The 196,194-nt window shown below is 58.6% G+C and carries 197 protein-coding genes and 1 tRNA gene (1 of these 198 running past the window's edge); 86 read left to right on the top strand and 112 right to left on the bottom strand.

The window, feature by feature from the left end:
- Positions 1 to 214 precede the first annotated feature (214 nt).
- Genes BM225_RS09685 through msrP form a run of 3 tightly spaced genes read right to left on the bottom strand, consistent with a single transcriptional unit; the run spans position 215 to position 2,368 of the window.
- The gene (locus tag BM225_RS09685) at positions 215 to 820 is read right to left on the bottom strand and encodes a VPLPA-CTERM sorting domain-containing protein (RefSeq protein ID WP_143095360.1); all 606 of its coding nucleotides are present in this window, start codon (positions 818 to 820) and stop codon (positions 215 to 217) included.
- A gap of 40 nt (positions 821 to 860) precedes the next feature.
- A complete protein-coding gene (gene msrQ / locus BM225_RS09680) occupies positions 861 to 1,472 on the bottom strand; it encodes a protein-methionine-sulfoxide reductase heme-binding subunit MsrQ (RefSeq protein ID WP_072709385.1) in 612 nt (203 codons plus the stop codon).
- Complete coding sequence (gene msrP / locus BM225_RS09675; RefSeq protein ID WP_072709383.1) at positions 1,472 to 2,368, bottom strand: protein-methionine-sulfoxide reductase catalytic subunit MsrP; 897 nt, start codon at positions 2,366 to 2,368, stop codon at positions 1,472 to 1,474. The genes msrQ and msrP overlap by 1 nt, the downstream gene beginning before the upstream one ends.
- 175 nt (positions 2,369 to 2,543) lie before the next feature.
- Here msrP and BM225_RS09670 point away from each other — a divergent pair, with 175 nt between their 5' ends.
- Together BM225_RS09670 and BM225_RS09665 are read left to right on the top strand one after the other, a co-directional pair.
- On the top strand, positions 2,544 to 2,984 hold the full coding sequence (locus tag BM225_RS09670) for a DUF302 domain-containing protein (protein WP_072709381.1): 441 nt from the start codon (positions 2,544 to 2,546) through the stop codon (positions 2,982 to 2,984).
- A gap of 191 nt (positions 2,985 to 3,175) precedes the next feature.
- Positions 3,176 to 3,655, top strand: a complete 480-nt coding sequence (locus BM225_RS09665) for a fasciclin domain-containing protein (protein WP_072709379.1) — start codon at positions 3,176 to 3,178, stop codon at positions 3,653 to 3,655.
- Between the two features lie 60 nt (positions 3,656 to 3,715).
- Here the strand turns inward: BM225_RS09665 and clpB are convergent, their stop codons facing one another.
- On the bottom strand, positions 3,716 to 6,334 hold the full coding sequence (clpB, locus tag BM225_RS09660; protein ID WP_072709377.1) for an ATP-dependent chaperone ClpB: 2,619 nt from the start codon (positions 6,332 to 6,334) through the stop codon (positions 3,716 to 3,718).
- 178 nt (positions 6,335 to 6,512) lie between these two features.
- On the opposite strand from clpB, the gene pyrF reads away from it, so the two are divergent.
- A complete protein-coding gene (pyrF, locus tag BM225_RS09655; RefSeq protein ID WP_072709375.1) occupies positions 6,513 to 7,226 on the top strand; it encodes an orotidine-5'-phosphate decarboxylase in 714 nt (237 codons plus the stop codon).
- Between the two features lie 115 nt (positions 7,227 to 7,341).
- Positions 7,342 to 8,595, top strand: a complete 1,254-nt coding sequence (locus tag BM225_RS09650; RefSeq protein WP_072709373.1) for a DNA polymerase IV — start codon at positions 7,342 to 7,344, stop codon at positions 8,593 to 8,595.
- Here BM225_RS09650 and BM225_RS09645 read toward each other — a convergent pair whose 3' ends face one another.
- Positions 8,596 to 9,459, bottom strand: a complete 864-nt coding sequence (locus BM225_RS09645; RefSeq protein ID WP_072709371.1) for an N-formylglutamate amidohydrolase — start codon at positions 9,457 to 9,459, stop codon at positions 8,596 to 8,598.
- Positions 9,460 to 9,601: 142 nt separating this feature from the next.
- Between BM225_RS09645 and BM225_RS09640 the strand changes: the two genes are divergently transcribed.
- A tRNA-Val gene (locus BM225_RS09640) sits at positions 9,602 to 9,676 on the top strand.
- A 68-nt stretch (positions 9,677 to 9,744) separates the two neighbouring features.
- Positions 9,745 to 9,870, top strand: coding sequence for a type B 50S ribosomal protein L36 (gene ykgO / locus BM225_RS09635; protein WP_012177066.1), 126 nt, complete (start codon positions 9,745 to 9,747; stop codon positions 9,868 to 9,870).
- A gap of 134 nt (positions 9,871 to 10,004) precedes the next feature.
- Here ykgO and BM225_RS09630 read toward each other — a convergent pair whose 3' ends face one another.
- The 8 genes from BM225_RS09630 to BM225_RS09595 all read right to left on the bottom strand — a co-directional run bounded on the left by BM225_RS09630 (position 10,005) and on the right by BM225_RS09595 (position 18,695).
- Complete coding sequence (locus BM225_RS09630; protein WP_092464208.1) at positions 10,005 to 11,225, bottom strand: phenylacetate--CoA ligase family protein; 1,221 nt, start codon at positions 11,223 to 11,225, stop codon at positions 10,005 to 10,007.
- Positions 11,226 to 11,235: 10 nt separating this feature from the next.
- Positions 11,236 to 12,060 (bottom strand): ABC transporter ATP-binding protein, encoded by an 825-nt coding sequence (locus BM225_RS09625; protein ID WP_072709367.1) that lies wholly within the window; start codon positions 12,058 to 12,060, stop codon positions 11,236 to 11,238.
- A 70-nt stretch (positions 12,061 to 12,130) separates the two neighbouring features.
- Positions 12,131 to 13,423 carry an ABC transporter substrate-binding protein gene (locus tag BM225_RS09620; RefSeq protein ID WP_072709365.1) on the bottom strand — a complete coding sequence of 431 codons (1,293 nt, stop codon included), beginning with the start codon at positions 13,421 to 13,423 and terminating at the stop codon, positions 12,131 to 12,133.
- A gap of 83 nt (positions 13,424 to 13,506) precedes the next feature.
- The gene (locus BM225_RS09615; RefSeq protein WP_072709363.1) at positions 13,507 to 14,583 is read right to left on the bottom strand and encodes a branched-chain amino acid ABC transporter permease; all 1,077 of its coding nucleotides are present in this window, start codon (positions 14,581 to 14,583) and stop codon (positions 13,507 to 13,509) included.
- A gap of 29 nt (positions 14,584 to 14,612) precedes the next feature.
- A complete protein-coding gene (locus BM225_RS09610) occupies positions 14,613 to 14,858 on the bottom strand; it encodes a hypothetical protein (RefSeq protein ID WP_072709361.1) in 246 nt (81 codons plus the stop codon).
- A gap of 2 nt (positions 14,859 to 14,860) precedes the next feature.
- Positions 14,861 to 15,820, bottom strand: coding sequence for a branched-chain amino acid ABC transporter permease (locus BM225_RS09605; RefSeq protein WP_072709359.1), 960 nt, complete (start codon positions 15,818 to 15,820; stop codon positions 14,861 to 14,863).
- Positions 15,821 to 15,832: 12 nt separating this feature from the next.
- Positions 15,833 to 16,645 carry an ABC transporter ATP-binding protein gene (locus BM225_RS09600; RefSeq protein ID WP_420809849.1) on the bottom strand — a complete coding sequence of 271 codons (813 nt, stop codon included), beginning with the start codon at positions 16,643 to 16,645 and terminating at the stop codon, positions 15,833 to 15,835.
- A 76-nt stretch (positions 16,646 to 16,721) separates the two neighbouring features.
- Positions 16,722 to 18,695: an AMP-binding protein gene (locus tag BM225_RS09595; protein ID WP_245780445.1), complete on the bottom strand. Its 1,974-nt coding sequence runs from the start codon at positions 18,693 to 18,695 to the stop codon at positions 16,722 to 16,724.
- Between the two features lie 192 nt (positions 18,696 to 18,887).
- On the opposite strand from BM225_RS09595, the gene BM225_RS09590 reads away from it, so the two are divergent.
- From BM225_RS09590 to BM225_RS09575, 4 genes are read left to right on the top strand one after another with little or no spacing between them, the layout of a single operon-like run.
- On the top strand, positions 18,888 to 20,807 hold the full coding sequence (locus BM225_RS09590; protein ID WP_072709357.1) for a hybrid sensor histidine kinase/response regulator: 1,920 nt from the start codon (positions 18,888 to 18,890) through the stop codon (positions 20,805 to 20,807).
- Positions 20,804 to 21,505: a response regulator transcription factor gene (locus BM225_RS09585; protein WP_072709355.1), complete on the top strand. Its 702-nt coding sequence runs from the start codon at positions 20,804 to 20,806 to the stop codon at positions 21,503 to 21,505. Before BM225_RS09590 ends, BM225_RS09585 begins: the two co-directional genes overlap by 4 nt.
- 58 nt (positions 21,506 to 21,563) lie before the next feature.
- Positions 21,564 to 22,217, top strand: a complete 654-nt coding sequence (locus tag BM225_RS09580) for a histidine phosphatase family protein (RefSeq protein ID WP_072709353.1) — start codon at positions 21,564 to 21,566, stop codon at positions 22,215 to 22,217.
- A gap of 19 nt (positions 22,218 to 22,236) precedes the next feature.
- Complete coding sequence (locus tag BM225_RS09575; protein WP_072709351.1) at positions 22,237 to 23,292, top strand: saccharopine dehydrogenase; 1,056 nt, start codon at positions 22,237 to 22,239, stop codon at positions 23,290 to 23,292.
- Between the two features lie 26 nt (positions 23,293 to 23,318).
- Here the strand turns inward: BM225_RS09575 and BM225_RS09570 are convergent, their stop codons facing one another.
- From BM225_RS09570 to BM225_RS09545, 6 genes are all read right to left on the bottom strand, one after another.
- Positions 23,319 to 23,705, bottom strand: a complete 387-nt coding sequence (locus BM225_RS09570) for a DUF3775 domain-containing protein (protein ID WP_072709349.1) — start codon at positions 23,703 to 23,705, stop codon at positions 23,319 to 23,321.
- Between the two features lie 81 nt (positions 23,706 to 23,786).
- Positions 23,787 to 24,518, bottom strand: a complete 732-nt coding sequence (locus BM225_RS09565) for an SDR family NAD(P)-dependent oxidoreductase (RefSeq protein WP_072709348.1) — start codon at positions 24,516 to 24,518, stop codon at positions 23,787 to 23,789.
- Positions 24,515 to 25,072, bottom strand: coding sequence for a DUF3833 family protein (locus BM225_RS09560; RefSeq protein WP_092464206.1), 558 nt, complete (start codon positions 25,070 to 25,072; stop codon positions 24,515 to 24,517). Before BM225_RS09560 ends, BM225_RS09565 begins: the two co-directional genes overlap by 4 nt.
- A gap of 3 nt (positions 25,073 to 25,075) precedes the next feature.
- A complete protein-coding gene (locus BM225_RS09555) occupies positions 25,076 to 26,269 on the bottom strand; it encodes an MFS transporter (protein ID WP_276326941.1) in 1,194 nt (397 codons plus the stop codon).
- Positions 26,270 to 26,298: 29 nt separating this feature from the next.
- Entirely contained in the window at positions 26,299 to 27,054 is a 756-nt protein-coding gene (locus tag BM225_RS09550; RefSeq protein WP_072709343.1) for a DUF1365 domain-containing protein, read from the bottom strand.
- Positions 27,051 to 28,352 carry an NAD(P)/FAD-dependent oxidoreductase gene (locus BM225_RS09545; protein ID WP_072709341.1) on the bottom strand — a complete coding sequence of 434 codons (1,302 nt, stop codon included), beginning with the start codon at positions 28,350 to 28,352 and terminating at the stop codon, positions 27,051 to 27,053. The genes BM225_RS09550 and BM225_RS09545 overlap by 4 nt, the downstream gene beginning before the upstream one ends.
- 114 nt (positions 28,353 to 28,466) lie before the next feature.
- Between BM225_RS09545 and BM225_RS09540 the strand changes: the two genes are divergently transcribed.
- Both BM225_RS09540 and BM225_RS09535 read left to right on the top strand, forming a co-directional pair.
- Positions 28,467 to 29,114: a sigma-70 family RNA polymerase sigma factor gene (locus BM225_RS09540; protein WP_245780444.1), complete on the top strand. Its 648-nt coding sequence runs from the start codon at positions 28,467 to 28,469 to the stop codon at positions 29,112 to 29,114.
- Between the two features lie 5 nt (positions 29,115 to 29,119).
- Entirely contained in the window at positions 29,120 to 29,767 is a 648-nt protein-coding gene (locus tag BM225_RS09535) for a ChrR family anti-sigma-E factor (RefSeq protein ID WP_072709462.1), read from the top strand.
- Positions 29,768 to 29,791: 24 nt separating this feature from the next.
- Here the strand turns inward: BM225_RS09535 and BM225_RS09530 are convergent, their stop codons facing one another.
- The 10 genes from BM225_RS09530 to BM225_RS09485 all read right to left on the bottom strand — a co-directional run bounded on the left by BM225_RS09530 (position 29,792) and on the right by BM225_RS09485 (position 42,009).
- Positions 29,792 to 30,277, bottom strand: a complete 486-nt coding sequence (locus BM225_RS09530; protein ID WP_072709460.1) for a lytic transglycosylase domain-containing protein — start codon at positions 30,275 to 30,277, stop codon at positions 29,792 to 29,794.
- Positions 30,278 to 30,409: 132 nt separating this feature from the next.
- Entirely contained in the window at positions 30,410 to 31,573 is a 1,164-nt protein-coding gene (locus BM225_RS09525) for a DNA recombination protein RmuC (RefSeq protein WP_092464202.1), read from the bottom strand.
- Positions 31,570 to 33,477 (bottom strand): DNA mismatch repair endonuclease MutL, encoded by a 1,908-nt coding sequence (mutL, locus tag BM225_RS09520; protein ID WP_072709337.1) that lies wholly within the window; start codon positions 33,475 to 33,477, stop codon positions 31,570 to 31,572. The genes BM225_RS09525 and mutL overlap by 4 nt, the downstream gene beginning before the upstream one ends.
- Before the next feature lie 43 nt (positions 33,478 to 33,520).
- On the bottom strand, positions 33,521 to 34,819 hold the full coding sequence (locus tag BM225_RS09515) for a M16 family metallopeptidase (RefSeq protein ID WP_072709335.1): 1,299 nt from the start codon (positions 34,817 to 34,819) through the stop codon (positions 33,521 to 33,523).
- 2 nt (positions 34,820 to 34,821) lie between these two features.
- Complete coding sequence (locus BM225_RS09510) at positions 34,822 to 36,177, bottom strand: M16 family metallopeptidase (protein WP_072709333.1); 1,356 nt, start codon at positions 36,175 to 36,177, stop codon at positions 34,822 to 34,824.
- Positions 36,178 to 36,262: 85 nt separating this feature from the next.
- The gene (locus tag BM225_RS09505; protein ID WP_072709331.1) at positions 36,263 to 36,733 is read right to left on the bottom strand and encodes a DUF3035 domain-containing protein; all 471 of its coding nucleotides are present in this window, start codon (positions 36,731 to 36,733) and stop codon (positions 36,263 to 36,265) included.
- Between the two features lie 55 nt (positions 36,734 to 36,788).
- A complete protein-coding gene (gene lspA / locus BM225_RS09500; RefSeq protein WP_072709329.1) occupies positions 36,789 to 37,280 on the bottom strand; it encodes a signal peptidase II in 492 nt (163 codons plus the stop codon).
- Positions 37,281 to 37,290: 10 nt separating this feature from the next.
- Complete coding sequence (purH, locus tag BM225_RS09495) at positions 37,291 to 38,880, bottom strand: bifunctional phosphoribosylaminoimidazolecarboxamide formyltransferase/IMP cyclohydrolase (protein WP_072709326.1); 1,590 nt, start codon at positions 38,878 to 38,880, stop codon at positions 37,291 to 37,293.
- A 27-nt stretch (positions 38,881 to 38,907) separates the two neighbouring features.
- The gene (locus BM225_RS09490; protein WP_072709324.1) at positions 38,908 to 40,653 is read right to left on the bottom strand and encodes a heparinase II/III family protein; all 1,746 of its coding nucleotides are present in this window, start codon (positions 40,651 to 40,653) and stop codon (positions 38,908 to 38,910) included.
- Positions 40,654 to 40,734: 81 nt separating this feature from the next.
- Positions 40,735 to 42,009 (bottom strand): RsmB/NOP family class I SAM-dependent RNA methyltransferase, encoded by a 1,275-nt coding sequence (locus BM225_RS09485; protein WP_072709322.1) that lies wholly within the window; start codon positions 42,007 to 42,009, stop codon positions 40,735 to 40,737.
- 70 nt (positions 42,010 to 42,079) lie between these two features.
- Between BM225_RS09485 and BM225_RS09480 the strand changes: the two genes are divergently transcribed.
- The gene (locus tag BM225_RS09480) at positions 42,080 to 42,259 is read left to right on the top strand and encodes a DUF1674 domain-containing protein (RefSeq protein WP_072709320.1); all 180 of its coding nucleotides are present in this window, start codon (positions 42,080 to 42,082) and stop codon (positions 42,257 to 42,259) included.
- A gap of 6 nt (positions 42,260 to 42,265) precedes the next feature.
- Here the strand turns inward: BM225_RS09480 and BM225_RS09475 are convergent, their stop codons facing one another.
- Positions 42,266 to 42,622, bottom strand: coding sequence for a dihydrodipicolinate reductase (locus BM225_RS09475; protein ID WP_072709318.1), 357 nt, complete (start codon positions 42,620 to 42,622; stop codon positions 42,266 to 42,268).
- A gap of 88 nt (positions 42,623 to 42,710) precedes the next feature.
- Positions 42,711 to 43,520, bottom strand: a complete 810-nt coding sequence (dapB, locus tag BM225_RS09470) for a 4-hydroxy-tetrahydrodipicolinate reductase (protein WP_072709316.1) — start codon at positions 43,518 to 43,520, stop codon at positions 42,711 to 42,713.
- A gap of 103 nt (positions 43,521 to 43,623) precedes the next feature.
- Here dapB and rbfA point away from each other — a divergent pair, with 103 nt between their 5' ends.
- The 3 genes from rbfA to truB are packed head-to-tail and all read left to right on the top strand — an operon-like array spanning position 43,624 to position 45,729.
- Positions 43,624 to 44,019: a 30S ribosome-binding factor RbfA gene (gene rbfA / locus BM225_RS09465; protein WP_072709314.1), complete on the top strand. Its 396-nt coding sequence runs from the start codon at positions 43,624 to 43,626 to the stop codon at positions 44,017 to 44,019.
- On the top strand, positions 44,019 to 44,762 hold the full coding sequence (locus BM225_RS09460; protein ID WP_072709312.1) for a phosphodiester glycosidase family protein: 744 nt from the start codon (positions 44,019 to 44,021) through the stop codon (positions 44,760 to 44,762). Before rbfA ends, BM225_RS09460 begins: the two co-directional genes overlap by 1 nt.
- A gap of 55 nt (positions 44,763 to 44,817) precedes the next feature.
- Entirely contained in the window at positions 44,818 to 45,729 is a 912-nt protein-coding gene (gene truB / locus BM225_RS09455; RefSeq protein WP_072709310.1) for a tRNA pseudouridine(55) synthase TruB, read from the top strand.
- 3 nt (positions 45,730 to 45,732) lie between these two features.
- Here truB and BM225_RS09450 read toward each other — a convergent pair whose 3' ends face one another.
- On the bottom strand, positions 45,733 to 47,163 hold the full coding sequence (locus BM225_RS09450) for a calcium-binding protein (protein ID WP_072709308.1): 1,431 nt from the start codon (positions 47,161 to 47,163) through the stop codon (positions 45,733 to 45,735).
- A gap of 165 nt (positions 47,164 to 47,328) precedes the next feature.
- Here BM225_RS09450 and BM225_RS09445 point away from each other — a divergent pair, with 165 nt between their 5' ends.
- From BM225_RS09445 to rpsO, 4 genes are all read left to right on the top strand, one after another.
- Positions 47,329 to 47,841: a DUF1643 domain-containing protein gene (locus tag BM225_RS09445; RefSeq protein WP_072709458.1), complete on the top strand. Its 513-nt coding sequence runs from the start codon at positions 47,329 to 47,331 to the stop codon at positions 47,839 to 47,841.
- Positions 47,838 to 48,113: a DUF5665 domain-containing protein gene (locus tag BM225_RS09440; RefSeq protein WP_072709306.1), complete on the top strand. Its 276-nt coding sequence runs from the start codon at positions 47,838 to 47,840 to the stop codon at positions 48,111 to 48,113. The genes BM225_RS09445 and BM225_RS09440 overlap by 4 nt, the downstream gene beginning before the upstream one ends.
- Positions 48,114 to 48,200: 87 nt before the next feature.
- On the top strand, positions 48,201 to 49,148 hold the full coding sequence (locus BM225_RS09435; RefSeq protein ID WP_072709304.1) for a calcium-binding protein: 948 nt from the start codon (positions 48,201 to 48,203) through the stop codon (positions 49,146 to 49,148).
- 127 nt (positions 49,149 to 49,275) lie between these two features.
- Positions 49,276 to 49,545, top strand: a complete 270-nt coding sequence (gene rpsO / locus BM225_RS09430; RefSeq protein WP_072709302.1) for a 30S ribosomal protein S15 — start codon at positions 49,276 to 49,278, stop codon at positions 49,543 to 49,545.
- 57 nt (positions 49,546 to 49,602) lie between these two features.
- Here the strand turns inward: rpsO and ureG are convergent, their stop codons facing one another.
- The 9 genes from ureG to BM225_RS09390 are packed head-to-tail and all read right to left on the bottom strand — an operon-like array spanning position 49,603 to position 54,933.
- The gene (gene ureG, locus BM225_RS09425) at positions 49,603 to 50,214 is read right to left on the bottom strand and encodes an urease accessory protein UreG (RefSeq protein ID WP_072709300.1); all 612 of its coding nucleotides are present in this window, start codon (positions 50,212 to 50,214) and stop codon (positions 49,603 to 49,605) included.
- Positions 50,211 to 50,864: an urease accessory protein UreF gene (locus tag BM225_RS09420; RefSeq protein WP_245780443.1), complete on the bottom strand. Its 654-nt coding sequence runs from the start codon at positions 50,862 to 50,864 to the stop codon at positions 50,211 to 50,213. The genes ureG and BM225_RS09420 overlap by 4 nt, the downstream gene beginning before the upstream one ends.
- Positions 50,830 to 51,270, bottom strand: a complete 441-nt coding sequence (locus tag BM225_RS09415) for an urease accessory protein UreE (RefSeq protein ID WP_072709296.1) — start codon at positions 51,268 to 51,270, stop codon at positions 50,830 to 50,832. The genes BM225_RS09420 and BM225_RS09415 overlap by 35 nt, the downstream gene beginning before the upstream one ends.
- A 4-nt stretch (positions 51,271 to 51,274) precedes the next feature.
- Positions 51,275 to 53,035 (bottom strand): urease subunit alpha, encoded by a 1,761-nt coding sequence (gene ureC / locus BM225_RS09410; protein WP_072709293.1) that lies wholly within the window; start codon positions 53,033 to 53,035, stop codon positions 51,275 to 51,277.
- Between the two features lie 9 nt (positions 53,036 to 53,044).
- Positions 53,045 to 53,362, bottom strand: coding sequence for a hypothetical protein (locus BM225_RS09405; RefSeq protein ID WP_083595769.1), 318 nt, complete (start codon positions 53,360 to 53,362; stop codon positions 53,045 to 53,047).
- The gene (locus tag BM225_RS09400; RefSeq protein WP_072709291.1) at positions 53,359 to 53,667 is read right to left on the bottom strand and encodes an urease subunit beta; all 309 of its coding nucleotides are present in this window, start codon (positions 53,665 to 53,667) and stop codon (positions 53,359 to 53,361) included. Before BM225_RS09400 ends, BM225_RS09405 begins: the two co-directional genes overlap by 4 nt.
- Positions 53,664 to 53,831: a hypothetical protein gene (locus tag BM225_RS21805; protein ID WP_177218592.1), complete on the bottom strand. Its 168-nt coding sequence runs from the start codon at positions 53,829 to 53,831 to the stop codon at positions 53,664 to 53,666. The genes BM225_RS09400 and BM225_RS21805 overlap by 4 nt, the downstream gene beginning before the upstream one ends.
- 24 nt (positions 53,832 to 53,855) lie before the next feature.
- Positions 53,856 to 54,158: an urease subunit gamma gene (locus tag BM225_RS09395; RefSeq protein ID WP_072709289.1), complete on the bottom strand. Its 303-nt coding sequence runs from the start codon at positions 54,156 to 54,158 to the stop codon at positions 53,856 to 53,858.
- 1 nt (position 54,159) lies between these two features.
- Complete coding sequence (locus BM225_RS09390; protein ID WP_245780442.1) at positions 54,160 to 54,933, bottom strand: urease accessory protein UreD; 774 nt, start codon at positions 54,931 to 54,933, stop codon at positions 54,160 to 54,162.
- A 426-nt stretch (positions 54,934 to 55,359) separates the two neighbouring features.
- On the opposite strand from BM225_RS09390, the gene urtA reads away from it, so the two are divergent.
- The 5 genes from urtA to urtE all read left to right on the top strand — a co-directional run bounded on the left by urtA (position 55,360) and on the right by urtE (position 61,281).
- The gene (gene urtA, locus BM225_RS09385; protein WP_072709452.1) at positions 55,360 to 56,652 is read left to right on the top strand and encodes an urea ABC transporter substrate-binding protein; all 1,293 of its coding nucleotides are present in this window, start codon (positions 55,360 to 55,362) and stop codon (positions 56,650 to 56,652) included.
- Between the two features lie 78 nt (positions 56,653 to 56,730).
- Complete coding sequence (urtB, locus tag BM225_RS09380; protein WP_072709287.1) at positions 56,731 to 58,674, top strand: urea ABC transporter permease subunit UrtB; 1,944 nt, start codon at positions 56,731 to 56,733, stop codon at positions 58,672 to 58,674.
- Positions 58,675 to 58,678: 4 nt separating this feature from the next.
- Positions 58,679 to 59,848, top strand: a complete 1,170-nt coding sequence (gene urtC / locus BM225_RS09375) for an urea ABC transporter permease subunit UrtC (protein ID WP_072709285.1) — start codon at positions 58,679 to 58,681, stop codon at positions 59,846 to 59,848.
- Positions 59,845 to 60,582, top strand: a complete 738-nt coding sequence (gene urtD, locus BM225_RS09370; protein WP_072709283.1) for an urea ABC transporter ATP-binding protein UrtD — start codon at positions 59,845 to 59,847, stop codon at positions 60,580 to 60,582. The genes urtC and urtD overlap by 4 nt, the downstream gene beginning before the upstream one ends.
- A gap of 3 nt (positions 60,583 to 60,585) precedes the next feature.
- A complete protein-coding gene (gene urtE / locus BM225_RS09365) occupies positions 60,586 to 61,281 on the top strand; it encodes an urea ABC transporter ATP-binding subunit UrtE (protein ID WP_072709281.1) in 696 nt (231 codons plus the stop codon).
- A gap of 53 nt (positions 61,282 to 61,334) precedes the next feature.
- On the opposite strand, the gene BM225_RS09360 is transcribed toward urtE, so the two are convergent.
- On the bottom strand, positions 61,335 to 61,847 hold the full coding sequence (locus BM225_RS09360) for a DUF6985 domain-containing protein (protein ID WP_072709279.1): 513 nt from the start codon (positions 61,845 to 61,847) through the stop codon (positions 61,335 to 61,337).
- 370 nt (positions 61,848 to 62,217) lie between these two features.
- Between BM225_RS09360 and pnp the strand changes: the two genes are divergently transcribed.
- Positions 62,218 to 64,350: a polyribonucleotide nucleotidyltransferase gene (pnp, locus tag BM225_RS09355; RefSeq protein WP_072709278.1), complete on the top strand. Its 2,133-nt coding sequence runs from the start codon at positions 62,218 to 62,220 to the stop codon at positions 64,348 to 64,350.
- Between the two features lie 116 nt (positions 64,351 to 64,466).
- On the opposite strand, the gene BM225_RS09350 is transcribed toward pnp, so the two are convergent.
- Positions 64,467 to 65,114, bottom strand: coding sequence for a peroxiredoxin (locus BM225_RS09350; RefSeq protein WP_072709276.1), 648 nt, complete (start codon positions 65,112 to 65,114; stop codon positions 64,467 to 64,469).
- Positions 65,115 to 65,247: 133 nt separating this feature from the next.
- On the opposite strand from BM225_RS09350, the gene BM225_RS09345 reads away from it, so the two are divergent.
- Complete coding sequence (locus tag BM225_RS09345; protein ID WP_072709274.1) at positions 65,248 to 66,675, top strand: aldehyde dehydrogenase family protein; 1,428 nt, start codon at positions 65,248 to 65,250, stop codon at positions 66,673 to 66,675.
- A 42-nt stretch (positions 66,676 to 66,717) separates the two neighbouring features.
- A complete protein-coding gene (locus BM225_RS09340; protein WP_092464212.1) occupies positions 66,718 to 67,761 on the top strand; it encodes a serine/threonine protein kinase in 1,044 nt (347 codons plus the stop codon).
- A gap of 3 nt (positions 67,762 to 67,764) precedes the next feature.
- On the opposite strand, the gene BM225_RS09335 is transcribed toward BM225_RS09340, so the two are convergent.
- Both BM225_RS09335 and BM225_RS09330 read right to left on the bottom strand, forming a co-directional pair.
- Positions 67,765 to 68,412, bottom strand: a complete 648-nt coding sequence (locus tag BM225_RS09335) for an RluA family pseudouridine synthase (protein WP_072709270.1) — start codon at positions 68,410 to 68,412, stop codon at positions 67,765 to 67,767.
- Positions 68,412 to 68,867 (bottom strand): GAF domain-containing protein, encoded by a 456-nt coding sequence (locus tag BM225_RS09330; protein WP_072709268.1) that lies wholly within the window; start codon positions 68,865 to 68,867, stop codon positions 68,412 to 68,414. The genes BM225_RS09335 and BM225_RS09330 overlap by 1 nt, the downstream gene beginning before the upstream one ends.
- Before the next feature lie 213 nt (positions 68,868 to 69,080).
- Here BM225_RS09330 and BM225_RS09325 point away from each other — a divergent pair, with 213 nt between their 5' ends.
- From BM225_RS09325 to BM225_RS09315, 3 genes are all read left to right on the top strand, one after another.
- On the top strand, positions 69,081 to 69,431 hold the full coding sequence (locus BM225_RS09325) for an STAS domain-containing protein (protein ID WP_092464200.1): 351 nt from the start codon (positions 69,081 to 69,083) through the stop codon (positions 69,429 to 69,431).
- On the top strand, positions 69,421 to 69,840 hold the full coding sequence (locus BM225_RS09320; protein WP_072709266.1) for an ATP-binding protein: 420 nt from the start codon (positions 69,421 to 69,423) through the stop codon (positions 69,838 to 69,840). Before BM225_RS09325 ends, BM225_RS09320 begins: the two co-directional genes overlap by 11 nt.
- Before the next feature lie 62 nt (positions 69,841 to 69,902).
- Positions 69,903 to 71,480, top strand: coding sequence for a gamma-glutamyltransferase family protein (locus BM225_RS09315; protein ID WP_072709264.1), 1,578 nt, complete (start codon positions 69,903 to 69,905; stop codon positions 71,478 to 71,480).
- Between the two features lie 32 nt (positions 71,481 to 71,512).
- Here the strand turns inward: BM225_RS09315 and hspQ are convergent, their stop codons facing one another.
- The gene (hspQ, locus tag BM225_RS09310) at positions 71,513 to 71,839 is read right to left on the bottom strand and encodes a heat shock protein HspQ (RefSeq protein WP_072709262.1); all 327 of its coding nucleotides are present in this window, start codon (positions 71,837 to 71,839) and stop codon (positions 71,513 to 71,515) included.
- Between the two features lie 202 nt (positions 71,840 to 72,041).
- Here hspQ and BM225_RS09305 point away from each other — a divergent pair, with 202 nt between their 5' ends.
- Positions 72,042 to 72,626: a transglycosylase SLT domain-containing protein gene (locus tag BM225_RS09305; RefSeq protein WP_072709260.1), complete on the top strand. Its 585-nt coding sequence runs from the start codon at positions 72,042 to 72,044 to the stop codon at positions 72,624 to 72,626.
- A gap of 24 nt (positions 72,627 to 72,650) precedes the next feature.
- Here the strand turns inward: BM225_RS09305 and BM225_RS09300 are convergent, their stop codons facing one another.
- The 4 genes from BM225_RS09300 to BM225_RS09285 form a co-directional block, all read right to left on the bottom strand.
- Positions 72,651 to 73,256 carry a LolA family protein gene (locus BM225_RS09300; protein WP_072709258.1) on the bottom strand — a complete coding sequence of 202 codons (606 nt, stop codon included), beginning with the start codon at positions 73,254 to 73,256 and terminating at the stop codon, positions 72,651 to 72,653.
- Positions 73,257 to 73,335: 79 nt separating this feature from the next.
- Entirely contained in the window at positions 73,336 to 76,329 is a 2,994-nt protein-coding gene (locus tag BM225_RS09295; protein WP_092464198.1) for a DNA translocase FtsK, read from the bottom strand.
- Positions 76,330 to 76,341: 12 nt separating this feature from the next.
- On the bottom strand, positions 76,342 to 77,538 hold the full coding sequence (locus tag BM225_RS09290; RefSeq protein ID WP_072709254.1) for an aminotransferase class I/II-fold pyridoxal phosphate-dependent enzyme: 1,197 nt from the start codon (positions 77,536 to 77,538) through the stop codon (positions 76,342 to 76,344).
- A gap of 117 nt (positions 77,539 to 77,655) precedes the next feature.
- Positions 77,656 to 78,987: an amidase gene (locus BM225_RS09285; protein WP_072709252.1), complete on the bottom strand. Its 1,332-nt coding sequence runs from the start codon at positions 78,985 to 78,987 to the stop codon at positions 77,656 to 77,658.
- Between the two features lie 86 nt (positions 78,988 to 79,073).
- Between BM225_RS09285 and BM225_RS09280 the strand changes: the two genes are divergently transcribed.
- Positions 79,074 to 80,300 (top strand): FAD-dependent monooxygenase, encoded by a 1,227-nt coding sequence (locus tag BM225_RS09280; protein ID WP_072709250.1) that lies wholly within the window; start codon positions 79,074 to 79,076, stop codon positions 80,298 to 80,300.
- Between the two features lie 6 nt (positions 80,301 to 80,306).
- Here the strand turns inward: BM225_RS09280 and BM225_RS09275 are convergent, their stop codons facing one another.
- From BM225_RS09275 to BM225_RS09255, 5 genes are all read right to left on the bottom strand, one after another.
- Positions 80,307 to 80,486, bottom strand: coding sequence for a Trm112 family protein (locus tag BM225_RS09275; RefSeq protein ID WP_072709248.1), 180 nt, complete (start codon positions 80,484 to 80,486; stop codon positions 80,307 to 80,309).
- Positions 80,483 to 81,130 (bottom strand): LON peptidase substrate-binding domain-containing protein, encoded by a 648-nt coding sequence (locus BM225_RS09270; protein ID WP_072709448.1) that lies wholly within the window; start codon positions 81,128 to 81,130, stop codon positions 80,483 to 80,485. The genes BM225_RS09275 and BM225_RS09270 overlap by 4 nt, the downstream gene beginning before the upstream one ends.
- A 26-nt stretch (positions 81,131 to 81,156) precedes the next feature.
- Positions 81,157 to 82,074 carry a thioredoxin gene (trxA, locus tag BM225_RS09265; protein ID WP_072709246.1) on the bottom strand — a complete coding sequence of 306 codons (918 nt, stop codon included), beginning with the start codon at positions 82,072 to 82,074 and terminating at the stop codon, positions 81,157 to 81,159.
- A 55-nt stretch (positions 82,075 to 82,129) separates the two neighbouring features.
- Positions 82,130 to 82,918: an exodeoxyribonuclease III gene (locus BM225_RS09260; RefSeq protein ID WP_072709446.1), complete on the bottom strand. Its 789-nt coding sequence runs from the start codon at positions 82,916 to 82,918 to the stop codon at positions 82,130 to 82,132.
- Positions 82,919 to 83,122: 204 nt separating this feature from the next.
- A complete protein-coding gene (locus BM225_RS09255) occupies positions 83,123 to 83,809 on the bottom strand; it encodes a response regulator transcription factor (protein ID WP_072709244.1) in 687 nt (228 codons plus the stop codon).
- 165 nt (positions 83,810 to 83,974) lie between these two features.
- Between BM225_RS09255 and ribA the strand changes: the two genes are divergently transcribed.
- Together ribA and BM225_RS09245 are read left to right on the top strand one after the other, a co-directional pair.
- Entirely contained in the window at positions 83,975 to 85,063 is a 1,089-nt protein-coding gene (gene ribA / locus BM225_RS09250; RefSeq protein WP_072709242.1) for a GTP cyclohydrolase II, read from the top strand.
- Positions 85,060 to 85,560 (top strand): L,D-transpeptidase family protein, encoded by a 501-nt coding sequence (locus BM225_RS09245; RefSeq protein WP_072709240.1) that lies wholly within the window; start codon positions 85,060 to 85,062, stop codon positions 85,558 to 85,560. Before ribA ends, BM225_RS09245 begins: the two co-directional genes overlap by 4 nt.
- On the opposite strand, the gene BM225_RS09240 is transcribed toward BM225_RS09245, so the two are convergent.
- The 4 genes from BM225_RS09240 to BM225_RS09225 all read right to left on the bottom strand — a co-directional run bounded on the left by BM225_RS09240 (position 85,561) and on the right by BM225_RS09225 (position 89,223).
- Entirely contained in the window at positions 85,561 to 85,956 is a 396-nt protein-coding gene (locus tag BM225_RS09240) for a hypothetical protein (protein ID WP_083595768.1), read from the bottom strand.
- Between the two features lie 60 nt (positions 85,957 to 86,016).
- Positions 86,017 to 86,670 carry a YggS family pyridoxal phosphate-dependent enzyme gene (locus tag BM225_RS09235; protein WP_072709236.1) on the bottom strand — a complete coding sequence of 218 codons (654 nt, stop codon included), beginning with the start codon at positions 86,668 to 86,670 and terminating at the stop codon, positions 86,017 to 86,019.
- Entirely contained in the window at positions 86,651 to 88,138 is a 1,488-nt protein-coding gene (locus BM225_RS09230; protein WP_092464196.1) for a tetratricopeptide repeat-containing sulfotransferase family protein, read from the bottom strand. Before BM225_RS09230 ends, BM225_RS09235 begins: the two co-directional genes overlap by 20 nt.
- Positions 88,139 to 88,260: 122 nt before the next feature.
- Entirely contained in the window at positions 88,261 to 89,223 is a 963-nt protein-coding gene (locus BM225_RS09225) for a porin (protein ID WP_072709232.1), read from the bottom strand.
- A 296-nt stretch (positions 89,224 to 89,519) separates the two neighbouring features.
- Here BM225_RS09225 and BM225_RS09220 point away from each other — a divergent pair, with 296 nt between their 5' ends.
- Positions 89,520 to 90,002, top strand: coding sequence for a DUF3576 domain-containing protein (locus BM225_RS09220; protein ID WP_072709230.1), 483 nt, complete (start codon positions 89,520 to 89,522; stop codon positions 90,000 to 90,002).
- Positions 90,003 to 90,073: 71 nt separating this feature from the next.
- Here BM225_RS09220 and BM225_RS09215 read toward each other — a convergent pair whose 3' ends face one another.
- A complete protein-coding gene (locus BM225_RS09215) occupies positions 90,074 to 91,330 on the bottom strand; it encodes a glycosyltransferase (RefSeq protein ID WP_072709228.1) in 1,257 nt (418 codons plus the stop codon).
- A 156-nt stretch (positions 91,331 to 91,486) separates the two neighbouring features.
- Between BM225_RS09215 and leuS the strand changes: the two genes are divergently transcribed.
- The 3 genes from leuS to holA are packed head-to-tail and all read left to right on the top strand — an operon-like array spanning position 91,487 to position 95,578.
- Positions 91,487 to 94,066, top strand: coding sequence for a leucine--tRNA ligase (gene leuS / locus BM225_RS09210; protein ID WP_092464210.1), 2,580 nt, complete (start codon positions 91,487 to 91,489; stop codon positions 94,064 to 94,066).
- Positions 94,053 to 94,553, top strand: coding sequence for an LPS assembly lipoprotein LptE (gene lptE / locus BM225_RS09205; RefSeq protein ID WP_072709226.1), 501 nt, complete (start codon positions 94,053 to 94,055; stop codon positions 94,551 to 94,553). The genes leuS and lptE overlap by 14 nt, the downstream gene beginning before the upstream one ends.
- The gene (gene holA, locus BM225_RS09200; protein WP_072709224.1) at positions 94,550 to 95,578 is read left to right on the top strand and encodes a DNA polymerase III subunit delta; all 1,029 of its coding nucleotides are present in this window, start codon (positions 94,550 to 94,552) and stop codon (positions 95,576 to 95,578) included. The genes lptE and holA overlap by 4 nt, the downstream gene beginning before the upstream one ends.
- Here the strand turns inward: holA and BM225_RS09195 are convergent.
- Entirely contained in the window at positions 95,575 to 96,732 is a 1,158-nt protein-coding gene (locus tag BM225_RS09195; protein ID WP_072709222.1) for a TIGR03862 family flavoprotein, read from the bottom strand. The two genes, holA and BM225_RS09195, sit on opposite strands and share 4 nt — an antisense overlap.
- Before the next feature lie 55 nt (positions 96,733 to 96,787).
- On the opposite strand from BM225_RS09195, the gene BM225_RS09190 reads away from it, so the two are divergent.
- Entirely contained in the window at positions 96,788 to 97,093 is a 306-nt protein-coding gene (locus tag BM225_RS09190; RefSeq protein WP_072709220.1) for an HNH endonuclease, read from the top strand.
- A gap of 69 nt (positions 97,094 to 97,162) precedes the next feature.
- Here the strand turns inward: BM225_RS09190 and trhO are convergent, their stop codons facing one another.
- The gene (trhO, locus tag BM225_RS09185; protein WP_072709218.1) at positions 97,163 to 98,080 is read right to left on the bottom strand and encodes an oxygen-dependent tRNA uridine(34) hydroxylase TrhO; all 918 of its coding nucleotides are present in this window, start codon (positions 98,078 to 98,080) and stop codon (positions 97,163 to 97,165) included.
- Between the two features lie 102 nt (positions 98,081 to 98,182).
- On the opposite strand from trhO, the gene pncA reads away from it, so the two are divergent.
- The 5 genes from pncA to BM225_RS09160 all read left to right on the top strand — a co-directional run bounded on the left by pncA (position 98,183) and on the right by BM225_RS09160 (position 103,465).
- A complete protein-coding gene (gene pncA, locus BM225_RS09180) occupies positions 98,183 to 98,791 on the top strand; it encodes a bifunctional nicotinamidase/pyrazinamidase (RefSeq protein ID WP_072709216.1) in 609 nt (202 codons plus the stop codon).
- 69 nt (positions 98,792 to 98,860) lie between these two features.
- Positions 98,861 to 101,092, top strand: a complete 2,232-nt coding sequence (locus BM225_RS09175) for a PAS domain-containing hybrid sensor histidine kinase/response regulator (protein ID WP_092464194.1) — start codon at positions 98,861 to 98,863, stop codon at positions 101,090 to 101,092.
- 59 nt (positions 101,093 to 101,151) lie between these two features.
- Positions 101,152 to 102,441, top strand: coding sequence for a nicotinate phosphoribosyltransferase (gene pncB, locus BM225_RS09170; RefSeq protein WP_072709213.1), 1,290 nt, complete (start codon positions 101,152 to 101,154; stop codon positions 102,439 to 102,441).
- Between the two features lie 51 nt (positions 102,442 to 102,492).
- Positions 102,493 to 102,933, top strand: coding sequence for a hypothetical protein (locus BM225_RS09165; protein WP_072709211.1), 441 nt, complete (start codon positions 102,493 to 102,495; stop codon positions 102,931 to 102,933).
- Positions 102,926 to 103,465: an ImmA/IrrE family metallo-endopeptidase gene (locus tag BM225_RS09160; protein WP_072709209.1), complete on the top strand. Its 540-nt coding sequence runs from the start codon at positions 102,926 to 102,928 to the stop codon at positions 103,463 to 103,465. The genes BM225_RS09165 and BM225_RS09160 overlap by 8 nt, the downstream gene beginning before the upstream one ends.
- Positions 103,466 to 103,468: 3 nt before the next feature.
- Here the strand turns inward: BM225_RS09160 and arfB are convergent, their stop codons facing one another.
- The 5 genes from arfB to BM225_RS09135 form a co-directional block, all read right to left on the bottom strand.
- On the bottom strand, positions 103,469 to 103,882 hold the full coding sequence (arfB, locus tag BM225_RS09155; RefSeq protein WP_072709207.1) for an alternative ribosome rescue aminoacyl-tRNA hydrolase ArfB: 414 nt from the start codon (positions 103,880 to 103,882) through the stop codon (positions 103,469 to 103,471).
- A gap of 303 nt (positions 103,883 to 104,185) precedes the next feature.
- Positions 104,186 to 104,812, bottom strand: coding sequence for a queuosine precursor transporter (locus BM225_RS09150; RefSeq protein WP_072709442.1), 627 nt, complete (start codon positions 104,810 to 104,812; stop codon positions 104,186 to 104,188).
- A gap of 118 nt (positions 104,813 to 104,930) precedes the next feature.
- Entirely contained in the window at positions 104,931 to 105,872 is a 942-nt protein-coding gene (mepA, locus tag BM225_RS09145; protein ID WP_072709205.1) for a penicillin-insensitive murein endopeptidase, read from the bottom strand.
- Positions 105,854 to 107,206 carry an MFS transporter gene (locus BM225_RS09140; RefSeq protein WP_092464192.1) on the bottom strand — a complete coding sequence of 451 codons (1,353 nt, stop codon included), beginning with the start codon at positions 107,204 to 107,206 and terminating at the stop codon, positions 105,854 to 105,856. The genes mepA and BM225_RS09140 overlap by 19 nt, the downstream gene beginning before the upstream one ends.
- 57 nt (positions 107,207 to 107,263) lie before the next feature.
- Positions 107,264 to 107,800, bottom strand: coding sequence for a thioesterase family protein (locus BM225_RS09135; RefSeq protein WP_072709201.1), 537 nt, complete (start codon positions 107,798 to 107,800; stop codon positions 107,264 to 107,266).
- A gap of 136 nt (positions 107,801 to 107,936) precedes the next feature.
- Between BM225_RS09135 and BM225_RS09130 the strand changes: the two genes are divergently transcribed.
- The 3 genes from BM225_RS09130 to yaaA all read left to right on the top strand — a co-directional run bounded on the left by BM225_RS09130 (position 107,937) and on the right by yaaA (position 111,132).
- The gene (locus tag BM225_RS09130; RefSeq protein ID WP_072709199.1) at positions 107,937 to 108,224 is read left to right on the top strand and encodes a YggT family protein; all 288 of its coding nucleotides are present in this window, start codon (positions 107,937 to 107,939) and stop codon (positions 108,222 to 108,224) included.
- A gap of 84 nt (positions 108,225 to 108,308) precedes the next feature.
- Complete coding sequence (gene recQ / locus BM225_RS09125; protein WP_072709197.1) at positions 108,309 to 110,348, top strand: DNA helicase RecQ; 2,040 nt, start codon at positions 108,309 to 108,311, stop codon at positions 110,346 to 110,348.
- 28 nt (positions 110,349 to 110,376) lie between these two features.
- On the top strand, positions 110,377 to 111,132 hold the full coding sequence (gene yaaA / locus BM225_RS09120) for a peroxide stress protein YaaA (RefSeq protein ID WP_072709195.1): 756 nt from the start codon (positions 110,377 to 110,379) through the stop codon (positions 111,130 to 111,132).
- Here yaaA and BM225_RS09115 read toward each other — a convergent pair.
- Together BM225_RS09115 and BM225_RS09110 are read right to left on the bottom strand one after the other, a co-directional pair.
- Complete coding sequence (locus tag BM225_RS09115) at positions 111,078 to 113,627, bottom strand: response regulator (protein WP_072709193.1); 2,550 nt, start codon at positions 113,625 to 113,627, stop codon at positions 111,078 to 111,080. The two genes, yaaA and BM225_RS09115, sit on opposite strands and share 55 nt — an antisense overlap.
- A 72-nt stretch (positions 113,628 to 113,699) precedes the next feature.
- On the bottom strand, positions 113,700 to 114,872 hold the full coding sequence (locus BM225_RS09110; protein WP_072709191.1) for an acetyl-CoA C-acyltransferase family protein: 1,173 nt from the start codon (positions 114,870 to 114,872) through the stop codon (positions 113,700 to 113,702).
- Positions 114,873 to 115,001: 129 nt separating this feature from the next.
- On the opposite strand from BM225_RS09110, the gene BM225_RS09105 reads away from it, so the two are divergent.
- From BM225_RS09105 to tdh, 3 genes are all read left to right on the top strand, one after another.
- Positions 115,002 to 115,580 (top strand): helix-turn-helix domain-containing protein, encoded by a 579-nt coding sequence (locus BM225_RS09105; RefSeq protein ID WP_072709189.1) that lies wholly within the window; start codon positions 115,002 to 115,004, stop codon positions 115,578 to 115,580.
- Positions 115,581 to 115,695: 115 nt separating this feature from the next.
- Positions 115,696 to 116,883, top strand: a complete 1,188-nt coding sequence (locus BM225_RS09100) for a glycine C-acetyltransferase (RefSeq protein ID WP_072709187.1) — start codon at positions 115,696 to 115,698, stop codon at positions 116,881 to 116,883.
- Entirely contained in the window at positions 116,880 to 117,923 is a 1,044-nt protein-coding gene (gene tdh / locus BM225_RS09095; RefSeq protein ID WP_072709185.1) for an L-threonine 3-dehydrogenase, read from the top strand. The genes BM225_RS09100 and tdh overlap by 4 nt, the downstream gene beginning before the upstream one ends.
- A gap of 247 nt (positions 117,924 to 118,170) precedes the next feature.
- Here the strand turns inward: tdh and BM225_RS09090 are convergent, their stop codons facing one another.
- The 3 genes from BM225_RS09090 to BM225_RS09080 all read right to left on the bottom strand — a co-directional run bounded on the left by BM225_RS09090 (position 118,171) and on the right by BM225_RS09080 (position 121,807).
- Positions 118,171 to 118,923 (bottom strand): metallophosphoesterase, encoded by a 753-nt coding sequence (locus tag BM225_RS09090; RefSeq protein WP_072709183.1) that lies wholly within the window; start codon positions 118,921 to 118,923, stop codon positions 118,171 to 118,173.
- A 70-nt stretch (positions 118,924 to 118,993) separates the two neighbouring features.
- Positions 118,994 to 120,589 carry a phosphoglycerate dehydrogenase gene (gene serA / locus BM225_RS09085; RefSeq protein WP_072709181.1) on the bottom strand — a complete coding sequence of 532 codons (1,596 nt, stop codon included), beginning with the start codon at positions 120,587 to 120,589 and terminating at the stop codon, positions 118,994 to 118,996.
- Positions 120,590 to 120,661: 72 nt separating this feature from the next.
- The gene (locus BM225_RS09080) at positions 120,662 to 121,807 is read right to left on the bottom strand and encodes a phosphoserine transaminase (protein ID WP_072709179.1); all 1,146 of its coding nucleotides are present in this window, start codon (positions 121,805 to 121,807) and stop codon (positions 120,662 to 120,664) included.
- A 158-nt stretch (positions 121,808 to 121,965) separates the two neighbouring features.
- Between BM225_RS09080 and serB the strand changes: the two genes are divergently transcribed.
- Entirely contained in the window at positions 121,966 to 122,841 is an 876-nt protein-coding gene (gene serB / locus BM225_RS09075; RefSeq protein ID WP_072709177.1) for a phosphoserine phosphatase SerB, read from the top strand.
- An 83-nt stretch (positions 122,842 to 122,924) separates the two neighbouring features.
- Here serB and BM225_RS09070 read toward each other — a convergent pair whose 3' ends face one another.
- The 3 genes from BM225_RS09070 to BM225_RS09060 all read right to left on the bottom strand — a co-directional run bounded on the left by BM225_RS09070 (position 122,925) and on the right by BM225_RS09060 (position 125,730).
- Positions 122,925 to 123,476: a 2OG-Fe(II) oxygenase gene (locus BM225_RS09070; protein ID WP_072709175.1), complete on the bottom strand. Its 552-nt coding sequence runs from the start codon at positions 123,474 to 123,476 to the stop codon at positions 122,925 to 122,927.
- 134 nt (positions 123,477 to 123,610) lie between these two features.
- Complete coding sequence (locus BM225_RS09065; protein ID WP_072709173.1) at positions 123,611 to 123,865, bottom strand: hypothetical protein; 255 nt, start codon at positions 123,863 to 123,865, stop codon at positions 123,611 to 123,613.
- 206 nt (positions 123,866 to 124,071) lie between these two features.
- Positions 124,072 to 125,730 carry an NAD+ synthase gene (locus BM225_RS09060; RefSeq protein WP_072709171.1) on the bottom strand — a complete coding sequence of 553 codons (1,659 nt, stop codon included), beginning with the start codon at positions 125,728 to 125,730 and terminating at the stop codon, positions 124,072 to 124,074.
- 166 nt (positions 125,731 to 125,896) lie between these two features.
- Between BM225_RS09060 and BM225_RS09055 the strand changes: the two genes are divergently transcribed.
- Positions 125,897 to 127,417: an MORN repeat-containing protein gene (locus BM225_RS09055; protein ID WP_083595766.1), complete on the top strand. Its 1,521-nt coding sequence runs from the start codon at positions 125,897 to 125,899 to the stop codon at positions 127,415 to 127,417.
- A 12-nt stretch (positions 127,418 to 127,429) separates the two neighbouring features.
- On the opposite strand, the gene BM225_RS09050 is transcribed toward BM225_RS09055, so the two are convergent.
- The gene (locus BM225_RS09050; protein ID WP_276326935.1) at positions 127,430 to 128,962 is read right to left on the bottom strand and encodes a cryptochrome/photolyase family protein; all 1,533 of its coding nucleotides are present in this window, start codon (positions 128,960 to 128,962) and stop codon (positions 127,430 to 127,432) included.
- A complete protein-coding gene (locus tag BM225_RS09045) occupies positions 128,959 to 129,624 on the bottom strand; it encodes an SDR family NAD(P)-dependent oxidoreductase (RefSeq protein WP_092464190.1) in 666 nt (221 codons plus the stop codon). The genes BM225_RS09050 and BM225_RS09045 overlap by 4 nt, the downstream gene beginning before the upstream one ends.
- 344 nt (positions 129,625 to 129,968) lie before the next feature.
- Here BM225_RS09045 and BM225_RS09040 point away from each other — a divergent pair, with 344 nt between their 5' ends.
- Complete coding sequence (locus BM225_RS09040) at positions 129,969 to 131,528, top strand: 2-isopropylmalate synthase (RefSeq protein WP_072709167.1); 1,560 nt, start codon at positions 129,969 to 129,971, stop codon at positions 131,526 to 131,528.
- A 128-nt stretch (positions 131,529 to 131,656) separates the two neighbouring features.
- Here the strand turns inward: BM225_RS09040 and BM225_RS09035 are convergent, their stop codons facing one another.
- Positions 131,657 to 132,439, bottom strand: coding sequence for a 23S rRNA (adenine(2030)-N(6))-methyltransferase RlmJ (locus tag BM225_RS09035; RefSeq protein WP_072709164.1), 783 nt, complete (start codon positions 132,437 to 132,439; stop codon positions 131,657 to 131,659).
- 158 nt (positions 132,440 to 132,597) lie between these two features.
- On the opposite strand from BM225_RS09035, the gene BM225_RS09030 reads away from it, so the two are divergent.
- Genes BM225_RS09030 through BM225_RS09005 form a run of 6 tightly spaced genes read left to right on the top strand, consistent with a single transcriptional unit; the run spans position 132,598 to position 139,161 of the window.
- A complete protein-coding gene (locus tag BM225_RS09030; protein ID WP_072709162.1) occupies positions 132,598 to 133,644 on the top strand; it encodes a rod shape-determining protein in 1,047 nt (348 codons plus the stop codon).
- Between the two features lie 37 nt (positions 133,645 to 133,681).
- A complete protein-coding gene (mreC, locus tag BM225_RS09025; RefSeq protein WP_072709160.1) occupies positions 133,682 to 134,641 on the top strand; it encodes a rod shape-determining protein MreC in 960 nt (319 codons plus the stop codon).
- Positions 134,631 to 135,170, top strand: a complete 540-nt coding sequence (locus BM225_RS09020) for a hypothetical protein (RefSeq protein ID WP_072709158.1) — start codon at positions 134,631 to 134,633, stop codon at positions 135,168 to 135,170. The genes mreC and BM225_RS09020 overlap by 11 nt, the downstream gene beginning before the upstream one ends.
- Positions 135,167 to 137,092, top strand: coding sequence for a penicillin-binding protein 2 (mrdA, locus tag BM225_RS09015; RefSeq protein WP_072709156.1), 1,926 nt, complete (start codon positions 135,167 to 135,169; stop codon positions 137,090 to 137,092). Before BM225_RS09020 ends, mrdA begins: the two co-directional genes overlap by 4 nt.
- Positions 137,089 to 138,228: a rod shape-determining protein RodA gene (gene rodA, locus BM225_RS09010; protein ID WP_072709154.1), complete on the top strand. Its 1,140-nt coding sequence runs from the start codon at positions 137,089 to 137,091 to the stop codon at positions 138,226 to 138,228. The genes mrdA and rodA overlap by 4 nt, the downstream gene beginning before the upstream one ends.
- Before the next feature lie 3 nt (positions 138,229 to 138,231).
- A complete protein-coding gene (locus tag BM225_RS09005; protein WP_072709152.1) occupies positions 138,232 to 139,161 on the top strand; it encodes a 2-hydroxyacid dehydrogenase in 930 nt (309 codons plus the stop codon).
- 66 nt (positions 139,162 to 139,227) lie between these two features.
- Here BM225_RS09005 and BM225_RS09000 read toward each other — a convergent pair whose 3' ends face one another.
- The 4 genes from BM225_RS09000 to BM225_RS08985 are packed head-to-tail and all read right to left on the bottom strand — an operon-like array spanning position 139,228 to position 142,365.
- Complete coding sequence (locus tag BM225_RS09000) at positions 139,228 to 139,788, bottom strand: sulfotransferase family 2 domain-containing protein (RefSeq protein WP_072709150.1); 561 nt, start codon at positions 139,786 to 139,788, stop codon at positions 139,228 to 139,230.
- 8 nt (positions 139,789 to 139,796) lie between these two features.
- Positions 139,797 to 140,615 (bottom strand): 3-deoxy-8-phosphooctulonate synthase, encoded by an 819-nt coding sequence (gene kdsA, locus BM225_RS08995; protein WP_072709148.1) that lies wholly within the window; start codon positions 140,613 to 140,615, stop codon positions 139,797 to 139,799.
- Entirely contained in the window at positions 140,612 to 141,412 is an 801-nt protein-coding gene (locus tag BM225_RS08990) for a 3-deoxy-manno-octulosonate cytidylyltransferase (protein ID WP_072709146.1), read from the bottom strand. Before BM225_RS08990 ends, kdsA begins: the two co-directional genes overlap by 4 nt.
- A complete protein-coding gene (locus BM225_RS08985; RefSeq protein ID WP_072709144.1) occupies positions 141,409 to 142,365 on the bottom strand; it encodes a KpsF/GutQ family sugar-phosphate isomerase in 957 nt (318 codons plus the stop codon). Before BM225_RS08985 ends, BM225_RS08990 begins: the two co-directional genes overlap by 4 nt.
- 204 nt (positions 142,366 to 142,569) lie before the next feature.
- Between BM225_RS08985 and BM225_RS08980 the strand changes: the two genes are divergently transcribed.
- Entirely contained in the window at positions 142,570 to 144,729 is a 2,160-nt protein-coding gene (locus tag BM225_RS08980; protein ID WP_177218591.1) for a YjbH domain-containing protein, read from the top strand.
- On the top strand, positions 144,726 to 145,376 hold the full coding sequence (locus BM225_RS08975) for a YjbF family lipoprotein (protein WP_072709142.1): 651 nt from the start codon (positions 144,726 to 144,728) through the stop codon (positions 145,374 to 145,376). The genes BM225_RS08980 and BM225_RS08975 overlap by 4 nt, the downstream gene beginning before the upstream one ends.
- A 93-nt stretch (positions 145,377 to 145,469) precedes the next feature.
- On the opposite strand, the gene BM225_RS21565 is transcribed toward BM225_RS08975, so the two are convergent.
- Positions 145,470 to 145,778: a hypothetical protein gene (locus BM225_RS21565; protein ID WP_143095359.1), complete on the bottom strand. Its 309-nt coding sequence runs from the start codon at positions 145,776 to 145,778 to the stop codon at positions 145,470 to 145,472.
- Between the two features lie 219 nt (positions 145,779 to 145,997).
- Here BM225_RS21565 and BM225_RS08965 point away from each other — a divergent pair, with 219 nt between their 5' ends.
- Positions 145,998 to 146,597 (top strand): sugar transferase, encoded by a 600-nt coding sequence (locus BM225_RS08965; RefSeq protein ID WP_072709140.1) that lies wholly within the window; start codon positions 145,998 to 146,000, stop codon positions 146,595 to 146,597.
- Between the two features lie 142 nt (positions 146,598 to 146,739).
- Positions 146,740 to 148,623 carry a polysaccharide biosynthesis protein gene (locus BM225_RS08960; protein WP_092464188.1) on the top strand — a complete coding sequence of 628 codons (1,884 nt, stop codon included), beginning with the start codon at positions 146,740 to 146,742 and terminating at the stop codon, positions 148,621 to 148,623.
- A gap of 22 nt (positions 148,624 to 148,645) precedes the next feature.
- Here the strand turns inward: BM225_RS08960 and BM225_RS08955 are convergent, their stop codons facing one another.
- Complete coding sequence (locus BM225_RS08955; RefSeq protein WP_072709138.1) at positions 148,646 to 149,725, bottom strand: DUF2793 domain-containing protein; 1,080 nt, start codon at positions 149,723 to 149,725, stop codon at positions 148,646 to 148,648.
- Between the two features lie 142 nt (positions 149,726 to 149,867).
- On the bottom strand, positions 149,868 to 150,908 hold the full coding sequence (locus BM225_RS08950; RefSeq protein WP_177218590.1) for a polysaccharide biosynthesis/export family protein: 1,041 nt from the start codon (positions 150,906 to 150,908) through the stop codon (positions 149,868 to 149,870).
- 228 nt (positions 150,909 to 151,136) lie between these two features.
- Here BM225_RS08950 and BM225_RS08945 point away from each other — a divergent pair, with 228 nt between their 5' ends.
- Positions 151,137 to 151,958, top strand: coding sequence for an NAD-dependent epimerase/dehydratase family protein (locus tag BM225_RS08945; protein WP_072709134.1), 822 nt, complete (start codon positions 151,137 to 151,139; stop codon positions 151,956 to 151,958).
- Between the two features lie 3 nt (positions 151,959 to 151,961).
- Here the strand turns inward: BM225_RS08945 and BM225_RS08940 are convergent, their stop codons facing one another.
- From BM225_RS08940 to BM225_RS08925, 4 genes are all read right to left on the bottom strand, one after another.
- The gene (locus BM225_RS08940; RefSeq protein WP_072709132.1) at positions 151,962 to 153,059 is read right to left on the bottom strand and encodes a hypothetical protein; all 1,098 of its coding nucleotides are present in this window, start codon (positions 153,057 to 153,059) and stop codon (positions 151,962 to 151,964) included.
- Between the two features lie 126 nt (positions 153,060 to 153,185).
- A complete protein-coding gene (locus BM225_RS08935; protein WP_083595764.1) occupies positions 153,186 to 154,976 on the bottom strand; it encodes a M10 family metallopeptidase in 1,791 nt (596 codons plus the stop codon).
- 458 nt (positions 154,977 to 155,434) lie between these two features.
- A complete protein-coding gene (locus BM225_RS08930) occupies positions 155,435 to 155,851 on the bottom strand; it encodes a GlcG/HbpS family heme-binding protein (protein ID WP_072709128.1) in 417 nt (138 codons plus the stop codon).
- A gap of 12 nt (positions 155,852 to 155,863) precedes the next feature.
- Complete coding sequence (locus BM225_RS08925) at positions 155,864 to 157,993, bottom strand: malate synthase G (RefSeq protein WP_072709126.1); 2,130 nt, start codon at positions 157,991 to 157,993, stop codon at positions 155,864 to 155,866.
- 98 nt (positions 157,994 to 158,091) lie between these two features.
- On the opposite strand from BM225_RS08925, the gene BM225_RS08920 reads away from it, so the two are divergent.
- Entirely contained in the window at positions 158,092 to 158,877 is a 786-nt protein-coding gene (locus BM225_RS08920; protein WP_072709432.1) for an IclR family transcriptional regulator, read from the top strand.
- Here BM225_RS08920 and BM225_RS08915 read toward each other — a convergent pair.
- Positions 158,865 to 159,773 (bottom strand): endonuclease/exonuclease/phosphatase family protein, encoded by a 909-nt coding sequence (locus tag BM225_RS08915; RefSeq protein WP_072709124.1) that lies wholly within the window; start codon positions 159,771 to 159,773, stop codon positions 158,865 to 158,867. The two genes, BM225_RS08920 and BM225_RS08915, sit on opposite strands and share 13 nt — an antisense overlap.
- Positions 159,774 to 160,206: 433 nt before the next feature.
- On the opposite strand from BM225_RS08915, the gene BM225_RS08910 reads away from it, so the two are divergent.
- Complete coding sequence (locus BM225_RS08910; RefSeq protein ID WP_072709122.1) at positions 160,207 to 160,887, top strand: hypothetical protein; 681 nt, start codon at positions 160,207 to 160,209, stop codon at positions 160,885 to 160,887.
- A 115-nt stretch (positions 160,888 to 161,002) separates the two neighbouring features.
- On the opposite strand, the gene ilvD is transcribed toward BM225_RS08910, so the two are convergent.
- On the bottom strand, positions 161,003 to 162,841 hold the full coding sequence (ilvD, locus tag BM225_RS08905; protein ID WP_072709120.1) for a dihydroxy-acid dehydratase: 1,839 nt from the start codon (positions 162,839 to 162,841) through the stop codon (positions 161,003 to 161,005).
- Between the two features lie 641 nt (positions 162,842 to 163,482).
- Between ilvD and BM225_RS21560 the strand changes: the two genes are divergently transcribed.
- Positions 163,483 to 163,932: a hypothetical protein gene (locus BM225_RS21560; protein ID WP_143095358.1), complete on the top strand. Its 450-nt coding sequence runs from the start codon at positions 163,483 to 163,485 to the stop codon at positions 163,930 to 163,932.
- A gap of 37 nt (positions 163,933 to 163,969) precedes the next feature.
- On the opposite strand, the gene gyrB is transcribed toward BM225_RS21560, so the two are convergent.
- The 9 genes from gyrB to mutM all read right to left on the bottom strand — a co-directional run bounded on the left by gyrB (position 163,970) and on the right by mutM (position 173,832).
- A complete protein-coding gene (gene gyrB / locus BM225_RS08895; RefSeq protein WP_072709117.1) occupies positions 163,970 to 166,387 on the bottom strand; it encodes a DNA topoisomerase (ATP-hydrolyzing) subunit B in 2,418 nt (805 codons plus the stop codon).
- A 78-nt stretch (positions 166,388 to 166,465) separates the two neighbouring features.
- Complete coding sequence (locus tag BM225_RS08890; protein WP_072709114.1) at positions 166,466 to 167,086, bottom strand: LysE family translocator; 621 nt, start codon at positions 167,084 to 167,086, stop codon at positions 166,466 to 166,468.
- Positions 167,083 to 167,499, bottom strand: a complete 417-nt coding sequence (locus BM225_RS08885; protein ID WP_072709112.1) for a VOC family protein — start codon at positions 167,497 to 167,499, stop codon at positions 167,083 to 167,085. The genes BM225_RS08890 and BM225_RS08885 overlap by 4 nt, the downstream gene beginning before the upstream one ends.
- The gene (gene recF / locus BM225_RS08880) at positions 167,496 to 168,599 is read right to left on the bottom strand and encodes a DNA replication/repair protein RecF (RefSeq protein WP_072709110.1); all 1,104 of its coding nucleotides are present in this window, start codon (positions 168,597 to 168,599) and stop codon (positions 167,496 to 167,498) included. The genes BM225_RS08885 and recF overlap by 4 nt, the downstream gene beginning before the upstream one ends.
- 91 nt (positions 168,600 to 168,690) lie before the next feature.
- Positions 168,691 to 169,809 (bottom strand): DNA polymerase III subunit beta, encoded by a 1,119-nt coding sequence (dnaN, locus tag BM225_RS08875; protein ID WP_072709108.1) that lies wholly within the window; start codon positions 169,807 to 169,809, stop codon positions 168,691 to 168,693.
- Between the two features lie 112 nt (positions 169,810 to 169,921).
- Complete coding sequence (dnaA, locus tag BM225_RS08870) at positions 169,922 to 171,304, bottom strand: chromosomal replication initiator protein DnaA (protein WP_072709106.1); 1,383 nt, start codon at positions 171,302 to 171,304, stop codon at positions 169,922 to 169,924.
- Positions 171,305 to 171,764: 460 nt separating this feature from the next.
- Entirely contained in the window at positions 171,765 to 172,028 is a 264-nt protein-coding gene (gene rpsT / locus BM225_RS08865; protein ID WP_072709104.1) for a 30S ribosomal protein S20, read from the bottom strand.
- 112 nt (positions 172,029 to 172,140) lie between these two features.
- Entirely contained in the window at positions 172,141 to 172,917 is a 777-nt protein-coding gene (locus BM225_RS08860; RefSeq protein WP_072709102.1) for an enoyl-CoA hydratase, read from the bottom strand.
- 63 nt (positions 172,918 to 172,980) lie between these two features.
- A complete protein-coding gene (mutM, locus tag BM225_RS08855) occupies positions 172,981 to 173,832 on the bottom strand; it encodes a bifunctional DNA-formamidopyrimidine glycosylase/DNA-(apurinic or apyrimidinic site) lyase (protein WP_072709100.1) in 852 nt (283 codons plus the stop codon).
- 87 nt (positions 173,833 to 173,919) lie between these two features.
- Here mutM and ubiE point away from each other — a divergent pair, with 87 nt between their 5' ends.
- Both ubiE and ubiB read left to right on the top strand, forming a co-directional pair.
- Positions 173,920 to 174,675, top strand: coding sequence for a bifunctional demethylmenaquinone methyltransferase/2-methoxy-6-polyprenyl-1,4-benzoquinol methylase UbiE (gene ubiE, locus BM225_RS08850; RefSeq protein WP_072709098.1), 756 nt, complete (start codon positions 173,920 to 173,922; stop codon positions 174,673 to 174,675).
- 3 nt (positions 174,676 to 174,678) lie between these two features.
- Positions 174,679 to 176,211: a 2-polyprenylphenol 6-hydroxylase gene (gene ubiB, locus BM225_RS08845; protein ID WP_072709096.1), complete on the top strand. Its 1,533-nt coding sequence runs from the start codon at positions 174,679 to 174,681 to the stop codon at positions 176,209 to 176,211.
- On the opposite strand, the gene BM225_RS08840 is transcribed toward ubiB, so the two are convergent.
- Together BM225_RS08840 and BM225_RS08835 are read right to left on the bottom strand one after the other, a co-directional pair.
- Complete coding sequence (locus BM225_RS08840) at positions 176,208 to 176,864, bottom strand: flagellar hook capping FlgD N-terminal domain-containing protein (RefSeq protein ID WP_072709094.1); 657 nt, start codon at positions 176,862 to 176,864, stop codon at positions 176,208 to 176,210. The two genes, ubiB and BM225_RS08840, sit on opposite strands and share 4 nt — an antisense overlap.
- Before the next feature lie 3 nt (positions 176,865 to 176,867).
- Positions 176,868 to 178,373, bottom strand: a complete 1,506-nt coding sequence (locus BM225_RS08835; protein ID WP_072709092.1) for a flagellar hook-length control protein FliK — start codon at positions 178,371 to 178,373, stop codon at positions 176,868 to 176,870.
- Positions 178,374 to 178,466: 93 nt separating this feature from the next.
- Here BM225_RS08835 and BM225_RS08830 point away from each other — a divergent pair, with 93 nt between their 5' ends.
- From BM225_RS08830 to BM225_RS08805, 6 genes are all read left to right on the top strand, one after another.
- Positions 178,467 to 178,739 (top strand): rod-binding protein, encoded by a 273-nt coding sequence (locus BM225_RS08830; protein WP_072709090.1) that lies wholly within the window; start codon positions 178,467 to 178,469, stop codon positions 178,737 to 178,739.
- The gene (locus BM225_RS08825; RefSeq protein ID WP_072709088.1) at positions 178,736 to 179,053 is read left to right on the top strand and encodes a hypothetical protein; all 318 of its coding nucleotides are present in this window, start codon (positions 178,736 to 178,738) and stop codon (positions 179,051 to 179,053) included. The genes BM225_RS08830 and BM225_RS08825 overlap by 4 nt, the downstream gene beginning before the upstream one ends.
- A 186-nt stretch (positions 179,054 to 179,239) precedes the next feature.
- Positions 179,240 to 180,589, top strand: a complete 1,350-nt coding sequence (locus tag BM225_RS08820) for a flagellin (protein WP_092464186.1) — start codon at positions 179,240 to 179,242, stop codon at positions 180,587 to 180,589.
- A 66-nt stretch (positions 180,590 to 180,655) separates the two neighbouring features.
- Complete coding sequence (flaF, locus tag BM225_RS08815) at positions 180,656 to 181,021, top strand: flagellar biosynthesis regulator FlaF (RefSeq protein WP_072709084.1); 366 nt, start codon at positions 180,656 to 180,658, stop codon at positions 181,019 to 181,021.
- Complete coding sequence (flbT, locus tag BM225_RS08810) at positions 181,018 to 181,422, top strand: flagellar biosynthesis repressor FlbT (RefSeq protein WP_072709082.1); 405 nt, start codon at positions 181,018 to 181,020, stop codon at positions 181,420 to 181,422. Before flaF ends, flbT begins: the two co-directional genes overlap by 4 nt.
- Positions 181,419 to 182,204, top strand: a complete 786-nt coding sequence (locus BM225_RS08805; protein WP_072709080.1) for a DUF1217 domain-containing protein — start codon at positions 181,419 to 181,421, stop codon at positions 182,202 to 182,204. Before flbT ends, BM225_RS08805 begins: the two co-directional genes overlap by 4 nt.
- Here the strand turns inward: BM225_RS08805 and BM225_RS08800 are convergent.
- Complete coding sequence (locus BM225_RS08800) at positions 182,201 to 183,514, bottom strand: FliI/YscN family ATPase (RefSeq protein ID WP_072709078.1); 1,314 nt, start codon at positions 183,512 to 183,514, stop codon at positions 182,201 to 182,203. The two genes, BM225_RS08805 and BM225_RS08800, sit on opposite strands and share 4 nt — an antisense overlap.
- 87 nt (positions 183,515 to 183,601) lie before the next feature.
- Between BM225_RS08800 and BM225_RS08795 the strand changes: the two genes are divergently transcribed.
- Genes BM225_RS08795 through BM225_RS08755 form a run of 9 tightly spaced genes read left to right on the top strand, consistent with a single transcriptional unit; the run spans position 183,602 to position 188,095 of the window.
- Positions 183,602 to 183,967, top strand: a complete 366-nt coding sequence (locus tag BM225_RS08795) for a flagellar basal body protein (protein WP_143095357.1) — start codon at positions 183,602 to 183,604, stop codon at positions 183,965 to 183,967.
- Positions 183,967 to 184,359 (top strand): flagellar basal body rod protein FlgC, encoded by a 393-nt coding sequence (gene flgC / locus BM225_RS08790; RefSeq protein ID WP_072709074.1) that lies wholly within the window; start codon positions 183,967 to 183,969, stop codon positions 184,357 to 184,359. The genes BM225_RS08795 and flgC overlap by 1 nt, the downstream gene beginning before the upstream one ends.
- 18 nt (positions 184,360 to 184,377) lie before the next feature.
- A complete protein-coding gene (fliE, locus tag BM225_RS08785) occupies positions 184,378 to 184,665 on the top strand; it encodes a flagellar hook-basal body complex protein FliE (protein ID WP_072709072.1) in 288 nt (95 codons plus the stop codon).
- Positions 184,662 to 184,934, top strand: a complete 273-nt coding sequence (locus BM225_RS08780) for a flagellar biosynthetic protein FliQ (protein WP_092464184.1) — start codon at positions 184,662 to 184,664, stop codon at positions 184,932 to 184,934. Before fliE ends, BM225_RS08780 begins: the two co-directional genes overlap by 4 nt.
- Complete coding sequence (locus BM225_RS08775; RefSeq protein WP_072709068.1) at positions 184,934 to 185,647, top strand: flagellar hook-basal body complex protein; 714 nt, start codon at positions 184,934 to 184,936, stop codon at positions 185,645 to 185,647. The genes BM225_RS08780 and BM225_RS08775 overlap by 1 nt, the downstream gene beginning before the upstream one ends.
- A gap of 12 nt (positions 185,648 to 185,659) precedes the next feature.
- Positions 185,660 to 186,445: a flagellar basal-body rod protein FlgG gene (gene flgG / locus BM225_RS08770; RefSeq protein WP_072709066.1), complete on the top strand. Its 786-nt coding sequence runs from the start codon at positions 185,660 to 185,662 to the stop codon at positions 186,443 to 186,445.
- A complete protein-coding gene (flgA, locus tag BM225_RS08765) occupies positions 186,445 to 186,870 on the top strand; it encodes a flagellar basal body P-ring formation chaperone FlgA (RefSeq protein ID WP_072709059.1) in 426 nt (141 codons plus the stop codon). The genes flgG and flgA overlap by 1 nt, the downstream gene beginning before the upstream one ends.
- The gene (gene flgH, locus BM225_RS08760; protein WP_072709057.1) at positions 186,870 to 187,613 is read left to right on the top strand and encodes a flagellar basal body L-ring protein FlgH; all 744 of its coding nucleotides are present in this window, start codon (positions 186,870 to 186,872) and stop codon (positions 187,611 to 187,613) included. The genes flgA and flgH overlap by 1 nt, the downstream gene beginning before the upstream one ends.
- 8 nt (positions 187,614 to 187,621) lie before the next feature.
- The gene (locus BM225_RS08755) at positions 187,622 to 188,095 is read left to right on the top strand and encodes a flagellar basal body-associated FliL family protein (RefSeq protein ID WP_072709055.1); all 474 of its coding nucleotides are present in this window, start codon (positions 187,622 to 187,624) and stop codon (positions 188,093 to 188,095) included.
- On the opposite strand, the gene BM225_RS08750 is transcribed toward BM225_RS08755, so the two are convergent.
- The 9 genes from BM225_RS08750 to BM225_RS08710 are packed head-to-tail and all read right to left on the bottom strand — an operon-like array spanning position 188,092 to position 195,430.
- Positions 188,092 to 188,421 (bottom strand): hypothetical protein, encoded by a 330-nt coding sequence (locus tag BM225_RS08750; RefSeq protein WP_072709053.1) that lies wholly within the window; start codon positions 188,419 to 188,421, stop codon positions 188,092 to 188,094. The genes BM225_RS08755 and BM225_RS08750 overlap by 4 nt on opposite strands.
- Positions 188,418 to 189,473, bottom strand: a complete 1,056-nt coding sequence (locus BM225_RS08745) for an EscU/YscU/HrcU family type III secretion system export apparatus switch protein (RefSeq protein ID WP_072709051.1) — start codon at positions 189,471 to 189,473, stop codon at positions 188,418 to 188,420. Before BM225_RS08745 ends, BM225_RS08750 begins: the two co-directional genes overlap by 4 nt.
- Before the next feature lie 6 nt (positions 189,474 to 189,479).
- The gene (locus tag BM225_RS08740; RefSeq protein WP_072709049.1) at positions 189,480 to 190,157 is read right to left on the bottom strand and encodes a flagellar biosynthetic protein FliR; all 678 of its coding nucleotides are present in this window, start codon (positions 190,155 to 190,157) and stop codon (positions 189,480 to 189,482) included.
- Positions 190,150 to 192,201, bottom strand: coding sequence for a flagellar biosynthesis protein FlhA (locus BM225_RS08735; protein ID WP_072709047.1), 2,052 nt, complete (start codon positions 192,199 to 192,201; stop codon positions 190,150 to 190,152). The genes BM225_RS08740 and BM225_RS08735 overlap by 8 nt, the downstream gene beginning before the upstream one ends.
- Positions 192,198 to 193,127, bottom strand: a complete 930-nt coding sequence (locus tag BM225_RS08730) for a hypothetical protein (protein ID WP_072709045.1) — start codon at positions 193,125 to 193,127, stop codon at positions 192,198 to 192,200. Before BM225_RS08730 ends, BM225_RS08735 begins: the two co-directional genes overlap by 4 nt.
- Complete coding sequence (gene motA / locus BM225_RS08725) at positions 193,117 to 193,971, bottom strand: flagellar motor stator protein MotA (RefSeq protein ID WP_072709043.1); 855 nt, start codon at positions 193,969 to 193,971, stop codon at positions 193,117 to 193,119. Before motA ends, BM225_RS08730 begins: the two co-directional genes overlap by 11 nt.
- Positions 193,968 to 194,600: a MotE family protein gene (locus BM225_RS08720; protein WP_072709041.1), complete on the bottom strand. Its 633-nt coding sequence runs from the start codon at positions 194,598 to 194,600 to the stop codon at positions 193,968 to 193,970. The genes motA and BM225_RS08720 overlap by 4 nt, the downstream gene beginning before the upstream one ends.
- Positions 194,600 to 194,944, bottom strand: a complete 345-nt coding sequence (locus BM225_RS08715; RefSeq protein ID WP_072709039.1) for a hypothetical protein — start codon at positions 194,942 to 194,944, stop codon at positions 194,600 to 194,602. Before BM225_RS08715 ends, BM225_RS08720 begins: the two co-directional genes overlap by 1 nt.
- A gap of 9 nt (positions 194,945 to 194,953) precedes the next feature.
- The gene (locus BM225_RS08710) at positions 194,954 to 195,430 is read right to left on the bottom strand and encodes a flagellar basal body-associated FliL family protein (RefSeq protein ID WP_072709037.1); all 477 of its coding nucleotides are present in this window, start codon (positions 195,428 to 195,430) and stop codon (positions 194,954 to 194,956) included.
- Between the two features lie 112 nt (positions 195,431 to 195,542).
- Here BM225_RS08710 and fliF point away from each other — a divergent pair, with 112 nt between their 5' ends.
- On the top strand, positions 195,543 to 196,194 hold the beginning of the coding sequence (fliF, locus tag BM225_RS08705) for a flagellar basal-body MS-ring/collar protein FliF (protein WP_072709035.1). It continues 917 nt past the right edge of the window; only the first 652 of its 1,569 coding nucleotides appear in the window; its start codon is at positions 195,543 to 195,545; its stop codon lies beyond the right edge, outside the window.

Genomic DNA, 196,194 nt, shown 5'->3' with positions numbered 1-196,194 from the left:
CGAACCTTCCAGCCTTCCGACCGTCCCGTCCGCCCCAACCGCGCCTCAGCGCCGCCGGTGAGGGGCCTTCTACGGATACCAACAAAGAGTCGCAAGAGGAAAAATCACAGAAATCCAAAAAAAATGAAACAGGGCCCAATTTATTGGAAAGCCGCCCAAATTTCAGATGTTAGCGCACCCCTCTCTCTGAAGCCGAGTAGTCTGCTAGGCCGCCTCAGACGGTGCCTGCAGATTTACCACGCCCTCTCATCGCCCCGAGGACGCCCAAAGCCCCCAAGAAAAGCCATGCTGTCGCAGGCAGCGGGATCGGTGGCGGCGTATAGGCCTCGAACTGCATCGCGCCGAGAACCGCTTCGGACTGCCAGTTCCAGCTCTGAAAATCACCATCAATAGCGAACGTCGTGTTTTTGGGAATGATGATGTTCTGCTCCGATAGATCCAGCCACCCCCATTGATAGGCGGGGAATGCGAGATTGTCGGCCTGCACCTCTTCTCGGACCAAGACTGAGAATGGCAGGCTCGCGCCGCTCGGGTCCAACTTGGTGGTCTTACCATTCAAGCGCGTCAACTGGATTGCTTCGCTCGCCACAATCGTCAGTGCGTGCATATAGGAGTAGCCGAAACTGAGCCCCCCGTTCTTGAAGAACCGCTCAGGTGTCCCAGCTGACTCGGCCCAAAAGGTCAGATCGATGCCATCCACAGAATAGGTCACCGTCGACTTGGTGTCAGAAAAGAGTGATGACGAGAAGTTCACGGTGGATGCAGCCGCCGACTGCCCGAGTGCGACAACCATTGCCGCAGTGATCATTGCCTTTGTCATATGCGCCCCCAATAAGTCGTGACGCCTAAGGTCTTAGGCCTCAGCGTTTAACAAAGGCTTGCCGGAATGAAGAAAGAGGCATCCAGCGCATCGCGACCAAGAACGCAATCGCAGCGAGGTACACCAAAGGCTCGAGCTGAAAGCCTTTGGCTTGCATCACCATATGGAGACCGGCCAACAGCACTGCCGGATAGACAAGCTTGTGCACAGTCCGCCAACGGGCGCCCATTTTTCGGATGGACCAGTTGTTCGATGTGACCGCCAAAGGCAACAGCAACAGCAGCGCGGCCATGCCCACTGTCACATAAGGACGCTTGATAATATCCGCGACGATCTGCGAGGGGATCTGCACATCCAGCACCAACCACGTCAGGAAGTGCACAAGCACATAGAAGAAGGCCACAACCCCAATCGGTCGCCGCAGCTTGATCAAGCGAAGAGGCGTCAGGCGCTGAAGTGGCGTAATGCACAAGCCAGCGATCAACAGCCACAGCGCCCAAAGTCCTAGATTACGTTCGATCGCATCTACGGGATCCGCACCCAGAGCATTCTGGAAACCCAGCACATAGAGCCATATGACAGGCACTGCGCCCGCCACATAGAGAACCCAATTCGGGATCGCCCTAACCGACCGGTTCACGACATCGATCATTAGAAGTTCTTTCGCAGGTCCATGCCTTGGTACAGCGAAGCGACCTCGTCGTAGCCATTGAACATCAAGGTGGGCTCGCGCTTGGCGAACAGGCCACCCCCAATCCGGCGCTCGGTCGCTTGGGACCAACGTGGGTGAGCGACTTCGGGGTTCACGTTACTATAGAAACCGTACTCGCGTGCGTTCGCCATATTCCAGCTGGTCGGCGGCTCTTGGTCCGTCAGGGTGATGCGGGAGATGGATTTGGCGTATTTGAACCCGTACTTCCACGGCACGACCAGACGGATCGGCGCACCATTCTGGTTCGGCATGGGTTTCCCATAGATGCCGGTGGCCAGCAGCGTCAGGGGATGACGTGCCTCGTCCAGACGCAAGCCCTCGCGATAGGGCCAGTCCAGAACAGGGAAACGCGTGCCCGGCATTTCCTCGGGACGTAGCACGGTTTCAAAGGCCACATACTTGGCGCCGCTTTTCACCCCGACCAGTTCCAGCAGATCCGCCAGCTCAAAGCCATTCCATGGCACAACCATCGACCACGCCTCAACGCAGCGGAAGCGATAGATGCGCTCTTCGATTGTCATCTGAGGAACAAGATCGGACAGAGCATAATCGCCGGGCTTTTCGACCAGGCCATCAATCTTGATGGTCCACGGATCAGTGGTCAGTTGATCCGCGTAACGCGCAGGGTCGTCTTTGCCCGTGCCAAACTCATAATAGTTATTGTAGCTGGTAATGTCTTCGAAGCTGTTGGGCTCAAGACCAGCGGCACGCAGAGGAGATGCCGTTAACCCAAGCCCAAGCGCTGCGGCCCCCGCCATCATTTGACGGCGATTTACAAACATCGCCTCGGGGGTCACATCGTCAGAAGTCAGGGTATTGCGCCAGCGGTTCGCCATCGGATCCTCCTTGAAAGCTCTGCATGACATAGCATCACCGCCCTCGTTGACCAAAAAACTCCTTTTAACACTGTCGTAAAGCGGCTGAAACGTTTGGCCACGCCATTGCCAGCGACCCACGCAACGTGCCATGAATTCACAAACTCGAATTTGTTTTCACGGGGGAGGGAAAACCATGAAACATTGGATCACAGTCGGCCTGATCGCGGCTGCCACGACAGCTGCTGCCGAAGAGCCCTTTATGTATGTCACGGACCAAAGCTTCGATGACGTCACTTTTGGGCTAGAAAGTGCGATCATCGACGCAGGGCTCGTGGTCGACCACATCAGCCACACGGGCGACATGCTAGAGCGGACCCGCGCAGACGTCGGCTCGGACGTGGTGCTATTCGAGGCCGCCGACGTCTATAGCTTCTGCTCGGCCACTGTGTCCCGCAGCGTGATGGAGGCAAACCCCCTGAACCTGATGTACTGCCCCTATGACATCTTTGTCGCCGTCCTCGCTGACAAACCAGGCGAGACCATCATCGGCTTCCGCCCCTACCCTGACGGCCCAATGCAAGAGGTTCATGACCTGCTAGACGGCATTGCACGTGCAGCAATTGGGCTGGAATAACGGCCGGTTCAATCACGACCGCTGACGAAAATGTCAGTGGTCTCCTCCAGAAGCGCTGGCTTAGTCGGCAGATCGCTTAGATCAAGAAATTAAACACGATATCTCGAGTGATCTTTTTCGCGGCTGGCGCGTACTTTCTCCAACAACGCCAACACTGGGTTGTGATTGAAACTAAAATTTGGAGATATACAATGTTCCGTCGTACTGTTCTTGCTCTTGGTACCGCAGCTCTGATGGCAGGCCCCGCGCTCGCTGAAACTCATTCCATGGACATCGTCGACACCGCAGCTGGTGCAGGCAACTTTAACACTCTGGCGACCGCAATCGAAGCTGCTGGTCTGACCGAGACGCTGAAGGGCGAAGGTCCGTTCACCGTATTTGCCCCCAACGACGATGCATTTGCCGCTCTGCCCGCTGGTACGCTGGACACCCTACTAGCAGACCCCGAGGCCCTGGCCGAAATCCTGACATATCACGTAGTCCCCGGCGCCGTGATGTCGTCTGACATTGAAGTTGGCATCATGCCTGTCACCACCGTTAATGGTGCAGAAGCAACCGTGACCAACAGCGACGACGTCATCTCGATTGATGATGCGACCGTGGTGGGTGCAGACATCGCAGCATCGAACGGCGTGATCCACGAAATCGACGCTGTGATTATGCCCCAATAATCACCACTCACGCGAAAGGCCCCGGAGAACGATCTCCGGGGCCTTTTTTATGCTCGGGTCTTAGTGGACAACGGCGTCATCCGGCTTTGGGCGATTACTGGCGCCGATACGGTCGCCAATCAACAATCCCTCGGCACCCGCGCTAACGGTCACGACAGTATCGTCGCGCACGTCCCCGCCGAGGATCATCTCGGCCAGCGGGTCTTGCAGGGCACGCTGGATCACGCGCTTCAGCGGGCGGGCACCGAACACAGGATCATAGCCTTCGTCGGCCAGCCACTTACGGGCGTCCTCATCCAACTCCAGCCTGATCTTGCGCGCAGCCAGACGTTTTTCCAGACGGCGCAACTGGATGCTGACAATGCCATCCATATCCGCGCGGCCCAGACGGTCAAAGATGATCGTCTCGTCCAGACGGTTCAAGAATTCGGGGCGGAAGTGCGCTCGCACCGCATCCATCACGTCGCGCTTGGCATCGCTAGCATCCGCGCCATCCGGCAGGGTGCTGAGCGATTGGGCCCCAAGGTTCGACGTCAGAATGATCAACGTCTGCTTGAAGTCCACAGTCCGGCCTTGGCCATCAGTCAGCACACCGTCGTCCAGAACCTGCAACAGCACGTTAAAGACATCGGGGTGCGCCTTCTCGACCTCGTCGAACAGAACCACCTGATAAGGACGGCGACGGACCGCTTCGGTCAGAACACCACCTTCGTCATAGCCGACGTAGCCCGGAGGAGCACCGATCAGACGGCTGACCGCGTGTTTCTCCATGAACTCGGACATGTCGATGCGGACCATCGCGTTGTCGTCGTCAAAGAGGTACTCGGCCAGAGCCTTGGTCAGCTCGGTCTTACCCACACCCGTCGGCCCGAGGAACAAGAAGCTGCCCAACGGGCGGTTCTCGTCGTTCAGACCAGCGCGGGCACGCCGTACGGCGTTCGACACAGCCTTGACCGCCTGACGTTGACCGATGACGCGGCGTCCCAGCTCCTCTTCCATCTTGAGTAGCTTTTCACGCTCGCCTTCCAGCATCTTGGTGGTCGGGATACCCGTCCAACGCTCTACGACCTGAGCGATCTGCTCGGGGCGCACAGCCTCTTCGACCATGACACCGTCGGCTTCTGCGGTCTCAGCGTCGCCTAGCTGTTTTTCCAGCTGAGGGATCACGCCATAAGACAGCTCACCGGCACGGGCCAGATTGCCTTCGCGTTTCGCTTGCTCCAGTTCGGCGCGGGCACGGTCCAGCTTTTCTTTCAGGTCGCGTGCACCAGCCAGCTTGTCCCGTTCCGCCTGCCAGCGGGCAGTCAGTTCGGCACTGCGGTCTTGCAGGTCTGCCAGTTCCTTCTCCAGCTTTTCGAGGCGGTCGCGCGAGGCATCATCATCCTCTTTCTTCAGCGCTTCGGCTTCGATCTGCTTTTGCAGGATCTCGCGGTCGATCGCGTCCAGTTCCTCGGGCTTGCTGTCCACAGCCATACGCAGACGGCTGGCGGCTTCGTCCATCAAGTCGATGGCCTTGTCCGGCAGGAAGCGGTCCGTGATATAGCGGTGTGACAGGGTTGCCGCCGCCACAAGGGCCGAGTCACTGATCCGCACACCGTGGTGCAGCTCGTACTTCTCTTTGATGCCGCGCAGGATACTGATGGTATCCTCGACCGTGGGCTCCTCGACCACGAGGGGCTGGAACCGGCGGGCCAGAGCCGCATCTTTTTCGATGTACTTGCGGTACTCGTCCAGCGTGGTTGCGCCGACACAGTGCAGCTCACCCCGAGCCAGCGCAGGCTTGATCAGATTGGCCGCATCCATCGCGCCATCGGTTTTACCCGCGCCGACCAGAACGTGCATCTCGTCGATGAACAAGATGATCTCGCCAGCAGCGGCGGTCACCTCGTTCAGAACGGCTTTCAGACGCTCTTCGAATTCACCGCGGTATTTCGCACCGGCGATCAGCGCACCCATATCTAGCGCAAGCAGCTTCTTGTTGCGTAGGGATTCAGGCACGTCGCCGTTCACGATCCGTAGGGCAAGGCCCTCGGCAATCGCGGTTTTCCCCACGCCCGGCTCACCGATCAGAACTGGGTTGTTCTTGGTCCGGCGAGACAGAACCTGCATCGCACGGCGGATTTCCTCGTCCCGGCCAATGATCGGGTCGATTTTGCCGTCGGCAGCGCGCTGTGTCAGGTCGGCCGCGTATTTCTTTAGGGCGTCATAGCCATCCTCAGCCGATGCGCTGTCTGCGGTGCGTCCTTTGCGAATGTCGTTGATCGCTTCGTTCAGCTTTTGCGCAGTCACGCCACCTGCATCCAGAGCGTCCTTGGCTTTGGTTTTCACCATGGCCAGCGCCATCAGAATGCGTTCGACGGGAACAAAGCTGTCACCGGCTTTTTGCGCTAGGGTTTCAGCCTCGGCCAGCACCTTGGCAGTTGGCTGCGCCATGTAGGTCTGACCAGCATCGCCGCTGACCTTGGGCAATTTATCGACAGCCAAATCTACGGCCAGACCAACCTGATTTGCCTGACCACCGGAACGCGAGATCAGATTAGCGGCCAAGCCTTGGTCGTCATCCATAAGAGCCTTCAGCAGGTGCTCGGGGGTCAGTTGCTGGTGCCCCTCGCGCATAGCAATCGTCTGCGCGGCCTGAAGGAAACCACGCGACCGCTCCGTGAACTTCTCTAAGTTCATGGCAGTTCTCCTCTATATAAGCGCCCGATTACGGCGATGCCCGCTAAGCGGCACATCATGTTGTGGGCCTCTTACAAAAAGATGGAGCGCACACGCGTGGGTTTCAAGAGGTCACACACTCTTGACCGTTCGATTTTCACAGCGCATCACGGGCGAAATTTTCCCACAGGAGACTGCCATGATCGCCGATGACCGCCTGATCGTCGCACTGGATGTGCCGAACGCCCTCGAAGGACTGAAAGTTGCCGAAACACTCGGCGATGCGGTCAGTTTCTATAAGATCGGTTTGGGGATGCTGACCGGCGGCGGATTGGCCTTGGCCAACGAGCTGAAAGACGAGCACGGCAAGAAGATCTTTCTGGACATGAAGCTGTTCGACATTGGCCAGACCGTTGAGAACGCAGTACGCGGACTGGCGCAGTTCAATCTGGATTTCCTGACCGTCCACGGTGACCCCTATGTGGTGAAGGCAGCCAAAGAAGGCGCGGCTGGCAGCAACATGAAAATCCTCAGCGTGACCATCCTAACTTCGCTGGATCGCGGCGATCTGGATGGCGCGCTGATCAAGGACGGGGCCATCGACGATCTGGTGGTCGAGCGCGCAGGCAAGGCCTTTGACGCGGGCGCGGATGGCATCATCTGTTCGCCTAACGAGGCGGCGCGCATCCGTGCCCTACCCGAATCCGAAGGCCGCCTGATCGTGACCCCCGGTGTGCGCCCTGCGGGCAGCGCGACCGACGACCAGAAGCGGATCGCCACCCCCGCGATGGCCGTGGAGAGCGGTGTGGACCACATTGTCTGCGGGCGCCCGATCTGGCGCGCAGCTGATCCGCGTCAGGCTGCGTTGGACGTGGTGGCTGAAATGCGTGCGGCTGCGGCCCCTAACGCTTGAGTTTGGCGCTAAAGCGCCACGGCCTGCGGCCGATTGGGTATTTTGGCCAAGATGAAGGAGGCGGGTGCCATTAGGTGTCCGCCTCTCTTATATTTGCTGCCGGAGGTGGGGTCCTATGCCTGCACTGTGTCGCAATTGTTTGCACGAGTTCGAAAACGGGGCGCGATGCCCCAAGTGCCGCAGCCCCCGCGTGGTTGCGCATGACGAGTTGTGGGATCTGGGAATCGCCCACATGGACTGCGACGCCTTTTACGCCAGTGTTGAGAAGCGGGATCGGCCCGAGCTGGCCGCCAAGCCGGTGATTATCGGTGGTGGGCGGCGCGGGGTGGTCTCGACTGCCTGTTATGTGGCGCGGATTCGCGGTGTGCGGTCCGCCATGCCGATGTTTAAGGCACTGGAGCTGTGCCCCGATGCCGTAGTGATCAAACCCCGCATGGAGGTTTACGCCGAGGTTTCACGTGAAGTGCGCGCGCGGATGGAGGCACTAACGCCAGCGGTGGAGCCATTATCCCTGGATGAGGCATTCATGGATCTGCGCGGGACGGCCAAGTTGCATGGCGCTCCGCCAGCGGTTCTGGTTGCGCGACTGGTCAAAGGCATGAAGGACGATCTGGGGATCACCGGATCCATAGGGCTGTCGCATAACAAGTTTCTCGCCAAGATCGCGTCAGAGATCGACAAGCCAAACGGGTTCGCGGTGATCGGCAAGGCCGAGACAGCAGACTTTCTGCGCGACAAAGATGTGGGAATCATTTGGGGCGTTGGCGGTGCGACTAGAGCATCGCTGGACCGTGCAGGGATTCGGACCATCTCTGATCTGCTGCGCTGGGACGAGACGGAACTGGTCGCGCGATTCGGCAGCATGGGGCTACGGCTATTCCATCTTGCCCGCGGCGAAGATGCGCGCGCTGTGAAACCCGATCGCGGGATGAAATCCGTCAGCAACGAGACAACCTTTGACGAAGATATCTCGGATATCGATCTGCTGGACGGCCATCTGTGGCGCATGGCGGAGAAAGTTTCGGATCGTGCCAAGGCGAAGGGGATCGCGGGCCGTACTGTGACCCTGAAACTGAAACGCGCGGATTTCCGTCTACTGACCCGTCGCGTGACCCTGACCGATTCGACCCAGTACGCCGACAAGCTGTACCGCGCGGCCCGTGGGCTATTGGATCAAGCCATAGACGCAGCACCGTTCCGTTTGATCGGCGTCGGGCTCGGTGATCTGGTGGATAGCGGAGATGCGGATCGGTCCGGCGATCTGTTGGACCCTGACGCAGAGCGGCGCGCCCGCGCCGAGAAAGCAACCGACGCCATCCGTCAGAAGTTTGGAAGCGACGCGATCATCAAAGGGCGCTCTTTGCGGTAATCACTCGGCCGCCATACGTGTGGGCGTTGCCCTCGCAAACTCTGCCATCCCTGCGATCACACGGCCGATCAACGCCTTGAAGTCTTCATAGCCCTCATGTGGGGTGATCGTCGCCTCGTTCATATACAGCGAGCGATCTATCTCGATCTGGATCGCGTGCTGATTGCGGCCAGGTCGTCCGTAATGCTGCACGGTGTAGGCCCCCGCAAAGGGGCTGTTACGGGTCACCACCAATCCTTCGGCACGGAACAGAGACTCGAGATGCGTGACTATGGCCAAATCAGCCGAAGCTCCGAAACGGTCCCCCAGAACGACTTGTGGGCGCGGTAGGTCGCTGCGCACCAGATTATCGACCGCTTCGTGCGGCATCGAGTGGCAATCAATCAGAATGGCACGACCGAATGACTCACTAGTGTCGTCCATCAACCCGCGCAAAGCCTGATGATAGGGCACCCAGCATCGCTCGATTCGCTCTTGGGCCGCGTCTTGGGTCATCTTGCCCCGATAGATCGCGCGCCCGTTTGACACCACGCGGGGAATCACACCAAGCCCCGATGCGATTCTCGGAGAATTGTAGCGGCGGCGGACACCCTCGATCAGGGCGGGGTCCAGTTCATCGCGGCTACGATTCAGATCTAGGTAGGCGCGCGGGAATCGCGCGGACAGAAACGGCGCGCCTTGATCGGGCGCACTGCTGAACAGGTCGTGGACATAGGCATCTTCGGACGACCGGATGGTGTGCGCGTCAAGGATCGTGCGCTCCATCAAGTCTATCGGATATTCATTGCCGCTATGAGGGGATGCAAACACCACCGCAGTGGTTTGCCGCGCAGGGCGGTCCAAGTCGAATATCCGGTGATGCATGGCGGCTCCTTTGAGACAAATCCTAAACCGAAAAGAATCCTTGTCAAAAGCCCTTGAACACCCCGACGACTCCTTTTATAGAGCGCGAACCGAAACGAAGCAGACGGGTTCTTCGGAGCCTTTGACGCAGACATTTAGGTAAGCGCGCGTAGCTCAGCGGTAGAGCACTACGTTGACATCGTAGGGGTCACTGGTTCAATCCCAGTCGTGCGCACCACGAATTCACCGGTCCTTTTGGGTCCAACTGCTAACAGGCGCACGCGCGCCGCGACAAGGAGAGATACGATGAAAGTCAAGAACTCGCTCCGCTCGCTCAAGCAGCGTCACCGCGATTGCCGTGTCGTGCGCCGTAAGGGCCGCGTCTACGTCATCAACAAGACGCAGCGCCGCTTCAAAGCCCGTCAGGGCTAAGAGCATCCTGAGCAGCAGAATAAGCCGTCCTTCTGGGGCGGCTTTTTTCTTTGGTAGCCTATGCGATCGCACAGAAAAGAGGCGGCTCTCTGGTTCAGAGGCCGCCTTTTCCACGTGAACTGGTGAATGTCGGGTCAGCCGCCGTAGCTGCGCCGGTCGTCGATCACCTTGCCATCGTTCGGCAAGCTGCCCACAGGCACACACTCTACGGCACCCTTCAGCTTCAGCACCTCGGCCACAGAGCCCTCGTAAGAGGACGCATCTGTACCCCCCTCGATTTGGACACGCATGACATCCATCTCGCCCTCACGCAGTGCGATGACGCGCGCTTTGGTGATCTCTGGGTGCTTGGCCACCAGTTGGGCGACCTGTTCGGGGCGGACGAACATGCCCTTGATCTTGGTCGTCTGGTCCGCACGGCCCATCCAGCCCTTGATCCGCTTGTTCGTGCGGCCACAGGGGCTGGTGCCCTCCATGATCGCACTTAGATCGCCTGTGGCAAAGCGGATCAGAGGGTAGTCGGGGTTCAGACTGGTCACCACGACCTCGCCAACCTCGCCTTCGGCAACAGGGATCCCTGTGCCGGGCCTGACGATTTCCACGATGACACCTTCGTCGATGATCATCCCGTCCATCGCGGGGCTCTCGTAGGCGATGTTACCCAGATCGGCGGTCGCATAGCACTGTAGGCAGGAAATCCCACGATCAGTGTATTCTTGGCGCAGGCTCGGGAACAGCGCCCCGCCACCCACAGCCGCTTTGGTGATTTTGAGAGCGACTCCCATCTCGTCGGCCTTATCCAGAATCACCTTCAGGTAATCCGGCGTGCCCGCATAAGCCGTTGTGCCCACATCCGCTGCCGCACGCACCTGCAATTCGGTCTGCCCTACGCCGGCGGGCAACACTGCGGCCTGCACAGCCCGGGCCCCACTTTCAAAGATCATGCCCGCAGGCGTCAGGTGATAGCCAAAGCAGTTCTGCACGATATCGCCACGCCCGATTCCCGCCGCGTGCAGGAATCGCCCGACGCGCCACCAGTCATGGCTGATCTCGCCGGGTTCATAGATCGGGCCCGGAGATTGGAAGATATGCGCGAACTCGCCCACCGTTTTGGCAGTGAACCCGCCAAAGGGTGAGCTCTGCCCCTGTGCAGCCCCCAATTCGGACTTTCGCAGAACCGGCAGGACTGCCAGATCGGCCATTCCGTCGATCTCTGACGGATCAATCAGCCCCAACGAATCGCGATATCCCCGCAATCCCTGCACCGCGCGCAGTTGCGTACGCAAAGCTTCCATCTGCGCGGCCTCGCGTTCATCAGCGCTCCGCGTTTCGAGGTCATCAAAATATGTGGTCATCGGCGCCTCCTCAGCTTAGCCAACGCTTGCGGCGGCGATAGCTCCGCACATCACGGAAACTCTTGCGGCCCTCTTCGGACATCCCGAGATAGAATTCTTTGACGTCAGGGTTCTCGCGCAGATCGGCGGCGCTACCGTCCATCACCACGCGGCCCGATTCCAGAATGTAGCCGTGGTGCGCGTATCGCAGGGCCACATTGGTGTTCTGCTCAGCAAGCAGGAACGACACACCTTCGTTCTCGTTCACCGATTTCACGATTTCGAAGATCTGTTCGACCAGCTGCGGGGCCAGACCCATGCTGGGTTCGTCCAGCAGAATGCACTCGGGGCGGGACATCAGCGCACGGCCGATCGCGACCATCTGCTGCTCGCCGCCCGAGGTGTAGCCGGCCTGCGATTTGCGGCGCTCTTTGAGGCGCGGGAAATAGTCGTAGACCATCTGCAAATCCGCATCGACAGCACCACGGCCATCGTGACGCGTGTAGGCGCCGGTCATCAGGTTCTCTTCGACGGTCAGGTGCTCGAAACAGTGACGGCCTTCCATCACCTGAATGACACCCTTTTTCACCAGCGCCGCAGGGTCCAGATCCTGCACCCGCTCGCCCTTGTAGATCACAGACCCTTTGGTGACCTCGCCGCGTTCAGAATGCAGCAGGTTGGAAATGGCCTTCAAAGTCGTTGTCTTGCCTGCCCCGTTGCCCCCGAGCAGCGCCGTAATGCCGCCCTTGGGGACCGACAGGCTCACCCCTTTCAGCACAAGGATGACGTGGTTGTAGATCACCTCGATATTGTTGACCTCGAGCAAGGTCTCTTGGGTTCGTCCCGCGTCCAGCATGGCTCTTCTTCTTTGGAAAAATACCTAAAGGTTCTCCGGCGGCGACCCGCGCCGCCGGAGCCGTTTCAGATCAGCTGTCGCACTCGACGACGGGCCAAGGCGCGTTGGCATCGGCATATTCAGCCGCTTTGGCTTCAGCGAGCGACTTGATCACCGACTGGTCAGCCTGCAGCAGATCGCTGGCTTGGGTGAACTTTGCGCCATCCCATTCCAGAATCCACGCGCCCGAGTGACCGGTGTGGTTCGAGCAAGACGTCGAGAACGGCGGCACCATGCCTTCCATCCCCAGCTCTGCGAGCTTCTCGTCGGTGATGTTCAGGTTCTCGAGGCCCCAACGCAGGTCCTTGGGACCGATGGTCGCGTTACCGGTGTGCTCCTGAGCAGCCTTGATGCCTTCGGCCAGCATCATCGACATGACCAGACCACGCTGATAGAAAACGCTGTTCAACTGGTCTTCGGTGGTCTGGGTTTTGCCGGTGTCGATGACATACTTCTTGATGTCCGCCATCAGACCACTGTCGGGCTGCGGCATCGACCAGCTGATCGATTTGTAGCCTTTGCCCTCTTCGCCGACAGCTGCCAGATCGGGATCGTGGCCCGCCCACCAGACGCCATAGAACTGATCCATGGGATAGCGGGTTTTGACCGCTTCTTGGATCGCGGCGCTGTTCATCGCACCCCAGCCCCACATGATCACGTTGTCCGGACGCTCGCGGCGGATTTGCAGCCACTGCGCCGACTGGTTCTGCATTTCCTTCAGGCCAACGGGGACCGGAACCAGCTCAAAGCCATGCTCTTCGGCCATCTGCTCCAGCAGGGGCAGAGGCTCTTTGCCGAACGGGTGGTCAAGGTGCAGGAACGCAATCTTCTTGCCCTTCAGGGTCGACATATCACCGCCCGCAATGTGCGAAACGATCATATAGGCGCCATCCCAATAGGATGCGGGCGGGTTGTATGCCCACTGGAAAGTGCCGCCTTCGGACATGGGGCTAAAGCCATAGCCAGGCGCAAGGATCGGGATCTCGTCGACATTGGTCTTGGGCAGAACCTGCAGGGTGATGCCGGTGGACCAAGGCTGGGTCACGATCGCAGTGCCTTTGGTCTTTTCATAGCACTCGACGCCTTTTTCGGTCGAATAGCCGGTCTCGCACTCCGAGAAATCAACGGGAACACCGCCGACACCGCCATCGCGTTCGTTCAGCATGGTCATGTAGTCAGCCTGACCGTTCATCAGCGGGATACCCAGCGCTGCGAACGGGCCTGTGCGGTAGGCCATGTTCGGGGCATACAGGCCCTCTGCCATAGCCCCGCCTGCAATTACGGTCAGCGCAGTTGCGGCTGCCAGTTTCTTCCACAGTTTCATCCGGTCTCCTCCCTTGGATCACGTGGATGGAATTCAGCGGGCTCCCTCCTCAAAGAGCACGCCAATGGTTGGGCTGCCCCGCGTTAGTGCGGGAACGGCCAGATCACGAGCTTCTCACGGATCAGCGCCCATAGGCGGGCCAAGCCGTGCGGTTCGATGATTAGGAAAAACACGATCAGTGCACCGACGATCATGATGTTCAGGTGTTCGACCGTGGCCGAACTGATCGGAATGCCAAAGGTTTCAGGCAAGGTGTTCAGGATCACCGGCAGGCCCACAATCAGGATCGCGCCCAAGTAGTTGCCCAAAATCGAGCCAAGACCGCCGATGATCGCGATGAACAGGATGCGGAACGACAGCGGAATGTCGAACAGGTTCGGCTCTGCCGCACCGCGCCACATGAATACGAACAGCGCCCCCGACACACCCACGATGTAGCTACTGATCGCAAAGGCGGTTAGCTTGGACTTCATCAGGTTAATGCCAATCAGTTCGGCCGCAATGTCCATGTCGCGGGTCGCCTTCCACGTCCGACCCAAAGTGCCGCGTGTCAGGTTGATGCATAGGATGGTCATCAGACTGACGATCCCAAGCACCACATAATACTGCACATGGCTGCTGGCGGTCGGACCGGCAACGGTTACGCCGAACATCTGCAGCGTGGGCACCTGAATCGCGCCCGAAGCGTTGTAGTTGTAGAGCCACGCCCACTTCTCGAAAAGCCAGACGAGGAAGAACTGCGCAGCAAGGGTGGCAATCGCCAGATAGAAGCCCTTGATCCGCAGGCTGGGGATACCAAAGGCCACCCCGACCCCCGCCGAGAACACACCCGACAGCAGGATCGCCACCACAGGGTTCATCCACGGCATGATCGTCACCAGCTTGTAGCAGGCATAGGCGCCGACCCCCATGAACGCGGCAGTCCCAAGGCTCAGTTGCCCCGCATAGCCGGTCAGGATGTTCAGACCCATCGCGGCCAGCGAATAGATCAGGATCGGGATCAATAGGGTCTGAAACGCGAACTCGCTCGCGGTCAGGGGCAGGATCACCCAAGCAAAGGCCAGAATAATCGCCAGCAGGATGGCATCCTGACGGACCGGGAACAGGGCCATATCTGCCGTGTAGCTGGTCTTGAACTGGCCAGACGTACGATAAAACATCGGTTCTCTTTCTTGTTCTTAACCGGGGATCAGACTGCGGACTCGACGGTGTCTTCTTTGACCGCCCACTTCGGCGGCTGCGCCTTGCCGGTGCGTTCGGAATGACGGACCAGCCACAGGTGCGCCCACATACCGATCGCTCCACCGGCTGCGGCCAGTAGCACCGCTGTCACCAGCCGGTCGGCCTGTCCGGTGTTTTCGGTCAGCGCCAGATACCCAAAGGCCCAGAACCCACACCACGCGACGACATTCAGAATTGCGATAAGCTTCGGCATCGTCAGACCCTTTCGATGATGCGTTCGCCGAACAGCCCCTGAGGACGGAACAGCAGCACAAACAGCGCCAGAACAAAGGCGAACCACGTCTCGGTGTTGCCGCCTAGCAGCGGCTGGCCCCAGTAAATCTCGAACAATTTTTCAAAGAGCCCGATCATCAGACCGCCAATGATGGCCCCCGTGATCGATTCCAGACCGCCCAGCATCAGAACCGGCAGCGCCTTGTAGGCAATGACCTCCAGCGCAAAACTGACGCCCGCGCGCGCACCCCAGGCAATGCCAGTGACCAGCGCGATGATGCCTGCGATGAACCAGACCAGAACCCAGATCGTCTGCAGGCTGATGCCCACGGACAGCGCCGCCTGATGGTCATCACCCAAAGCGCGGATCGCACGGCCCATGCGGGTCTTGTTCAAGAACGCGAGCAGCGCGATCACCAGCACAGCCGCCACGACAACAGCGGTCACGTCCTTCTGCTCCAGCAGAAGGAAACCGCCGAAGGGTTCAAAGATGAACTCACCGGTGGGGATACCCAACTCTTCGGTGATCATGATCTTGTTTTCGCCGCCGAAAATAAGCTCGCCAAAGCCGATCAGGAACAGCGTGATCCCGATAGTTGCCATGAACAAGATGATGTCCGGCTGGCCCACCAGCGGGCGGAGGACAACCCTTTCGATGCTGACCGCCAGCACGAACATCACCCCCAGCGACAGGATCACCGAGATCCACGCTGGAACACCCATTTCATGGAAGCCCACCAGCGTCAGCGCGGCGAACACCACCATGATCCCTTGGGCAAAGTTAAAGATACGGCTCGACCGGAAGATCAGCACAAACCCCAACGCGATCAACGCATAGAGGATACCGGAGACCAGACCCTCCCACAGCACCTGCATCAAGAAGTCAGGCGCCGCGAACATGTCGGCAAAGGGTTGCACCAAAAGGCTATTCAAAAAATCCATCTGCTCGTTCCTTTAGTGCTGCACGCCAAGATAGGCGTCGATCACGTCTTGATTGTTGCGCACCTCATCGGGTGTGCCGTCACCGATCTTCTTGCCGTAATCCATCACGACCACGCGGTCGCTCAGGTCCATGACCACGCCCATATCGTGTTCGATCAGGGCAATCGTGGTCCCGAATTCGTCGTTCACATCCAGAATAAAGCGGCTCATGTCCTCTTTTTCTTCGACGTTCATGCCCGCCATAGGTTCGTCCAGCAGCAGGATCGACGGCTCTGCCGCCAGCGCCCGCGCCAACTCCACCCGCTTTTTCAGACCATAAGGCAGACGCCCCACGGGCGTTTTGCGGATCGCCTGAATTTCAAGGAAGTCGATGATCTCCTCGACCTTCTCGCGGTTCGCGACCTCTTCGTCCCGCGCCTTGCCCCACCAGAGGGCCTGATTTGCGATCCCGGCGTTCATCTTGGTCAAACGGCCCGTCATCACGTTGTCCAGAACGGTCATCCCTTCAAACAAGGCGATGTTCTGGAACGTCCGCGCGACCCCCATCCGCGCCACCTCATACGGGCGCATCGGCGGACGCGGCGCACCCTGGTACCAGACCGACCCTTCGCTCGGGGTGTAGAACCCCGAAATGATGTTCAACATCGAGGACTTGCCCGCCCCGTTCGGCCCGATGATCGCGCGGATCTCGCCCTCGCGAATGTCAAAGCTGATGTCCTTGATCGCCACCACACCGCCAAACCGCAGCGTGATGTTCTTCATCTCCATCAAGACGCCGCCGATCTGGCGACCGTCCTCGGTCACGTATCCTGCGCTCGCGTCCATCACTGCGTCCGCTCCTTCAAACACAGGTCCATTCCTTCTTTTTTCTGAAAATACTCATGCTGACTGATCCACCGGCTCATTCGGCTGCCACCTTCTGGGTCGCGACCGGCGCCACTTCGGCATCGCGAATCTCAAGCGTTGCGCGGATCTTGCCCTTGCGGCCATCCTCGTAGGTGACCTCGGTTTCCGTGTAGATGCTCGGCGAGCCATCATAGAGCGCGCCCACTAGATCCGCGAACTTCTCAGCGATGATCTTGCGGCGGACTTTGCGGGTGCGGGTCAGTTCACCATCATCCGCGTCCAGTTCCTTGTGCAGCACAAGGAAACGGTGGATCTGGCAGCCCGACAGCATCTCGTCCTGCGCGACGCTGCGGTTCACCTCTTCGACGTGGCTCTGGATCGTCTCCAGCACCTGCGGATGCCCCGCCAGCTCCTGATAAGAGGCGTAAGCGATATTGTTCCGCTCGGCCCAGTTCCCCACAGCCGTCAGGTCGATGTTGATAAACGCCGTGCAGCGATCTTTGCCGGCGCCGAACACCACAGCCTCGAGGATATTCGGGAAGAACTTCAACTTGTTCTCGACGTACTTGGGCGCGAACAGGCTGCCATCAGCCATCTGGCCCACATCCTTGGCGCGGTCGATGATCCGCAGATGGCCAGTCGAAGGCTCAAAGAAGCCCGCGTCACCGGTGGCGACCCAACCCTCAGGATCCTTGGTGTCGGCCGTGCTTTCAGCATTCTTGTAGTACTCGACGAACGTTCCGGGGCTACGATAGAACACCTCGCCATTCTCGGCGATGCGCACCTCGACACCGGGCGAAGGCACGCCCACCGTATCCGAGCGCACCTCTCCATCGGGCTGCTGGGTGATAAAGACGCTGGCCTCGGTCTGACCATACAGCTGCTTCAGGTTGATCCCAAGCGAGCGGTAGAAGTCAAAAATCTCGGGCCCGATCGCCTCGCCTGCCGTATAGCCCACGCGCACGCGGCCAAAGCCCAGCATGTTCTTGAGCGGGCCATACACCATGAATTCGCCCAATGCGTACTTCAGCCGGTCAATCGCACTCACGGATTTGCCGTCCAGAATAGCCGGTCCCACCTTACGGGCGTGCGCCATGAAGTGATCAAAGATCTTCTTCTTGGTTGGCCCTGCATCCTCCATGCGGATCATGGTCTGGGTCAGCTGGGTCTCGAAAATCCGCGGCGGGGCGAAATAGTAGCTTGGCCCGATTTCCCGCAGATCGGTCATCATCGTCTCAGGGCTTTCGGGGCAGTTCACGCAGAACCCCGTCCAGTACGCCTGCCCGATCGAGAAAATAAAGTCGCCCACCCACGCCATGGGCAGATAGGCCAGAACCTCGTCCCCTGCCTTCAGATGGTCGAACTCCGACGAGTTCTTGGCGGTCTCGATCATGTTGCGATTAGAAAGAACCACGCCCTTGGGCTTGCCCGTGGTGCCCGAGGTATAAAGCATCACGCAGGTGCTGTCGTAGTTCAGCTTGGCAGTGCGGCGGTGCAGTTCGGGTGTTAGCTCGTCCCGCGCGGCATGGCCCTGTTCCTGCACATGGCTGTATTCGTGCAGACGGGTGTGATCGTATTTCCGCATCCCCTTGGGATCGAGATAGATCATATGCTCGAACTGGTGCAGGTCGTCCTGGATGTCGATGACTTTGTCGACCTGCTCTTGATCGCCCGCAATCACGAAACGCGCGCCGCAGTGGTCCAGCACATAGGCCATCTCTTCGGCGTTTGCGTCTTGGTACAGCGGTACCGGAATGGCGCCCACCGCCTGCGCGGCCACCATGGACCAGTACAAATAAGGGCGATTGCGCCCGATAATGGCGATGTAGTCGCCCTCGGCGATGCCCATATTGATCAGGCCAAGCGCCAGCGATTCAATTTCTTTGGCCGTTTCGGACCACGTCCAGCTTTGCCAGATACCGAACTCTTTTTCGCGATACGCCGGTTTGGCCGCGTACAGTCGGGCATTACGCTCCAACAGCGCTGGAAAGCTCTCCAGCGCGTCGGACGCAGTATGCGTCAGTGTCACGTTATTTTCCTCCCTATGTCCGGTCTCCCCTCCGGACAAGCCGCCGAAGCGACTCTTGACCTATTGGGTCATGGTCTCAGCCTGTCGGTCAACTTTTTCCTGAAAATTTCTGAAACCTAACGAATTGTAACAGCCGCCGCGTCGGCCTTGCACCTGCCTGTTTGATAGCGACTAATACTGCTCGGAGGAGCCATGACACAAAGCGATCACGCCATTCACGCGATGACGACAGCGGGGTTGGATTTGATCCAGCAAGCCCTGTCGATTTTCGATTCCGACCTACGTCTGGTGATCGCGAACCGCCGCATGCAAGAGATGTTCAACCTGCCCGACCCGCTCGCCACGCCCGGCGCGAGTTTCGAGGATGTGATCCGCTATCTGGCCGAACGCGGCGAATATGGCGAGATTGACGATATCCCTGACTACGTGGCGACACGCCTCGAACAAGCCCGTACCTTTGCCCCGCACTACATGGAGCGCACCCGCGCCAATGGCCGCGTGATCAGCGTCGAAGGGAACCCCCTGCCCGAAGGCGGCTGGGTCACTGTCTACACCGACATCACCCAGATCAAACGCCAAGAGGCCCTTCTGCGCGCACGGTCCGAAGAACTGAGCGACCAAGTCTTGTCCTATGCCGAGGAACTGTCCAGCGCGAACCGTGAACTGGCTGCCACGAACGCCGCGTTGGAACAGGCCAAAGCCCGCGCGAATGAGGCAGAGGCCCGCATCCGTCTGACGACCGAGATGATGCCCGCCCACATCGCTCGCGTCGATCTGAACCTGCGCTATACCTATTCGAACCGGCAGCTGTCGTGGGTGATGCCAGGCCGGCGTAAAGACATTCTGGGCATGACCATGACCGAGGCGTTAGGCGAATCCTTCCCCAAGGTGCTGCCAGCCGTCCAGCGCGCCCTGTCCGGCGAATCCGCCGTGATCGAATTTACCGACGCGCCCACGTCCCGCCGCATCCGCGCAGCCTTTACGCCCGACTTCAGCACGGGCCAGATTTCTGGCGTGAACGTTCTGTCCCTTGATGTGACCGAAGAAACCCAAGCTCGTACCGCGCTCCAGCAGACGAAAAAACGCGAGATGGCCGCGCAACTGACCAGCGGCTTGGCCCATGATTTTTCGAACCTGCTCACGATCATTCTGGGGATGCAGGGGAAACTGGCCCGCATGTCCCTGCCCGCTGATGCAGCCGACCTGATCAGCGCAACGATCAATGCCGCGAACCGTGGCGGGCGCCTGTTGAACAAGATCGCAGGGATCACAGCAGGGCGTGAATTACGTCTGCACGCAGTGGATATGAATGCCTTTACCAAGGATCTGATCACCTTGGCGCGGTCCACGCTGCCCGATGGCGTCTACCTGAAGGTCGAAACGGAGTTGCCGGACACCCCGCTGCTGCTGGACTCCGGCCTCTTGCAAGACGCCGCCCTGAACCTTGTCCTGAACGCGCGCGATGCCTGCGGTACCAAGGGGCAGATCACCCTGCGCCTGCGGGCGATCAGCGACACGTGGCTAGAACTGTCCGTCGGGGACACGGGGCCAGGATTCTCCGAAACCGCCCTGAAACACGCGCTTGACCCGTTCTTTACGACCAAAGGCGGCGAAGGCTCGGGCCTTGGACTGCCGATGGTGTACGACATGACCAAAACGGCCGGCGGTACTGTCACCTTGGGCAACACGTCCCAAGGCGCGCGCGTCACCATCCGCCTGCCCCTGCGCGCCGCCCCCACCGCAGTTGCCCCCGCGCTGGTCCTTTTGGTCGAGGACAGCGACGACATCCGGACCACCGTCCGCGATATGCTGACCGGCCAAGGGCATTCAGTGATCGAGGCGACCTCTGTCGACGAAGGGCTTGCTCTGGCCCGCGACCTGCCCGACATCGCCTACGTGGTCTCTGACATTTCCCTGACCGGAGAGGCAACGGGGCTCGACCTGCGCGCCGCCCTCTTTGCGACGAACCATCCTGCCAAGATTGTGCTCATGACATCTCTGCCCGAAACACACCCACATCACATCGCCGCCCGCGCCAGTGGAACGGTGCTGCGTAAACCCTTTGACGCGCCTGATCTGGCCGCGGCCCTCGGGTCGGAGGAGCCAGCATGACCGAACCTCTTGTCACCATTCTGGACGATGAACCCGAGATCCGGCAGCTCTTGGCCGACACGCTCCAAGAGGCTGGCTTTCGCACCATGTCTTTTGGCCGCGCGACGGAATTTGAGGCCGCGCTGAAGTCCTGCCAGCCCGATCTGTGTCTGGTGGATCTGTCCTTGCCGGATCGTGACGGGCTGACCTTGGTGCACAGGCTGGCGCTGGAACAGGGCGCGACGGTCATCATCATCTCAGGGCGTGCGCAGGTACAGGACCGGATCACGGGGCTGGAACTGGGGGCGGATGACTACATCATCAAACCCTTTGACCCGTCCGAGGTCGTTGCCCGCATCCGTGCCCGCCTGCGCAAGGGCAAAGCCACCAAATCCAGCGGGGACACTGCCCAATTCGAGGGCTGGACCGCGCATTTCGACCGCTTCACTCTGGAAGATATCGAAGGTACAGAGACCCCTTTCAGCCATGCCGAAGGAGCGGTGTTGCGGCTGTTTCTGGAAAGCCCGAAACGTCTGGTCACCCGCGCCTATATGCAGGAAACGTTGGGCGGGGCAGCGGGCGAAAGCTTTGATCGCGCGATGGACGTGCGGATCTCGCGATTGCGGACCAAGCTGCAAGAAGACCCCAAGAACCCCCGTCTGATCAAAACGATCTACGGGGCGGGCTACATCTTTCTTGGTGATGTGAGCTGGCGATAGGGGTTGCGACCCGCCCTGCCCCCAGCCTAAGCACCAGAGGCAAGAACAGGAGTCGCAGATGACCGAGATTACACTGGTGCGCCACGGGCAGGCCAATACCGGCGCACAGGACGAAGCCAGCTATGACCGCCTGTCTGAACTGGGCCATCGGCAGGCCGCCTGGCTTGGCCAGCATCTGGAAACCGTCGCGCCCTATGACCGCATTATTTCTGGCGCGATGCGCCGCCAGATCGAGACTGCGCAAGGCCTGAACCGCCGCGCCTTGCCCCACGACACAGACGCGCGCCTGAACGAGCTGGATTACTTTGGCCTCGCCGAGTCGCTGAAAAACAGCCACGGGGTGCCAATCCCGACCTGCGCCGCCGAGTTTGCCGCCCACGTCCCTCAAGTGCTGGACGCGTGGCGCAATGATGGGATCCATCCTGATGTCGAAAGCTATGACGCCTTTCACGACCGGATTTTCGGCGCGCTTCGGGCAGCGGCTGGCACGGGCGAGCGCTGTCTGCTGGTCACATCAACAGGTGTGATTTCGACCCTAACCGCGATTGCCTTGGGTCTGGAGACCGCCGCCAAGGTCAAGATGTTCCTGGCTGTTGCCCACACCTCGGTGCACAAATTCGAGTTGCGTGGGGATGACTTGTATCTGACCCAGTTCGGCGCGACGCCGCACTTGGATGTGCCCGACCGCATCCACGCCAAAACTCATGCCTGATAGACCAAAGGAAACCACGATGACTCACCTCTGGGTCCGCACCGAAAGCCGCCAGAACGAACAGCGCGTCGGCATCACGCCCGAAGGCGTGGCCGAAATGATCGCTGCCGGATATCAGGTCACCGTCGAAGAAAGCAGCCAGCGCATTATCCCGATTAACGCGTACCGCAAGGCAGGCGCGGAAATCGCCGCCGAAGGCAGCTGGCCGGACGCCCCGAAAGACGCCATCATCTTTGGCCTCAAAGAGCTGCCAGAAGAGGACACGCCGCTCATTCACCGCCATATCATGTTCGGCCATGCCTACAAAGGTCAGTCCGCAGGTCAACGCCTGCTGAAACGGTTCAAAGCTGGCGGCGGGACTCTGTTTGATCTGGAATATTTGGTGAACGAACAGGGGCGCCGCGTGGCCGCGTTCGGGTATTGGGCCGGTTACGCGGGTGCAGCCGTGGCGCTGCGCGCTTGGGCCGCGCAGAAATCTGGCGGGATTTGCCCCCCGATGCAAGGCTACGCCAATGCAAAAACCATGTGCGCCATGCTGCGGGACGAACTGGACCGCGCCGATCAGCCCCGCCCCGACGCCATCGTCATAGGCGCGCTTGGCCGCGTCGGAACAGGCGCGAGCGATCTGTGCGGCGAACTAGGTGTGGACGTGACCAAATGGGACATGAAGGAAACCGCTCACGGGGGACCATTCCCAGAAATTCTCGAACATGACGTCTTTCTAAACTGCATTCTGGCAGGACCAAGGACGCCCGTTTTCGTTCCCGCGTCTGCCAAAGATACGGAACGCAAGCTGTCTGTCATCGGGGATATCGCCTGCGATCCGGACAGCGACTTTAACCCTGTGCCCTTGTACCATGAGGCCACCACTTGGGCAGAGCCCGCGACCCGCGTCCACGACGATACGCCCTTGGATGTCACCGCGATCGATAACTTGCCCTCGATGCTACCGCTCGAAAGCTCTCAGGATTTCTCGGGACAATTGCTGCCATGGCTGATGCAGCTCGAGGATACCTATTCCGGCGTGTGGGGCCGCGCGATGGCGACCTACCGCAAGCATCTGGTTAATATCTGATCCAAAGGGGGCCGAGGGCCCCTTTTTCACATGATGTCGTCTTCTTCGTCCTCGGCAGAGATGCCAAAGGCGTCCAAACCGCTTTCCAGATACTCAGCAAGCTCCGGCATCCCCAGCAGGTAATCTGCCGTTTCGCTGGTGGCTTCGGACACAACGGTCGCCCGCGCTTCGTCCAGTTCATCGACGGTGAAGGTGTCGCGCCCGATCCACGCCAAGGCGATAAGATCGGTTTGCTCTTCTTCGTTCAGATCGCCGATGAAAGAGCGGATCGCGTCATCGTCCATCCGTCCCATGGTTTGCACTTCGTCTTCGGACAGGTCTTCGGTCAGGATTTCCATTTCGCCCGAATTCATCCGCAGCTCATGCGCCAGCAAAATGATCTGAGCAACTTTTGACGAGGATATTCTTAGCATGGCTCATTTCCTTCTTCGGCCCTGATCCAGCATTCGGCGTTTTGCGCCTGCCGTCCTTGATCTAGGGCAACACAGTTTGGTTCAGGAGATCAGGCGGAAATAGGCCCAATCCGGTAGCAAATTGGCAAGTCGGAACACCCACGAGAACATCGTGGGGAAATTGCGGGCAAAGCTGGGGGAGTTCATGTGGTCAAAGATTTCGCGCGCCGCGTCCTCTGGCTCCATGAGAAAGGGCATCTTGAAATCATTTTTGTTGGTCAACCGCGTCTTAATAAAGCCGGGGTTTGCCAATTGAATCCGAACGTTTGTTTTGCGCAAATCTGCATAAAGCGTTTCTGCCAGTGACATTACGCCGGCCTTGGACGCACCGTATCCGACCGCGCCCGGCAATCCGCGAAATCCAGACAGGCTGCCGGTAAAGACGATGTGACCACGGCCTTGGTTGGCAAATTTCGGCACCATCACCCCTGCAACGCGCATCGCACCGCCCAAATTCACATCTGCCATCAGCTCTAGCTTCTCGGCGTCGATTTCCTTCGGCTTCATCGGCCAATAGACGCCCGCCAAATAGACGACACCATCGACATCTCCGACCTCCTCGGCGGCCTTGGACACACTCTCGAGGCTAGATACATCGCACGTCACGGCGCGGGCCCGGCCCGGCAGCTCTGCGACCAAGTCGTTCAACCGATCCTCGGAGCGCGCGCTCACAATCACTTCGACACCGACGCGGCTCAATTGGTGGGCCAGAGCGCGGCCCAGCCCTTCGCTCGCCCCGATCAACCAATACCGCTTGCCGTTCCAATCTATCACGCAACCTCCTTTGGACGCATGGTGGCGACCAATTCGCCCACCGTGATCCCGAATTTTTTGAACTGGCTGCGATTCATGATCACCCCGTTCGGCGTCATGTACATCCAGTCCGTCACATCCAAAACATGCCCCCCTGCGTCCTCCATCAGGCGAATGCGGTAATTGAGTTGCACCGCGTCTCCGCGCTGCCATCCGCGTCCGGTTCCGATCAAGTCTTCTGCTTCGGCCGCGATGGTGCCGTCGTCGGACACCACCAGCTGCCATTCGCGATCCTGCCGAGAGCCACTGTCATATGTGAAGAATTCGCTCAGCGTCCCTTTGTTCCCGTCCCAACGCCCTTCCATTTCCGCACAAAAGCGCGAGGCGACGCGGCCGGTCGGTCCGTAGATCACGCCTTCGCACAACAGAGGGCCAGAAAGCGCCTTTCGAACGTCAAAAGAGAGGGGTCCGTCGTAATCCGCGGGCTTTTGCGCGGAGAATGACATTTTCCGCTTCACGATCACGAAACCGATCAGGGAAATCGCAAAGCCCAAGAAAATCCATAGGACAGTCATCGTCTACAGCTCCTTTTCGATGGGGGTACGCATGAGCAATGCCATGGCGCATAACTTCAAAAAACAGGGCACACCTGCATAGAGGATCGTGAGCAGGTACAGGGTCTCGGGCGCATTCGGCCCGCCGCTCTGGAACCCAGCGCCTTGGAGAATGGGCAGCAGAACCGCCGCCGCAAACGCCAGGCTGACCTTGGTCGCAAAGGACCACAGGCCGAAGCCTGCCGCGCCATTTGGATCAATCCGCGCCATGCGCCCCGCAAAGATCGCAGGCAGGATGGTCATATCTGCCCCAAGGGCGAGTCCCGTCGCCACACACACAGCCGCAAAAGGCCAAACATCACCCGCCCCCAAGGTCAGCGCCCAGAGAAACGCCGCGATGGATAGGGCCATGCCGTAGATCAGGGCACGCCGAGCCCCGACCCGTTGGGCAATCGTCGACCAGATCGGTGCACCCACTGCAGCGGACACAAAGAACAGCACCAGAAGCGGGCCCTCGCTGCCGATGCTCTGAAGACGGCTTTCGACAAAGAATAGGAACAAGGTCGAAGTCACCGCGACAGGGGCTGCATTGACAACACCCAACAGCAGAAGCCTGCGGGCAGCACTGTCCCCGAGGATGCGGCGGATGTCAGGCTGTTCCGGCACGGAATGGGTCGCGCTCCATTCGGGTGCCATCACGATACCGGCCACCGCGGCCAAAGCCACGAACCCGACCGCAAATCCGGCAAAGGGCGCCTCTAGCACCCCAGCAAGCATAACCGGCGCAATCGCGGCCAGACACACGCCAACCAGCGCGCCGCCCTCGCGCCACCCAGCCAGTCGCAGATGGGCGCGACCCAAAGCCTCGGCCCGCTTCACACCCACTGCGTAGAACGTGATGCTCAGAAAACTGTAGGCCGAGAACATCAAAATCAGCATGGCGGCGAACCACAGTGCGGGTCCGAACAACGGCGAGACTGCGAACAAACCGACCATCGCGGCAGCCAGTACAGCCAATCCGATGAACACGGCCAGACTGCGGTATCGAATGCGGGCAGAAAGCAACCCCAACAGGGGATCCTGCACAACATCCAGCAAACGCAGCCCAGCTAGGATGGCCCCAAGGCTCCCCAACCCGACGCCATAGGAATCCACGTAAAATTTTGGCGCGTGCATGTAGATCGGAAGACCCGCCGCCGCCAGCACTCCTGCAAACACTGAATATGACCACAAGGGCCGATGCTGTGTCACCGGCTGACCTCTGACTCGGGCGCCTCCGGTGCGGGTCGATATCCTGCGCGCTTGATCCACAACTTCAGCGCTTGCCAATGGATCAGAAACACAACGCGCCGCGCGCCAAAGGGCCGGCGGAACACCGACTTCAGAATGGAACGGTTCGTGAGCGGTGCCCGTTTGCCCGTCAACGTCGCCGTCAGCCCACCCTTGTCATGGGTTAGGTCAATCCAGATCCCGATCCGATCTCTTCGGATGTCGAAGCGAAACTGATACTCGCCCGCGATCGGCTGGAAGGGAGAGACGTGGAAAATCTTGCGCGCGACCAACTTGTCGCTGGGATCAATTGGGGACAGGTCATCGTGGTGGCACAGATAGCTGTGACGTTGGCCAAAGGTATTTGTGACCTCCGCGATCACCACGCGCAGGGTTTGTTCAGCGTCGTAGCACAGCCAGAAACTCACCGGATTGAACACGTGGCCCAGAACACGGGGCTGGGTCAGAAGCAAAATTTCGCCGTCGACCTCTACACCATTGTCTCGCAGTACGGTCCGAGCCCAAGGCGCGCCGCGCCCATCTTTGGGTGCGCCGCCATGATCCTTGTCCTGCAAAGAAAAAAGGTTGCCGGAATTGCGCGAAAACAAGCGTGGTGGCTGTACCTCTTGCTCAGGGTTCAACAGCACGTAATCAACGCTGTAGCGAAAGGCGTTCTCGATGCCGCCCTTGCGCCCGTGCCATGTGTAACCCGCGATGTGGTCCACCGTATTCATTCGGCAGCCACCTGTTGTCGGACCCGCAGACGCAGGCTGTCAGCGACTTCTAGACCGCTGGACAGCCCATCTTCGTGGAAGCCATTCTTCATCCAAGCGCCGCAGAACCACGTGTTGGCTGTGCCGTTGACCAAAGGCATCTTCTTTTGCGCATCCCACGCTGCCATGTCGTAGACGGGGTGCATGAAGGTAACCTCGTCGTAGATCAGGTCCTCGCGGATGGCACGGCGCGAATTCAGCGTCACAAAATGCGGGTCATCCATCGGGATCGGCTGAAGTGAGTTCATCCAGTAGGTCAAGTCGATCCGGTCACTGGGGGCATCGCGATCTTCGGTATAGACCCATGATGACCAGCAAAGACGACGCTTGGGCATCACCGAAGCATCCGCGTGCAGCACGATTTTGTTCGGCTGGTATTTCACCGCGCTCAGGATATCGGTCTCGTGCGGCATCGGGTCTTCGAGCAAAGCGAGCGACACGTCAGAGTGCGTCGCAAAGACAATCTCATCAAATTGCTCCCACTCTCCGCCAGAGCTGCGAACTTGCGGACCAACAGCGGTACGGCGCACCCCTTGGACCGGCGATCCGATGCGTAGCTCGACCCCTTTGCGCTGCAACGCCGCTTTCAGGCGCGTCACGTATTGAATGGACCCGCCCTGCACGGTGTACCATTGGTGCTGTCCTGTGTGGCTCAAGAGCGCGTGGTTCTCCAAAAAGGTAATCATCGCCTGCGCGGGGAAATCCAGAATTTCATCGACCGGCGTAGACCAGATCGCACCGGACAACGGCGCGAGGTAATATTTGCGGAACCACTCGCCGAGTTGCAGATAATCCAGAAGCTCGCCAATCGTGGCGTCCGGTAGATTTTCAGCTGCCTCGACCGCCGATTTGTTGAATCGGAAAATGTCGCGGATCATTCCCAGATACTTCGGCCGCATCAGGTTGCGCCGCTGCGCAAACGTCGCATTTACCGACCCGAAGCCATATTCCAGCCACCCGCCATCGATAGAAGCGCCAAAGCTCATGTCGCTTTTTACTGTGGGCACATCCAGACGCTCGAACAGCTCGACCATGTTCGGGTAGTTCACGTGGTTAAACACGATAAAGCCCGTATCAACGGGCTGATCCCCGTTTTTACCCGCCATAACAGTACGCGCATGCCCGCCGAGACGGGGCTCGGCCTCGAACAGGGTCACATTATGGTCCTCGGCCAATGAATAGGCTGCCCCCATCCCGGAAATGCCACCACCAATAACGGCGATCTTGCGTGCGATAGAGGACGATGTCTCGAAGGGCATTAGTGTGTGACTCCTGTTTTTCTATTCTCTGTTACGCTGGTCAGACGCGGACGGATGAAAAAAATAATCTGAGGTGATCCAAACGTTTTATTGATGCGTATAGGATGCATGTTGATGGAACGGTTGGATATTTCGGAAAACAGGTTGCCAGCACCCGCGAAGCGTCGTGTTATGGAGGGTGACGTACGCTCTCCACGCCTGAAAGACGCCGCAGTGCCCGACGCCCCACAACAGCCCGCACAGGACTGGACAGACCATATCCATCGCATCCGTGCTCAGGACCAGGCAGCTTTTAAAGAGCTGTTTGCCCACTTCGCCCCCCGGGTGAAGGGGTTTTTGATCAAGTCCGGCGCGGACGAAGCCTTGGCCGAGGAATGCACCCAAGAGGTGATGGCCACGATCTGGCGCAAGTCAGAGATGTTCGACCCCTCGCGGGCCTCGGTTTCCACGTGGATCTATACGATCGCACGGAACCGCAAAATTGACATGCTGCGCAAACGGCGCCGCCCCGAACCCGAGGATCTGCCTTGGGGACCAGAGGCCGAGCCCGACGCCGAAGACACCTTCGCAATGCAGCAAGAGACACAAAGACTGGGAGAGGCAATCCGCGCTCTACCAGAAAAACAACGGCAGCTGGTCGAGAAAGCCTACTTTGGCGATCTTACTCACAGTGAAATCGCCGAGGAAACGGGTCTGCCCTTGGGCACGATCAAATCTAGGATACGGTTGGCGCTGGACCGCTTGCGCCACCAGATGAAGTGACTGTGATGATGCGCGATATTAAACACCACCTGACCGACCAACTGTTGATGGCCTACTCTGCAGGAACCCTGCCCGAGGCCTTTGACCTGATTGTTGCCGCCCATCTTTCGATGTGCGACGCCTGCCGTGCTGCAGCCGAGAGTTTTGATGCAACCGGCGGAGCCTTGATCGAGGATTTGGATACCGCCGAGCTGTCCGATGACAGCTTTGCTGCGACCATGCGCCTGATCGAAGGCGCGCCGAAACTATCCGCTCCAAAACCTCGCAAAAAGGGTGTTTTGCCCGGTCCGGTGCAGGATTTTGTTGGCGGCGACCTGGAAAGCGTGAAGTGGCGGTCGATCGGCATGGGCGTAAAGCAAGCGATTATCCCAACCGAAAAGGATGCAACCGCGCGCCTGCTCTACATTCCTGCAGGATGCGCTGTGCCGGATCATGGGCATCGCGGGACCGAGCTGACCTTGGTGCTGCAGGGTGCGTTTCAGGACGAAACCGATCACTTTGGTCCCGGTGACATTGAAGTTGCGGACGAGGACCTGTTCCACACCCCTGTTGCGGATATCGGCGAGGATTGTATCTGTCTGGCCGCGACCGACGCACCGCTTCGGTTCCGCAGCTTGCTGCCGCGGCTCGCGCAGCCGTTTCTACGCATCTAAACTCAGGCAAGAAAAAAGGGCTGCTTAACGCAGCCCTGTTTCGTCCAGCAGACCTTTGGCTTTGGCCGCATAGTAGTAGCCGCGTGCGTAGTGCATGACGGCTTCTTTTTCGTTGCCATCTGCCACCAGATAGGCACCGCGCAGGTACTTGCCCGCGTACTTCAGATTGGTTTCCGCATCCAAAAGATCCGTCGGTTCGCCTTTGAAGCCCATGCTGCGGGCCGTGGCGGGCAGGATCTGCATCAGGCCGTAGTAGGGGCCATTGCGCGCACCCGGGCGGTGAGTGCTTTCGCGGATTACGACGCGTTGGATCAGCGTCGGGGGAATTTGGTATTCTTCTGCGTATTTCAGAATGAGAGACCGGAGTTCCGGTGTTTCGTTCGGGTAAAGGGGCGCGGCATAGTCGGCAAATGCGAGCGGTTTCACATCGGGGTCCGGCTGCGCCATCTGACTGCAAGCACTGGTCAATACGAATAGGCCAAAGGCCACACAGGTGAGGGTGCGCTTCATCATGTCTTCCACTATCGTCCCAAGGTCGCCACTGCGCGCTAAGGCACGTCTTCGGCAGAATTGCGGGGAAGAAACACAGAAATTGCGGTTGCGTCACCCCTGAATTGTTCGCGCGTCGAACGATCGGCGGATTTAGACAGTTTTTTGCGTATTGATGGCTAACTGATCGGCGGTTTCTGGCGCAAGTTCTTCGAAATCGAAATTATCCAGTCGACGAGCGCGTTTGCCTGCCTTTTCAGCACTAATCTTGATTTCAGAGATATCCTTGGCCGCCTGATTGAAATGCCGGTCCAGATTTTCGACGCGTGAACCCAAACGGTCCACGTCGGAATAAAGCAGACCCAACTCTTTGCGAATGGCACCCGCCTGCTCTCTCATCCGCGCATCCTTGAGGATCGCACGCATGGTGTTCAGGGTTGCCATGCAAGTGGTCGGAGACACGATCCAAACCCGCTTTTCAAACCCTTCGCGCACCAGTTCGGGGAAATTGGCGTGCAGCTCGGCATAAACAGCCTCGGACGGTAGGAACATGATCGCGCCGTCAGCGGTCTCGCCCTCTAGGATGTATTTCTCGGAAATGGCCTTGATATGGTTGCGCACCGACTGGCGCAGCATCCGCGCTGCTTCGTTCAACAGGGCCTGCGTGTCGGCCTTGCGCAGCGCCTCGTAAGCCTCGAGCGGAAATTTACTGTCGATGACGATTGGACCCGGCGGATTGGGCAAGTGGATCAAACAGTCCGCCCTGCGCCCGTTAGACAGCGTGTGCTGCAGCGCGTAGCTGTCCGACGGCAACGCCTTGCCCACAATGTCGTTCAACTGGATCTCGCCGAATGCACCACGGGTCTGTTTATTCGACAGAATATCCTGAAGGCTCAGGACATCTCCCGACAGTTTGGTGATGTTCTCTTGCGCCTTGTCGATCGCAACGAGCCTCTGCTGCAACTCCCCCAGCGACTTTGCCGTCCGCTGCGCTGAACCATGCAGGTTGACATTCATCTGCTCGGTCACCGTCGCCAGACGCTGCTCCATCAGTTGTAGCATGTGCTTTTGACTAGAGGCCTGCGCCTCTGACACATGGTTCAATCCCCCCGCCAATTGCTGCTGACCATCAGAAAGAGACTGAACGCGCTGGTCCAACGCCCACATCTGACGCGCCATCGGCTCCATCATCTGGGCAGACTTCCCAGCAGAGCGCATGACCGCGAACAGCATAAGCAGCACCAACCCACCAAGGATGAGGGCACCCAGAACCAAAGGATTCTGAAGGGTCAAAGTAAGTGCGGTGTCGTCGGTCATGTGCGCCCGAACAGCCTTTCGATGTCAGAGAGTTTTAGCTCCACGTAGGTGGGGCGGCCATGGTTGCACTGACCTGAATGAGGCGTGGTCTCCATCTCGCGCAGAAGTGCATCCATTTCTTCGGCGCGCATACGGCGGCCGGATCGGATTGAGCCATGGCAGGCGACGCGGGACAGGATTGCCTCGAGCCGCGCCTGCAGGGACAGGCTTTCGCCCTGATCAGACAACTCGTCCAAGATGTCGAGAACCATCGCTTTGGCGTCTACATTTCCGAGGATCGCTGGGGTCTCGCGGACTGCGACAGCACCAGCGCCAAAGGGTTCAATGCTCAGCCCCATGCGCGCCAGATCATCCGCGTGTTCTAGCAACCGCGCGCTGTCGCCCTCGGACAGATCCACCACTTCAGGGATAAGCAGGGCTTGGGCCGCGACGCCATTTTCAGCCATCTGCTTTTTCAGTTTTTCGTAGACCAGACGTTCGTGAGCGGCATGCTGATCGACGATCACCATACCGTCTTGGGTCTGCGCGATGATGTAGTTCTCGTGCACCTGGCCGCGTGCGACACCCAAGGGCAAATGCGCGGGTTCCGGCGCTTCGGTTTCAGGTTCGGGACGCGTATCAGGGACAGGCGGGGTTTCCACGACGCGCCCGCTATAGGCGGTCGAAAACTCGGCAAAGCCAGTGTCACGCGGCGGGACAGGCTGGATCGCAGGGGCCTGTCCCATGTAGCTGGCACTGCGCGCGGCAGCAGACGGCCGATCCATCTGGTATTGAAACACACGCGGCTGGGTCGGCTCGGTTCGCATCGCCCCCAAGGTAGCGCCCGACACGGTGCTGGACGCGCGATGCCCAGCCTCGGCCAAAGCATGGCGCAAGGACGAGACGATTAATCCGCGCACCAGACCGGGGTCGCGGAACCGAACCTCGGACTTGGCAGGGTGGACGTTCACGTCGACCTTTTGCGGGTCACAATCGACGAACAGAACAGCTGCGGGATGTCGGTCACGGGACAGAAAGTCCATATAGGCAGCGCGCAATGCGCCGGTGAGCTGTTTGTCCCGCACAGGACGCCCGTTCACGAACAGATACTGTGAGACAGCCGCGCCGCGTGAATAGGTGGGCAGGGCCGCGTAGCCCGTCAGGCGGACGCCCTCGCGCTCGGCATCAATCGCCAGAGCATTTTCAGAGAACTCTCCGCCAAGGACTCCGGCCAACCGCCCGCGAAGCGCGTCGAACAGATCGCCTGTTTCGGGATCGCTGCGAAAGGTCACGCGCCCCGAACCGCCACCCGTTACATCGCGCAAGGTAAACCCGATAGAAGGCTCGGCCATCGCCAAGCGTTTCACCACATCGCTGATCGCTTGGGACTCGGCGCGGTCGCTGCGCATGAATTTCAGGCGGGCAGGCGTAGCGTAAAACAGGTCCCGCAACTCGACCACGGTCCCGCTGGTCAGGGCCGCTGGTTTGACAGGGCCCATCTCGCCGCCAGCGACGGTGATTTGCGCAGCGTCCTCGCCCGTCGGGCGCGAGGTGATGGTCAGCCGCCCAACAGCGCCAAGGGACGGCAGCGCCTCGCCTCGGAAACCGAAGGTGTGAATATTCAAGAGATCAGAGCCGTCGATCTTGCTGGTGGCGTGGCGCGACAACGCCAATGGCAAGTCCTCTGCAGACATGCCACAGCCGTCATCCGTCACGCGTATCAAGGTCTTGCCGCCATCGGCCACACAGACTTCAATCCGGCGCGCGCCAGCGTCGACAGCGTTCTCGACCAGCTCCTTCACGGCCGATGCAGGCCGCTCGACAACTTCGCCAGCGGCAATGCGGTTGATGGCGCCACTGTCAAGCTGACGAATTACAGGGCGAGAGGCCTGATCTGTGGATATCTTGGGGCTGCTCATGGTCATACCCCAAGACTTAGCACGCGATCTTACGAATCTCTAGGGCAGATCATAGGCCCGCGGGCTGACCAACCACGCTAAATGTCAGCTTATCCGGCTGCATCAGCTCCGAGGCAACGCGGTTAATCTGCTCTAGCGTCACTGCGTTCATCCGATCATTTCTGGTCTCGACGTAGGAGACCGGCAGATCATCCATCTGCATCCCCACGAGGATCCGTGCAATGGCGGCATTGCTGTCGAATCGCAGGGGATAGGCGCCAGTCAAATAGGTCTTGGCCTGCTCCAACTCCTCTCCGGTGACGCCTTCGGTCGCCAGTTTGGCCCACTCGTCGCGCACGACACTGATCGCGTCTGCCATACGGTCGTTGCCCGATGCGACTTGGCCCACCCAAAGCTCGGCATGATCGCGCGGGACAAGATAGCTGCCGATGCCATAGGTCAGGCCCCGCTTTTCGCGGACTTCTGTCATCAGGCGGCTGTCAAAACCCGAACCACCAAGGATTTGGTTCAGGATGTACGCGGCAAAGTAGTCAGGATCGTCCCGTTTCATCCCCGGCTGCGCAAACAGCGCGACCGACTGCGGCGTCTCGAACGGCACAACAGTTGTTTCGCCGTCAAAGGTCAGGATCGCGTCTCCCGGCAGTTCTGGACCACTCTCCGGAAGACCAGTCAGCAGATCGTCCAACATTTGCCCCAGTTCTTCGGCGGTGATGTCACCCACGGCAGACACATATACGCGGTCCAAGGTTAGCGCATTCTGGTGGGCCTGCACGATATCTTCGCGGGTTAGGGCTGCAACACTTTCGGCGGTACCTTCGAATTCCGTCGCATAGGGGTGATCCCCATAAACTTGGGCGGCAAACGCGCGGCTGGCGATGTCGTTGGGATCTGTTTGGCTGCTCCGAATGCCGGTCAGCACCTGCTGGCGCACGCGCTCGACTGCGGTCTCGTCGAAGCTGGGAGAGACGAGCGCCTGACGAAGCAGGTCCATCGACTCTTCTTTGTTTTCGGTTAGGAACCGCGCCGAGATCGAGACCGAATCCGCGTTGGTGTTAAACCGATAAGAGGCGGCCAGTGTATCCCGAGCCCTTGCAAAAGCGCGGGCGTCCATGTCGCCGGTGCCCTCTTCTAACAGACCCATCATCAGGTTCGTCGCCCCGCGCTTGCCTTCGGCGTCCAGATTTCCACCACCACGGAACCGCAGTTCCAGTGCGACAAAGGGGATGGAGTGCTCTTCGACGAGCCAGGCTTTGATGCCATTCGGGCTCTCGACTTCTTGGATGTCCACGGCAGCGGTGGCGCGCAGGGTCGACAGTGCGACCAGACACAATGCGATAAGGAATCTCATGATTAACCCTCTGTTCCGGCTTCAGGGGTATTCCCCGCCGTCACATAACCGGTGACGGAACTGCTGCGCTCGAGCACGGATTTCGCCACTTCGATGATCTCTTCTTCGGTGATGTCGAGCACCGTCGGCACCCAGTTTTGCACGTCCTCGACGGTCAAGCCGATCGACAGGGCTGCCCCATAGCGGTTCGCGCGGGTGCTGGTGCTGTCCATTGCGTAAATCTCGGACGCGCGGAACTGTGTCTTGATCCGTTCTAGATCGTCTGGGTCTGGTCCCTCGGCGATAAAGGCCTGGATAGCGTCATCCATAGCCGCTTCAGCCTCGGACAACTCCACATCCGGAGCGGGCACAACGACAAAGGTGAATTTGGTATCATCCAGTGTGGCCCCAGAATACGACGCGCTGGTGTATACGGCGGTCTGGGTATCGAACTGAAGTTTGGTCGCCAGATACGACGTGGCGCCATCTCCCCCTAGCAGGTTCGACAGCAGCGTTAGAGCCGCCGCCTCTCGCTGGTCGCCACTGTCCCGTTCGGGCGCCAGATAGCTGCGGATCATGTAGGGCTGACTGATGCGCGGATCACTAAAGCTAAGGCGTCGCTCCGCACGCTGTGGGGGCTCTTGCGGGCGCATGCGGGGGCCAAGTTCGGGGTTCGGCTCCAGATCACCAAAATGCTTCTCTGCCAAATCGCGGACGTCCGATGGAACGACATCACCCGCGACAACAAGAATCGCATTATTCGGCGCATAGTACTGGTGGTAGAAGGACAGCGCATCCTCTTGGGTCAGACCCTCCATCTCTTGGCGCCAGCCAATGACGGGGATCCCATAGGCGTGATTGAGGTACTGGGCCGCGTCGGCTTGCTCAGAGAACAGAGCCTGCGGGCTGTTCTCAATACGCATATTCCGCTCTTCGAGAATCACGTCACGCTCGGTCAAAACCTCTGCCTCGGTCATGCGCAGATTGACCATGCGGTCCGCCTCCATCCCCAGCATCAGGTCCAAGCGGTCTGCCGCCACATTCTGGTAGTACGCCGTGTAATCCTGAGAGGTGAAAGCGTTGTCTGTGCCACCATTCGCCGCCACAGTGGCCGAGAATTCGCCAGCTTCCATGTCCTTGGTCCCCTTGAACATGAGATGTTCAAGGAAGTGCGCAATGCCAGACTTGCCTGCTGGCTCGTCTGCGGCACCAACTTTGTACCAAACCATATTGGTCAGGGCGGACGAGCGGTGATCTTCGATCACAACAACGTCCATCCCATTATCAAGGGTAAAGGTGGTCACGTCGTCAGCTTGCGCCAACGCGGTCGTGGCAAATAATCCGAAGGTCAGGCCCAATGGGGACAGGATGGCTTTCATGGCAGCTCCCTTTTTCCAAAGGAAGCTACGCGAAGACCGCAGGCATTCAAGGGGGCTGACAGGACTGTGACCGCCCGTGTCGCGATTATTCGTCTTCGAGAGGCGGCGGCGTCGGGACGCGGTAGCCGCGCGCACGGTATGAGTCGATCAGCTCGTATGGATCGAGACGCATCTCGTTGTAGGGCAACTCTGGCCCCAGCAGACGACGGCGACGTTTGACCCAGATCTGGTCTTCTTCTGCCAGAACCGCGCGGATGTCAGGCGAGAGGCCGCCACGAGCAGCATAGCTGACCAGCGCGCCATCAGCGGCAGGATACTGACCATCAACGGCCTCGGTCCGGCCGCCCAATGCAGCAACACCATCCGCGAGCGGGGTCAGGTCCGACCGATTGGCACTGCCAGTGGTGGGCACGGGCAAGGCCGCTGTGTCAGGTATTTCCAGAGGCTTCACAGGAACAATGGCAAATTCGTCCGGTCCCCGAGACAGACGATCGGGGTTTCCGTTATCGCAGGCCCCAAGAGCCAACGCTGCAATGACGAGCACGAAACGCTTCATGCCTAACTAGACCTCCGCTACTTTGCTCAACGCTTAACAGCAGATAAGGGCGGCGTCACGCACCCTTTTTCCGTGCTTTGCTCGGCTCAAAGATCACAAGTCCGATCGCCCCAGCAAAAATAGCAATATCTGCAATATTAAACGCATAGGGATTGTTGATCCCGCAGCATGACATGTTCAGGAAATCGGCGACCGCGCCATAAAGAACGCGATCCACCACATTTGCGAGAGCACCGCCCACCAGCACGCCAGCGGACAGAGTTGCCCAACGACCGGGCTTGGTGCGCAGGGTCCAAAAGATCACGCCGATGCTGATTGCCAGCGCAATCGCGATCAGAATCCAGCGCCCCATGTCCCCGTCCGAGGTGAAGAGGCCAAAGTTGATCCCGCGATTCCACGCCATGTGGAATTGCAAGAACGGCGGCAGCACATCGATCTGCCCAAGGGTGCGCAGTTCCATCATGTGGACCACGATGTATTTGCTGGCTTGGTCCGCCAGAAACACCCAAAAGGCAGGCCAGAAGAGTTGTGCTACCGCGCGGGTCATGGCTGTCCTCTTAGTGGCGGAAGTGACGCTGGCCGGTAAAGACCATCGCGAGGCCTGCCTCGTCAGCGGCCTTAATCACTTCGTCGTCACGCATGGAGCCACCGGGCTGGATCACAGCCGTTGCGCCCGCTTCGGCGGCGGTCAGCAGACCGTCGGGGAAGGGGAAGAATGCGTCCGACGCCACAACAGACCCCATCACGGTCGGCTCTTTCAGGCCCAGAACGTCGGCCATGTCCTGGCTCTTACGCGCTGCGATACGGGTCGAGTCCACGCGGCTCATCTGGCCTGCGCCGATGCCGACAGTCGCGCCATTTTTCGCATAGACGATGGCGTTCGACTTCACGTGCTTGGCGACTTTCCACGCGAACAGCAGATCTTCGAGCTCTTGCTGGGTGGGCGCAACCTTGGTCACAACCTTCAGATCTTCGAAGGTCATCATGCCATTGTCGCGGTCTTGAACCAGCAGGCCACCAGACACCTGTTTGAACGCCAAACCAGCTGACGCCGCATTTGCCAGACCGGGGGTGGTCAGAAGGCGCAGGTTCTTCTTCTTCGCAAAGATTTCCTTGGCCGCATCGTCCGCACCGGGGGCAATCACAACCTCAGTAAAGATTTCAGTGATCGCCAGAGCGGTTTCTGCGTCCAGAATCTGGTTCAGGGCGATGATGCCGCCGAACGCGCTGGTGCGGTCACAATCGAACGCGCGCTGATACGCTTCTTTCAGAGTTTCGCCGCGCGACACACCACAGGGGTTCGCGTGTTTGATGATCGCACAAGCAGGGCCGTCCTTGGGCAGGAATTCCGAAACCAGTTCGAAAGCCGCGTCGGTGTCGTTGATGTTGTTGTACGACAGCTCTTTGCCCTGGTGCTGTTCGAAGTTCGAAACGCCGGGGCGGTTGCCGCCATCCACGTAGAACGCCGCTTGCTGATGGGGGTTTTCACCGTAACGCAGGGTCTGCTTGATTTCGCCGGCAAAGGCACGGCGGCGCGGGGTTTCGACGCCAGCAGCGCCCGCCATCCAGTTCGACACGGCCGCGTCGTAGGCCGCGGTGCGGGCGTATGCGTTCTGCGCCATCTTCTGACGGAAGCCGTAAGTGGTCTTGCCGTCGTTGGCTTCCAGCTCTGCCAGCAGCGCGTCGTAGTCTTCGACATCAACGATGGTGGTAGTAAAACCGTGGTTCTTGGCCGAAGCGCGGATCATTGCGGGACCGCCGATGTCGATGTTCTCGATCATCTCGTCATACTCGGCACCGCGGGCCAGAGCGGCCTCGAACGGATAAAGGTTCACAACCAGCAGGTCGATCTCGGGGATGCCGTGTTCTTGCATCGCCTGAATGTGGGTGCCGTTGTCGCGCAGCGCCAGTAGACCACCGTGGACCATGGGGTGCAGGGTCTTGACGCGGCCGTCCATCATTTCGGGGAAATTGGTGATCTCGGAGACGTCTTTGACCTCGAGACCTGCGTCGCGCAGGGCCTTGGAGGTACCGCCGGTGGACAGCAGCTCGACGCCGCGTGCGGCCAGCGCTTTGCCCAGATCTACGAGGCCGGTTTTATCGGATACGGAAATGAGCGCACGGCGCATGGGTGCGAGGTCTTGCATCGAGGGGTCTCCTAAGGTCGCGTTCGGTCAGTCGGTCTCGGCCGTGGCAGGGGCGAGATCACGGATCGCGCCTTCGCTATCCTGTGCTTTGGCAAAAGACCAGCGGATGCGGGTCGCATAATCTATCGCGCGGGCAGATAAAACGATCTGTTTCGTCGTTCGGGGCCGAATCCGACCTTTTTCCAGATAAACACTCGGCTGTAAGGCCAATTCACCCACGCCATCGTGGCGGAAGACCCAAACCTCACCACTTCTGAGTGTCATGGACACAGCCGTCCCACCCATGTCCAGAGTCGGCTCGACTTCTGGGTGAAGGTGGAAGCGGATGTTGAACGGCACCCCAGTCAGCGCGGTGTCATCAAGCGCCGCGTCGAATTGGCGGCGCGATTTGGGGTCGATCGTCGCCAGCAAGTCCTCTCCGACCACAGCGCGCCCGTCAAAGCTCAGGTCCATCATGCGGGCGTGGGTCAGGCCATGACTTTCGGCATATCCGTTGTGGCCACCCTCGAACTGCATCCCCTCTGGCGAGCGGGTGATCTGTGCACGCACATCGTCGGGCGCGTTGACCAAATATTCGCGCAGAATACCGCCGCGCCACGTCTCTGGCCCAAGTTGCGACGAGGACAGGCCGGTCAGGCTGAGCGTCGAATGAGAGGGCGTTGCCCGCCCTGCCCGACGCCAGTCCGCGCCAAAATCGCGGCCCGATCCGCAGTTCACCACGATAGGGCGGCGCCCTGAAGTCAGTTCGAACGCCAGTGTCGAGGCATGCGCGGCAAATCCGGTCGGTGCGGTATCTGGCGCAGCGGCATCAATCACCACGCTGGTTCGGCCCGCAGACAGGCGCGCATAGCCCATAGCAAGACCCGAACGCGGCGTAGCCTTGATCCTTGCGTTCGCCAGTGCGCGGTCCAAGCGCCCTTCAACACCGCGACCGCCACCATGGAACCGCGCCAAATCTCCGTCTGCGTGGCGCAAGGCCCGTAGGGTCGGCGCGATTCGCTCTAGCGCATCGTGAAGCGACGGCGGAACGCGATGGCCGGAGTCTTTGAGCGCAACCTTGACCCAAGCCAGCAGGTTGAAGACTTCGAGCAACTCTTCGGGATTGCGCGAGGCAATACCACCGCTCGAATCGATATGACTGTCACAGTGCCGCGCCAAGGCATCAACAGCAGGGCCGACCAACTTCTCCATGCCTTCAAGCGCGAGACCTGCGTAGACAAGGCCCGCCAGCGCTTCGGTACGAGGCAGACCAGCGCCGGCGGCGCGCCATCTGCGGGACAGAAACGTCGTCTGTCGGGCAAGCGCTGCGTAAAATTTCTGAGACTGTTTGGGTTCCGCCCCGCGCAGGATGACCAACGCATGGTTGATCCAGCGGATAATCCGGCGGCCCGTTAGATCAGGCGACCAGCCTTCTCCTTTGCCCGCACCATAAAGCGCGATCCATTCCAGCACCCATGTCTGGGCTGCAGCGCGCGCCTCTGGCGAGCCGAGCGCCGCCAGATCATCGAGCCAGGCGCACCCGTGCACTTCCATCGCAAAGCGCCCTGTGGGCATGCGGATTTTCCAGATCGAGGTATCTGGCGCTTCGATCAAGCGCCCCGCGAACAGGAAATTCCCCGCCAGCAACTGCCGCCCCCGCGCAACAGAGCCGATCGTGCGCGGTTCGGGGCTGGTCGTAAACGCGTTTGCCTTGGCCCCAAAACCAGCCAACCGGGCGTGAATGTGGTTCACGGTCCGCGTGCGTCGTTCCTGCAAACTAAGGTGCTCTGCCATTTGTAAGCCTGCCTGCAAATGCGGGCGCCGTTTCGACGTCCCTATTTTTAAGTCAGACTCTACATCCGGTAGAGATCAAAGTCACGCATTCAAGCGCAGGCACACCACGTAGAACCCGTCCATACCGCCCCGATCTGCCCAATAATCAGGGCGAAGGCGCAATCCGCCCTCGGGCGAGCGCCAAGCGTCCTCAACCCATGGCAGGTCCATCGCAACAGTATCAACTTGAACATTTGGGTTACGCGCCAGCAGCTCTTCAATCTGGACTTCGCCTTCGTCCGGTAGCAGCGAACAGGTGCAATAGACCAGACGCCCGCCGGGGTTCAGCAGTGTCAGGGCACGGTCCAGCATAACCTCTTGCAACTCGATCAAAGAGAAGAATCCGCTGCCATCCTTGGCATAGGGCAAATCGGGGTGACGGCGGATGGTACCCGTGGCCGAGCAAGGCGCGTCCAGCAAGATCGCATCGTATTTGCCCTCATGCTCTAGCGCGTCACCTTGGACGACTTTCGCCTTCAGCCCGCAGCGCTCCAGATTTTCGTGGACGCGCTTGAGACGGTCGGCGGAGATATCAAGCGCCGTGACTTTCGCGCCAACATTGGCCATTTGCAGCGTTTTGCCACCGGGCGCAGAGCAGAGATCCAGCACCTTTTCGCCCGATTGAGCATTCAGGATTTTCGCAGGGACAGCTGCGGCAGCGTCCTGCACCCACCAATCGCCTGTCTCATAGCCGTCCAGAGCGGTCACCTGCCCCGGATCGCGCAGACGCACAGAGCCCGTGGGAAGCAATTCACCGCCCAAACGCTCTGCCAGAGCAGCAGCGTCGCCTTTGGGCGTTAGATCCAGCGGAGCGCCTGCAAACTGCACCTCTTCCATGGCGGCGATGGGCTTGGCACCCCAAGCCTCGGCCAGCGGATCACGCAGCCACTTGGGCATACGCGGGGTGCGCAGGGCATCCCATGCCTCTGGCCCGTCGGTGGTGAACTTGCGCAGAACGGCGTTCACCAGACCTTTGAGCATGGCGTTGCGTTTATTGCGCGAGATGAGTTCGACATAAGAGTTCACGACCCCATGCCCTGCCTCGCGGCGGGCACAGATTTCGATCACGCCGAGGCGCAGCGCATTCTTCACGGTCAAAGACGGCTCTTTACGCAGATGCTTTTGCAGCATGCGGTCCGCACGCTCCATTCCGCGCAGAGTGTCCATGACCAGACCTTGGGCGCGGGCGCGCTCTTCGGGGGCCAAACGCTCTAGAACACCGCTGGCGACCATCTCGGCCATCAGGCGTCCTTCGCCGGTAATCTGATCTAGCAGGTACAGCGCCGTACGGCGCGGTGCGAGGCCGCTCTTGTCCATGAAACACTCCGTCATCTTGCCCGTGGGCAGATGCTGCGTATATCAAGACAATAGCCGGAAAGGAACCAAGATGAGCGAAGAGCAAAAGCGTGGCCTGCCGCCTGCTGCACAGCGGGCACTGGCCGAAGCCGAAGAGCGCCGCAAAAAGGACCAAGGACTGGACCTGCCGCCAGAGCTTGGCGGACGCGACGGCCCCGAACCCGTGCGCTATGGCGACTGGGAGAAAAAAGGCATCGCGGTCGATTTCTGAGCGCGATTAATCCAGTCCGAAATTGGCGTGGCGCCCCGCGCCGCGATCCGAGGTAAAGCGGATATCGTTGCCGTCCAGGGCAACCTGCTGGCAATTATTGCCCAGATCCTGCTGCCCCCAGAACAGGCTGCGGCAGAAGTAGCTGTCGTGCCATTGCCACGCGCCAGACACCTGTTTTCCAAAGGCGCGGCCTGTGATTTCACCGTTTTCAGAGACTTGTAGTGTGATCCCCAGACGGGTCAGATCACGCCCCTTGACCAGATTCAGGAATGCGCTCTGGTCTTTGACCACCTGCAGTTCCGCAGAGGCGCCCGTTGCCATCGCGCAGAGGGCAAGAGCAGAGAGTATGGCTTTGGTCTTCATCGCGGCCTCCGTTCACCTGTTCATAAGGAAACGTCTCAGAGGCCGCTTTGGTTTTCACATCGGGTTCACCATTCGGTGAACGGGCGACTCACAGCCCCAGCACGTCCAGCATATCATAATCGCCGGCATCTTTCCCCTGTGCCCAGAGCGCCGCTTTGATCGCACCGCGGGCGAAAACGCCGCGATCAGTGGCAACGTGGCGCAGGGTGATGCGCTCTCCATCAGCGGCGAACAGCACGTCGTGCTCGCCAACAATGTCCCCACCGCGAATCACACTGAAGCCGATATCACCGCGCTTGCGCTCTCCGGTGATGCCATCGCGGGCTCGGTCCTCAACGTCTTTCAGCGCCACACCGCGACCTTCGGCGGCAGCCTCCCCCAACATCAACGCTGTGCCCGAAGGCGCGTCGACTTTGCGGCGGTGGTGCGCCTCGATCACTTCGATGTCAAAATCTTCGTCTAGGGCTGCCGCGACCTTCTTGGTCAGCTGCACCAGCAGATTCACACCAAGGCTCATGTTGCCCGCGCGGATGGTGACGCCGCCCTGCCCAGCTTCGGCAAGCGCATTCAGGTCGTCCTCGGTGAAGCCGGTGGTGCCGATGATGTGGGCCGCGCCCGCCACAGCCGCTGTTTTGGCAAAGGAAATCGTCGCAGCTGGAGCCGTGAAATCGATCACTGCCTGCGCCCCTGCAAAGGCCGCTGCAGGATCGTCCGACACGATCACACCGCTTTCAGTGCCGCCCAACAGAACGCCCAGGTCCTGACCGACCCAGTCATGGCCCGCACGCTCGACAGCACCTGCCAGATGGACGCCGTCACGCTCGTTCACGGTTTTGACCAGCATCTGCCCCATACGGCCCGATGCGCCTGTGATGACAATACCGATGCTTTCCGACATAACCCGCGTCCTTTTCTGATATGATGCAGGTGTGACTAGCCGAGAGTTGCTGCTTTGGCAAAGGCTGCTTGGCATGGCGCGGTCAAAGGATTAGATGCGCACTATGGCTAAGAACAAATTCTCCGAAGGCCCCGGACCTTCGCAGCGTCAGCTGCGCGTGGGCGAACTCATCCGACGCACCCTGTCAGAGGTGCTGCAACGGGGCGATATCCACGACCCTGACCTGAACCGTTTGTCGGTCAGCGTGGGCGAGGTGCGGACATCGCCCGACCTCAAGATCGCTACGGCCTATGTCATGCCTTTGGGCGGTCAGGGTCAGGATCAGGTGGTCGAACTGCTGGCCCGCAACAAGAACGAGTTGCGCCGTGCCATCGGCAAGGTCACCAACCTGAAATACACGCCCGACCTGCGCTTCCGTCTGGACGAAACCTTTGACCAGATGGACGAGACGCGCCGCCTGTTCGATCAGGATACCGTCCGCCGCGATCTGGAGGAGTGATGCGCCGACTGCTTCTTGCAGCCGCGATCCTGATGAGCAGCGCGATTGCGGCGCCTGCCTCTGATTGCCGTGATCTTGAGTATCAGGGCAATGACTACACCCTTTGCGCGGTCGATCTGACCCAAGAAGACGTCCGCCTGTTCCTGAACGACGGGGAAGGCAACATCTGGGGCCAGTTCCGCAAACTGGACAACGGCCTCAAGGCCAAGGGCATGCAGCTTGGCTTTGCCATGAACGCGGGCATGTACCACCCCAACCGCGCTCCCGTCGGTCACTATGTCGAGAATGGCAAAGAAGAGATGCGCGTGATCCCCAACGCGGGACCGGGCAACTTTGGCATGCTCCCGAACGGCGTGCTCTGCCTGAACGATGGCAGCGCACAGGTCTATGAAACCCTGCGCTACGCCGAGGAAAAGCCGACCTGCCGCGATGCCAACCAATCCGGCCCGATGCTGGTGATCAACGGCGAACTGCACCCCCGTTTCCTGAAGGACTCGGATTCGCGTTACATCCGCAATGGCGTCGGCACGACCGAAGACGGCAAGACGGCGTATTTCGTCATCTCGAACAACACTGTCACGTTCCACGAATTCAGCAGCCTGTTCCGCGACGCGCTCAAGACCCCTAATGCCCTGTACTTTGACGGGAATATCTCGCGCCTTTACGCGCCGGAATTGAACCGGCACGACGGGGGGTTCCCGATGGGACCGATTGTCGGCACAGTGGTGCCAGCAGACGATTGACCAAAGCCGGTCGCTGGGGTAGGTCCGCCGACCTTGGCAGACAGTAGGGACCACTATGGCACGCAAGAAAAAAGGCCGCGATATTTCGGGCTGGCTGGTGATCGACAAACCGGCAGGCATGACTTCGACCGCTGTGGTGAACAAGGTCAAATGGGCCTTTAACGCGAACAAGGCGGGCCATGCGGGCACCCTTGATCCCGATGCAACCGGCGTTCTGGCCGTGGCATTGGGCGAGGCGACCAAAACCGTGCCCTACATCACCGATGCCATGAAGGCCTATGAGTTCACAGTCACCCTTGGCGCGGCCACCAATACCGACGACGAAGAAGGCCAAGTGATCGCGACCTCGGCCAATCGCCCGACGGATGACGAGATCAAAGAAGCCCTGTTCGGCTTTGTCGGCGACATCATGCAGGTCCCCCCCAAATTCAGCGCTGTGAAGATCGACGGACAGCGCGCCTATAAACTGGCCCGCGATGGCGAAGACGTGGAACTGGCAGCCCGCCCCTTGTTCGTCGAGGAACTGCTGCTGGTGGACCGTCCCGACGCGGACCACGTGGTTCTGGAAATGACCTGCGGCAAGGGTGGCTATGTCCGCTCGATCGCGCGCGATTTGGGCGAAAAGCTGGGCTGCCATGGCCACGTGCAGCGCCTGCGCCGCATCTGGTCCGGTCCCTTTGATGCCGCCGAAGACGGTGTGACGCTAGAGCAGATTGAAGAAAGAGCGCGCACGCCCGAGTTGGACGAGTTCCTGCTACCCGTAGAAGCCGGCCTTGATGACATGACCGAAGTGACCGCCACCCCCGAAGGCGCCGTGCGTCTGAAGAACGGCAACCCCGGCATGGTGATCGCATCGGGCGTTGAATACGGCGAAGAGGTTTGGGCCAGCTACGAAGGCAAGGCGCTGGCCGTCGGCACCTTTAAGTCCGGCAACCTGCATCCCGTGCGCGTGTTCAATCTGGACTAAGCGTCAGCCGATCTGGGAAATCTGGGTGATGTTTTCGTGCACTTTCACGACGACATTCGCCCGGAGGCCCTCGGCCAAGGGCTGCCCATCCAGCCCGTAAACGGTGTCGTCACCGCCATTCACGTAGCCGACCGTCACCCAGCTGCAGTTTTCCAGAACGACAGCGGGCTGATCATCGATCAGGATGGTCGTCGCACCGCTCTCCTCATCAAAGGCCGAGGACACACGACCACTTAGGTCATACGTGTCGTCCTCCTGCATCATCTGATCCAGCCCGGCGTCAGAGAGCTTACCCACCAGCGTACCGCTCCCGTGAGTGATCATAGTCCCGCCCGTGCCGTAGATCGTCAGGGTCTCTTGCCCGGGCCGGAAATCCGTAATCACCGACGCTTCGTCACCCGCAATCGCGCTAAATGTGTCCGTCCCGTGCCCGCCGGTGATCGTATCGCCAGCGTCGATATAATTGATGATATCATCACCATCATCGCCGTGGGCATCATCGGCAGCGCCGTTCCCGCCCAAGCTCACATCCGCGACACGGGTGTAGGTAGTCACGCCCATATCGTCACCGATATAGCTGTGCTCGACAAAGTCGTCGCCAAGCATGACGGTGTCGTTGCCAGAGCCACCGATGATGGTATTCGCCCCATAAGACGTGATGTGGTCATTCCCGGTACCGCCGCGCAGAACCGCATTATCGCCGTTCGCGACGAGGGTGTCGTCCCCTTGGTTTCCGTTCAGGATGCCACCACCCCCGGTTATCAGGTCGTCATTCCCGTCACCCGCCTGCACATTCGAACCGCTTGAGTCGCCTGACATTCGGATCACATCGACACCAGCGCCGCCATAGACCGAGGCATTGCCCGTTCCCATCACATAGCCCGTCCAGTCATCGCAGAGATAGGCCGTGTCATCATCCTCGACGTGAAGAACGGTGTATCCTGAGCCGTCGCAAATATAGACGGTGTCAGCGCCAGCGCCTGTGACGATCTCTGTCGCGGCATGGCCCCAAACCTCAATATAGTCGTCGCCATCACCGCTATCGACCTGTAGCAGAGCATCACTGTCCTTGGCCGCAGCAAAGCCGTTTTCGGGATCAGAGCGGTCATCCGACTCGTAAAACCACGCCATTTCATCTTGGCCAGACAGCAAGTTGTCCAAGTCAGTGCGGGCAGCATAGGTCCAATTGCCTGTCGCATCATCTTCGGCTGTGACGTAGATTTCGTCGTCATGGGCCCCAGACAGGAAATCTTCCATGCTGGAGACTTCGAACGGTCCAACAGGCTCGACATCTTGTGTGTCTTCGCCTTCGTTCAGGGACTCCTCATCCGCCTCGCGCAAACCAGTTCGCGCGAGCATGCTCAGGCCGCCGTCCCACCCAAGCACTAAGCCCGAGAGAGCGCCGCCCAAACCAAGCAGCATCAAAAGTTCCATCCATTACTCCATGGGCGTGAGTCGGCCCATCAAGGTAATCGGCACGCTGATCCCGCTTTTTAGGGAGACATTTCAAAAAAGCGGAAATCCGAGACACTTTGCGCCCAGAGGCACAAAGCAACATTCGCGTTGCAATTTCTGCGCGTTTGCCTGCACTACAGCGCTATGCTGACACGGACCCATATCAAAGACGACGCACCTTCGGTCGCCACATATTCAGATTGCGAACGCTATCGCTACAGCCTGACTCGGACGTGGGACCCTGACGGCAAACGCGCTCTTTTCGTCATGCTGAACCCCTCTACCGCCACCGAGGTTCAAAACGACCCCACGGTTGAACGCTGCGAACGGCGCGCGCGCACTCTGGGCTTTGGCAGCTTTGAAGTCACCAACATCTTTGCGTGGCGTGATACCGACCCCAAGGCGATGCGAGCGGCAGCAGACCCAATAGGCCCTTACAATGACCAAGCAATCCATGACGGCGCCCTACAGGCGGACCAGATCGTCTGCGCTTGGGGGACACATGGCGCCCATTTGAACAGAGGCCCCGAAGTCGAGCGTCTACTTCGCGCAACAGGTCGGCCCCTGTTCCACCTAGGACTTAGCAAAGCTGGCCACCCCAAGCACCCCTTGTATATTGCATATAACGTACAGCCCGTTCTTTGGAGCCAGAAATGAGTCAGACAGAAACCGCACAGCTGCGCCAAGAGATTGAGCGCCTGAACAACCACAAGTTCCTGCGCGTCCACGACAGCTACCGCAAAATGATGTTTTACCAGTTTTTGCGCGGGATTTCGTTTGGGCTGGGTTCGGTCATGGGGGCGACGATTCTTGTTTCCTTCGTTGGTTTCTGGCTGTCCAAGATCGAATTCGTCCCACTGATCGGGGACTATGCCGCACAGATCGCGACAGAGATCATGCAAGAAATGCCTGAAGACTCTCGCAACTAATCAACTGTTAACCGGTTTCTCGAAAAACACTGCGATTCCATAGCGTTCCAGAGTAGCTTCAACACTGTTCATGTGTAGGAGGCCGAAATGCTGATGCTGGCCAGTTTACTTGGTGCCCTGATGGTCGGGGCCATGACGGTAATGCCCGAGACCGGTCAGGTCGATGCAGAGCCGGATGATAGCACCGAAGACGAAACCGAAGAATTACGCGCCGAAACGCCAGAGTCCGGCGATATTCTGACCGGCAGCGCAGATGACGACACGCTGGATGGCGGCAGTGCCTCTGAGCAACTGGTTGGCTCTGACGGCGACGATCTGATGTCCGGCCACGCTGGGAACGACAGCCTGAACGGGCAATCAGGCGCAGATAGTTTGTTGGGGGGTGATGGCACCGACACACTCTCTGGCGGCGACGGAGACGACTTGCTTGATGGCGGTCAGCACGAAGATGTCCTGAGTGGTATGACAGGCGGCGACACTTTGGTGGGTGGTTCGGGGACCGATAGCCTGAACGGCGGCCCAGATAACGACCTGCTCCGCGGCTCAGGGGGCGACGATCAACTTTCCGGCTGCTTGGGGGATGATACTCTGGTTGGCGGCGGCGGGAGCGATGCACTCTTTGGCGGCCAAGGCAACGATGTGATCGTCGATCGCAGCGATGATCTGGATTTTCTGAATGGGGGCCTTGGGGATGATACGCTGATCGGCGGCATGGGCGACTACTTCCATGGCGGAGACGGCAGCGACATCTACGCAATAGAGCTGTCCGAGGAAATCAGTGACGAAACAGCACCCGCCATCATTCAAGATTTCGACGCAAAAGAGGACGATCTCTTTGTGCTGTACGACGATAGCATGGACGAAGACACGCCAACCCTCAGTCTGGATCAAGGCCTAGGCGAAGATGGAATGCGGTGCATTCGCGTTGACGGTACAGTGGTGGCAAAGACAGATAGCACCAGTCTGACAGAGGATGACGTGATCCTGCTTAGCGCGCGCGAAGCTGCGTCTTTCGGGCTTCACGCATTCGCCTGACAAAGAGCCTTTATTTTTCAGACAGAATCGCGTAACAGCACGCATCCGCTGTTGCGGATATCTCCAAGGGCCTTGCTGGACGACATCCCGGCCTGAGCCATAACCCTTAACCTAACAGGAGACCCCGATGTCGATCACTGTTGAAGAAAAAGCACGCATTCTCAAAGAATTCGCAACCAAAGAAGGCGACACCGGTTCGCCCGAAGTACAGGTTGCTATCCTGACCTCGCGTATCACCACCCTGACCGAGCACTTCAAAACCCACAAGAAAGACAACCACTCGCGTCGTGGTCTGCTGATGATGGTTGCTCAGCGCCGCAAGCTGCTGGACTACTTGAAGGGCAAAGAAGAAGCACGTTACCAGGACCTGATCAAGCGTCTGGGCATCCGTCGCTAATTCAGGAACCTAGACAGGTTTCGAAAGGGTCGCCCGAGGGCGGCCCTTTTTCGTTTTTCAAAACCCGCCAATTTTCGACAGCAGCTCCACGACCTGATCCACACCCTCTTCCTTGCGGACAGACGCGAAGACAAAGGGCAGGCCTTTACGGACGCGGGTGGCGTCTCGGTCCATGACCTCGAGCGATGCGCCCACATGGGGGGCCAGATCCGTCTTGTTAATCACCAGAATGTCCGAGCGCGTGATGGCGGGGCCACCTTTGCGCGGAATTTCCTCGCCCGCGGCGACATCGATTACATAGATGGTCACGTCCGCCAGTTCGGGGCTGAAAGTCGCCGACAGGTTATCGCCACCGCTCTCGATCAGAACGATTTCCACGTCGGGATGGCGTTCCTGCATTTCGGCAACAGCGGCAAGGTTGATCGACGCATCCTCGCGGATCGCCGTGTGCGGGCAGCCGCCCGTTTCCACGCCGATGATGCGGTCCTGCGGCAGGATCTGCATGCGCATCAAGGCCTCGGCATCCTCTTGGGTGTAGATGTCGTTGGTGATCACTCCGATCGAATGCGTGTCTTTGAGGCGCTTGGACAGGGCGGCGGTCAGGCTGGTCTTGCCGGCGCCGACAGGACCCCCGATCCCGACCCGCAGCGGGCCATTCCGTTTGCTCATGTGCGGAAAATCCTTGGACTTAGTACTTCGTGCTGCATGGCCGCGATGTCGGCGGCAAAGCATTGGCTGGTGATGTCATCGCACCCCAACCCTTTGGTTTCTTCGGCAACTTCTGCGCAGAGCGGCGTCAGGTCCGTCAGGATGCGCTGGCCATTCGTGTGCCCCAGCGGCATCAAGCGTTGCGCCGCCGCGATCATATTAGAGACATAAGCGTGCAGGTACATCTGGATCGCCAGATCGACCGGCAAGTCCAGCGCCCGCAGCCCCTGCCCCAAGGCAACCGGGTAGCTCAGGTTTGCTACGGGCAAATTCCAAACATTCGCCAACTGCAGGCAAAACGCACGGCCGATGGATTCGGTCTCCAGCAACCGCTCCCGACTGGCGCAAAACGCGCGGGCGACCTCGTCCACCTCGGCGGCATTGTCGGTTTCGGCAGCGGCGCGGATCAGGATCGCGTCCGACCGTCCCGTGCCGTGGACCAGAAAATCCGCCAGCCAGTCCTGCAATCCATCGACGGTCAGGCCACCCGCCACAGCCGACTCGAGCCCGCTGGAATAGGCGAACGCGCCCACCGGAAAGGCAGGCGAGAGCCATTGGGCCAGCAGGATCGTGGCGTCAGTGCGCATGGGAATGGGTGCGTCCGTGACCATAGGCCCCACCTTCGGGGGTGAAGGGCTCGGTGACTTCGGCCACATCGGCCCCCAGTTTCCCCAGCATATCTTGGATCACGTGGTCGGGCTGGATCAGCAGGCGATCCTCTTCGATCTGGCAGGGCGTGTGGCGGTTGCCGATGTGCCATGCCAACCGCACCAGATGCTCCCCGCGCACTTGCAGCAGGGTTTCAGGAGCAGCAACGATTTCGATCTCGCGACCGTCCTCAAGGATCAGGGCACCGCCATGATCCAAAGAGGTGGTCTGTTCGAGGTCCAGCAGGAATTCGAGCCCGTCGTCCGTGACCAGCACGCGGCGGCGCAGGAAGCGCGCCTCGTAAGTCAGGGAAATGCGGGCAGCCGGAGTGCCGTGGGTGTGGTTATGGTAGGTATTTGCGACGATCATAGTCTTAGAACAGGAAGTAACGTTGGGCCATCGGCAGGGACTCGGCGGGCTGACAGGTCAGCAATTCGCCGTCTGCGCGGACTTCATAGGTTTCGGGGTTCACCTCGACCTTGGGCAGGGCGGTGTTCAGCTTCAGATCGCTCTTTCCGATGCCGCGGGTGTTTTGCACCGCGACGGTCTGCTTGAATATCCCCAGCTTCTTGCCGATGTCGTCCGCTTGGGCGGCCTCGGACACGAAGATAACCGCCGAGTTCTCGACCGCACGGCCATAGGCGCCGAACATCGGGCGCGAATAGACCGGCTGCGGCGTCGGGATTGAGGCGTTGGGATCGCCCATCTGGGCCATCGCAATACTGCCACCGATCAAGACCATCTCGGGCTTCACGCCAAAGAATGCGGGGTTCCACAGCACGAGGTCGGCGCGCTTGCCTTCTTCGATGCTGCCGATCTGGTGGCCGATGCCATGCGCAATCGCAGGATTGATAGTGTACTTGGCGATGTAGCGGCGGACACGGAAGTTGTCGTTGTCGCCGGTTTCTTCGGGCAGGCGACCACGCTGCTTCTTCATCTTGTCGGCGGTCTGCCATGTGCGAATCAGCACCTCGCCGACGCGCCCCATAGCCTGACTGTCCGACGCGATGATCGAGAACGCGCCCATGTCGTGCAGGATGTCCTCGGCGGCGATGGTTTCGCGGCGGATGCGGCTTTCGGCAAAGGCGATGTCTTCGGGGATCGATTTATCAAGGTGATGACAGACCATGAGCATGTCGAGGTGTTCCTCGAGCGTGTTCACCGTGAAGGGGCGGGTCGGGTTGGTGGACGAGGGCAGAACATGCTCTTCGCCGCAGATTTTGATGATGTCGGGGGCGTGACCACCGCCCGCACCTTCGGTGTGGAAGGCGTGGATGGTGCGACCCTTCATGGCTTTAACGGTATGCTCAACAAAGCCGGATTCGTTCAGGGTGTCCGTGTGGATCATCACCTGAACGTCCATCGCATCGGCCACGCCAAGGCAGCAATCGATCGCGCCGGGGGTGGTGCCCCAGTCCTCGTGCAGCTTCAAGGCGCAAGCACCCGCCTTGATCTGTTCTTCAAGAGCCGCAGGGAGCGACGCGTTACCCTTGCCCGCGAAGGCAAGGTTCATCGGGAAGGCATCCGCCGATTGCAGCATCCGGCCAATATGCCAAGGGCCGGGGGTACAGGTGGTTGCCAGCGTGCCGTGCGCGGGGCCAGTGCCGCCGCCAAGCATAGTGGTCAGGCCGGAATGCAGGGCGTCCTCGATCTGCTGGGGGCAGATATAATGGATGTGGCTGTCGAACCCGCCTGCGGTCAGGATGCGACCTTCGCCCGCGATGACCTCGGTGCCGGGGCCAACGATGATGTTGACGCCAGGTTGGGTGTCAGGGTTACCCGCCTTGCCGATCTTGTGAATCCGCCCATCCTTGAGGCCAACATCCGCTTTGTAAATGCCAGTCCAGTCTACAATGAGCGCATTGGTGACCACGGTATCAACGGCACCGTCAGCGCGCGTAGTCTGGGCTTGGCCCATACCGTCACGGATGACTTTGCCTCCGCCGAACTTCACCTCTTCGCCGTAGATCGCAGCGTTGGGGCCATCGCCACCGGTGCGGGCGGCACCAACGGCTTCGGCGGTCAGGTCGCGCTCGACCTCGATGATCAGATCAGTGTCGGCTAGGCGCAGACGATCGCCCGTGGTCGGGCCGAACATCGCTGCGTAATCGGAGCGTTTAATCGTTGCGGGCATAGGAAACTCCTAGAAAGTCTTCGGACCGAGGCGGGTCAGGCGTTTGTGGTTGGCAGAGGTCCGGCGGCGCAAAGGCTTCGCGGCTTCCATCATCACGACGTCAGCAGTTTTTCCGCTCATGGCGGCGATAAACGCCTTTTGGCTGGACTTGGCAAAAGCGACTTGTTTTTCGCTGATCATGCGGCTGTTTTCGCTGTTTGGCACCGCCCACAGACCCGACATACCCAGCATTCGCATTCCGATCACGGCAGAGGCCTCAATGGCCATGGCAGTGACATACATCTGTGCACTGAATAATTTGAACGGGTCCGGGAAGGGGTTGTTCATTCAAGCTCGCCCATGATCTGCTGATTGAAGCCATAAATTTTGCGGGCACCGCCCACTGGGATCAGTTGCACTTCGCGGCGCTGGCCCGGCTCGAAACGGACGGCGGTCCCTGCGGCGATGTCCAGACGCATGCCGCGCGCAGCGGCGCGGTCAAAGTCGAGCGCAGGATTGGTTTCCGCAAAGTGGTAGTGGCTGCCGACCTGAACGGGGCGGTCACCTGTGTTTGCAACCATCAGGGTGATCGCCTCGCGATCCGCGTTCAGGGTCAGGTCCCCTTCGGCGGGAAAAAGTTCTCCGGGGATCATTGGCGCGCCTTCCATGCAACCGCAGCCAGCGCGATGATGCCCAACGCGACCGCAACGGGCAGCCAGTTTTCGGTGCCGTGGGGATGCATGTGGATGCCATCGTTGTGAGCCTGAGCAGCAGTCGCGGTCAGAAGAACGGCCAAGGGAGCAACAAAACGTTTCATGATAAATGTCCTCTGATCGGGAAGTTAGCGAATAGGGTTGTGGACGGTGACCAGCTTGGTCCCGTCAGGAAAGGTGGCCTCTACCTGCACTTCGTGGATCATTTCGGCGATCCCATCCATGCACTGCTCGCGGGTGATGACTTCGGCACCGGCTTGCATCAAATCTGCGACCGAGCGGCCATCGCGCGCGCCTTCGACAACCGCGTCGGTGATCAGGGCAATCGCTTCGGGGTGATTCAGTTTAACACCGCGGGACAGACGCTTGCGCGCGACCTCGGCGGCCATAGCCACCAGCAGCTTGTCTTTTTCGCGAGGCGTGAGGTTCATTCTATAGTCTCCATGAACGTGGAAGATCGTTACCCGTCAGTAAATCGAGAACAGGCAAAAGCGATTGGCGCAGGCCAAAACCGTCGGCGGCCAGAAAGCGCATCACGAGCGCCCCCTCGGCGACCAAAGAGGCACCAGCAGTGTTGGGCAGCAGATCACGAATCCGGTCAAGGTAAGCTTCGGCATCAGGGGCAGCGTACAGGACAAAGGCCATCGCGCGAGCGCCATTTCCAACACCGGGCCGGTCAAGCTGGCTCGCGATGTCCCCGCGCAACAGAGTTGCATCACGGAACAGCACTTTATCGTCTCTGGTGATGGTGATGCGGTCGGACAGTTGCGCCTGCTGCACCGTCTCACCCATCGCGAGACGACCGAACAAAACGGGCTCTACCATGAGGAAGCGACTGTCGCTGGTGATCGAGGCCTCTAGACTTCGGCGCAGATAAGCATTGTCGAACAGAATGGTCTCTTGCGGCAGCCAATCCAGCCTGGATCCAGGCTCTGCACACAAGCGCGTGGTCACGGACCCAGCGGTCTGGTCACTGCTGCGATAGATTCGCTCTGCCGCTTGCGTGGTGAGTCGCAGCGTCGAATCGGCACCTGCGTGCGCGTCGATCCGCAGCGTATCCCCGCCCGTGATCCCACCCGACGTATTAATGACGACGCCTTCGACAGCATCACGGCGCGAGACCGATAGAAACTTGGCAGAGCCCTGCTGACGCAAGGTTCCCAAAGAAGAAGCCCCGCGCCCCAATGCCTTGGAGGTAATCTGCAACGTCCCGTGCGATCGAGGCTGCGTATTGGATATGGTGTCGAGACAGGTGATCTTTTTTCTTCCGGTAAAAAACTTGCTCTCTGGATAGGCAGTTTGACCGACAAGATGCCAGATGTGCACGTCAAATCAGCATGGGTCTCATTATTTTAGATTAACAAATGGGCAATCAACAACATAATCGCACACTAATTAATCAAATAACCGCGTTCCCTCACGAAGTTGGGAACCAGCACTTTCAATCAAGCGACCAAGCGGCAACCAATTCCGACACCAACAGGTGAGACTTCTCACAAGGGTGTGTGGCGGCCGAACGACTGCAATCAAACAACCGCCACACTTAGTGCAACTCAAGTTGCAGGGCATCGCTAAGGGAACCGGCCACATCAAACAAGGCCGTCAGCCGTGCTCTGCTGGAGAAAAGGTATGATGAACATCAAAACCGCCCTGCGTACTGTACTTCTGGCCAGCACCATCGCTTCGCCCGCTCTGGCACAGGATTGCCCCGCGGACGGCCCGATCAAGGTTGGCGTTCTGCACTCGCTCTCGGGCACCATGGCCATTTCGGAGACCACTCTGAAAGACACCATGGAAATGCTGGTGGCAGCTCAGAACGAAAAAGGCGGCGTCTTGGGTTGTGAACTCGAAGCGGTCGTCGTTGACCCTGCGTCCGACTGGCCCCTGTTCGCTGAAAAAGCGCGCGAGCTGCTGACCGTGCACGAAGTTGACGTCATCTTTGGCAACTGGACCTCGGTGTCGCGTAAATCGGTTCTGCCCGTCATCGAAGAATTGAACGGCCTGCTGTTCTACCCCGTTCAGTACGAAGGCGAAGAGTCCTCGAAGAACGTGTTCTACACCGGTGCGGCTCCGAACCAGCAGGCGATCCCTGCGGTTGACTACTTCCTCGACGAACTGGGTGTAGAGAAGTTCGCTCTGCTCGGCACCGACTATGTCTACCCCCGCACCACAAACAACATCCTCGAGTCCTATCTCGAAGGTAAGGGCATCGCGGCCGAAGACATCTTCGTCAACTACACACCCTTCGGTCACTCGGACTGGTCCAAGATCGTTTCCGACGTTGTCGCACTGGGTGCAGACGGCAAGCAGGTTGGCGTGATCTCGACCATCAACGGCGATGCGAACATCGGCTTCTACAAAGAACTGGCAGCAGCGGGCATTTCGGCTGACGACATCCCCGTCGTTGCATTCTCGGTTGGCGAAGAAGAACTGTCGGGCCTCGACACTTCGAACCTCGTGGGTCACCTGGCAGCATGGAACTACTTCATGTCGGCAGAAACCGAAGCCAACGCAGAGTTCATCAAGCAGTGGCACGCCTTTATCGGCGACGAAGCACGCGTCACCAACGACCCCATGGAAGCACACTACATCGGCTTCAACATGTGGGTGAACGCTGTGACCGACGCTGGCACCACCGACGTTGACGCCGTGCGCGAAGCAATGTGGGGCCAAGAGTTCCCGAACCTGACTGGCGGCACCGCAGTCATGGGCACCAACCACCACCTCGCGAAGCCTGTTCTGATCGGCGAAATCCGCGCAGACGGTCAGTTCGACATCATCAGCCAGACCGAGCCGGTTGCTGGCGACGCATGGACCGACTTCCTGCCCGCTTCGGCTGTTCTGGAGTCGGATTGGAAAGATCTGGGCTGCGGTATGTACAACACCGAGACCCAAACCTGCGTTCAGATCGAATCGAACTACTAATCTGATCGAACGATCCAGAGGGGGCCACGTGCCCCCTCTGACCCCTTACGCCCTCCTCAAAAACCGGCGGCTTTTTCCATGAAACGACTGTTCTTTGCGTGCCTTGCCGTGCTGGCTTGGGCCTCGGTCGGTCATGCCGAGGGGCCTTTGCAAGACATCCTGCAAGAGCACCGCGCGCTGATCGAAAAACCTTCTCGCAAAACCATCTCTCCGGCGATTGACGATATCGCAGCCAGTGGCCTGGATCAGGCCCAGCGTATGTTGCAGGCTTGGGAAGCCAAGAACCTTTGGCAGCGCACCGAAGATGGCCTGTTCTATATCGGCACCACCAGCGGCGACGCCCTGACGCTGATCGACGTGGACACTGGCGAAGAGCTGCCCGAGACAGACAAATCCGCCGCTGATCAGTTGAAGCCCAACGCGGGCGTCCGCCGTCTGATTTCTAGCGCACTGGTCCAGTTTCAGCTGTCCGACCCGAACGAGACTCGCCGCCTTGAGGCACTGGAGTCCATCGCACGCCGCCCCGAAGAAAGTCATCTTGCGCCGCTCCAAGCCTCGATCGAGGGCGAAGAGAACCGCGCCATTCGCGCCCGCAAAGAGCGTCTGGTCAAGCTGTTGTCGATCGCCTTTGCCGACACGCCCCAAGCCCAGATCGAAGCGATCGAAGGCGTTTCAGGCGATCTGAACCTCGAAGTGCGTGCGGCACTGAACCCCTTGCTCGCGACGACCCGCAAGGTCAGCGACGTGATCCCTGCAGGCGAAAATGTGGCCCACGTCATGCGCCTTGGCGAAGATATCTCGCGCGATGAGGCCTATGCCGCGCTGGTCGAGGCTGGCTATGCAACGAAGCGCCTGACCCCCGCTGCGATCAAAGATATCCTTGCCGCGAACATCGTGGATGGTCAGGTCGGCGGCGTACCCGTTGCGGATCTCGATACACCTGAAGCCCGCGACGAAGCCTATCGCGCTCTGGCTGCCGCAGGCACCGTGCCCCCCTTCGTTTCTGCCGAAGAGGTGGACGAGAAACTGCGCACCCATGTTATCTACGACGCCTACAACGAGCCCAACGGCGATGTGACCAAAGCCGCTCAATCGGCACTCAAGGCCATCGATCTGAACGTCGGCCTGAACCAAGCCGCGGACCTTGGGCTGGACGCGTTATCACTGGCGTCGATCTACTTCCTTGCCGCGATCGGTCTGGCCATCACCTTTGGTGTGATGGGCGTGATCAACATGGCCCATGGCGAATTCATCATGATGGGCGCCTACACAGGCTACGTGGTTCAACAGGTCATCCCGAACCACACCCTGTCGCTGGTCGTGGCGCTGCCGCTGGCATTCGTGATCACCTTTGCCGCCGGTGTCGCGATGGAGCGTCTGGTCATCCGCAAGCTCTATCACCGCCCCTTGGAAACCCTGCTGGCGACCTTCGGCATCTCGATCGCGCTGCAGCAGTTGGCCAAGAACATCTTTGGCACCCAAGCCCGTCCCCTGACCGCCCCCGGTTGGCTGGATGGCGCGTGGGTGCTGAACGATGTGGTATCCATCAGCTATATCCGCATCGCGATTTTCGTCTTGGCTCTGTGCTTCCTGTTCCTGTTCCTCTTCATCATGAAGAAGACCCGCTTGGGCCTCGAAACCCGCGCCGTCACGCAAAACCCGCGTATGGCGTCGTCCATGGGCATTAACCCTGACAAGGTGAACATGCTGACCTTCGGCCTCGGCTCTGGCATCGCAGGTATTGCAGGCGTCGCGATTGGCCTATTCGCCAAAGTGACCTCGGAGCTCGGCAACGACTACATCGTTCAAAGCTTCATGACCGTTGTGGTTGGCGGCGTCGGCAACATCTGGGGCACCCTAGCTGGTGCGGCCATGATCGGCACACTGCAAAAGGGGATCGAATGGCTGAACCCGTCCAACACTTTGGCGGCTCAGACCTTCATGATCATCTTTATCATTATCTTCATCCAGTTCCGCCCCCGAGGGATCGTTGCCCTCAAGGGCCGCGCCGCAGGAGATTGATCCGATGGGTAAGTCTTTCCTCAAAAACCACCCGACCATGCTGGTCTTTCTGGCCCTGCTTGCCCTGTTCACGCTGGCAATTACGGTCTTCTCCGAAGCGTACGGCTCTGGCCTTGTCTCGACCAGCTTTGTGAAAACATTGGGCAAGACCCTGTGCCTGTGCCTCGTGGCCATCGCGATGGACGTGATCTGGGGCTATGCGGGCATCCTGAGCCTCGGGCACTTCGCCTTCTTTGGCCTTGGCGGCTACATGATCGGCATGTGGCTGATGTACGAACGCACCAAAGAGGTCGTCCTGCGCAGCCTTGAAAACCAGACCATTCCGCCGACCGAGACAGAGATCAGCGACGCCATCGCCACGCAGATTTTCGGCGTGGTCGGCAGCTCTGACTTCCCGCTGATCTGGAGCTTTGCGCACAGCCTGACCCTGCAACTGATCCTCGTCGTGGCCGTCCCCGGTATTCTGGCGCTGATCTTTGGCTGGTTGGCGTTCCGCAGCCGCGTCACCGGTGTTTACCTGTCGATCCTGACTCAGGCGATGACTTTGGCGCTGGCGCTGTATCTGTTCCAAAATGACAGCGGACTGCGCGGCAACAACGGCCTGTCGGGCCTGCAGAACCTGCCCCACGTCACCGCCCCCCAGTCCGAGATTTCGATGTGGTTCCTCTGGGCCTCTGCGGCGGCGCTTGGCTTTGGCTACGTGTTCTTTACCATGATGCTGTCGGGCAAGTTTGGCATGGTCGTCAAAGGCATCCGCGACAACGAACAGCGCGTGCGGTTCCTTGGCTATGAGGTCGAGCATTACAAGCTGTTCCTGTTCACCGTGACCGCGATTGTGGCCGCTGTGGCTGGCGCCCTGTATTACCCTCAAGCCGGCATCATTAACCCTGCCGAGATTATGCCAATAGCCTCGATCTATTTGGCCGTTTGGGTCGCGATTGGTGGCCGTGGTCGTCTGTACGGCGCGGTGATTGGCGCGGCGTTCGTCAGCCTGCTGTCCACTTGGTTCACTGGTGGTCAGGCCCCCGACATCCCGCTTGGGTTCTACACCATCTCTTGGGTGGACTGGTGGCAGGTCCTGCTGGGTGTCAGCTTTGTGCTGGTCACGCTTTACGCCCCCAAGGGAATCGGCGGTCTGTTTGACCTGCTGAAACGCAAGGAGGTGCAGAAATGAGCACCCTTCTCGAAGTCTCCGGCGTCTCGGTCAGTTTTGACGGGTTCAAGGCGATCAACAATCTGTCCTTCCAGATCGGCAAGGCCGAACTGCGGGCGGTGATCGGCCCCAACGGCGCGGGTAAAACCACGTTCATGGACATCATCACCGGCAAAACCAAGCCCGACGAGGGCCGCGTGATCTGGGGGGATCGCTCGATCTCCTTGCTTGGGATGTCCGAAGCCAAGATCGCCCAAGAAGGCGTCTGCCGAAAATTCCAAAAACCCACAGTGTTCGAAGACCAAAGCGTCCGCGACAATCTGATGATGGCCCTCAAACGCGGCCGCTCTGTCTGGGACGTACTGAAGTACCGCCCCGGTGCGGACAACGCGCGACTAGAGCAGCTGGCCGACGAAATTGGCTTGCTGAGTGAATTCTCGCGCCCGTCCGGCGAACTCAGCCACGGACAAAAGCAGTGGCTCGAAATCGGGATGCTGTTGGCCCAAGACCCGCAACTTTTGCTGGTGGACGAACCGGCTGCGGGCATGACACCGGCAGAGCGGGAACACACCACCAATCTGTTGGTCGAAGCTGCCAAAACCCGCGCGGTTGTCGTGGTCGAGCACGATATGGAATTCATCCGCCGCCTGAACTGCAAGGTCACCGTGCTGCACGAAGGCTCGGTTCTGGCCGAGGGCAGCTTGGACCACGTGACCTCGAACCAAGAAGTCATCGACGTATATCTGGGGCGCTAAACGATGCTGAATGTGAATGATCTGACCCTGCACTACGGGCACAGCAAAATCCTGAATGGCATTTCGATGACGGCCCAGACTGGCGAAATCACCTGCGTCATGGGTCCGAACGGTGTCGGCAAAACAAGCCTGATCAAAGCGATCTCTGGCACGCATCCGCGCTCTGGTGGCACTGTGTCTGTGGATGGAGAGGACTTGTCGGTCCTGCCCGCCCATGCCTTGGCACAAAAGGGCGTCGCGATTGTCCCTCAGGGTCGCGACATCTTTCCCTTGCTCACGGTAAAGGAAAATCTGGAAACCGGTTTTGCCTGCCTGCCCAAGGAAGAGCACTTCGTCCCCGACGAAATCTACGAGCTGTTCCCTGTGCTGCAAAAGATGACGGCCCGTCGTGGCGGTGACCTGTCAGGCGGTCAGCAACAGCAGCTAGCCATCGCCCGAGCGCTGATCACCAAGCCGAAGCTCCTGCTGTTGGACGAACCAACCGAGGGTATTCAGCCCAACATCATCCAGCACATCGGCGAAGTCATCAAACATCTGCGCACCCAAGGCCAGATGGCGATTGTACTGGTCGAACAGTATTTCGACTTTGCTTGGGATCTGGCCGATCAGTTCGTGGCCCTGCGCCGCGGCGAAGTCATTCTATCAGAGCGCAAGACCAACACGACACGTCAGCAAGTTCTCGACCTCGTCTCGGTCTGAAACAAAAAAGCGCGCCAAATGGCGCGCTTCCTACAACTTTGATGGCACGCAGACTATGCGCCGCCAGCAGCAATCAAAGTGCCATCTGCGTCGAAAAGGATGGCCACACCGAACTCGGTATCCCACGCACACTCTCCGAAAACGCCGACCATCAGGCGCGATTCGCCGTCTGCATTCGACGCACGCACGATCTGAACTTCCTTCATCCTCACGGCATTCATCACGTTAGCCGGGCCGGTCGGCGCGCGCTGCCCGAAAAACTTACGATTCATCAGCGCCTCACTATCGCAAAGATCCTGAAGTGTTGCGAATTGAGAGAGCGATGCTTCTAGTCTCTCGCATGCTGCCTGCCACATACGTTCCTGAATTTCATGGAGAATCTCTGCGGATACTTTTTCCAAGTTTTTCAGGGCAAAACAGGCGTCTTCCGAAAATACTTCGTCCGCATAAGACGAAACAGGCAGGATTTCACCATCCAAAAACGCTAGCTGAACGACTGCAGGGGGATAGGAGATAGCCGCAATATTCTGAGTTGCAGCAATTGGCTGAAACGCACTCTGACCCATAATTATTTTACTCTTATTATCACTACTCTGTAAGCCTGCGTTATATATACACAGATTTATTTACAGGAGTCGTCAGTTTTCCTGACCATTTGGATATTTTTATGATTGTTGCGGACTTTCCACGATTTACCGCTCAGGAAAGATGCAGATAGCAACAAACGCGAGGTGCACCCAAGTTTGCTGACGCAGGGGTGTTCAAACGATCTCTTTCCCCAAAGACCGAATTCGTGTAAGGCGGCGCAATCTGAGACGTGGTGCGCAGACCTCCGCACTGTGAAAGTGAATGATGATTGAGGTCGGCGGCAATGGGGCCGCCATGCAAACGGGAGCCCCAAGAGGGCTTGGAAGAGCTCCCAGCTAGGATACGCTGATGTTCAACGAATTCAAAAAATCTATGCAGTGGGGCGAAGAGACCCTCACGCTGGAAACCGGTAAGGTTGCCCGCCAGGCAGACGGTACCGTGATCGCCACCTTGGGTGAGACCTCGGTTATGGCGAACGTGACCTTTGCCAAAGAGGCAAAGCCGGGTCAGGACTTCTTTCCCCTGACCGTCCACTATCAGGAAAAATACTACGCAGCCGGTAAGATCCCCGGTGGCTTTTTCAAGCGCGAAGCGCGTCCCTCGGAAAAAGAGACCCTGACCGCGCGTCTGATCGACCGTCCGATCCGCCCGCTGTTCGTCTCGGGCTTCAAGCACGAAGTTCTGGTGATGTGCACCGTGCTGAGCCACGATCTGGTGAACGACCCCGACGTCGTTGCGATGATCGCTGCTTCGGCTGCTTTGACCATTTCGGGCGTTCCCTTCATGGGTCCGATCGCTGGCGCACGCGTTGGCTTCTCGAATGGCGAATACGTCCTGAACCCCTCGGTCGAGGATATGGATCATCTGCGTTCGAACCCGGAGCAGCGTCTGGACCTGGTCATCGCCGGCACCAAAGACGCCGTGATGATGGTGGAATCCGAAGCTTACGAGCTGACCGAAGAAGAAATGCTGGGTGCCGTTCAGTTCGGCCACGACGCAATCAAGCCTGTTGTTGATCTAATCATCAGCCTGGCTGAAGAGTGCGCGAAAGAGCCCTTCAACTTCGTCGCGCCCGACTACAGCGAACTGTACGCCAAGGTCAAAGCCGCTGGCGAAGACCAGATGCGCGCAGCCTTCGCGATCAAGGACAAGCAAGAGCGCGTCAACGCAGTAGCTGCGGCACGTGACGCTGTGAAAGCAACCCTGACCGAGGAAGAGCTGGAAGACAGCAACCTGGGTTCGGCGTTCAAGAAACTGGAAAGCTCGATCCTGCGCGGCGACGTCATCAATGGCGGCGCACGTATCGACGGCCGTTCGAACACCGACGTTCGCGCGATCTCGTCCGAAGTTGGCATCCTGCCCCGTACCCACGGTTCGGCTCTGTTCACCCGCGGCGAAACTCAGGGTCTGGTTGTGACCACTCTGGGCACCGGCGACGACGAGCAGATCATCGACGCCCTGCACGGCAACTCGCGCTCGAACTTCCTGCTGCACTACAACTTCCCTCCCTACTCGGTTGGTGAAGTAGGCCGCGTTGGTTCGCCCGGCCGCCGCGAAATCGGCCACGGCAAACTGGCATGGCGCGCGCTGCAGGCGGTTCTGCCCGCGGCAACCGACTTCCCCTACACCATCCGCGTTGTATCTGAGATCACCGAATCGAATGGCTCGTCCTCGATGGCGTCGGTCTGTGGTGGCTCGCTGTCGATGATGGACGCAGGCGTTCCGCTGACCGCTCCGGTTGCTGGCGTCGCGATGGGTCTGATCCTGGAAGAAGACGGCCGCTTTGCGGTTCTGACCGACATTCTGGGTGACGAAGACCACCTTGGCGACATGGACTTCAAAGTTGCAGGTACCGAAAACGGCATCACCTCGCTGCAGATGGACATCAAGGTTGCAGGCATCACCGCCGAGATCATGAAGCAGGCTCTGGCTCAGGCCAAAGACGGCCGCATGCACATTCTAGGTGAGATGTCCAAAGCACTGACTTCGGCTGGCGAATTCTCGGTCCACGCACCGCGTATCGAAACCATGCAGATTCCCACCGACAAGATCCGTGAAGTGATCGGTTCGGGCGGCAAGGTCATCCGCGAAATCGTGGAAACCTCGGGCGCGAAGGTCGACATCAACGACGACGGCATCATCAAGATCGCATCGTCGAACGGTGAAGCCATCCAAAAGGCCTACGACATGATCTACTCGATCGTGGCAGAGCCCGAAGTTGGCAAGATTTACAAAGGCAAAGTCGTGAAGATCGTCGATTTCGGCGCCTTCGTGAACTTCTTCGGCAAGCGTGACGGCCTCGTGCACGTCAGCCAGCTGGAAGCACGCCGTGTGAACCATCCTTCGGACGTTGTGAAAGAGGGTCAGGAAGTCTGGGTCAAACTGCTTGGCTTCGACGATCGCGGCAAAGTCCGTCTGGCGATGCGCGACGTTGATCAGGAAACTGGTGAAGAGATCGCCAAGGAAGAAAAAGCCGACTAATCGGTTCTTTCCCCCGAGATTTGAAGGCTCCGCTTTTGCGGGGCCTTTTTCTTTCGGGGTCCACAAAAAAGGCCCCGCATCGCTGCGAGGCCCCTTTGAATTTCCGCCAGCTGTAATCAGACTTTGGTGGTCCGGATGTAGGGCAGCTTCTGTTCGAACTCGCCAAACTTCTCTTTCGCTTGCTCGTCATTCAGCGACAGCGCGATGATCACGTCCTGACCCTCGGTCCAGTTCGCGGGGGTCGCCAGAGGCGCGCCCCAAGTCTTCTGCAGAGCATCAACGGCACGCAAAACTTCGGCAAAGTTGCGACCCACGGACATCGGATAGGTCATCGACAGCTGCAGCTTCTTGTCAGGGCTGATGATGAATACCGAACGCACGGTGGCGCTGTCGGCAGGGGTACGGCCATCGGGCAGGTACGCATCTGCGGGCAGCATGTCGAACGCTTTGGACACCTCTAGGTCGCTGTCCGCGATAATCGGGAAGCCAGCCTTGGCGCCCGACCAAGTCTCGATGTCGCCTTTCCACGCCTTGTGCTCTTCGACGCCATCGACCGACAGGCCGATCACTTTGACGCCGCGCTTTTCCCACTCGTCGGCCAGCTGCGAAACAGCGCCGAATTCAGTAGTGCAGACGGGGGTAAAGTCTTTGGGGTGCGAGAACAGGATCGCCCACGAATCTCCAATCCAGTCGTGGAACGAGAACTCGCCCTGATCGGTTGTCAGCGTCAGGTTAGGCACAATATCATTAATGCGCAGGCCCATGGAAATACCCTCCTTAGGTCATGGAAATTTCTGTTGGCCCCATACGTAGGAATTTACCTGCGCGGCGTCACCCCCTCTCTTGCCAGAACCGGTCATGAGTGACACATTGCCGCCAACTCTAAGGAGAAAAATTATGATCAAAAAACGCGAATTCTATATCGACGGTCAGTGGGTGTCTCCGGTTCAGGCCAATGATTTCGACGTGATCGACCCTTCGACGGAAGAGGTTGCAGCCGTTATCTCGTTGGGAAGTCAGTCGGATACAGACGCTGCGGTCGCCGCTGCCAAGGGTGCCTTCCCTGCATGGTCGGCACTGCCGCTTGCCGAGCGCGTTAAAGTGATCAAAAAATTCCTCGAAATTTACAACGCACGTGCTCAGGAAATGGCAGACGCCATAACAACCGAGATGGGCGCGCCGCTGGATTGGGCACTCGAAGAGCAGGTCGGCGCAGGCACGTGGCACACCGAAGGCTTCCTTGAGGCGTTGGAAAAGTTTGAGTTTGAACGCCGCTATACGGACACCGAGATGCACGTGCTGGACCCCATCGGTGTGGTCGGTCTGATCACCCCCTGGAACTGGCCGATGAACCAGATCTGCCTCAAAGTGATCCCCGCGCTAGCGGTCGGCTGCACAATGGTTCTGAAGCCTTCGGAAATCGCGCCTCTCTCTGGAGTTCTGTTCGCTGAAATGCTGCATGAGGCGGGTGTTCCCGCTGGCGTCTTTAACCTCGTGAACGGCGATGGCCCCGGTGTTGGCACCCAGTTGTCGACCCACCCCGACGTCGCAATGATCAGCTTCACCGGCTCGACCCGCGCAGGCATTGCGATCAGCAAAGCCGCCGCCGACACGCTGAAGCGCGTGAGCCTCGAACTCGGTGGCAAGGGCGCGAACATCGTCTTTGCAGATGCGGACGAGAACGCCGTGACTCGCGGCGCGATGCACTGTTTCAACAATTCGGGCCAGTCGTGCAACGCGCCGACCCGTATGCTGGTGGAACGCTCGCGCTATGATCAGGCGGTCGAGGATGCGGTGAAGGCCGCTGAAACCCGTGGCGTCGCGTCGGCGCACGAGCACGGCACCCACATCGGGCCCGTCGTGAGTGATCTACAGTACGGCAAAATTCAGGACCTGATACAAAAGGGCATCGACGAAGGCGCCCGTCTGGCCGCTGGTGGCACAGGCCGTCCCGCCGGTCTAAACCGTGGGTATTTCGTGCGTCCCACCGTTTTCGCGGACGTGACCAACGACATGACAATCGCGCAGACCGAAATCTTTGGCCCAGTGCTGTCGATTATCCCCTTTGACACCGAAGAGGAAGCGACCGAGATCGCGAACGACTCACCTTATGGCCTGACCCACTACGTCCAAAGCCAAGACAACGCCAAGCGGATGCGCGTCGCGCGCCGTCTGCACGCGGGCATGATCCAGACCAATGGTCAGGGCCTCGCCAAGGGCGCGCCCTTTGGCGGCGTCAAAGCGTCGGGCAATGGGCGCGAGGGTGGCCACTACGGTCTGGAAGATTTCTGCGAAGTGAAGGTGATTACCGCCTACGCCGACTAACGGATGTTGCGCGATCCGCGCAGGCAGAATACTCAGGCGGGCATGAAAACTTTGCCCGCCGATACCCAGTTTGTGCAGGAAACTGTACACAAGCGTGACCCCTTCTCGGAAACTGTCTCTGGCTATGCCGCGGACGATCCCAATGAAAAGCTAGTCATGCGCCGCCTTGGCTCTTTGCCGCTTTGGTCCCGCTGGATCGGATGGGCGCTGGCCCGCAAGGAAATCCGTGGGCTGAAAGCGGTCGCTGGCATTGAGGGCACCCCCCAACTGATCCGTGTGGACCGCGAGGGCATTCTGCGGACATGGAGCCACGGCACCCCCCTTCAGCTCGCCAAACCCAAAGACGCCGCATGGTACAAGGATGCCAAGCGTCTGCTGCGCGAGATGCGCAAGCGGGGTGTGAGCCATAACGATCTTGCAAAGCCGCAGAACTGGTTGATGACCCCCGATGGCCGCGCCAGTGTCATCGATTTCCAGCTAGCTGCTGTTCATAACAACCGTGGGCGATTGCACCGAATTATGGCCTACGAGGATCTACGCCACCTGCTGAAGCAGAAACGGAAATACGCGAAATCCCTTCTGACCCCTGCCGAGAAGAAGATGCTAGAGCGCCGCGCGCTGCCGTCACGCATCTGGATGGCGACAGCCAAGCCGCTCTATAACTTCGTGACCCGCAAACTGATGAACTGGTCCGATGGCGAGGGCACCGAAAACCGTGTCGCCAAAGAGGGCCCCGCCCTGCGCGAAGAGCTGATGTCCCATCCGCGCGTACAAGACGTCGCCTTCGCGACCTTTGCTCTGCCCGCACGCGGCGTCGGTCTTTATGGCTTTGTTGAAACCGATCTGGATCAGTCCATTGTCCGCAGCTTCATCCCTGAGAAGCGGGTTGAGCATCTGCAGGCCGTCATGCGACTGCCGCGAGGCATGGATGGATCTATCCGCAGCGACATCCTGCAACTGGTCGCCATGAACCGCGCCGAAGAGCTTCAGATGGTGATGGAGCAGGACTCAGCCTTGGCCGAAACGCTGCGCCCAATCGTCAATGAACGCCTAAATCTGACGGACCGACAACTGCGCGGATCGTAACGCCTAGAATGGTGCTTTGGCGCGGAATTTCAGCCCGCGTCCGTCTTCGGGGTGCTTCAGCTTGAGCTCCTCGGAGTGGAGCATCAGACGCGGAAATGCCAGCGCCTCCCCGTCAGCATAGAAGGGATCCCCCAAGATCGGATGCCCGAGCGCCAGCATATGCACGCGCAACTGGTGACTTCGGCCAGTTTTTGGCATCAACCGCATACGGGTTTCGTTGTCGCCGCGCTTCGTTACCTTCCATTCCGTGACCGCTGGTTTGCCGTTCTCGTGGTCCACCATCTGCTTGGGGCGGTTCGGCCAATCCACAATCAGCGGCAGGTCGACAGTGCCTTCATCGCCCTCGACATCGCCATAAACGCGGGCAACGTAGGTTTTCTTGGTCATCCGCTTCTCGAATTGCAGACCCAAGTGCCGTTGCGCTGCGGGCGTCTGAGCAAAGACCATCACACCCGAGGTATCTCGATCCAACCGATGCACCAGTAGCGCCGTCGGAAAGACCGCCTGCAAGCGGCTGATCAGACAGTCTGCCAGATGCTCACCCTTTCCGGGCACGGACAGCAGGCCGCTTGGTTTGTTTACCAGGATGATATGCGCGTCTTCGTGCAGAATCTCGAGCGGTTCAGAAGGCGGATTGTAGGCGTCACTCATCACAGATGCCCGAAAGTCGCGGCAAGGATCGCTGCCAGTTGGTCAGCGTCCTGCTGATCAAAAGCATCTGGCTGATTGCTGTCGATATCCAGTACGCCTATCACGTCGCCAGCCTTATTGAAGACCGGCAGAACAATCTCTGACCGCGTGCTGGTCGAACACGCGATATGTCCGGGGAATGCTTCGACATCCGCGACCAGTTGGGTTTGCTGAGTCCGTGCCGCCGCACCGCATACACCGCGCGAGAATGGAATCACCAGACATCCGTGGCCGCCTTGGTACGGCCCGATTTTCATCAGTTCCGGCTCTGTAACGCGGTAAAACCCCGTCCAGTCAAAACGGTCATCTGCATGATGCAACTCGCAGGCAAGAGTCGCCATCAGCGCAACCTCGTCGGTTTCGCCGCTGGTGAGGGCAGCGATAGTCTTTGTCAGAGTCTCGTAATCTGCGCGCATTGGGCCTCCGATCCGTCGCGCGCCGTGTGATGGCACGCGGATTTGACTGTGATCTCTAATATCCGGACCCGATATCGCGATTTGGCAAGAATCGCCAGCCATCGCGTCGGGCGCCTTGCTCGTGGTGCATTTGCCTCAAATCGTTTGGAAAAGCCCTGCCGCCGGTTCTGAATTGATTAACGAACCGCCCGTAGCGTGACCGAGGAACCACTCATGGAGGGGACATTGGACCTGACTCATACTGATTACCCCGGTCTGCGCGTGATTCACGTGGCGGCGGGTCGGATCGATTCCGCAGCAGCCATCCAGTTCAAGGATCAAATGCGCGAATTGACCCACGACTTGGACTATCGGGCCGTTTTGGACCTGCGAAACGTCAAATTTATCGACTCGAGCGGGCTAGGGGCGATCGTTGCATCGATGAAGCAGATGCCATCGGGCATTCGACTGGATCTGGCCGATCTACAGTCGGACGTCGCGCGCGTTCTGCGCTTGACCCGTATGGATAAGGTCTTTGTCATTCACGAGGCTCTGGATACGGCGGTGGCTCCCAATGGGATCTAGGCATAGCGCGCAGTTCAGTTGCGAGGCCACAGCACTCGCCGTGCGCCACACGCTGGAAGAGTTGACGGGGCGGCTTGCGGATTGGGCCGTACCGCCTGACCCGCGGGTCGAACTGGCCGTGGCAGAAGCGATGAACAACATCGTCGAGCATGCCTACGCGGACAATCCCACCGGCCGTATCCGGCTGGACCTGGAATTGCTGCCCGAGGGCGTCTCGATCGCGTTGTCCGACCGCGGTGTCGCCATGCCAGACGGCGCCGTTCCCGTTGGATCGATGCCCGCACCGGAAACCCTCCCCGAGGGCGGCTGGGGCTGGAGCCTGATCCACGCCTGTTGCGACGGTCTGCACTACGAACGGGTCCAAGGTGCCAACGAACTGACCATGGTTTTCCAACAGGTGGAAATCTAGGCTCGGACAGCTTGGCTTCTGGATCACGCAAGGTACTCTTGCCCCAATATCAGGGAGGTATCATGCGCGATTTTCATCAACCCGGCCGGTCCATGGTGATCGCCACGAACGGGATGTGCGCAACATCGCATCCGATCGCGGCTCAAACTGCCGTCAGCACGCTGCAAGCTGGCGGTAATGCGATGGACGCTGCGCTCTCGGCAGCGGTTCTGCTCGGCATTGCCGAGCCGCAGATGACCGGCATCGGCGGCGACTGCTTTGTCCTCTTTAAACCCTCTGGCTCCGAAGATGTGCTAGCGCTCAACGGATCGGGCCGCGCCCCGGCAGGTACAAGTGCCGCCGCCCTTCGCGAGAGGGGGCTTAGCACGGTCCCCACCGAAGGCGCAGATCCGGTTACAATTCCTACCGCAATGGACGCCTTTTGCCGGCTGAATGCAGACTGGGGCCGCATGACGCTTGGCGATGTTCTGGCCCCCGCCATTCGCTATGCGGACGAAGGGATTCCGATCGCGCCGCGCGTTGCGTTCGACCTCGCCAAGGATGCGCCGCGCCTCAGCGAATCGGGTCGGCGCCACTATTTGATCAACGGAGAGCCCCCGCGCGCTGGCCAAATCTTCCGCGCACCCGGTCAGGCAGAAGTCCTGCGCAAGGTCACACAACAGGGTCGCGACGGCTTCTACACAGGCGAAGTCGCCGAGGATATGGTCAACACTCTGCGTGCCGCCGGTGGATGCCACACGCTGGATGATTTTGCCAACGCCGAGGCAAATTACACCACGCCGATAAGCAGCGCGTACCAAGGAATCGAGCTACTAGAGCATCCGCCAAACGGCCATGGCGCGACCGCAATGCTGATGCTGAACATCCTGTCCAAGTTCGATCTGCCGTCGATGGGCCTGCTCAGCGCAGATCGCGCCCACGTCGAAGCCGAAGCCGCGAAACTGGCCTACGATACCCGCAACCGCGTGATCGCGGACCCTGACCACTGCGCGCGACTGGACCACATGCTTTCGATGGAGACGGCGGATAAATTGGGGGCCCTGATCCAGATGGATCAAGCTCTGCCCATGCCCGCCCCTAGCGCCGAAGCGATCCATAAAGACACGATCTACATCACTGTCGTGGACAAAGACCGGATGGCGGTGTCCTTGATCTACTCGATTTTTCACGGCTTCGGCTCGGGACTCGCGAGCGATAAATTCGGAATTTTGCTCCAGAACCGTGGTGCGGGTTTCACGCTGGAAGAAGGCCACCCGAACGAACTTGCGCCAGGTAAGCGCCCGCTGCACACCATTATTCCTGGAATGCTCCGCCGCAATGGCAAGGTTCTGATGCCCTTTGGCGTCATGGGCGGGGCCTATCAACCGAACGGACATACGCGCCTGATCACGAACCTTCATGACTTTGGCTTGGACGTCCAAGAAGCATTAGACGCACCACGCAGTTTCGCGGACGGGCAAACCATGCAGATCGAACGCGGGTATTCAGAAGAGGTAAGAGCCGATCTAGCACAGCGCGGCCATAATGTCGTTGTGCCCGAGACGCCCTTGGGCGGCGGACAGGCGATCATTTTGCGAGAGGATGGTTTGCTAGAAGCCGGCTCGGACCCGCGCAAAGACGGATGCGCTCTTGGCTACTAACCGATCAAAGCCTCGCCCATCTGGCGGGGCTTTTAATTCAGTTGCACTTCGAGCGGGTAGAAGCCGTCGGAATACGGACCGAACATCTCTGCGATATCGGGATGGTCCACAGGCTCGCCCGAGGTGTCCATCATGAGGTTCTGTTCGGACACATAGGCCACGTAATAGGTGGTCTCGTTCTCGGCAAAGAGATGGTAGTAAGGCTGATCGCGCTCGGGGCGACTGTCCTCTGGGATCGCCTCGTACCACTCTTCGGTGTTCGAGAATTCGGGGTCCACGTCAAAGATAACACCGCGAAAAGGATGCTTGCGGTGACGGACAACCTGTCCCAGATGATATTTGGCGAGAAACGTTTCCATACCTGCGGCCTAACTGTCTCTTTCACAGCCCGCAAGGGGCCAAGGGTGATTCCGGCACTCTATCCGGATTTTTCACCAGCCCGCACTAGATGGCTATGTTGGCCTATCTTTCAATGGGGCAAACACGATTTCTTACATAGTGTGATTTGCTGTGAGACCGCATATTCCTTATAGTGAACGCAAAGAAAAGCGAGAGAGGCAGATGAGCAGACCCTTCCGCGCCCTGATGTTACTTCTGCTGTTGGCCTCGTGCGGCAGCTCCGATTATCGCGCTCCGCGCGATTTGGAAAACGCCTGTGCGATCGTCAAAGAACGGCCCCATTATCTGCGGGCCATGCAGCGTACAGAGCGGAAGTATGGCGCCCCCGTTCCCGTCCTGATGGCCATGATCCATCAAGAGAGCAAATTTATCGGCAACGCCAAAACGCCGCGCAGTTACGCGCTAGGTGTGATCCCGATGGGCCGCATCAGTTCGGCTTACGGCTACTCGCAAGCGCTGGATGGCACTTGGGAAGAGTACCAAAAAGAAACTCGTAATCGCCGCGCGCGCCGTGATGACATCGACGACGCGACCGATTTTATGGGTTGGTACATGACCAAGACGGTCCAGAAAAACGGCATCCCGATGTACGACGCCCGCAACCAATATCTAGCCTACCACGAGGGACACGCAGGCTTCCGCCGCGGATCCTATCGCAGCAAAGGCTGGCTTGTGAACGTTGCGAACCGCGTTGCATCGCGCGCCCAAACTTACCAAGCACAACTTATTGCCTGCCGCCGCTACTAAGCAGCGGTGGCCACAGCCTGCGCTTTATTGACGGCGCAGGCGTTCGTGCTCGATATTAAAGAGCGCGTTGCTCAGGCTCATGCCTGTCTTCGTATCCCCAAGGATCATCGTCGTCTGATTGCCGCTGTCGTCCGTGATCACCCACTGGCGCAGCTCAACAGGGTTATCGGTAAACACGAGCTGAATGTTTCCATATTCGGGATGCTCGGGATCTTGGGCCGTAACAACAGTGGTGTTGTCCACTTGGCGGTGCCCAGTGACCATCCGTGCCTGACCCAAATTCACATTCTTGGCCAGAATGATGCTCAGCGGCGTCCGTCGCAGGGGATAAATGTTCGCGTTATCCGGTGACACAGGGTCAAACACAGCGACTTGGCTCCCCCCAGCCATAACAAGCGCATTGTTCGGCGGATTGTATTCGAACCGCGCACGACCGGGACGCCGGATATAAATCGTTCCCGTATCGATGCTGCCATCGGCATTCACTTGGGTGAAGTCGCCCTGCACGGTCTGAAGGTCATTCAGGTAGGCCGACAAACGGTTCAAAGAGATCGGGGCCGCGAATGCTGGCGCAGCGATACTCAGGAGGGCGCCGACCAGCGGCGCGATGACAAAGGCACGTCTTTTCATAAGGCAATAAATAAGGGCTGTATGTGTTTCATACAGCCCCCAACGTTTTCACAAGGCAGTAAGTTGCCTGTCACAATCGCTATTCTTGCTCTGGCACCAGAATTTCGCGCTTACCCACATGGTTGGCGGGACTGACGAGCTGGTTTTCTTCCATCTGTTCGACCAGACGCGCCGCTTTGTTGTAGCCGATGCCCAGTTTCCGCTGGATGTAACTGGTCGAGCATTTGCGATCCTTGATCACGATCTGCACCGCTTGGTCGTACAGGGCATCCTCGCCACCTGTGTTCCCGCCGGTGTTCAGACCCAAAACCGCATCGAGTTCTGATTCTTTCTCGGCATCGGGGCCGGACTGCACGCCGCTGACGTATTCGGGCGGGCCATAGGCCTTTAGGTGATTGACGATCTCTTCGACTTCCTCGTCGCTGACAAAGGGGCCGTGGCAACGCTGGATACGGCCGCCACCGGCCATATAAAGCATGTCACCCATCCCCAGCAGCTGCTCGGCGCCCTGTTCCCCCAGAATGGTGCGGCTGTCGATTTTCGACGTCACCTGGAAGGAAATACGGGTCGGGAAGTTCGCCTTGATCGTACCGGTGATCACGTCCACCGAGGGACGCTGGGTCGCCATGATCAGGTGGATACCCGACGCACGGGCCATCTGCGCCAGACGCTGGATACAGGCTTCGATCTCTTTGCCCGCGACCATCATCAGGTCGGCCATTTCGTCGACGATAACCACGATATAGGGCATCGCCTCGGGTGCAAATTCCTCGGTCTCGAACACGGGATCGCCGGTTTCATCGTCAAAGCCGGTCTGAACGGTGCGGCTGAACATCTCGCCCTTGGACAGGGCATCCTTTACGCGGCCGTTGTAGCCGTCGATGTTCCGCACGCCCATCTTGGACATCTTGCGGTAGCGCTCTTCCATCTCGGCCACGACCCATTTCAGGGCCACGACGGCCTTTTTCGGGTCGGTCACAACGGGCGACAGCAGGTGCGGGATGCCGTCATAGACCGACAGTTCCAGCATCTTGGGGTCGATCATGATCAGACGGCATTCGTCCGGCGTCAGGCGATATAGCAGCGACAGGATCATAGTGTTGATCGCTACCGACTTACCCGAACCTGTCGTACCCGCGATCAAGAGGTGAGGCATCTTGGCCAGGTTCGCGACAACCGGATCACCGCCGATATCCTTGCCCAAAGCCAGAGGCAGCTTCAGCTTGTGATCGTCGAACGAACGGCTCGACAGGATCTCGCGGAAGACAACCATTTCGCGCTTTTCGTTTGGCAGTTCGATACCGATCACGCTGCGGCCGGGCACGGTAGACACACGCGCCGACAGAGCGGACATCGAACGGGCGATGTCGTCTGCGAGGCCAATCACGCGGCTGGCTTTCAAGCCAGGCGCAGGCTCCAATTCATACATGGTGACAACAGGGCCAGGGCGAACAGAAACAATTTCACCTTTGATACCGTAGTCATCGAGCACATTTTCCAGCATCCGCGCATTCTCTTCGAGCGCGTCGTTGGACAGGGTGTAACGCTCAACGCTGTCGGGCCGAGTTAGCAGCTCCAGCGGCGGCAGCTCGTACTCGTCCTCGGGCGAGTGGTAGATCGGCACGGCACTGCGCGGCTCATAAGAGCTCTTGGCCGGAACCACGGTCTGCGGGCGGGGCGCTGGCGCCTCGGAGGCAGACTTGTCGTAGGACTGGTAGGCCACGGGTTCAGGCTGCGTAGCTTCGGGCTCAGGCTCAGCGGCGTAGGTTTGGACCTCGTCTACCTCGGGTTCGGGCGGCAGAGGCAGTTCGATGCGTTCGGAACCATCCTGCAAAGAAATCTGGATACCGGCCAAATTCTCCATCCCCATTGCAGGGGGAACCTCTGCGGCGGGCATGTCGGGCGCAACATCGACCTGAGTGGCCGCAACCTCTGCCACGCTCGGGGCCATTACGGGCGGCTCTTCGCGGCTTGCGGTCAAAGGCGGCTCGCCGCGGCGGCGGTTCGGCTGGCTGGTGTCTAGAATCAGAGCGTCGGGACGACGGCCACGCCCTTTGGTCAGCGGGGCCTCTTCGGCAGCGGGACGGCGCGTGCGGGTCCGAACGACGTCTGTGATGCGCGCGCGGATTCGGTCCTCGGCAGGAGCTTCGACCTCGTGGTCCGGTCCTTCATTCTCGACCAATTCCGGTTCGGGCATCACGGCGGGGGCTTTATTCCGGCGCAAGAGGTTCGGCATCAGGCCGCGCAGGCCGCCTTGCTCTTCGGGGGCGTCGTCCTCGACCAAGAATTCGGGATCTTCTTCGTAGGCATCCTGACGGATCACGCGGGCGGTGCGCGACGGTGCATAATCCTCTTCGATCATGTCGTAGTCGTCTTCGGTGTTCCGACGTGCACTCATGGCGCGGGCCCCAGCGAGCGCACCACCAGCGCCACGGCCCATCAGGCGCATCAGCCCGTCATAGGCATGGATCAAGCCATGCAGCAGGAAGCGTCCGGCGCGGCGCAATTCGTCCTTGGTAAAGCCCAGAACCAGCGCAGCCAGAGCCAGCACAACAGGCCCCAGCAACAGCGAAATCAGCTTCAGCGAAATGCCGGTCGCCAAAGGCAGGATGGCCAGCGCCATCCCCATCAGCATATCGCCCAAATGGCCACCCAGACCGCTGTCCTGCGTCCACGCCTCGCCCGGCGTTAGGGACGACGCGTACATGGCGCAGATCACGACCCACACGGGTGCCATCATCAGGCGGGACACTGCACGATCAGACCCGCGATGCAGCACAAAACGCAGACCCCAGCCGATCAGCAGCGCGACAAACGCTAGCGCGCCCCAGCCGATGATCATGAACACGGGTGCCGCGATCGAGGCACCGGTCCGCCCCAGCATATTCTGCACAGGCGCGTCAGTTGCGGACAGGAAAGACGGGTCGGACGGTGTGTAGGTCAAGCTCATTGCCGCGCCAGCAAGTCCCAGCACGGTCAGCGCCAGGCCGAACAGCTCTTTGCCACGGCGTTCGATCAGTTCCTGCGTGTTGCTATCCAACAGAGGGTCGCGTTGTCTTGTCTGATAGGCCATCGGTCCTCCCTCTTATTGCTCGTAGAGACACGCTTTGATCGCGGTCAGGCCGCGGCGCACCTCTTCTGCCGAGGCGACAAGCGCCACGCGGATGTATTCATCGCCCGGGCTCACGCCGTTGGCGTCGGGCTTGCTCAGGTAGCGACCGGGCAGCACACGCACACCGGTTTCGGTCCAGAGCTTAACGGCAGCGTCTTCGCCATTGGGCACCCGCAGCCACAAGAAGAACCCCGCCTCGGGCGACATGTAGCCTGGCGTGTTCCCCAGAATTTCGTCGGCGATCTCGAACTTCTCGCGGTACAGGCGGCGGTTCTCGATCACGTGGTCCTCGTCGGCCCAGACCTTTTCGGACACACGCTGGATCGGCAGAGGCAGCGGCGCACCGGAATAGTTCCGCAACTGCTTCATGTGCTTCAGGCTCTCGGGGCCACCCACGGCAAAGCCAGAGCGCAAACCGGGCAGGTTCGAGCGCTTGGACAGCGAGTGGAAAATGATGACCCGCTCGGGGTCCGCACCCATCTTGGTTGCGATTTCCAGCGCACCAGGGGGCGGAGTATCGCGGTAAATCTCGGAATAGCACTCATCGGCCAGAATACGGATGTCATGCTTTTCGGCCAAAGCGATCAGATCCCGCCAGTATGATTCCGAGGCCACGGCCCCTTGGGGATTCGCGGGCGAACAGATGTAAAGCATGGCCGCACGGTCCAGAATATCGGACGGCAGGCCTGCGAAATCAGGCAGGTGACCCGTCTCGGCTGTGGCGGGCACGAACACCGGCTCGGCTCCCGCACTGATCGAGGAGATCATGTAGACCTGATAGAACGGATTGGGCATCAGGACCGTCGGGCGCTGACCGTTTTTCTGCTCTGGGCAAAGGGCCATTCCGACGTTGTACAGACCTTCGCGCGTCCCGTTCAGAGGCAAAATCTGGGATGCTGCGTCGATTTCGACACCATATCTGCGATGAACCCATGCCGCGATGGCCTCTCGCAACTCGGGCGTTCCGTCGTTCGGGGGATAGCTGTTGAACCCATCCACATTGGCCGCCAACACATCCTTTACCCAGTCGGGGAAAGCGTGCTTGGGCTCACCAATCGTCATGTGGATTACGTCGCCTCCGGGCTGGAGATGATCCAGCAGCGCCCGCAGACGCGGGAATGCATACGGGGGCAGCGACGCAAACCGCTCGGGGAACGGGTCGTTTGTCATGGGTCCTGCTATTTGCCTCTTATCAGGGCGCGATGGCCCTTGTTTTTTGGCAAGAATAGCTAACCCTCGCCTTCACGTCCAGTTCAGCGAGGGTCCCATTGGTATGGGTGTGTCTTTTCAGGCGCGAAGCGCAGCTTCGGCGGCGACCCCGATGTGCAGCAGGCGCTCTTCGCTGCCCGCCAGACCCATCAGGCTGATCCCTGTCGAAGGCACGCCAGTCGGCAGCGTCAGTGCCGCACCACCGGTCAAATTCCCGATCCGCGTGTTTCGCAAGGCCAGCAAATTTTCCTGCGCAAAGTACCCGTGATCCGCCATCAGATCGTCGATCTTTGGCGGCATAGAGGGTGCGGTGGGCAGCAGAACTGCATCGAAGCCCGCGACCTTGGCGGCATAGCTCTGGCGCAGGTTGTCCAGTGACAGCCACGCTTTGACATAGTCCATCGCGCTATGGTCACGTCCTGCACGGAAACGTTCGAGCACGGGCGGGAACATCTTTTCCGGCGCACTCTCGATCAGATCGCCGCAAGTGCCATAGGTTTCCGGCGTGTACAGGACGCCCGCCATGCCCATGATCTCTGCTACTTCGGGGATTTCGAGCTCGACCAGCGTTGCACCAGCCGACTCGAGTTTGCGGAGCGCAGCCGAGAACCCTTCGGCAGGTGTGTCGCGCAAATCGTCTTGCGCCACGGTTTTCAACACGGCAAAGCGGCGCCCGGACAGGCTGCTGCCCCCAAGGTCGACCGCCTTGGCACCTGTCAGCATGGCGAACATCAGCGTCGCATCTTCAACCGAGCGGGTAAGCGGGCCAACCGTGTCAAATTTCGCGGCCAGTTTCACCACGCCATCCAGAGAAATCCGCCCCGAGGTCGTCTTAAGCCCCACCAGATCGCTCCAGCACGCGGGCACACGCACCGATCCGCCGGTGTCCGACCCAACAGCCGCCGCCGCCAAGCCCCATGCAACCGATGCCGCCGCCCCAGAGGACGACCCTCCAGAGACCGCTTCAGGGTCGTTCACGTTCGGCGGACTCTCGGTCACGGGGTTCAACCCGAGGCCCGAGAAGGCCAGTTCAGTCATGTGGGTTTTGCCCAGACAGACGCCCCCTTGCAGGGTGGCTTCGGTCAGAACCGCGGCGTCTGCATCAGGCACGCGGCGCTCAAGCAGCGCCGAGCCTGCCTCGGTTGCGACGCCCGCGCTGTCGAACAAGTCTTTCCAACTAATCGCCACACCGTCCAGAATGCCCCGACGCACCCCGTTTTTGGCGCGAAACGCCGCTGCTTCGGCCTCTGCCATCGCGCGTTCCGGCGTCAGTCGGGCATAGATGCGCATGCCGTGCGGATGATTGGCAGCCGCATCCAGATAGGCTTCGGTCAGTGCGACAGGGTCCAAGGCCCCCTGCCCGATCGCACGTCCTTGATCTGCCGCGCTTTTCGTCAACCAATCCTGCATTGCTGCCTCCGTCTAAATGCCGCAGATCGACCCTATCCCTGCCGTATCCCGTGGACAATCCCGACCGGCAGCGCATATTGCAAGGCATGACCCAGACGAGTGACATCCTGATCGTCGGCGGTGGGCTGGCTGGCCCATCCTTGGCGCTTGCACTGGCCCTACAGGGCCTGACTGTAACCATCATCGACGCCCTGCCTGCCACCACGCGGGCAGAGAGCGGCTTTGACGGGCGCTCTTATGCGCTGTCGCTGGCCAGCCAGCGGCTGCTTGGCGCGCTTGGCCTCTGGCGTGATCTGGCGGACACCGCGCAGCCCATGCTCGAGATCAAGGTAACGGACGGCCGCGCAGGCGAAGGCCCCTCGCCGTTCTGGATGCATTTCGACCACGCCGAGATCGAAGAAGGCCCAATGGGCTACATGGTCGAGGATCGTCACCTGCGCCCCGTTCTTTTGGCCGCAATGGATGCAGAGCCGAATATCACCCAGATTTCAGGCCAGACCGCAGTCGACCAGACCGTCGATGCCACTGGCGTCACTGTCACGCTCGACAATGGCGACACCCTGCGCACTCGCCTGCTGATCGGCGCCGATGGTCGCCGTAGTGGCGTGCAGGCACGCGCGGGCATCAAACGCAGCGGGTGGGACTACAATCAGACCGCTCTGGTCTGCGCGATTGAGCACGAGAAGCCCCACTTTGGCACTGCCCACCAGTTCTTCATGCCGCCCGGTCCGCTGGCAATCCTGCCCCTGCGCGGCAATGTCAGCTCTATCGTTTGGAGCGAGCGCACCGATCAGGCCGCCGCGATCAACGCGCTGGACGACGCCAGCTATATTAAGGTGCTGCGCCCCCGCTTTGGCGACTTCCTTGGCGACATCAAACTGGCGGGCAAACGGTTCACCTACCCGCTGAACATCACAATCGCGAACAGCTTTGTCGCAGACCGCGTGGCGCTGATCGGGGATGCCGCGCACGGGGTTCACCCCATCGCCGGTCAAGGCCTGAATGCGGGTCTCAAAGACGTCGGGGCACTGGCCGAAGTCCTGATCGACGCACAGCGCCGCGGCGAAGATATCGCCAGCCCGCTGGTTCTGGAGCGTTATCAGGAATGGCGCCGGTTCGACGCGACCTCAATGGCGCTGGCCATGGACGCGTTCAACAAGCTGTTCTCGAACGACAACCCGCTCCTGCGGATGGGTCGTGATTTGGGGATGGGTGTGATCAACGCGATGCCGCGTTTGCGCCGGACCTTTATCCGCGAGGCGGCAGGTCTGACGGGGGATGTGCCCCGCCTGCTGAAGGGCGAGGCGCTGTAGGCTGGATCAATCCAGCTTGCGGGCCTCATCGGGCAGCATAATCGGGATACCGTCGCGGATCGGGAACGCCAGCTTGGCCGACTTCGAGATCAGCTCCTGCTTCTCCGCATCATAGTCCAGCGTGGTCAGGGTCAGCGGACAAATCAGCGCCTCGAGCATACGGCGATCAAAGGTTGTTTGAGTCATTGCATGAAATCTCCGGCGTCTCGGCCACTGTGCAGGGCATATTCGAGCAGCGTTATGATCGTCTCGCGGCGTGTGGTCAATGACGGGGCCTCGAGCAGCGCTTGCTTGTCCTCTGGCGAGAACGGGCAAAGCATCGACAGCGCGTTGATCAGCATCTCGTCATCCGCATCGCCAAGGCTTTCCCAGTCCGTCGACAGGTCTTGGGACGCAAAATAGCGCGACAGCAGGTCCATAAACGGCCCGCGATTAAAGGCCCCGTCGGTCTCGGGTTTCCCCAGATCGCGCTCGAACCCGCTCCAATCCACTTCGCAACGACGATAGGGCGTGAACCCGCCGATCTCGCGCTTCATGCGGAACCGCGACACGCCGGTCAGGGTGATCATGTAGCGTCCATCCTCGGTTTCCGAGAATTGGGTCAACCGACCGGCACAGCCGATGGTACTTAGGCCCGATGCGCCCCCTGCCGGCCCCTTTTCGGGCTGGATCATGCCAATCAGACGCTGGGGCGTCTTCATGCAGTCTTCGATCATCGCCAGATAGCGCGGCTCGAAGATATGCAAAGGCAGCCTAGCACGCGGCAAGAGCAGCGCACCAGGCAGAGGAAAAATCGCAATTGTTTCGGGCAGATCAGATGATGACAGCATACACATCAACTAGGCCCCGTTAGCGATCAGGCAAATATCATCGAGCTCAATTTACGGCGCCCATTCAACACAACCGGATCATTGGGCTTCAGCGCCTCGAAGATGGTGAACAATTGAGCTTTGGCAGCACCGTCATTCCATTCGCGATCCTTGCGGAACAGCTCTAGCAGTTCGTTCACCGCACCTTCGGCATCGCCGTTTGCATAGAGCGCTTGCGCCAGATCGAAACGGGCTTGCAGATCGTCGGGGTTTGCCTCGACTGCGGCACGCAGTTCGGCCACCGGACCCGCGTCTGCTGCCTGCTTGGCAAGCTCAAGCTGCGCGTGGGCTGCTTCCAGCTCGGGGGCTTTCGAAATCTCGGCGGGGGCGCCGTTCAGGATCGCCTCGGCTTGGTCCAGATCACCGGTTGCGATGTGCGCGCGGACAAGACCGCCATATGCCTTGGCGTGGTTCGGGTCCTCTTCGAGGATTGCCGCAAAGACCTGAGCCGCGTCCACAGCCTCGCCGTTTTCCATCATCTCTTCGGCCGCTGCGATCGCGTCATCCAGACCGCCGCTGGCATCACCGCCAGCCGCCTGAACCACGCGCTCGACGAACGCCTTGATCTCGGAACCGGGGACGGCACCTTGGAAGCCATCAACCGGCTGACCCTGCCAGAAGGCATAGACGGTCGGGATCGACTGCACGCGCAGCTGGCCCGCGATCATCTGGTTTTCGTCAACGTTGACCTTGGCCATCTTGACCGCGCCTTTGACGGCTTTGACTGCGTCTTCAAGCTGCGGGCCAAGGGTTTTGCACGGGCCGCACCACGGGGCCCAGAAATCCACGATGACAGGGGTGGTCATGCTGGCCTGCACGACCTTGTCCATGAAGTCCGCTTCGCTCACGTCCATGATCAGATCGTCGGCTGCGGGGGCGGGGGTGCCTTGTCCCAGTTCGAACATCGTCAAATTCCCTTAGTGGTCTGTTGCACCCTATATGAGGGCGCAAGAATGAATATCAAAGGTCAAAGCTTGCGAAAACAGGCGCGTGGTCGCTGGGTTGCTCCCATCCGCGTACATCGCGGCGAATTCGGCTGGAATGACCGGCGTTCGCGATGTCCTGCGTGGCCCAGATGTGGTCCAGACGGCGGCCTTTGTCCGCGCCTGACCAGTCTTTAGCGCGATAGGACCACCAGCTGTAAATCTGCCCCTCTGGGATGTCCTGACGAGTGATGTCGACCCAGTTGCCCGCGTCCTGCGCCTGCGCCAGATGCTCGACCTCGATCGGGGTGTGGCTGACGATCTTGAGCAACTGCTTGTGGTTCCAGACGTCATCCTCGCGCGGAGCAATGTTCAGATCGCCAAGCATGATCGATTTCTGCGGCGCGTTCGCGTGCCACCAGTCCCTCATCTCGGTCAGGTAATCCAGCTTCTGGCCAAACTTCTCGTTGATCTCGCGGTCTGGCTTGTCCCCGCCAGCGGGGACGTAGAAGTTGTGCACCGTCACGCCGTTTTCCAGCTGGCCCGCGATGTGGCGCGCATGGCCCAAACCGGCAAAGTCAAAGCTAGCCACTTCGGTGATCGGCTGCTTGGACAGAATTGCGACGCCGTTATAGCCCTTCTGGCCACGGGCAATCATGTGCTCATACCCCAGGGCGCGGAACGCCTCCATCGGGATCAATTCGACGGGGCTCTTGCATTCTTGTAGGCACAGAACGTCTGGGGCGTCTTCGGTCATCAAACGCTCGACCAGACCAGCACGCAGCCGGACCGAGTTGATGTTCCACGTTGCCAAAGAAAAGCCCATGTCGCCCTCGTTCATTCAAAGTCTTCCCCTGCGATATACCTGCCCACCCCCAGCGGTGAAAGGCAGTGCCGGAATAAAAAAGACCCGAGCCGAAGCTCGGGCCAAGTCCAACAGGGAGGTACATGTCATAACCCGGACATGCGCGGGGTAGTTAACTGTAGGTTGCCTGCATATGCCGTGCCAAACATTGATCTGGCGCAAAGCTTAGGCATTTAGTCGATAGCCGCCGGATTCCGTCACAAGCAGACGCGCATTCGAGGGATCGGGTTCGATTTTCTGGCGAAGCCGATAAATATGCGTCTCTAGCGTGTGCGTCGTCACCCCAGCGTTGTATCCCCATACTTCATGCAAGAGGATGTCTCTGGCAACTACCCCATCGGGAGAGCGGTGTAGAAACTTTAGAATGTTCGTCTCTTTTTCGGTGAGACGGATCTTTTTCTCATCAGCAGTGATCAACATTTTCATCGAAGGCTTAAAAGTGTAGGGCCCAACGACGAAAACTGCGTCTTCGCTTTGCTCATGCTGGCGCAGCTGTGCGCGAATCCGTGCCAAGAGGACGGGAAACTTGAATGGCTTGGTCACGTAGTCGTTCGCGCCAGCATCCAAACCCAGAATGGTGTCAGCGTCGCTGTCATGACCGGTCAGCATCAGGACGGGCGCTTTGACCCCTTGCTTGCGCATCCGGCGGCACAGTTCGCGGCCATCGGTATCGGGCAAGCCAACGTCGAGAATCACCAGATCGAACAGACCGTCTTTGACCTTTTCCATGGCTTCGGCGCCGTTGCCCGCCTCGAACACATCGAAATCCTCGGTCATCACCAGCTGTTCGCTCAGCGCTTCGCGAAGGTCCTCGTCATCGTCTACCAGAAGGATCTTACGCAGTTGCGACATTTCAGTTCTCCGTTGTCTCGCTTTCCTGTGAGATGAGCCTCACATGCGCTCACGACAAGGTTTGTGGCACGAACCTCACGCCCTCGTGTCGGGGTGAAGGGTTTTATTTCAATTTCCGGCTCAAAGAGTTACAGAACTCTTCGAATTAAGAGAGGAGCCGTAACAATGGCCTTCGCCCCTGACATCATCGAGGATTTGGCCCGCGCCCGTGGCGACTTGCGGATGGGCGTGCCTATTATGCTGCGTGGCACCGACTCTCTGCTGGTCATGGCCGCAGAGAGCCTGTCAGTCGCGCGTCTGGCCGATCTGCGCAGTCTGGGGAAGCCGCCGGTCGTTGTCCTGACCTCTCATCGCGCCGAAACCCTGAAGGCGACGCCATATGACGGCGATCTGGCACGCATCACTGTACCGGACGAAGCTGACCTCTGGTGGGTGCGCGCCATGGCAGACCCCAAGCACGACATGGACGTGCCCATGAAGGGACCGTTCCAGATCGCTCGTGGCGGGGATGCCAGCCTGCACCGCTTGGCCATCCAGCTTGTGAAAACGGCACACCTGTTGCCCGCCGCGCTGGTGATCCCCCTGGACAACCCCGAGGCATTCGCTGCTGAACACCGCCTGACCTTGATCGACGCAGGGCTCGCCGGACCTGCCATCGCCGCCGAGGCGTCCTTGCACCCCGTCGCCGCCGCGCGCCTGCCCATGGTCGCGTCAGAGGCTGGCCGTCTGCACATCTACCGCCCCGAAGACGGCAACGAAGAGCATTACGCGATCGAGATTGGAAATCCCTCTCGCGACGAACCTGTGTTGGCCCGCCTGCATTCTGCTTGCTTCACCGGTGACGTGTTGGGCAGCCTGAAATGCGACTGCGGCCCGCAGCTCAACGGCGCCCTGAACCAGATGGGCACCGAAGGCGCGGGCGTCCTGCTCTACCTAAACCAAGAGGGGCGCGGCATCGGCCTTGCTAACAAAATGCGCGCCTATGCCCTGCAGGACCAAGGGTTCGATACCGTCGAGGCCAACCACCGTCTGGGTTTCGAAGATGACGAACGCGATTTCCGCATCGGTGCCGCGATCCTACGCCGCTTGGGCTTCAACTCGGTACGCTTGATGACAAACAACCCGCGCAAGATGGCGATGATGGAAAAGATGGGCATCTCGGTTGCCGAACGTGTGCCACTGATCCTCGGGCAGACCCCTCAGAACGCAGCCTACCTCGCGACCAAGGCCAAGAAGTCGGGGCACCTGCTATGAACCGCCACGATCTGGTCGTCACCCCGACCTGCGTCCGCTTTCTGAACCGCCGCTTCCCCCGCACCATCGGGCGCGGCGGGATCACCAGCGCCCAAGACAAACGCGAGGGCGACGGCGCCACCCCGCGCGGCACACACCGCATTGTTGGGATGCTGTACAGGCCCGACCGCATGGCCCGCCCTGCCGACTGGGCCGTGCCCATCCGCCCACGCGACCTGTGGTCCGACGATGTCAAAGATCAGGACTACAACCTGATGGTCCGCGCCCCCTACCCCCACGGTCACGAGGCCTTGCGCCGCGCTGATCCGCTCTATGATTTGGTGCTGATCACCGACTGGAACTGGCCTCGCGCCGAACGCGGCAAAGGCAGCGCGATCTTTATCCACCAGTGGCGCCACCCCGGATATCCGACCGCAGGGTGCGTGGCCTTTGACCCGCAGGACCTGCGCTGGATTGCCAGACGGATCACTTACGAGACAAAACTGATCGTTCTGTAATTATTCGGGGTAGTTCCTGCGCATCCACGCGGTGTAGAGCGGCTTGAGCCCTTTGTAAGCGGTCACGTTCCATTGGTAGGTGTGGATCGCATTTTTGGGGCAGGGCCCCGCGTAGTAGAACAGCCCCTTGGGAATGGTCATATCCCCCGTCGCATTCAGCTTTAGCTTCTTCACCCCGTGATTGCGCCACGGGTCATCCAGATCGACCATCCAGAGCCGCAGATGCGTCGCGCCTTCTGGCACATCCTTGATGATGATTTCAGGGTTGGGCACCGCCATCGGTTTGCCCGTCGTGCATCGCGGCATCCGTCCCCATTCGAATGACATCGACATATCTGCCGCTGCTACAGAAGGGAGCGCCATTAGCGCCGCCAGAACCAATACACGAAACCGCATTTCTCACTCCAAGCTCAGTGCGGACAGTCCAGCATCTGCTCCGCACAAGGGCAAGTCACATTACCCGTAGTCGCGCGCGCCAAAGATCGCACTGCCGACACGAACGTGTGTCGCACCGAAACTGATCGCTTTTTCAAAGTCATCACTCATGCCCATGGACAAACCAGACAACCCGTTCCGCTCTGCGATCTTGCGCAGCAACGCGAAATGCAGGCTTGCCTCTTCGTCAACGGGGGGGATGCACATCAAGCCGCGAATGGGCAAATCCATACCCTGACATTCCTTGATAAACGCATCGGCATCTGCGGGCGCGATGCCCGCTTTCTGAGGCTCTTCGCCCGTGTTGACCTGAATGAACAGCTCGGGGCAGTGCCCCATCTCCTGCGCCAAACGCGCGATAGTCGTCGCGATTTTCGGGCGGTCAACCGTGTGGATCGACTGCGCCAGTTCCATCGCCTGACGGGCCTTGTTGCTTTGCAGCGGGCCGATCAGATGCAGTTCAATCCCGTCGTAGGTTTCACGGAACATCGGCCATTTTCCCGCCGCTTCCTGCACCTTGTTTTCACCGAACACTCGGTGGCCCGCTTTCAGCACTTCTTCGACGCGCTCGTTCGGTTGCACCTTGGACACCGCGATCAGAGTGACGTCTGCCTCGTTGCGGCCGTGGTCGGCACAGGCTTTGGATAGACGTTGTTTAATCTCGGAGAGGGACATTGCTGAGGGCCTCGTAAGTCTCGATAAAGGGTTGCATCTCGTCGGCAAAGCGGCGCCAGCCACCTTTGGCAGACTTGTAAACCGGCACGCGCACCTGTCCAAGGCTCAATGTCCGCACAGCGCCTTCACCCTCTTCTGGATGCAGGCAAGCCTCTTGCCATGGCAGTTTCACACCCTCGATCAGACGCGGGATTTGGGTATCGGGATCCTCGACCAGGTCTTCGTACTGAACCTCGATCATGCGATCGCCCATCTGATCGCGAAAGGCTTCGACACACTTCTGGAACAGCACGACCTGCTTGGCGATATCCTCCAGCTTAAAGGCGTATTTGTGCGTCCCCTCAGCAAAGTGGTTCCGGTAGATCGACAGTGCGACATCGCGCGGATCACGGCGCACCACGACAAAGCGCGCATCCGGCATCGCCATCGCAAGCGCGGGCAGCGTCAGGAAGGTCATGATCGACTTGTCCGTGACGTACTTTGCGTCCCCATCAGCCGTTTCCCCCAGCGCTGCGCGCAGCCTGCGCGCCACCGTCTCCAGCGTCGAGGGCTTCACGTCTTGCAGGTTGCCTGGCTCTTTGGTCGTCCCGCCCAAAGCCGCGCGCGCAAGTTTGCTGCCGATGGCCAACTCCTCGGCGTTCGCAACTTCGGAGTGACGACCAAGAATACGTTCGACCAGAGTGGTGCCAGAGCGCGGCATGCCGCATACGAAAATGGGCGTCGGTCGCGCATCGCTTTCCGCGATCGGCGGCAGCACAACGTCCTTCTGCGCCGCGATCAAACGATCCACCTCTAGCGCTGCACCGTCCATGTTCGGAACGGCGGCGGCTCGTTGCAACCTATTGGCTTCGTTCAGATATTTGAAAACCTTCTCATCCTGACGAAGATCGCCGTACGCCTTGCCCAAGGCATAGGCGATGTGGCACCGCGAGTCATCTTTCAGGTCCTCGCGCTGGTAGATGTCCAGCATCTTGTCGATGATCGGGTCGCCCTCTTTGATCCGGCGGGGCTGCACGTAGCTGCGGTAATTCTCGCCATACAAGGGGTTCGAGTCGATCAAATCCGCGATAAGTTTTTGCGCTGCATCGAACTCACCCAGCTGCATCCGGATCAGCGTCTCCTCCAGCTTGATTGATCGCTTTTTCGGGAAGATTACGCGCAGCTTCTTCAGCGTTTTGAGCGCATCTTCGTGCTGATAGCAGGCCATTTGCGCCGTGCACAGTGCCTTGAGGATGTCAGGGGATTTAGGCTTGAGCCGATCAGCCGTTTTCAGTGCTTTGACAGCGGTCCGAGGCAGATGCAACTCGTTTGCGGCAAGCGCGAGGTGGTAGTAGCCATCGGCAAATCGCGGAGCTGCAGCAATGACCTTCTGCAAGAGTTGGAACGACTGACTAAACTGGCCTGACAAACGCAGGTTGATTGCCTGCTGCGTGGCGGCCTTGATTTGGGCTGGCGAGGGGGAGGCCATCTCAATTCCTTTGAACGAATACCTGCCCGAAATAGTGTCTACCGCGTCCGAGCGAAAGGCTTCGCCCAAAAGAAAAGAGCGGGCAAAAGCCCGCTCTTCCCTGATCAAAGATCTAGATGACCTTAGAAGGACATCGACAGACCCAGCGAGTACATGTTGATCGGATCGTCGCCCGAAACACCTACGAGGTCCACGGTCTGCTCACCGTAGCCAGCCTGCAGAACCAGGCCGCCGCCGAGGTCGTAGTTCGCCGCCAGACCGAAGCCTTTGTCGGTCGAAGCGCCGTCGGTGTGGATCTCACCGTAGTTTGCACCCAGCGACAGAGCGTCCATGGTGTAAACCATTGCGATGTTGTAGCGAGCTGCAACTGCGTCAACTGCGCCGTCTACGTTGGTGATGCCCTCACCGTAGTTTGCAACTACGTCAACTGCACCGAAGGTGGTCGAAGCCGAAACCATCCAGCCTTCTTGGTCTTCACCGCCCTGGTAGCCGGCACCGAAGTCGTAGCCTGCTACCGAGTAGGTTGCGCCGAAGCCCCAAGTGGTGCGGTCTACGCCCTCGTCGTCGGTCTCAGCCGACAGCGACAGGCCGAAGCCAGCGATCGAGTAGTCGTAACGCGCAACCTGGCCGTCCAGCAGGCCGTCCATGAACGCTGCGCTCTTGACCGAGTAGGTGGTCGATGCGTCTGCGATGTCACCGATCAGGTCGGTTTCAGCAACTGCTTTGTCCAGAGCGCCGTCGGTGTCGCCCATGGTCAGGGTGCCGAAGTCGCCCGAGATGAATACCGCTTCGGGGCCGCCGTCGGTTGCCGCGAAATTACCGTTCGAGTCTTGCGACTCGTCCAGGTCAATGGTCGCACCGAAGGTGATACCGTTGTCCGACTCACCCGACAGGGTGAAGGTGACGTCGATGTCGGTGTGGAACTGGTCAGCGAAGTTCTCGTCGTTGTTGTTACCAGCAACGTTGGTGATACCCTGATCGCCGCCGATGATACCCATTTCTGCCGAGCCCGAGAGGCTCACTTCTGCCGAGGCGATGCCTGCGGTTGCGATCAGCGCGGTGGTCGCGAAAAGAACGTTTTTCATTTTTTCCCTCATGTGTCGTAAGGCACGTACCAATCCGGTGTACCGGTTTTGATGAAGTTTGAATGCACCCAACGACCCCCTTGTTGCAAGTCAACGATGGCACCCCTTGGCAACAAACAGTTAAGTGATGCTCATTTGCCACAAGAGAATTTCCGGAGCGTTTCCACAGTCTTTCGATGATCAGACGCGCACGAAATGCGGCCCCTTATAGTACAAGAAACAAAAGCTGCCTTGTCGGCAGGGATCAGGACCGCTAAGCAGCTAAAGTGACTTTTCGACTTTTTAGGAGAGCCCGCATGACCCGCGCGACGGCCCGTATTGTTCTACTCTCACTTGCGATGGCGACAGGCCTGACCGGATGCGGGAAATTTGCTTCCGAGAAGTCGGCACAGCAAGCCCGTGAGGATTTCTTTGAAGAGCAAGAAGTCGAAACTGACCGCACCAAGATTTTCAGCATGTTTATCAAGCCAGACCGCGAAGAGGTTGGCGAGGTTAACAGGTACCTCTGGAATGCGTCACTCGAAGTTCTGAATTTCCTACCTGTCGAAACCATCGACCCTTTCTCGGGTGTTGTGTCGACCGGCTACGGTACGCCTCCGGGCGGTGGTCGCGCATATCGCGCGACTGTTTACGTCACCGACAGTGCACTTGATGCCCGCTCGCTGAACGTAGCGCTCCAATCGCGGGGCGGTCCGGTCAGCATCGACACCCAGCGCGCAGTCGAGGATGCGATTCTTACCCGCGCACGCCAGTTGCGAGTTGCTGATCTGGGCATGTAAGCCCTTTGCAAACACCGGTGAATGAAAAGGGGCCCGCGGGCCCCTTTGTTATGTCTGCTATTCCCGCGCCTTTAATCTTGGGGATCGATTCTGGGTCGGGCGATCAGATTCTCGATCCAGTTCAGCTGATTGGGCATGCACACAGATTTCAGATCGTACTTGGAAACCGCCAACTCCCGCGCAGCCTTGCCCATCCGAGCTGCCAGTTCCTTGTCGTCCAGAACGGTGCACACGCGGTCAACCAGTCCATCTTTATCAAAGAAATCGACGAGGAGGCCGTTCTGCCCATCGACCAAAACTTCAGTCACAGGGGCCACATCGTTGGCAACGATCGGCGCTTCGCTCGCCATCGCCTCGATCATCGACCACGACAGAACAAACGGATACGTTAGATACACGTGCGCGCTCGTGACCTGCAGCATGGTCAGGAACTTGTCGTAAGGGATCTTGCCCAAGAAGTGGACGCGCGCCCAATCCTCGTCCGAGATCTGACCGCGCACTTCATCAATGAATATTTGCTTCCACGTCTGTCCGCGCGGCGCGGCGGCCCCGTAGCTGACACCATCGCCGCCCACGATCAGAACCGTCGCGTTCGGGCGCCGCTTGAGCAGCTCTGGCAGAGCCCGCATAAAGATGTGGTAGCCGCGATATGGCTCGAGGTTACGATTCACAAAGGTGATCACCTCGTCCTCTTTGGTTAGCGACAGCCCCGCAATCTCGAGACGCGCCTCCGGATTGGGGCGCACATTGTTTGTGTCGATCCCGTCATGAGAGATCGTGATCTTGGACTTCAAAGAATCCGGGTAGCTCGACAGCTGGAATTTCGTCGGGCAAATGCCCGCATCCATAATCTCGTGATGCAGGCGGTTGTTCAGGTTCTTCATCCGGATTCGCAGCGGCTCTGTCGCGACTTCGCGCACAGGGAATTCAGGATCGAAGTTCATCCCGCCATCCACGGACTGATAATACAGCTCACAAAACAGGCCGAGTCGGGCGTCAGGCCACACGTCCTTCATGAACAGCGACTCGCCCCAACCGGGGTGAGCGATCACGGCGACAGGGTTGAACCCTTGCTTTTTCAGATCAACAGCCGCGCGATAGGCGCCCTCGGCGCGGTGCAGCTTGGTGTCCATATCCAAGAGCCAACTGTGCACCTGCTGCGCTTTGGGCGCTTTGATCTGGTAGGGGACAACCGTGACACCTTCCCACTTCTTGACGCCATCGACCCGCGGGGTCAGCGCCAACACCCGATGTCCCTGAGCGGCAAGCGCCGGAGCCAAATGCTTGAACTGTCCGGGGAAGTTGTTGTGAATAAAAAGAATGTCCATAAAATAATCACTTCCACAAATCTGCCGCCCCAAGAGATAGTCAGAAGGCACGCGCCTTCACAACGGTAAATCCGTAAAAAAACAGGCTGCCTCTGGACCAAAAGGCCGCACAAGCCTATCACCCCGCGCAAGTATTGCATGATCGGGGACCACGAGATGTCGCGCTATTCCGCCAACGAGATCGAAGCCAAATGGCAAAAGGCCTGGGACGAGGCCGGAGTTTTCACCGCGGAACGCAGTGACGACAAGCCCAAGTACTATGTGCTCGAGATGTTCCCCTATCCGTCGGGCCGCATCCACATGGGCCACGTCCGCAATTACACCATGGGCGACGTGATCGCGCGCTACAAGCTGTCGACCGGCCATAACGTACTGCATCCCATGGGCTTTGACGCCTTTGGCATGCCTGCGGAAAACGCGGCGATGAAATCGGGCGGTCACCCCAAGGACTGGACCTATGGCAACATCGACGAGATGGTCAGCCAGATGAAGCCCATGGGCTGGTCGCTGGACTGGAACCGCATGTTCGCCACCTGTGACGTGGAATACTACGGTCAGCAGCAGGCGCTGTTCCTTGATATGCTGGAAGCCGGTCTGGTCTACCGCAAGAACGCCGTCGTGAACTGGGACCCGGTCGACATGACCGTTCTGGCAAACGAACAGGTGGAAAACGGCCGCGGTTGGCGCTCTGGCGCTCTGGTCGAGCGCCGCGAGCTGACCCAGTGGTTCTTCAAGATCAGCGATTACTCGGACGAACTTCTGTCCGCACTGGACACGCTGGACAACTGGCCCGCCAAGGTGAAAACCATGCAGGCCAACTGGATCGGCAAATCGCGTGGTCTGCAGTTTGCCTTCTCGACCGTGGACGCACCCGACGGGTTCGACCGGATCGAGGTCTACACCACCCGCCCCGACACGCTGATGGGCGCCAGCTTTATGGGCATCTCGCCTGATCACCCGCTGGCCAAGCAGCTGGAGCAGACCAACCCCGAGATCGCGGCGTTCTGCGCGGACTGCCGCCGCATGGGCACGACCGAAGAAGAGCTGGAAAAAGCCGAGAAGAAGGGTTTTGACACCGGCCTGACCGTGCGCCACCCCTTTGACACCTCGTGGGAGCTGCCGATCTACATCGCGAACTTCATCCTGATGGATTATGGCACCGGCGCGATCTTTGGTTGCCCCGCCCATGACCAGCGGGACTTTGAATTCGCCACCAAGTATGGCCTGCCCATCGCCCCTGTTTTCGTGTCTGCGGACGTGGAAGCGGACGGTGCAGATGAGTATTTCAAGCAAAAAGAAGAGGCCTTAGTTCCGATGAAGTCGGAAAAGGTCCGCTACATTCGCGGTTTCTGCGGCGCCGAGCTTCAGACCGGCGAAGAGGCTGTGGATGCTGCGGTCACTTTCTGCGAAGAGCAAGGCGTGGGCCAAGGCGTGACCAAGTTCCGTCTGCGCGACTGGGGTCTGTCCCGTCAGCGCTACTGGGGCTGCCCGATTCCCGTGGTGAATTGTGAGGCCTGCGGTGTGGTTCCCGAGAAGAAAGAGAACCTGCCGGTCAAACTGCCCGACGATGTAACCTTTGACGTGCCCGGCAACCCGCTGGACCGTCACCCCACATGGCGCAACTGTGACTGTCCGTCCTGTGGTGCGCCCGCGCGCCGCGAGACCGACACCATGGACACCTTTGTGGACAGCTCATGGTACTTTGCCCGCTTTACCGCGCCCCGTGCAGGCACCCCGACCGATGCGACCGAGGCCGAGTACTGGATGAACGTCGACCAGTATATCGGCGGCATCGAGCATGCGATTCTGCACCTGCTGTATTCGCGCTTCTTTGCCCGCGCGATGAACATCACCGGCCACCTGCCCGAAAAGTCCAAAGAGCCGTTCAATGCTCTGTTCACCCAAGGCATGGTGACCCACGCGATCTACAAAACCGAGGATGCCGATGGCCGCCCCGTCTACCACTACCCCGAGGAAGTGGAGACCAAGGATGGCAAGGTTGTCCTGAAAGACACCGGCGCCGAGGTCGAGGTTGTGCCCTCGGCCAAGATGTCGAAATCCAAGAACAACGTGGTCGATCCCTTGGCGATCATCGACACCTATGGCGCGGACACCGCCCGTTGGTTCATGCTGTCCGACAGCCCGCCCGAGCGTGACGTGGAATGGACTGCATCGGGCGCCGAAGCGACCTATAAGCACCTGAGCCGCGTCTGGCGTATTGCCACCGATGCTGTCGCCGACGAGACCGCTGCGAACGATCAGGACAAAGCCCTGCTGCGCGAGATGCACAAGGCGATCCACGATGTGACCGCAGGCGTCGAGAGCTTTGGCTTCAACGCGTCGATCGCGAAGCTCTATGGCTTCACCAACACGCTGGCGAAATCCAAGGCAGGCGGTGATGCAAAGCGCGAAGCGACCAAGATCCTTGCACAGCTCATGTCGCCCATCACCCCCCACTTGGCCGAGGAAATCTGGGCCCTTCTTGGTGGCGCCGGTCTGATCGCGCAGGCCGACTGGCCGCAGGCGGACGAATCGATGCTGGTCGAGGACGAGGTGACCCTACCCATCCAGATCAACGGCAAGCGCCGTGGGGAAATCACTGTCCCCAAAGATCTGGCAAAGGAAGAGGTTGAAAAGCTGGCCCTCGCACACGAAGCTGTGGTGCGTGCGCTTGATGGAAACGCACCGAAAAAGCTGATTGTTGTGCCGGGACGGATCGTCAATGTCGTCGTTTAACCTGACCCGCCGCGCCTTTGCCCTTGGCGCGGCAATGACCCTTGCTCTGGCCGGATGCGGTTTGAAACCGTCCCTGGCGCCGGGCGGGGCTGCACAGTCGCTGTTCGGGCGGCTGCGGGCACGTGACCCCGAGAACCGCACAGAATACCTGTTCGTGCGCCGGTTCGAGGAACGCGTCGGCCTGACCACGTCGGGCGATCTGGTGCTGGTCTATGATCTGGAGTTCTCGCGTACCGCCCAAGGCATCACGTCCGACCAGATCACCAGCCGCTTTATGTTGTCGGGCAAGGCGACCTATTCCGTCCGCCGCGCGGGTAGCGAGGCGTCCTTGGCCCACGGGTCTGTCACGGCCTTTACGGGCTATTCGGCCACCGGCTCGACCGTTGCGACTCAGGCCGCCCAAGCGGATGCCGCCGAACGTCTAGCCACCCAGCTGGCCGATCTGGTCGTCGCCCGCCTGACGGCAGAGGCCACGCGCCTGCAATGAAACTGTCTCCGCGCGACGCCACAAGCTATATCGCGCGCCCCGACCCAGGGAGGCCGGGGATACTGCTGTACGGTGCGGACCCCATGCGGGTCGCCGACCGGCGGCAAAAGATCGTCTCTCACCTGATCGGCCCCGAAGGCGAGGCCGAGATGCGCCTGAACCGCGTCCAAGGCGCGGACGTGCGCAAAGACGGCGCGCTCTTGTTCGACGCTTTAAAAGAACAAGGCTTCTTCCCCGGCCAGCGCTGCGTGTTTGTCGAGGACGCGACCGACGGCTGTGCCAAACCCATTGCCGCAGCTTTAGAAGGCTGGCGTCCGGGCGATGCCGTTCTTGTGGTCACGGCAGGCCAGCTTGCTGCCAAATCCGCCCTGCGCAAGGTTTTTGAAAGCCACCCACAGGCCTATGCCCTTGGCATTTACAACGATCCGCCCGGCCGAGAAGAGATTGAGGGCATCGTGCGGGAATCGGGCCTCGACCTGCCCGACCGCGATGCGATGGACGGGCTGGTTGCACTGGCCCAAACGCTGGAACCCGGCGATTTCCGCCAGACGGTTCAGAAGCTGGCGCTCTACAAATACGGTGACACCTCGCCCGTGACCGCCGAGGATATCACCGCCTGCGCCCCCGCCTCGACCGAGGCCGCGATTGACGACGTGCTCGATATCGTGTCGGACGGCAGCCCGCAAAAGCTTGGCCCCGTCATGCGGCGGCTCGAAGCCCAAGGCACCAAGCCGACCGAGTTGATGATCTTTGCCCTGCGGCACTTCAAAACCCTGCATGCCGTGGCCTCCGCCCCAGGCGGCCCCTCTGCTGGCATCGCTGCGCTCCGTCCTCCCGTTTTCGGCCCCCGCCGCTCGAAACTGGAACGTCAGGCCGGCCGCTGGCCCAGCCTGAAACTCCAAACCGCCATCGGGCTTTTGGTGGAAACCGACCTCAAACTACGCTCCGCAGGGCAAACCGCCCCGGACATGGCGCTGGTCGAACGCGCGCTCCTGCGCCTCACGATGCTGGGCAACAGCCGTTAATACCGCGCCGCGGCTAAGCCTGCCCAGCGCCCACTGGCCAGACACGCGGTCAGCAGATAGCCCCCCGTCAGGGCCTCCCAATCCAGCATCTCGCCGCAGGCAAACACACCGGGCCGCTCCCGCAGCATCAGATTCCCGTCCAGCGCGCTGAACCGCAGTCCACCCGCGACCGATATCGCCTCGTCCAAGGGACGCGGCCCCGCCAAGGCCAAAGGCAACCCCTTCAGCACAGGCGCCAGATCATCGGGCAAAGGCCGCGCGAATTCCTGTACCAAAGCCACCTTCACCGCCGGCATCGACAACGTTTTGCGCAGCCGGTTGGCCAGCGAATCCTTCGCCTTGCCCCGCGCCAAACGCTTGCGCACCTCGTCCACGGACAAATGCGGCAGCAGGTCCACGCGCAGGTCCGCCCCCTCTCGAACCGCCCGCGAAACAGCGTAAATCCCGCCGCCCTCGACCCCGCGGGCCGAGACAACGAACTCCCCCCGCTCTACCTGATCCCCCGCGATCAGGGCCACATCCTTCACCGGCTCGCCAAAATGCTTGGCCATATGTTCTGACCAATCGACCAGAAACCCCATGTTCGCAGGCTGGAACGGGGCCACATCCCCCACATACTCCGCCCAAGAACCGTCCGACCCCAGCCGCGCCCAGCTCGCACCACCGCATGCCAGCACAGTCACACCAGCGCGCAACACGACACGCCCCTCCGGCCCATCGACCAACACGTCATCGCCATCCCAACCGGCCCAGCGATGCCGCACCCGAATCTCGACCCCGTATCCGTCCAGCCGCCGCAACCAACTGCGCAACAAGGGCGAGGCTTTCATCACCTTCGGAAACACCCGCCCTGAACTGCCCACGAACAAGGGCACGCCCAGATCTTCGGCCCAGCCCATCACCTCGACCGGCCCAAAGTCGCGCAACGCCGGAACCAAAGGCTCCACCCCCGCACCATAAGCCGCCACAAACGCCGACATCTCCTCGTCCTTGGTGATGTTCAGGCCCGACTTACCCGCCATCAGGAACTTGCGCGCCACACTCGGCTTAGCCTCCAGAACAACCACGCGCCGTCCCTCGGCGCCCAGCATTTCGGCCGCCATCAGCCCAGCGGGTCCCGCGCCGATCACCAGCGCATCCACAACCTCGACCATGCCAGCCCCCTTGTTCCGAACAGAATTCGCGCCATGATTACCCACCGAGGCCCCGATGACACAAGAGCACCCCAATCCGATCTGCCCCCTTTGCGACCGCCCGATCCCACCGGGCGTCCCGCAAAGCTTGCACCACCTGATCCCGCGCCTGCGCGGCGGCAAAGGTGGCCCGACCATCCTGATCCACCACATCTGCCACAAAGAAATCCACGCCGCGATCAGCGAAACAGAGCTCGCGCGCCACTACAACACGCCCGAATCCCTGCGCGCTCATCCGCAGCTTGCCAAATTCTTTGCATGGGTCGCAAAACGGCCGCCCGACTTCATCTCGAAATCCAAAGGCGGCCGCCGCAAACGCTAATCTCTTTCTTGGGTAAAATACCCCGGGGGTGAATTGGCCAACGGCCAAGAGGGGGCAGCGCCCCCTGCATCACTCGTCCAGTGACAACGTCCCCAAATGGGTCTCTCCCCGCTCGCGGGCCAGTGCCATCTGCTTCTGCCGCTCGCGGAACCGCGCCTTGTCCGCATCAGTCGTCTCGTCCACGCACTGATGACAGCTCACACCCGCCTCATATTCAGGACGGCCCTTGTCCTCTGGCAGGATGGGGCGGCGACAGGCGTGGCACAACTCGTGCGGCCCTTCCTTCAAGCCGTGGCCCACGGACACCCGCCCGTCGAACACAAAGCATTCACCTTCCCACGTGCTCTCTTCTTCGGGCATCTCTTCGAGGTACCGCAGAATCCCACCCTTTAGGTGGTACACCTCGGGCACGCCCTGCTGCAGCAGGAAATTCGTCGACTTCTCGCAGCGGATGCCACCAGTGCAGAACATCGCCACGCGCTTGTTGTGAAAGCGGTCCTTGTTCTCTTCCCACCACTGGGGGAATTCACGAAAGGACTTGGTCATCGGATCGACCGCGCCCTCGAACGTTCCGATCGCCACCTCATAGTCGTTACGGGTGTCGATGGTCACCACATCGGGGCTGCGGATCAGCTCGTTCCATTCCTCGGGCTCCACGTAGTTGCCCACATGGGCCGTGGGGTCCACGTCGGGCTGGCCCATGGTTACGATCTCTTTCTTCAACCGCACCTTCATGCGGGGAAAGGGCGCCTTCTCGGCCGTTGCCTCTTTCCACTCCAGCCCTGCGCACCCGGGCAGGCTACGGATATGGGCCAGCACAGCGTCCAGACCATCACGCGGACCAGCGATGGTGCCGTTGATCCCCTCGCGCGCGAGCAAGAGCGAGCCTTTGACATCCCCCGCATCACAGACAGCCTTCAAGGGCCCCTGAAGCGCAGCGGGATCGTCGAAACGGGTGAATTGGTAGAGAGCAGCAATATAATACATGGCCGATGCACTTATTCCCCTCGTCAAATGCGATCAAGAGGCATGATTGACGCCGCCCCGCCCGCACCCTAGCGTAGACTCAGATGGGATGAAAAAATCACAATGCAGTACGCAGATACGGCTCTGATAGTCATAGATGTGCAGAACGACTTCTGCACTGGCGGTGCGCTCGCCGTCCCCGACGGCGAGGCCGTCGTTCCCCTGATCAACGCAATGCTGCCCGACTACGGGGCCTGTATCTTGACCCAAGACTGGCATCCCGGAGGACACAGCTCTTTTGCCAGCCAGCACGCGGGCAAAGAGCCCTTCGGAACCGTAGAGATGTCTTACGGCACCCAAGTCTTGTGGCCTGATCATTGTGTTCAGGGCACCCAAGGCGCTGAATTTCACGCCGATTTGCAAACGGACGCCGCAAACATGATCATTCGCAAAGGCTTCCGCCGCGACATCGACAGCTACTCAGCGTTTTTCGAGAATGACAGGACCACGCCGACTGGCCTAACGGGTTACTTACGCACGATAAATGTGCAAAAGGTCACGTTAGCCGGACTCGCAACTGATTTTTGCGTGGCGTATTCGGCTCTCGACGCAGCCCGTCAGGGATTTGATGTCACAGTAGACCTGCGGGCCTGCCGTGCCATTGATCTGGAAGGGTCTTTGGAATATGCGCTTTCCCAGATGGCGCAGAATTCCGTTCGGGTTGTGGACTAAAGGATCGACGTCCACAGTTCTTTTACAAGGTGCTTGGGTGTAGGTCCTGCCGCAAAGAGACCGAATGCAATGAGTGACGCCACCGCGCCGCAAGATCAAAACCAAAAGCTCTCGGCCAAAGAGGGCAAGTTCCGCGACTATGTCGGCGGACGGCTTGACCTCATGTATGTGCGTCTGGTCGTGGGCTCGCTTGGGGCGCTGATCCTGTATTTCCCGTACTCTTGGCACCTGACCGCCGTCGCCGTGGTCGCGGTATGTATGGCAGAGGCACTGGACACCATCTCGCTCAACCAATCGCTCAAGCGTCTGGACAAGGGCGGCCCTCTGACACCGGAACTGCGGTTCAGCACCGTCACCGCCGGATTTCAGGCCGTGCTCTTTTCTGCGGTCGTGATTGGCGCTGCGGCGCTGCAGCCCAATGAAACCATCGACATGTTCGTCATCTGCTACCTGTTCGCAGCGGTGATGAACTCAGGGGCCATTCTTTATTACAACCCGCCCGCCATTTTCATCCGCCTGCTGATCTACGGCTGCGCTCTGATCCTGATCCTGTCCGTACGCTGGATGACAATCGGGGCCTCGCCGCAACTGGCATACGAAACGCTGGCGTCGCTCCTTTTGGCGTACGTCGCCTATCGGCTCATCGAATTCACCGACGCCAGCTTCCAGCAACAGGACGCGGACCGCAGCGCAGCCGAAACGGCCCAAGCCTCTTTGCGCAAGGCGAACCAGCAGCTTGTGAAAAACGAAAAGTACCTGCAGCAGCTGGCCGCCGTGGCTGAAAACGCGAATGACTCGGTGATCGTCTTCGACAAAACCGGTCGCATCACGTGGGTGAACGACGCCTTTACCCGCCTGACGGGCTACAGCCTCAACGAAGTGATGGGCCGCCGCCCCAATGGCTTGCTGAATGGGCCGCTCACCTCGCGCGAAACAATTGCCAAGATTGACCACGCCGCAGCCACCCACACGCCTCTCCGGATCGAAGTGCAGAACTACACCAAGGCGGGCGAGCCGATCTGGGTCGAAACCAACCTCGTGCCCCTGCCGGATGTCGCCCAGAACGCGGGTGGCATGATCGCGATCGAGCGCAACATCACCCACTCCAAGGCGCGCGAAACCGAGTTGGCCGAAGCCATGCTCAAGGCCGAACGCAGCGAGCGGGCCAAGACCGAATTCCTTGCCACCACCAGCCACGAAATCCGGACCCCGATGAACAGCATCGTCGGCCTCGCGGATCTGCTGGCTGAACAGGACCTTTCGGACCAGTCGCGCCAGTATGTGGCCGCCCTTCAGGACACCGCCGAGTCTCTGGTGCGGATCGTGAACGACATCCTCGACCTGTCCAAACTCGAAGCAGGCAAGCTCAAGATCACCTCCAATGTGTTCGAACTGCACGAGTTCTTTGACAAACTCGACGGCCTGCTCCGCCCCCGCGCAGAGGCCAAGGGCCTGTCATTCTCCATCGACCTGCCCGACGATCTGCCGATGATCTACGCAGACGAAGGGCGCATCCGCCAAATTCTGGTCAACGTGATCGACAACGCGATCAAGTTCACCCCCACCGGCGGCGTCACCGTTTCAGTCCAAGGCTCGCGCATCGCCAACACCTGCCGCTTTGCCGTGGACGTGACGGACAGCGGGATCGGCATCTCGGAAGACGGCATGCGCCGCCTCTTTGGCTACTACGCACAGGCCGAAGACACGACCGCGCAGGAGTTCGGTGGCGCGGGCCTCGGCCTTGCCATTTCGCGCCATCTGGCCCGCGAAATGGGTGGCGATCTGACCGCCGTCTCCCACGAGGGCCAAGGCTCCTGCTTCTCGCTCTTCCTGCCCGTGCCCTGCGCCACCCGCCGCACGATCGAAGAACTACCCACCGCCGAAACCCCCGCCCCCGCGCCAGAGGATCTGACCGGCCGCACCGTCCTAGTGGCCGAGGACAACGCCACCAACCGTATGCTCATGAGCAAATTCCTCGAAAAATGCGGGGCAGAGATCCTCTTTGCCGAAGATGGACAGCAAGCGATCGACACCACGACTGCCGCCCATCCCGACCTGATCCTGATGGACATGCAGATGCCCGGCGTTGACGGGATCGAAGCGACCCGCCGCATCCGAACGCTCGACCTGCCCCAACCCTATATCATCGCCCTGACCGCCAACGCCCAAAAGGACGACCGCGACTCTTGCATCGCAGCGGGCATGGACGATTTCATGACCAAACCCGTGCGCAAGGTCCAACTGCTCGAGACCCTACATCAGGTCCTGTCAGAGCGCCCCGTCGTGGAAAAACCGCTTTGATAACAAGGCACGCCTAGCGTACACCTGTCCTGTTACCGCGACCGCAAGGGATCCGTGCCATGGACATCGCCACCCGCGTCTATAACCACAAGTGGAAGATCGACCCCATCGTCCGGTCCCTGATCGACACCGATTTCTACAAACTGCTGATGTGTCAATCGGTGTTCCGCAACAAACCGGACACCCGCGTTGCCTTTAGCCTGATCAATCGCAGCAAAACCGTCCGCCTCGCCGAATTGATTGACGAGGGCGAGCTGCGCGAGCAACTGGACCACATCCGCAGCCTATCGCTATCCCGCGGGGAATCCACATGGCTGCGCGGCAACACCTTCTACGGCAAACGCCAGATGTTCCGCCCCGACTTCATGGAGTGGTTCGAAAACCTGCGCCTGCCCCCCTATCACCTCGAGAAAATCGACGGCCAGTACGAGCTGACCTTCGAAGGGTCGTGGCCCGAGGTCATGCTCTGGGAAATCCCCGCCCTCGCCGTGCTGATGGAACTGCGCGGCCGCGCTGTCCTGAATGAAATGGGCCGCTTTGAACTGCAGGTCCTCTATGCCCGCGCCATGACCCAGATGTGGGAAAAGGTGCAGCGCCTGCGCACCATCGACGGCCTGAAAATCGCGGACTTCGGCACACGCCGCCGTCATTCTTTCCTCTGGCAGGACTGGTGCGTCCAAGCCATGATGGAGGGGCTGGGGGACAAATTCACCGGCACGTCCAACTGCCTCATCGCCATGAAACGCGAGGTCGAGGCGATCGGCACCAACGCCCACGAACTGCCCATGGTCTACGCCGCGCTGGCCGAAACCGACGCCGAACTGGCAGAGGCCCCCTATCAGGTGCTGGCCGACTGGCACGAGGAGCATTCGGGCAACCTGCGCATCATCCTGCCCGACACCTACGGCACCGACGGCTTCCTGAAGCGTGCGCCCGACTGGCTGGCAGGCTGGACGGGCATCCGCATCGACAGCGGCGATCCGGCCTCTGGCGCCGAAACCGCCATCCGCTGGTGGCAAGACAGGGGCGAGGACCCCACCCAGAAACTGGTGATCTTTTCGGACGGGCTGGACGTGGACCAGATTGAATCCCTCTCCGCCCAATTCGCCGGCCGCGTCCGCGTCAGCTTTGGCTGGGGCACGCTCCTGACCAACGATTTCCGAGGGCTGGCCCCGAACGACGCCCTCGCCCCGTTCTCATTGGTGTGCAAAGCCGTCAGCGCCAACGGCCGCCCGACGGTCAAACTCTCGGACAACCCCGAAAAAGCGATGGGCCCCAAGGACGAAATCGAACGCTACAAGCGCGTGTTCGGGGTTGGGGAGCAGGAGAGAAGAGAGGTTGTGGTTTGAACTTCTTACAACATTAGCAGATTTTTAAATTTAGCGGTCCATAGATAATTCATGCGGAAAACTTTTCATTTCTACAAAAATTTGGTCGCCTTCATCGCCGCCCTTCAAATTGTATGGTTTTTCTTTATATTACTGAGCTTTAACAAGCATGCGAATGCTGAGGAAGCTGGGTCGGAAGTCTTAGCACTTTCGGTAACCATGGTAGAGGTTGTGCTAGGTGTTTTAGGACTTGGCTTAGCACTGATCGCCTTCCTTGGTTACGGAATTTTCAAGAAGGACGTTGAAGCTGAGGCTTGCAAAGCGGCTAAGGAGGCCGCAAAGGCTGCGACCTTCGAGTACTTGCAAAGTGACTCCATTGCTTTAATTAGAAAGGCAATCGGTGATGATGAGTTCATCAGTCAACTTCAAGTCAGGATGAACGAACTTGGGTTGGACGACGAGGACTTGGCAGATTTCGTTGATACAGATGCCGAATGGACCGAAGATGAGTGAAGCAAACGTATACGAAAGAATTCGACCGCTACTGATTAAGGCGCCTGTCCCTCTTGAGCAAATTGCTCGTTCCTTGGGCCTGGCTGTTGAAATGTCTGCCAATCTTGAGCAGGGAATTTCAGGTGAAATCGCCTGCGAAAACGGCCGATATAAAATCAGCACCGCTTCCAGTGAACACCCATATCGGCAGCGTTTTACACTTGCGCACGAACTTGGCCACTTTGCGCTTCACAGAAGCCTCATTGGTAATGGCTTGGACGACAACAAGATGTATCGTAGCGATGCGCATATCGGAAAGTATGCAAATAGCGAAATCAAACTGGTACATGAACGTCAAGCGAATGCTTTTGCTGCTAAAATACTCATGCCCAGAGAGTTGCTTGAAGCTGAGATCGCAAAAGAGAAATCAACGCTTGGAAGTTCGAAAGCACCGCTTACTAAGCTATACAGAACATTTCAGGTTTCACCTTCGGCAATGCAGTGGAGGCTAAAAAACTTGGGGCTTAGTGAACAAGTTGACATGGACTCATAGAGTTCACTCCACCTTCCCCCGAAGCGCCTTCACTTCCCCCCGCTGCTTCTTCGCGTCGAGGCGGCGGCGGACAGAGCCTTTGGTAGGCTTGGTGGGGATGCGGCGTTTGGGGACTTCTAGGGATTTCAGGATCAGTTCCACCAGCCGCTCGCGGGCGATCTCGCGGTTGCGGGCCTGACTGCGGGTGTCCTCGACCCGCAGGATCAGCGCCCCGTCCAAGGTCCAGCGGCGCCCAGCCAGCTTCTTCAAACGTCGTTTCACAGAGTCGGTCAGCGCGGGGCTGCGCTCGGCCTCGAACCGCAGTTCGACCGCCGTTGACACCTTGTTCACATTCTGGCCGCCGGGGCCCGAACTGCGGGTGAACTGCTCGGTCAGTTCCCAGTCCTGAATTGTGATCTTGTCGTTTACACGCAGCACGGGTGCCCTCCGAACGTCATGACGTTTGCCATACGCAAACCATACGTGGGCCAGACGTGCAATTTGACAATGAAAAAGGGCCGCCGTGAAGCACTACGGTGGCCCTTCCGAAAGTTGCAGGAGGCGGGCGGTTAGGCCGACGCCAATCCGGTGAATTTAGCGCCCAAGGGCTGCCCTAGACGAAAAACCCTCCGATTGTCCCGACACCTCGCTCCAATACCTTTCTCGACACTGGACCACCTCCTTTCAATATGTTGCTCCTATAGAAAAAGGTGGCACAGTTTCTTGTGATGTCAAAAAGAATTATTGGGTAGTCGCGTTCAACTTTCCGGTAATGATGCGAAACGGAACGAGAGCGATCAAAGCGACAGCAATTTTGACCATCCAGTCAGCCACGGCGAGCGTGACCCACAGGGGCTGGTACGGTCCAACCGTCATAAAAGGCATAGAATCCAACGCCCAAGCGGTCGCTGCATCCGAATCTGCCCCAAAACTGATCTGCGCCGAAAACGCGACGGTGAAAAACAGGGCCGTGTCGATCACAGAGCCCACAACGGTCGACGCCAGCGGCGCTTTCCACCAAACACCCCTGCGCAAGCGGTCGAACACCGCAATGTCCAGAAGTTGAGCGGTCAGGAACGCAAAGCCCGATGCAACGCCAATCCGCAGGGGCACAGCGGGACCGAACTCTAGCATAACCTGGCTGCCAATCAGCGAGCATATGATGCCCGTGACAAAGCCAACCAGCACGACTTTGCGCGCCTCGGCGGCACCGTAGATACGGTTCATCAGGTCGGTCACCAGAAACGCGATGGGATAGGTAAACGCGCCCCAGGTCAGCAGACCATCAAGGATCAGGAATTGAACAAGGATGTTCGAGGCAACCACAACGGCTGCCATGGCGATCACGCCAGGAAGGATACGGTTCATGATGTCGGTCCGTTTTTTGTCGAAGGTGACGGCAACTCGCGCCCACACAGGGGCGAACGGACCGCGCATAAGGGGAGTCGCCCCCTTATGGCAAGCTCCCCTTTTGGTTAACGGATGGTTAACGTGGCGAGAGGATGGCCGCGCATTGCTGCGGCAGGTCCGCGACTTGGATCAGACGGCGCGGCTTGGGTTTGGGCGCGTTCGGGTCCGGCGGCGGCGGGTCGATGATGTTGTTCACCCATTGCTGCGCGTCATCACAGCCGTCCCCAGCGGGCGGCGGATCTTGGTTCACGCAGCCGCTCATGCCCGCAGGACAGCTTAGGCGGACGTGGAAGTGGTAGTGATGCCCCCACCACGGGCGCACCTTGCGCAGCCAGCTACGATCGCCCTTTTCAGCGTTGCACATGGCGACCTTGGCCCCAGGGAAGACAAAGATGCGCGCGGTACGCGGGTCTTTGGCGGCGGCCTTGATCACCTCCATATGCTGGGGGGTCCAGTTGCTGTTGGTGTAGGCCCCGTTGGCACGGCGCATGGAGATTGAGGAAATGCTCTCGCGCTCGGCAACGCTCAGGTTCAACCGTTTCGGGGGCAGCATCCAGATGTCGGCGTCCAGCCCCATCTGGTGGCTCGCATGGCCTGTCAGCATGGGGCCCCCACGCGGCTGGCTCATATCGCCGATATAGATGCCTTCCCACCCGGGTTGGCGGGCGGCCTTGGCGCTCAGGGTTTTCAGGAAGTCCACCAGCTCTGGGTGACCCCAGTTTCGGTTCCGCGACAGGCGCATGGCCTGCCACGTGGGACCGGTTTCGGCCAGTTGCTCGGCGCCGGACACGCAGCCCTTGGCATAAGAGCCAAAGGCGAACGAGGGATGAGGCGAGCCTGTCTTTTCCGCGCCAAAGGCGAATTTCGCCGTCTGGTTCAGATCGACCCCGGGCGCGGGACCGTCAGAAAAGGCGATGGATTGCACGCGCGCCGACGCGGAGGGCGTCGGGACGTCGCCCGACTCTCCGCAAGCGGCGAGTGCAAAAAGTAGTGCGAAACTTAAGAGGCGTTTGACCATGATGCTGGATCTCCGTCTTTCGCTACAAAGCGTATCAGGAAGAGACCCGCGAGAAAAAGAACAATCAGAGGGGTTACCCCAATTTGCTGGCTACCCGTAAATAGGGTTACCGCCCCGATCAACATGGGCGCAAGGAAACTGGTCGCCTTGCCCGCCAGTGCATACAGGCCAAATGCCTCGGTCATGCGGGCCGGATTGGCTTGACGTACCAGCATCGTACGGCTCGCCGATTGCAGCACACCGCCCGCCGCCCCGATCAGCGCCCCGACAAAGAAGAACGCGATATCCGGCAGCTTTGACCCTTCGGGCACAGGCATAAGCAAGACCGTTTCACGTGAAATCAGAACCGTCAGAACAGAGGCCAGCAGTAGGAACAGGATCGACACGACAATCACGGGGCGCGGCCCAAATCGCACGTCCAGCCGTCCACCCAGCCAAGAGAACAGCGCGCCAGAGATGATCGCCAGCAGGCCAAAGATACCGGTTTGCTGGACGCTCCAGTCCAGAACGCCCGCCGCATAGATGCCGCCAAACACGTACATCCCGTTCAATGCGTCCCGATACAGCATGGACGAGGCCAAATAAGCGGTCAGCGACGGATGCTTGGGCAGACCTTTTACCGTGCGGCCCAAATCCTTGAGCGCGGCCGAAACAGCGCCTGCCGGCGCACGAACGGGCTTGGGGTCGCGCACGAACAGAAAAAACGGGATCATGAACACCGCAAACCAGATCGCGGTCAGCGGACCGACAGCGCGGGTGCCCTCGCGGGTGCTTGCGTCCAGCCCAAACACAGGATCAAGGCCAAGGAAGGTCTTGCCCGTCACCGCATTGTCCGCAAACAGCGCCAGCATGATGATCAGCGCGACCAAGCCGCCAAGGTAGCCAAACGCCCAACCATTGCCCGAAATACGGCCCACATCCTCTTTGGGTCCCAGACCGGGCAGCATCGAGTTGGTAAAGATCGTGGCGAACTCCATCCCGATCATACCGATCGCAAAGCTCGTCATCACGAACGTCATATTGAGATTGTTCGGGTCCGCCCACCACAGACCATAGGCCCCAACAAAGTACATGACCGAGAAGATCCAGATCCAGCCGCGGCGATTGCCCGACGTATCCGCCAACGCGCCAAGGATCGGCGCCAGCAAAGCAATAACGATTCCGGCAAGCCCAACCCCGAAACCCCAGGTTGCCTGTGCTGCGGCCCCATCATTAAGCAGCTCTTTCACATAAGGCGCAAAGATAAAGGTCAGTAGGAGGGTGGCATAAGGCTGGCTCGCCCAATCGAAAAAATACCATCCCCATATGCGTTTACGCACTTCCGCAGTTGCCATACGACACACCCCAATCTTGTTGCTTTGAAAGAACAGCTTTGGGGTGTCCAGTGCAAGCTATTCTTGCATAGGCGGCCAAGGCCGAACGGCCTCTGCGCTGATCCACGCAGCAACCCAATCGGGGATTGGCGGGCTTTCGGCGGGCATATTCATCGCGGCGCAGACGCGTTCGGGCGCGACGATGCCGTTCCGATCCGTCACAGCCGTGCGGTACAACACGTGGCTCGCGCATTCGCCGTTCGTCTTCCACATGCTTTGCTCGATGTAGATAAACTTGTCATCCCAACACAGGCCGCGACTGCGGATCGTAAACTTGTCGAACATGCGGACGCGGCGGCGCCAGCGGACCGTGACTCCGGCCATCGTCATCAGCCATCCCTCTTTGCGCAGCGCTTTCCACAGCGGAGTGCGCATCGCCAAGGGAATGCGGGCCAGATCATAGAGCGACAAGGACCGACCGTTGTTCAGTTCCATCCAGATATCGATGTCCCAAGGCCAGCAGATGTGCTGCGTTTCCATCGTCTCGGTCAAACCGATGGGCGGCTGTTTACGCTGTTTTAGGACACCGTAGGCTAGACGAATGAATGGGTACATGGGGCTCTCCGTTCCGCATTGCAGCATGACGCGTGCAATTGTCGGGTCAACGCGCAACGTTGCGTCACGCGGCACCCTTGCCCTCGGGCGTTCGGTCGCCTACCTATTTTGCGATGAAATTTGACAGGGTGCGCCGATGACTTCGCTTTACCAGATCCTCATGCTGATCCTCGACGTGGTGTGGTTCATCATGATCGCCCATATCATCATGAGCTGGCTGATCAGCTTTCAGGTGCTGAACCTGTACCAGCCCTTGGTGCGTCAGATCTGGGACGGCCTGAATCGTTTGCTCGAGCCGATTTATGGCCCGATCCGCAGCATCCTGCCTGCAACGCCAGGCTTGGACCTTGCGCCGCTGGTCGCGTTCATCATCCTGATCGCGATCCGGATCATCTTGCAGAACAACGTCGGGCTGTTCCTCTAAATCTGGGGGCTTCGGCCCCTTGCCTGCCGAGTCTTGGTGTGGGACAGTCGCGCCCACCTCGAGCAGTATCCCAGAAGACACCCCATGCAGCACGCACATGATCTGTTGCGGCAGGTATTCGGATTCGATGCCTTTCGCCCCGGACAGCAAGATATCGTCGAAGCCGTAACAGGCGGCCAGAATGTGCTGGCCATCATGCCCACAGGTGGGGGCAAATCCCTGTGTTTTCAGCTGCCCGCTTTGGTACGCGATGGCGTCACGGTGGTGATTTCCCCACTGATCGCCTTGATGCGCGATCAGGTACGCGGGCTGCGCGAAGCAGGTGTTGGCGCAGGTGCCCTGACATCCGGCAACAGCGCCGAGGAAAACGATGCTGTGATGGAGGCTCTGCACCGCGGCGAAATCAAGCTACTGTATATGGCGCCCGAACGCCTTGCCTCGATGGGGACAGAACGTCTGTTGCGCAACGTTGGCACCAGCCTGATTGCGGTGGACGAGGCGCACTGCGTCAGCCAATGGGGCCACGATTTCCGCCCCGACTATCTGCGGATCGGAGAGTTGCGACAGGCTTTGGACGTGCCCTTGGCCGCCTTTACCGCCACCGCCGATGCCGAAACCCGTGACGAAATCGTCCAAAAACTGTTCGCCGGTGTCCAGCCCACCTCTTTCCTGCGCGGCTTTGACAGACCCAACATCCATCTGGCCTTTGCTGCCAAAGACAGCCCGCGCAACCAAATCCTGTCCTACGCCGCCGCACGACGGGGCCGCTCTGGCATCGTCTATTGCGGGACACGCGCGAAAACCGAAGGGCTCGCCAAGGCCCTGCGTGACGAAGGACATCTGGCCTGCCACTATCACGGCGGGATGGAGGCTGACGACCGCCGCGACGTGGAACGCCGCTTCCAGCAAGAAGACGGTCTGATCGTCGTCGCCACTGTCGCCTTCGGCATGGGGATCGACAAACCGGACATCCGCTGGGTTGCCCACGCAGACCTGCCCAAGTCCATCGAAGCCTATTACCAAGAGATCGGCCGCGCGGGCCGAGACGGGGCCCCAGCCGAGACATTAACTTTGTTTGGCCCTGACGACATCCGCCTGCGTCGCAATCAGATCGACGAAGGGCTCGCCCCACCTGAACGCCGCGCTGCCGACCATGCCCGCCTGAATTCGCTGCTCGGGCTGGCCGAAGCTGTCACGTGCCGCCGCCAGTCCCTGCTGTCCTATTTCGGCGAGGACAGTGGACCTTGCAGTAATTGCGATCTGTGTGACCAGCCGCCAGAGACCTTTGACGGCACCGAAGCCGTCCGCAAAGCCCTGTCCGCTATCCTACGCACGGGCGAATATTTTGGTTCGGGCCATCTGATCGACATTCTGACCGGCAACGCGACCGACAAAGTCCGCGATCGCGGGCACGACGGCCTACCGACCTTTGGCGTGGGCAAGGAATTCGACCGCCGCGGCTGGCAGGCTGTGTTCCGCCAGATGATGGGCCACGATCTGGTGCGCCCCGATCCCGAACGCCACGGTGCCCTGCGCATGACCGATCCGGCGATCCCGATCCTCAAGGGTGAGCAATCCATCACACTCCGCCGCGACACAATATCTGTCACGTCACGCCGACCCGCCATCAAGATGATGGTGTCCGAAGAAGACATGCCGCTACTGTCCGCGCTCAAGGCCAAACGCCGCGCATTGGCCGAAGCCGCCAGCGTGCCTGCTTATGTCATCTTCAACGACAAGACCCTGATCGAGATGGCAGAGCGCCGTCCATCGAACCTTGACGAAATGGCGCGCATCTCTGGCGTTGGGGCGAAAAAGCTGGAACGCTATGGGACAGATTTCCTCGAAGTCATCAACGGCGAGGCGGCAGCCTTGCACCCCAGCCGACGAAAATTGGCAGGCCGCAGCGCTGCGAACCTCTATGACGCATTGCTAGAGGCGCAGGCCGATCTGCTACGAGGATCAGACGGATTGGACAAACCGCTGAGTTGCTCTGCCTCGCAGCTGGCGAAAATCGCGGAACTCCGCCCTCGGGACAATCAAACACTGGTTCGACTGCTCGGGGATCGGCGCGCCGAAAGATTTGGCGAAGCATTTCTGGACGTCCTACGGGAGGCGGGCTAAATCCGAGCGAAAGACTAAGGAGACAGAGATGCTGGCCGTTCTATCCCCCGCCAAAAAGATGGACATGGAGCCCCGCGACGGCGCCACAACCACGCCCGATTTCTGGGACAGCGCCGTAGAGCTAGCAGGCGTGGCCCGCGATCTGACCGCCGCCGATCTGTCCAAGCTGATGCACATCAGCGACAACCTCGGGAAATTGAACGAAGAGCGTTTTGCCAATTTCGGCGAACAAGAGCGCAAGGCTGCCGTCTATGCCTTTGCCGGTGACACTTATCAGGGTCTAGAAGCCAAGACTCTAGACCCTGACGCCATGCGGTGGGCCGACGACCATCTGCGGATTTTGTCCGGCCTTTACGGAGTATTGCGTCCGCGCGACGCGATCGAACCCTACCGCCTAGAGATGGGCAGCCGCCTGAAAAACCCGCGCGGCAAGAACCTGTATGAATACTGGGGCCCACGCCTGTCTGAAGCGTTGAATGCTCAGGCCGAAGCTGCCGAAACAGATGTTTTGGTGAACTGTGCCAGCCAAGAATACTTTGGCGCGGTTGACCAAAAGGCTTTGAACCTGCGCATCATCACGCCTGTTTTCATGGAAGAAAAAAACGGAACGCCCAAGATCGTCAGCTTCTATGCCAAAAAGGCGCGTGGCTCGATGGCGCGCTACATGATGGAAAACCGTCTGACCGATCCAGCCGCGCTGCGCGACTTTGACATTGGTGGATATGTCTATCAGCCCGACTTGAGCGAAGACGACAAGCCGGTATTCGTGCGCCCCGCCTCCTGAAGAGTTTCTCTGCGCTGATCGATTTGCTCCAGAACCTCTGCCTTGCGCAGGGGTTTTGTCAGATAGTGATCGGCCCCTGCTGCGATCATCTTCTCCCGATCTTCGGGCAGCGCATGGGCAGTCATCGCGATAACAGGGGTCCGCGGCCAACCCTGCGCCTCTTCCTCGTGGCGGATTGTCCGTGTCGCCTCCATCCCGTCCATGCCGGGCATCGAGATATCCATAAAGATCAGATCAGGCCGAATTTTCGGGAATAGATCGACCGCCTCGGCACCATTGTTGGCGAACGTCAGCTCGATTCCCGCCGCTTTGACCATCTTGGAAAAAACGAGTTGGTTGGTTTTGTTATCCTCGGCAGCAAGGACGCGCAGAACCATCTGCTCGGTCGGCGTCGGTGGCTCAGGCACGACGGCGGGCTCTGGGGCTGTCTCGGCGATGTCTTGCAAGGTAGCATACAGGAATTCACGGGGAATCGGCTTCTGCAGGATGCGCTTGAACAGGTGCTTTGAGGGATCGTTCGCCGCCGCGCCAGGGTTTGATGACAAGAGAACCATGGGCAACCGGATGCCCGCATCCTCTAGAGCCTGCGCGAGCTCCAGCCCGTCCATCCCCGGCATTTGGTGATCGGTCAGCAGGATATCAAACCCCTGATCCGCCTGAAGCGTGGCGAGTGCGGCGGGCCCGTCCGCAACGGCGGTAACCTCTACTCCCATCAGTGAAAGCTGCTTTTCCAGAATGCACCGATGCCCTTGTTCGTCGTCCGCGACCAATGCTCTGCGAATGCGCTCACCAATTGCAGGCGGGGCGGGCAGTTCCCCATTTTCAGGCAGAGGCAGGCGGAAGCCAAAACACGTTCCCTTGTCAGGTTCGGATTCGCACCAAAGCTCGCCTTGCATCATGTCGATCAAGCGGCGCGTGATGGCCAACCCAAGGCCTGTGCCTTCGAATTTGCGGTTCCTGTCATCCTCGACCTGATTGAATTCGCCAAAAATGTGCTCGATCATTTCGGGCAGAATGCCGATGCCGGTGTCTTCAATCAGGACGTGGATGTTGGATTTTTTGTCGTCTTTGTGGCCAGTGACGCGTACCCGCACGTGACCCGTTTCCGTAAACTTCACGGCATTTCCGATCAGGTTCGTTAGAATCTGCCGGATGCGGCCGGGATCGCCAACGAACTGGGTCGGCATAAACAGATCATAATCCAAGAGCAGCGCCAGCCCTTTTTCCCGCGCTTTGGGTTGCAAGAGCATCAGGATCTCGTGGATGCAGCGCTCCAGATCAAAGGGGACAGCGTGCAGAGCCATCTTGCCCGCTTCGATCTTAGAGTAATCCAGAACGTCGTTAATGATGACAAGCAGTGCCTCGGCGGAATTGCGGATCGTATCCACATACAGTCTCTGTTCGTCATCAAGCTGCGTGTCACCAAGCAGGTCCGCCATTCCCATGACACCGTTCATCGGCGTGCGGATTTCGTGGCTCATATTCGCCAAGAAGCTGGATTTCGCCCGAGAGGCTGCCTCGGCTCGGACTTTGGCATCCTTGAGTTCGGCTTGGTTTTTCTTGGTTTGGGTAATGTCCACACGCAGACCGACACGGCCGCCATCCGGCGTTTGATGCTCTAGGATGCGCAGCCAACGCCCGTCGCTCATCTGCTGCTCGCGCTCGGCGCCCGTCCGGTGATGCGACAGCCGCGCCTCGAGCCACTCTTTCTCGTGACCCAGAGCCTCGGCGTATTGTCCGCGATCCAATCCGAAGCGCAGGATTTCTTCGAACGAGGCACCAGGCACCAGCGCTGGCGCCGTGTCCGCATAGTATTGCCTGAACGTGTCATTGCAGGTGATCAGGCGATCATCTTGATCGTACAGGATAAAGCCGTCCGGAACCGAATGCACAGCAGCCCAAAGCCGCATCAGATCCGTCACGTCGACCCCAAGGGTCACCATACCACCTTGGGGCGTCCGTTGATCCACCAGCTTGATGAACTGGCCATTCCAGAGCCGGAGAACCTCTGGCTCGGTCTCATGGGATTGCCATCTTTGGATCATCCTCTGACACCAATCCATGGGCGTCTCACCCTGCAAATCCACAGTACCTTCGAACGCAAGCGCATGGATGATGCTGGTGTAGCTAACCCCTTCTTGAATCTCGGCCAGCCCGTCAAAAATCTGCAAATAGGCACGATTGGCGAGGATCAGCCGCGCGTTTTCATCAAACAGCGCAAAGCCGTCCTGCACTGCTTCGATCGCTTGCCACAGACGCATTTCTGCGACCTCGGCCTTGGTCATCGCGACACCTAAGTCGACCAGAACACGGCTGTGGTCTTTGCGGATCGTCTCGACTTCATTGCGGGTTTCGGCAAGGTCGGCGGACAGAGCCTCGGCATGACGACCCAACTTGCGATTGGCCGCACTCAACTCTTCTTGCTTCATCTCGAGCAAGCGTTCCGCCGCCAGTCGCGCGCGTCGTTCCTGAGCCAGTCTGGAGGCCAGATCCATGAGCCGATTCCCTGTTCCGAATAGGGGCAACCTGACGGAACAGGGTGAATAGGCTCTTAAATTGCGGTGGATTTAGCGTTCAATCGCCAGCGCAATGCCCTGCCCGCCGCCGATACACATGGTGATCAGGGCGCGCTTGCCGCCAATCCGCTCGAGTTCATACATCGCTTTGACGGTGATAATCGCGCCAGTTGCGCCCACCGGATGACCCAGCGCTATCGCGCCGCCATTCGGGTTCACCTTGGCCGGATCAAGTCCCAGTTCGCGGTTCACAGCGATGGCTTGCGCGGCAAAGGCCTCGTTCGACTCGATGACGTCGAAATCGCCGACAGTCAGTCCGGTTTTCGCCAACAAGGCCTGCACGGCAGGGACAGGGCCGATGCCCATCACCTCGGGGCGTACACCAGCGTGGGCATAGCCAATGATGCGCGCCCGCGGCGTCAGGCCCGCGGCATTTGCAGCCTCTTCCCGCGCCAGAACCAAGGACGCCGCGCCATCATTCAAACCACTCGCATTGCCTGCGGTGACAGAGCCGTCCTTGCGGAAGGCAGGGCGTAGTCCGGCCAAAGTTTCCAATGTGGTCGCCTTGGGATGCTCATCGGTGTCAAAGGGCACCAACTCGCGCTTGCGCTTTACCTCGACCGGTACGATTTGATCTGAGAAATAGCCAGCTTCGATTGCAGCGGCGGTGCGGCGTTGGCTTTCGACCGCAAAGGCGTCCTGATCTCCGCGGCTCACGCTATGCTCGCTGGCCACATTTTCGGCGGTGATCCCCATGTGACCCGTGCCAAAAGGACAGTTCAGCGCCCCCAGCATCATGTCCTGCGCCTGCATATCGCCCATTTTGGTGCCCCAGCGCGCGCCGGGCACGATGTAGGGTGAACGGCTCATACTCTCGGCACCACCCGCCAGCGCGTAGTCCGCATCGCCCAGCATCAGCGATTGCGCGGCCGAGATAATGGCCTGCACGCCCGACCCGCAGAGCCGGTTCACGTTCATAGCAGGGACGCTGTCGGGAATACCCGCATCCATCGCAGCGACGCGCGACAGGTACATGTCGCGTGGCTGAGTATTGATGATGTGGCCATAGGCAACGTGACCGATTTGCTCCGGCGCGACGCCAGCCCGCTCCATAGCTGCTTTGGCCGTGATCGTCCCCAAAGCCGCTGGCTCGATCCCCGCCAAGCTACCGCCAAATGTGCCGATGGCTGTCCGTGCGCCGCCTAGAATTACGATACCTGTCATGGGTGCTCCCTCCCCCTGTGATTGCAGGTAGGTTAACCCTGCAAAGAGCAGCATGTCATAAAAACGTGGGGTCATATTTCGCGGCGGGATTGCTTGACTTTGGGGCTCGTGCAGGGGCTTAGTTCCGCTATGACGGATGAAGCCTCCACCCCCGAAACCGAAGTCCTCTCGCTACTGCCCACTCGCCTGCGCGCTGCGCGTCGGGACAAGGGGCTGTCGCTGGATGCAGTCGCCAAACTCTCAGGCGTATCGCGTAGCATGGTCAGCCAGATCGAGCGCGGGGAGTCTAGCCCCACGATCGCGACCCTGTGGAACCTGACTCGCGCCCTTCAGGTGGATTTCGCGGGGCTTTTGGAGGGCGTGGATGAACCCGCAGGCATCGAAGTGCTGCGTAACGCGAACGTCCCGCTGATCGCTAATGCGGGTCAGGGATGCTCGATCCGCATTCTATCCCCGCCCGAGGAAGTCGGTCGTCACGAAGTCTACGACATCCGGTTTCAGGACAGCGGTATTCTGGACAGCGCCCCTCATAAACGCGGAGCGCGGGAACATTTGACCGTCATTAGTGGTAATGTCCGTATCAAGGCTGGTGACAAGGTCGAGATGCTCGGACCCGGAGACACAGCCCGCTATCCGGTCGACCAGCCCCACACGATCAGCGCCGAGGCTGGCCCTGCACAGGTGTTTCTGGTGGTTCAGGATGCCTAATTCCACCGTACAGTCGCAAATTTCCGAAATCACGGAAATTTTCCCTTAAAGCAGATTTCCGGTATTTTGGAAATTCATCCGCCATGCTACCTTTGTGGAAACACGGAGGTGATTCATGACGACCGCATTTCTGAACCAGATCACAGAAACCCTGCACGAGATCGAAAAAGACGGTCTGTATAAACGGGAGCGGATGATCACCTCACCCCAGTCGGGATGGGTATCTGTGGGCGATCGCAAGGTTCTGAACCTGTGTGCGAACAACTATCTGGGGCTTGCGGATCACCCCGACCTGATCGCCGCCGCCAAAGGCGCGATGGATGACCACGGGTACGGTATGGCCTCGGTCCGGTTCATCTGCGGCACGCAGGATTTGCACCGAGAGCTGGAACAGCGGCTGGCAGACTTCCTTGCCAAAGATGACGCGATCCTGTTCGCCGCCTGTTTTGACGCGAACGGCGCGCTGTTCGAACCCCTACTGGGGCCCGAGGACGCGATCATCTCGGACGCGCTGAACCATGCCTCAATCATCGACGGCATCCGGCTGTGCAAGGCGCAGCGCTATCGCTACGCCAACTCGGACATGGCGGATTTAGAGGCCAAACTAATCGAGGCTAAAGAGGCCAGCGCGCGTCACATCATGATCGCCACCGATGGCGTCTTTAGCATGGACGGCTATCTGGCCAAGCTGCCCGAGATCACGCATCTGGCTGCCCAATACGGCGCAGTGGTGATGGTGGATGACTGCCACTCGACCGGCTTTATGGGTCCAAAGGGGGAAGGCACCGCAGCGCACCAAGCGGTCGACGTCGATATTCTGACCGGCACCTTAGGCAAGGCTTTGGGCGGCGCGTTGGGCGGCTACATTGCTGGCCCCCAACCCGTGATCGACCTGCTGCGCCAGCGCGCACGGCCTTATCTGTTCTCGAACGCGCTACCGCCTTCGGTCGTGGCTGCAGGAATCAAGGCGCTGGACTTGGTAGAACAGGGCGACGCGCTGCGCGAGCAGCTTTTTGAGAACGCGAAGTACTGGCGTGCTGGTTTGACCGACCTTGGTTTTGACCTGCTGCCGGGCGAACACCCCATCATCCCCGTCATGCTCGGCGAGGCGCAAAAGGCCCAAGCTATGGCGAACGCCCTGTTCGAAGAGGGGGTCTATGTCTCGGGCTTCTTCTTCCCCGTGGTACCAAAGGGCCAAGCCCGCATCCGCACCCAAATGAACGCAGCCCTGACCCGCGAGGATCTGGATTTCGGCCTGAACGCCTTTGCCAGTGCTGGCCGCAAGATCGGAGTGATCGCATGACCCGCCCCAACACCATGAGCGCGCTGGTCAAGGCGCAGCCTGCCGTCGGCCTCTGGCAGGAGCAACGCCCTGTCCCTGAGATTGGCCCCGATGACGTGCTGATCCGCGTCAAGAAAGCCGGCATCTGCGGGACCGACATCCATATCTGGAACTGGGACGAGTGGGCGCAGAAAACCGTTCCTGTCCCGCTGATCACCGGCCACGAATTTGCGGGCGAAATCGTGGATATGGGCCGCAACGTCGAAGGGCTCTCGATCGGCCAACGTTGTAGCGGCGAAGGGCACCTGATCGGCAAAACCAGTCGCCAAAGCCGCGCGGGCCGTTTCCACCTCGACCCTGAAACGCGGGGGATCGGGGTGAATGAACAAGGCGCGTTTGCCGAGTACCTGCGGCTGCCTGCGTTTAACGTGGTGCCCCTGCCCGACGAGATCAGCGACGACATTGGCGCGATCCTAGATCCACTGGGGAACGCGGTGCACACGGCGCTGAGTTTCGATCTTCTGGGGGAGGACGTGCTGATCACCGGCGCGGGGCCTATCGGGATCATGGCCGCCGCGGTTGCCCGCCATGCTGGTGCACGCCATGTAGTAATTACGGACGTGAACGCTGACCGCTTGGCCTTGGCCGGGCAGGTTGCGGACGTCACCCCCGTGAATGTCGCCCAAGAAGACCTGCGGGATGTGATCGCTCGCCTCAAGATGAAGCAAGGCTTTGACGTGGGACTAGAGATGTCCGGCAATCAGCAAGCACTGGACCAGATGGTTGAGGCGCTGGTGATGGGCGGGCGGATTGCCCTACTCGGCATCCCGCCGGGCAAGAGCCCGGTGGATTGGTCTCGAATCGTTTTTAAAGCAATCACCCTCAAAGGCGTCTACGGCCGAGAGATTTTTGAGACGTGGTACAAGATGATTGCGATGCTGCAAAACGGCCTCGACGTGAGCCGCGTCATCACCCACCGGTTTGCGAAAGACGACTACATTCAGGCCTTTGAGACCATGCGATCAGGCAAGTCCGGTAAAATTGTTTTGGACTGGACGTGAATCCCCTCGAAATCCGCAATTTCGCGCGTGCAGCATGCGATATTTTTAGGTCGGAACCTTTGGCGTAGTTTGAAGTTGTCATCATGAGTGACTGATATTCAGACCGCTCTGCCGACAGCCTGACCCGCAATTTACGCGGCACGGTGGCAATTCCCGCGATTGCGGGCTGCATCGCCCCAACGATGCCATGTAGTTAAAGACCTTTGGAATCAAAGGGGGAGAGTTGCGAAGCCTCTCCCCCTTTCTTTTATTCGACAGTCACGTGCGGCCGAACGGGCACGCGTCCCTCTTCGGTCAGCTGCCAGATGTCACGTCCCTCGACGACCACTGCAGAGATCGGACCGCCGTATGCAGCGCCTGTGTCGATATCCACGCGGTTCCCGAAATGCGTGATCCGGTCCAGATGGGTATGACCATGCAGGATTAGGGGACCAAAGCTGTCTTTATGTTCGTGAAACGGGCCACGAATCCAGACCAGATCGTCCTGTACCTGCTGATCCAGCGGCACGCCGGGGCGCACCCCAGCATGACAGTAAAAGACATCATTCGTGGGATAGTATTCCCGCAAGCCCGCGATGAAGTCCAAATGCTCGATAGGCACTTTTGCGCGACCTTCGGCGTGGATTTCGTGGATCGGGCGGTCGTCGGACACATCGACACCATAGGACGCCAGCGTTTTGCGCCCGCCGATATTGATGTCCAACATCAGCCAATGCAGGTCGTGACGTAGAGGGTCGGGTTGTTCGACTGGTTGCAGAAAATGCCACATCATGCGGTCGTGATTGCCCAAGAGATTGATCCAAGGCTTCCCTTCGGCCTCGCCCGCCATCAGATAGTCCAGCACCCCGCGCACATTCGGTCCACGGTCGGCGTAATCCCCCAGATGGATCACGGGGGCATCCACGTCACCGCAGCGCGTACGATCCAATTCAATCAAGCGGTGCACGCCTTGCAGTTTGTCCAAATGACCGTGGATATCGCCAATCGCGTAGCAGCGCATGAAACCTCCGAAATGAAAAAGCCTGCCGCATTTCTGCGACAGGCCGATCTTTAGCACACCTAAAAGGTGATTACTTGACGTCGAATTGAAGCGGCTTGACCTGCTTGAATTTACCGGTGCCTTTCAGCGCGCTGACAACAGTCTCGTTGATCGGTGCATCGACATAGAGCAGAGCGATTGCTTCGTCGCCCGATGCCTTACGGCCAAGGGTAAAGTTCGCGATGTTGACGCCGTTCTCACCCAGAACGCCACCCAGAGTACCGATGATGCCCGGCACGTCGTCGTTGGTCGTGTAGAGCATGTGCTCACCGATCTCGGCGTCGATGTTGATGCCTTTGATCTGGATGAAGCGCGGCTTGCCATCGCTGAATACGGTGCCAGCGATCGAACGCTCGAAGTTTTCGGTGACGACGGTCACTTTGATATAGCCTTCGAACGCGCCAGATTTGTCCTGCGTGGTGGTCGAAATCTGCACGCCGCGCTCTTTGGCGATGACGGGTGCGGAAACCATGTTCACGTCAGGGTTGGTCGCCTGCATGATGCCAGCCACAACAGCCGAGGTCAGCGCGTCAGTGTTCATGTCAGCCGACACACCGTCGTACAGAACGTTGATCGCCTTGATCGCGTCGTCGGTCATCTGACCGATGAACGCACCTTCGTGACCCGCCAGTTCAATCCACGGTCCCATGACCTTGGCTTCTTCGGCAGTGATCGAGGGCATGTTCAGCGCGTTTTCAACAGCGCCGGTCAGCAGGTAGTTCGACATCTGCTCGGCAACCTGCAGGGCAACGTTTTCCTGTGCCTCGGTGGTCGATGCGCCCAAGTGGGGGGTGCAGACAACGTTGGGCAGGTTGAACAGAACGTTCTCTTTCGCGGGCTCTTCTGCGAACACGTCGAATGCTGCGCCAGCCACATGGCCGGACTTCAACAGTTCTGCCAGAGCCTCTTCGTCAACCAGACCACCGCGGGCACAGTTGATGATGCGAACGCCCTTCTTGGTCTTCGCAAGGTTCTCTTTGGACAGGATATTGCGGGTGCCGTCGGTCAGAGGAACGTGCAGAGTGATGAAGTCGGCGCGCGACAGCAGCTCGTCCAGCTCAACTTTCTCGACCTGCATCTTCTCGGCTTTGTCTTCCGACAGGTAGGGGTCGAATGCGACGACCTTCATTTTCAGGCCGCGAGCACGGTCGCACACGATGCCACCGATGTTGCCTGCGCCGATGACGCCAAGGGTCTTGCCGGTCAGCTCAACGCCCATGAACTTGGACTTTTCCCACTTGCCCGCGTGGGTCGAGGCCGACGCTTCGGGGATCTGGCGCGCAACAGCGAACATCATAGCGATGGCGTGCTCGGCAGTGGTGATCATGTTGCCGAAGGGCGTGTTCATGACGATCACACCTTTTTTCGACGACGCTTCTTTGTCGACGTTGTCGGTGCCGATGCCAGCGCGGCCAACGACCTTCAGGTTGGTGGCATGCTCGAGCAGCGAAGGCGTGACTTTGGTCGCCGAGCGGATGGCCAAGCCGTCATACTTGCCGATAACTTCGGCCAGCTTTTCTTTGTCTTTGCCCAGTTCGGGCATGAAGTCGACGTCGATGCCACGATCGCGGAAGATCTGAACGGCGGTTTCGGACAGCTTGTCGGATACGAGAACTTTGGGAGCCATTTTGATGGTCCTTTGATCTGAGAATTCTATGAGGATGTTCGGGGGCGACGAGGCGCCCCCAAGAGGGAAAGCTTAGGCTTGCGCTTCGATTTCAGCTTCGAAGGCCCACTCGAGCCAAGGCATCAGAGCCTCGACATCAGCGGTTTCCACGGTGGCACCGCACCAGATGCGCAGACCTGCGGGCGCGTCACGGTATGCACCGATGTCCAGCGCAACGCCTTCTTTTTCCAGACGCTTGGCAACAGCCTTGGCGAATGCCGCGCCGTCCTGAATGCGGTCGTCGGTGAACTTCAGGCAGACCGAGGTGTTCGAACGGTTTTCGTCGTTCACGGCCAGATTCGCGACCCAGTCTTTCTGCTCGCAGAAGTCCCAGATGACTTTGGCGTTTGCATCCGCGCGCGCCATCAGAGCAGGCAGGCCACCGATTTCGCGGGCCCAGTCCAGAGCAACCAGATAATCTTCAACAGCCAGCATCGAGGGGGTGTTGATGGTCTCGCCGCGGAAGATACCGTCGATCAGCTTGCCGCCTTTGGTCATGCGGAAGATCTTGGGCATCGGCCATGCGGGGGTGTAGCTTTCCAGACGCTCAACCGCGCGGGGGCTCAGGATCAGCATACCGTGAGCCGCTTCGCCGCCCATAACCTTCTGCCAAGAGAAGGTGGTCACATCCAGTTTGTCCCAAGGCAGGTCCTGCGCAAATGCGGCCGAGGTGGCGTCGCAGATGGTCAGACCTTCGCGGTCGGCGGGGATCGCATCGCCATTGGCTACGCGCACGCCCGAGGTGGTGCCGTTCCAAGTAAAGACGACGTCGGTGTTGTAGTCGATGGACGCCATGTCAACGATCTCGCCGTAGCCGGCCTCTTTGACCTCTGCGTCGATTTTCAGCTGCTTGACCACATCACTGACCCAGCCAGCGCCAAAGCTTTCCCAAGCAACCATGGTCGCCTTGCGGGCACCCAGCAGCGACCACATGGCCATTTCAACCGCACCAGTGTCGGATGCGGGAACGATGCCGATTTTGTAGTCAGCGGGGATGCCAAGAATATCACGGGTTTCTTCGATGGCAGCCTTCAGCTTGTCCTTGCCCACAGCGGCACGGTGCGAACGGCCCAAAGCAGCATCCGACAGCAGTTCCAGCTTGAATGTGGGGATTTTGGCGCAGGGGCCCGAAGAAAAACGCGGATTTGCCGGCCGCGTAGCCGGTTGTGCGATAGCCATTTCTGGTACCCTTCCAGATAATCGCCTCTCGTTGGGGAGAGGTGTCCCGCTGACGCAGATACGGGGCTTCGCGCTCTTTCACAATAGCCAATTTGTCGCTATAGCGCCGCTTGAGTGACGAAAAACGACGACTTTGTTCCCTATAGGAAACTTCCCCCATGTATATGGCAACCCTACTGACCAATCCTGCCAATCCTGCGCTGGACGCGATGCTTGTTGATTCCCTGCGCAATGCGTGGGGCGGTGGGGCCGTTCAGTGGCTGTGCCCCGACGTGGCTGCAGAGTTCGGTCTGGACGTGTTGCCAGACAATCAGTGGGATGTGTGGGAAGACCTGCAAAAGCAAGGCGTTGACCTGGTGATCCAGCCTGCGGAAGGTCGCAAAAAGAAGATGCTGCTAGCGGATATGGACAGCACCATGATCCAGCAAGAGTGCATCGACGAATTGGCGGACGAAGCAGGCGTCGGCGAGCGCGTCAAAGACATCACCGCCCGCGCGATGAACGGCGAGCTGGACTTCGAAGGTGCCCTGACCGAGCGCGTCGGCCTGCTGAAAGGTCTGCCCGAAAGCGTTATCGACAAGGTTCTGGCCGAGCGCATTACCTTTATGCCGGGTGGCCGCGAATTGCTGGCAACGATGAAAGCCAACGGTGCTTACTGCGCTTTGGTATCTGGCGGTTTCACAGCGTTCACTGCGAAGGTGGCAGCGGAACTAGGCTTTGACGAGAACCGAGCGAACACGCTGATTGCCGAAGGTGGGGAGCTGACCGGTGACGTTGGTCGTCCGATTCTGGGCCGTGAAGCAAAAGTTCAGGCTTTGGAAGAGATTACAAAGCGTTTGGGGATCACCGAGGCGGATGTTGTGGCCGTGGGGGATGGTGCGAATGATCTGGGAATGCTGGGTCGGGCTGGCGCAGGCGTGGCGCTGCACGCCAAGCCCTCAGTCGCGGCGCAATGTGATATCCGCATCAACAACGGCGATCTGAGTGCGCTGCTCTACATTCAGGGCTACGCGAAAACCGAATTCGCCGGATAACGGGGCGCGGCTGACGCCGCGCTGCCTTCGGCGAGGGTATTTTCACCAAGATGAAGGGGCGCCGTGGCCCCTTTTGCTTTACGTCAGCGGAACGGGGTTCCATGGCTCCAGATCGTCAGGCTCTGGCGGGTGCCGTCGGTTACAGGGGTTACGCGGTGCATCATGAAGCTGGGGAACAGGGTCGCCGTACCGCGCGCAGTACTCGCAGCAAGACAATCGCGTCCAGTCATGAGCTCGAGCTTGCCGCCTTGGTAGGCATCGGTTTCGGAGAGTTGGACCACCATGGTCAGTTTGCGACGGCTGGCGATGCGGCCCTCGCCAATGTCAGAGTGCCAATCGAAATGCCCACCAGCGCTAGCGCGATAGGTGGCGACTTGGGCGCTTTCTGCAAATTCGCTGATCTCGAAATCAAATACGTCGCGGTTGGCCAAGCGCACCAGTTCCAGGATTCGGTCCATCACCCATTCTGTATCCGAGACTTCGTCCAGCCAAACCAGTTCAGCGCGGCGATAATTATGATCTTTCTGGTCACGAACCAGTTTGGCATCACTCGGGATCGCATCATTTACGATCTGAGTGATGCGGTCACATTCGGCCGCCGAGAAGGCGTCGGGTATCTGGTGCACAGTAATCATTGAAGATGTCCGTAGAACGAGAATTCGGAAGCGTTCCGTTAGGGCCATTGCCCTGAGTCGTCTGATAGAATTCCGACACGGCATCCCAAATGCGACATGAAAATGCACGCCACGTTCTACCACGGGCTGTGATGCTACGGAGACCGCGCAACGTCACGGAAATGGCGTATGGCATCGGCCAGATCGTCGAAATCGCCAAAAACCCGACTGCCCTCTACCTCCGCGAAAATTTCGTCCGTAGGGTGCTGCAGGATTTGGTAGATGGTCCCCATGTTGCCTTGTGCCACACGGCGCACGCGCGAGAAGTCTTGCCAACGCAACGAATGGCCATCCGGCAGATGAATACCAAGCGCATCTGCGCGCATGACCTCTGGCGCGCTGCGGATCATCCTATCCCTTTGCCACAAACGCCCTGCACCGATCAAAGTGATCAACGCGCAGAGCGGCAAAAACACAAGGATCAGATTCGAAAATCCGCGCTGCACCCCGAGGGAAACGCAAAGTAAAAAAGAGGCCGGCCCAACCAAGAGGGCCCAGAATGCCAAGGCCCACGTTACGCGCGCCCAAAGCGGGCGCTCGTATATGATCAGTGGCGTCACTTTCCGGTCCGGAAGCGGTTCACGATCGGGTAGCGCCGGTCCATCCAGAACGCCTTGGTCGTGAGACGCGTGCCAGGGGCCGCCTGATACCGCTTCCATTCATTAATGTAGAGTAGATGTTCCACCCGCTTGACGTCGTCGCGGTCATAGCCGCGCGAGACTAGGTCATCGACCGATTCCTCGTGGTCAACGAGACCGGTCAGGATCGCGTCCAGCACGTCGTAGGGCGGCAGGCTGTCCTCGTCCTTTTGGTCGGGGCGCAGCTCGGCGCTTGGCGGTTTGGTGATGATACGGGGCGGGCAAACCTCACCTTCGGGGCCCTTCATCCACGGGCGGTGGTGGGCGTTGCGCCAGCGACAGGTCTCGAATACGCGGCTTTTGTACATATCTTTGATCGGGTTGTAGCCACCGTTCATGTCGCCGTAGATCGTGCAGTAGCCCGTGGCCATTTCCGATTTGTTGCCAGTGGTCAGGAGCATTTCCCCGAACTTGTTCGACAGCGCCATCAGGATGGTGCCGCGGATGCGGGACTGGATGTTTTCCTCGGTCACGTCTTCGGCCAAGCCCTCGAACATCGGGGCCAGCGTTTCGGTAAAGGCGTCGCGGGCGGGCGTGATCGGGACGGTGTGATATTTCACGCCAAGGTTTTCCGCGATCTCTTTGGCGTCTTCAAGCGAGTGCTCAGAGGTGTATTCGGAGGGCAGCATAATGCAGCGCACATTGTCAGCGCCGATCGCATCCACAGCGACCATCGCGACCAAGGCCGAGTCGATGCCACCGGACAGACCCAAGAGCACCTTCTTAAAACCGGACTTGCCGAGGTAATCGCGCAAGGTGACGACCATCGCGTGGTAGTCTTGCTCCCATGCATCGGGGTGAGCGGCCAGTTTGGTTTGCTCTGCGTCCCAGCCGTCATCGGTGCGGTTCAAGGTGATGTGGGCGACAGCCTCTTCGAACACTGGCAACAGAGCGGCCAATTTACCACCACGATTCAACACGAATGAGCCACCGTCAAACGCCTGATCGTCTTGACCGCCGACCATATTCACATAGACCAGCGGCATGTCATTCTCGATCACACGCGACACCATGTGGGTCAGGCGGGTGTCGTACTTTTCCCGGCGATAGGGCGAGCCGTTGGGGACTACCAGAAACTCTGCGCCCGTTTCGGCCAGTGTTTCGGCGACGTCTTCGTGCCAAGCATCCTCGCAGATTGGGGTGCCGATGCGGACGCCGTTCAGCACATAGGGGCCGTTCATTTCGCCAGATTTGAAAGTCCGTTGTTCGTCAAACACGTTGTAGTTCGGCAGGTGATGCTTCAGAAGTTGGGCGCTGATCTTGCCCCCGCTCAGAACAAAGTAACCGTTGTGCAAGTTCGGCCCGACCATCACAGGCGCACCAATCCCGATGGCAGGGCCGTCGGCGCAATCGGCCGCCAGTGCCTCCAGATGCTCCATGCAAGCGTTCTGCAGGGCAGGCTTCATCACTAGATCCTGCGGATTGTAGCCAAGAAGGAACATCTCGGGGCAGACCACATAATCAGAACTGGCCTCTTTTGCCTCGGCCCAGACCTGACGCACGCGATTGGCATTGCCCGAAAGGTCCCCCATCACTGGGTTCAACTGGGTCATGGTCAGGCGGAAACTCTGGGTCATGTCGATAGCCTCTTGCGGTCATATGCAGGGGTCGCGTCCCCACCGCTTTACCAGAATGCGGCCCGAGGGAAAGAGATCGCGCGAAATCCGTTGCCCGAAGTCGGGGGGTGAATTAGGGTCCGATGTAGGTTGTTTACTGGGATCTTCCCCGTAAGAGGAGTGAAAGATGCGCGATTTCAAAAGCTTTGCGGCGACGACAGCACTTGCCGTGATGTTAGGCGGATCGGTTCTGGCACAAGACACGGGCGAGGTAATTACCAAGCAATATGACGACGGCGGCATCTACGAGGGCACGTTCAAAGACGGTCTTCAGGATGGCACCGGCACCTATCGTTTGCCGAACGGATTTACTTACACGGGCGATTGGGTCGCGGGTGAAATCCGCGGCGAAGGTGAGGCGCGTTTCCCCAACGGATCAGTCTATGTGGGCCAGTTCGCCAAGGGTAAACCCGATGGCGTCGGCAAAATCACCTTTGCCGATGGCGGCACCTACGAGGGCGAGTGGGTCCAAGGTGAGATCACCGGCCAAGGCGTGGCCGATTACGCAACTGGCGTCCACTACGAAGGCGGCTTCCTAAAGGCTATGCACCACGGCAAGGGCCGGATGGAGAGCCCCGGCGGCTATGTCTACGAGGGTGACTGGGCCAACGGCGTCAAAGAGGGGCGCGGCACGATCACCTACCCCGACGGCGCGGTCTACGAGGGCGAAATCAAGGACGGCACCCGCGCAGGCGAGGGCACTTTGACCATGTCCGACGGACTGACCTATCAGGGCAACTGGTCAGAGGGTCAAATCAACGGCGTGGGCAAACTGACTTTGGCCAACGGCGACGTGTACGAAGGCGAACTGGTCGACGGCAAGCGTCAGGGTCAGGGCAAAGTCACCTATGCCAACGGCGACACCTACGAAGGCGCGTTCGAAAATGACCAGCGCCACGGCCAAGGCACGTTCACCGGCGCGGACGGCTACGTCTACAACGGCGACTGGGTCAGCGGCGAAATTCAAGGGCGGGGCAAGATGACCTACCCCGACGGTTCGGTCTACGTGGGCGAGGTCGCCAAAGGCTTGCCCGACGGGCGCGGGACCATCCGCTATCCCGACGGCAACAGCTACACAGGCGACTGGGACTCCGGGGTGATCGAAGGTCAGGGCAAGATCACTTATACCAACGGCCTAGTCTACGAGGGCGGTTTCAAAAACGCCCGCAACGATGGCCAAGGCGTCCTGACCATGCCCGACGGCTATCGCTACGAAGGGGAATGGTCGAACGGCGAGCGTCAGGGCAAAGGCACTGCAACCTACGCAGACGGCACTGTCTACGAAGGGGACTTTGTCGCGGGCAAGCGCGAGGGCACCGGCACGATCACCATGCCCGATGGCTTCCGCTACGAGGGTGAGTGGAAGAATGGCGAAATCAGCGGCGAAGGCAGGGCGACCTATGCAAACGGGGACGTCTACCAAGGCACCTTTGTCGAGGGCAAACGTCAGGGCTTTGGCGTCATGCGCTACACCACCGGCCAGCAGACCGAAGGGCAGTGGGACAACGGTGCACTCGTTACCGAAGGCGCAGAGGAGGTGCCGGCTGACACCTCGACCGATGCGCCCGAAGTTCCTGCGGAGACTGAAACCGAGGCCCCTGCAAACGACGACGCAGAGCCCGAAGCAGAGGCCCCAGCAACCGAGTGAATTAGGCCGGTGTCAGATAACCCCGCCCTGATCCATCCGGCGCAGCAGGCTATCAGCTTCAGAGAGCACCGTTTCGCGGTGCTCTTCGTCCATCCGGTCCCATGTGCGATACATATTCCCCATGCGCGGGTTCTTTTCGAACCGCTCGCGGTGGCGATCCAGAAAATGCCAGTACAGCAGGTTAAACGGGCAGGCCCCCTCACCCGTCTTCTTGCTAACCTTGTACTCACAGGATTTGCAGTGATCCGACATCCGATTGATGTAGCTGCCAGAGCTGACATAGGGCTTGGACCCCAATAGGCCCCCGTCGGCGAACTGGCTCATCCCAATCGTGTTCGGTGCCTCGACCCACTCATAGGCATCTGCATAAACGCCCAAGTACCATTCGTGCACCTCGGCAGGATCAACACCCGCGAGCAGCGCGAAATTCCCAGTGATCATTAGTCGTTGGATGTGGTGCGCGTAGGCCTCTTCCTGAGTAACCTTAACCGCACATTCCACGCACTTCATCTTGGTCTCTGCGCCCCAGTAAAACGCGGGCAACTTGCGGCCATGCTCCAATGTATTGCTCTTCATATAATCCGGCCCTTGCAGGAAATAGATGCCGCGCACGTATTCCCGCCACCCAATGATCTGCCGGATGAACCCCTCGACCGCATTGATCGGCGCATTGCCGTTCTCGTATTCCTTTGCCGCCGCCTCACAGACCTCCAGCGGGTTTAACAGTCCCGCGTTGATGTAGGGCGACAGGATCGAATGATAGAGCCACTTCTGATCCGTAAGCATTGCGTCCTGAAAGTCCCCAAACTTGGGCAGCGCGTTCGTCATGAAGTCCTTCATCGCATCCAGCGCTTGCTCCCGCGTGGTCGCAAAGAAGAAGCCATCCAGATCACCGAAGTGGCTGCCGAAGCTGTCTCCAACCAGATCCAGAACTTCTTGGACGTCTTCGTCAGGCTCGAACGTCAGGGGGCCATCATGGCTCACGTCATCGGGTGCAGGCTTGCGATTGTCGTGGTCGAAATTCCACTTTCCCTCGACCGGATCGTCGCCATCCATGAGCAAACCGGTCTTGCGCCGCATATCGCGATAGAAATACTCCATCCGTAGGGATTTGCGCCCCTCGGCCCAGTCCTGAAATTCGGTGTGCGATGCCAGAAAGCGATCATCGTTGAACATGTGCACACTGACCGGACAATTTTCGAGCGCACTGATCAGGCGGAACTCTCCCGGCTCGGTCGCGATGACCTCGTGAGCGTCGAATTCTTTGGCGCGGCGCATCAACTCACCACAAATGCTGTCGCTGCCCTCTTCGTCGAACCGCTTGTACGCGACCTGCCAGCCATCTGCCTCCAGCGCCTTGGCAAATTTGCGCATCGCCGCAAAGACAAAGGCGATCTTCTTGGGATGGTGCTTTACGTAAGCCGCCTCGTCCCCGACCTCGGCCATGACGACGACGTCATGCTCTTTGTCCCCCTCTTTCAGAGCAGACAGGTCCATCGACAGCTGGTCTCCCAGAACCAGAATCAAGCGCTTCTTCTGGCTCACCACGGAATCTCCTTCATCGCGTAATCGTAAAACCCACCGGATTGCGCGGGCTGCAGCCCCTCAATCACATCTACCAGACGCGCTGCCGCCACTTCGGGTTCCACGGCCGGATGCCGCCCCAGATACTTCCGCGTGAACTCGGTCGCGACGGTCCCGGGATGCAAGGCCACACAAATACAGTCTTTGTGCGTCCGCCCCAATTCAATCGCTGCCCCCCGCACGATCTGATTCACCGCCGCCTTTGACGCGCGATAGCTGTGCCACCCTCCAAGCCTGTTGTCCCCGATGCTCCCGACACGCGCGGACAACACCGCCAGAACAGAGCGCCCTTCCTTCGGCAACAACCGCGCCGCATGCTTTAGAACCAAGGCCGGCCCGATGCAGTTCACCGCAAACTGGTCCGACATCGCCTTCGCATCCAACTGGCGCACAGATTTCTCTGGCGCCGCGCCATCCACTTCCAACGCACCCGTGGCATTGAACACCACCTCAAACTGTCCCTCCAGACGCCCGAGAACTTCGGCAACAGAGGCCTCATCCGTGACATCCAGCCCATCCAAGGACCGCGACACACCAACGACATCGTATCCGCGACGCGTAAACTCCGCGCACATGGCCGATCCGATTCCCCCCGATGCCCCGATCACCAGTGCCCTTTTCATGCGTGCCCCTTGCAGACTTCTTTTTGCGATAAATACTCAACGGCGCGCGGCCCATAGCCTGCGAACACCTTCTGGCATAGGCACTTAGGGCCGATCCGGCCCCTATCAACAAATCTGCTCTTTTCTTCCCTGCATCCGCATGTATAGATGCCGCCCATGATGATGATGGGACATATTGCGTCTAACGCTCCTGCTGGCCGTGCTCTTGCACAGGCCCTGTCCCTACTTCTCCTAACTCGCCTCTGAGCGTGCCCGATGGGCGCGTCCGCTCAGAGGAGTAATCTATCGCGCCCCTGTTTGCCTATGAACAGCCCTCGGGCTCCGGAGAATAAAGCGAGATTCCTATGACCACAGCGACCAACCGCGTCAAAATTTTCGACACCACCCTGCGTGACGGCGAGCAAAGCCCCGGCGCAACCATGACCCATGACGAAAAGCTCGAGATTGCAGAGCTTCTGGATCTGATGGGTGTCGACATCATCGAAGCGGGTTTCCCGATCGCGTCCGAAGGCGACTTCCGCGCCGTGTCTGAAATTGCGCAGCGTAGCAAGAACGCCAGCATTTGTGGCCTTGCCCGTGCCAATTACAAAGACATTGACCGCTGCTGGGAGGCTGTGAAGCACGCCGCCAAGCCGCGCATCCACACCTTTATCGGCACCTCGCCGCTGCACCGCGCTATTCCAAACCTGTCTCAGGACGAAATGGCCGAGCGTATCCATGATACTGTCACCCACGCCCGCAACCTCTGCGAGGATGTGCAATGGTCACCCATGGACGCGACCCGCACCGAGTGGGATTACCTGTGCCGCGTGATCGAAATTGCCATCAAGGCCGGCGCGACCACCATCAATATCCCCGACACCGTGGGCTACACAGCACCGCGCGAGAGCGCAGACCTGATCCGCCGCCTGATCGAAACTGTGCCCGGCGCAGACGAAATTATCTTTGCGACCCACTGCCACAACGACCTTGGCATGGCGACTGCGAACTCGCTGGCCGCAGTCGAAGGCGGCGCGCGCCAGATCGAATGTACCATCAACGGTCTTGGCGAACGTGCGGGCAACACCGCACTCGAAGAAGTCGTCATGGCGCTGAAGGTCCGTCACGATATCATGCCGTTCACCACAGGCGTCGACACGACCAAGATCATGAACATCTCGCGCCGTGTGGCGTCGGCCTCGGGCTTTAACGTCCAGTACAACAAAGCGATCGTTGGCAAGAACGCCTTTGCCCACGAGAGCGGCATTCACCAAGACGGTATGCTCAAGAACGCAGAGACGTTTGAAATTATGCGCCCTGCTGACGTGGGCCTTGCGGGCACCTCGCTGCCGTTGGGCAAGCACTCGGGCCGTGCCGCACTGCGCGCCAAGCTGAACGATATCGGCTACGAGGTGGGCGACAACGAACTGATGGACATCTTCGTCCGGTTCAAGGAACTCGCTGACCGCAAGAAAGAGGTCTATGACGAGGATATCGTCGCTCTCGTGCAGGCGGGGGCCCCCGCGAGCGAGCATCTGAAGGTCAAATTCCTGCGCGTGATCTGCGGCACCGAAGCGCCCCAATCCGCCGACCTGACCCTGACCGTCGATGGCGAGGACAAACAAGTCACCGCGCAGGGTGACGGTCCTGTCGATGCGACCTTTAACGCCGTCAAGCAGATTTTCCCCCACGGCGCGCGCCTGCAGCTTTATCAAGTGCACGCCGTGACCGAGGGCACGGATGCACAGGCCACCGTCACCGTGCGCCTGGAAGAGGATGGTTTGGTTGTTACCGGTCAGTCAGCGGACACCGACACCGTGGTCGCCAGCGCCAAGGCCTATGTGGGTGCACTGAACCGACTGATCGTCCGCCGCCAGAAATCGGGCAAAGACACTAAAGAGGTCAGCTACAAAGACACCGTTTGATCGGGTTTCTGACCTCTCAATCTTGGGGCTGGCCATTGGGCCGGCCCTTTTCTTTGTCAGCGGTGCGCTTGGCCACTGATGCGACGTGAGTATTTGTACAAAGCAGAAAGAGCAGGTGCGGCGAAAGCTCAGCGTTTGAAGAGCTTGTCGACCTGCTTCATCGCGTCTTTAGTCCCCCAAGGCGCGTTCGCGATGTACATGCCAGAGCCGATCATGCGGTGCCCTTCGCGGACGGGCGGGAAACGGACCTCATGCACCATAGCGTTCGGCAGGTTTTGGGACTTCAGCGCGGCGATCATCGGCTTGTGGGCGTCCGAGGTCAGGATTGGATACCACAGGGCGATGATCCCCACGTTCCACTTGCGATGCAGGTTCGCAATCTCGCGCGGGATACGCGCGTAGTCCTCTTTGACCTCGTAGCTGGGGTCGATCAGGCAGAGCCCGCGGCGCGGGGTCGGCGGGCACATGGCTTGGGCCAGTTCAAAGCCATCCTGTTTGTGCACTTTGGCACCCGTTCCGCGCATCGCCGTGCGCAGGGCATCGAATTCACGCGGGTGCAATTCGGCCAGATTGATGCTGTCCATCGGCCGCAAGAGCTGCGACGAGATCATGGGGGATCCGGGGTAGGCCGTTGGGCCGTGTTCCGCGCGGATCGCAGTCACAGCGCGCACATAGGGGTGATCGGCAGGTAGCGCTTTGCGCGCGAGTGCGGATGTGATCCCAGCCTCGGCCTCGCCGGTTTTCACCGCCTCTGGCGCGTCCAGCATGTACAGACCGCGACCCGAGTGGGTCTCGATGTAGGACAGAGGTTTGTCCTTTTGCGTCAAATAGGACAGCACCGCTGCAAGAAGCATGTGCTTTTGCAGATCTGCGGGATTTCCAGCGTGGTAGATGTGTTGATAGGACAGCATAGCGCCTCTTACCCGTGCAAGTGGCCCCATGGAAAGGCGGAATGGTGCTGATTTGACCGTTCTGGCCCCTTTTCCGCAGAGGAATGCGCCCCTATAAGGTCACACGCCTGCCCCTCTGGAGTCGCGGGTACCGAATTATTTAATGTGAGGCCTCCACAATGGCGTTCCTTGGAAGTTTGCAGGGCGTATTTTCATCTGACATGGCGATCGACCTCGGCACCGCCAACACTCTGGTTTACGTGAAGGGTCGCGGTGTGATCCTGTCCGAGCCCTCTGTGGTCGCTTATCACGTCAAGGACGGCACCAAGAAAGTGCTGGCTGTCGGCGAAGATGCAAAGCTGATGCTGGGCCGGACCCCCGGCAGCATCGAGGCCATCCGCCCCATGCGCGAAGGCGTCATCGCGGACTTTGACGTGGCTGAAGAGATGATCAAGCACTTCATTCGCAAGGTGCACAAGCGCTCGACCTTTTCAAAGCCCAAGATCATCGTCTGCGTGCCCCACGGCGCGACCCCTGTTGAAAAGCGCGCGATCCGCCAGTCGGTTCTGTCCGCAGGTGCCCGCCGCGCTGGCCTGATTGCAGAGCCTATCGCGGCCGCCATCGGTGCAGGGATGCCCATCACTGACCCGACCGGCAACATGGTCGTTGACATCGGCGGTGGTACCACTGAGGTGGCCGTTCTGTCGCTGGGTGACATCGTATACGCGCGTTCAGTCCGCGTCGGTGGTGACCGGATGGACGAAGCAATTATAAACTATCTGCGCCGCCAGCATAACCTGCTCATCGGTGAAGCCACCGCAGAGCGTATCAAGACCAGCATCGGCACCGCCCGTATGCCCGACGATGGCCGCGGTGCATGTATGTTGATCCGTGGTCGTGACCTGCTGAACGGTGTGCCCAAAGAGATCGAAATCAGCCAAGGCCAAGTTGCCGAAGCCCTGAGCGAACCTGTCCAGTCAATCTGCGAAGCCGTGATGACCGCGCTGGAAGCGACGCCTCCGGATCTGGCGGCGGACATCGTGGACCGCGGTGTGATGCTGACCGGTGGCGGCGCGCTGCTGGGTGAACTGGATCTGGCCCTGCGCGAGGCAACCGGTCTTGCGATCAGCGTTGCGGACGACAGCCTGAACTGTGTGGCCTTGGGCACCGGCAAAGCGCTGGAATACGAAAAGCAGCTGCGTCACGTCATCGACTACGACAGCTGAGGTGGGCCGCTGCGGCGGCTGCGTGCTGGAGTAAATTTTGGCAAAGCACGGAAACAACGGCGAAGACTATTACGCACCGCTACGCAGATTGGGCTTGGCGGTGCTTATTCTTTTGCTGTCTGCGATTTTCTTGGTCTGGCGGATCGACTCGCCCCGTGTCGAACGCTTTCGCATGGCTGTGATTGACCGCGTTGTGCCGAGCATGGACTGGGCAATGGCCCCCGTGACCGCGACGGTCGAACTGTTTCGCGACCTGCAAAGCTATCGCCGCCTGACCGAACAAAACGCCGAGCTGCGCCGCGAATTGCAGCAGATGAAGGCGTGGAAAGAGGCGGCACTTCAGCTCGAACAAGAGAACGCGCGCCTGCTGGACCTGAACAACATGCGCTTGGACCCCGCGCTGACCAAGATCTCTGGCGAGGTTCTGGCCGATAGCGGCTCCCCTTTCCGTCAGTCGGTTCTGCTGAACGTGGGTGCACGTGACGGGATCGTTGACGGGTGGGCCACCATGGACGGGATCGGCCTTGTGGGCCGGATCGCGGGCGTGGGTGAGCGCACCAGCCGTGTGATCCTGCTAACCGACACCAACAGCCGTGTGCCTGTCAGCGTGCAGCCCTCTGGCCAGCGTGCGATGATCGTGGGCGACAACAGCCCCGCTCCGCCTCTGGAATTCATCGAGAACTCTGATCTGGTGCGCCCCGGAGACCGCGTCGTGTCGTCTGGTGACGGCGGAGTGTTCCCCGCCGGTCTCTTGGTCGGTCAGGTTGCCCAAGACCGCAATGGGCGCCTGCGTGTGCGTCTGGCGGCCGATTATGAGCGTCTGAAGTTCCTAAAGGTACTACGCAGCCAACCCGCCGAAGATATCGGCACCCACGGGGGTCTTGTTGCCCCTCTGACATCGTCCGAAAGTTTCCCCGATGCCGTGGACTTGGGTGTTCCCGTCGACACCCCCGAGTTGAGCACCGGCGAGCCAGAGGCCAGTGCCAATGGCGGATAGCGAGTTTCCGGGCCGCTGGGTCCTGACCCTTGGCTACGTGGCTGTCTGCGCGGCGCTGATGTTCACGCGCCTTTTGCCGCTCGATTCCTTGCCGCCGTCATGGGCGGGGCCTGATCTGGTAATTTGCGTGACCATGGCGTGGATGCTGCGCCGCCCTGATTCGGTCCCGATGGTCGTGATTGCTGCAGTGGCCCTGATGGCGGACCTATTGTTTCAGCGTCCGCCCGGTCTGTGGGCCGCGATTACGCTGGGACTCAGCGACTTCTTGCGCAGACGCGAAGAAGGGCTGCGCGATGCGCCCTTTCCCATCGAATGGGGCGTCGTCAGTCTGGCATTTGTGATCTCCAAGGTGTTGTACCGCGTGATGCAGACATTATTTGTGGTGCCCAACGAGCCTCTGGGGCTAACCTTGACCCAGATCGTTGTCACAATCGCAGCCTACCCGCTGGTCGTCCTGACGCTGAACACCGTTTTCAAATTGCGCAGGGCCGCCCCCGGTGAGGTCGATTCTCTGGGGCACAAACGATGAGACGCAGTGAACGGGACACCAGCCTGAGCCACCGGCGCATCACGCGGCGTGGATTGATCGTGGGCGGACTGCAGGTCAGCTTTATCGCGCTGCTGGCCGCGCGCATGCGGCATATGCAAGTCAATCAGGCCGAAGAATTCCGTCTGCTGGCCGAAGAGAACCGGATCAAGGTCCGCCTGCTGCCCCCTGCCCGCGGCCTTATCATGGACCGCGAAGGCACGCCGATCGCCACCAACGAACCCAGCTACCGGATCGTAATCGTTCCCGAAGATGCGGGCGACGTCGAAGAAGTTCTAAGCCGCCTGTCGCAGATAATCGAACTTAGCGAAGACGAACTGAACCGCGCCCGCCAAGAGATGGAGCGGACACGTTCCGCGCCCTTCCTGCCCGTGACCATCGCAGACCGCGTCAGCTGGGATGCAATTTCCAAGGTCGCTGTGAACGCCCCTGCCCTCCCCGGCATCACGCCCGAGGTTGGGCTGTCGCGCAAATACCCCTTGGGTGGCGATTTCGCCCATGTCGTCGGCTATGTAGGCCCCGTTTCGGACTACGACCTGTCCAAGATAGAAGAGCCTGATCAGCTCTTGCGTATTCCGCGGTTTCAGATCGGCAAGGTCGGCGTTGAAGCCAAGATGGAAGACATGCTGCGCGGCTCTGCCGGTGCCAAGCAGGAAGAAGTCAACGCAGCTGGCCGCGTCATGCGCGAGCTAGACCGCCGCGAAGGGATCGCAGGCGCGAACCTGCAGTTGACCGTTGATCACAAGCTTCAGGGCTACATCCAAGCCCGTCTCGGCAGCGAGAGCGCCAGCGCCGTCGTCATGGACGTGGAAACGGGCGATATCCTGTCCATTGCATCAGCGCCTAGCTTCGACCCGAACCTTTTTGTTCGCGGCATTTCGGTAGCGGACTACTCAATCCTGCGGGACAACGATCACCGCCCCTTGGCGTCAAAAACCGTGCAGGATGCCTATCCGCCTGGCTCGACCTTCAAAATGGTGACCGCTCTGGCTGGGTTGGAAGCGGGGGTTATTACCTCGAACGACACGGCCTACTGCCCCGGCCATTTCGAGGTCGGAGGGCGCCGTTTCCACTGCTGGAAGCGTGGCGGGCACGGCTCGATGGACCTGATTTCGTCCCTGCGTCACAGCTGCGACGTCTACTATTACGACCTCGCGCTGAAAGTGGGCATCGAAAAGATCGCCGAAACGGCCCGCAAACTCGGGCTGGGAGAGCGCTTCGACGTGCCCATGTCCGCAGTCGCCGAAGGCTTGACTCCAGACAAACAATGGAAGCTGGAAGCGCGCGGCGCGGAATGGCTCATCGGTGACACGGTAAACGCCAGCATCGGTCAGGGCTTTGTCCTGACGACACCGCTGCAACTTGCGGTGATGACGTCTCGGATCGCGACAGGCCGCAGGATCATGCCGCGCCTGATCAAGTCCATAGATGGTAAGCCGACAGAGCCCGAAGGCGGCGAAGATCTGGGTCTGAATGAGGATTACCTGCGCCAAGTCCGTCGCGGCATGTTTGCCGTGGTCAACAACCGACGAGGCACGGCCTATCGGTCCCGCATCGCGGACGAGGCAAACCGGATGGCGGGTAAGACCGGCACCGCGCAGGTCAGCAACCGTGTTGTCCGCAATGACGAAGTCCCGTGGGAAGAGCGGGACCATGCCTTGTTCGTGTCGTTCGCGCCCTATGAGCGGCCCAAAATCGCCGTGGCGGTTGTGGTTGAACATGGCGGCGGCGGCTCTTCGGTTGCGGCCCCTATTGCGCGCGACATCACGCTCGAGGCCCTATTCCGCGGACCGCCCCCACCCGAGGCTTATCCCGCAAGCGACCGCGAAAAGAAGATGGAAGAGCGCCAAGAGATTGAGGAACGGCTCAATGCCCTCGGATCCGAAGGCAGCACACGCGCATGAGTTACCTCGAGTATAATGTCAAATACGTGCCTTCGGGCGCGCGCAAGATCCTCTATTTAAACTGGCCCCTGATCCTGCTGATCACTGCTGCAGCCTCAGCGGGTTTTTTGATGCTGTACTCCGTGGCAGGTGGTTCTTTGCGGCCCTACGCATGGGCGCAGATGATCCGCTTCGGGATGGGCATGTTCGCGATGTTCGTTATTGCGATGGTGCCGATCTGGTTCTGGCGCAATGTCTCTGCTGTGGCCTATGGGATCTCGATTGTACTGCTGCTGGTGGTCGAACTTTTTGGCACGGTCGGCATGGGGGCGCAGCGTTGGATCGATATCGGATTCATGCGGCTGCAGCCTTCCGAGTTGACCAAGATCACAGTGGTTATGCTGTTGGCGGCCTATTACGACTGGCTGCCCGTGACCAAGACGTCGCGGCCCCTGTGGGTCTTTATCCCCGTCATGCTGATCATGATTCCGGTCGCATTGGTTCTAAAGCAGCCAGACCTTGGGACGGCCCTGCTGCTGATGATCGGCGGCGGCGCGGTAATGTTTATGGCGGGTGTCCATTGGGCCTATTTCGGCGTGGTGATGGCGTCTGGGGCGGGGCTGATTGCCGCTGTTTTCAACAGCCGTGGCACCCCGTGGCAGCTGATCAAGGACTACCAGTTCCGCCGCATCGACACCTTCCTAGACCCCTCCAGCGACCCCTTGGGCGCGGGATATCACATCACCCAGTCTAAGATCGCGCTCGGGTCCGGTGGATGGACCGGCAAAGGATTTATGCAAGGCACTCAGACCCGACTGAACTTCCTGCCCGAAAAGCATACGGACTTTATCTTTACCACGCTGGCCGAAGAATTCGGGTTCATTGGCGGGGTGTCATTGCTGACGATCTACGGTTTGATCATCGTGTTCTGCATTGCAACTGCGCTGAGCAACCGGGACCGCTATGCATCGCTGCTGACGCTAGGGATCGCGATGACATTCTTCCTGTTTTTTGCAGTAAATATGTCGATGGTCATGGGCTTGGCGCCCGTTGTAGGAGTGCCTTTGCCGCTGGTTAGCTATGGCGGCTCGGCGATGCTGGTCTTGCTCGTGGCCTTCGGCCTTGTTCAGAGCGCTCATGTCCACAAACAGAGGTAACCTATGATCAACGTCCAACTCGCCGCGCCCGCTGCCTACTGGGCCGAATACGAGGCCCCACTGACCAGAGCGTTGAAAGCGGCAGGGATGGATGCGGATCTTTCTATGGATCATGCGCCCGAGGATGTGGATTACATCGTTTACGCCCCCCATCCCGAGATGCAGGATTTCACGCCTTTTAAGCGCTGCAAGGCGGTTTTAAGCCTGTGGGCCGGTGTGGAAAAGATTGTGGGGAATCAAACACTCACGATGCCTTTGACCCGCATGGTGGACCCCGGATTGAAAAAGGGCATGGTCGAGTTTGTGACCGGCCACGTGCTACGCTACCATCTGGGGATGGACCAGCACATTTTGGTGCAAGACGGCGTCTGGCGCCACAAGGCGCCTCCCTTGGCACAGGATCGCAAGGTGACCATTCTGGGACTTGGCGAACTGGGCAGCAGCTGCGCTGAGATGCTGGTCCAGCTCGGATTTCAGGTGCGCGGATGGGCGCGTAGCCCGCGCGAGCTTGCAGGTGTCGCATGTTTCAGTGGCGCCGATGGAATGAAGGCCGCACTAGATGGGGCAGAGATCATCGTTTTGCTACTGCCAGACACGCCCGAAACCGAGAATGTCTTGGATGCAGAGGCTATGTCATGGCTGGCCCATGGGGCATCGATCCTAAACCCCGGCCGAGGGCCCTTGATCGATGACGACGCGCTTTTGGCTGCGTTGGACAATGGGCGGGTGGCGCATGCAACGCTCGACGTTTTCCGCGTAGAGCCTTTGCCTGCCGAGCATCCCTACTGGGCGCATCCGAATGTGACGGTGACACCTCACATCGCGTCGGAAACCCGAGCGGACACTGCGTCCGAAGTGATTGCCGAGAATATCCGGCGTTCCGAGGCAGGGGAGCCCTTGCTTTATGTGGTTGATCGAGCGGCTGGGTACTAAAGGGGGCGCTGCCCCCTCTTGGCCGTTGGCCAATTCACCCTCGGGGTATTTTTACCAAGATGAAGCTTAGGGCGCGATGTAGCCAAGATCCGCGAAATCGCGGGCGTAGAAGGCGCAGAGTTGGTCGAGCAGCGGACCGGTGATGTGCGCCTCCCAGTTGAGGTGCTCGCTGCGATTGGCGTGGGGAATATTTTCGTAGGTCAGGCCAACCTTTTTGGCCAGTCGCGCGATGTCATTGTCGAAATCTTCGAACCGGTACAGGTCGTCCGCTGCGTTCAGGCAGTAGAACCTGTGGGTCTGCTGGATCGTGTGATGGCGGATGATTTCGGGTTTGGTCCGACGCGTGCCTGTGTGGTCAATCGTAACGTTCATCGCGATGGCGGCGAAGTCTTCGATTGAGCCTTTGAACCCGCGATGCTGGTTGAAATAGGAATAGGCCGAGACGAAGCGGTCGAGCGGATGTCGGACAAACGCGAACTTGTAGAGGTTGCGCCATTCGGGGCGCATTTCGCCGAAGGCGCGGCCAGAGAAGCGACCGTCCCACAAGTGCCGGCGGATCGTTGTGCCGCCGGTCTTGTGGATGTGGATGATGACACAATCCGGATTATGGAGCCGGAAATTGGCCATGCTTCGGGTCAGCCCTTGGTCAGGTCGTCATAGGCCTTGAGTCGTTTTAGCAGAGCCGTCATTTCCGCCAGCGGGACCATATTTGGGCCGTCCGAGGGGGCGTTGTCCGGGTCCTGATGGGTTTCGATGAAGACTGCGGCGGTGCCCACCGCCAGCGCCGCGCGGGCCAGAGGTTCGACGAATTCACGCTGACCACCGGTCGAGGTCCCCTTGGAGCCCGGCATCTGGACCGAGTGGGTGGCGTCGAACACGGTTGGGTAGCCCGTTTCGGCCATGATCGGCAGGGCGCGCATGTCGGACACCAGCTGGCCGTAGCCAAAGGTCGTGCCGCGCTCGCAGAGCATGATGTTCTCGTTGCCGGTGCTCTCGATCTTTTTGACCGCGTTGCCCATGTCCCAAGGGGCAAGGAACTGGCCCTTTTTCACGTTCAAGGCTTTGCCGGTTTCACCAGCGGCGAGCAGCAGGTCGGTCTGGCGGCACAGGAACGCGGGGATTTGCAGGATGTCGCAGACCTCGGCGGCTTTGGCGCAGTGCCACGGCTCGTGGACGTCGGTGATGGTGGGAACGCCGAATTCTTCGCTGATGGTGTTCAGAACCTCTAGACCCTTTTCCATGCCAAGGCCGCGTTCGCCGGACAGGGAGCTGCGATTTGCCTTGTCATAGCTGGCCTTGAAGACCCACTGGATGCCCGAGGCCGCGCAGGCTTCGGCGATGCCGGTGGCCATCATGCGCGCGTGGTCTAGGCTTTCCAACTGACAGGGGCCGGCGATCAGTACGAAGGGCAGGTTTTGGGCGATGCTGATGTCGCGGACGGTGACGGTTTTCATGCGGTGCCTTCCTTTTTCAGCACGGATTCGATGCGTTCCACATCGACGGGGTTGTTCAGTTCCCAGAATACGCGGCCACGGCCTTCGACCTGCACGCAGGCGACAGACTGGCCGTTCTCGAGGAAGCGCAATTGCTCCAGACCTTCGAGCTTTTCCAGCGTGCCTTCGGGCCATGACATATAGGCTTTCAGGGCAGCGGGGCGGTAAGCATAAACGCCGACGTGGTGGAACACAGGGGTGTTGTCGTGGGTCGCGGGATCTTCGCCGGTGTAGGGCACGACCTCTTTGGAGAAGTAGAGCGCGTGACCGTAGGTGTTGAACACGGCGGTGGTGCCGCCCACGCGGCGGGCGCGGCGATCCTCTCGGAAGTTGTTCAGCGTCTCGGCGTCGCAGCGCAGGACGGGGGTGGCGACGGGCAGATCGGGGTCGGCCTTCATCGCGTCGATCAGGGCGGTCAGGAACCAGACGGGGGTCAGGGGCGCGTCGCCCTGTAGGTTGACCACCAGATCGGTATCCTCGGGCAATTGAGCGACGGCTTCAGCGCAGCGCTCGGTGCCGTTCTTGGCGAATTCCGAAGTCATCAGGACATCTGCGCCGAACGCTTTGGCCGCGTTGGCGATCCGATCGTCATCGGTGCAGACATAGACCGCATCGACGCCGGGGGTCGCCTTGGCCACTTCCCACGAGCGCTGGATCAAGGACTTCGCGATGCCGGTCGCGCCATGCAATTGAACCAGCGGTTTGCCCGGATAGCGGGTCGAGGCGTAACGGGCGGGGATCAGGATAACAGTGCTCATGCAACACCTGCGCGCAGACAGTCGTGGATATGGATAATGCCCCGCAGCACACCCTCTTCGGTGGTGACGCAAAGCGTTGTAATTTTGTTGTCGTTCATGATCCCCAGCGCCTCGGACGCGAGGGCAGTCTCGCGGATCGTGCGGGGACCACGAGTGGCGACCTGACCGGCGGTTTTCTCCATCAGACCATCAAGGTTCCGGCGCAAGTCGCCGTCGGTGATGATGCCGTTCAGTTTGCCGTTCTCGGTCAGGGCGACAATGCCGAGTCCCTTGGCCGACATTTGCACCAGCGCATCGCCCATAGTGGTCTCTTCGTCCACGAGCGGCAGCTCGTCGCCTTTGTGCATCAGGGCCGCGACAGGCAGAAGCTGCGCGCCAAGGCTGCCACCGGGGTGGAAGGCTAGGAAGTTCTCTTTTTCAAAGCCACGAATACGCATCAGGGCGACCGCGACCGCATCCCCCAGCGCCATGGTCAGCGTGGTCGAGGTGGTCGGCGCCATGCCAATCGCGCAGGCTTCGGGAGCATTCGGGAGTTGCAGCAGATAGTCCGACTGCTGCGCCAAAGTGCTGTCCGCGTTCTTGGTAATTGCCACCATCTTGATCCCGAAACGGCGGGTGTGGGCGATGATGTCGGCCAGTTCCTTGGTCTCGCCCGAGTTCGAGATCAGGATCACCACGTCGTTCTTTGTGATCATCCCCAGATCGCCGTGGCTGGCTTCGCCTGGGTGCACAAACTGCGCGGGGGTACCAGTACTGGCAAAGGTTGCTGCCATTTTCGCGCCCACATGGCCAGATTTGCCCATGCCAGACACGATCACCCGGCCCGTGCTTGCTTGAATCAGTCGCACCACTGCCGGAATTTGCGCCGGTGGTGCGTCAGCCATCAGGGACAAAGCTGCAAGCTCTGTTTTCAGGACATCCTGCGCGAATTGCGAGATTTCGTTCTCTGTCATGCTGCTTGTCTATCCGGGTCGTCGTTAGAGCCCATGCACTATCAGGTATTCTTGGGCAGCAAAATGCTTTTCCCAAAGCAAAACTTCGCACACCACCACGTAACAACGGTTGGACGAATGCGTGATCAGCCGCTAATGTCGGGTGCGCACAGTCCCTTGCAATCGGGCTTGCAGAAAGAAACCTGGACTTCATGGACGATCGACGTGGTTAAAGTACTGGCGCGCAGTTCTTCGCGCATCCGGCAGCCTCTGGCGCGCGCAGTTTGCGCGCTTTGCTGCGTCTTCGGCACGTTGCCGGCTTGGTCGGCAGATGGATCATCTGAAACAAACTATACGATCTGGGGCACCCCCGGCCTGATTACCTTGCCTGACGCCAAACTGGCACCGAATGGCGAGGCCGCGTCGACCTTTGGTTATATGCCGGGCACGACGACCGTTGGCCTGACATTCCAGTTTTCCGACAGAATTACTGCGACCTTCCGCTATGCTGGCGTCGATGGTGCGATCAACCCGTTTCAGGGCCAAGACACCTATTACGACCGCAGCTTTGACTTCCGATATCAAGTGCTAGATGAGGGCCGATATTTACCCGCCGTCGCCGTTGGCCTGCAGGACTTTGCGGGCACGGGCCTTTATTCCGGCGAATACGTGGTTGCGACCAAAACCGTCGCACCCGGATTTTCGCTGACCGGCGGGATCGGCTTTGGTCGTTTGGGTAGTTACAATCCACTCACCACAATCGGCGAGCGCCCGTCCCGTTTGATTGATGAGATCGGCACAGGTTCCTTCGTTTTTGAGGGGCGCGGCGGTACGTTCAACTTTAACCAGTGGTTCCGCGGTGATGTCGCTCCCTTTGCCGGTCTGAGCTGGGACGTAAATGACAAATGGCGGTTCGTGGCGGAATACTCCAGCGATGCCTTTGACGCCGAAGAGGCTGCGGGTTTCTACAAGAACCGGACGCCGCTTAATTTCTCTTTGACCTATGACTTGGGTGCCGACAGCCGCGTTTCTCTGTATTCACTCAACGGCGACAAGTTCGGGGTACAGGCGACCTTCTCGATCAACCCGCGCGAACCTGCCATGAACACCGGTATCGAAGAGGCCCCTCTGCCGATCCGCAAGCGCGCGCCCGGCGAAAGCGAATTGTTGGGGTGGACAGAGCTCGGCGATGCGGTGCTGCCCACGATCCGCGAGAACCTGAAGCGCCAGCTTGATCGCGACCAATTGCGGATCGCTGGCCTTGAGGTATCGGGGCGCGAGGCAACACTTCTGCTCGAAAACCCGCGATACGGGTCCGAGCCCCAAGCCATCGGTCGCGCAGCCCGTGCAATGGCAAGCCAGCTGCCCTATTCGATCGAGACAATTCACATTATCCCGGTCTCAAATGGTATGGGTCTGTCACGGATCACGTTCCAACGCTCTGACCTCGAGAATCTGCAGTTCAGTACTGTAGAGGCCATCAAGGAACGTATGGTGATCGAAGACACGCGAGGGCACATGATCGCCTTTGATGACGATAAGTATCCTTCGTTCGACTATGGCTTTTCTCCCTACATCCAGCCCGGGTATTTCGACGTTTTCCAGCCTCTGCGTGCCGACTTTGGTATCCGCTTTCGCAACACCCTTCGCTTGAGCAAGAATTTCAAAATTGGCTCTTCCTTCACATACCGATTGGCTGGGGACTTGGCGGGATCAGAACCGGATTTCGACGGCGTCGTGCCACCTGTCCGCACTTTGGGGCCGCTCTATTTCGAGGATCCGTTCGGTGTAGAGTCCCTTGCGCTCTACTACACAGCGCACCCGTTCAAGGACATCTACGTGAGCGGCCGCGTCGGCTATCTGGAAAACATGTATGGCGGTGTGTCCGGCGAGGTCCTCTGGAAGCCAGTCGACAGCCCTTTGTCGCTCGGGATTGAAGTATCCCGTGTCAGGCAGCGTGGGTTCGACCGCCTGTTCGACTTCCGCGATTACGAGGTCACGACGGGCCACGTTTCCGCCTACTATGACTTCGACAACGGCTACTTTGCCAAACTCGATGTTGGCCAATATCTGGCAGGCGACAAGGGCGCCACGCTGCTGGTCCAACGGACTTTCGACAACGGCTGGGCTTTTGGCGCCTTTGCCACGCTCACAGACATTTCGGCCGAAGACTACGGCGAAGGCAGCTTTGACAAAGGCATCATGTTCACCATGCCGCTCAGCTTCACCCTTCAGGAACCGAAGCGAACATCATACACCGAGGTTGTCCGACCGCTACAACGGAACGGTGGTGCAAAACTCAGTGTGAACGACCGTTTATACGGTGGGCTCGCGGATTATCATCGCCCCTCTCTCGATCAGGAATACGGAAGGTTCTGGCGATGACGTCGCTTGTGCGTTTGATCACTGTAATTATGGCCGTTGGGCTTGTGGCATCCTGTGGCTCGGACCGCCAAGAATCGAGGCTTGAGCTGTTCAGCCGTATCGGAGCCAATTGGCGCACAAGCCTGAGCGATACTGAGCAGCAGAGCAACGCGGCCCAACTGCGCGCCGCCGTCCCAGCTCTGTTGGAGCAGGTGCCAGCGCCCATGATTTTAATGACCCAACGCACGATTAACGGCGCAGGCATCTTTGTCCTAAATACCGAGATTGGGAATTATCGGGTCTTCAGTTCCAGCGACGACATGACCGTCACGCTCGAAGGCGGCGTCTTGGCCGAAACTCGCAGGCTCGGCGACGATTTGATGTCCTCGGAAAACGGGCCATTACCAAGTTTGCTCGCGACGCGTTCGGAGGGCGACTATCAACGGGTGCTGCGCACGCTGGACGGCGAAGGGCACGAAATCTCGGTGATGTATGACTGCCGGCTGAGCCAAACCGCTCCTGATCGTATGATCGAAAACTGTACGACGCCGGGTCGCGCATTTAAGAATGTGTACGAGTACATCCCGGGGGCGCCGCTGCTGGCTCGGTCAGAGCAGTGGCTCAGTAATGACCACGGACACCTGAGCATTGAGCACCTACGCCACTGATCACGTTTGACTCCTCAGGGCATTTGCAAAGCAATCAAGATACAAAAAACGCGGCCCATAGGCCGCGCTTAGAATTCCACCTATCAGCACCAATTAGTTGGTGGTGGTGGTGGTGGTGGTCGAAGAATCGTCGCTCGAATCGCTGTCTTGCGCGGCAAGGTACGATGCCAGAGCGGCGCCAGTCAGAACAACACCGCCAACGATAACCAATGCACTTGCGCCTGCAATGCCAGCCAGACCACCGGCCGCACCGCCGACACCCAGACCAACACCAGCGCCGCCACCTGCGCCACCGCCTGCACCACCGGCCTGAGCCGCTGCAGCGTCTGCCTGTGCCAGAACTGCGGTCGAGGTCGAGGCTGCAAGAGCAAATGCAGCAGTAAGAGTAATAATCTTCGTCATCTTGCTATCTCCAAAGCGTGATTCCCCGTTCGCCCCAGACGCAAACAGGTCTAGCCTTATCCATCGCACAGGATTGTAAATTTGGCCAGCAACATTTGCTCTCAGGTTCAAGCTAAAAAAGGAAGTGTTGCAATTTCGATGAGGAATCGTGCAACAACATCTTGACCTCTCAGTTTCGGTCATCTTCTGCGACTACGACAGCTTCTAAGTGAATTTCCGATGCCGTTCTCAAAACGCCTGTTTGATTTGGTTTTTTCTTTGTTTTTGCTGCCATTTCTCACTCCTCCTATCCTGCTGATATATTTAGCGATTATTGTAAGCGACGGTTTCCCAGGCTTTTATCGCTCCGAGCGCATGAAGGACGCGCGCACGGGTTTCACTCTATTGAAGTTCAGGTCGATGAAAGTAGTGAGCCAAGACACCGGCGTATCAGGCGGAGATAAAACCGCTCGCATCTTTCCGGTGGGCAAGTTCCTGCGCAAGTATCGGCTAGATGAACTTCCGCAAATTTTTAACGTTATTCGCGGCGACATTAGTTTCGTGGGTCCAAGGCCACCGTTACGACAATACGTAGAAAAATTCCCTGACATTTATACTCAGGTGTTGAGATCACGGCCAGGAATCACCGGAATGGCCACAATTTTCTACCACAAACACGAAGAGTCACTCTTAGAATCTTGCGCCTCGGCCGAGGAGACCGACGCTATTTACTCTGGTAGATGCGTCCCCCGCAAAGCGCAGCTCGATTTAATTTACCAAAGAAATAGAAACCTTTGCATGGACCTTTGGTTGATCAAAAAAACGGCTTTGCGCAAATAGTCGCCTGCGAATCCACGAAACTCTGCCACAACTTTAGCTGTAAGGTGGCTTCGAGCGCGAGACTCGCGTATATCAACAATAGAAGTGTTTTTACCTCGTAATTGTTTACCTGGTCTGTCGTCCCGGCATTCGGAAAATTTAAATGCTCATTTACAATCTGCTGATGCGGATGACCCGCGCACACAAGACACTCCTCATCCTCGCATTGGATGTGATCTTAGCGCCAATCTCTCTATACTGCGCATTCGAGCTAGTCGGTTTGTCATCAGTTGTTGTGGACCTGAATGCTATCGCAACGGCATTCCTCTTTGGCAGCGTTGCGCTGTTCGCAATGGGTGCTGCTCTTCTTCTTGGCCTGCATCGTGTCCGTTTGAACAGCTATGATATGGCGTGCGCGGGCCTCAGTTCGTTGGCAGCGGTGACAGTTGCTGTGCTTGGCGCCGTCACTGTTCACCTAGCTGGAATTGACATACCGATTCGTGCCTGGATTGCCGCGGCAGCCTGCAACAGTCTACTAAGCATCGGGGCGCGTGCGCTCGTGCGACAGATGCTTCTAGCGGTTTATCGCAAGGGGGATAACCGTCTGCGAATTGTAATCTACGGTGCGGGGCAAACTGGCCAACAGCTGGCGGCTGCACTGAAGACGGACCGCTCGGTTGAGATTATCGGCTTTGTTGATGACAACCCCACCTTACAAAGCCAAACTATTTCCGGCCTTAAAGTTCACTCGCCAATCAAGGTCAAAGCGCTCTGCGACAAGCGCCAAGTGGATCGCGTGATCCTTGCGATGCCCTCGGTCAGCCTACCGAGGCAGCGTCAAATTTCCCGCCGCTTGAATGAGATGGGCTGTGAAACACGTCTGTTGCCTTCTTTCGCGGAAATGATGAACCGTACGGCCAATAGCGAAGAGCAGCGTTTCGACGCAAACGCGGTGTTGAACCGTGCCCGGTTGGAGGATCAGATTCCCGAAACCGGCGAAAGCTACGAAGGCAAGGTCGTGATGATCACCGGTGCGGGTGGTTCGATTGGTTCTGAGCTTTGCCGCCAGATCTTTTCCTGCAAGCCGAAGAAGATCGTGCTGGTCGATCATAGCGAATTTGCACTCTATGCGATTTCGAAGGAACTGCATGCACTGAATCGCAGAATCAAGATCGCCTCAGTCCTGATGTCAGTGACGGACCGGAAGGGCATTGAGCGAGTTATGCGGAGCAAAGGGGTTCAAGTCGTCCTTCATGCAGCCGCCTATAAACATGTGCCGATTGTCGAAAACAACGAACTCGCCGGTTTGTGGAACAATGTCTTTGGGACGAAGATCACAGCCGAAGCTGCGCGATCTGTAGGCGTAGAACGCTTTATCCTTGTTTCGACAGACAAGGCTGTGCGCCCATCAAACGTGATGGGCGCCTCCAAGCGATTGGCAGAGCTCGTGATACAAGATCTCGCGACGCGCAGCTCTGGGACGCGCTTTTCGATGGTCCGTTTCGGTAACGTACTCGGATCTTCGGGCTCAATCATTCCGCTGTTTGAAGAGCAAATTGCATCCGGCGGTCCGGTGACTGTTACGCACCCCGAGGTCACCCGCTTCTTTATGACCATCCCAGAGGCATCGCGACTCGTGCTGCTGGCAGGATCGTTCACGCGCGGTGGGGACGTTTTCGTTCTGGACATGGGGCAGCCCGTACGGATCGCGCAGGTGGCCCGTCAGATGATCGAAGCAGCGGGATATTCCGTACGCGATCATGACAACAAGGATGGCGATATCGAGATTCGCTATATTGGGATGCGCCCAGGAGAGAAGTTGCACGAGGAATTACTCATCGGGCAGGACATGCTTACCACGCCCCACCCGAAAATCTTGCGCGCCAGAGAAGGTCGCTTGTCCGAAATCCAAGTCGCCTCCGCTTTGAATGATATCCGCCTCGCCATAGAAAGCGGAGATTCCGAAGCTGCGCGCGCTGCCGCTTTCAAGTGGTCAATGCCAACAGACGACTACAAAGACGCGTCGACAGCACAGCTGATTTCGTAAACGACCACTCGCGACGCTGAGCCTAAATCCAGCGCCCAATCGCAGTGCAGTGCAGTGTCAAGCTGCCTGTCACGGAGTAAGCGCTCAGGACCTGAAGCTCTGCTTGGTGGCTGGCGGGTTCAGTCCCGCCCAAAGTCCCCCAAACGCCGCTTGCGCCGGACACGCTGACCGAAATGGAGGGCGGCTCTGCGAATTGCGCCGGGAACGTCCAAGTGGCAGCAGCCGAGCTATAGAGCGCGCCCATCGCGGAGGTTGCATCCGTCACATCAATAGTCCCCAAGCAAATTTGTGTGCCGTCCACAAATTTGACGACGGAACCGGCGCCAGAATGAGAAGACTCAATAATCGCGCCAGAGGGGATACCGTTGCTCATACCAACAGCACCGAGAACGTTGCCAGGACAATAGCCGTAGTCAGAGCGCATCAATCGCCCCTCGGTCGTATCCTCTGCCGAAGTCTGGACCGCAGCCCCTGTGAGGTGTCCAGTTTGTGGGTCTACCACGATCGCATCCAGCCAAGTCCCTCCATCAGCGGACACCTTTACGTGGACTGCATCATCGCCACAGAGGCCAATCTCTGCGCGGCCAGACCAATTCGACTGCAGGACAAGGCTGGCTGTGTCGCCAGCACCCGCTTTGTTGACCTTGAGTTGATGGTTGTTGCCTTCGTGGGTCAGCAAAGTAGCCTGCGCGCTCACGATCAATCGGTTTGTCATATCGGCTGTCGCATTAACACCGACCGCAGGCAAATTCTTGAGATCCAGCGGCACGGGCATCCAAGCGTCATTTTGATAGACGATATGCCTCTCGTTGGCAGCGTCCCAAGCAAACCAACCTTCTGAAGGCTGCAGGTAAACCCAACCGCTTTGGGTATAGGTCGCGACCATTCTAGGGTTGTTCACCCAATCGCCTGTTGCGCTGTCAGACGTGAAATAGCTATGGCCCACGACAGGCTCAGACGGCGGTGCTGCCTGAAAAATACTCTGAAGCACCATCTGCACAGCCCCATCCAGCCGCAGAAGAGCCTCGTTATGGGTGACGTGTTTCTGGGCTTGGGCGGGCAGGATCATCGGCAGGTCAAGCCGAGGGGACGCGCTGGTCATGGACACTCTCCGTTTTTTCGATGCACGGAGAAAACCGACCTTAGGTTAACATGTCTGAAGGAACCTTGGCGCTGCATTCATCCCATTTTAACGGACACGGGCGCCCAAAGACGCCCGCTTCATGCTGCCAACCAGAAATGAGTTAGTTCGCTAGATTCTGCGCCTGTACAAAGGTCGCCCCGCTTGCGCGGAACACATCAAGGAAGTTGTTGATCAAGACCAGTGGCGATTCCGAGGCGTAGACAATGTCGCCAGGGAAAACTTCGAACTTCTGTGCTGCGAACAATCCATCGGCGTTGGTCATATCCAACGCAAAGATCACCAAGTCTTTGTCCGGCCCGTGTGTATCGAGTCGCACTGCATTGTGCTCATACTGGCGCAAAACGAGCAAACCCTTGGGGTTTGCGCGCGTGTCTGTCAGACCGCCAGCATTTGTGACGGCCTGAAGCGCAGTCATCGGCGGATACTTCAGAGGGACTTGCATCTCGCGTCCTGTCGCCCCCATGACTGTCACATTTTGGGGCAGATCGGTGACCAGTACCTTGTCGCCACCACGCAAAGCGGTATCCAGCGCACTGTTCTCGGTCAGTTCGGATGCAAAGATTTCGTAGGTCCCACCCCCACGCATCAGTCGAACCACAGGGTTCTGGATACTATCGGCTACACCACCCGCATCTGCGATCAAGTTTAGGACGCTGTAGCTCCGATCCGTTAGGGGATAAGCGCCTGGACGCGACACGCCATCGACGGCACGCGCAATATTGTTCTGACCCGGCTGAGCAGAGACGAGCACTTGCACCGAAGGCGCTATGCTCTCCATCTGCCGCGCAATCGTGTTTCGAGCACTTTCGATCGTTTTGCCAGCAACTTGCACATTGCCGATATAGGGCAAGTAAACACTGCCTCCGGATGAGACTCTGATATTCTGAACGCGCGCTTCTTTTTGTCCAGTGCCCGTCAACAGGGAGTCTTCTTGGCTATCCCAAATGCTCAGCGACAGGATATCGCCCGAGCGAATGATATAGTCGGACGCACCTCGGCTTCCGCCGATCCACCCATGCTTTAGACCGCCACCAGTCCGCGGCCACTTCTCGACCATGGCTAGGGAGGTGGGGTTTAGATCGACGACATCAAAGCTCGCGTCTTGGCTGTTAGAGCCCCTGAGAACTTCTGATTTTGTCACCGCACCTCGCGGAACGATACAGCCTGAGATGGCTGTAACCAGAACAAGGCTTAGAAAAAGGCGCAGCATCGGGAAACCTTAAAGCATTTATCAATTGGCTGAGTTGATGCCATTTTTTGCGCTTCGCTCCAAGACAAGCTTTGCGATCAAGGCTAGAAAGATGCTCAAGCAACACGGGATGTTTGCCAATATCGGCGCAAATCATCCGATAGAGGGATATCATCAGGGATGCTCGAAACTCCGGTTCTGGTAACGGGTGCAAACGGTCAGGTCGGACGCCGCGTGCTAAAGGCGTGGAAGCGCGAGCGACCGTCCTTTCACGTTGCAGCGGTCGCACGCGAGAGCGGACAAATGTGGCAAGCGTGGACGCCAGACATGCCGCCCGTCGTTTCACAGGCTCGCGCTGTCGTTGGCCTCTGGGGTGTCTGTTTCGGAACGCTAGAAGAAACCCGCGTGAACCTTGATCTGGCACGCGCGGCGCAGTCACTGGCAACTCAAACCGGCGCGGATCGTGTGATCCATTTGTCGACGCAATCGGTCTATGGCCGCTCTTGCTTGTTGGCCAGAGAGGCACAAGTGCTGACACCGGCAAGCCCTTATGGCCAAGCCAAGGCCGAAATGGAGGATATGCTACGCGGCACCGACGGGCCTCGGCCGATTATCCTGCGGGTTGCGAATGTGATCGGCGCAGATGCGATCTCTAGATCCTTGGCAGGTACAGCGCCCATCGTCCTAGATCGTTTTTCCGATGGTTCTGGGCCCGTCCGCAGTTTCGTCGGAATTGCGGATTTGGCACGGATCATCGCAGCGTTGTGCACCTGCCCTCTCGAAGACTGCCCAGACATCCTGAATGTGGCCGCGCCTGTAGACCTGCCTATGAATGCGATTCTTGATGCTGCGGAACGCGATTTCCACTGGAAAGAAGCACCAGAGGGCGCATTGCCCGTCGCGACAGTTTCAACCCAAAAGCTGCAACAAAGCTGGTTGCCCCGGCCGCAGGCCTGTACGGCTGAGGCGCTTTACCACGATTGGCAGATGTTCCGCGACTGACTGTTACAGCGCGAAATTCTCGATGAAGGTTCGGGCATCGGCGTCAGAAAGACTCCGCAGATGCGATTTGAGCTTCAACACAGCCTCGGCAGTTGCCTCGGCCTCTGGAATGGGTCTCTCGCGGAGCATGTTCTGCAAGTTCGCGAAAAAGGGTGTTTGCCCCGTCATATCGCAGAGGAACTCATGAACATCCTCAAAACGGTCAAACATTTCAGCTCGAAGCACAGAGCCATACATCTCGATGTCCGATGACTTCGGCAAATCGAGTTCAGGCGTTATGACTTCCAAGAAAGTTCGCAAATTTTGCGCAACTTCGGGCATCAGCTGTGCATTACCACGCCGCACAATCTCTTGCACCGCGCGGTGCATAGTGGGGTTCTGGGGCGCTGGCGTTGTCAGATTCCGAGGAAAGTTCAGACAAGACTGCTCTTTGAAGTCAGCGATGGTGCCTTCGGATCGCACCGCTGAGAAGTCCCGTAACACGAAGTCCGCTTCGGGCATCGCCTGTGCCCAAGGTTCCAGAATCTGACTGTAGTCGAAATGCGTGGTGTCGTAATAGGACTGCAATCCGCCACGCCCCAAGGGATGCAATCGCTCGCCAGCCTTCAGGCGCTCTCCATGCCAGCTTGCCAGATAATTATCAACGCGACGCAAGTTTGCGATAATCCGAAAATCAGCATCGGGGAATTCATCAATAAGGGTCTGAATCAAGCGGGGACTGATCACTCCAAATGTCGAGAACACTTCGGACGCGAGGATCACAGCCTCTGGCTGCACAAATTCGATCTGCTTTTTGATGGCACGGAACATCTGACGTGTGCGTGGCAGTCCAGTGTGCTTAGGCGGCACAAATCGGTTCTCGTCGACCTCGGAAATCATCTTGTAGGCAAAGGCATTGTGCGCCTCGCGGGCGTTTACCGGCAACGGAATATCGTCGATATCGCCAATGATCGCCTTGGAGACCATGAAAGATAGGCCCTCAGCCTCGATCATGGGATACAGAATGCCGGATTGGATCAGCCGCACGTAGTTCCGGTACAAAAAATCCTGAAGCTGACTGGAGCCCACTTTGTGCGGACCGATGAAAATCACAAATTGCATCTGCGCGAGTCTCCGCGGCTATCGGTCATCCGGATCGCACGCGTCGAAATGCAGTGGCGTGCCCCCTGTCTCTAGCGGCCTCGCTTGAAAAAGACCAGCATTGGGCGGGACGTAGCGCCTAAAGGATCAGAAAAGCTCGGAGTTGCTAATGATGGTGTCCAGATCAGTTACACCTTGGATCAGTAGCATGTCGCCCGAGTCGAACGTGAGCACGGCGTTGCCATCCACGACGCTGAGATGATCGCCAAGATCAAAGCTCTCGTCATCGCCATCGGTCCACAGGTTCGTTTTGAGCTTGAGCATATCGCCATCGCTTGCAGTGAAGTCCGTGATGGTGTCGCTGCCATGATTGGCCGAGAAGACAAACGTATCCGCGCCACTTCCGCCAGTGAGGCTGTCATCCCCCAAACCTCCGATCAGAGTGTCGTCGCCGTCGCCACCGCCCAAGGTATCGTTGCCGAGATTGCCTAGCAGTCTGTCGTTACCTTTGTTTCCGTAGACTCGGTCATCCCCGCTGCCACCAAGCACCTTGTCACGACCACCGCCGCCAAGCAGCAGGTCGTCGTCGCCTTGGCCAAAGAGCTTGTCACGCTTGCCATTGCCGGAAATGGAGTCTTCACCGTCACCGCCAAACAGTTTGTCTTTGCCGCTGCCACCCTGCAACGTATCCGCCCCCTCGCCCCCATACAATCGGTCGTTCTGGCCATTGCCGACAAGCGAGTCATCTCCGATTCCACCGTAGAGCTGGTCTCGGCCACCGCCACCAAAGAGACGGTCGTTACCGTCTTCCCCCTGCAACGTATCGTGACCCGCATAACCATAGATGCGGTCGCTGCCCTGGCCTGCGTTCATCAAGTTGTCAGCACCGTTTCCTGACAGGGTGTCATTCCCCCCGCCAGAATAAACATTTTCGATGATGGTACCGCGAGCGATCGCGACGATGCCGTCATACCCACCCACATTCGAGAAGCTCTCTTGGGCCAAGTCGATGTAATCAGCGGTCGATAGCGTGCTGAAATCGATCGTATCCACACCGGACTCGTCATAGAACGTGATCGCAACAGCATCACCGCCGTATTTTGCCGAGGTCTGCCCCGTGATGGCGTCCTCCAACAACTCGCCAAAGATATTGTTCAGATTTGTCCCGACCCCGTAGACGGTATCGCCAGCTGTCGCAGAAGAGGACCCTGCCGCGCCATAGATCGTCTGGATCGCAAGGATGTCAGCCATCATCGCCGTCACAGGGTCAGCATAATCTCCGTCGATGGTCGGGTTTTCTGTCTGACTGAAGTAGGACATCACAGACATCTGGTAGCTGTCGTTCGCAAACACAGCGTCATCAGTGTACGAGGCATAACCGTTATAGTCGCCCATGTGCCCCAGCCCCAAGGCATGGCCTATCTCGTGGACATAAGTGCTGAACGCGTAGCTGTCGATTGTGGTGCCGTAGGAGTCGAGCCAGCTCTCTGACACGTTCACAAAGGCGCTGGTAATCGTCTCTCCAGTGTAGCTGGTGTTGCAGTAGGCGCCCGAATAATCGTCCGAGAAAGTAATATCCGCAGTGCTCGTCGTCTCGATGAATTGGATGTCGGCAACCATTTCCCACATCTCAAAGGCCCATCTGGCCAACTGCTGGCCTTCGGACGTGAGGTCCGTAAGATCCACAGTAATGACCGTAGTCGAATTCCCGTCCGCAAAGGACCGCTGCGGGGCCCCACTCCCAGCCCAATACCCTTCGATCAGATAATCGGCCAGATCGTCCAACGTCCCGTCTGTAAGCTCTGCACTAGAGCCAGACGAACCGCTCGAAAAACTTACGCTATCCGTGCCAGTCGTGGCGTCTTCGACCGTCAAATCAGAGGGGGGAAAATCGCAATCCCCTGTCTGAGGTCTGAGTTCTTGGCAGATGGTGCACATGGTGTCCCCGGTCCGAATAATGGGCTGTGAAAAGCACTGAGAATTTAACTTCCCAACCTTGATCAAAGCTTACGGTTTATTTGGGACGGACCAATGGCATTACCCTTGTTTTAAAGGCTATTTTGGGGTTTCATTCGGACAGGACCTCCCCATTTGCATAGCATTTCTGGCCAATTAAGGCAGCATTTGAGGGGCATCTCTCACCATTACAGACGAGCCAATACAGCGTTGGGATAAGTGCAGCCACATTCGGGATGGGCTTATAAACTTAGGGGGAATTAATACGACCCGACGAATGTATCCGACTACGTAGTTCGCGCAAAAGTGTTAATTCAGGATTACGTATTTCGCCAAAATTTTGAGCAAAATGCGGCAGATGAAGGTTTCAAGAGCCTCAAACGAAAAGCGGCCCCCAAAACGGGAGCCGCCAAATTTTAACTACTTTTCGAGCGATCTGATCAGATACCCAGCGCAGTGATTCCCGCCTGAGCGACCTCCATATCCTGCGCGGGCGTACCCGAACTGACACCGATTCCCCCGACGCACGCGCCATCGACCATGACCGGAAGGCCGCCACCAACAACCATCAAGCGACCGCCAATGGCGCTGTTAATCCCGTGGGTTGGACCCTCGGGCTGGCTAATCGCGCCGTATTCGTGAGTCGCCTTCTTGGCGCCCGACGCGGTAAAGCTCTTGTCGATCGCGATAGTGGTGCTGGTGACTTTGCCACCGTCCATGCGTTCGAACGCGATCAGGTTGCCGCCGTCATCGGTGATCGCGATGCACATGGGCACGCCGATCTCCTCGGCTTTGGCGCGGGCGCCAGCGAGCATCTTGGTAGCGTCTGCCAAATCCAAGCGTTGTACTGTCATCATGTTCGTCTCTCCTTAGCTTGCTTTGGCCACGCGGCGCGCTGCGTGCAGAAGCGGTTCGGTATAGCCCGAAGGTTGCTCGGCCCCCTTAAACACCAAATCGCAGGCGGCTTTGAACGCGGGACCGTCGTAGGCTGGGGCCATGGCGGTATAAGCAGGGTCGTTCGCGTTCTGAGCGTCCACCTTCAGCGCCATGCGTTTGAGCGAGTCCAGAACCTCTTGCTCCGAGCAGATGCCGTGCATCAGCCAGTTCGCCAAATACTGAGAGCTGATACGGAGGGTTGCGCGGTCTTCCATCAGGCCAACGTCGTTGATGTCCGGCACCTTGGAGCAGCCGATACCCATGTCGACCCAGCGCACAACGTAGCCAAGGATCGACTGGCACGAGTTGTCCAGTTCCCGAGTGACTTCGGCATCGGACAGGTTGCGGCCAATCATCAGCGGCGGGGTGAGCAGCGCATCGCGGCTAGCCTTCTCGCGACCTTTCAACTCTTCCTGCAACGAGGCCACATTCACCTGATGGTAATGGGTCGCGTGCAAAGTCGCAGCCGTGGGGCTGGGAACCCATGCGGTGTTTGCACCGGCTTTGGGGTGGCCGATTTTGACCTCCAGCATTTCGGCCATCGCGTCGGGCTTGGCCCACATGCCTTTGCCGATTTGGCCCTTGCCGTCCATGCCAGCGATTAGGCCCGCGTCCACGTTCCCGGCCTCATAAGCGGTCAGCCAAGCGGCATCCTTCATTTCACCCTTCGGGATCACAGGACCCGCATACATTGAGGTGTGGATTTCGTCGCCAGTCCGGTCAAGGAAGCCAGTGTTGATGAACACGCAGCGCTCTTTGACTTCTTTGATACAGGCCAAAAGGTTCGCCGAGGTGCGCCGCTCTTCGTCCATCACGCCAAGTTTCACGGTGTTGCGCGCCAGGCCAAGGATATCTTCGACGCGCCCGTACATCTCGTTGGCAAAAGCCACCTCTTCAGGGCCGTGCATTTTGGGCTTAACGACGTAAACTGAACCTGCGCGCGAGTTGTTATTCGCCGATTTCGCCAGATCGTGCATCGCGGCGGCCACAGTCACTGCGGCGTCCAGCATGCCCTCGGGGGTTTCTTGTCCATCCAGCAGCACTGCGTCGGTAGTCATCAGGTGGCCCACGTTCCGGACCAACAGCAGAGCACGGCCGGGGTGGATGGCAGGCTTGCCCTCGGGCGTCAGGTAGGTGACATCAGGGTTCAGCGTGCGGGTCAGTTGTTTCCCGCCCTTTTCAAAGCTCTCTGCCAAGTCGCCTTTCATGAGCCCCAGCCAGTTGGCATAGGCAACGCACTTGTCCTCGGCATCCACGGCCGCAACCGAATCTTCGCAGTCTTGAATCGCGGTCAGAGCACTTTCCAGACGGATATCAGAGATACCTGCAGGATCGTCCTTGCCGATGGTCGAGTTAGGGTCGATCACGATCTCGATCAGCAGACCATTCTGGCGCAGGAACACGTTGCCGCGCTCGTTGTAACCAGCCAGCTGTGCGGGATCAGCCAGAGCGGCTTCAGCACCGCCGACTGTGGCCACCAGCGCACCATCGCGCACCTCAAGTGCCTGAACGTCAGCCCAAGAGCCATTTGCCAGCGGGGTCGCTTTGTCTAGATGTGCACGCGCCCATGCGATGACCTGAGCACCGCGCGCCGCATCATAGCCTTTGCCCTCGGGCTGGCCTTCGATAGCGTCGGTGCCATACAGCGCATCATAGAGCGAGCCCCAGCGTGCGTTGGCCGCGTTCAGGGCAAAGCGTGCATTCATCACAGGAACCACCAGCTGCGGTCCGGCGATGGTTGCGATTTCAGGGTCAACGTTCTGGGTATCCACGATGAACGGCGCGGGCTCATCCACGAGATAGCCAATCTCTTTCAGGAACGACTGATATTCAGCTGCATCGATCGTCTGGCCCTGACGCTCTTTGTGCCAAGCATCAATCTGCTGCTGCAGATCATCGCGCTTGGCCAAAAGTGCGGCGTTCTTGGGCATCAGGTCACGCAGCATCTGCGCATAGCCCGACCAGAACACGTCGTGGGTCACGTTCAACAGCACTTGCTCTTCGATCAGTGCGGCCAGCGGTGCGGCCACCTGCAGACCTTGGCGCTCAACATAATTGGTCATGGCGTCCTCCATTTCTGAGAGGACAGATAGCGCGCTGTCTCGAAATGCGTGACAAATGGAAAAAGGTTTTTCACAATGTGGAAAACACGAGGTCGAAAATGAAAAGCCCCAAAGATGGTGTCCAGTCAGTTAGCCGCGCTCTAATCTTGCTGCAGGAATTAGCGCGCTCGGATGATGGGTTGCGGGTTTCTGATCTGGCGCGGACCACGGGCTTGGCTGTATCGACCGCCCACAGATTGCTGACCACGCTCGAACAACATGGTTTTGCGCAATTCGAGCCCGAGACAACACTGTGGCATGTGGGCAGAGAGGCATATGCCGTTGGTTCCGCCTTTGGTCGGCGGCGTAACTTTGTGGCGCCCGCGCTGCCGTTTCTCAAGCGACTCCGAGATGTTACACGTGAAACGGCCAATTTGGGCATCCTCGATGGCAACCAGCTAGTCACTATCAGTCAAGTCGAGAGCCGAGAGATCATGCGCGCCATCTCGAACCCCGGCGGTCAAGTGCCCGTGTTCTGCAGTGGCATGGGCAAAGCGATCGTCGCGACATGGACGGATGAAGACATCAAGGCGCTTGCAGAACGCGCTGGCTTGCCGCCGATGACCTCGAAAAGTTTGCGATCCATGGACGAGGTTTTCGTCGACATCCACAGAACCCGAGAACGTGGATATGCTCTGGATGACGAAGAACACGTGACCGGCCTACGTTGCGTCGCGGCCGAGGTGTGGTCCCCCCAAGGCGAGGCGGTGTGCGCAATCAGTGTCAGCGGATTGGCCGCCCGGCTCACCGATGCGCGACTTGATTCGATTGGACAACAGATCCGCAAGGCCGCGAACGAACTCACCCAACAGCTGGGGGGCACGCCACAGAATCACTCAAGGTAAACGTCGGAGAGCAGCGGATAGTGATCCGATGGATACTCGCCTAGGAACTTCTGCCGCACGACAACGGGCGTGGTCGCCAAGCGGATGTTTTCGGAAAAGCCCATGTGATCGATTGCGGCAAACAAATGCAAACCGCGATTGAAGTGAAAGGTAGATCCAGCGATCTGCGGAATATTCAAACCACGACGTGCCAAGACGCGCAGGGGCCGCATCCCGTCCCACGAATTGAAGTCGCCCATCAGAACCACGTGATCCCCATCCGCCATCCAAGGGTCGATGTGCTGGCTGATCAATTCAGCCGATTTACGGCGGTTTTTCTGGTTACAGTAGTCGAGGTGCATGTTCACGACACGCAGCGTTTGGCCTGTCGCCTTCACCCGCAGCTTCACCCAAGATGCGAAGTAGGGATAGCCGCCGATCTCGCAGGTGTGGCGCATCCGCTTATATGTCTCGGGAAAGGCAAAGGACCCCTCGTCAAGCAATTCAAACCGGCTTGTGCGGTAAAAAATAGGCTGGGTCATTGGGCAATAGGTCCAGTCCCCGCGCGCGGCATAGCTATACTCGGGGTTACGTTCGAGCAGATAGTCACGTGCGAGATTGACCTCATCACCATTCTCAGAGGCGAAGCTTTCCATCTCTTGAAAAGTGATGATATCCGGCCCGATCGCGCGAAATGCCGTGTTCAAGGGCTCTTTGCGGCGATGCCAATCCTCAATCGACCACTGACCGGTTTCTTCCTGCAGCTTGATGTAATGCACGTTATATGTGGCCAGCCGGATCGAATTTTCCGGCTGCGGAGGAATCGGGTGCTTCTCTGAGTGGAGCCAGTGCGATGCCGAAACCAGTACCAAGAGCAGCACAATCGCCCCAAGAATCACCCCTATCGCTAAAATCATATCCCTCGCCACCGCTGTTGTAAGTCGTTCGGTGGCTTAACTACCCAACACGCATAGCGTTCCATTCAAACGCGCATCAATCTTTGCCATGTCTCGGGTACACGACTTCGATGGGGCACAACGCGACTTCTGCGCGAGATACATCTTTTGATGTATTTTCAGCAAAACGTCTGACTACATCCTTCGGTCTACATTTAGCCATCTGAGCAAGTCGTAAGTCTCGCCATAGGTATATATACGTCCGGACGGACACCGAGGCTCCCCTTCGCGCCATTCCCCTTAGTCGAAAACGCAGAGGCTCTCACCAATGGCGGTCGGGCAATCCCTGTGGAAACCCATCAATATAAGGCTACTCCGGCAGCCAAGACATTGACCGGAGCGGGTTGGGCCCGCTGGGACCGACCCTCCTTGAAGCCAATTGAAGGGGACTGTCATGTTCGGGACCGCCACGAAGATCACCATAAAAGCTGCCATGATGTTAGCTGTAGTTTCTGGTTTGGCAACTCCGGCATTTGCGGCGAAACCACCCTCGGCGCGCCAGCTTGCGCAACTCTGCGGTCAGGCGCCAATCGTGAGGGTTGTCGAAAACATTCGCCAGCCCGTCGTGACCACCCGAAAACCAGCAAGCTACAGCAAAAAAATCAAAGCAGGCTGGCGGATCCAAGGTCTGGCAGAGCTAAAGCGATCCTTCAAAGCGAACTTCCAGTGGGAAATGCTGAATACCGCTGCGGGGTCATGCCTACGGATCAAATCGGTCCAAGTGCAAACCGGCGTGATACAGCCCCAGATCTGGATCAACCCCCGCATCCGCCGCAACAGCTGCGAGTATAAAGTCACGTTGAACCATGAACTGCAGCATGTGCAGAACCACAACGCCTATATTCGCCAATTCAGCAACGATGTGCGTCGCAATCTGGCCTCTCGTCTGCGGAATAAGAGTGGTATGGTGATCAATGCAGGCACCGACACCCGCGCCGCCAAAGACATCCTGATGCAGCGCACAATGGACATCCTCTACGCGTCGAACCGTAGTTTTGACGCCATCGCAGACTCCAAAGATCGTGCGATGGACACCGAAACGAACTATCGCCGCGAATACAACATCTGCCGCTGAGGCACGAGATTACCCAAGGCTTCGACGTTCCCTCGTACCATTACGAAGCCCAAACTAAAGCCCCGTCGCACTCTCGTGGACGGGGCTCTTTTTTGCATATCACTTGGCGAAGGACTTATTCCGGAAGGACGCGTACCGCGCCCTTGTCGGCGGACGATGCAAAGGCGGCGTAAACCTTCAGCGCTTGGCTCACCTTGCGCTTGCGTGTCTCTTCAGGTTTCCAGCCCGCTGCATCCTGAGCCGTACGGCGCGCAGCCAGTTCGACCTCGTCCACTGCCAGATTGATAGTGCGGTTCGGGATGTCGATTTCGATGATGTCGCCGTCACGCACCAAGCCGATGGTGCCGCCAGCAGCCGCTTCGGGCGACGCATGACCGATCGACAGCCCAGACGTGCCACCCGAGAAGCGACCGTCAGTGATCAGCGCGCAGTCTTTGCCCAGACCTTTGGATTTAAGATAGCTGGTCGGGTACAGCATTTCCTGCATGCCCGGACCACCTTTGGGGCCCTCGTACCGGATCACAACAACTTCGCCAGCCTTTACCTGATTGTTCAGGATGCCATAGACAGCGCTGTCTTGGCTTTCAAAGACCTTGGCGGGACCGGTGAACTCCAGGATCGACTCGTCAACGCCCGCAGTTTTCACGATGCAGCCATCAAGTGCGATATTTCCCTTCAGTACGGCCAAGCCGCCATCCTCGGAGAAGGGCGCTTCGACCGAGCGGATCACACCGCCGGTTCGGTCGGTGTCCAGATCAGGCCAACTGCTGCTTTGGCTAAACGCGGTCTGCGTTGGGACACCGCCGGGTGCGGCGAGGAACAGCTCGCGCGCTGCATTGTTTTGCGACACAGCGATATCCCATTGGTCAATCGCGTCGCCCAATGTCGGCGCATGAACAGTCGAACAGCTGGTGTCGATCAGTCCGCCGCGGGCCAGTTCGCCAAGAATACCGATGATGCCACCAGCACGGTGGACGTCTTCCATATGGACGTCAGCCTTGTTCGGCGCGACCTTGCACAGGCACGGCACCCGGCGCGACAAAGCGTCGATATCGTCCATAGTGAAGTCCACACCACCTTCGATCGCGGCAGCAAGGATGTGCAGAACGGTGTTGGTCGAACCGCCCATTGCGATATCCAGCGCCATCGCGTTTTCAAACGCAGACTTGGTGGCGATGTTACGAGGCAGAACACTCGCGTCATCTTCATCATAGTAACGCTTGGTGATCTCAACGATGCGGCGGCCAGCTTCGAGGAACAGGTTTTTCCGAGCCGAGTGGGTGGCCAATGTTGAACCGTTGCCAGGCAACGACAGCCCCAAGGCTTCGGTCAGACAGTTCATCGAGTTCGCGGTGAACATACCAGAGCACGAACCGCAGGTCGGGCATGCCGCTTCTTCGATCGCCATAAGGTCAGAGTCAGAGACTTTGTCATCCGCTGCTGCAACCATTGCGTCTACGAGGTCCAGTGATACTTCGCGCCCGTCGCCCAAAGTCACTTTGCCCGCTTCCATCGGGCCGCCCGAAACAAAGATCGCGGGGATATTCAGGCGCATAGCAGCCATCAACATGCCGGGCGTGATCTTGTCACAGTTCGAGATACAAACCATGGCGTCGGCGCAGTGCGCGTTCACCATGTATTCAGTGCTATCTGCGATCAGTTCGCGAGAGGGCAGCGAATAAAGCATGCCATCGTGGCCCATCGCGATGCCGTCATCAACTGCGATCGTGTTGAACTCTTTCGCAATGCCGCCAGCTGCCTCAACTTCGCGGGCAACCAACTGCCCAAGATCCTTGAGGTGAACGTGACCGGGCACAAACTGGGTAAAGCTGTTGACGATGGCAATGATCGGCTTGCCAAAATCAGTGTTCTTCACACCGGTTGCACGCCAGAGGCCACGGGCCCCTGCCATGTTACGGCCGTGGGTGGTTGTACGTGAACGATATGCGGGCATGTCTTTCGCTTTCAGTCTAGCTATCGCACAGACACCTGCACCCCAGAGACGGAAAAATCAACCACAGGCAGCCCGAGTCCAACGCAAATTGATGCGATTTTCTGACCAACAGGTTCCCAAAAATTGCGCTGCACTGCGGAAATGCGACGCATTATTTCAGATTTGCGCTGCGCCCCCTCGTTCCTAGCGACCGGAAACACAAAGGAAATCCACATCTCTGCAAATTCAATTTAACTATTTTGTCGCTCATTGGAACTTTCAGATCGTTAGTTGCGTCTATAAACCATAGGTAGTTATCGGTTTCCTGTCATAGAGAGAACAAAAACAACCAAGGGAAATTGGCTATGCACACGCCAAAGAGCAAGTTCCCTAACGATTATACCTTTTGCATGACGCAGCGCGACACGCGCGACCTTGATTTCGGCACTGTTCTACGAACGACGTTTTTCATGTTGGCGTTGCTCCTGTCGTCCGCTCCCACCTTTGCGTGGTCAGCACAGAAACTCAGTCCTTCGCTTAGTGCGCAATGCGCACGCGCGCCGCAGGTCATCATACGCGCCCAATCTACCCAAGCCAAAATCGTTCGAAATCAACCAACTGGAGCACGCTCTGCACTGAGAGCGGGTTGGAGGATACAAGGCTTGACGAAATTCGACCGCGATACCCATGTGACGTTCCAATGGGAAAAAATTCGCGATCGGTCAGGCTCCTGCATCAGAGTAAAGGAAATACAGGTGATGATAGGGGAGCACCAACCTAATATTTGGCTCGCGCCTTCGATCACCCATAACGCATGCCTCAGGGAAGTCGTCCTTGCGCATGAGCTAGAGCATGTCGCCCACCACAAAACTTACTCTGATCAGCTCAAACGCGCGCTCAACCGTAAATTGCGATTTCTGATCCGCGGCAGAATGCACTTGCCGCTTGCAAGTTCAACTTCCGAGAGTGCTGCGAAAAAGGAATTGGAGCGGCGTGCGAAGCTCGCAGTTCTAAAATTGCAAAAGCCTTTGGAGCATGCTGCACGCCAGAAAGACAGACGCATAGATACCCCCCAACATTACGCACAAGAACTTGCGAAGTGTGGGCTCTAGAAACAAAGGGCGGTGACTGTGCACCGCCCTTTCTGATTTAGAAGTCCAGATTTTCAACGCTAAGTGCGTTCTGTTGGATGAACTCGCGCCGCGGTTCGACCACATCCCCCATCAGCTTGGTAAACAGATCGTCGGCTTCGGCCACGTCGTCAATTTTCACCTGCAAGAGGGTCCGCGCATTTGGGTCCAGAGTTGTTTCCCACAGCTGCTCGGGGTTCATCTCACCCAGACCTTTATAGCGCTGTAGCGACAGGCCTTTCTCGCCTTCACTCAGGATCGCGTGCAACAGGTCAAGCGGACCGTAGATCATCTGCGACCGCTCTTTGCGCCATAACTTCGCGGGCTTGCCGTACACGTCCTGCATCGACTCAGTCATGGAGCCGACGCGGCGCGCTTCGCCCGACCGCAAAACGGGGCCATCGAGGGTCCGCGCCTCTTCGACGCCGCGCAGAATACGGCTCAGGCGCATGCCACGGTCCTGCGTCGGGCGCCCCTGCCATCCACGCTCATATTCCAGCGCAATCATGTCCAGACGCGCAGCCACGGTGTCACACATGCCCTGCAGGTCCGCATCAATCGCACCCGGGACAAAAGCCCCAGCGATCGCCGCTTGTTCCAGAATGTGGCGAGGATAATGGGTCGGGAAGGCATCGAGGATGCGTTTGACCGAACGGGCTTCTTCGACGACGCGGACCAAATCCTGCCCCACGATCTCTTCGCCGTTGCCCATGCGCAGGCTCGCGCCATCGACGCCCTGCTGGATCAAGTAATCCTCCAGCGCGGGATGATCCTTGAGGTAAACCTCTGATTTACCACGCGCCACTTTGTAGAGCGGTGGCTGCGCGACATACAAGAAGCCGCCCTCAATCAATTCTGGCATCTGGCGGTAGAAGAACGTCAGCAACAGCGTCCGAATGTGCGCACCGTCAACGTCAGCGTCGGTCATGATGACGATCTTGTGGTACCGCAGTTTGTCGATGTTGAACTCGTCACGGCCAATGCCAGTGCCAAGCGCCATCACAAGGTTACCAATTTCCTGACTGCCAAGCATACGATCGAAACGGGCACGTTCGACGTTCAGAATTTTACCGCGCAAAGGCAGGATCGCCTGCGTGCCGCGGTCACGACCTGTCTGTGCAGAACCGCCCGCCGAGTCACCCTCCACCAAGAAGAGTTCAGTTTTGGCCGGATCTTTTTCCGAACAATCCTTAAGCTTGCCTGCAAGGAAGTTCACATCCATCGCGGTCTTGCGGCGTGTCAGTTCGCGCGCCTTGCGCGCTGCTTCACGGGCCAAAGCCGCCTCAATAATTTTGCCCACAACTTGCTTGGCGATGTTCGGGTTTTCCTCGAACCATTCGGCCAGCTTTTCGTTCATCAGGCTCTCAACCGCGGGACGCACTTCGGAGCTGACCAGCTTGTCTTTGGTCTGAGAGCTGAACTTCGGGTCCGGCACTTTGACCGACAAAACAGCCGTCAAACCTTCGCGCGCATCATCACCAGAGAAGGTGACTTTCTCTTTTTTGGCGATGCCAGAGGTCTGCGCATAGCTGTTGATGGTCCGCGTCAGGGCACCACGGAAGCCAGCCATGTGGGTGCCGCCATCGCGCTGAGGGATATTGTTGGTAAACGGCAGCACCATCTCGTTGTAGCTGTCGTTCCACCACATCGCGACTTCGACGCCAATGCCATCCTTTTCACCGGTCATAAAGATCGGCTCTTCGATCATCGCGGTCTTACTGCGGTCGAGATATTTCACGAACTCGCGCACACCGCCTTCGTAGAACAACTCGGTCCGCAGGGGCTCCGCAGGACGCTCGTCCTCTAGGATAATCCGCACACCGGAGTTCAAGAATGCCAGCTCGCGCAGACGGGTTTCCAGCGTTTTGAAGATGTAATCAAGGTTCGAGAAAGTATCGGTCGAAGCAAGGAAACGCACCTCTGTGCCCTTCTGCCCCTCGGCGTCGCCGACAACGCGCAAGTGCTCGGCAGTCTCGCCGCGTACGAACTTGGCATAATGCTCTTTACCATTGCGCCAAATGCGTAGCTCTAACCAATCGGACAGAGCGTTCACGACCGAAACACCCACGCCGTGCAAACCCCCAGAGACCTTGTAAGAGTTGCTATCAAACTTACCGCCAGCGTGCAGTTGGGTCATGATAACTTCGGCCGCGCTCACGCCTTCTTCGGCATGCATATCGACGGGAATTCCACGCCCGTTGTCACGGACAGAAACAGAATTATCGGCATGGATTTTCACGTTAACGGCGGTCGCGTGACCGGCTAACGCTTCGTCAATGCCATTGTCCACGACCTCGTACACCATGTGGTGCAGACCGCTGCCGTCATCGGTGTCCCCGATATACATGCCAGGGCGCTTGCGAACAGCATCCAAGCCCTTGAGAACTTTGATAGAATCGGCGCCGTATTCTTCCGGTCGCTGAGTGGTATCGGACATGCAGGGTTCCCCTTGTTCTTTGTCCTAGGTTTTACAAGTTCTTGCGAGCAATGTCACGCAAATGACCAACATATTGCGCTACAGAACGGGAATGACACAGCCGACCAGAACGAGCAGCACACCGGCAATCTGGTTGGTGCGTTTCAGCGCCTCGGGGCTCTGAAGGAGGCGGCGTGCCCGCCCGACGAAGCCCGCCAAGATGAGATTCCCAATGAGCGGCACGCCCGCCGAAATCAAGCAGACTGCCGCGATGTCCAGACCCGTCACATTCGAGAGATCAAAGAAGCCTGGCAGCATTCCCATGTAAAACAGAATGGCTTTTGGATTACCCATGATCGCCGCCAAACCAGCCACGAAGCCCGCCCAAGCACCGGGGCGTGTCAATCGGCTGTCCGCACTAAGCAAGGTATCCGCCTTGCGGATCAAGCCGACGCCCATAAGGATGAACACAACCGCCGCCACGTAGCGCAGCGCGATCAGCAGACCGTCATAAGTCTGCACCACCCACGCGACCCCCAGAATGGCAAGCAAGGGCCATAGGACGTCCCCGATCACAACCCCCAAAGCCAAGGGCCACGCTGCCCCGAATCCGCCTGACAGAGCGCGGGCAACCATAGCAACCCACACCGGTCCTGGGGTCAAAAACAGAACGAACAAAGCACCTGCGTACAAAAGCAGATCAACACCAGTTAAACTCATGCAAGCTTACCTTCGTCATCCAAAACCCAAAAAGGGTTCATCGCGTATTCCCAGACGTGGCCATCTGGATCAGCCACGGTGCCAGAATACCCGCCCCAAAAGACTTTAACCGGCGGCTTGCAAGCTGTTCCCCCAGCGGCCAGAGCGGCGTCGTAGGCTGCATCAACCTCTGCTTCTGTCGCAAAGTTCTGGGCCAAGCTCATTGCCCCTGTCCCCAACGACTCAATCGGTCTTCCTAAATCCTCAGCCAAACCTGCCTTGTCATAAAGCCCGAACTTCATTCCACCCATGTCAAAGAAACAAACGCCTGCCTGCGCCTCTTCCGCAATCCAACCCAATGCCTCGTAATAGCTGCGCGCTCGCGCAAGATCAGAAACAGCAAGGGTGACCAGCGTAATCCGGTTCGCTTTCATGGGAAAAACCTTTCATCAATATGGCTAACGCCAGCCTCTTCGCTGACCTCGAAATACTGCGCGCGGTCACCAAATTCCGTAAACAATTCAGGCCCTGTTCCAGTCATCCAAGCCTGAGCCCCCAAGGCGCAAACTTCGTCGTACAAAGCCGCACGCCTGTTCGCATCCAAGTGCGCTGACACTTCGTCGAGCAAGAGGATAGGCGGCGCCCCGAAATCCTGCGCCAAGGCCCGTCCGTTCGCCAAAATCAATGAAATGAGCAGCGCCTTCTGCTCTCCGGTTGAACAGTCCTTGGCTGGCACAGACTTGGCGGCATAGGTGCCTTCTAAATCCGTTCGATGCGGTCCCACAAGCGTTCGCCCCGCCATCAAGTCACGTCCACGGCTTTCCGCAAAAGCCAATGCCAGATCCTGCGGCCAAACATCTTCAGCCTCGACCAAATCCAGATCAGCCACGGGAAACGCCGTCTCGGCCTCGCGTTGCGCCGCAGAAACACGGGCAAGTGCGAGTCGCCTATTTTCCATCACCTGTGCGCCCGCCTCCGCCATTTGCGCCTCAAGCGCGCCATACCAATACGCGTCGCGCTTCTGATCCTTGAGCAAACGGTTCCGCTCGCGCATAGCCTTCTCGTACACCAGAGACGCTTCGGCATGCGCGGGAAAGAAGCTCATCACCATTCGGTCTAGGAACCGGCGCCGTCCCTCAGCCCCTTCGATCCAAAGACGATCCATAGACGGGACGAGCCACAACACCCGCCCGATCTGCCCCAAAGACAACTGCGCCGCACTCTTGTCATTCAACTTCAGTTGCCGCGCGGCGCCTTTGTCCGACCAGATCTCGATGTCATGATGATCTGCCCCATGCTCGAGCGCGCCCGTCAACTTCCAGCCAAGTGCTTCGGGCCGCCGCGACATCTCCTCTGCACTTGCGCGGCGCATCCCACGCCCCGGCGAGAACAGCGAAACTGCCTCCAGCACATTTGTTTTCCCTGCCCCGTTCGATCCAAACAGTGCCACCGGTCGCCCATCACAAACCACCTCCGCTCGCCTATGCGAACGGAAATGCGACAACCGCAAATGACTGAGGAATAAGCCCTTCATCCTGGCCCTAAATACCCCCGCCGGAGGCACCGCCGGGCCTTGAGGCCCGGGAAATACAGTGCGAGGCCCCGCAGGGCCTCGCTCATTCAAATCATACGCGCATCGGCATCACGACATAGATCGCCGAGGTGTCGTTGCCCTCGCGCATCAATGTGGGATCGCCCGATGAGTTGAACATGAAGACTGCATTCTCGCGGTCTACCTGACTTGCAATCTCAAGTAGGTATTTAGCGTTAAAACCAATCTCCAATCGCTCGTCCGCATAGGCGACGACCAGCTCTTCCTCCGCCGCACCGCTGTCAGGCGCATTCACAGACAGAACCAGTTTGTCTTCTTCCAAAGCCAGCTTCACAGCTCGCGAACGTTCGCTGCTGACTGTCGCCACACGGTCGACAGCTTTAGCAAAATCACCAGCATCTACCTCCATACGGCGGGTATTCCCCATCGGAATCACGCGCGTGTAGTCAGGGAAGGTGCCATCGATGACTTTTGACGTCAGCGTAATGGTCGGCGTAGCAAAGCGCACCTTGGTTTCGGAAACCGAAACAGTGATTTCGGCCTCGTCATCGTCCAGCAGCTTCCGCAATTCTCCCACGGTTTTTCGCGGGACAATCACTCCGGGCATCGCCTCGGCATCTGCTGGTAGAGGCGCATCGATTCGTGCCAGACGATGACCATCTGTGGCGACGCAACGCAGAACGCGGCCTTCTTCGCCTTCGGACACGTGCATATACACACCGTTCAGATAGTACCGGGTCTCTTCGGTCGAGATTGCGAATTTCGACTTATCAAACAGGCGCCGCAGTACGGGCGCGGGCGCAGCAAAGGTCGTCTGGTATTCGGACGATGCCATGACCGGAAAGTCTTCTTTGGGCAGCGTCGCAAGCGAGAACATGGAGCGCCCTGCTTCGACCGTCAGGCGCCCTTTGCCTGCATCGTCGATCAGCGTGACCAACGCACCGTCAGGCAGCTTGCGTACAATTTCGTGCAAAGTCACAGCCGACACAGTGGTCGAGCCAGCTTGTTCTACTTGTGCGGGCGCTTTGTCCACGACCTCGATATCTAGGTCGGTCGCGCGAAAAGAGACGGTGCTCTCAGACGCTTCGATCAGGACGTTTGCGAGGATCGGGATGGTGTTGCGGCGTTCGACAACCGACTGAGCCTGCGCCACTGCTTTGACCAGGACACCACGTTCGATGCTGAATTTCATTCCCTCGCTCCTGTCATTGTCGGGAGCGGTAAGGTACCGTAAATGGCAAGCCGCTCAACCCTTTTTTAGATTTCTCCAAGGGTTTGAGCGGCCCGTCAAGGGTTCCTCGCAATTACGCTTCCAATGCGCGGCGCAAAAGCTCCAGATCTTCGGCCATTTGATGGTCTTTGATCTTCAGCTCTTCGATCTTGCGAACACCGTGCATGACGGTTGTGTGGTCACGACCACCAAAGCGGCGCCCGATTTCGGGTAGCGAACGGGTGGTCATCTGTTTGCACAAGTACATCGCCACCTGACGGGGACGGGCAAAACTGCGCACGCGCTTCGGACCGATCATATCGCTGAGACGGATGTTAAAGTGCTCTGCCACTTTACGCTGAATCTCTTCGACGGTGATCTTGCGATCACTCGCCCGCAGCACATCGGCCAAGCAGTCTTGTGTCAGCTCGAGCGTGATTTCTCGGCCCACCAGCGACGCAAAGGCGAACAGACGGGTCAGCGCCCCTTCTAGAACGCGAACGTTGGTTGAAATGCGGTGCGCAAGGAATTCCAGAACGCCGGGCGCAATCTGAAGCTCGGGGTACTGCAGTTTGTAGGCATCAACCTTGGACTGCAGAATGCCAAGACGCAGTTCATAGTCAGTTGGGTGCAGGTCAACAACCAGGCCGCATTGCAGACGGCTCTTGATCCGGTCTTCCAGATCCTTGATCTCCCCCGGAGCGCGGTCCGCAGAGATGATGATCTGTTTGTTCTGATCCACAAGCGCATTGAACGTGTGGAAAAACTCTTCTTGAGTCGAGTCTTTTCCCGCAATGAACTGGACGTCGTCCACCATCAGTACGTCTACCGAGCGGAACAGCTCTTTGAAGTCCATCATCTTGCGGTCACGCAGCGCCTGAACAAAGCGGTACATGAACTGCTCTGCGGACAGATACACCACGTTTAGATGCGGGGATTTCAAGTGCAACTCCCATGCAATCGCGTGCATAAGGTGCGTTTTACCAAGACCAACACCACCGTACAGGAACAGCGGGTTAAAGCTGACGGGGCCACCTTCGGCAACGCGGCGCGCTGCTGCATGGGCCAACTCGTTCGGCTTACCGACAACAAAGCGGTCAAAGCTGAAACGCGCATCCAGAGGCGCACCGGGCAGATCCATGTCACCGGGGCGGTCGGCCGACACAGGCGTTTCGACCTTATTCGCAGCCGCTGCAGGCGCCGTACCAGCTGCAGCCTGCGCTTTGGCCTGCTGACGCGACGCAACAACGAACTGGATGCGGCGCACTGCAACGCCTGCAGAGTTCATCGAGGACAAAATCGTGTCCGCGTAATTTTGCGTTAAGTAATTGCCCATAAAGTTTGTGGGCACATTAAACGTCGCAATGCCATCATGCAGGCTCTGGAACTGAAGCGGCTCGATCCAGGCAGTAAAATTGTTCTGTCCCAAAACCTGCCGAAGATCCTGACGGATCTGGCCCCATTGTTCTTGCGTCATTCTTCCCGCTCCAAGTCTTGCCGTCTAACTCGACGATCTCATTTGACACGCACACCACTTGCCTGCGCCTACAGGCAAATCGTTAACAAAACGTCACACCTCTTAACCTGCTACCAACAGACAAAAGGGGACTGTCCCGAGACACACACGTTTCTCGGGCACACTCTTTACAACAGTCGTCATGCTCAGAAGAACAGGGCAAAAGGAAACCGTCAGCACCGACAAAATCGGTGCGGTTTCAACTTTCGCATCTTGTTAGAAGATGCCTACCTCTGTTCCCCCAGGGCGATGTGACTCGCATGGATAACTTACCAACTGGCCTGACAGGGCGGCAACTGATCTTCGCTCTTGACGCTGAGATTCACAAAAAGAATCCCTAGAATCGGTCATAGCGTTGATTTTAAACGAAAAAGGGCATCACCGAAGTGATGCCCTTTTGTCAGTCAGACTTTCTGACTAATTATGCGATCGCTTTGACCCGAGCCGACAGACGCGACATTTTGCGTGCTGCGGTATTCTTGTGCACGAGGCCTTTGGTGACACCGCGCATCAGTTCGGGTTGTGCAGCGCGCAGCGCAGTCAGAGCTGCTTGCTGGTCGCCCGATGCGATGGCCTCTTCGACCTTGCGCAGGTAGGTCCGGATCCGCGAGCGGCGGGCCTTGTTAACGGCAAAGCGCCGTTCGTTCTGGCGGGCGCGCTTTTTGGATTGAGGCGTGTTTGCCATGTTGTCTCGGTCCTGTGCTTAGGATGAATTCGTGTAGGAGCGCTCTATAAGGGGCGACTCGCTTGTGAGTCAACGGGGCATCTGTGGAAAAGTGCCCCGAAGCCCGTTTTTCTTAGCGGTCGCGGAACTGCGGCTCGCGCTTTTCGAGAAAAGCGGACATGCCTTCCTTCTGATCTTCGGTCGCGAAAAGTCCGTTGAACAGGCGGCGCTCAAACTGAATCCCCTCGGCCAACGTTGTTTCGAAGCTGCGGTTAACCGCCTCTTTGGCCGCCAGAACGCTGATCATCGACTTCTCGGCGATCTTGTCGGCGGCGCTCATGGCCTCTTCCTTCAGCTTCTTGGCAGGCACCACACGGCTTACCAGCCCTGAACGCTCCGCCTCTTCGGCGTCCATAAAGCGGCCAGTCATGTGCATATCCATCGACTTCGCTTTGCCAACCGCGCGCGTCAGGCGCTGAGTCCCGCCAATTCCTGCGATGACGCCAAGGTTAATCTCGGGCTGGCCGAACTTGGCATTATCTCCGGCAATAATGAAATCGCACATCATAGCCAGCTCACACCCGCCACCCAGCGCGTAGCCGGACACTGCGGCGATCACAGGTTTGCGCGTCTTGGTGATTTTATCGCCCTCGGCGCCAAAGAAATCAGACATGTACATATCGACGAAGGACATCTCGGACATTTCCTTGATGTCGGCGCCGGCTGCGAATGCCTTTTCCGAACCGGTGATGACGATGCAGCGCACCTTGTCGTTCTGATCCGCTTCGGCCAGTGCCGTGGCGAGCTCCCCGAGAAGCTGGCTGTTCAGCGCATTCAGCGCTTCGGGCCGGTTCAGGGTGATCAGTGCCACATGATCGTCGATATCGACGATGATCGTTTCAAAGGCCATTAACCTCGTCCCGTGTTACTTCGATCAGACCGATTCCTTAACAGTGTGAGCCGCTCGATCAAGTTATCTTTGACATGCCGGGCAGTAGAAGCTGGACCGCCCCGACTGCACGATTCGACGGATTTCAGCTTGGCACTCTTGGGTTTTGCAGGTCATCCCCTCTCTGCCATAGACGTCAAAATTGTGTTGAAAATAACCCAGTTCGCCGTCTGCTTGCCTGAAATCCCGCAGTGAAGAGCCCCCAGCAGCGATTGCTTCTTCCAGGACTTGGCGGATGATCGGAACCATCGATCTGACGCGACGTTCCGAAATCGCGCCAGCCTGACGCGCAGGATGAATCCCAGCACGATATAACGTTTCGCATACGTATATGTTACCCAGACCCGCCACGATCTTTTGGTCGAGCAGGGCAGATTTAATCGGCATTTTCCGTCCCTTGAGACGCGCCACTAAATGATCTTCAGAGAAGGCATTGCCCAAAGGCTCCGGCCCCAGACCCGCCAGCCATTTGTGGGAATCGACCTCTGACGTTTGGGCCAAATCCATCGCCCCGAACCGGCGGGCATCGTTGAACGTGATCCGCGCGCCGCCCACCATATTGAGGACAACGTGATCATGCTTTTCCGGTGCGGGGTGTGGATGCGCAAAGGCCCCCACCTGCGCGCCGGAAATCAGCATGCGCCCCGACATGCCCAGATGAATCAGCAGGGTCTCGCCGCCCTCGAGATCACAGAGGATATATTTCGACCGCCGTCGCAGCCCCACAACGCGCTGGCCGGTCAGCCGTTCCGACATATTTACGGGCAGAGGCCAACGTAGATCAGGGCGGTTCACCTGCGCAGATTCGATGACAGTGTCGGTCATCACAGGCTCCAACCCGCGACGGACTGTCTCGACTTCGGGTAATTCGGGCATTGAGTCGCTCCTTCTTGGCAGGGGCTGCATTGTATCGCCCCCGCAGCGCCCTATAAGAAGGGGCAGTAACAAGGACGATCAAGACCCATGAGTACTGAAGACACCCAAGGCACCACCCATTTCGGCTTCCAGACCGTGAACGAAAGCGAAAAGGCAGGACGTGTGCAGGGCGTCTTTAACTCGGTCGCCTCCAAGTACGATATCATGAACGACGTCATGAGTATGGGGATCCACCGCGTCTGGAAGGATGCGATGATGGATTGGCTGGCTCCGCGCCCGAATACGCGCCTGCTGGACGTGGCTGGCGGCACCGGCGACATCTCGTTTCGCTACCTGAAGCGGGCGGGCAACGCCCATGCCACCGTTCTGGACCTAACCGAACCCATGCTGGTCGAGGGCCGCAAACGCGCGGACGCCGAGGCTATGTCGGATTCGCTGGACTGGGTCGTCGGCGATGCGATGAAGCTACCGTTCGAAGCGAATACTTTTGACGTCTACACGATCAGCTTTGGCATCCGGAACGTCACCCGCCCCCAAGAGGCGCTGAACGAAGCTTATCGTGTGCTGAAACCTGGTGGACGTCTGATGGTGCTGGAATTCAGCCAGATCCCAAATAATGCGATGCAGTGGGTGTACGACCGCTATTCATTCAACGTCATTCCGCGCATGGGTCAGATGATCGCGAATGACTTTGACAGTTATCAATATCTTGTAGAGTCGATCCGCAAATTCCCAGACCAAGACACATTCCTTGGTATGGTGCGCAAGGCAGGCTTTGGCAACGCAAAGTACCGGAACCTGTCGATGGGCATCGCAGCCCTCCACTCAGGCTGGAAGATCTGATCAATGCGCGGTCCTCATAATATCCTTCGCCTGATCCGAACCGGTGCCACGCTCGAGCGCACTGGTGCGATGGGGCTGATTCTGGACGAGATGAAAGCACCGAACGCGCTGCGTGTAGTGCTTCGGACGCTTGCTTGGCCCTTCCGCTGGCTCGGCGAAGAGGGTGACCCTAATATGCCCCCTGCGCCGCGAGCGTTGAACGCGCTGGGACCCGCCTACATAAAATTTGGTCAGATTTTATCGACTCGCCCAGATGTCGTGGGTGCGGAAGTCGCAATGCAGCTCCGTGTCTTGCAGGACAAGCTGCCCCCCTTCCCCGTCGAAATTGCCAAAAAAATGGTGAAAGAGGAACTGGGTCGACCTGTCGAAGAGGTCTATTCGGAATTTAGTGAACCACTGGCCGCCGCCTCGATTGCGCAGGTTCACAAAGCGCGTCTGTCCGAAACCGGCGAAGACGTTGCTGTTAAAGTCTTGCGACCCAACGTTGAAAAGGCGTTCCGCCGTGACATTGACGCGTTCTACTTCGCGGCAAAGGTCATCGAATTTTTGTCGCCATCCTCGCGCCGTTTGCGCCCGACCGACGTGGTTGCGCACTTTGAAGGTGTGGTCATGGGCGAGCTGGACTTGCGCCTCGAGGCGAGCGCCGCTTCGGAATTTGCCGATAACACCAAGGATGATGCTGGCTTTACACTGCCGGAGGTCAAATGGGGCTATTCCGGCCGCCGCGTGATGACGATGGGATGGGCCGAAGGTATCTCTCTGGCTGACACCGAAGCGCTCGATCTGGCCGGTCATGATCGCACCGAGCTTGGTGCGCGCGTGCTGCAACTTTTCCTTAGCCATGCCCTCCGAGACGGCTATTTCCATGCGGATATGCACCACGGGAACCTCAAGGTCGCAGCAAATGGCGATATCATCGCCTACGACTTCGGAATCATGGGCAACATCGACGAATACACGCGCCGTGTGTACGCCGAAATTTTGTATGGCTTCATCCGCAAGGACTATCGCCGCGTCGCAGAAGTCCACTTCGAAGCGGGCTATGTCCCCGCGGACCGAGAAGTCGAAGAGTTCGCCCGGGCCCTGCGGGCCGTCGGCGAGCCGATCTTCGGCATGGACGCGACCCGAATCTCTATGGCCAAGTTGCTGGCTTATCTGTTCGAGGTCACCGAACGTTTTGGAATGGAAACCCGCACCGAACTGATTCTATTGCAGCGCACCATGGTTGTTGTCGAAGGGGTTGCGCGTTCTCTCGACCCCCATATCAACATCTGGGAAGTCGCCCGCCCCGTTGTGGAAGACTACATAAAGACAAATCTTGGCCCCAAAGCTGCTCTCAGGGATTTTGCCAAAACGGCCAAGGTTCTGGGTCGTTTCGGCCCTCGATTGCCTGGTCTGGTCGAGGCTGCATTGGTCGCTCAAGCGAACCCGAAGCCAATTCCCCAACCCAAGCGACGACTAAAGGATATCGCAATTGGCGGGGCTGTCGGCGCGGCTGCGGTAGCTGCGGCATGGACCGCGACGAACATCCACTAACGAATCGCAGTCACTTCTGATTCGTAGACGGTCTCCCCGTTCTCGAGGATGAGCGCACTATCGGTCCCGTCGGATTGCACTTGCCGGATCACTCCCCACGTGCGAGCTGAAGTCGTGGAGACCAGTTCGCCAGTGGCGTACCCCTCGATTGCGAATGTATACGTGCCTGCGCCTAGTTGCTGTCCGTCATCGGTCGCGCCGCTCCAATTGATGACTTCTGGAGCGCCATCTAGCGCCCTTCGCCCTACTTCCACGCCGCTATCGTCCCGAATCACAAGCACGTGCGTGTCTGCGTCAACCGAATAGTCGGGCGTCAGTTCAATCGTCCCGCCAGTATACTCAGACGCTGCCGCACTTTGTACAAAACGACCTATCAACTGTGCTTGGCTTGCCAGTCCAGCTTTGCCAAATGCCAACGACAACTCATTCAGATAGTCGTTTGTCTGAACCTGCTGTTCGACTTGAGAGAACGTCGCCAGCTGGACCGCGAAATCTGTCGATTCAACCGGATTTAGTGGGTCCTGATTCTGCATCTGGACCGTCATCATTTTCAGGAATGTCTCAAAATCCGAGGACAGTGCACTGGCGCCTTTGGATGTTTGAGCCGTCGTTGTTTGTACTGAGGCAGTGCTAGAAACATCGGTCACAGACATGGATCAGACCCTTATATCAAGATTTCCCGAGACGATCTCGGAATTCATTAGGCGATTCGCGTGAGTAGCAGCGTCCGACATGTCGTTGCCAAAAGCTTTGGACCGTGATTTCCGCACTGGTTGTTGCGGATTTTGCCCTTCGCGCGCGCTCTGGCCAAAAGATCCACCCTCGAAACGGAAGCGCGGAACAATATCTCCCTGCGGTTTCAGGTCCGAAGACAAGTGTTCGAGATGCCGCTTGATTTGCTCGACCGTCTCGGGCTTCTCAGCCTCCACGATGACGGTCATTCCCTGCTGGTCTTGCTTGAAAGTCAGCTTCATCCGGCCAAGATCAAGCGGCTGAAGCTCGACCTCAATTTTCCCATCCATACCTGTCTGCACAGCTAACCGAACCATTTCTTCGACTTGCGGCAGTGTCAGAACAATTCTGGTTGCTGATACGCTCTGTGTTGCCACAAAACTTCTTGAGACGGTCAGCGGCGTCTCAAATCCGGATAGCGGCTGTATCCGATTCTCTTCCGCCAGCTGTGTTTCCGGAGCCTCAGCAATAAATCTGTCATCCGCACGCTTGGGTGCGGACTTGTTCAACGCAACGATATCCTCTTTTGGCGCGCGCTCTGGCTCTATTTCAGAAGTCGGCAGGCTAAAATCTGATGCACTCTTCTGCGCAAACTCATCGTTCGTACCCACCTGAAACTTAGCCTTTTCCACTTGGCTATTTGCGATGGGCTGGTTGAAAAGGACATTCTTCGCTGTTGTTTCAGACACGGCGTTCCGAGCCATGTTCAAGCCAACATGCCGTAGTGGGCTTTCTCCTATGGCCTCTGCCAAAATTGGAGCCTCTTTACCGACTTGTCTGGTCAGAGCGGCTTCTGCTGCAGAAATGTCACTGAGAGCCGAGCTCGGAGATTTTGACTCAATCGCTCGTGCCAAAGGAAGCTCATTTACAGGCACGGTCCAAGCCTCAGGTGCCTCTTGAACCTCGGTTCCACGTGAAACCAAGCTGCGTGAATGCCGCTCAACCGAACTTTCTGAAATCAGTGGGTTCGTGTCTTCGGGAGTGTCAGCTTGGTGATGCCTATTTGAATCGAAATCATCAACGGGCTGCTCACAGACCTCTCCCTTTTTGTCTTCTGCCTGATCACTCTTTTCAACGGTATCGACATCCGAAAGTCCGATCACATCGACGCTGTTGGCAGGAAATCCGGATTCAGCTCTTATTACCACTGATTTACTCAGCTCATCTGCCCCGAGCACTACCAATTCGCTTGAACCAAAAGCTTCGGTTTCATCGGCAATGTCCTCGAAACCTTGAGCATCTAACGCCATCTTGGACTCGTTCGAGCTAATCGTATCAGACGCTAGTTCGGCCGTGGCAGGGACTATGGCAAGGTTTTCATCACGGCGAAGGATGTCTTCAAAAGAAATCTCGCCACTACTTTTCTCGGCGGCGCCCGCAGAGGTGAACAGCGAATCAAGCAAAGCAATCTGAACCAGAGGTGGAATCATTTCGGCCTCCTAAACCAGGCTCATTGCTTAAAGAGCCAAGGTTACGACTTCTTTACCGACACTTCGCATTCTCTCTGAAAATATGAGGGAAACATGATCCAGATAACTTCAAACACGACCCTGCCCGCTGCACGCCTCAACGAATTGAGAGAGACCGCGCAACAACTAGAGACCACTTTTACGACGGAGATGCTCAAAGCCACGGGCCTCGGGAAACCTGTAGGCGGCCTAAATGGCGGTATCGGTGAAGAGCAATTTTCGAGCTTCCGCCTCGAACAGCAAGCCGCTGCGCTGGTTCAAGCAGGAGGTTTTGGTCTGACCGAGGCACTGTTTCAGTCGCTGGTGCGATCGGAGGGCCAGACATGAGTTCTGCCGAAGCAATTTTGCTCGATATGAAAAACGCTCTCATCTCTGGCAATCTTAATGAACTGAGCGAGATGCAAAGTGATCTCGACTCGCTCGTTGGACTGCTTTCCGACACAGATCCCTCTGAACTGCCGCGCATTCAGGCTTTGGCGCAGCAGACAGCGAAGCTTTTGCAATCTGCGCAGCTGGGGATTCGAGAGGCGCGAAGCCTATACGAAGACATTCAACATCCGGGCTCTCGCATCGTCGTATACCGCGCGGACGGGCAGAGATGCGACCTGTTGATCGGTGGACGCACTACAATTCGTGCCTGATTTTAATAAAGCTCTAGGCACATCAATGTTGGCTTTCATCGCTTGTTAGGAGTTGCCAGCCAGTACTGTAGAGGCATCGCAAGATGGCGCGGCGTAACTGCCGCAACTGTCAGAAAGACATGGAAAATGCCCGATTTGGGCGCATCGTCAAAGGCGTCAAAACGCCATTAGTTTTTAGGGAAAAACATGTCCAGCATCCTGACCAATACCAGTGCAACCGTTGCCCTCCAGACCCTCAAGTCGATCAACAGCGACCTCAACAAAGTTCAGAGCGAAATCTCGACCGGTATGTCGGTTTCCTCGGCAAAAGATAACGCATCGGTCTTTGCCATTTCGAAAGTAATGGAAGCAGATGTCGCCGGCTTCGAAGCTGTCTCTGAGTCGCTTTCGCTTGGCCAGTCCACCGTCGCGGTCGCTGCAAGTGCCGCAGAAGAAGTTGGTGAACTGCTGAACGAGGTAAAAACCAAGATCGTCTCGGCAAACGAAGACAACGTTGACCGCAACAAGCTGAATACCGAGGTTCAGTCGCTGGTAGAGCAAATCACCGGCATCGTCGACTCGGCACAGTTCAACGGCCTGAACATTCTTGATGGCAGCAAAGACGGCAACAGCGGCTTTAGCGTTCTGTCCTCTCTGAACCGTAGCGCAGATGGATCGGTGAAAACCGGTAGCATCAGCTTCGATCCATCTCTGACCAACCTGTCGACCAAAAGCGGTACCGATCTGACCGCAGGCACCAACCCCGCGACCAACCTGACCACCCCGGTATCCTACGCGACCGCCGATATTGGTCCGGATCAGACCACCATTGCAACAATCGCAGGTGCGAACGGGTTTGGTCTGTCGCAGGCTTCGGGGGCTTCTGCCCAGTTTGTGATCGGTGACTTCGAACTGCTGACCTCGGCAGGGGCCGTTGGCGGTGGCGTCGCTCTTGCCGCCAGCGACGTTGACCTGAGCGCAGCAACCGCAGATGACGGTCTAGTAGCTGGCGACAAAGTCTCGCTCACTCTTGGCAACACGGCAGCAACCTACACCATTGGCGTCGGTGACCGGACCGAGGATATCGCGTCCGGCCTGCGTTCTGCTCTGATTGAAGCTGGCCTCGACCAGTCCGAGTTCACGCTGGACACCAACGACAGCACTGGCTCGCTGACCATCGACAACAATACCGAGCAGACTGTGAACGGCTACTTCCAGATCAGCCGTGCATCGGGTGGCCTCGCAGGCCTAGATACGCTTGATGTATCGACTGCCACAGGTGCTTCGTCTGCACTGTCGCGGATCGAGAGCTACATCCAGACTGCTGTCGACTCGCAGGCACAGCTGGGGACCACCGAGAAGCGCCTCGAAATCCAGAGTAACTTCATGTCGAAGCTCGTCGATAGCTTTAACAACGGCATCGGCTCGCTCGTGGATGCGGACATGGAAGAAGCCTCTGCGCGCCTGAAAGCTCTGCAGACCCAGCAGCAGCTTGGCGTTCAGGCCCTGTCGATCGCTAACCAAGCGCCGTCGACCCTGATGACGCTGTTCCGCTAATAGCACTTCGACACGGGGGCAATTCCCCCGTGTCACTTCTTCTCCCACAAAATCGAGGATCATGCTGTGCTGGCTGAAAGAGCGCGCCAAGGATATGGCGCGATGGATCGTGGCGTCCATTCCCCCCGCGAAATTGAATACAAAGCATTTGCCAAGGTGACCCGAGCGCTGAAGCTCTCGGCCGATGATACGGCATCAAACATTGGCAAACGCGCCAAAGCATTACACGACAATCGACAGCTCTGGACCATTCTGGCAACTGATCTCGCCGGCGTCGGAAACAAACTGAGTGAAACTTTGCGGGCCGATCTGCTGTCGCTGGCGGCCTACTCGATCAGTCAAAGCAGCCGCGCCATCAAAGATCCCGCGCTTTTGCCTGGCCTCATTGAAATCAACACCAACATGATGCGTGGATTAGGAACAAAACAATGAGCGGCCTGATCCTGAAATTACAACCCCGCGAGCGTGTGCTCATCAACGGCACGATCATCGAAAATGGCGACCGCAGAGCGCGCTTCAACATTTTGACCGCAGATGCCAAAGTGCTGCGCATGAAGGATGCTTTGCATCCCAACGAGGTAAATTCACCCGTGCGCCGCGTTGCTTACATCGCCCAACTTGCAATCATCGGGGACGCTGATCCCAAAGACGCCAAGCGGCAACTCCTGAATGGCATTGAAAGCTTGAGCCAAATTCTGACCGACCACGACAGCCGCGTTCATTTGAACAAAGCGACTGAAGCTGTCATCGGGGACCACTTCTACAACTGCATGAAGGCCCTGCGCCAGCTTCTGCCCCGAGAGGACCGCCTTCTGGCGTATGATGGCTCATGACCATCTCGGCACTCGTGCCTATGGATGGTTTGGCAGGATACAGGTTCTTGCAGCGTACCAGAGAGCAGCAAGAATACATGATCGCCCAAAGTCCCGTATCTCAGAGGTTGGAGGAGACTTTTCGAGATAGGATCGGCAGCATTACAACCGCAGCCCAGCTGGTCAACGATCGCGAACTCCTCGAAGTATCGCTGGCAGCCTTTGGCCTATCCTCGGACATCGATTCCAAATATTTCATCCAGAAAGTGTTGGAAGAGGGCACGACCGATCAATCGGCTTTGGCCAACAAGCTCTCGGATCAGCGTTATCTGGACTTTTCAAAAGCATTCGGTTTCGGCGATCGTGTCACCCCACGGACACAACTATCTACGTTTACAGATGAAATTCTAACAGAGTTCAAAAGCAGCAGCTTTGAGACATCAGTCGGCGACCAGGACGAAACCCTGCGTATCGCCCTGAACGCTGACCGGCTCTTGGCCGAAGTCGCCGCCGAGGAGTCTACTGACCGCGCAAAATGGCTCGGCGTGCTCGGGAATGAACCTCTTTTACAGCTCGTCCAAGGCGCCTTGGGGCTGCCAGATAGTGTCTCGCAACTTGCGCTTGATCGCCAAATCGAGATTTACGACGAGAAACTGCAACGTCAGATGGGGTTCGAAATCAGTGACCTGACAAATGACGAGAACAGAGATTCGTTAATCGAGCGATACTTGTTGCGGAGCTCTATCAACACAACTGACAGTTCTTCGCCGGGTGCCATGGCGCTCACGTTGCTTAGCAGTTAACGGGCCCCAGACAATATATCCGCAAGCAGGCGAAATGCCCCCTCGGGACCCAGCGCATTCCGCTCGGAGATAAAGCCATCCAGCCGCGGCCAAAGATGGATTGCGCGATCGAGCGAAGGATCGGCGCCCGGGCTGTGGAGACCGGCGCGGATCATCGGCTCTGCGCGCTCATACAAACCGATCGTCGCGCGCATCTCCGAAATCATGTGGTTTTCTATGAGGCTCGCGGCGGACGGCAAGCTACGAGAGACCGATTTCAGCACGTCTACGGCCGGATATCGCCCCCTTTCAGCGATCTTGCGTTCCAATATTATGTGACCATCCAATGTTCCTCGTACAAGATCCGCGATAGGCTCTTCCATATCGCTTCCTGCGACCAATACCGTCATCAGCGCAGTAATATCGCCAGATTCTCCAGAACCAGGTCCAGCCCGTTCGGCCAAACGCATCAAGGCAGGTGTCATACTTGCGGGATATCCCCTCAGCGAAGGAGACTCGCCACCCGCGACGGCTATCTCCCGATAAGCCTCGGCGAAACGCGTGACCGAGTCGGCCAACAACAAAACTTGCTTTCCTTGATCACGAAAGAACTCGGAAACACACAGCGCAGCCGGTAAACATCCCAAACGCAGGAGCGGCGATTGATCCGATGTGGCGGCAATAACAACGCTGTGCCGCAGAACCTCTTCGCCCAGAATATCGTTCACAAAGGCACCAAGCTCTCGCCCCCGCTCGCCAATCAGAGCGATAACGCGGACGTCTGCATCAACCCCAGTCGCCATTTGCCCAAGAAGATGAGACTTCCCGACGCCAGACCCAGCAAAGATCCCCATTCTTTGTCCACGTACCAACGGCAGCACAGTATCAAAGACATTTAAACCAGTTGCCATACGTTGGCCCAAACCGCGTCGACGTGCCGCCGGAGGGGGCGACTGATCCAAGCTCATTGGATTGGGGCCGCTTACCAATGGGCGTCCGTCCAATGGCCGTCCCCACGGATCGATAATCCGGCCCAGCCAGCTATGGTCCGGCGCTATTCGACGCCCTCCTCGAAATTCCACCGAATCGCCGATCGCGCAGCCGGCAGGGGATCTTTCGGGCAAAGCTATGAGTGTATTTTCCTCTAACCCTATGACCTCTGCCTCAAACCGATGATCATTTGTCTCCAGTCCCAAAACGTCCCCCAAACAGGCACGGTGGGTTAAACCTGAGACTTCCAAAACGCCTGCTTTTATTGATGTTATGCGACCGGATTCCTTGAGCGCGCGCAATGCGCTGATCTGGTGTCCAAGACTTGCTAGGTTTGTCATCGAAAATCCCCGAACAGGTTTATGCAAACCGTTTCTAAAGGAATCGCAGTTAACCCTTGATTGAAGCTAATCGAGGGAGAAGCCCCGATGTTCGAAAATATCGGCATTTTCAAAGTGGCTACGGGCATGATGTCCCATGCCTCTGCGAGACAGAACGTGACAGCAACCAATATCTCGAACGCAGAGACGCCGGGATATACCGCGCAGAAAGTACGCGATTTTGATCTGGAAACGCCGCGCGCCCCCATGGCGATGCACGCGTCCAGAGGCGGCCACTTAGACGCCTTTGCCACTGCAAACGCCAACGGGTTTGATCGGTTCGACACAGATCAGCCCGTCGACCTTGAAAACGAACTCCTCTCAGCCGCCAAGACACAGAGCGATCACCAAAGAGCGGTCAGCGTCTATCGCTCGACCCTTGGCATTCTGCGCACCAGCCTAGGGAAAATGTGATGACCGATCTTTCACAATCTCTAACCATCTCCTCTGATGGCCTGCGTCTGCAGAGTCAGCGTTTACGGCATGTATCCGAAAACGTCGCGAATGCGGATACGCCAGGCTATCAGCGCAAATTACTATCTGTGAAAACGACGGCCTTCTCCCTGTCCGACACCCAAGGACCGCAGGCGGGTCGCGTCATTCTGGACCAGACACCGGTTCAAGAAATTTACGATCCCGCACATCCCTTGGCCGATGCCTCGGGACATTACCGAGGGTCGAATGTGGATCTCGTGATTGAAATCGCAGATGCCCGCGCGGCGCAGCGCGCCTACGAGGCCAACCTAAAAATGTTCCAACAAGCCAGAGAGATGTCGGGCAGTCTGCTCGAGCTTCTGCGCAAGTAATCCAGAAGGATCAAAAAGATGGATATCTCCAGCGTTTTTGCCACCCAGAAATTCTCTGCGGCCAAGGAAATCCTAACCCCTGTCGCCGAGCCTGACGTGCCCAAAGAGGCACTCAGCAAGGTTCAGAGTTTCGCAGACGCCCTGAAAGCCACCGAAGAAACTGCAGTCAGCGCGATGGCCGGCCAGACCGACACGGCAGCATTAGTGCAGGCCATTGCGCAAACCGAGCTTGCGGTCGAAACCGTCGTCACTGTGCGGGACAAGGTCGTTCAGGCCTACCAAGAAATCCTACGCATGCCGATCTGATGTCAGAAACGGTCATCTTTGATCTGATGCGCGTCGGGCTTTGGACAGCGGTTCAAGTCTCGCTGCCTATTTTGGCGGTCGCGCTGATCACAGGTCTGGTCATCGGCCTTCTGCAGGCGTTGACCTCAATCCAAGAGATGACCCTCACCTTTGTGCCGAAACTCTTGGCCATCGTGATCACGTTCTGGATGAGCATGGATTTCATGACCGGCAGTCTCGTCGGTTTCTTCCAGAACGAAATCATACCGATTGTTGCGAGGTACCATTAATGGATCCGTCATCCCTTGCCCCATTGTCGCGGCAGCGCGGTTTGCTGCACGAAATGTCCGTGATCGCACAGAATATCGCGAATGCCCAAACCACAGGTTACCGCGAGCAAGGCGTTCTGTTCTCGGAATACCTAGCCCCAGAGGCAGCTCAGGACGGCGTTTCGATGACCCAAGCCCATGGGCGACTCGTCTCGACTGTTCAGGGCGCTCTACACGAAACAGGCGGACAATTCGATCTCGCGATCGATGGCCAAGGCTATTTTCAAGTCGACGACGGCGGCACAGCGCGCCTCACAAGGGCGGGACATTTCGTGCCAGACGCGGTTGGTACCCTGCGTACACCAGATGGCTATGCGTTGATGGATCTGGGTGGTACGCCTGTCCAAGTCCCCCCTGACGCGCAAGAGATCGCGATTGCCCCGGATGGGACAGTCTCTGCAGACGGACAACCCCTGGCACAGATCGGTATTGTGAGCCCCGAAAATCCAAGCAATCTGACCCGCAGCGCGGGAGCAGTTTTTGCCGCACCCGATGGACTGATCCCCACAGCCGACGGCATGCTGCGCCAAGGATATTTGGAGTCCTCAAACGTCGATCCGATCAAACAGATGGCCCGCATGGTCGAGGTGCAGCGCGCCTATGAGATGGGCCAAAGCTTTTTGCAGTCCGAGGATGAACGCCTCCGGAACGCCATCGATACCCTCACCCGATAACGGAGCCCCAATATGCGAGCCTTAACCATCGCCGCCACAGGCATGAGCGCCCAACAGACCCGAGTCGAGGTGATTTCTAACAACCTCGCGAACATGAGTACCACTGGGTACAACGCCCGCCGTGCCGAGTTTTCTGACCTCCATTACCAGCAGGTGACACGGGCGGGCAGCATCAGTGCCAGCGACGGCAGCGTGGTGCCCACCGGCATCCAGCTTGGCCTCGGCGTGCGCCCCTCTGCGGTTTCGGTAAGCTTGTCCCAAGGCGCCCTGACCGCAACGGGCGGTGATCTCGACCTAGCGATCGAGGGGGCGGGCTACTTCGAAGTCTCCCTGCCTTCAGGAGAGTCAGCCTACACTCGTGATGGCGCGCTGAAGCGTTCCGCAGATGGTCTTTTGGTCACGTCAGACGGCCACGCGTTGAACCCCGATATCATGATCCCTGTCGACGCCCAAAGCGTCCACATCAATGCAGATGGGGAGGTGTACGGCTATTTTGCGGACAGCGCCGAAGGGCAGATTTTGGGGCAGATCGCTTTGTCGAACTTCTCGAACCCCCGCGGGCTAGAAGCGCTGGGGTCTAACCTGTTCCGCGAGACCGAAGCTTCTGGCGCACCCTATAACGCGGACCCCGGCGAAGAGGGGCTTGGCACCCTGCGCCAAGGGTACCTAGAGGACAGTTCCGTCGATCCGGTTCGCGAGATCACAGCACTAATTGAGGCGCAGCGGGGCTATGAGCTGAATTCCAAGGTGATCTCGGCCGCCGACCAGATGCTTGGCGCGACCACGCAGGTTCGGTGATGCGAGCCTTAATTTTCGTGCTTTGTCTCTGCGCAGGATCCCAGGCGCAAGCAGAAACGCTGGTGGCCAGTCGCACCTTGCCCGCACGGACGATCATCACGGAAACGGATATTACTATCGCAGCTGGAGACACAGCCGGCGCAGCAACCGCGATCACAGATGTTCTGGGCAAGGAAACACGGGCCACAATATATAGCGGTCGGCCCCTGTTTCTCTCGGCTCTGTCCGAGCCAGCTTTGATCGAACGCAACCAATTCGCGACGCTCGTGTACGAATTGGGCGCCCTGACAATTTCTGCCGAAGGGCGCGCGATGGAACGTGGCGCAGCTGGCGCATTAGTCCGCGTGATGAACCTGTCGTCGCGCACGATCGTCCAAGGCACAGTGCAGCCGGACGCCACAATATCAGTATCTGGTAGTAGATAATGAAAACGTATCCCGTATTTAGTTTTGCTTTAGCCGTCACACTCACACTCGCTGGCTGCAACAGGCTGGATCACGTGGGACGCGCGCCGACGTTTTCCCCTGTTGAAACCGAGAACGCCGAGCATTCAGCGATGCTAAGCCCTGGTATCCCGCTTTATACGGCAGCGCCGGGGATGGTGGGCGACCAAGCCTCTTTGTGGGATGCAGGGCAAAAGTCACTGCTTGGGGACCGACGTGCTGAAAAACGCGGGGATATCATGACCGTCGTGATCGAAATCGACGACAAGGCAGAGATTTCGAATACGACGCAACGGTCCAGAGACGGGTCCGAAAGCCTGTCCGTGCCGTCGCTGTTTGGCCTACCCCAACGCATCCAGTCGAGCCTACCCGAGGGCGCGAGCCTCGCTGATGCGGTCTCGCTCAATTCCTCTGGCGAGAGTGCGGGCAAAGGATCGGTCCGTCGGAACGAAAAACTTACCCTGCGGATTGCTGCTACAGTCACCAACGTAATGCCAAACGGTGTTCTGGTCATAGAAGGGCAGCAAGAAGTCCGGGTGAATTTCGAACTCCGCGAGCTTCTTGTCGAAGGTTTTGTCCGCCCCGAAGACATTTCGCGGGGGAACGAAATCACCTACGACAAGATCGCTTCTGCACGCATCTCTTACGGCGGGCGCGGCCAAATTACCGACGTACAGCAGCCCCGCTACGGCCAGCAAATCACAGACATTATCCTGCCGTTCTGAGGTCACATATGAAAATCCTTGTCCCTGCCATCATGATGATTGTCGGCCTTGGCGCTGGTGCCGGAGCGGGCTTCTTTGTCCCATTAGATCCGGAAACGCTGCCCTTCTTGCACCAGAAGGAAGCCTCTTCGATCGAAATGCTTGAAAGCCATGACGTGCCTACGCAAATCGTCAAGCTGAACAACCAGTTCATCGTGCCTGTGATCGAAGACGACGGAGAAAGCTCTCTTGTCATCATGAGTCTGAGCCTTGAGGTGACCGACGAAAAAAGCGACAGCGTCTTCGACCTTGAGCCGCGTCTGCGAGACGAGATCATGAAAGTGCTGTTCGAACATTCTAGTCACGGCGGCTTTTCCGGGCGCTACTACACCGAAGACAAGATGGCCGTTCTGCGCAAATACCTGCTCGAGAGTGCGCAGGATGTCATCGGCGAAGATGTGCACCGCATCCTGATCACCGACTTGGTCCGGCAAACTGCTTAACCGGCTTCGTTGAAAATGTCCTCTAGCGCGATGCGGCGTCCCAGCGCCCGTCGCGCTTTTTGCTTGGCTGTTTCCTCGAGCAAAGTAGATTTGGCGAGTTCTAGGTTGAGCGCAGAGATTTCTCGCCGACGCCACTCGCCCCATGCATTCCCCATCACCTGAAGCCGCGGAGCTCCCTCGTCGGGACGCAACATTTCCACCGCTTTGAGCTGCTCAATCTTGGCACCGATTGCGTGGGTTTGCGCCTTGCGCTCTGCCACTTTGGCGATTTCACGATCAGCGACCATTTGCGCGATCTCGATAAGGCTTTTTTGTTCTGGCGTCATGACGTGCCTCCGAACGGACTTTTGCGGGCTTGCTCTCTGACCCCGTCAGCAAACCGGATCGCGATCGCCACGGCAGCGTAAAGGTCAGGAGGGATTTCTTCGCCGACGTCGCATACAGAATGGATGGCGCGCGCAGTGGGAATGTCCTGGTGTACCGGCACAGCATTTTCGATCGCGATTGCTTTCAGATTCTGTGCGACCAGATCTTGTCCCTTGGCGATGCACATCGGCGCGGTGCCCTTCTCGCGCGTCCATTTCAGTGCAACAGCGATATGCACAGGATTCACGATCAGAACATCGGCTTCTGCAACATCCTGCATCATCCTTGAAGAACTGATCTCGTAGGCGCGCTGGCGGCGCTTTTGCTTAACCTCGGGTGTGCCTTCGTTGTCCTTGTGCTCGTCCTTGACCTCTTGGTCGGTCATCTTGTTTTCGGTAAGGAACGCGTTCCGTTTGATCAGGAAATCAATTCCACCGAAGAGAACAAAGATCAGCGCACAAATCAGGATCAGGCGCTTGAGGCCTTGCGCCGCGAGCCAAATGTGCCCCTCTAGCCCCCGCGAAATCTGCAGATCGTCTATAAAGAGCAGCGTAATGACTGCCCCAAGGCATGAAACCGCGAACATTTTACCAAAAGACACGGCGAACGTGATCAGGCCCTTGGTCCCATATTTCTGCGTGGCGTTCTTGAGGGGATTTATCCTGTCCCATTTCAAGGACAGGTTTTCAGACCGCGGGTTCCACCCCTTCAGCAAGAAGCCAACGAGCAGCACTCCAACCACAGCCACTAAAAACAGCAGCGACATCACCCAGAAAGTTGCTGTCATCACGCCACCAATTTCCAGCGGCGCACCAGTATAGGCGAGGAAAACACCAAAAACCCGTAGGATCGATTGCCCCAAGCTGCCGCTTGCACCGAAGAAACCCAGCGCCAGAATGATCAGAGAAATAGACGCAATCAGGTCGGGCGACTCAGGCACTTTGCCATCTTTGCGTAGACGATCCAGCTTCTGCGCACTTGCGGCATGCTTCTTCTGATCCTGATCTGCCACCAGCTCCTAGCCCCCATAAATCGAGGATACTTGGGTCAGCCACGTTGCGATGATTTGATCGGAGAAGCGCATCATAAATAGCAAAGCAAAACCGATGACCAATGGCGCAAACACGAGCATCACCATCAGCTGAGGCATCGCGCGGTTCACAAAGCCTGACAGCAGGTTAAACATGACAGAAAACACCAGGAACGGCGCAAAAACCTGCAAAGCGACTTGAGTTAGAAGATCGAGCAGAGACACGAACACAGCGACATCAAGCGCCAGCGGAATCGTCAAACCCTCGGCTGCGACCCAAACCGCACCGAATGAGAGCATGGTTAGCGACACGCCCCATTTATAAAGCTCTGCCACCACGCCCGCGCTCGTTTCATGACTGGTGTTCAGATATTGCGACAGGGTGAACGATTGGCCGAAGGCCGAGGTCGCCAGATGAAGCAGAAGAAATGGCAGCCGGCAATACAGTCCCAAGCAGCAGCCCATCGCTGTCTGTATCAGAGTTCCAAACAGAGATGGCTGCGCGCTACCTGAGAAATTCGGCCAGATAGCTAGCATTAACCCCAGAGACAGCACCAATTTCGTCGTAATCGAGACACGAAAATCGTTAACGATGGGGGCGAATGCAACAAATCCACTGGACTTCAGGAACGCCCCCAAGAATGCAAAGAGAATTGCGTTATCCATCAAAGGGCACCACGCCCTCAAACTGGATATTGCCGCCCGATCCCAACTCCTCGAACGATAGAACAGGCATCCTGACCTGCGAGGCATCCAGCACTGACCGCAAGAAGCGGCGCCTCTTGGCGCTGACAACCAGAGCAATATTCGAGCCCGCTTGCGCTGCTTGGGCCGCACTTTCGGCAAGCCGCGTCGACAGCTTCTTCAGGTCACTCGGTTGGATCGCGATCTCTGATCCCTGTTGCGGCCGTTCTGATTGGGCAAAAACTTCTTCCCATCGTTGATCAAGGGTGATCGCACGATGATGTGCTTCTCCTTCGAATGCAGCATCGACCACTTGGCGATTGATGCGTTGCCGGACGAATTCGATCGCGCCGTCTCCGCGGAAACCGTTGTTCTTAGCCTCGATCGTCGCATCTAGAATAGCACTGAACCCTCGGATCGAGATCCGTTCGGCCAAGAGACCTTTGAGAACATCAAGCAGATACTCGTTGGAAATCTTATCTGGAATTGCCTCGGACAGGCATTGTTTGATGCCTTCGGATTTGACCGCATCGGACTGCGCGATCAGGGCATTCAACGTGTATTTCAGGGTCTTGGCTGTCATTAATGTATCTAGATTTGCAACCACCACATCCATGAGATGCGTTAGCATGACTTCGTCGCCAGAGAGCGCGGTGTATCCGCCAAGGATCAGTTCGTCCCGCTCAATCGCGGGCACCCACTTGGCCGGTGCTCCGTAGACCGGATCTTTGACCCCAGAATGGCCCTCTTCGTGATCGAGGAGCACCAAGAGATCGTCGCCTTGCAACTCACCCTCCGCGATGTTCGCGCCGTGCAGCAGAATTCGGTACTTCCCGCCCTCTAAACCAGGCCATTCTGACACGCGCACCTGCGGGATCAATAGGCCGTATTTCTCAGCAATATGCATGCGAAGCGGCCTGATCCGGTTCTCTAAGCCGCTTTCGGACCGCAAGAAGTTTCGCGCAATCGAAGACGACACCTTCAGCAAGATATCGTCCGCTTCAATCAGGTCTTCGATTTTTTGCTCTTCGGCTACGGGAAGGATAGGCGCTTCTTCCGACACATCCTGCTGTTCCGCCAAGAGACGCAGGCGATACCAAAGGGCGCCTGAAACGGTCGAGACAGCCAGAAACGGAATCGTCGGCAAACTTGGGATAAAGGCCAAAGCAGTTGAAACCACGCACACCGCCAAGAGAACTTCCTTTTGCTCAAAGACCTGTCTCGAAATCGCGTTCGAGGTTCTAGTGCGGTCCGACCCTTTGGCCAAAAGTAGACCGGTCGCAAAAGAGATAATAAGCGCAGGGATTTGCGAGACGAAGCCATCCCCGATCGTCAGGAAAGAGTATAGCTTCAGGGACTCGCTCAAGGGCATATCGTAGCTCAGAACACCGAACGCGACCCCGATCAGCAGGTTGATCGCGGTCAGCAGTAAACCGAGCACCGCGTCACCTTTGACGAATTTCGCGACACCATCCAGCGATCCAAAGAACGAGCTTTCATTCGACAGCTTCTCTCGCCGCTGAGAGGCCTCTTCGTGCGAGATCGCGCCAGACGACAGGTCGGCATCAATCGCCATCTGTTTCCCCGGCATCGCATCGAGTGAGAACCGCGCGGACACCTCGGCCATGCGCGATGCGCCCTTGGACAGAACGAGGAAGTTCAGGAGCGTGAAAATAATGAAAACGACGATCCCGATATGGAGCCCCTCGCCCATCACGAACGTAGCGAAGCCATAGAGCGTTTGACCCGCCACCTTGTCCCCATATGCCCCAGCAGTGAGGATCAGCTTGGTGGACGCGATGTTGATGTAGACCCTGAAAAACAGTGAAATCAGGATAAACTGGGGAAAGGCCACAAAGTCCGCAGCAGAGGACGTAAGCAGGACCAGCGACAAAATCAGGATGGCAATCGAGAATGAAACAGCCATCCCGAAGTCGAGCAGCATCGATGGCATCGGCATCAGCAGTGACACGAAAGCCAGCGCAGCAAAGACCGCTAAAATGATGCTGGAATCGAGAGCTTTCATTCCAACTCCGCCTTGTAGGTTTCTAGGAAACTGAGGGCCCGTGCATGGACATCGCTGTCGGCGTTTGCCGATGTAACGGCAAGGGCTGGCACCTCCGGCTCTGGCTCAGCAGCAGTTTCGATCGGTTCAGGATCTTGGGCTGGCTCGGCCTTTGTTGTCCAATCTATCGCCGGCTCGCGGGTTTTAACCCACGCCAGTGTTTCCTGTTTTGACTCGCAGGCAGGGTGGTCGTCAGCCTCAGCCTGTCCCCTTTTAATGAACGGTTCGGAAGAAACTCCTGCAGACATCTCATCAATCAAAAGCGCCGCTTCATCCCACCAGCCTTTGTCCAAATACCCGCGTAGACGTTCTGCTTGCGGTGCGGCAGATCCCTGCAGCGCAGTTAGATTAACGAGCGTTTCTGACGCAAACTGGCAATAGTCATCGTTGTCGATTTCAGGCTCGATCGACAACAAATCTTCGCACCACGCCCCCACGGAGCAAGACGCGAGGATCGAAGTTTTTGGGATTTTCCACTCTTGGAAGGCCCTGTCAGGATGAGGCGCCGCAGACTGTGCAACCGGTTCCTTTCCTTCCGCGATATCAATGACGTAGTAGCCCCGATAATCAAACGTCTCCGCCGTGCAGTCGCAATTCAGATCTACACGAACGCCGGATGCATCGACCTCGATCCCTTGCACCCGCGCGCGGCCCAGTTTTTGCAGTGCAGACGTCAGATCCGATGTACCGACAGCAGCGGCACCTATGACACGAATTGAGTCCTCCGCCGTCTCTAGATGCGGCTCTGTCTGGCCGATTTTGCGAATGGCAATTCGTGTGAAATCGGCGTGCTCACCGGCGAGTATGCTTTGTGCCTGCGCAGTCCCAGCGCCACCTGCCAAACTGGCCATTGCGATAAAACAGCGGAGCGGAAGGTTACGCAGCATTCAGACCCTCTTCTACTTCGTTGAAGCTGGGGCGGTAGGACGACGGCACACTTTGGCGTCCGACCTCAATGCACAAGTTAGGCGAATGGCCAAAGAGATCGGCGACAAGTACATCCCGCACCACCGAATAGAATTTTTCTTCTGTCTCCGTTGTAGCTGTTACTTTCGCAGAGAACGGACCAACGATTCCGTAGGCCAGAAAAACCCCAAGGAATGTTCCGACCAGCGCGCCCCCAATCAGCCCCCCCAGAACTTCGGGGGGTTGATCGATCGACGCCATGGTTTTGATGACACCCAAAACCGCGGCAACGATCCCCAGCGCCGGCAAAGCATCCGCAACGTTCTGCAGAGCATGCCCGGAATGCGATTGGTTTTGCGCGTGTTCCTCAATGCGTTTGCCAAGCATCTCTTCGACCTGATGAGGGTCATCATAATTCAGACTACCTGCGCGGAAAGTATCGCAGATCAAAGAGGTCGCTTCTTTGTCCTGAAGAATTTTGGGATAAAGCTCGAACACAGACGAATTTTCGGGATCTTCGATGTGGCTTTCCAGATCCACGGGGCTTTTGCGGCTAATTTTGATTAGCGCATAGAGCAGGCACAACAGGTCGCGGTAATCCTGCTTGGACCACTTCGCTCCTTTGAAGACTTTGGTGATATCACTCAGCGTATGCTTGACCGTCGACATATCGTTGCTGAGCAAGAACGCCCCGGCCGCTGACCCCCCGATCATCATAAACTCGAAGGGCAACGACTTCATGATGATCGACATCTTGCCGCCAGCCAGCAAATAGCCGCCAAACACCATGACAAAGGTGACACCAATCCCAACAATTCCGATCATTTGCTGTCTCCTGCGACTAGAGACGGTGCGGTGGCCCCATGGGTTTCCGCCCAAGAGGCGTTTCGCCCCGCCAGAATAGCACTAATCGAGTAAGCCTTGGCTGAAGGCAGGTTCCCCATGATCGCGGCTGCCGATTGCGCTTTCATGCGGCCCAGAAAACCCGCTGCGAAGTCCATATCCATCTCTACGAACAGTCCTGCCGCATCCTTGGGTTTCATCGCCTCATAGACCTTGGTCAGCTTATCGAGATCGTCCTCGGCAGCCGTTTCCCCCATCCCCATCGTTCGGCGCAGGCGCTCATTTTCGACCTGAAGCTCTTCGATGAGGGTGATGGCCTCGGCCTTCTTGGCCTCAAGCGTTTTGAGCTTGGCTTCGATCTGCGCCTCGCGCTCTTCTAGTTCTTTGGTCCGTCGGTCATTATAGGCCTCGCGCTTGGCGAGCGCCGCGAACAGTTCCTTCAACTCTTCTTCGCGGTAATCAACAAAGGGCTCTTCTTCGGAGCGCGGCATCTTTAGGTCCGGCACTAAAGCAATCGCCTCGGTCGCCGTCATCCCGATTTTCAACGCTCCGCCCACTGCGAACAGGGCGGCGATGGCAAGCAGGCTTCCTGATTTCTTTTTGCGGGCCATTACGCCCCCCGCTTCATCATGCGATGAGAGAAAATCGGCTCGGTCGTCGATGCCTTGGACTGCTCCATGTCATGCATCGACGCCACCATCAGCTCCAGTTTCTTGGCGACCGTCTCGGCGCGGTCAGTCAAAGATTCGAGCGATTTACTCGAGGCATCCGCCGTACCTTTGGCCGTGTCGAGCGTCTTGGTCAGATCATCGACCTGAGCAGACAGGATCGCGACCGCGCCGCCTACGCCCTTTTCCAGATTATTGAACTGGCGCAACCGGCGGGACAGCACCCAACAGTAGAAAGAGGCACCAAGCGCCCCAGCGCCAAGAATAGCATCGGTGATAAATTCCATCTGTCTTCCTCAGTTTGGGACAAGTTCCAGAATGAGCAGGTCGATCAGGGGCTCTTCGCCGATCACATCCACGACTCGGTGGCGCATGTGATCGCGGAACTGGTCAATCGCATCGGGATAATCGAAGTACTCGGCCTTGACCGAACGCAGGAAGGTTTGCAGCACGTCAACCACGCGCGGCATGAGCACAGCGACTTTGTCAGCGTCCTCTGGACGAACCTCGAGCACGCCGCGAAACCGCAAGTGACGCCCCGCCAAAAACGGTCCGTTCATCACGATGATCTGCGGAATGTCCAAAAAGACTCCAGCTGCCGGCGCCACATACTTTGGCTCTTCGACAGGGGTCTCTTCTTCGGGCCGAAGGTGCAGCAAATCGAGCCCGACCACTGCGTATCCACCAATGGCTGCCACGAGTCCGAGAATGATCCCCGGCACCACGCCAGAGCCGCCTTTTTTCGCTTCACTTTCTGCTGCTTGATCGCTCATCGCCATCTCCTGCTACGGAAATCAGTTATGAGCAGCAGAAGCTAACCGATTGTTAAGCGTGATCCCCCAAAACGGAAATTGTCAGGCAGAAGTCGACGCTCCGGAGGTTCACGTGCAGCAGTTCATTACGTTATGGAAGAGCTTTGACAGGCGGAAACAGATCATGGTCGTCGGGGCCACTCTGGGAACGTTCGTCGCTATTCTATCCCTTGTTTTCTTTGCGAGTCGGCCCAGCATGGTGCTGCTCTATGGGGGGCTCGATCCGGCCAGCGCAGGCGAAATCACGCAAAGCCTAGAAGGGCAGAATATCCCCTACCGCATTCAAGGTACGAGCATCTTCGTCGACGAATCCCAACGTGATTCTCTGCGGCTCTCTTTGGCCAGTCAGGGTCTGCCGGATTCGGGTATAGCTGGCTACGAGCTTCTGGATGATCTGAACGGTTTTGGCACAACCACGCAGATGTTTAACGCCACATACCTGCGCGCCAAAGAAGGCGAGTTGGCACGCACCATTCAAGCCAATCCGCAGATTCGCGCCGCCCGCGTGCATATTTCGCAAGAGGACAAATCTCCGTTTCGCCGGAATGCCACGGCCAGCGCTTCGGTCTCATTGAAGCTGCAGGGCGGGTCGACAATCAGCCCTGCCCACGCCAAGGCGCTGCAATTTTTAGTGTCGTCCGCAGTCACGGGACTAGAGCCAACAGACGTCGCGATTATTGATGAACGGGGCACTCTGATTTCGGCAGATGCCGAAGATGCGATGA

This window comes from Donghicola eburneus (assembly GCF_900115865.1).
In the GTDB taxonomy this organism is placed as follows: Bacteria; Pseudomonadota; Alphaproteobacteria; order Rhodobacterales; family Rhodobacteraceae; genus Donghicola; species Donghicola eburneus.
This window is presented reverse-complemented; position numbering and strand designations above follow the sequence as displayed.

Excerpts from the sequence above, each read along its gene's own strand:
- BM225_RS09490 (WP_072709324.1), bottom strand. The coding sequence starts at position 40,653 with ATGGCAGAGCACCTTAGTTTGCAGGAACGACGCACGCGGACCGTGAAC.
- BM225_RS09190 (WP_072709220.1), top strand. The coding sequence starts at position 96,788 with ATGACACAAGAGCACCCCAATCCGATCTGCCCCCTTTGCGACCGCCCG.
- BM225_RS09435 (WP_072709304.1), top strand. The coding sequence starts at position 48,201 with ATGCTGATGCTGGCCAGTTTACTTGGTGCCCTGATGGTCGGGGCCATG.
- purH (WP_072709326.1), bottom strand. The coding sequence starts at position 38,880 with ATGCAAGACCTCGCACCCATGCGCCGTGCGCTCATTTCCGTATCCGAT.
- ilvD (WP_072709120.1), bottom strand. The coding sequence starts at position 162,841 with ATGCCCGCATATCGTTCACGTACAACCACCCACGGCCGTAACATGGCA.
- BM225_RS09480 (WP_072709320.1), top strand. The coding sequence starts at position 42,080 with ATGAGCGAAGAGCAAAAGCGTGGCCTGCCGCCTGCTGCACAGCGGGCA.
- BM225_RS08840 (WP_072709094.1), bottom strand. The coding sequence starts at position 176,864 with ATGTCTGTGACCGATGTTTCTAGCACTGCCTCAGTACAAACAACGACG.
- flgG (WP_072709066.1), top strand. The coding sequence starts at position 185,660 with ATGCGAGCCTTAACCATCGCCGCCACAGGCATGAGCGCCCAACAGACC.
- BM225_RS08955 (WP_072709138.1), bottom strand. The coding sequence starts at position 149,725 with ATGACCAGCGCGTCCCCTCGGCTTGACCTGCCGATGATCCTGCCCGCC.
- BM225_RS09550 (WP_072709343.1), bottom strand. The coding sequence starts at position 27,054 with ATGAATACGGTGGACCACATCGCGGGTTACACATGGCACGGGCGCAAG.
- BM225_RS09645 (WP_072709371.1), bottom strand. The coding sequence starts at position 9,459 with ATGCATCACCGGATATTCGACTTGGACCGCCCTGCGCGGCAAACCACT.
- serA (WP_072709181.1), bottom strand. The coding sequence starts at position 120,589 with ATGGCTCCCAAAGTTCTCGTATCCGACAAGCTGTCCGAAACCGCCGTT.
- kdsA (WP_072709148.1), bottom strand. The coding sequence starts at position 140,615 with ATGAAAACCGTCACCGTCCGCGACATCAGCATCGCCCAAAACCTGCCC.
- BM225_RS09105 (WP_072709189.1), top strand. The coding sequence starts at position 115,002 with ATGACGGATGAAGCCTCCACCCCCGAAACCGAAGTCCTCTCGCTACTG.
- yaaA (WP_072709195.1), top strand. The coding sequence starts at position 110,377 with ATGCTGGCCGTTCTATCCCCCGCCAAAAAGATGGACATGGAGCCCCGC.
- BM225_RS09090 (WP_072709183.1), bottom strand. The coding sequence starts at position 118,923 with ATGCGCTGCTACGCGATTGGCGATATCCACGGTCATTTGGACAAACTG.
- BM225_RS09460 (WP_072709312.1), top strand. The coding sequence starts at position 44,019 with ATGCGCCGACTGCTTCTTGCAGCCGCGATCCTGATGAGCAGCGCGATT.
- BM225_RS09255 (WP_072709244.1), bottom strand. The coding sequence starts at position 83,809 with ATGTCGCAACTGCGTAAGATCCTTCTGGTAGACGATGACGAGGACCTT.
- BM225_RS09530 (WP_072709460.1), bottom strand. The coding sequence starts at position 30,277 with ATGAAGCGCACCCTCACCTGTGTGGCCTTTGGCCTATTCGTATTGACC.
- flgC (WP_072709074.1), top strand. The coding sequence starts at position 183,967 with ATGACCGATCTTTCACAATCTCTAACCATCTCCTCTGATGGCCTGCGT.
- BM225_RS08775 (WP_072709068.1), top strand. The coding sequence starts at position 184,934 with ATGGATCCGTCATCCCTTGCCCCATTGTCGCGGCAGCGCGGTTTGCTG.
- dapB (WP_072709316.1), bottom strand. The coding sequence starts at position 43,520 with ATGTCGGAAAGCATCGGTATTGTCATCACAGGCGCATCGGGCCGTATG.
- BM225_RS09510 (WP_072709333.1), bottom strand. The coding sequence starts at position 36,177 with ATGAAAGCCATCCTGTCCCCATTGGGCCTGACCTTCGGATTATTTGCC.
- BM225_RS09220 (WP_072709230.1), top strand. The coding sequence starts at position 89,520 with ATGACCCGCGCGACGGCCCGTATTGTTCTACTCTCACTTGCGATGGCG.
- hspQ (WP_072709262.1), bottom strand. The coding sequence starts at position 71,839 with ATGGAAACGTTTCTCGCCAAATATCATCTGGGACAGGTTGTCCGTCAC.
- BM225_RS09130 (WP_072709199.1), top strand. The coding sequence starts at position 107,937 with ATGACTTCGCTTTACCAGATCCTCATGCTGATCCTCGACGTGGTGTGG.
- BM225_RS09230 (WP_092464196.1), bottom strand. The coding sequence starts at position 88,138 with ATGGCCTCCCCCTCGCCAGCCCAAATCAAGGCCGCCACGCAGCAGGCA.
- BM225_RS09395 (WP_072709289.1), bottom strand. The coding sequence starts at position 54,158 with ATGAACCTCACGCCTCGCGAAAAAGACAAGCTGCTGGTGGCTATGGCC.
- BM225_RS08920 (WP_072709432.1), top strand. The coding sequence starts at position 158,092 with ATGAAAAGCCCCAAAGATGGTGTCCAGTCAGTTAGCCGCGCTCTAATC.
- BM225_RS09585 (WP_072709355.1), top strand. The coding sequence starts at position 20,804 with ATGACCGAACCTCTTGTCACCATTCTGGACGATGAACCCGAGATCCGG.
- ureC (WP_072709293.1), bottom strand. The coding sequence starts at position 53,035 with ATGCCCGCAACGATTAAACGCTCCGATTACGCAGCGATGTTCGGCCCG.
- BM225_RS08825 (WP_072709088.1), top strand. The coding sequence starts at position 178,736 with ATGAGTTCTGCCGAAGCAATTTTGCTCGATATGAAAAACGCTCTCATC.
- BM225_RS09240 (WP_083595768.1), bottom strand. The coding sequence starts at position 85,956 with ATGCGGTTTCGTGTATTGGTTCTGGCGGCGCTAATGGCGCTCCCTTCT.
- clpB (WP_072709377.1), bottom strand. The coding sequence starts at position 6,334 with ATGAACTTAGAGAAGTTCACGGAGCGGTCGCGTGGTTTCCTTCAGGCC.
- BM225_RS09590 (WP_072709357.1), top strand. The coding sequence starts at position 18,888 with ATGACACAAAGCGATCACGCCATTCACGCGATGACGACAGCGGGGTTG.
- BM225_RS09295 (WP_092464198.1), bottom strand. The coding sequence starts at position 76,329 with ATGGCCTATCAGACAAGACAACGCGACCCTCTGTTGGATAGCAACACG.
- BM225_RS09030 (WP_072709162.1), top strand. The coding sequence starts at position 132,598 with ATGGCGTTCCTTGGAAGTTTGCAGGGCGTATTTTCATCTGACATGGCG.
- msrP (WP_072709383.1), bottom strand. The coding sequence starts at position 2,368 with ATGGCGAACCGCTGGCGCAATACCCTGACTTCTGACGATGTGACCCCC.
- BM225_RS08730 (WP_072709045.1), bottom strand. The coding sequence starts at position 193,127 with ATGCTGCGTAACCTTCCGCTCCGCTGTTTTATCGCAATGGCCAGTTTG.
- BM225_RS08740 (WP_072709049.1), bottom strand. The coding sequence starts at position 190,157 with ATGGATAACGCAATTCTCTTTGCATTCTTGGGGGCGTTCCTGAAGTCC.
- BM225_RS08835 (WP_072709092.1), bottom strand. The coding sequence starts at position 178,373 with ATGATTCCACCTCTGGTTCAGATTGCTTTGCTTGATTCGCTGTTCACC.
- motA (WP_072709043.1), bottom strand. The coding sequence starts at position 193,971 with ATGATCGGAATTGTTGGGATTGGTGTCACCTTTGTCATGGTGTTTGGC.
- BM225_RS09020 (WP_072709158.1), top strand. The coding sequence starts at position 134,631 with ATGGCGGATAGCGAGTTTCCGGGCCGCTGGGTCCTGACCCTTGGCTAC.
- BM225_RS21565 (WP_143095359.1), bottom strand. The coding sequence starts at position 145,778 with ATGACGAAGATTATTACTCTTACTGCTGCATTTGCTCTTGCAGCCTCG.
- BM225_RS08985 (WP_072709144.1), bottom strand. The coding sequence starts at position 142,365 with ATGACAGAGAACGAAATCTCGCAATTCGCGCAGGATGTCCTGAAAACA.
- BM225_RS08965 (WP_072709140.1), top strand. The coding sequence starts at position 145,998 with ATGCCGTTCTCAAAACGCCTGTTTGATTTGGTTTTTTCTTTGTTTTTG.
- BM225_RS09670 (WP_072709381.1), top strand. The coding sequence starts at position 2,544 with ATGAAACATTGGATCACAGTCGGCCTGATCGCGGCTGCCACGACAGCT.
- BM225_RS09525 (WP_092464202.1), bottom strand. The coding sequence starts at position 31,573 with ATGACCGACGACACCGCACTTACTTTGACCCTTCAGAATCCTTTGGTT.
- BM225_RS08805 (WP_072709080.1), top strand. The coding sequence starts at position 181,419 with ATGACCATCTCGGCACTCGTGCCTATGGATGGTTTGGCAGGATACAGG.
- BM225_RS08795 (WP_143095357.1), top strand. The coding sequence starts at position 183,602 with ATGTTCGAAAATATCGGCATTTTCAAAGTGGCTACGGGCATGATGTCC.
- BM225_RS09290 (WP_072709254.1), bottom strand. The coding sequence starts at position 77,538 with ATGACAAACGACCCGTTCCCCGAGCGGTTTGCGTCGCTGCCCCCGTAT.
- trhO (WP_072709218.1), bottom strand. The coding sequence starts at position 98,080 with ATGTATTATATTGCTGCTCTCTACCAATTCACCCGTTTCGACGATCCC.
- BM225_RS09440 (WP_072709306.1), top strand. The coding sequence starts at position 47,838 with ATGAGTCAGACAGAAACCGCACAGCTGCGCCAAGAGATTGAGCGCCTG.
- BM225_RS09420 (WP_245780443.1), bottom strand. The coding sequence starts at position 50,864 with ATGGTCACGGACGCACCCATTCCCATGCGCACTGACGCCACGATCCTG.
- ureG (WP_072709300.1), bottom strand. The coding sequence starts at position 50,214 with ATGAGCAAACGGAATGGCCCGCTGCGGGTCGGGATCGGGGGTCCTGTC.
- BM225_RS09160 (WP_072709209.1), top strand. The coding sequence starts at position 102,926 with ATGAGTGAAGCAAACGTATACGAAAGAATTCGACCGCTACTGATTAAG.
- urtB (WP_072709287.1), top strand. The coding sequence starts at position 56,731 with ATGAAACGACTGTTCTTTGCGTGCCTTGCCGTGCTGGCTTGGGCCTCG.
- dnaA (WP_072709106.1), bottom strand. The coding sequence starts at position 171,304 with ATGACGCAAGAACAATGGGGCCAGATCCGTCAGGATCTTCGGCAGGTT.
- BM225_RS09235 (WP_072709236.1), bottom strand. The coding sequence starts at position 86,670 with ATGTCCCTCTCCGAGATTAAACAACGTCTATCCAAAGCCTGTGCCGAC.
- BM225_RS09140 (WP_092464192.1), bottom strand. The coding sequence starts at position 107,206 with ATGGCAACTGCGGAAGTGCGTAAACGCATATGGGGATGGTATTTTTTC.
- ribA (WP_072709242.1), top strand. The coding sequence starts at position 83,975 with ATGGCCTTCGCCCCTGACATCATCGAGGATTTGGCCCGCGCCCGTGGC.
- urtC (WP_072709285.1), top strand. The coding sequence starts at position 58,679 with ATGGGTAAGTCTTTCCTCAAAAACCACCCGACCATGCTGGTCTTTCTG.
- BM225_RS08715 (WP_072709039.1), bottom strand. The coding sequence starts at position 194,944 with ATGGAATTTATCACCGATGCTATTCTTGGCGCTGGGGCGCTTGGTGCC.
- BM225_RS08975 (WP_072709142.1), top strand. The coding sequence starts at position 144,726 with ATGACGTCGCTTGTGCGTTTGATCACTGTAATTATGGCCGTTGGGCTT.
- BM225_RS08800 (WP_072709078.1), bottom strand. The coding sequence starts at position 183,514 with ATGACAAACCTAGCAAGTCTTGGACACCAGATCAGCGCATTGCGCGCG.
- BM225_RS08990 (WP_072709146.1), bottom strand. The coding sequence starts at position 141,412 with ATGAGCACTGTTATCCTGATCCCCGCCCGTTACGCCTCGACCCGCTAT.
- mutL (WP_072709337.1), bottom strand. The coding sequence starts at position 33,477 with ATGACCATGAGCAGCCCCAAGATATCCACAGATCAGGCCTCTCGCCCT.
- BM225_RS09245 (WP_072709240.1), top strand. The coding sequence starts at position 85,060 with ATGAACCGCCACGATCTGGTCGTCACCCCGACCTGCGTCCGCTTTCTG.
- BM225_RS08860 (WP_072709102.1), bottom strand. The coding sequence starts at position 172,917 with ATGGCCTTTGAAACGATCATCGTCGATATCGACGATCATGTGGCACTG.
- BM225_RS09575 (WP_072709351.1), top strand. The coding sequence starts at position 22,237 with ATGACTCACCTCTGGGTCCGCACCGAAAGCCGCCAGAACGAACAGCGC.
- BM225_RS09330 (WP_072709268.1), bottom strand. The coding sequence starts at position 68,867 with ATGCGCGCAGATTACGAGACTCTGACAAAGACTATCGCTGCCCTCACC.
- pncA (WP_072709216.1), top strand. The coding sequence starts at position 98,183 with ATGCAGTACGCAGATACGGCTCTGATAGTCATAGATGTGCAGAACGAC.
- BM225_RS09485 (WP_072709322.1), bottom strand. The coding sequence starts at position 42,009 with ATGGACAAGAGCGGCCTCGCACCGCGCCGTACGGCGCTGTACCTGCTA.
- BM225_RS08935 (WP_083595764.1), bottom strand. The coding sequence starts at position 154,976 with ATGTGCACCATCTGCCAAGAACTCAGACCTCAGACAGGGGATTGCGAT.
- msrQ (WP_072709385.1), bottom strand. The coding sequence starts at position 1,472 with ATGATCGATGTCGTGAACCGGTCGGTTAGGGCGATCCCGAATTGGGTT.
- BM225_RS09450 (WP_072709308.1), bottom strand. The coding sequence starts at position 47,163 with ATGGAACTTTTGATGCTGCTTGGTTTGGGCGGCGCTCTCTCGGGCTTA.
- BM225_RS09005 (WP_072709152.1), top strand. The coding sequence starts at position 138,232 with ATGATCAACGTCCAACTCGCCGCGCCCGCTGCCTACTGGGCCGAATAC.
- mepA (WP_072709205.1), bottom strand. The coding sequence starts at position 105,872 with ATGGTCAAACGCCTCTTAAGTTTCGCACTACTTTTTGCACTCGCCGCT.
- rpsT (WP_072709104.1), bottom strand. The coding sequence starts at position 172,028 with ATGGCAAACACGCCTCAATCCAAAAAGCGCGCCCGCCAGAACGAACGG.
- BM225_RS09065 (WP_072709173.1), bottom strand. The coding sequence starts at position 123,865 with ATGATCCGCAGCGCGCCAGAGGTCATGCGCGCAGATGCGCTTGGTATT.
- lptE (WP_072709226.1), top strand. The coding sequence starts at position 94,053 with ATGTCGTCGTTTAACCTGACCCGCCGCGCCTTTGCCCTTGGCGCGGCA.
- BM225_RS09195 (WP_072709222.1), bottom strand. The coding sequence starts at position 96,732 with ATGGTCGAGGTTGTGGATGCGCTGGTGATCGGCGCGGGACCCGCTGGG.
- BM225_RS09300 (WP_072709258.1), bottom strand. The coding sequence starts at position 73,256 with ATGAAAAGACGTGCCTTTGTCATCGCGCCGCTGGTCGGCGCCCTCCTG.
- flbT (WP_072709082.1), top strand. The coding sequence starts at position 181,018 with ATGAGCGGCCTGATCCTGAAATTACAACCCCGCGAGCGTGTGCTCATC.
- BM225_RS09070 (WP_072709175.1), bottom strand. The coding sequence starts at position 123,476 with ATGATTACTGTGCACCAGATACCCGACGCCTTCTCGGCGGCCGAATGT.
- ubiE (WP_072709098.1), top strand. The coding sequence starts at position 173,920 with ATGAGTACTGAAGACACCCAAGGCACCACCCATTTCGGCTTCCAGACC.
- BM225_RS09545 (WP_072709341.1), bottom strand. The coding sequence starts at position 28,352 with ATGCCCTTCGAGACATCGTCCTCTATCGCACGCAAGATCGCCGTTATT.
- urtD (WP_072709283.1), top strand. The coding sequence starts at position 59,845 with ATGAGCACCCTTCTCGAAGTCTCCGGCGTCTCGGTCAGTTTTGACGGG.
- BM225_RS09285 (WP_072709252.1), bottom strand. The coding sequence starts at position 78,987 with ATGCAGGATTGGTTGACGAAAAGCGCGGCAGATCAAGGACGTGCGATC.
- BM225_RS08930 (WP_072709128.1), bottom strand. The coding sequence starts at position 155,851 with ATGATGACAGTACAACGCTTGGATTTGGCAGACGCTACCAAGATGCTC.
- BM225_RS09600 (WP_420809849.1), bottom strand. The coding sequence starts at position 16,645 with ATGGACGCGAGCGCAGGATACGTGACCGAGGACGGTCGCCAGATCGGC.
- urtE (WP_072709281.1), top strand. The coding sequence starts at position 60,586 with ATGCTGAATGTGAATGATCTGACCCTGCACTACGGGCACAGCAAAATC.
- fliE (WP_072709072.1), top strand. The coding sequence starts at position 184,378 with ATGGATATCTCCAGCGTTTTTGCCACCCAGAAATTCTCTGCGGCCAAG.
- BM225_RS08925 (WP_072709126.1), bottom strand. The coding sequence starts at position 157,993 with ATGACCAATTATGTTGAGCGCCAAGGTCTGCAGGTGGCCGCACCGCTG.
- leuS (WP_092464210.1), top strand. The coding sequence starts at position 91,487 with ATGTCGCGCTATTCCGCCAACGAGATCGAAGCCAAATGGCAAAAGGCC.
- truB (WP_072709310.1), top strand. The coding sequence starts at position 44,818 with ATGGCACGCAAGAAAAAAGGCCGCGATATTTCGGGCTGGCTGGTGATC.
- BM225_RS09335 (WP_072709270.1), bottom strand. The coding sequence starts at position 68,412 with ATGAGTGACGCCTACAATCCGCCTTCTGAACCGCTCGAGATTCTGCAC.
- BM225_RS09665 (WP_072709379.1), top strand. The coding sequence starts at position 3,176 with ATGTTCCGTCGTACTGTTCTTGCTCTTGGTACCGCAGCTCTGATGGCA.
- BM225_RS09275 (WP_072709248.1), bottom strand. The coding sequence starts at position 80,486 with ATGACTCAAACAACCTTTGATCGCCGTATGCTCGAGGCGCTGATTTGT.
- BM225_RS09315 (WP_072709264.1), top strand. The coding sequence starts at position 69,903 with ATGCGCGATTTTCATCAACCCGGCCGGTCCATGGTGATCGCCACGAAC.
- gyrB (WP_072709117.1), bottom strand. The coding sequence starts at position 166,387 with ATGTCCGATACCACTCAGCGACCGGAAGAATACGGCGCCGATTCTATC.
- recQ (WP_072709197.1), top strand. The coding sequence starts at position 108,309 with ATGCAGCACGCACATGATCTGTTGCGGCAGGTATTCGGATTCGATGCC.
- pncB (WP_072709213.1), top strand. The coding sequence starts at position 101,152 with ATGGACATCGCCACCCGCGTCTATAACCACAAGTGGAAGATCGACCCC.
- BM225_RS09135 (WP_072709201.1), bottom strand. The coding sequence starts at position 107,800 with ATGTACCCATTCATTCGTCTAGCCTACGGTGTCCTAAAACAGCGTAAA.
- BM225_RS08710 (WP_072709037.1), bottom strand. The coding sequence starts at position 195,430 with ATGAGCGATCAAGCAGCAGAAAGTGAAGCGAAAAAAGGCGGCTCTGGC.
- BM225_RS09260 (WP_072709446.1), bottom strand. The coding sequence starts at position 82,918 with ATGGGCTTTTCTTTGGCAACGTGGAACATCAACTCGGTCCGGCTGCGT.
- BM225_RS09305 (WP_072709260.1), top strand. The coding sequence starts at position 72,042 with ATGAGCAGACCCTTCCGCGCCCTGATGTTACTTCTGCTGTTGGCCTCG.
- flgH (WP_072709057.1), top strand. The coding sequence starts at position 186,870 with ATGAAAACGTATCCCGTATTTAGTTTTGCTTTAGCCGTCACACTCACA.
- BM225_RS09415 (WP_072709296.1), bottom strand. The coding sequence starts at position 51,270 with ATGATCGTCGCAAATACCTACCATAACCACACCCACGGCACTCCGGCT.
- rpsO (WP_072709302.1), top strand. The coding sequence starts at position 49,276 with ATGTCGATCACTGTTGAAGAAAAAGCACGCATTCTCAAAGAATTCGCA.
- BM225_RS09280 (WP_072709250.1), top strand. The coding sequence starts at position 79,074 with ATGACCCAGACGAGTGACATCCTGATCGTCGGCGGTGGGCTGGCTGGC.
- BM225_RS09570 (WP_072709349.1), bottom strand. The coding sequence starts at position 23,705 with ATGCTAAGAATATCCTCGTCAAAAGTTGCTCAGATCATTTTGCTGGCG.
- holA (WP_072709224.1), top strand. The coding sequence starts at position 94,550 with ATGAAACTGTCTCCGCGCGACGCCACAAGCTATATCGCGCGCCCCGAC.
- BM225_RS09405 (WP_083595769.1), bottom strand. The coding sequence starts at position 53,362 with ATGAACAACCCCTTCCCGGACCCGTTCAAATTATTCAGTGCACAGATG.
- BM225_RS09650 (WP_072709373.1), top strand. The coding sequence starts at position 7,342 with ATGCCTGCACTGTGTCGCAATTGTTTGCACGAGTTCGAAAACGGGGCG.
- BM225_RS09060 (WP_072709171.1), bottom strand. The coding sequence starts at position 125,730 with ATGACCCAGAGTTTCCGCCTGACCATGACCCAGTTGAACCCAGTGATG.
- BM225_RS08960 (WP_092464188.1), top strand. The coding sequence starts at position 146,740 with ATGCTCATTTACAATCTGCTGATGCGGATGACCCGCGCACACAAGACA.
- BM225_RS09215 (WP_072709228.1), bottom strand. The coding sequence starts at position 91,330 with ATGGACATTCTTTTTATTCACAACAACTTCCCCGGACAGTTCAAGCAT.
- BM225_RS09400 (WP_072709291.1), bottom strand. The coding sequence starts at position 53,667 with ATGATCCCCGGAGAACTTTTTCCCGCCGAAGGGGACCTGACCCTGAAC.
- BM225_RS09035 (WP_072709164.1), bottom strand. The coding sequence starts at position 132,439 with ATGCTGTCCTATCAACACATCTACCACGCTGGAAATCCCGCAGATCTG.
- BM225_RS09620 (WP_072709365.1), bottom strand. The coding sequence starts at position 13,423 with ATGAAACTGTGGAAGAAACTGGCAGCCGCAACTGCGCTGACCGTAATT.
- pyrF (WP_072709375.1), top strand. The coding sequence starts at position 6,513 with ATGATCGCCGATGACCGCCTGATCGTCGCACTGGATGTGCCGAACGCC.
- dnaN (WP_072709108.1), bottom strand. The coding sequence starts at position 169,809 with ATGAAATTCAGCATCGAACGTGGTGTCCTGGTCAAAGCAGTGGCGCAG.
- BM225_RS09535 (WP_072709462.1), top strand. The coding sequence starts at position 29,120 with ATGATGCGCGATATTAAACACCACCTGACCGACCAACTGTTGATGGCC.
- flgA (WP_072709059.1), top strand. The coding sequence starts at position 186,445 with ATGCGAGCCTTAATTTTCGTGCTTTGTCTCTGCGCAGGATCCCAGGCG.
- BM225_RS08915 (WP_072709124.1), bottom strand. The coding sequence starts at position 159,773 with ATGATTTTAGCGATAGGGGTGATTCTTGGGGCGATTGTGCTGCTCTTG.
- rbfA (WP_072709314.1), top strand. The coding sequence starts at position 43,624 with ATGGCTAAGAACAAATTCTCCGAAGGCCCCGGACCTTCGCAGCGTCAG.
- tdh (WP_072709185.1), top strand. The coding sequence starts at position 116,880 with ATGACCCGCCCCAACACCATGAGCGCGCTGGTCAAGGCGCAGCCTGCC.
- BM225_RS08735 (WP_072709047.1), bottom strand. The coding sequence starts at position 192,201 with ATGAAAGCTCTCGATTCCAGCATCATTTTAGCGGTCTTTGCTGCGCTG.
- pnp (WP_072709278.1), top strand. The coding sequence starts at position 62,218 with ATGTTCAACGAATTCAAAAAATCTATGCAGTGGGGCGAAGAGACCCTC.
- rodA (WP_072709154.1), top strand. The coding sequence starts at position 137,089 with ATGAGTTACCTCGAGTATAATGTCAAATACGTGCCTTCGGGCGCGCGC.
- BM225_RS09045 (WP_092464190.1), bottom strand. The coding sequence starts at position 129,624 with ATGAAAAGGGCACTGGTGATCGGGGCATCGGGGGGAATCGGATCGGCC.
- BM225_RS09110 (WP_072709191.1), bottom strand. The coding sequence starts at position 114,872 with ATGACAGGTATCGTAATTCTAGGCGGCGCACGGACAGCCATCGGCACA.
- BM225_RS21805 (WP_177218592.1), bottom strand. The coding sequence starts at position 53,831 with ATGAAACGTTTTGTTGCTCCCTTGGCCGTTCTTCTGACCGCGACTGCT.
- BM225_RS09345 (WP_072709274.1), top strand. The coding sequence starts at position 65,248 with ATGATCAAAAAACGCGAATTCTATATCGACGGTCAGTGGGTGTCTCCG.
- recF (WP_072709110.1), bottom strand. The coding sequence starts at position 168,599 with ATGAAGGGCTTATTCCTCAGTCATTTGCGGTTGTCGCATTTCCGTTCG.
- BM225_RS09080 (WP_072709179.1), bottom strand. The coding sequence starts at position 121,807 with ATGGCTATCGCACAACCGGCTACGCGGCCGGCAAATCCGCGTTTTTCT.
- BM225_RS09625 (WP_072709367.1), bottom strand. The coding sequence starts at position 12,060 with ATGCTGGACGCGGGACGAACCCAAGAGACCTTGCTCGAGGTCAACAAT.
- BM225_RS09115 (WP_072709193.1), bottom strand. The coding sequence starts at position 113,627 with ATGGATCTGGCCTCCAGACTGGCTCAGGAACGACGCGCGCGACTGGCG.
- BM225_RS09580 (WP_072709353.1), top strand. The coding sequence starts at position 21,564 with ATGACCGAGATTACACTGGTGCGCCACGGGCAGGCCAATACCGGCGCA.
- BM225_RS08940 (WP_072709132.1), bottom strand. The coding sequence starts at position 153,059 with ATGCAATTTGTGATTTTCATCGGTCCGCACAAAGTGGGCTCCAGTCAG.
- BM225_RS09685 (WP_143095360.1), bottom strand. The coding sequence starts at position 820 with ATGACAAAGGCAATGATCACTGCGGCAATGGTTGTCGCACTCGGGCAG.
- BM225_RS09445 (WP_072709458.1), top strand. The coding sequence starts at position 47,329 with ATGCTGACACGGACCCATATCAAAGACGACGCACCTTCGGTCGCCACA.
- BM225_RS09605 (WP_072709359.1), bottom strand. The coding sequence starts at position 15,820 with ATGGATTTTTTGAATAGCCTTTTGGTGCAACCCTTTGCCGACATGTTC.
- ubiB (WP_072709096.1), top strand. The coding sequence starts at position 174,679 with ATGCGCGGTCCTCATAATATCCTTCGCCTGATCCGAACCGGTGCCACG.
- BM225_RS08910 (WP_072709122.1), top strand. The coding sequence starts at position 160,207 with ATGTTCGGGACCGCCACGAAGATCACCATAAAAGCTGCCATGATGTTA.
- BM225_RS08830 (WP_072709090.1), top strand. The coding sequence starts at position 178,467 with ATGATCCAGATAACTTCAAACACGACCCTGCCCGCTGCACGCCTCAAC.
- ykgO (WP_012177066.1), top strand. The coding sequence starts at position 9,745 with ATGAAAGTCAAGAACTCGCTCCGCTCGCTCAAGCAGCGTCACCGCGAT.
- trxA (WP_072709246.1), bottom strand. The coding sequence starts at position 82,074 with ATGTTCGAACTGGGACAAGGCACCCCCGCCCCCGCAGCCGACGATCTG.
- BM225_RS09560 (WP_092464206.1), bottom strand. The coding sequence starts at position 25,072 with ATGACTGTCCTATGGATTTTCTTGGGCTTTGCGATTTCCCTGATCGGT.
- BM225_RS09615 (WP_072709363.1), bottom strand. The coding sequence starts at position 14,583 with ATGTTTTATCGTACGTCTGGCCAGTTCAAGACCAGCTACACGGCAGAT.
- BM225_RS09000 (WP_072709150.1), bottom strand. The coding sequence starts at position 139,788 with ATGGCCAATTTCCGGCTCCATAATCCGGATTGTGTCATCATCCACATC.
- BM225_RS09610 (WP_072709361.1), bottom strand. The coding sequence starts at position 14,858 with ATGCCGAAGCTTATCGCAATTCTGAATGTCGTCGCGTGGTGTGGGTTC.
- mutM (WP_072709100.1), bottom strand. The coding sequence starts at position 173,832 with ATGCCCGAATTACCCGAAGTCGAGACAGTCCGTCGCGGGTTGGAGCCT.
- BM225_RS09475 (WP_072709318.1), bottom strand. The coding sequence starts at position 42,622 with ATGAAGACCAAAGCCATACTCTCTGCTCTTGCCCTCTGCGCGATGGCA.
- BM225_RS09630 (WP_092464208.1), bottom strand. The coding sequence starts at position 11,225 with ATGACCACATATTTTGATGACCTCGAAACGCGGAGCGCTGATGAACGC.
- BM225_RS09360 (WP_072709279.1), bottom strand. The coding sequence starts at position 61,847 with ATGGGTCAGAGTGCGTTTCAGCCAATTGCTGCAACTCAGAATATTGCG.
- BM225_RS08945 (WP_072709134.1), top strand. The coding sequence starts at position 151,137 with ATGCTCGAAACTCCGGTTCTGGTAACGGGTGCAAACGGTCAGGTCGGA.
- BM225_RS08755 (WP_072709055.1), top strand. The coding sequence starts at position 187,622 with ATGAAAATCCTTGTCCCTGCCATCATGATGATTGTCGGCCTTGGCGCT.
- serB (WP_072709177.1), top strand. The coding sequence starts at position 121,966 with ATGTATATGGCAACCCTACTGACCAATCCTGCCAATCCTGCGCTGGAC.
- BM225_RS09225 (WP_072709232.1), bottom strand. The coding sequence starts at position 89,223 with ATGAAAAACGTTCTTTTCGCGACCACCGCGCTGATCGCAACCGCAGGC.
- BM225_RS08820 (WP_092464186.1), top strand. The coding sequence starts at position 179,240 with ATGTCCAGCATCCTGACCAATACCAGTGCAACCGTTGCCCTCCAGACC.
- BM225_RS08750 (WP_072709053.1), bottom strand. The coding sequence starts at position 188,421 with ATGACGCCAGAACAAAAAAGCCTTATCGAGATCGCGCAAATGGTCGCT.
- mrdA (WP_072709156.1), top strand. The coding sequence starts at position 135,167 with ATGAGACGCAGTGAACGGGACACCAGCCTGAGCCACCGGCGCATCACG.
- BM225_RS09340 (WP_092464212.1), top strand. The coding sequence starts at position 66,718 with ATGAAAACTTTGCCCGCCGATACCCAGTTTGTGCAGGAAACTGTACAC.
- BM225_RS09040 (WP_072709167.1), top strand. The coding sequence starts at position 129,969 with ATGACCACAGCGACCAACCGCGTCAAAATTTTCGACACCACCCTGCGT.
- BM225_RS09175 (WP_092464194.1), top strand. The coding sequence starts at position 98,861 with ATGAGTGACGCCACCGCGCCGCAAGATCAAAACCAAAAGCTCTCGGCC.
- BM225_RS08890 (WP_072709114.1), bottom strand. The coding sequence starts at position 167,086 with ATGAGTTTAACTGGTGTTGATCTGCTTTTGTACGCAGGTGCTTTGTTC.
- urtA (WP_072709452.1), top strand. The coding sequence starts at position 55,360 with ATGAACATCAAAACCGCCCTGCGTACTGTACTTCTGGCCAGCACCATC.
- lspA (WP_072709329.1), bottom strand. The coding sequence starts at position 37,280 with ATGACCCGCGCGGTAGCACAACTCTTCTGGCCTGCCTTTTGGGTGTTT.
- BM225_RS09165 (WP_072709211.1), top strand. The coding sequence starts at position 102,493 with ATGCGGAAAACTTTTCATTTCTACAAAAATTTGGTCGCCTTCATCGCC.
- BM225_RS09505 (WP_072709331.1), bottom strand. The coding sequence starts at position 36,733 with ATGAAGCGTTTCGTGCTCGTCATTGCAGCGTTGGCTCTTGGGGCCTGC.
- BM225_RS09515 (WP_072709335.1), bottom strand. The coding sequence starts at position 34,819 with ATGAGATTCCTTATCGCATTGTGTCTGGTCGCACTGTCGACCCTGCGC.
- BM225_RS09540 (WP_245780444.1), top strand. The coding sequence starts at position 28,467 with ATGGAACGGTTGGATATTTCGGAAAACAGGTTGCCAGCACCCGCGAAG.
- BM225_RS09150 (WP_072709442.1), bottom strand. The coding sequence starts at position 104,812 with ATGAACCGTATCCTTCCTGGCGTGATCGCCATGGCAGCCGTTGTGGTT.
- BM225_RS09320 (WP_072709266.1), top strand. The coding sequence starts at position 69,421 with ATGGGATCTAGGCATAGCGCGCAGTTCAGTTGCGAGGCCACAGCACTC.
- BM225_RS09350 (WP_072709276.1), bottom strand. The coding sequence starts at position 65,114 with ATGGGCCTGCGCATTAATGATATTGTGCCTAACCTGACGCTGACAACC.
- BM225_RS09325 (WP_092464200.1), top strand. The coding sequence starts at position 69,081 with ATGGAGGGGACATTGGACCTGACTCATACTGATTACCCCGGTCTGCGC.
- BM225_RS08885 (WP_072709112.1), bottom strand. The coding sequence starts at position 167,499 with ATGAAAGCGAACCGGATTACGCTGGTCACCCTTGCTGTTTCTGATCTT.
- BM225_RS09100 (WP_072709187.1), top strand. The coding sequence starts at position 115,696 with ATGACGACCGCATTTCTGAACCAGATCACAGAAACCCTGCACGAGATC.
- BM225_RS09270 (WP_072709448.1), bottom strand. The coding sequence starts at position 81,130 with ATGCTGTCATCATCTGATCTGCCCGAAACAATTGCGATTTTTCCTCTG.
- BM225_RS09055 (WP_083595766.1), top strand. The coding sequence starts at position 125,897 with ATGCGCGATTTCAAAAGCTTTGCGGCGACGACAGCACTTGCCGTGATG.
- BM225_RS08720 (WP_072709041.1), bottom strand. The coding sequence starts at position 194,600 with ATGGCCCGCAAAAAGAAATCAGGAAGCCTGCTTGCCATCGCCGCCCTG.